This window comes from Streptomyces mauvecolor (genome assembly GCF_039532965.1).
Classification (GTDB): Bacteria; Actinomycetota; Actinomycetes; order Streptomycetales; family Streptomycetaceae; genus Streptomyces; species Streptomyces violascens.
This window is the reverse complement of the sequence record NZ_BAAASQ010000023.1, coordinates 56,675-287,360: the sequence shown is the minus strand read 5'-3', so window position 1 is coordinate 287,360 and position 230,686 is coordinate 56,675. Positions and strand designations below refer to the sequence as shown.

Below are 230,686 nucleotides of genomic sequence, written 5' to 3'. Positions count from 1 at the left end.
GCAGGGCGGTCGCGCGGTCGGGCCCGTACGCGATCACCTTGGACAGCATCGGGTCGTACAGGCTGCCGACCTCGGTGCCCTCGCTCAGCCCCGAGTCGGTACGCACCCCGTCGCCCTGCGGCTCGCGCAGGCTCAGGACCGTACCGCCGGAGGGCAGGAAGCCGCGCGCGGGGTCTTCGGCGCAGATGCGGGCCTCGATGGCGTGGCCGGTGAGGGCGATGTCCTTCTGCTCGTACGGGAGTTGCTCGCCCGAGGCCACCCTGAGCTGCCACTCCACCAGGTCGATGCCGCCCCCGGCGGCAGCCGGACCGACGGATACGACCAGCTCGGTGACCGGGTGCTCGACCTGGAGGCGGGTGTTCATCTCCATGAAGTAGTACGAGGCGGGGTCGTTGCCCGGCACGATGAACTCGACCGTGCCCGCGCCCGAGTAGCCGCACGAGCGGGCCGCCTGGACGGCCGCCTCGCCCATGGAGGCGCGGGTCGCCTCGTCGAGCAGGACGCTGGGCGCCTCCTCGATGATCTTCTGGTGGCGGCGCTGGAGCGAGCACTCGCGCTCGCCGAGGTGGATCACATGGCCGTGGCCGTCGGCCAGGACCTGGATCTCGATGTGGCGCGGCCGGTCGATCCACCGCTCGACGAGCAGCGTGTCGTCGCCGAAGGAGGCGCGGGCCTCGCGGCGGGCGGCTGCGATCTCGTCGCCGATCAGCGCCTCGTCGCGGACCAGGCGCATGCCCTTGCCGCCGCCGCCCGCGCTCGGCTTGAGGAGCACGGGCATGCCGATCTCCCGTGCGGCATCGGCGAGTTGGCCGTCCGTCAGGCCGCTGCCGGAGGAGCCCGGCACGACCGGGACCCCGGCCGCCTGGACGGTCTCCTTGGCGCGGATCTTGTCGCCCATCAGGGAGATCGCCTCGGCGGGCGGGCCGATGAAGACCAGGCCGGCCTCGGCGCAGGCGTGGGCGAAGGCCGCGTTCTCGGCGAGGAAGCCGTAGCCCGGGTGGACGGCCTGGGCGCCGGTGCGCAGCGCCGCCCCGATGATCAGCTCGGGGCGCAGATAGCTCTCGGACGCCGCGGCGGGGCCGATGCGTACCGCCGTGTCCGCCTCCCGGACGTGGCGGGCGTCCGCGTCGGCGTCGCTGAAGACGGCGACCGAGCGGATGCCCAGCCGGCGCAGCGTGCGGATGACGCGGACCGCGATCTCGCCCCGGTTGGCGACGAGCACGGTCGTGAACAGGGGAGCCATGGGAGCCCTCACCGTAGAAGACATGGAAGACATGGGCGTCGTCACATCCGGAAGACGCCGAAGGCGGGGTCGGCCAGCGGGGCGTTGGCGCAGGCGGTCAGGGCCAGACCCAGGACCTGGCGGGTGTCGACCGGGTCGATCACTCCGTCGTCCCAGAGCCGGGCCGTCGCGTAATAGGCGTTGCCCTGGGTCTCGTACTGCTCGCGGATGGGAGCCTTGAAGGCCTCCTCGTCCTCCGCGCTCCAGTCGTCGCCCAACTGGTCGCGCTTGACGGTCGCGAGGACGGACGCGGCCTGCTCGCCGCCCATCACCGAGATCTTGGCGTTGGGCCACATCCACAGGAAGCGGGGGCTGTAGGCCCGGCCGCACATCGAGTAGTTGCCCGCGCCGTACGAGCCACCGACGACGACGGTCAGCTTCGGCACGCGCGTGCAGGCGACCGCCGTCACCATCTTCGCGCCGTGCTTGGCGATGCCGCCCGCCTCGTAGGCGCGGCCGACCATGAAGCCCGAGATGTTCTGGAGGAACACCAGCGGGATGCCGCGCTGGTCGCACAGCTCGATGAAGTGGGCGCCCTTCTGGGCGGATTCGGAGAACAGGATGCCGTTGTTGGCGACGATGCCGACCGGGTGGCCGTGGATCCGCGCGAACCCGGTGACCAGCGTCTGGCCGAACTCCGACTTGAACTCCTGGAAGCGCGAGCCGTCGACGACCCGGGCGATCACTTCCCGTACGTCGTAGGGCGTGCGCGAGTCGACCGGCACCGCGCCGTACAGACCGAACGGGTCGGCCTTCGGCTCCTCGGCCGGCTCGACCGACCAGGGCAGCGGGCCGCGGCCGGGGAGGGTGGCCACGATGTTGCGGACGATCCGCAGCGCGTGCGCGTCGTCCTCCGCCAGATGGTCGGTGACGCCCGAGACGCGCGAGTGGACCTCGCCGCCGCCCAGCTCCTCGGCCGTGACGACCTCGCCGGTGGCCGCCTTCACCAGCGGGGGGCCGCCCAGGAAGATCGTGCCCTGGTTGCGGACGATCACGGCCTCGTCGCTCATCGCCGGGACGTACGCGCCGCCCGCCGTGCACGAGCCGAGGACCGCGGCGATCTGCGGGATGCCCGCGCCGGACATCCGGGCCTGGTTGTAGAAGATCCGCCCGAAGTGCTCGCGGTCGGGGAAGACCTCGTCCTGCATCGGCAGGAACGCGCCGCCCGAGTCGACCAGGTAGAGACAGGGGAGGCGGTTTTCGAGCGCCACCTCCTGGGCGCGCAGGTGCTTCTTCACCGTCATCGGGTAGTACGTGCCGCCCTTGACCGTGGCGTCATTGGCGACGATCACGCACTCGCGGCCGCTGACCCGGCCGATCCCGGCGATCACCCCGGCGGCCGGCGCCTGCCCGCCGTACATGCCGTCGGCGGCCAGCGGGGCCAGCTCCAGGAAGGGCGAGCCGGGGTCGAGGAGGGTGTCCACGCGGTCCCTCGGCAGCAGCTTGCCGCGCGCGACATGCCGCTCGCGGGACCGCTCACCCCCGCCGAGCCGGGCCGCGGCGAGCTTCGCCCGCAGTTCCTCGCCGAGCGCGCGGTGCGCCGCCTCGTTGGCCCGCCAGGCCTCGGAGGCGGGATCCGCCGCACTCCCCAGGACCGGTGCCTGCTGCATCGTGTCGAGCCCCCTTGCCCGTACGCGGCGACGTCAACGGATGTTAATGACCGTTAACTCGTTTCCCTCAGGTTAACGAGCGCTAACCGCGTTGTCTAGAATGAATTCCCATGAGCACCCGTACCGACGCCCCTACCCGCCGCGAGCAGATCCTGCGCGAGGCCGCGCGCCTCTTCGCCGAGCGCGGTTTCCACGGCGTCGGCGTCGACGAGATAGGGGCCGCGGTCGGCATCAGCGGCCCCGGCCTGTACCGGCACTTCGCGGGCAAGGACGCGATGCTGGCCGAGCTGCTCGTCGGCATCAGCGGGCGGCTGTACGACGGCGGGCGCAAGCGGGTCACCGAGGCCGCGGGCGACCCCGAGCGCCTCCTCGGCGCGCTCATCGACGGGCACATCGACTTCGCGCTCGACGACCGGGCGCTGATCACCCTGCACGACCGCGAACTCGACCGGCTCCGCGACAGCGACCGCAAACTGGTGCGCCAGCTCCAGCGCCAGTACGTCGAGCTGTGGGTCGGCGTCGTACGCGAGCTGTACCCGCCGGTGCCGGAGGCGGAGGTGCGAGGGGCGGTGCACGCGGTGTTCGGCCTGCTCAACTCGACGCCGCACCTGGGGACCTACGGCACCGGTCTGCCCGGCCGCGCGGCCACCGAGGCGCTCCTCCGTCGCCTGGCCCACGGGGCCTTCGCCTCCCTGGACGCGCACTGAGCCTCTTCCGCCGCGCCGCGAAGCCCCGTCCGGTGCGCGGAACGGCCCGGCCGGGGGCGGCGCCGGCGGGGCAGAATGGCCGCATGCCGATACCCAGCCGTGCCGCCCTCGTCGACCACCTAGTCCGCACCCGTATCGCCGGTGACGTCGCCACGCCCCGCGACAACAACCTCTCCCACTACCGCAAGCTCGCCAACGGCGACCGCCACTACTGGCTGGGCCTGGAGCTGGGGGACCGCTGGAGCGACGAGCAGGACGTCCTTGCCGTCATGGCCGAGCGCTGCGGCGTCGTCGACGACCCGGAGCACCGCACCGGCCAGGACACCATCGACCCCGAGCTCACGGTGGACGGCCTGGACCGGATGGCGGCGCGGCTGCGGAAGGCGGCGGCGGGGCGGGAGCGGGTGCTGTTCGCCACCGGGCACCCTGGCGCGCTCATCGACGTGCACAGCCGGACCGCGGCGGGGCTGCGGGCGGCGGGATGCGAGATCGTACGGATCCCTGGCGGGCTCACGGCCGACGAGGGGTACGTCGTCCAGTTCGCGGACGTGGCCGTCTTCGAGCGGGGCGCGTCCTTGTGGCACACCCACTCGCCGGAGCCGATGCGCGCGATCCTGTCGGCCCTGGACACACCGCCGGACCTTGTGGTCGCCGACCACGGGTGGGCGGGGTGTGCGGCGCAGCACGGGGTGGATGCGATGGGGTACGCGGACTGCAATGACCCCGCGCTGTTCCTGGCGGAGGCGGAGGGGACGCTCCAGGTGGCTGTGCCCCTGGACGACCACGTCCTGGACCCGCGCTTCTACGAGCCGATGACGGCGTACCTGCTGGACGCGGCGGGTCTGGAGGCCTGACCCCGGCGCCCGGGGGCTCGGCCGCAGCGTGGCCGGGACGCGGTCACCGCGGGACCCGCACCACGCCCTCCTGGATCACCGTGATCGCCAGGCGGCCGTCCTGCGTGTAGATGCGAGCCTGGCCGAGGCCGCGCCCGCCGGACGCCGACGGGGACTCCTGGTCGTACAGGAGCCATTCGTCGGCGCGGAACGGGCGGTGGAACCACATCGCGTGGTCCAGCGAGGCGCCCACCACGTCGCCGACCGCCCAGCCGCCGCGCCCGTGGGCGAGCAGGACCGAGTCGAGCAGGGTCATGTCGGAGACGTAGGTGGCCAGGCAGACGTGCAGCAGAGGGTCGTCGGCCAGCTTGCCGTTCGTGCGGAACCACACCTGCGAGCGCGGCTCGCGCGGGGTGCCGACGGTGCCCCACGGAGGCGCGTCCACGTACCGCAGATCCACGGCCGCGCGGGCCTCGATGAGCCGGTCCACCACACCCGGCTCGTGGAAGGCGTCCGCGTAGCGCGGCAGCATCTCGGCGGCCGTCGGCAGCGACTCGGGGTCCGGCGCCGGGGGCATGCCGGCCTGGTGCTCCATGCCCTCCTCGTACGTCTGGAACGACGCGGAGAGGTGGAAGATCGGCTGGCCGTGCTGGATGGCGACGACGCGGCGGGTCGTGAAGGAGGCCCCGTCGCGGATGCGGTCGACCGTGTAGACGATCGGCGCGCCCGGGTCCCCCATGCGCAGGAAGTACGCGTGGAGGGAGTGGGCCATCCGGTCGGCGGGCACGGTGCGGCCCGCGGCGACCAGCGCCTGGGCCGCGACCTGGCCGCCGAAGACGCGCGGCACGAGCGCCGAGCGCGACTGGCCGCGGAAGATGTCCTCCTCGATCCGCTCCAGGTCGAGCAGATCGAGGAGGCTCTCAAGTGCCTTGTGCATGAGGGTAGTTGTACAGGTCGGCTTGCGGCCGGCCCTACAGGCCCATGTCCTTGGCGATGATCGACTTCATGATCTCGCTGGTGCCGCCGTAGATCCGGTTCACACGGTTGTCGGCGTACAGACGGGCGATCGGGTACTCGTTCATGAAGCCGTAGCCGCCGTGCAGCTGGAGGCAGCGGTCGATGACGCGGTGCGCGACCTCGGTGCAGAACAGCTTCGCGGACGCGGCCTCGGCCGGGGTCAGCTCGCCCGCGTCCAGGGCTTCGAGCGCGCGGTCGGCGACCGCCTCGGCGGCGTCCACCTCCGCCTGGCAGGCGGCCAGCTCGAACTTGGTGTTCTGGAAGGACGCGACCGGCTTGCCGAAGACGGTGCGGTCCTGCACGTACTCCTTGGCGAACCGGACGGCCGCCTTGGCCTGCGCGTACGCGCCGAACGCGATGCCCCAGCGCTCGGAGGCGAGGTTGTGGCCGAGGTAGTAGAAGCCCTTGTTCTCCTCGCCGAGCAGGTCCTCGACGGGCACCTTCACGTCGACGAAGGCGAGCTCGGCGGTGTCGGAGGTCTTCAGGCCGAGCTTGTCGAGCTTGCGGCCGATCGAGTAGCCCTCGGACTTGGTGTCCACCGCGAAGAGCGAGATGCCGTGGCGGCGGTCCTCGGCGGAGGGGGCGTCGGTGCGGGCGCAGACGATCACGCGGTCGGCGTGCACGCCACCGGTGATGAACGTCTTGGAGCCGTTGAGGACGTAGTGCGAGCCGTCCTCGGAGAGCTTGGCGGTGGTCTTCATGCCCGCGAGGTCGGAGCCGGTGCCCGGCTCGGTCATCGCGAGAGCCCACATCTCCTCGCCGGAGACGAACTTCGGCAGGAAGCGCTTCTTCTGCTCGTCGGTGGCGAGCATCTTGATGTACGGAAGGCCGAGCAGCACGTGCACGCCGGAGCCGCCGAACTGGACGCCCGCGCGGGCCGTCTCCTCGTACATCACGGCCTCGAACTTGTACGAGTCGATGCCGGCGCCGCCGAACTCCTCGTCCACGCGGATGCCGAAGACGCCGAGCTCGGCGAGCTTGTAGTAGAACTCGCGCGGCACGATGCCCTGCGCGAACCACTCGTCGTAGACCGGGACGACCTCGGCCTCGATGAAGGCACGCAGGGTCTCCCGGAACGCCTCGTGGTCTTCGTTGAATACCGTACGGCGCACGGACGCCCTCCTCGGCTCGCAAATTTGGCTAAGCGCTTGCTCAGGTTGAAATACGAAGTTACCCGGCAGTCACTCTCGATGTCCAGAGTGAGACTGCACACGCTCAGGTGCCACCCGGGGCGAGCCGATGTCAGTACGGCCCATTACTCTGGCCGCGAGAAGGGGGCAGCATGCTGCTGAGGTTCCGCACCGCGAACGTACGGTCCCTGCGTGATGAGCAGGAACTGTCCTTTGTCGTGCCCGGGAGCGGGGCGGCGAGGCCACTGGAGCTGGCAGGGAGCCGTCCCCTCGGGGTCCTGCCCCTGATCGGCATCTTCGGAGCCAATGCCTCCGGCAAGTCGAATGTGCTCGCCGCCATGGTCGACATGCGCGCTGCCGTTCTCAACTCCTATGCGCGGTGGGCGTCATACGAGGGTACGCAGCGGCAGGCCTTCGCACTCGGCGCCAAGGAAGGGCAGGAGCCGAGTTTCTTCGAGGCGGACATCGTCCTTGACGGAGTGCGCTGGACGTACGGTTTTGAACTCGGTCCGGACCGAGTCGAGGCCGAATGGCTGCACAGCTACCCCCGGGGCCACCGCCAGGTCTGGCTCGACCGGGACGCCTCTCGGACCGAGGTTTACGAGTGGCCGGGGGCCCGGGTCAAGGACCGGGCCCAACTGGCGCGCCGCACTCGGCCCAATGCCCTGCTTCTCTCCACGGCCGGTACGGACAACCATCCGCAGCTCTCCCCGCTCTTCCACTGGTTCCGCCGCAACTTCTGGCTGATCAATCCAGAGGACGAGCGGGCCCAGCGCGAGACGTTCACGACCCGCGAGCTTGCCGGCAGCCGTGCCCGCCGGATCAATGAGCTACTGCGCGTGGCCGATTTGGGAATCATCGGCGCGGACGTCGAGCAGGACGGGAAGGGTTCGTCGACGGTGAGACTGACCCACCGGACGGCTACCGGCGAGGTCGCCCTCGACTGGCAGCACGAGTCGTACGGAACGCGATCTTGGTTCGCGCTGCTGGGCCCGCTGCTGCTGGCACTCGACGAGGGTGTAGCACTTCTCGTTGATGAGCTGGACGCGAGTCTGCACCCGAGGTTCGCTGCCGAGGTCGTCCGGCTCTTCCAGGACCCGGACGCCAACCCGCGGGGCGCGCAGCTGATCTTCACTTCGCATGACCCGTCGGTCATCACCACCCCGAGCGGCGAGCGGCTGCTCGACCCGGCACAGGTGTGGCTCACGGAGAAGGACAAAGACGGGGCCACGGAGTTGTATCCGCTGAGCGCGGTGTCTCCGGGCGAGGAAGAGGATCTGACGGCGTCCTATCTGGCAGGTGCTTTCGGCGGGGTTCCCGCCCTCATGGAGGGGCAGATCGCCCGGAAGCTGCTGGCGGTACGGGGCGGGGCGGAGCGGAGCTGATGGCGAGTAAGCGGGGGAACGATTCGCTGGAGCAGGCCGCGTACAAAAAGCTCCGCAGGAGGGTCGTGCACGTCTTCTCGGAGGGGAAGGTCACCGAACCGTCCTACATCGAGATCATCAGGGCCCAGGGAGTTCCGAAGGACGCGGCCACCACTCCCGACGTACGCATCGCCAATGACCGTGCCCCTGGATCCCAGCGCAAGCCCATCAAGCTGGTCGAGGCGGCCGTCACCCTGATGCGCGAGGAGACGCGCAAGGCCAAGAAGGCCAAAGTGGCGGCGAAGCTCATGCCGGAGGTCTGGTGCCTGTTCGACCGGGACGAGCACGAGTCCATCGAGGCCGCGCTCAAGATGGCCAAGGAGGGGAACGTGAAGGTCGCGTTCTCGCACCCCTGCTTCGAGCTGTGGCGCCTGCTGCACCACAAGCCGGTGGCGAGCTCGTTCGGCGGGGTCTGTGACGAAGCGGTGAAGCTGCTTCCCTTCGCGACGGACACACAGAACATCAAGGTCGTACAGCCCGGCGAGATCGAGCGAGGCAGTTACGCCGTGGCGAAGAAGCGCGCCCTGGAGATAAACGCAGCCTATGGCGACCACGTGTCGAAGATCCATCGCGACCCGTACACGGATGTCTTCAAGTTCGTCGAAGACGGACTGGGAATCGCTTCCTACTGAGGAGCGTGCGACTGGTTGCTCCGGCCGTTTCCGTTACGACGCCTCGCCCCCTTAGGGTTCCTACGTCAATCCGGGGTCTTAGGGAGTCGCACGGTGGCCAAGCTCACGCTCGCGCAGTTGGAGCGGCATCTTTTCGCCGCCGCGGACATTCTCCGCGGCACGATGGATGCGTCCGAGTACAAGGACTACATCTTCGGCCTGCTTTTCCTGAAGCGGGCCAACGACGAGTTCGAAGCCGCACGTGACCAGATCAGGGAGCACGCGGCGAGCGAGCTGGGCCTCAGCGGGGTATCGCTGGACGGCTACCTGGAGCAGGCCTCCGAGTACAGCAACCGCGATGTGCTGTTCGTCCCCAAGATCGCGCGCTGGAAGTCGATCTCCTCGGCCACGCACAATATCAACGAGGAGCGCCTGCGCCCGGCCCTCCAGGCCCTGGAAGGCCAGAACGACAAGCTCAAGGGCCTCTTCGACCACCTCGACTTCAACCGTATCGGCGGCTCCGGCACGGCGGCGGGCGCGGCCAAGCTCGCCGACCAGCGCCTGAAGCTCCTCATCGCCCACTTCGGCCGCATGAGGCTGCGTACCGACGACTTCGAGTTCCCCGACCTGATCGGTGCCGCTTACGAGTACCTGATCAAGGAGTTCGCGGACTCGGCGGGCCGCAAGGGCGGCGAGTTCTACACCCCGCGTGCCGTGGTCCGCATGATGGTCGAGCTCCTCGACCCCCGGCAGGGGGCGCGCATCTACGACCCGTGCGTCGGCTCGGGCGGCATGCTCATCCACGCGAAGGAGTACGTGGAGGAGCACGGCGGGGACACCTCGGACATGTTCCTCGCCGGCCAGGACGCCAACAGCGGCTCCTGGATCATGTCGACGATGAACATGGTGCTGCACGGTGTACGCCGCTTCGACCTGCACACCGGCGACACCCTCGCCGAGCCGGCGCACGTGCCGAAGACCGATCAGGACCGTTTCGACGGGGTGCTCAGCAACCCGCCGTTCTCCATGGACTACGTGCTGGCCGACCTCGCGCACGGCGCCGAGCGGACGAAGTACGGGGCGACCAGCGAACGCGGCAAGGCCGACCTGATGTTCCTCCAGCACATGCTCTGGGAGACCAAGCGCGAGGGGCGCGGCGGCATGGTCATCACGGTCATGCCGCACGGTGTGCTTTTCCGCGGCGGCGGCGAGCAGGAGATCCGCACGAAGCTGCTGGACGAGGACGCGATCGAGGCCGTAATCGGCCTGGCCCCCAACCTTTTCTACGGCACCGGCATCCCCGCCTGCATCCTGATGCTGCGCCCGCCGGGCAAGAAGGACCCGGCGCGGGCGGGCAAGGTGCTGTTCATCAATGCCGACCGCGAGTATCACTCGGAGCGGGCGCAGAACGTCCTGCTGCCCGAGCATGCCGAGAAGATCGTGACGACGTACCGCGAGTACACCGAAGTGCCGGGCCTCTCGCGGGTGGTGAGCCGTGAGGAGCTGCGCGACAACGAGGACAACCTCAACATCCGCCGGTACGTGGACAACACACCGCCGCCGGAGCCGCAGGACGTGCGGGCCCATCTGGTGGGTGGCGTCCCGCGCACGGAGATCGAGGCCAAGAAGGAGCTGCTCGACTCGTACGGGCTGCGGCTCGTCGACCTCTTCGTCGAGCGGAACCCGGCGGATCCCGAGTACGTCGACTTCCTGCCGGAAGGGCAGCGCCCGGACGCGGCCCGGCTCGCCGAACTGGCCCGCCCGCGCGAGGAGGCACTGAGGGGCGCCTTCGGTGCATGGTGGGCCGGTGAAGTCCGGCACTTGGAGGCAGTGGCCGCTACCCCCGAGCGCCTCGCCGACCTGACGCCATCAGAGCGCAAGGCCGCACTGATGGCGGTGCGGGGGTCACTGATCGAGTCGTTCGTGGAGCGGCTCGGCAAGGTCGGTCTCCTCGACCGGTACGCGCTCGCGGGCGCGGTGGCCGGCTGGTGGTACGAGGCCAAGTACGACCTGCTCGCGCTCTCGGAGAATGGCTTCGCGGGGGTCCTGGACGGCTGGGTCGAGAACGTCGAGACGATGCTCGCGCCCGAACAGGACCCGAAGACGCGGAAGTTGCGCAAGCGGACGGCTGCTGAGCGCCGTCAGGCGTACGACCACAAGGTGGTCGCCGCCATTGCCCCCGACTTCCTGGAGGAACTCGCGGCGGCGGATGCCCGCAAGGCGGACCTTGACGCGCGCTGGAAGGAACTCAACGCGGAGCCGTCGGAAGACGGCGAGGAAGAGGGGCAGGACTCCGATGTGCCTTCGCGCGAGGAAGTCGCCCTGAGCGTCGAGCAGTTGGCCGAGCTGGCGACGGTGAAGAAGGAGCGCGCGAAGGTGGGCGCGCTCATCAAGCGCCTTGAGGCCGATTTCTGGTTCGAGCGTGCGCCGGGGGATCAGCCCCAGCTGGGCGAGGAGTCGACACCCCGCCTGTTCCGGGCGCGGGCCGCCCTGGACGCGGCGGGGGAGCGGCGGGTCGTGCTGGACCTGTTGCGGGATGACCTTGCCGGGAACCTGGACGGTCATGCGGTGCGCAGGAGGCGGGAGTTGGCCGAGGCGTACGGGGTGTGGGACGGCAAGTACGCCGTCTCGTTGCGGGAGATCCGGGCTGAGCGGGAGCGGGCTGCGGCTGAGCTGGATGGGTTTTTGGAGGGGCTTGGCTATGGGGACTGATTCCGAGGTCCGGTGGCTTCCGGTCCGTGAGGTTGGAGACGTCCGCATGGGGAAGCAGCTTTCCCCTGCGAGCAGGGAGGGGGCAAGGCAGTTTCCCTATCTTCGGGTGGCGAATGTCCACGAAGGCCGGATTGACGTTTCTGACGTGAATACCATGGGGTTCTCTGCGGCGGAGCGGGAGGTTTACAAACTAGTCCCGGGAGACATCCTGCTTAATGAAGGGCAGGAAAATCTTCGAATGGTGGGACGCAGCGCCTTGTATCAGGGGGAGTCTGGTGCCTATTGTTTCCAGAATACCCTCATTAGATTTCGCGCTGGCGCTGAGGTGATTCCGGAGTATGCCCAGGCGGTTTTCGTGCGATGGCGATCGCAGGGTGTCTTTGCTGGGATTGCGGAGAAGACTAGCATTTCCCATCTGGGAGGGAATCGGTTCGGGGCGCTCTTGTTTCCAGTCCTCCCGATTAGCCAGCAGCGCCGCATCGTCGACGTCATTGAGGCTATGTCCGCGCAGGAGCGGGCCATTGAGGCGTCGATTGCGAAGCTGGAGTCCTTGAACGCGGCTGTGATGGCAGAGCTCTGGGATCTTGAATGCGGTAGCTTCGAAGAGGTAGTCGTTTTTGGCCCGCAGAACGGAATCTATAAGCCAGGTTCCTCCTATGGGCTTGAGGGGACGCCGATCGTTCGCATCGACAGTTTCAGGGGCGGTCCGTCGGACTTCACGCGCAATCTGCTCAGGGTCTCGTTGAGTCGAGGTGAGGTTGACCGGTACGGACTTGCTACCGGCGATGTCTTGATCAACCGCGTGAACACTCCGGAGCTGGTTGGGAAGTCCACTGCTGTAGGTAAGCTGGTGGAGCCGGTCGTCTTCGAGTCAAACATGATGCGCTGCAAGCTCCTTACGGAGCGGGCTGTCCCGGCCTTTGTGGAAACATGGCTGGGTAGCCCAACGGTGAAGAGGTATTTCCGGCAACGCGCGAAGAGCGCGATCTCGCAGGCCAGCATTAATGGCAGCGACGTTCGAGGTTGCCCATTTCCCAAGCTGGATGTGACAGGACAGCTTGAATTCCTGGACCGCCTGGCTATGGTTCGGGAGCAGCAGCGTTTGGAGAGGGCCGAGCTTGCCAAGCTGGGCACGCTCAAGCGTGGGGTCATTGATGACCTGCTGGGTGGGACGTCCTGACTATCGGTTCCAGTTTGCGCCGGGACCGCTGGACCCAGAATGTGGAGAGGCCCGCGCTTTTGGAAGCGCGGGCCTGTTGGCTGGGGGATGTTCAGACGGCGAACTCTCCTGCTTTGACTGCCGCGACGAAAGATGACCAGCCCCCCGCCGGGAAGACCAGCGCCGGGCCGTTCGGGGCCTTGGAGTCGCGGACCGGGACGCCCGCTGGGTAGTCGTCCAGCACCTCGACGCAGCTTCCCGCGTCGCCCCCACTGAACGACGACTTGCGCCAGCCGCTTATGGAGGCGGCATCCGAGATGGTGTGTTCAGTCATGGTGTCCGTAGTCCTTCGCTGTTGCCCGGATCAGGGCGAGTGACTCCTTCAGCGGCAGTGCGTCGCTCAGCGCAAGATCGTAGGCGCCCTGGAGCTGTTCGACCACAGCCGGAGAGTCGTGCACCTTGCCCATGCGTAGGCCTTCGCTGTAGGCCGCTGGCGGTTGGTCTTCGAACCACATCAGGGTCAGCATGCTCTGCATGAGCGGGTGGGGGCCGAGAGCGAACGGCATCACATGCACGCGGACGCGATCGCTCTCGGCCAACTGCACAACATGCATGAGCTGCTGTGCCATCACATCTGGGCCACCGACGGGGCGACGTAGAACCGCCTCGTCCAGCAGGGCCCACACCACGGGGGTGTCGGGGTTGTCCAGGATCTTTGATCGTTCAAGGCGTGTCACAACGATCCTGTCGCACTCGTCTGCACTCCAAGGAGGGAAGACGTTGCGCAGAACGGCACGCATGTACGGCTCCGTTTGCAGGATGCCAGGCACATGGGACAGCGCGAACTCCCGGATCATCGTCGCCTGTTGTTCGAGATGCCGCGCCGCCGCGAAGTGATCCGCGATCGCCGAATCATCCCCCGGCAGAAAGCTGCTCAGCACATCACCCGTGCCCAGCGCCATGTCCAGTCTCCGCGCATCGTCCTTGGAGGGAATTCTTCGCCCCGCCTCGATGTGCGCGATGTGCGACCGAGTCATGAACGCCTTCTCGGCCAGCGCCTGCTGAGTGAGGCCGGCCGCCTCGCGCTGCTGCCGCAGCCATTCGCCGTACGTATTGGTCATGGCCAACTCCCTTGCGACAAAGGCTTTGTCACGCTCCGCCCGCTGGCAAGGCTAGCCCGCTCGGTCTCACTCTGTAAGTGGATCGCTACACAGCGATATCGAGGCGGGGTGCCGCCAACTGCCACGAGAGGGCAGAGACATGACGTACTGGATAATCCGAATCCTCGAAAGCCTGCTGCTGCGGCTACGGCCCGCCGAGCCGGAACCGGATCCGCTGCGCCCCGCCCCGCCGATGGTCGCCGCTTCCCGGGATCCAGAACCTCTCCTCCGAGGCGAGGACAGTCTCCTCGTCCGCCCGTACCTCGTCGCGCACGAGCGGGACGAGGCGCGGCGGCGGCGCGTGCTCTGGCTCACCACGCACGGCGTCGAGATTCGGCCGTACCCGAACCGGCGTGCGGGAGTGGGTGCATGAGGGACGAAGGCAGGCTGCTTCCGTGGGCCGGCCCGGACGGCAAACCCTGCTACCTCCTCACGGACGGGACCGGGTACCTCACCCGGGTCGCCGACGGCATCGAGAGCGTCCAGCTCGGTAGGGCCGTCGAACTCCTCACCCACGCCGATGACATGCTGGGCGGAGGTGGGCCCGCCACCAGCGCCCAGCTCCGATTCCTGCTGACCCGCATGGCCGAAGCCCTCCGTGACGTGCACCGGATCGCGGTGAGCCGAGGGGCCCGGCTTCCGGGGCCTGAGGCCGATGGGCCTGCTGACTGACCCCGAACACCTCATGGACGTATGCCCGCAAACCCCACCACAACCCCAGCCCTCACCTCATTCCCGCAGGCCAGAACCCTCCCACCCTGCGCTCCCGAGGCGCAGAATGAATGGCCTGAGCGGAGAACGGTACGGGCGGGAAGGCGCGGGGCGTGGTCGTGCAGGTGGAGCGGGACGAGGTGGAGCGGCCGGTCGTCGCGCAGCTTGAGGCGATGGGGTGGACGCATCTCACCGGCAAGGACGTCGGAACGCTCGATGCCGATACACCTCTGCTCGTGGACCTGCTGGATGCGGCGCTGCGGCGGATCAACCTGCGGGCGAGTGACCGCAAGCCGTGGATGGACGCGACGGATGTGTCCCGGGCCCGTGCGGAACTGACCCTCGTCCCGCTCGGCAAGGGCATCGTGCAGGCCAACTTCGACGCCACCGAGATGCTGCTCAGCGGCTGCGTCCTGACCGCGCCGTCCGCCGAGCACGGCGGGCCCTCCGCGACCGTGCAGTACATCGAGTGGCATGAGGAGCGGGCTCAGCTCAACGAGTTCGTCGTCGTTGATCAGCTTCGGGTCAAGAACCGGTCCGGCGATGTGTCGGTCCTCGACATCGTCCTGTTCGTGAACGGCATCCCGCTCGTCGTCGTAGAGGCCAAGAGCCCGGAACTGTCCGATCCGCTCCGCAGTGCCGTTGCCGACCTGCGCCACTACGCAGGTGATCCGCTGCCGGACGACGAACGCCTGGAGGCCGGGCTGCCGCTGCCGGCTGGCGTCCCCGAGCTCTTCCGGACCGTGCAGCTGCTGGTCGCCGCGACGGCCGACACCGCCTATCTCGGGACGGTCACCTCGACGCCCGAGCACTTCCACCCGTGGCGCAGCGTCGAGCCGGAACATCCGCAGACGATCGCTGGTGAACTGCCGGACGGAGTCGGACCGTTGAACGAGCGGCACAAGCTGGTCGGGGTCGTGTTGCGGCCCGCCGCGCTGCTCAATGTCGTACGGCATTACGTCATCCCGCTGCCCGTCGAGACCGAATCCGGCGGGACTCGCACGGTCAAGGCCGTGGCCCGGCACCAGCAGTACCGGGCCGCCGAGAAGTCCGTGCGACGGCTGCTCAGCGGGCGGACCCGGAGCGGGCTGCTCGACGCGGACGAGCGCGGTGGTGTCATCTGGCACACCCAGGGCTCCGGCAAGAGCCTGACCATGACGTTCCTGGTGCGCCGCATCCATCTGCACCACCGGCTCAGCGAGTTCATGGTGGTGGTGGTCACCGACCGCGCCCAGCTCCAGGACCAGCTGTCCAAGACCTTGAGGCTGAGCGAGTCCGAGGTCGAGACCGCCGGGACCCGGACGCAGATGGAGGGGCTGCTGCGGGACGGCGGACGGCGCGTCGTCTTCGCCATGATCCAGAAGTACGGGGGCGGGTTCACCTTCGCCGCTGAGGGCGGGCAGGACGGCGACGACCGGGACCTCACCGAGGAGTACGAGGAGGCCGAGCGGGCCCGGCGGGAGCGGGTGGTCGAAACTCCGCTGGTCGTTCCGGACTTCCCGGAGTGCAACACCTCCTCCGACATCCTCGTCCTGGTCGACGAGGCGCACCGCTCGCACACCAGCGTGCTGCACGCCGCGCTGCGCAAGGCCATCCCCAATGCGGCGAAGATCGGGTTCACCGGCACGCCGATCATGACCGGCCGGGAGGCCGACACCCGCCGGATCTTCAGCGGTGGTCCGGGGCGCGGCTTCCTCGACACGTACCGGATGGAGGAGGCCGAGCGCGACGGCGTCGTCGTTCGCATCCGGTACGAAGGCCGCACCGGCGAGGGCAAGGTCTTCGACAAGGACGGGCTCGACCGGAACTTCGAGGACCTGATCAGGGGCCGCACGCCTGAGGAGCGCGCGAAACTGCTGAAGAGTTCGCCGACCGAGCGGGACGTCGCCGAATCACGGCCGATGATCCGCGCCAAGGCCGAGGACATGCTGGAACACTGGGTCACCTGGGTGCTGCCGGGCGGTGGCTTCAAGGCTCAGGTTGCCGCCGTCAGCCGGAAGGCGGCCGTGGAGTATCACCAGGCGCTCCGGGCCGCGCGCGATGCGCTGATGATCGAGCTCACCGCCTTCGACCCGGAGTCCGTGGCTGGTACCCCCGTCGAGGACCTGCCCCGTCGGCTCCGCTACCTGCACACGGCGCACCAGTACCGTGCGCTGCTGCGCCGCATCGACTTCGTACCGGTCATCTCGCCGGGGGCCGAGCGCAAGCACCGCCGCTGGCTGTCGTGGACCGACAAGGAGCGGCAGAAGGCGTATATCGATCGGTTTCACCACGCCTTCCCGCATCTCCCGCCCGAGCCGGAGTGGGTGGCGTCGACGCCGTTCCATCAGGGGCTGCAGGACGCCCAGCATTCCGATGTCGCGGACCACCCCTGGTCCCAGCCCGCCGAGTCCGCGCAGCCCGAGACCGGGCCGGGGCCGGACCCCGTGCACCCGGAAAGCCCTGTCGCCTTCCTCATCGTGAAGTCGATGCTGCTCACCGGCTTCGACGCGCCGCGCGAGCAGGCGCTCTACCTGGACCGCCCGATCCGCGACGCCGAACTGCTCCAGGCCGTCGCCCGGGTCAACCGGCCCATGCCCGGCAAGAAAGTCGGTTACGTCGTCGACTACTACGGGGTCTTCGAGCACCTGGCCGACGCGCTCGCCGGGTACCGGGACGCCGATGTCGACGACACCATGAGGAGCCTCTCGGACGAAGTCGAGGCCTTGGCCCCGGCCGCTGAGGCGGTGCGGAACTTCCTGAAGCGGTACGGCATTACCGACGCCGACCTCGACGACGTCACGCGGCTCGGCGGGCTCGCTGCCGGTTTCGAGGACGAGGCCACACGGTCCGGTTACGACACGGTGCTGCATGAGTTCCTGGCAGCGCTGGAGCGCGTACTTCCACACGAGCACGCACTGGACTTCGTGGACGACGCCCGCCGATGGGGCAGGCTCCAAAAGCGCATCCGGACGCTTCACCGGGACGGTCCTGGCGGGATCTTCACCTTGCGCAACTACGGACGCAAGGTGCGGGCGATGATCGCCGACCATCTGGAGGCGCCGGAGTTCGAAGAGGTCATCCCGCCCGTCTCACTCGCGTCGCCGACCTTCGACGACAGGGTGCGCGCTCTGCCGGTCCGTGAGGCGGCAGCAGAAATGGGGCACGCCCTGCGCTTCCACTTGGAGGAGCGGGTCAAGCGGGAGGACCCGGCGAAGTACGCCCGGCTCTCGGAGCGGCTTGAGGAGATCCTGCGGGATCTCGCCGGACGGTTCGACGAGCAGCTCGCCGAGTTCGGCCCGCTCATCGAGCAGGCGTTGCAGGAGGAGGAGCAGGATCCGGCGCTCGCCGGACTCAGCGTGCTTGAGCAGCGGGTGTTCCGGCTCCTCGACCAGTTGTTGGTGGAGTACCCGGGAGCCACACGTGACGAGACGCGGGACAGCCGGCTGCTGGTCGGCGACGTGTGCGACGTGGCCGCGCGCACCATGGGAAAGGCCGCCTACCAGAGCCAGAGCCAGGACATCAGCGACCTGGCGAGCGGCATCCACACTCAGCTGGTCAGGGGCGGCCTTCGGCCCACCGACCCGGCAGACTGGAGTCCTCTGGGGCACATTGCGCAGGGGCTCGCGTCTTTCGCGAACAGTAACCGTGCGCAGTTCTTGGGTAGGGCCCGGGGAGAATAGGGCGGGTGACCGCACTCGCAGGCGCCCGTATCCCCCTGGCCCTCGCCGACGGGGATGAACTGACCGTGGACGGCTTGGTGCTGCGGGTCCGGATCGGCACCCGCCGCAAGCGGTTCGCGCTGACCGTGGAGACGGACGCCACGCTCACACTGCACGCACCCCTGGGTCGACCGGTGGCCGAGGCCGAGGGCTTCGTCCGCGGACACCGCGACTGGCTGGTGAGCAAACTCGGACTGCGTGAGAGGACTCGACCATTGAATCCGGTCAAGCGGCTGGTCGAAGGTGAGGCCTTCCGCTACCTGGGGCGGACGTACCGGCTGGCCATCGTGCCGGACTCACCCACGAAGGGTGGGGTCCGGCTGGTTGCGGGGCGTCTGGTCATGGGCCGGGACGACGCCGAGGACCCAGACCGTGCTCGCATGGCGCTGGTCGACTGGTATTGCCGAGTGGGACGTGTTTGGACGGCGGGACGACTCCAGCCGTGGGCAGCCAGAATGGGCGTGTCCGAACCCGCGCTGGAGGTCTGTGACCTTGGACAGCGCTGGGGGAAGTACCGGCCGGGCAGCGAGGGCCGGGAGCCGGGCCTGATGAGTCTGGGATGGCCTCTCTTCCAGCTTCCGATGCATTTGGTGGACTACGTCGTGGCGCACGAGCTTGCTCATGTGCGGATTTCGGGCCATCGTGCCGACTTCTGGCGGCTGATGGGACTCGCGCTGCCTGAGTATGAGGAACGTCGGACAGAGCTCGACGAGTTGGGCCGACGCATGTGGATGGGCCAGATCGAGTAACCCCCCGTTTATCCAGGTCGACTTCATGAGTGGTGCAGCGCCAGCCAGAGCTCCGTGCGTACGTCCATGTCGTCTAGGTCGACGCCGAGCAGCGCCGCCGCGCGGCCGATCCGCTGGCGCACGGTGTTGCGGTGCACCCCCAGCGCGACCGCGCTGCGGTCCCAACTCCCGTGCAGCGAGAGCCAGGTGCGCAGGGTGGCGCGCAAGGTGTCGCCGAGCGGGGCGAGCATCTGGCGGGCGTACGCGGCGGCCTCCTGCGGGTCCATCAGCGCCCCGAATCCGGCGGGGCGGTGCCGGGCGAGGGGGGTGCGGGTCGCCTCCGCGCGCTCCAGGGCCCTGGCCGCCTGGGTGTCGGCGACGGCCAGCCCTTCGAGGGCGGCGGGGGCGCTGACGCCGAGGGTCCAGCCGGGGTGCGCCGTGACCTCGCGGTCGGCGGGTACGAGGGCTCGTACATGCTGCTCGCCCGCCTCGCCCAGGGGGTCGACCAGGGGGGTCCCGAGGTCGGGCGGGGTCCCTTGGCCCCGGGCGTGCACGACGACCCACGGGCCCTCGCCGAGCAGCGGTTCGGTGTCCTCGGGGGCGCCGCCGAGGACGAGTCGCACCAGGGCGGCCGAACGGGCGGCCTCGTCCGCGCCCTGCCGCTCGGCGGTGAGCAGGGTGAGCAGTACGGCCGCTACGCCGGCGATGGTGTGGTCGCCGGGGGCGCGGTGGGGGGTGGCGAGTGCGAGCACGCGGGGGCCTGCGAGGGCGTAGGCGGCGAGGTGTGTGCCGCCGAGGGTGTCGGTGGCGGTGAGGGGGAGGTCCGCCGAAGGCGCCACCACCCGCACCAGCCCCCGCACCCCCTCCAGCACGGCACCCCGCGGCTCCGCCCCCGCCGCATCCAGCACCGACCCGGCCGGGGTCACCAGCGCCGCCCACCCCCCGAGCCGCCCCGCGAGGACCCGCAGGACCGCCCCCACCGGCGCCGGACGGGACGCCGCCGCGGCCAGCGCGCGCTGGGTCTCGTTCACGCGGCGCAGCTCGTCCTCGCGGGCCCGGGCCATCAGGAGCCACACCGCCCGCGCCACCCCGGAGAACGTCGTCTGCGGCGGCACCTCCAGCAACGGGAGGCCGTGGCGTGCGCAGGCCTCCACCAGGGCGGCCGGCACCGCGTCGTACACCGGGGCGACCCCGAAGCCCAGCGCCGCCGCCCCCGCCTCCACCACCCGGGACACGTACCGCTCGGGGTCGGCCAGCTGCACCCCGGCCGTCATGAGCAGCTCCCCGCCGAGGAGATACGGGTAGGGGTCGGCCATCTCCGAGGTGTGCACCCAGCGGATGGACACCTCGGCCGGGCCCGCGAGCTGCCGCAGGCCGAGGTCCGCGCGGGCCAGCAGCGCGGTGAGCGCGATAGGGGGAGTGGGCGGGGCGGTCGGTTCCGGCATGTGGACGATCCATCCGTCAGCGGCGTCGGGAGTGGAGGAAACGTACACTTCAGTGTGGCTGCCCGGCCGCCTATGGTCGTGCCGACCGGCGCACACGGGAGAGCGGACAGGCTCCGCGCACCGCCGGACCCGGCCGGGCCCGACGGCCCGGGTCGCCACAACACGCCGAAAACGAAGGGCACTTCACATGAGCAGCAACGAAACGCCGCGCGGTCCGATCGACTCGTCCCGCATCCCGCGGTACGCCGGGCCCGCGACCTTCGCCCGGCTGCCCCGCCTCGACGAGGTCGGCACCGCCGATGTCGCCGTCGTCGGTGTGCCCTTCGACAGCGGCGTGTCCTACCGGCCCGGCGCCCGCTTCGGCGGCAACGCCATCCGCGAGGCCTCGCGCCTGCTGCGCCCGTACAACCCGGCCCAGGACGCCTCGCCCTTCGCGCTCGCCCAGGTCGCCGACGCCGGTGACATCGCGGCCAACCCGTTCAACATCAACGAGGCCGTCGAGACCATCGAGGCGGCCGCCGACGACCTGCTCGGCACCGGCGCCCGCATGATGACGCTCGGCGGCGACCACACCATCGCGCTGCCGCTGCTCCGTTCCGTCGCCAAGAAGCACGGCCCGGTCGCGCTGCTCCACTTCGACGCGCACCTCGACACCTGGGACACCTACTTCGGTGCCGAGTACACCCACGGCACCCCGTTCCGCCGGGCCGTCGAGGAGGGCATCCTCGACACCGAGGCGCTGTCCCACGTCGGCACGCGCGGCCCGCTGTACGGCAAGCAGGACCTGACCGACGACGAGAAGATGGGCTTCGGCATCGTCACCTCCGCCGACGTCTACCGGCGCGGCGCCGACGAGGTCGCCGACCAGCTCCGCCAGCGCATCGGCGACCGCCCGCTCTACATCTCCATCGACATCGACTGCCTCGACCCGGCCCACGCGCCGGGCACCGGCACCCCCGAGGCCGGCGGCATGACCTCGCGCGAGCTCCTGGAGATCCTGCGGGGCCTGGCCTCCTGCAACCTGGTCTCCGCCGACGTCGTCGAGGTCGCCCCGGCCTACGACCACGCCGAGATCACCAGCGTGGCGGCCTCGCACACCGCCTACGAGCTGACCACCATCATGTCCCGCCAGATCGCGGCCTCCCGGACCGTGTGATGACCCACGACCACGACATCGTCCTGCGCCCCACCGCGGCGCAGACCGCGGCCGCGCTGAACCCGCCGCCCGGCCGCACCGGCGGTGACCTGGTCGTGGAGACGCTGGCCGGGCTCGGCGCGACCACCGTGTTCGGGCTGCCCGGCCAGCACGCGCTCGCCCTGTTCGACGCGCTGCGCCGCTCGGACCTCCGCTATGTCGGGCTGCGGGTCGAGAACAACGCGGGCTTCGCGGCCGACGCGTACGGCCGGATCACCGGCGAGGCGGCCCCGCTGCTGCTCTCGACCGGCCCCGGCGCGCTGACCTCGCTCGCCGCCCTCCAGGAGGCGGCGGCCGCGTCGTCCCCGGTGATCGCGATCTCGAGTCAGGTCCCCACGGCGGGACTTGGTGGCGGACGGCACGGCCATCTGCACGAGCTGCGCGACCAGAAGGCGTCCTTCCGCGACGTCGTGAAGTCCGTCCACACGGTGCGCAGCCAGTCGCAGATTCCCTCGGCGGTCGCGGCCGCGTGGGAGTCGGCGCTGACCGCGCCGCACGGGCCGGTGTGGGTGGAGATCCCGCAGGACGTGCTGCTCGCCGAGACGGCGCTGCCCGTCGTCACCCCCATGGACGCCTTTCCCGAGGACATCGTTCCGCGCCCCGAACTGACCGCCGTAGCGGCCGAGTTGCTCGCAGGAGCCGCCCGTCCGGCGATCATCGCGGGCGGCGGGGTCGTACGCGCCGACGCCTCGGGCAAGCTGCTCGCGCTCGCCGAGAAGCTGGACGCGCCGGTCGTGACGACCTTCGGCGGCAAGGGCGCCTTCCCGTGGGAACACCCGCTGTCGCTCCAGTCCTGGCTGGAGGACCGGCACACCACCGACTTCCTGGAGGACGCGGACGTCCTGCTCGTGGTCGGCTCCGGGCTCGGCGAGCTGTCGTCGAACTACCACACGTTCCAGCCGCGCGGCCGGATCGTCCAGATCGAGGCCGACCTCGGCAAGCTGGAGTCCAACCACCCGGCGCTCGGCATCCACGCGGACGCCCGCATCGCCCTCCAGGCCCTGCTCGAAACGGCTCCGGAGCGTAACGACGAGACGGCGGCCGAGCGGGTACGGACGGTCCTGGCGAAGGTGCGGGCGCGTATCGACGCGCAGGACCTCGGCGAGGAGCAGCGCATCCTCGCCGCCGTGCACGAGGCGCTGCCCGCCGGGGCACCCAGTTTCTGGGACATGACGATCCTCGCTTACTGGGCCTGGTCCGCCTGGCCCGGCGCGATGCACTCGGCGCAGGGCGCGGGGGGCCTCGGCTACGGTCTCCCGGCGGCGCTCGGCGCGGCGGTCGCCGACCCGAGCCATCCGGTCCTCGCGGTCTCCGGCGACGGCGGGGCCATGTACTCCATCGCCGAGCTCGCCACCGCCAGGCAGTACGACCTGCCGGTCACCTGGCTCATCGTCGACGACGGCGGCTACGGCATCCTGCGCGAGTACATGACGGACACGTTCGGTGAGGCCACGGCCACGGAACTGGCCCGCCCGGACTTCGTCGCCCTCGCCGAGTCCTTCGGCGTCCCGGCGGTCCGTACGAGCGCGGACACCCTGACCGCCGACCTGTCGAAGGCGCTGGCCACCCCCGGCCCCTCGGTCGTCGTGCTGCCCGCCCTCCTGAAGATGTTCGCGCCGACGCACCTGTAGAACGCCTCGTGCGGTCCTGGTCCTCACGTCCCGTATTTGTTGCGGCGGGATGAAATCCGCAGGCCCCCGTGTTGGGGCTTGCGGCAGGACAGGTACCAACGGGAGGAATGTCGTGACGGAGGGTGCGCAACAGGGGTGGGCGCGCAGGCTGACCGGGTACGCCTGGCGCTACCGGCGCAATGTCGTGCTGGCCCTCGGCTCGTCGCTCTGCGGCATGGCCGTCATGGCGCTCGTCCCGCTGATCACCAAGGTGATCATCGACGACGTCATCGGCCACCACACCCGCTCCCTCGCCGTGTGGACCGGGCTCCTCATAGCCTCCGCCGTCGTGGTGTACGGGCTCACGTACATACGGCGGTACTACGGAGGGCGGCTGGCCCTCGACGTCCAGCACGACCTGCGCACCGAGATGTACGGCACGATCACACGGCTCGACGGGCGGCGCCAGGACGAGCTGTCCACGGGCCAGGTCGTCGGGCGCGCCACCAGCGACCTCCAGCTGATCCAGGGCCTCCTCTTCATGTTGCCGATGACCATCGGCAACATCCTGCTCTTCATCATCTCGATCGTGATCATGGCGTGGCTGTCGCCGCTGCTGACCCTGGTCGCTCTCGCCGTCGCCCCCGCCCTCTGGTTCATCGCCAAGCGCAGCCGCACCCGCCTGTTCCCCGCCACCTGGTACGCCCAGGGCCAGGCCGCCGCCGTCGCCGGGGTCGTGGACGGCGCCGTGTCCGGGGTCCGGGTCGTCAAGGGCTTCGGCCAGGAGGACCAGGAGACCGGCAAGCTGAGGGAGGTCGGGCGGCGCCTCTTCGCCGGGCGGCTGCGCACGATCAAGCTGAACTCCCGCTACACCCCGGCCCTCCAGGCCGTCCCCGCGCTCGGCCAGGTCGCCATGCTGGCGCTCGGCGGCTGGCTCGCCACGCGCGGTGAGATCACCCTCGGCACGTTCGTCGCGTTCTCCACCTACCTCGCCCAGCTCGTCGGGCCCGTCCGCATGCTCGCCATGGTGCTCACCGTCGGCCAGCAGGCCCGGGCCGGCGTCGAGCGCGTCCTGGAGCTCATCGACACCGAGCCCTCCCTGGAGGACGGCACGAAGGAGCTGTCGCCGGACGCCCCCGCCACCGTCGAATTCGACCACGTGAGCTTCGGCTACGACACCGAGCGGCCCGTCCTGAAGGGGTTCTCGCTCGACATCCGGCCCGGCGAGACCGTCGCCGTGGTCGGCTCGTCCGGCTCCGGCAAGTCCACCGTCTCGCTGCTCCTGCCCCGCTTCTACGACGTCTCGCACGGCGCCGTCCTCGTCGGCGGCCACGACGTGCGCGAGCTGACCCTCGCCTCGCTGCGCGCCGCCATCGGACTCGTACCGGAGGACTCCTTCCTCTTCTCCGACACCGTCCGCGCCAACATCGCGTACGGAAAGCCGGACGCCACCCAGGAGGAGATCGAGAAGGCCGCGCGCGCCGCACAGGCCGACCGGTTCATCGCCGAGCTCCCCAAGGGCTACGACACCACCGTCGGCGAGCACGGCCTCACCCTCTCCGGCGGCCAGCGCCAGCGCATCGCGCTCGCCCGCGCCATCCTCACCGACCCCCGCCTGCTCGTCCTGGACGACGCGACCTCGGCCGTCGACGCCCGCGTCGAGCACGAGATCCACGAGGCCCTGAAGTCGGTCATGGCGGGCCGCACCACCCTGCTCATCGCGCACCGCCGCTCCACCCTGGGCCTCGCCGACCGCATCGCCGTCCTGGACGGCGGCCGCCTCGCCGCGATCGGCACCCACGAGGAACTCCAGCGCGACAGCGCCCTGTACCGCCGCCTGCTGACCGATCCGGACGAGCTGGGCGCCGTATCGCCCGGCCACGTCCCGGCCGTCCCGCTCCCGGAAGAGGAGGACCACTCCGTACGGGACGAACTGGACGCGGAGTTCGACGCCGAGCGCGGCATCACCCCGCCGCTGTGGGTGCGGGAGGAGAAGGCGGAGTCGACCGCCCCTGGCGGCATGCCTGCCACGCCCGAGCTGCTCGCCCAGGTCGAGGCCCTGCCGCCCGCGACCGACACCCCCGGCATAGACGAGGCGAAGGCCGTCAGGGCCGAGGACTCGTACGGCCTGCGCAGGCTGCTGCGCGGATTCGGCCTTCCCCTGCTCGTCTCGCTCCTCCTCGTCGCGATCGACGCAGGCGGCTCGCTGGTCCTGCCGGTCCTGATCCGGCACGGCATCGACCAGGGCGTCACCCAGCTCGCGCTCGGCGCGGTCTGGGCCGCCTCCGGGCTCGCGCTCGTCACGGTCGCCATCCAGTGGCTCGCCCAGACCGGCGAGACCCGGATGACCGGCCGCACCGGCGAACGCGTCCTCTACACCCTGCGCCTGAAGATCTTCGCGCAGCTCCAGCGGCTCGGACTCGACTACTACGAGCGGGAGCTGACCGGCCGGATCATGACCCGCATGACGACGGACGTGGACGCGCTCTCCACGTTCCTCCAGACGGGCCTGGTCACCGCGTTCGTCTCCGTCGTCACCTTCTTCGGCATCATGGTGGCGCTGCTCGTCATCGACATCCAGCTCGCCCTCGTCGTCTTCGCGACGCTTCCGCTGCTCGTCGTCGGCACGTACTTCTTCCGCAAGAAGAGCGTGCAGGCCTACGAGCTCGCCCGCGAGCGGGTCAGCACCGTCAACGCCGACCTCCAGGAGTCGGTGTCCGGCCTGCGCATCGTGCAGGCCTTCCGGCGCGAGCACGACGGAGCCGCACGGTTCGCGGACCGCAGCGACCACTACCGCCAGGCGCGCGTGCGCGGCCAGTGGCTGATCTCGGTGTACTTCCCGTTCGTGCAGCTCCTGTCGTCGGTGGCCGCGGCCGCCGTGCTGATCGTGGGCGCGGGCCGGGTCGACAACGGCACCCTCACCACGGGCGCCCTTGTCGCGTACCTGCTGTACATCGACCTGTTCTTCGCCCCCGTACAGCAGCTCTCGCAGGTCTTCGACGGCTACCAGCAGGCGGCCGTCTCACTCAAGCGCATCCAGGAACTGCTCCAGGAGAAGACCTCCACCGAGGCGGCCGCCGAGCCGCTCGACGTCCTGTCGCTGCGCGGCGAGATCGCCTTCGAGGACGTCGACTTCGCGTACGGCGACGACGAAGAGGCGCTGAGCGGCGTCGACGTCCGCATACCGGCCGGCCAGACCGTCGCGTTCGTCGGCGAGACCGGTGCCGGGAAGTCCACCCTGGTCAAGCTGGTCGCGCGGTTCTACGACCCGACGGGCGGGCGGGTCACCGCCGACGGCACCGACCTGCGCGACCTCGACATCACCGCCTACCGGCACCGGCTCGGCGTCGTCCCGCAGGAGGCGTACCTCTTCGAGGGCACGGTCCGCGACGCCATCGCGTACGGGCGCCCCGACGCGAGCGACGCCGAGGTGGAGGCGGCGGCCCGTGCGGTCGGCGCCCACGACATGATCGCCACGCTCGACGGCGGCTACCTCCACGAGGTCGCCGAGCGAGGCCGCAACCTCTCCGCGGGGCAGCGGCAGCTGATCGCGCTGGCCCGCGCCGAGCTCGTCGACCCGGACATCCTCCTGCTCGACGAGGCGACGGCGGCTCTGGACCTGGCCACCGAGGCGCAGGTCAACCAGGCCACCGACCGCCTGACCGGCCGCCGTACGACGCTGGTCGTCGCGCACCGCCTGACCACGGCGGCCCGCGCGGACCGGGTGATCGTGATGGACCACGGCCGGGTCGCCGAGGACGGCACGCACGACGAGCTCCTCGCCCTGGACGGCCAGTACGCCCGGCTGTGGCGCACGTTCATCGGCGAGGCGGAGGCCGACGCCGTGGCCGTCTGACGGCCGTCCCACCCCGTGAGACGCCCGGAGAACCGTTCGGGCGTCCGGGTGCGTCCATGCCCACAAACGCTCAAGTGGCGGAAGGGTGCAAACGTGTTCGGTGGGGTGGGCGGCAGGCAGCTCGCGGGACTGGCGGTGGTCGCAGCGGCGGGCGGCCTGGTCGTGTTCGGTCCGGGCGGTGGCAGCGCGGACGCGACGGCCGCGTGTGCGGGGCGCCCCGCGAAGGTGGTCGGGTTCGGCACGGGTGAGCTGCGGCTGTACAAGGGCACGGGGTACGCCTGCGCGGTGACCGTGGCGAAGAACCCGGGCGCGCGGCGCCAGATGGCGGTGGCGGTCCAGGCCCGGGGCGGCGCTCCGGCCGGGGACTCGGGCTCGTACACGAGGATGGCGGGCCCGGTCACCGTGCACTCGGGCAGCCGGTGCGTGCGGGCGACGGGGTCGATAGCGGGGAGCGCGGCGGAGACGGGCTGGGTGTGCTGAGCCCTGCTGGGCGGGAGGCCCCTGTGAAGGTCAATTGGGTCTGGCGGGCCGGGTGTTGCCCCCGCTAGGTTCGCGGGGCCACGTTCCATGCCCACAGGGGCCCCACAGGGGAGTGTGAATGCGCAAGGCGCTCAGATGGCTTGTGTCGCTCGTCGTGCTGATAGGCACGATGACCGCGACGGGAGCCGCGGCAGGGGCGGCCACCGCCGCCGAGCCGGACATCAAGGACCGCATCCTGGCGATACCCGGGATGAGCCTCATGGAAGAGAAGCCGTACAGCGGCTACCGCTATTTCGTACTGGACTTCACGCAGCCCGTGGACCACGCCAATCCGTACAGCAGGGCCACCTTCCAGCAGCGGATCACGGTGCTGCACAAGGACACCGACCGGCCCACCGTGATGTACACGAGCGGCTACGACGTCTCCACGACACCGAGCCGCTCCGAGCCGACGAAGATCGTCGACGGCAACCAGGTCTCCGTCGAGTACCGCTTCTTCCCGCTGTCCCGGCCGCAGCCCGCCGACTGGTCCAAGGACGACATCTGGCAGGCGGCCAGCGACCAGCACGCCATATTCCAGGCCCTGAAGCCGATCTACACCAAGAACTGGCTGACCACCGGCGCCTCGAAGGGCGGCATGACGGCCACGTACTACAAGCGGTTCTACCCGCGCGACATGGACGGCGTCGTCTCGTACGTGGCCCCCAACGACGTGGTGAACAACGAGGATTCGGCCTACGACCGGTTCTTCAGGACGGTCGGCACCAAGGAGTGCCGCGACAAGCTGGAGGGCGTGCAGCGCGAGGCGCTGGTTCGGCGGGAGCCGCTGGAGAAGAAGTACCAGGAGTACGCAGCCGCAAACAACTACACCTTCACCACAGTGGGCACGCTGGACAAGGCGTACGAGGCGGTCGTACTCGACTACGTCTGGGGCTTCTGGCAGTACCACCTGCTGGCCGACTGCTCCACGATCCCGGCGGACGCGGCGCACGCCACCGACCAGGCGATCTGGGACTCGGTCGACACGATCTCCGGCTTCTCCTTCTACACCGACCAGGGCCTGTCCCCGTACACGGCGTACTACTACCAGGCCGGTACGCAGCTGGGCTCGCCCACCATCAAGCAGCCCTGGCTCGGCAAGCTGAGCCGCTACGGCTACCAGCCGCCGCGGAACTTCGTGCCGCGGGACATCCCGATGCGGTTCCAGCCGTGGGCGATGCGGGACGTCGACACGTGGGTCAAGCACCACGCGGACCACATGCTGTACGTGTACGGCCAGAACGACCCGTGGGGCGCGGAGCGGTTCTCCCTGGGCGCGGGGGCACGCGACTCCTACGTCTACACGGTGGCGGGCGGCAACCACGGCTCGAAGGTGGCCCTGCTGGCCCCGGACGCGAAGACGGCGGCGACGGCGTCGATCCTGCGCTGGGCCGGGCTGAGCGGAGCCCCGGCGAAGCCGCAGGCGAGCTTCGACGCGAAGCTGGACGCGGCACCGCTGGACCGGGAGCCGGCGCTGCGCCCGTAGCCCCGGTGGGCGGGGTGGGTCACCTGGGGCTCTGCCCCAGACCCCGGGGAGCCCCCACCCCGCCCCTTCCCTAAACCCGCCGGGGGGTGGAAGAGCCCTGGGGCTCCGCCCCAGACCCCGTTCGCGCCTTAAGGGCGCTCGTCCTCAATCGCCGGACAGGCTGGAGATGCCTGTACCCGGCGGGTCCAGGGAAGGGGCGGGGTGGGGGAATCACGCCCGTCGAGCGCACCCCACCACCCCCTGGTTCCCCGTCAACTGCACATACAGCCGCGTCGAAGACGGGCACTCCGGTCGGGTTGCCACCGCCGACACCACCCGGTACTGCGGCGCATGCGCGCCCGAGCCGTCGCACGGCGTTTCCCTCACCTGGTCCTCGGCCGCCGCGTACACGCAGTCCCCCACCACCGTGTACGGGCCGCCCCCCATCCCGGGGTCGCCCGGGTGCGGTTGCTCCAGGTTGCGCATGCACGCGTAGCCGCGCGACACGCTTCCCTCCCCGCTCGCCGCCGCCGACGGCACGCTCTCGGACACGTACAGGACGAAATCCGTGTACAGGGGGCAGTCCACGGCCGCCCCCTTCGCCACCGGCCCGTTCCGGCGGGCCAGTACCTTCGCCACCGCCCGCTCGCTCGTGCACGGCACCTCGTGGAAGTCCTTCGTGTCGCCCGCCGCCCCCTCCCGCGACGCACACCCACCCGTGGAGAGGAACGGCGAAGACGAAGGGGATGAAGACGAAAGTGATGAAGGTGAAGGAGATGGCGATCTCGTCGACAGTTCCGTTGCCGAACCGCCCTCCGCCGCGCCCCGGCAACCCAACGCCGTGAGCAGCAGCAGGCACACCAAACACACCAAACGGTACGTACGCATACGACCCCCCAGAACCCCCCGGATACGACCCAAGCGTGACTCGTCGGAGCGGGTGCACGCCAGGTGTCCGGGGGGCTTTGCGCTACTTGGGGGTGGTGCGCCGGGGATGCGGCGTACGGCTAGTACGACAGGCCGTGGCCGATCGGATAGAGATCGTGCGTAGGGTCGTCGGCGCGGGGGACCGCGACCGGGAGGCGGCCGCGGGGGCCGACCCGGCCCGCCAACACTCTTGCCGCCGCCCGGAGTTCGACGTCCGTCCAGCAGTACGTCGCCAGCGAGGCCGCGTACCCGGGCGCCAAGTACGCGATGTCGTACGGGTTGCGCAGGGCGAGGTGGACCACCGGCACCCCGGTCGCGACCAGCGCCGCCACCAGTCTGCTCTGCGCGCCGCCCGCCCCCGCGTTGTACGTGCCCACGATCACCGCGTCCTGCCCGGCCGCCGCCCTCGCCGCCGCCTCGATCTGTGCCTGCGAGGGGAGCGTTCCCGTCGGCAACGCCCTTACGTGAAAGCCGAGTCCGGTCAACGCGTCGGCCAAAACCTTTGTCGGCGGGCCCGTTGTGCCCGACGGGGAGTCCGGGTCCGCGCCCACGATCAGGAGGTGCCGGCCGCGGGGGAGGGGGAGCAAGCCCCGCGGGTTCGCCAGCAAGGTGGTGGTGCGCTCCGCCATCGAGGCGGCCGCGGCCAGGTGCGCCCGGGTGCCGACCGTCCGGTCCACGCCCCGCGCGGTCACGTACGGGCGGGCGAACAGGCCCCGTCGGTCCTTGAGGCGAAGGATGCGCAGGATCGATTCGTCGAGTCGGGGCTCCGGGAGTTCGCCGCTCGCCACCGCCGCGCGCAACCCGTTGAACGCCACGTCCAGCTTCGGCGGGTCCAGGAGCTGGTCCACGCCCGCCTTCAGGGCGAGCACCGGCACCCGGTCGTCGCCGTACTTGTCGCGTACGCCCTGCATGCCCAGCGAGTCCGTGATCACGACCCCGTCGTAGCCGAGCTGCTCGCGCAGGATGCCGGTCACGATCGGGTGGGAGAGCGTCGCCGGGTCGTTGCTCGGGTCCAGGGCCGGGAACTGGATGTGGGCCGTCATGATCGCGTCGATCCCGGCGTCGATCGCGGCCCTGAACGGCGGCGCGTCCAACTGCGCCCACTGCTCCCGGGTGTGCGTGATCACCGGGATGCCGGTGTGGCTGTCGACGCTGGTGTCGCCGTGGCCCGGGAAGTGCTTGGCGGTCGCGGCGACCGACGATTCCTGGTACCCGCGCACCTCGGCCGCGACCATGCGGGCCACCGCCGCGGGATCCGCGCCGAAGGACCGTACGCCGATCACCGGGTTGGCCGGGTTGATGTTCACGTCGGCGTCGGGGGAGTAGTCCTGCCGGATGCCGATCGCCGCGAGTTCCGCGCCCGAGATGCGGCCCAGCGTGCGGGCATCCCCCGTCGAGCCGCCCGCGCCCATCGCCATCGCGCCGGGGAAGAGCGTGGCCGGTTTCCCGACCCGGCACACCGCACCGTGCTCCTGGTCGGTCGCGATGAGCAGCGGCAGCGGCACGCGCTGGGCGAGACCGGCGGCCTGGATGCCGTTGGAGAGGCCGGCGATCTGGTGCGGATCACGGGTGTTGTGCGCCCAGGTGAAATAGATGATGCCGCCGACGTGGTACTTCGCGATCAGTTCGGCGGCGTCGCGCACTCCGAGCTCGCGGAGGTTGGCGTCGATGTCCGCCTGGTCGGGGGCGGTCGCGGAGTGCCCGTACACCCGCATCACGAAGAGCTGGCCGATCTTCTCCTCGACCGACATGCGGGCGATGATCGCGCGAAGCCGGCGGTCCGGCTCCGCGGTGTCCGAGGAGGCCTGCGCGGGGGACGGGGAGCCGAGGGCGGTTATGGCGGCCACTGCGGCGGTGGTGGTCAGGAGGCTGCGTCTTGAGGTGCGGTGCTGCACGTGCGCTCCTTCCGGCGGTGTTGCCCAGGGAAGTGGGTGACTTCCGATGCGGAAGCGACTTCCGAAGTGGAAGGGGCCTCCAATGCGGAAGTGGCTTCCGAAGTGGAAGAGGCTTCCGGCGCGGAAGGGGCCTCCGAAGACGGAAAGGCCTCCGAAGAGGAAAAGATCTCCCGCGTGGAAGTAACTTCCAAGGCGAACCGTTATCCGGAAAGTTATTGCCAGTCAAGGCTATGCGCACGAGGCCGTACGGCGTGGCTCCCGTGAGCCGTCGGGGAAGGGGCCGCCACCGGTGCAGTCGGAGGGGCGCGCACCGGTGGCGGCGTGCTGCCGGCCGCAGGCGGCTGGAGAGGGAGTCGACGCTCGCGGCCAGCAGCGATGTCGACACCGCTCTGCGGAGACTCACCGGCAGTACGTACGTTGGACGGGGGCGGGTCCGGGCGGGTTCCCCCAGACCGTCAATTCGCCGAATTGGTACGGGAGTTGACGAGGTGGCGGGCGGAGGGGGGCGGGGGCAGTCGGACAGGCCCACGTCTGGATCGCGTTCACCATCGGGTACGCGATGCTCCGCTGTATGAACGCGCCCCGGATCGCGCCGGGGCGGGTTCGGGCGCCCCGGCGACGGTACGGTGCCGATCGGCGCGGCGCTGATCGCGACGATGCGGCGCACCCCCGTGGCGCGCATCGCCTCACGCATCGCTGCCGCGCCGCGCTCGGCGACGCCGAAGTCCGCCTCTGTGGCCGCACCGCGGCCGGACAGCACCGCGTCGGCTCCGGCCGGCGCCCGGCGCAGCACGTCCGGGCCGTGCAGGGCCAGGCCGGCGGCCACCGTACGGACGACATCGGGCCACCTTGGCGGGGTCGCGGGACACGGCGGTCACATCGCGACCCGCCGCGACCGCCCGGAGCAGGGCCGGGCGGCCGATTCCGCCGCTCGCCGCGACGACGGTGAGCTCCAGCCCCCGCGGCTACCAGGTCCCCCCGGCGATCTGCCGGGTGCTCGCGTTGAGCCGGTTGAAGAGGTTGGTCACGCCGATCATGAGGACCAGCGAGGCGAGCCCCTTCTCGTCGTAGTGCCGGGCCGCCTCCTCCCACACCTCGTCGGACACCGCGTCCGGGCGGTCGGCGAGCCGGGTGGCGGCCTCCGCCAGCGCGAGCGCCGCCCGCTCGGCGTCGCTGAAGTACGGTGCCTCCCGCCACGTGACGACGGTGGCCAGCTGCTCCTCGCTCACCCCGTTCTTGCGGGCGCTCGTCACGCCGCCGTAGACGCACGGCGCGCACCCGTTGATCTGGCTCGCCCGCAGGTGCACCAGCTCCAGGGTGGACTCGTCCACCCCGCCCTCCTTGGCGGCCTTGATCACGCTCAGAATGGCCGGCATCGCGCTGGGGATGACCTGTGCGGGGTTCGGCATACGTGCCTGCATGGCTGCGACTCCTGTGTCCGGTGGGCCTGCTTCGTCCTTCGCTTCCACTGCCCTGACACCTGGGGGTACGGGGATGTGACAGCCGTGCCGCATTTCCTTTCCGGGCCCTCGCACGACTCCCTGTCCCGGGCGCGGCATGACGTACGGCTCCCATGTCCGCCCGCCGTCCCGCGACACCCGCAGCGCCACCGGGGGCCCCGCTACCAGCTGCCCCCATGCCGGACGGCCTTCTCCCTCAGCCATTCGCGCACTTCCCCTTCTTCCTGCGGAGAGGCCGTGCGCAGATCGCCCACGGCGACGGTCGCGACGAAGTGCACGAACCGGACGCGCCGCCAGTCACCGTCCGTGCCGATCACCTTGCCGGGTCCGTACACGTCCGTACCGGTGTGGGCGACGAACGCCCCCATGGCGTGGGCTCCCATACGACTACCTCTCACTGTGTGTGCTGTTCCGCTTACAGGGTGAGGTCACGTTCCGTACGCTGACTAGTGCACAGAGCGTGACAACGCAGCCCGCACGCAAGGGAGTTGATGTCGTGGCGATCGAGGACAACCCCGTATCCCGCATCAAGTACGGCGAGGAACTCAAGGCCAGGAGGGAAGCGGCCGGACTCACGCAGGAGGGGCTCAGCGAACGTGCGGTGATGTCCCGCACGCACATCGCCCACATCGAGGCGGGGCGGAGGCGACCGACCCTGGACGACGCGCGCCGACTGGACAAGGTGCTGGGCACGGATGGGTTCTTTGAGCGGTTCCTGCCAGCGCTGGAGGGGCCCGATGTTGCTGAACACTTCGCGGAGGCGCTGGAGTTCGAGCAGCAGGCGACGCTGATTCGCCAGTACGCACCCAAGCTGGTGCCGGGATTTCTACAGACGGAAGCGTATGCGCGCGAGGTGCTCAGCTCGGGCCACCCGCCCAAGAGCGACGAGGAACGTGACCGGCTACTCGGCACACGGCTGGAACGAGCGCGGATTCTCCAGGACTTCGACAAGCCTGTGGTGTGGACCATGCTCGACGAGTCGGTGTTGCGACGCCCCATAGGCAGCCCACGCGTGATGTGCGAACAGCTTCAGCACCTGCTGGCGTTGGGTGAAAGTCGTCGCATCCGCCTCCATGTGCTCCCGTACGAGGCTGGCGCGCATGCCCTGCTGGAGGGGCTCGTCTCGCTGCTGTGGTTCAGCGACCTCCCGCCCATCGCGTACGTGGAAGGGTTGAAGAACGGCAGGGTTTGGGAACTTCCGTCCGTGGTTCGGCAGTGTCAGGAGGTTTATGATCACGCCCTGGGCGATGCGCTGTCGAACCGTAGGTCCCTGGCGCTGATTCGGTCCGTGGCGGAGGATTACGAGAATGAAGCGCAGTGAGCACATAATCCCGGACGCCTCGGTGTTGCCCGCCTGGCGGAAGTCCAGCTACAGCGGTGGCGAGAGCGGCGAATGCCTGGAAGTCAGCGAGGCGCACGCAGCCTGGCGGAAGTCCTCGTACAGCGGCGAAAGTGGCGGCGACTGCCTGGAGTTCAGCGACTCTTGCCCCGGGTGCATACCCGTGCGGGACAGCAAGAACCCGACCGGGCCCGCTGTCGTGTTCGGGACGGGGGCCTGGACCTCGTTCGTGGAGGCGGTCAAGACCGACGGGCTCAGCGGCTGAGGGTGGCCCACGCTTCCCTCAGGGCGTGAACCGTTGCCGTGATCGCCGGGCGGCGGGCCGCTCCGGTGCGCCACAGGGCGTACAGGTGGCGGGTCGGTACCGGGTCGAGGCGTAGGGCCACGACGCCCTCGGGAAGCGGGCCCCGGCCCAGTCGCGGGACCAGGGCGATGCCCAAACCGGCTGCCACCAGGGCGAGTTGGGTGTGGTACTCGGCCGCCTGGTGGCGCAGATCCGGCTCGTGGCCGTCGGCGCGCAGGGTGCGTACGAGCCAGTCGTGGCAAACCGAGCCGGGCGGCTGGCAGATCCAGGGCTCGTGGGCGAGGTCGGCGCGGCGGATCGCGGGGCGGGCTGCCAGGGGGTGGCCCGCCGGGACCAGTACGTCGCAGTGGTCGTCGCCGATGGGCGCCTGCTCGACGCCCTCGGGGGCGGGCAGCGGCGCGATGTCCCAGTCGTGGGCGACGGCCAGATCGATGACGCCCTTGGCCACCAGGTCGACCGAGACGTGCGGGTCGACTTCGGACAGCCTCGTGTCCAGGGTGGGGTGTTGGCGGGCGAGCGAGGCGAGGGCGGCCGGGAGGAGTCCGCGCGCGGCCGTGGCGAAGGCGCCTATGGAGAGCTGCCCGGTGGGCAGGCCGCGCCGCTCTTCGAGGGTGGTCTCCGTACGCTCGACGATGTCCATCAACTCCCGTGCTGCGGAGGCGAGATGGAGGGCGTCCTCGGTGAGTGCGATGCCCCGGCCGCGTCGCTCCAGAAGGGTCGTACGGGTCTCCCGTTCCAGCTTGGTGATCTGCTGGGAGATCGCGGAGGGGGTGTAGCCGAGCGCGGCGGCAGCGGCGGCGACCGAGCCGTGGACGTGGACCGCGTGCAGTGCGCGCAGCCGAGCCAGATCGAGCACGAGCCCTCCTGTGGATGCCGGGGTTCGGGTTCCGGAGTCCGGGGTTCGGCATTCCGGGTTCCCGGTGCCGGAGCCCGGGTTCCCGGTTCCGGATTAAGTGTTGCTTCATCCCATCATCAAGGAATCCGCGCTGGTGCTGAATGGTCGGGGGCGGTGATCCTCGACGCATGCGTCCCGTACATATCGCGCTCGCCGTGCTCGTCACCGCCGTCTGGGGGGTCAACTTCGTCGTCATCGACGTGGGACTCGGCCACTTCCCGCCGCTGCTGTTCTCCGCCCTGCGTTTCCTGGTCGCGGCGCTGCCCGCCGTGTTCTTCGTGGGGCGGCCCAAGGTGGCCTGGAAGTGGATCGTGGCGGTGGGGCTGGTACTCGGGGTCGCGAAGTTCGGGCTGCTGTTCATCGGGATGAGCCAGGGGATGCCGGCCGGTCTTTCCTCCCTCGTGCTTCAGATCCAGGCGGTGTTCACGGCGGTCGTGGCGATGGTGGTTCTGGGTGAACGGCTGCGCGGTGTCAGGCTGTTGGGGATGGGAGTGGCCCTCGCGGGGATCGTGGTGGCGGCCGTGGACGAGGGGTCGGGCGGCCCGCTGCTCGCCTTCGCGCTGACGGTGGGGGCGGCGGCATGCTGGGGCGTGTCGAACGTACTGACCCGCAAGGCGGCCCCGCCCGACGCGCTCAACTTCATGGTGTGGGTGTCGGTGGTCCCCGTACTCCCGCTGCTGGTTCTTTCTGTTGTCTTCGAGGGACCGGGGCGGGATGCCGAGGCGCTGGCGGGGTTCGACTGGGGCGGTGCCGGGGCCCTCGTGTATGTGGCGTGGATCAGTACGGTGTTCGGGTTCGGGGCGTGGGGGATGCTGCTGCGCCGCTACCCGGCGTCGTTGGTGGCGCCGTTCAGCCTGCTGGTGCCGGTGTTCGGGATGTCGTCGTCGGCGGTGCTGCTGGGGGAGTCGGTGACGCCGCTGCGGTGGTGTGCGGCGGCGCTCCTTGTCGGCGGGGTGGGGCTTACTTCGCTGTCCCGGCCGGCAGCCGGGTCAAGTACTCCCGTCCGGCTTGGAGCAGTTCCGGAAGGGGGGCGGCCTCGGGATACCAGCGCTTCTCGTACTCCCAGCACACCCAGCCGTCCGGCGGCAGCAGAGCGAGGCACTCGCTGAGGGGGAGTACGCCCTTGCCGAGGGCGAGGGGGGTGGTGTCGCTCGCCGAGGCGATGTCCTTGACCTGGGTGTAGCCGAGGTGGGGGGCGAGGTGCCGGTAGGACTCGGCGGGGGTCTCGCCGCCGAGCCAGGTGTGCATGACGTCCCAGAGGGCGCCGATGTCTTCCCTGCGTCCGGTGCGGTTGAGGACTCGGGCGGTGGCTTCGCCTGTGCGGTGGGAGTCGTGGGTTTCGAGGAGGATGCGGATGCCGGTGGCGCCGGCGTGCTGGGCGGCTTCGGTCAGCCGGTGGACGGCTGTGTCGTCGGCGTGGGGGTTGTCGGCTCCGCCGGGGAAGACGCGGAGGTAGGTGGCTCCCAAGTCCCTGGCGAGATCGATGAGTTGGGGGAGGTCGGTGTTGTCGTCCGGGTCTGCGACTCGGGCGTAGCCGGCGAGGGAGAGGATTTCGATGCCGGTCTTCTTGAACTCGGCGGTGATGGCCTTGCGCTGGGCGGGGGTGAGGTGGGGGTGGATGTGGGACTCGGGGTGGGCGCGGAGTTCTACGCCGTTGTAGCCCGTGCGGGCGGCCAGGCGGGCGACCTCGGAAAGGGGCATGCCGGGGAGGCCGAGGGTGGATAGGGCGAATTTCATGGGGCGGGGTCCTTTCGGCTCGGGGGGATCATTCCCCACCCCGCCCCTTCCCGCTGTGACACTCTGCGGCTCCGCCGCGTGGCCTCCGGGAGTTGTGGGTGCGCTGAGCCGGTCTCCTGGGTCTCCGCCCCAGACCCCGTTCGCACCTGAAGGGCGCTCGTCCTCGAACTCCCCCTCAAGGGCCAGGGGGACCCCCACGACGGGCTCAAGATGCGGGTGCCGATCAGCATGAACCCGGCCAGGGGCGCGGGGGACTGCGCGATCAGCCACGTACGGCGCGAGGTCGAAGGCGGGTTGAGGGGCGCGGGCACCCCCGGGCCGCGGGGGCGGGGCGTGCAAATGGGCCCCGCCGCTTGCGCGATGGGGCCCGGGGGCGGCGTCGTCCCGGGTCAGTCGCCCTGGCCCGCGCTTCCGATCGGGCCCACCTTCACCGGCGAGCCCGTGCCGTCCGTGACCGGCAGCGTGGCGGCGCCCGGCCAGGCGAGCGTGACCGTCTTCGTCTCGTTCGGCGGGGTCACCAGGAGCCCGGTGATGCGGACACCCGAGCCGCCCGACGTGTTCAGCGGGTACGTGATGCCGAAGGACACGGACTTCCCGCTCTTGAGGACGCCCGGGCTGGGCTTCTCCGCGGTGCGCTTCGCGGACAGCGACCCCGCGCTGGTCTTCAGGTCGACGCCCGCGAACCCCGATATCGCACAGTCGTGGCCGCCGATGTTCTTCAGGGTCACCGCGACGGTGCCGTCCGGGTCGCCGGTGATCGTGCTGTCCTGCGCCGTGATCTTCAGGTCTGCGGTACGGCAGTTGCCGCCGGACTTGCCGCTCCCGCCGGTGCCGGTCCCGGCGGACGTGCCCTGCCCGCCCGAGCTCTTCCCCGCGGAGTCCTTCCCGCCGCCCTGGCTGCCACCGCCTGTGGACGACGAGCCGGACGTCGAGGCCTCCTTGCCGCCGGGCGTGGCCGTCGAAGGGGCCTGCGTGGCACCCGAGTCCGCGTCCGAGTCCTGGCACGCCGTCATCAGCATGGCGCCGCCGACGATGACTGCGGAGACGAGGAAGGCCTTGCGGCGGTTGCCGGACATGAAAGAGCCCCTTGTTATCCAGTGGTTGAGGCCGAAAGCGGGTTCGGCTTCTCGGTGCTTGCTCGATCACTATGAGGGGGCTGTGAGCCGGGGGGATACGGGCGTCGTTGTTCTACGACATCGCTGTCACGGAGTGGTGACATGATCACGACGTGAGGGGCGGCCGGGTTCGGTGGAGGCTCTGGCCCGCTTTCGGCTGCGGGCCGGGGGTGCCGTTTGCGCAGTTCCCCGCGCCCTCCAGCAGGGTGGGTGGGGGCTCCCTCGGGCCTGTGGCCCCGAACCCTGGCCCGCGTCGGGCATCTCANGGGTGGGTGGGGGCTCCCTCGGGCCTGTGGCCCCGAACCCTGGCCCGCGTCGGGCATCTCAGCCTGTCATGGGGGCGCCTGAAGGGCGCTCGTCCTCAATCTCCCCCAAGGCCTTAAAGGCCAGGGGGGGACCAGCACCGACGCCGCCAGGGGCGCGGGGAACTGCGCGAGCAACCACTCACGGCCCGCGGGCTGACGGGCGTCGGAACGGGGTCTGGGGCGGAGCCCCAGGAAACGCGGCTTCACCCTGGCTTCAACCCCCGGAGGCCACGCGGCGGAGCCGCAGAGTGTCACAGCGGGAAGGGGCGGGGTGGGGGATCAACCGGGCTCGCCCGCACCCCCCGCACCCGCCGCGCGGAACTCGCGCGGCCCCACCCCGTACGCCGCCTTGAAGGCCCGGCTGAAGTGGGCCAGGTTCATGAACCCCCAGCGCGCCGCGATCGCGCCCACCGTGCGATCCGCCCCGTACGGCCCGGCCAACTCCCGTCGGCACCCCTCCAGTCGCCGCGCCCTGATCCACCCCGTCACCGTCGTCCCCTCCTCCGCGAACAGCTTCTGCAGGTGGCGGAGGGAGATGTGGTGTGCCCGCGCGACCTGCTCCGGGGAGAGGCCGGGGTCCGCCAGGTTCTGGTCGATGTACGCGCGGGCCCGCAGCAGCGTGGTGCGACGGGCGGCCCGCTGGTCGTCGCCCGGCGGGCGGACCCGCTCGGCCAGCATCGTGGCGAGGAGGTCGCCGGCGGTCTGGGAGAGCACGGCCGCGCTGTCCGCGTAGTCGCGGGAGTGCCTGGCCAGGCGGGTCAGGAACGGGGAGAGCAGCGCCCCGACCCCCTCGCTCGCCGAGAAGCGGGTAGCCGTCGCCTCGCCCGTCCGGCCGCTGTCCAGGTGGGCCAGCCGGTGCGGAAGCATGAACTCCAGCATCGAGAAGTCCTCCCCGCACACGAGGCTGTAGGGCCGGGAGGTGTCGTAACAGGCCATGTCCCCGGGCCGCAGCACCGCCTCGCGGCCGTCCTGCCGAACCACCGCGCCGCCGCCCTGAACCAGGCCCACAAGGAGGTACTCCGCGTCCGAGCGCGCGATCAGCCGGGGCGTACGGTCCACCCGGCTCGGGTCGGCCGTGATCTCGGAGAACTGCACCGCGCCGAGCCGGTCCGCCGTGATCTCCCCGCGGAACGGATCGTCCTCGTGCAGCGGCCTGACATGCACCGGCACGAAGCTGTCGCACACCACGTCCTGCCAGAATGCGCGCCGCTCCGCCGCGGCATGGTCCTGCGTCCGCAGACGTACGGTCACGACGCCTCGCCCTTCCCTCGCTCACCCGGGGGAACGCCAAGGACCCGGTGGCGGATTCCCGTGCGCGTACGGACAACCGGGTGTGCGCGCACGGGCAAACCGGCTCCGCTCCGGCCGGGCACGGTGGAGTCCGCTCCCCGTCCGAGGAGCCGTTCCCCGTCCCGAGAGGAGAAGGCGCATGCCTTACGCATCCGTCAATGGTCAGCAGCTGTACTTCGAGGACACGGGTGGCGACGGCCCGGTGGTCGTCTTCAGCCACGGCAACCTCATGAACCGCCGGATGTGGCAGCCCCAAGTCCGGGAATTGGGCGAGGAGTTCAGGTGTGTCACGTGGGACGCGCGGCTGCACGGGCGCACCAAGGACGACGGTGATCTGTACACGTACTGGGACTCCGCCGACGACCTGCTGGGCCTGCTCGACCATCTCGGTGTCGAGCAGGCGACTCTGGTCGGCCACTCCCAGGGCGGCTTCCTGTCGCTCCGCGCGGCCCTGCGCGCGCCGGAACGGGTCGGGTCCCTCGTACTCATCGACACCGCGGCGGTGGCCTGGCCCGGGGAGGCGTTGGCCCAGATGGGCGGGGTCAGCGAGGGGTTCCGGGCGGGCGGCCCGGACGCGGTGGCTCCGGTCCTTCTCGATCTGCTGCTCGGCAGGCCGGACGTCCATGAGGAGTGGCTGCGGGAGTGGCGGGCCCAGCCGCGGGAACGGCTGGCCGATGCGGTGGCCGTGCTGATGGGCGTGGACGACATCTCCGCGCGCCTCGGGGAGATCACGCAGCCGGCGCTGATCGTGCACGGGGAGGCGGACCTTCCGGTGCCGTTGCCGCTGGGGCGGATGCTCCGCGATCGCCTGCCCGGGGCGGTGGGCCTGACGGTCGTCCCGGACGCGGGCCACACCCCGAGCCTGACGCACCCCGGGGAGGTGAACGCGTGCGTGGCTGCCTTCCTGCGGCACGGCGCCGTGTCGCGACCGCCCGTCGACGATCCGGCGCTGCTGCCGCGTGCTTTCCAGGACGCGCTGAATGCGCACGATGCCGACGGGGTCCTGGCGTTGTACGGGGAGGGGGCGGTGATGCGTACGGTCGCGGGGGAGGTCGTTCGGGGAGGCGCCGCGCTGCGGGCGGAGGTCGAGGGGATGATCGCGGCGGGCCCGTGCATCGCGAACTCCGTTCGCCATGTGGTGGTGGGCGAGGATGCGGCGCTGGTGGTCGTGGACTGGAGTTTGTCCCTGGCGGGGGCTGGTGGGGAGCGGGTCGGTACGTGCGGTACGGCTGTGAATGTGGCGGCGCGGGGCAAGGACGGAACCTGGCGGTTCGTGATTCTGAACCCGGGGGGTTTGGGGTGAGCGCTGCGGTTGGCTGGGGCCGCGGGGGCCGGTTGCGCAGTTCCCCGCGCCCCTGGCAGTACCAGTGCTGGCCCGCGCCGGGTATTTCAGCCTGTCCGGCGTTTGAGGACGAGCGTCCTTCAGGCGCGAAACGGGGTCTGGGGCGGAGCCCCAGGGAACCGAACCCGGCTTCACCCCTTTCCAACCCCCGGAGGGTTTCGGGGAGGGGAGGGGTGGGGTGGGGGCTTCCGGGGTCTGGGGCGGAGCCCCAGTAGACCCCGGGCACCCCGAATCCACCCACCCCCGGAGGGGCTACGCCGGAGTCATCGCCGGGACATCCCCCACCCGCGTCCCCATGTCAATGACCGCAAACGCCGCCCCCTGCTGATCCGCAAGCGCCGCCATCCGCCCGAACGGGCTGTCCACCGGCCCGAAGTGGAGGCGACCGCCCAGCTTCTGCGCCGCAGAGACCGCCTCGTCGCAGTCCGGGACCCCGAAGAAGACCTGGATGTACGCCGGGATCTCCGGCGGGAACTCGGCGCCCATGGCCATCCGCCCCAGCGCCGGATGCCCCGCACCCTCGCCCAGGGTGAACACCTTGTAGTCCATGGCCGCGCCCTCCCCGGCGTCGCCCATGTCCATCTTCTGGGCCTGGAAGGGGAAGACCTTCGGCAGGAACCCGTCCACCTTCGCCACGTCCCGCGTGAAGACCTCCGCCCAGGCGAACGACCCCGGCTCCCCGGCCTTCTCGAAGCCCTTGTGCTCGCCCGGCTGCCAGACGCCGAAGACCGCCCCGCTCGGCTCCTTCGCGATCAGCATCGTGCCGAACGTGCCGACCTGCATCGGCTCCATCATCAGCTCGCCACCGGCCGCCTTGATCTTCTCGCCGGTGGCCGCCGCGTCGGGCGAGGCGAAGTACAGGCACCACTGGGACGGCGCGTCGGCGCCCGGCATCGGCGGGACGACGGCCGCGACCGCCTTGCCGTCGGAGTAGGCCTGCGTGTAGTTGCCGAATTCGCTGGCCGCCTCACCGAACGTCCAGCCCAGCACCTCCGCGTAGAAAGCCTTGGCGCCTTCCACGTCGGCGAACATCGCGTCCACCCAGCAAGGGGCGCCTTCGGGGTACTCGGTCATGTCGATCGACTCCTCTGTCCTGTGCCTGCGCTGTGCGACCGCACGGTGCGACTGCCCTGCGCTGTGCGACGGCCGGGCTCTTCGCGACGGCACTCTAAGTGCGCGTCCGGTCACGCTCGGGCAGCTGCTTCGCGACACGTGCCGCACGGGCTAAGTCAGCACCTCGGCGAATCGACGGGCCGTCTCCTCCAGTAGAGCCACCCCGTCCCCCGCCCACAACTCCTCGTTGAACAGCTCCACCTCGATCGGGCCCGCGTACCCCGCCGCCTCGACCAGCGAGCGCCACCGCGCGAAGTCGATCGAGCCGTCGCCCAGCCGGCCACGCCCCGTCAGGGCTCCCGCCGGCAACGGCGTGACCCAGTCCGCCAGTTGGAAGGCGTGGATGCGGCCGGCCGCGCCTGCCCGGGCCACCGCCGCGGGCGCCGTGTCGTCCCACCACACGTGGTACGTGTCCACCACCACCCCCACCTGCGAAGAAGGAAACGGCGAAGCCAGCGCAAGCGCCTGGTCCAGCGTCGACACCACGCACCGGTCCGAGGCGAACATCGGATGCAGCGGCTCGATCGCCAGCCGTACTCCCCGCGGCGCGGCGTACGGGGCGAGGGAGGACAGCGCCTCGGCCACCCGCTCCCTCGCGCCGGCGAGATCCTTCGAACCGGCCGGAAGCCCGCCCGAGACCAGCACCAGCGTGTCCGTGCCCAGGACCGCCGCCTCGTCGACGGCCGCCCGGTTGTCGGCCAACGCCACCGACCTCTCGGCCGCGTCGATCGCCGTGAGGAAGCCGCCACGGCACAGCGAGGTCACCTCAAGTCCCGCCCCCCGCACCAGCTTTGCCGCGGCGTCGAGCCCGTACGCGGCGACCGGCTCGCGCCACAGGCCGACCCCGCGCACCCCGAGCCGTACGCACGCGTCCACCAGCTCCGGCAGGGAGAGCTGCTTCACCGTCATCTGGTTGATGCTGAAGCGGGAAGAGAGGGTCACTGGGGTACTCCGTACACGTTCAGGAGGGACTTCATGCGCGTCTCGGCCAGCCCGGGGTCCGGGAACAGGCCGATCCCGTCCGCCAGTTCGTACGCCCGTGCCAGGTGCGGCAGCGACCGCGCCGACTGCAACCCGCCCACCATCGTGAAGTGCGCCTGGTGTCCGGCCAGCCACGCCAGGAACACCACCCCCGTTTTGTAGAAGCGGGTCGGGGTCTCGAAGAGGTGCCGGGACAGTGCGACGGTGGGGTCGAGGGCGGCGCGGAAGCTGCCCGTATCGCCCTTGTCCAGTACGCGTACCGCTTCCGCCGCCAGGGGGCCGAGGGGGTCGAAAATGCCCAACAGGGCGTGGCTGAAGCCGAGTTGATCACCCGCGATCAGTTCGGGGTAGTGGAAGTCGTCGCCCGTGTAGCACCGTACGCCGTCCGGAAGGCGGCGTCTCAGCTCCACCTCGCGGCGGGCGTCGAGGAGGGAGACCTTGATTCCGTCGACCTTGTCGGGGTGGGCGGCGATGACCTCCAGGAAGGTCTCCGTCGCCGTGTCCAGGTCGGCCGAGCCCCAGTAGCCGTCCAGGGCGGGGTCGAACATGGGGCCCAGCCAGTGCAGGATCACCGGCTCGGAGGCCTGGCGGAGCAGGTCGGTATAGAGGGAGAGGTAGTCCTCGGGGGTGCGGGCCGCCGCTGCGAGCGCCCGCGATGCCATCAGGATGGGCTGCGCCCCGGCTCCCTCGACGACCCCGAGCTGCTCCTCGTACGCCGCCTTCGCTTCGGCCGCATTCCCCGAGCCGATCTGGTCCGTGCCGACTCCGCATGCGATGCGGCCGCCGACCGCCCTTGCCTCGGCGGAACTTCGACGGATCAGCTCCGCCGCCGTCGGCCAGTCCAGGCCCATCCCGCGCTGGGCCGTGTCCATCGCCTCCGCGACGCCGAGGCCGTGCGACCACAGGTGGCGGCGGAAGGCGAGCGTGGCGTCCCAGTCGATCGCGGCGGGGGAGCCGGGCGAGGTGTCCGCGTACGGGTCGGCGACGACGTGGGCGGCCGAGAAGACCGTACGGGAGGTGGGAGGCGGGCCCGGGGGCAGGGCGAGCGGGGTCGCGCGGGGCTCGTACACCCGCGTCGTGCCGTCGGGGCGCGGCAGCAGGAGGCTCACAGCGCGATCTCCGGCACGTCGAGGCGGCGGCCCTCGGCGGCGGACCGCAGGCCGAGCTCCGCGAGCTGGACTCCGCGCGCGCCGGCGAGCAGGTCCCAGTGGTACGGCTCGTCCAGCGCGACGTGCCGCAGGAACAGCTCCCACTGCGCCTTGAAGCCGTTGTCGAACGTGTCGTTGTCCGGGACCTCCTGCCAATGCGTGCGGAACGACTCGGTGGCCGGGAGGTCCGGGTTCCAGACCGGCTTCGGGGTTGAACTGCGGTGCTGGACACGGCAGTTGCGCAGTCCAGCGACCGCCGATCCCTCGGTGCCGTCGACCTGGAACTCGACGAGTTCGTCGCGGTTCACGCGGACCGCCCAGGAGGAGTTGATCTGGGCGACCGCGCCGCCCTCCAGCTGGAAGATCCCGTACGCGGCGTCGTCGGCGGTCGCCGCGTAGGGCCTCCCGTGTTCGTCCCAGCGCTGCGGGATGTGGGTGGCGGTGTGCGCGGTCACGGAGGTGACCCGGCCGAACAGCTCGTGCAGGACGTACTCCCAGTGCGGGAACATGTCCATGACGATGCCGCCGCCGTCCTCGCGCCGGTAGTTCCACGACGGGCGCTGGGCGGACTGCCAGTCGCCCTCGAAGACCCAGTAGCCGAACTCGCCTCGCACGGACAGGACCTGGCCGAAGAATCCGCCGTCGACCAGGCGCTTCAGCTTCAGCAGGCCCGGCAGGAAGAGCTTGTCCTGGACGACGCCGTGCTTGACGCCGGCGCCGCGGGCGCGCCGGGCGAGACGGAGCGCACCGGCCAGGCCGGTCGCTGTGGGCTTCTCGGTGTAGATGTGCTTCCGGGCCGCGATGGCCCTCCCGATGGCCTCCTCGCGGGCGGACGTCACCTGGGCGTCGAAGTAGATGTCGACGGTGGGGTCGGCGAGGACGGCGTCGAGATCGGTCGACCACTCGGTGAGGCCGTGCCGGTCGGCCATCTCCTTCAGGGCGTGCTCGCGACGGCCGACCAGGACCGGCTCGGGCCACAGCGTGGTGCCGTCGCCGAGGTCGAGGCCGCCCTGCTCGCGCAGCGCGAGGAGGGAGCGTACGAGGTGCTGGCGGTAGCCCATGCGTCCGGTGACGCCGTTCATGGCGATCCGCACGGTCCTGCGTTCCGTCATGTGATCCCTCCGGAGGGTGGGGGCAGAAGGGGGATAGTAAGCGCTTTCTACAGGGCGGGACGCTAGCCTGCGCACAGCGCCTCGGACAAGAGGCCGAAAGCTTGAGAGCCTCGGGCTCTGACCGGTGCGATCACGGCCCGACCGTTTCGGAGGCAGAGATGACAGCGACCCTGGCGGACGTGGCGGCCCGGGCCCAGGTGTCCCCGGCGACGGTCTCGCGGGTCCTGAACGGCAACTATCCGGTGGCGGCGGCCACTCGCGAGCGGGTGCTGCGCGCGGTCGACGAGCTGGACTACGTCCTGAACGGGCCCGCGAGTTCGCTCGCCGCGGCCACCTCGGACCTGGTCGGCATCCTGGTCAACGACATCGCCGACCCGTTCTTCGGCATCATGGCGGGCGCGGCCCAGGCGGCGATCGGCGAGGAGCGCGGAGCCCGCGAGAAGCTCTCCGTCATCTGCAACACCGGGGGCTCGCCGGAACGCGAACTCACCTATCTGACGCTGCTTCAGCGCCAGCGCGCGGCCGCCGTGATCGTGACCGGGGGCGCGCTGGAGGACCCCGAGCACGCGGCCGCCGTCGGCGCGAAGCTCGCGCGGCTCGCGGACGCGGGCACCCGCATCGTGCTGTGCGGCCGGCCGCCCCTGCCCGGGGACAGCGTCACCGCGACCCTCGCCTTCGACAACCGGGGCGGGAGCAGGCGCCTGACGGACCACGTCATCGGCCTCGGCCATCGCAGGATCGGTTACGTCGCGGGGCCCCCCGAGCGCACGACGACCCGGCACCGCCTGGAGGGCCACCGCTCCGCCCTGGCGGCGGCCGGTCTTCGCCAGGACGCACTGGTGGTCCACGGCTCCTACGACCGCCGCTCGGGGTACGACGCGACGCTGGAACTCCTGCGCAGGGACCCGGAGTTGACGGCAGTGGTCGCGGCGAACGACACGGTGGCGCTGGGGGCGTGCGCGGCTCTGCGGGACCGGGGGCTCTCCGTCCCGGGGGACGTCTCGGTGGCGGGCTTCGTGGACCTCCCCTTCAGCGCGGATGCCGTTCCGGCGCTGACGACGGTGCGGCTGCCTCTGTCGGAGGCGGGCGCGAGGGCGGGCCGCCTGGCCCTCGGCCTGGAGCCGGCGCCGCCCGGGGGGATCGCCACGGTGCATGGGGAGCTGATGGTTCGGGGGTCTACGGGGGCGGTGCGGTCGGGGGGTTGAGGGGGTGGGCGCCCTTTTGCGCAGTTCCCCGCGCCCCTAGCCGTAGAGTGCTGGCCCGCACCGGGGCCATGTCAGCCTGTCCGGCGATCGGGTATGAGCGCCCTTGAGGCGCGATCGGGGTCTGGGGCGCGGCCCCGCCCGCCGCCAATCGGGCGTACGGATGGGCATGTGGCGCCGAGCGGGGGGAAGTGATCCCCCGACACGATCGGAGGCAGTCAATGGCAGGATTTCTCGACCGGGCCAAGGAGCAGGCCCAGAGCGCCCTGAACCAGGGCAAGCAGAAGGTGGACGACGTCCAGCAGCAGCGCGCCGGAAACGACCTGCTGAAGAAGCTGGGCGCGGCGTACTACGCGGAGCGCCGCGGCAGCGGCACCCCGGACGCCACGCAGCAGGCCCTCACCGCCCTGGAAGCCCACATCTCCGCTCACGGGGACGGGTTTCTGCGCGGCTGAGCCCCCACTCCCGTACGGGCCCGGGCGCGGCGTCTGTGCGGGAGTACGGCGTTCTCGGCCGTGGCTACTTCTTCGCCCCGCCCAGGATCTGGGTCAGGAGTTCACCCAGGCCGCCACCGCCCGTACCGGAAGGCGCCCCCTCCGCCGCGCCCGGGGCCGGCGGCTTCGAGGCCGCTCGCTTCGTCAGGACCGCCAGCGCCACGGGCAGCAGTACCTCCAGGGCTCTCGCCACCGTCGCCGGAGGCAGCCCCGTCTTCTTGGCCACCGCGTTCGCGACCGGCCGGGCCACCTTCGCGAGCACCCCGGCCGCAAGACCGCCGCTCAGCATCCCGCCGAGCCCGCCGCCCAGCGTGGCCACGCCCTGCAAGGGGGCCTCCTCCTCGGGCGGGGCCTCGGCGACCGCCTGGCGGACCTCCTCCGTGGTCTCCGGCGGCAGCCCGCCCGCCAGCGTCGACATCGTCGTGCCGACCATGTCCTGCGCGCCCGCCGCATCCGTGCCGAGCAGCCCGGCGATCCGCTGGAGCCCGTCGTCCCCCAGCTCGTTCAGTACGTCCTGCTTGAAGGAATCGTCGCTCATGCGGCAAACGCTACGTTCACCCCGCTTCGTCAGCACCTCGGAGGCCAGGAAAAAAATTACTGCCCGCAGTCGTGCAACCCTTCCGGGGTGACGGAGGTCTAAGGGGCGTCAGTGCTTCAGGGGAGGGATCCGGGGGGATTTCGGGAAGCGCTGACGGGGAGGGAAAACAAGGGGCCCGGTCGACGGGCCGGGCCCCCTTGAATTCGCCCGCCACACAAAGCACCCCGGCCCGGACTCCCGTTGTGCACAACCGTGTTGTCCGCATTGTCAGTGCGGGGCGGTAGCGTCGGGGCATGTCGAGTCTCACGGGTGCGGCGGTGGTGGAGGGGGTCCTCGAGCGGATCACGTACGCCAATGAGGAGAGCGGCTACACCGTCGCGCGCGTCGACACCGGCCGCGGCGGCAACGACCTCCTCACGGTGGTCGGCTCGCTGCTCGGTGCGCAGCCGGGGGAGTCGCTGCGGATGGAGGGGCGCTGGGGCTCCCATCCCCAGTACGGCAAGCAGTTCACCGTCGAGAACTACACGACCGTGCTGCCCGCCACCATCCAGGGCATCCGCCGCTACCTCGGCTCCGGCCTGATCAAGGGCATCGGCCCGGTCTTCGCCGACCGCATCACCCAGCACTTCGGCGCCGACACCCTCGACATCATCGAGCAGGACCCGGGGCGCCTGATCGAGGTTCCGGGCCTCGGGCCCAAGCGGACCAAGAAGATCGCCGCCGCCTGGGAGGAGCAGAAGGCCATCAAGGAGGTCATGGTCTTTCTGCAAGGGGTCGGCGTCTCCACTTCCATCGCTGTCCGCATCTACAAGAAGTACGCGGACGCCTCGATCTCCGTCGTCAAGAACCAGCCCTACCGGCTCGCAGCCGACGTCTGGGGGATCGGGTTCCTCACCGCCGACCGGATCGCCCAGGCCGTCGGCATCCCGCACGACAGTCCGGAGCGCGTGAAGGCGGGCCTGCAGTACGCGCTGTCCCAGTCCACCGACCAGGGGCACTGCTTCCTGCCCGAGGAGCGCCTGATCGCCGACTCGGTGAAGCTGCTCCAGGTCGACACCGGGCTTGTCATCGACTGCCTGGCCGAGCTCGTCGCCGAGGAGGGGGCGGTGCGGGAGAAGGTGCCCGCGCCGGACGGGGGCGAGCCCGTCACCGCCGTCTACCTCGTGCCCTTCCACCGGGCCGAGCTGTCGCTCGCCGCCCAGGTCGGGCGGCTGCTGCGGACCGGCGAGGACCGGATGCCGTCCTTCGCCGGGGTCGACTGGGGCAAGGCGCTCGGCTGGCTCGCCGGGCGCACCGGCGCCGAGCTCGCGCCCGAGCAGCAGGAGGCCGTCAAACTGGCTCTGACCAGCAAGGTCGCGGTCCTCACCGGCGGCCCGGGCTGCGGAAAGTCGTTCACGGTCCGTTCGGTCGTGGAGCTCGCCCGCGCCAAGAAGGCCAAGGTCGTGCTCGCCGCGCCCACCGGGCGGGCCGCCAAGCGCCTGGCCGAGCTGACCGGCGCCGAGGCCTCCACCGTGCACCGCCTGCTCGAACTGAAACCGGGCGGCGACGCGGCGTACGACAAGGACCGGCCCCTCGACGCGGACCTGGTCGTCGTCGACGAGGCCTCCATGCTCGACCTGCTGCTCGCCAACAAGCTGGTCAAGGCGGTGGCACCAGGCGCCCATCTGCTGATGGTGGGCGACGTGGACCAGCTGCCCTCGGTCGGCGCCGGGGAGGTGCTGCGCGATCTGCTCGCCGAGGGCGGTCCCGTCCCGAGCGTGCGGCTGACCCGGATCTTCCGGCAGGCACAGGAGTCCGGCGTCGTCACCAACGCCCACCGCATCAACTCCGGTACGCAGCCCATCACTTCGGGCCTGGACGACTTCTTCCTCTTCGTCGAGGACGAGACGGAGGACGCGGGCCGGCTCACCGTCGACGTCGCGGCCCGGCGCATCCCGGCGAAGTTCGGGCTCGACCCGCGTCGCGACATCCAGGTGCTCGCCCCGATGCACCGCGGCCCGGCCGGCGCCGGCACCCTCAACGGCCTCCTCCAGCAGGCGATCACGCCCGCCCGGCCCGACCTGCCCGAGAAAAGGTTCGGTGGAAGGGTGTTCCGCGTCGGCGACAAGGTCACCCAGATTCGCAACAATTACGAGAAGGGCAAGAACGGCGTCTTCAACGGCACCGTCGGCGTGGTCACCGCGCTCAACCTCGACGACCAGCGCCTGACGGTCCTGACGGACGAGGACGAGGAGGTGCCGTACGACTTCGACGAGCTGGACGAGCTGGCCCACGCCTACGCCGTGACGATCCACCGCTCCCAGGGCAGCGAGTACCCGGCCGTCGTCATCCCCGTCACCACCGGCGCCTGGATGATGCTCCAGCGCAATCTGCTCTACACGGCGGTGACGCGCGCCAAGAAGCTCGTGGTCCTGGTGGGGTCCCGCAAGGCCATCGGCCAGGCCGTACGTACCGTTTCCGCAGGCAGACGCTTTACCGCACTCGCTCACCGGCTGTCAGGGGGCACTTTGGTGTGAAAGATCACCCAGGGCTTTCGTAACTGGGGCGAACGGGGCAGGATGAGCAGGTTGAGCGGCACTGAGTGCCGTGAATAAGCCCAATGGGCGACCCCGAGTGCACTCTGCTGAGCCAAATGGGGGATGGTAGAGACAGTCAGGGCACCTCGAAGAAGAGGCACTACGTCGGTGAGGGATGACGTGAGCGAGAACGCGAACAACGCTGTAGTACTGCGGTTCGGCGATGGCGAGTACACCTACCCGGTGATCGACAGCACCGTCGGCGACAAGGGCTTCGACATCGGGAAGCTCCGAGCCCAGACCGGACTGGTCACCCTCGACAGCGGATACGGCAACACGGCCGCCTATAAATCCGCCATTACCTACCTGGACGGGGAGCAGGGCATCCTGCGCTACCGCGGGTACCCCATCGAGCAGCTGGCGGAGCGCTCGACCTTCGTCGAGGTCGCATACCTGCTGATCAACGGCGAGCTTCCGACCGTCGACCAGCTCTCCAGCTTCAAGGACGAGATCACCGGGCACACGCTGCTGCACGAGGACGTGAAGCGGTTCTTCGACGGCTTCCCGCGTGACGCCCACCCGATGGCGATGCTGTCCTCGGTGGTCTCCGCGCTGTCCACCTTCTACCAGGACAGCCACAACCCGTTCGACGAGAAGCAGCGCCACCTCTCCACGATCCGGCTGCTCGCCAAGCTGCCGACGATCGCGGCGTACGCGTACAAGAAGTCGATCGGCCACCCCTTCGTCTACCCGCGCAACGACCTCGGCTATGTCGAGAACTTCCTGCGCATGACGTTCTCGGTGCCGGCCCAGGAGTACGAGCTGGACCCGGTCGTCGTCTCGGCGCTCGACAAGCTGCTCATCCTGCACGCGGACCACGAGCAGAACTGCTCGACCTCCACCGTGCGTCTGGTCGGCTCCTCGCAGGCCAACATGTTCGCGTCGATCTCGGCCGGCATCTCGGCGCTGTGGGGCCCGCTGCACGGCGGTGCCAACCAGTCCGTCCTGGAGATGCTGGAAGGCATCCAGGCCAACGGCGGCGACGTGGACTCCTTCATCCGCAAGGTGAAGAACAAGGAGGACGGCGTCCGCCTGATGGGCTTCGGCCACCGGGTGTACAAGTCCTTCGACCCGCGCGCCAAGATCATCAAGGCTGCCGCGCACGACGTCCTGTCGGCGCTCGGCAAGTCCGACGAGCTGCTCGACATCGCGCTGAAGCTCGAAGAGCACGCGCTGAGCGACGAGTACTTCGTCTCGCGCAACCTGTACCCGAACGTGGACTTCTACACGGGTCTGATCTACCGCGCCATGGGCTTCCCGACCGAGATGTTCACGGTCCTGTTCGCGCTCGGCCGTCTCCCGGGCTGGATCGCCCAGTGGCACGAGATGATCAAGGAGCCCGGCTCCCGCATCGGCCGCCCGCGCCAGATCTACACCGGTGAGGTTCTGCGGGACTTCGTGCCGGTCGAGGCCCGCTGAGCGTCCCGCACCGGCCGAACTCCCGGTAACTGCCGGGCGGTTCGGCGCCAGAAGTCGGAAAGCGCCCCGCTGCCGATCCCCCCACGGGTCGGCAGTCGGGGCGCTTCCCTGTTTCCCGGTGCGGATTCCCCCCACGGGATCCGAGCCGGGGGTCTAGGCGGTCTGCCGGGGTACGTACCTGTCGGGTGGGCCGCTCAAAGCTCCCGACGTACGTGCCCCGGCCAACGCGTTGCCTGGAACGTCCCCCAAGACATTCCATGGACGTCCCCCAAGACGTCCGTGGCATCGCCCACTTAGACTCCCGACCCCTCCCGATGGTTACCTCAAAACCTCTGTGATCTAGATCTCTTTGTGGAGGTCAGGTGAAGGAACGCAACCGTAGGCTGTTGGTTACCACGAACACCGACGAGAACGCCATAGCCGCACCCGCGATCATCGGATTCAACAGGCCCGCGGCGGCCAGGGGGACGGCGGCCACGTTGTAGCCGAATGCCCAGAAAAGGTTGCCTTTGATCGTGGTGAGGGTCCGGCGGGACAATCGGATCGCATCGGCGGCAACTCGCAGGTCACCGCGTACGAGGGTGAGATCGCCGGCCTCGATGGCGGCGTCCGTGCCGGTGCCCATCGCGAGACCCAGATCGGCGACGGCCAGGGCGGCCGCGTCGTTGACGCCGTCCCCCACCATGGCGACGGTGCGGCCCTGTGCCTGAAGGCGCTGGACGACGGCGGCCTTGTCCTCGGGGAGGACCTCCGCGTACACATCGGCCGCCTCGATACCGACTTCCGCGGCCACGGTTGTGGCGACGCTGTGGTGGTCGCCGGTGAGCAGGACGGGGGTGAGGCCCAGCGCCCGCAGCCGGGCGACGGCCTCGGCGCTGGTCTCCTTGACGGTGTCGGAGACGGCCAGCACGCCCCGGGCGACCCCGTCCCAGGCGACGGTGACGGCGGTACGTCCCTGGGCCTCGGCGGCGCCCTTGGCCGCGGCGAGCCCGGGCGGGAGCTCCAGGGCGGCGTCCCGGCCCACGTACACGTGGTGGCCCTCGACGATGCCCTCCACGCCCCGGCCGGGCAGCGAGCGGAAGTCCTCGGCCGGCGGCAGCACCCCGGCCCGGTCCTCGGCGCCGGACGCGACCGCGCGGGCGATGGGGTGCTCGGAGGCGTGCTCCAGGGCACCGGCCAGGCGCAGGAGCTGCTTCTCGGCGACGCCCTCGACGGTGTGGACCTCGTACAGGCTCATGCGGCCGGTGGTCACCGTGCCGGTCTTGTCGAGGACGACGGTGTCGATGCGGCGGGTCGACTCCAGGACCTCCGGGCCCTTGATCAGGATGCCGAGCTGGGCGCCGCGTCCGGTGCCGACCATCAGCGCGGTCGGAGTGGCCAGGCCCAGCGCACAGGGGCAGGCGATGATCAGTACGGCGACGGCCGCGGTGAAGGCGGCGGTGGCGTCGCCCGTGGCCAGGAGCCAGACGGCCAGGGTGGCGAGCGCGATCACGAACACCACCGGCACGAAGACGCCCGCGATGCGGTCGGCGAGGCGCTGCACCTGGGCCTTGCCGTTCTGGGCGTCCTCCACCAGGCGGGCCATGCGGGCGAGCTGTGTGTCCGCGCCGACACGGGTCGCCTCGACGACGATCCGGCCCCCGGCGTTCACCGTCGCCCCGGTCACGGCGTCGCCCACGCCCACGTCCACCGGCACGGACTCGCCGGTGAGCATCGACGCGTCGAGTGCCGAGGCGCCCTCGATGACCGTTCCGTCCGTGGCGACCTTCTCGCCGGGCCGTACGACGAATCGGTCCCCGGTACGCAACTGGCTCACGGGGATGCGCACTTCGGCCCCGCCGCGCAGCACGGCGACGTCCTTCGCACCCAGCTCCATCAGGGCGCGCAGGGCGGCGCCGGACTTCCGTTTGGCGCGGGCCTCCAGACAGCGGCCGAGCAGGATGAACGTGACGACTCCCGCGGCGACTTCGAGGTAGATCGTCCCGGCGCCGTCCCCGCGGCTGGTGGCGAAGCTGAACCCGTGCCGCATGCCGGGCATCCCCGCGGTGCCGAAGAAGAGCGCCCAGAGCGACCAGCCGAACGCGGCGAGCGTGCCGGTGGACACGAGGGTGTCCATCGTGGCGGCGCCGTGCTTGAGGTTGGCCCACGCGGCCCGGTGGAAGGGGAGGCCGCCCCAGAGGACGGCGGGGGCGGCGAGGGCGAGGCTGAGCCATTGCCAGTAGTCGAACTGGGCCGCCGGGATCATCGCCAGCGCGATGACGGGCGCGGAAAGGACGGCCGTGACAGTGAGGCGCTGCTTCAGCGCGGCCAGCCGCATCGTGCTGCGGTCGTCTCCCGGGTGCGGCGGGGTGGCCCCTGGGGGCTCCGCCCCCAGACCCCCGTTCGCGCCTGAAGGGCGCTCGTCCTCAAACTCCCCCAAGGACTCCGTCCAGGGGGGACCCCCACGGGCTGGATCTGCCCCGACCACCCCTTCACGCTGTGGGCAGGCGTTCCGCAGGGCGGAACCGTGGCCCGCAGTCGGATCTGTGCCGGGGGCCGGGGCAGAGCCCTGGGGGTTCATGGGCTCGGCCGTGTACCCCGTTTTCACCACCGTCGTGACGAGGTCCGCCAGCGTCACCCCGGGTTCGAAGGCGACCCGCGCCTTCTCCGTGGCGTAGTTGACCGTGGCGGAAACCCCCTCCATCCGGTTCAGCTTCTTCTCCACGCGGGCCGCGCACGCCGCGCAGGTCATCCCGCCGATGGCGAGTTCGACCACGTGATCCGGGGTGGTGGTTTGCACGATGGGGCTCCAGAAAGCAGGCCGGGCCGCACGGTGCCGGCGGGAAGCCGACCGGGTGCGGCCCGACGGGGGGAGAAGCGGAGGGGACGCCCTCCGGGTCAGGCGCGGCCGACCAGTTCGTAGCCCGCCTCGTCGACGGCCGCACGAACCGCCTCCTCGTCGAGCGGGGCCGCCGAGACCACGGTGACCTCACCGGTCGCGGCGACGGCCTTCACCGAGCTGACCCCCTCGATCCCGGAGATCTCACCGGCCACCGCGCCCTCGCAGTGGCCGCAGGTCATGCCGGAGACCTTGTAGACGGCGGTGACGGCGCCCACCTGGACGTCGGTCGCCCCGCCACCCTGGCAGCCTCCGGCGGGCGAGCAGCAGGAACCGGTCGCTACGGGGGTCTCGATCTCGGCGGTCATGGCGTTCTCCTCTTCGCGGGCGTACGGATCCATGGTGCATCAGGGGGCCAAGGGGAGACCGAGGCGCCCTCACACACCCCAGACTATACCCCTAGGGGGTATTAGGCGAGCCTACTCGGACGCGATTGGGGTGATTCGGGGTGATAACGACACAGCCGCCCGCATCGGTGCGCCCGGGTCACTTCGCGCGGCGGCCTCTGTTGCCGGGCCGCTGGGCGACCCAGGCCCGGATCGTGTCCGCGAACCAGTACGGCTTGCCGTTCTCCACCAGGTCCGGAGCCGGCAGGAGCCCGTGTTTGCGGTAGGAGCGCACCGTGTCCGGCTGCACCCGGATGTGCGCGGCGATTTCTTTGTAGGACCAGAGCCTTCGGTCGGTCATGTGGGGCACCTCCCTGCGTACGCCGCAGCGGCGACCGGAAGGCCGTCGGGGGAGCTGCGGCGCGAACGCTTGGCGATCACTCAGCCTGTGCCCGTTGAACGACGGAGAGTGAGGCCGGGGGAGCCCCTGTCGACCGTCTGTGACGCAAGACCCGTGTAATCGAGACATGTGTGACGGGAGCCGGATGCTTGTAACGCATGTGGTGAACATGGGTGGTTGGGGCAGACGGGTGACAACGGGCGGCAACCCCGGCGGCCGGTCGCTCGATGGACGCAGCCGCCACTTGTACGGCGCCGGCTATGCGTACAGAGACGGACGCTCCGGCAGCTCCACCTCGATCCGTCCGCCCGACTCCTGCGCCCGCACCCCCGCCTCGCAGACCAGCGCCGCCGCATACCCGTCCCAGGTGCTCGCGCCCTCGACGCACCCCCGCCTCGTCGCGTCCACCCAGGCCTGCACCTCGCGGTCGTACGCCCCGGCGAACCGGATGGTGAAGTCCTGCGGGATGCCATGGGCCGCGCGCCCGGCCGCCCGCGTGACGAGACCGCCGCTCTCGCCGATCGAGGCGGTCCCGCGCTCGCACACCGCCTCGCAGCGCACCTCGTACCCGAAGCCGCAGTTGACGAAGATCTCGACGTCCACGACGACGCCACCGGACGTCTCGAAGAGGACCAGCTGCGGATCGCCGAGCCCTTGCGGGGCGTACGAGGTGGAGCGCGGGCGCAGGACCTGTACGGCGGTGATCTCCTGGCCGAGCAGCCAGCGGGTGGCGTCCGCCTCGTGCACCACCGAGTCGCGGATCAGCATCTCGGTGGTGAAGAAGGAGGGCGATTTTGCGTTGCGGTGGCGGCAGTGCAGCATCAGCGGACGCCCCAACTCCCCCTGATCAAGCGTGAGTCGGAGTCGCTGGTACTCCGCGTCGTACCGGCGCATGAAGCCCACCGTGACCAGGCGGCGGCCCAGGCGCCGCTCGGCCTCCATGACGCGCAGGGTGCCGGCCGGGTCGGGGGTCAGCGGTTTCTCGCACAGGACCGGCAGGCCGCGCGCGAAGGCTTCGAGCAGGGCGGCCTCGTGGGCCGGGCCCGAGGAGGCGATGAGGACGGCGTCCACGCCGGGCGCGGCCATCGCGGCCGCCGGGTCGGTGTGGACGCCGCACCCCTCGATGCCCGCGGCCGCCGCGCCCGCGCGCTCCAGGTCGAGGTCGGCGACGGCGGCCACCCGGGCACCGCCGATCACGGAGTCGATACGGCGCACATGGTCGGCGCCCATCCGGCCGGTGCCGATGACGGCGATGCCCAGGGTCATGTCAGGCCCCGCACGAGCGGAGGAACGCGCGGGTGCGCTCGGCGATCGGCAGGGGCTTGTCCGGATCGCAGGGGTACATGTCCTGCTCGACGATCGCGAAGAGGTCGACGTCCAGGTCCTGGGCCGCGGCGAGGACCGGTTCGAGCGCAGGCACGCCGTGCGGCGGCTCGCACATCACGCCCTGCGCGACGGCCGGTCCGAACGGCGTTCCGGCGGCGCGCACGTGGGCCAGTACCTCGGGGTCCACCTGCTTGAGGTGGAGGTAGCCGATCCGCTCTCCGTACGTCTCGATCAGCTTGACGCTGTCGCCGCCGCAGTACGCGTAGTGCCCGGTGTCCAGGCACAGCGAGACCAGGTCGGAGTCGGTGGCGTGCAGGAAGCGGGCCACGTTCTCCTCGCTGTCGATGTGGGTGTCGGCGTGCGGGTGCACGACGACGCGCAGGCCGTAGCGGTCCCGCACCTCGCGGGCCAGGCGCTCGGTCTGACCGGCGAGATCGCGCCACTGCGCGGCGGTCAGCGTGCTGTCCTCCAGGACCTCACCGCTCTTGTCGTCGCGCCAGAAGGAGGGGATGACGACCAGGTGCCGGGCGCCGGTGGCCTGTGTCAGCGCGGCCACGTCCGCGACGTGCGCCCACGTCTTCTCCCACACCGCCGGGCCGTGGTGCAGCCCCGTGAAGACGGTCCCGGCCGAGACCCGCAGATCGCGTACGGCGGTCTCCTCGGCGAGGCGCGCGGGGTCGGTGGGGAGATAGCCGTACGGTCCGAGTTCGATCCACCGGTAGCCCGCGCCCGCGACCTCGTCCAGGAAGCGCTGCCAGGGGACTTGGCGAGGGTCGTCGGGGAACCAGACGCCCCAGGAGTCGGGGGCCGAACCGATCCGGATGCGGGTCTTCGCCGTCGTCATGGGGGCCAGCCTTCCGGGGCCGCGGGAGGAGTGTCAAGGCCACGTCCGAATGTAAGGACAAAGATTGACAGGGGTGGTGGGCGACGGCTAGACCTGGGGTCATCGGCGACGCGGCGACCCGAGGGGACGTGCATGGACGAGGCTCCGTACGGCAGTGAGGACGGCCGTGGGTACGACTCCGGGTGCGGCGCCGCTTCCGGTGCCGGGCGAGGCGCTGCTTACGACCTGATCACCATGGGGCGGATCGGCGTCGACCTCTACCCCCTGCAGACCGGGGTGTCGCTGGCCAAGGTCAGCTCCTTCGGGAAGTTCCTCGGCGGCTCGCCCTCCAACGTGGCGGTCGCCGCGGCCCGGCTCGGCCGCCGCACGGCCGTCGTCACCCGCACCGGGCGCGATCCGTTCGGCGAGTACCTCCGCACGGAGCTGGGGGAGCTCGGGGTGGACGCGCGCTGGGTCACTCCTGTGGACGGGCTGCCCACGCCGGTCACCTTCTGCGAGGTGTTCCCGCCGGACGACTTCCCGCTGTACTTCTACCGGCTGCCCAAGGCGCCCGATCTGGAGCTGCGGGAAGGGGAGTTGGACCTTGCGGCGATCCGGGCGGCGCGGATCTTCTGGGCGACGGGGACGGGGCTGTGCGCGGAGCCGAGCCGGGGGGCGACGCTGGCGGCGCTGGGTGCGCGGGGTGGTTCATCGTCCTTCACCGTCTTCGACCTCGACTGGCGGCCCATGTTCTGGGAAGCACCCGATGTTGCCCGCACCTACTACCGCGAGGCCCTGCGCCACGCCACCGTTGCCGTCGGCAACATCGACGAGTGCGAGGTGGCGACGGGGGAGCGCGAACCCAGGGCCGCCGCTGAGGCCCTCCTCGGCGCCGGGGTCGAGCTTGCCGTCGTCAAGCAGGGGCCCAAGGGCGTGCTCGCCGTGTGCCGGGACGGGGGCGTCGCCGAGGTGCCGCCCGTGCCGGTCGACGTGGTCAACGGGCTCGGTGCGGGGGACGCGTTCGGCGGGGCGCTCTGTCATGGGCTGCTCGCGGGGTGGGAGCTCGAACGTGTCATGCGGTACGCCAACGCCGCCGGGGCCATCGTCGCGTCCCGGCTCGCCTGCTCCTCCGCCATGCCGTACCCGGCCGAGGTCGAGCGCGTCCTGGAAGGCGGCCGGGTGTGAGCGCCGACCTGGGGCCCGCCGGGCTCGCACGGCTGCGGGCCCGCCACCCCGAAGCCGTCGCCGAGGCCGCCGCCCGCCGGGTGCGCAGACCGCTGCTCCGCGACGGCGGGCGGCTCATGGTGATCGCCGCCGACCACCCGGCCCGGGGCGCGCTCGGCGTCGGCGCCAACGGGCTCGCCATGGCCGACCGGGGCGACCTGCTCGACCGGCTCCGGCTCGCCCTGTCGCGGCCCGGCGTCGACGGCGTGCTCGCCAGCGCCGACGTCCTGGAGGACCTGCTCCTGCTCGGCGCCCTCGACGACAAGGTCGTCATCGGCTCCATGAACCGCGGCGGCCTCGCCGGAGCAGCCTTCGAACTCGACGACCGCTTCACCGGCCACCGGGCCCAGGACCTGGAACGGCTCGGCTTCGACGCGGGCAAGCTCCTGCTCAGGATCGACTACGAGGACGCCGGTTCGCTCGACACGCTGCACGCTGCCGCCCGGGCTGTGGATGAGATGGCGGAACGCCAACTCCCCGTATTCGTCGAGCCGTTCATCTGCCATCGAGTGGAAGGGCGGATTCGTCACGATCTGTCCGCCGGGGCCGTCACCCGGTCCATCGCCATCGCTTCGGGCCTGGCGGGCACCTCCGCGTACACCTGGCTGAAGGTGCCCGTCACCGAGAACCCGGACGACATGGCCGAGGTCATGGCCACCAGTACGCTGCCCGCGGTGCTGCTCGGCGGCGACATAGGGGACGACCAGGACGCCGCCTTCGAGAAGTGGCGCGGGGCGCTGCAGCTGCCCACCGTGCAGGGCCTGGTCGCCGGGCGCTCGCTGCTCTATCCGGCCGACGGCGATGTGGCGGCGGCCGTCGATACCGCCGTCGGACTGCTGTAGGGGGTAGGGAGTCGGACATGGATCACCAGGAACTGCTCGTACGGGCCGGCGAGACCGCCCGCGCCCCGTACATCCTCGACATCGACCCCGCGCGGGCGGGGTGGCGCTACTCCTCCCTGCGCGTGCTCGATCTCCCGCCCGGCGGCTCGCACCTGCTGGAGGCCGGGGACAGCGAGTGGCTCGTGGTGCCGCTCCGCGGTGGCTGTGCGGTGCGCACCGAGGGTCTCGACGTCGAACTGAGCGGCCGCCCGGGCGTGTTCGACGGGCCGACCGACTTCGCGTATGTGCCGCGTGACGCGCACACCCAGATCACCTCCGGCGCGGGAGGCCGTTTCGCCCTGGCAGGAGCGCGGTGCGAGCGACGACTCCCCGCTCGCCGCGGCCCCGCGCCGGAGGTACCCGTCGAAGCCCGGGGCTCCGGAAACTGCTCCCGTACTGTGCGCAACTTCGCCTCGGCGGACGCCTTCGCCTGCGACCGGCTGATCGCCGTCGAGGTGATCACGCCCGGCGGCAACTGGTCCTCGTACCCGCCGCACAAGCACGACGAGCAACTACGGGGCAGGGAGAGCGAGTTGGAGGAGATCTACTACTTCGAGTTCGAGCGGGCCGGCGGCTACGGCTACCAGCGGATCTCGCCGTCCCGCGACGGCGGCGCCGACCTCCTCGCCGAGGTGCGCACCGGCGACGCGGTGCTCGTTCCGGACGGCTGGCACGGGCCGTCCATCGCCCAGCCCGGCAACGCCATGTACTACCTGAACGTGATGGCGGGCCCGGGGCAGGAACGGGAGTGGAAGATCTCCTTCCACCCCGACCACGTGGAGGGATACCAGTGACCGGTACGACGCGCCGCCTCACCACCGCACAGGCGCTGATCGCCTTCCTGGCCCGCCAGTACACCTCGTGCGAGGGTGTCAACCACCGTATGATCGCCGCCACTTGGGGCATTTTCGGGCACGGCAACGTCGCCGGGATCGGGCAGGCGCTGCTCGAATCCGGGCCGGAGGCCATGCCCTTCCACCAGGGCCGCAACGAGCAGGCCATGGTGCACGCCGCCGTCGGCTACGCCCGCCAGTCCGGCCGGCTCTCCGCCCATGCGGTGACCACCTCCATCGGGCCCGGCGCCACCAATCTCGTCACCGGCGCGGCCCTGGCCACCATCAACCACCTCCCGGTGCTGCTCCTGCCCGGCGACGCCTTCGCCGGCCGCCCCGCCGACCCGGTCCTTCAACAGCTCGAAGTCCCGTACGCGGGCGACGTGTCGGTCAACGACTGCCTGCGCCCGGTCTCCCGCTACTTCGACCGCATCGCCCGCCCCGAGGCGCTGATCCCGGCCGCCCTGAACGCGATGAGCGTCCTCGCCGACCCCGCGAACACGGGGGCGGTCACGCTCGCGCTGCCGCAGGACGTCCAGGCGGAGGCGTACGACTGGCCGGAGGAGTTCTTCCGCGAACGGGTGTGGCCGGTCCGGGCCCCGGGTGTCGACCCCGATGAACTGGCCGGTGCCGTGGAGGAGTTGGCGCGGGCCGAGCGGCCGCTCGTCGTCGTCGGTGGCGGGGTGCGGCACGCCCGGGCCCAGGACGTGCTCGGCGTGTTCGCCGAGGACACCGGCATTCCGGTCGCGAGCACCCAGGCCGGCAAGGGCGCGCTGCCCCACGACCACCCCCGCGATGTCGGCGGCATCGGCCACACCGGCACGGCCGCCGCCGACGAACTGGCCCGCACCGCCGATGTGGTGCTCGGCGTCGGCACCCGCTGGACCGACTTCACGACCGCCTCCGCCACCCTCTTCCAGAACCCCGGCGTCCGCTTCGTCAACCTCAACGTCCGCCCCGCGGACGCGCACAAGATGGGCGGGCGGCAGCTGGTCGGCGACGCCCGCACCGGCCTCGCCGCGCTGCGCGAGGCACTGAAGGGATACCGGGTACCGGCCGCGTACGAGGCCGAGTGCACGCGGCTGAAGGGGGAGTGGGAGGCGCGGGTGAGCGCCGCCTATGCCCCCGCGTCCGACGAGGCCCGCCCGACGCAGGCCCAAGTCCTCGGCGTACTCGACACCTTGGTCACCGGGGACGACATCCTGATCAACGCGGCCGGGTCGCTCCCCGGCGACCTGCACAAGCTGTGGCGGACCCGCTCGCGCGACCAGTACCACGTCGAATACGGCTACTCCTGCATGGGCTACGAGATCCCGGCGGCCATCGGAGTCGCCCTCGCGGCACCCGGGCGGCCGGTGTGGGCGCTGGTCGGCGACGGTACATATCTGATGAATCCGACCGAAATCGTCACCGCCGTGCAGGAGAACATCCCCATCAAGGTGGTGATCCTCCAGAACCATGGGTACGCCTCGATCGGCGGGCTCTCGGACGCGGTGGGGGGTGAGCGGTTCGGCACGGCGTACCGGTTCCGCGCGGCGGACGGGACGTACGGCGGCGATCCGCTGCCGGTCGACCTGGCGGCCAACGCGGGCTCGCTCGGGATGCGTGTACTTCGCGCCAAAACCGTGCGTGACCTGCGAGAAGCCCTTGCCGAGGCGCGTCGGGCCGACGTGCCCACATGTGTCTACGTGGAGACCGAAACGCCCGACACAGTGTCGGGCCCGCCCCCGGCCCAGGCGTGGTGGGATGTGCCCGTGGCCGAGACCGCGACCCGCACGTCGGCGGTCACGGCCCGCGAGGAGTACGAACGGCACGTCACCGCCCGACGCCGCCATCTGTGAAGGAGCACTTGGACATGACGAAGACCGTCCACCACTGGATCGGTGGCAAGACCGTCGAGGGCACGTCGGGCAGCTTCGGCCCGGTGACCGACCCGGCGACCGGAGCGGTCACCACGCAGGTCGCCTTCGCGTCGGTGGAGGAGGTGGACCAGGCCGTGGCCGCCGCGAAGGCGGCGTACGCGACCTGGGGCACGTCCTCGCTGGCCCAGCGCACCACCGTACTGTTCAAGTTCCGGGCGCTGCTCGACGCGAACCGGGACGCGATCGCCGAGCTGATCACCGCCGAGCACGGCAAGGTGCACTCGGACGCGCTCGGCGAGGTCGCCCGCGGCCTGGAGATCGTCGACCTGGCCTGCGGCATCACCACCCAGCTCAAGGGTGAGCTGTCCACGCAGGTCTCCAGCCGGGTGGACGTGGCCTCCATCCGCCAGCCGCTGGGCGTCGTCGCGGGCATCACGCCGTTCAACTTCCCGGCGATGGTGCCGATGTGGATGTTCCCGCTCGCCATCGCGTGCGGCAACACCTTCGTCCTGAAGCCCTCGGAGAAGGACCCGTCGGCGTCGATGAAGATCGCCGAACTGCTCGCCGAGGCGGGCCTGCCCGACGGCGTCTTCAACGTCCTGCACGGTGACAAGGTGGCCGTCGACGCGCTGCTCGCCCACCCGGACGTGGCCGCGGTCTCCTTCGTCGGCTCGACCCCGATCGCCCGCTACATCCACACCACCGCCTCCGCCAACGGCAAGCGGGTACAGGCGCTCGGCGGCGCCAAGAACCACATGCTGGTCCTGCCGGACGCCGACCTGGACGCGGCGGCCGACGCCGCCGTCTCGGCCGCGTACGGCTCGGCGGGCGAGCGCTGCATGGCGATCTCCGCGGTCGTCGCCGTCGGCGCGATCGGCGACGAGCTGGTGGAGAAGATCCGCGAGCGCGCCGAGAAGATCAAGATCGGCCCCGGCAACGACCCGTCCTCGGAGATGGGCCCGCTGATCACCGCGGCCCACCGCGACAAGGTCGCCTCGTACGTCGCGGGCGCGGCCGCCCAGGGCTCCACCGTCGTCCTGGACGGCACCGGCTACACGGTCGAGGGCTTCGAGGACGGCCACTGGATCGGCCTGTCCCTCCTGGACCACGTTCCCACCTCGGCGGACGCCTACCGCGACGAGATCTTCGGCCCGGTCCTGTGCGTGCTGCGCGCCGAGACGTACGAGGAGGGCCTGGCGCTGATCAACGCCTCGCCGTTCGGCAACGGCACCGCGATCTTCACCCGGGACGGCGGCGCGGCCCGCCGCTTCCAACTGGAGGTCGAGGCCGGCATGGTCGGCGTGAACGTGCCGATCCCGGTGCCGGTGGGCTACCACTCCTTCGGCGGCTGGAAGGACTCGCTCTTCGGCGACCACCACATCTACGGCAACGACGGCACGCACTTCTACACCCGCGGCAAGGTCGTCACGACCCGCTGGCCGGACCCGGCGGACGGCCCGTCGGGCGTGGACCTGGGCTTCCCCCGGAACCACTGACCGCCTGATCCGCCACGGCCGCCGTCCGCCCCCTGAAGGAAGGGGTGCGGGCGGCGGCCGTCGCCGTACCCGGCCGGCCGAGCGGCCACCGGAGCGTCCGTACGCGTCAGTACGCGCCCGTACCGGTCCGTACCGCGGAAAGTTGCCGACGAACTTCGGCCCGCGCGCTGCGGTTCCCGTACCGGGCGAAGTCCAGTCTTGACGCGTTCTTGACGCCGAAAATCGGCGTTCCGCCGTGCCGGATCTTCGGATTCCGCAGGTAACCCCCTATTGACCTGCGGTTCTCCGAAGGATTGCATGTCGGCAACCCGGGAGCCGTCGATTCATTCACCACCGCGCCTCTGGAGGCGATACCGCTCCCGCGCTTCGGAACCGCACCAGTCGATCGGAACCGCACGATGACGGAAACGCTCAGCGCCCCCCAGGCGCTCGCCCCCGCGACCGGCCCCACCCCGCAGAAGCTCAAGCGTTCCATCGGCGTCGTGGGCGGCACCCTCCTCACGCTGTCCTGCGTGACGCCCGCCTCCACCCTGTTCGTCGTCGTGCCCGACCTCTTCGCCACTCTCGGCACCTACACCGCCCTCACCATCGCCATCGGCTCGCTGCTCTGTATCGGCGTCGCGTTCTGCTACTCGGAGCTGGGCACCCTCATCCCCAGCGCGGGCGGCGAGTACGCCATGGTGTCGACGATGGCGGGGCGGCTCGCGGGCTGGCTGGTGTTCGTGCTCTCGCTGCTCGTCGTGATGATCGTGCCGCCCGTCATCGCGATGGGCACCGCCGACTACCTCGCGCCGATCGTGCACATCCCGGCGCCCCTCGCGGGCGCCGGCGTCATGCTGCTCGCCACCCTGGCCGGCCTGCTCGACCTGCGCGCGAACGCCTGGATCACCGGGATCTTCCTCGTACTGGAGGTCGTCGCCGCCGGAGTGGTGGCCATACTCGGCTTCGCCCACAGCGAGCGCGGCGCCTCGGCTCTCGTACACGGCTCGGTCGCCACCGACAGCGGTACGCCCTCGACGGTCACCGCGATGATGGTGATCTCCGGACTCGCCATCGCCCTGTTCATCACCCAGGGCTTCTCGACCGCCGTGTACCTCTCGGAGGAGCTGGAGCACCCGCGGCGCAACGTCGCCCGCACCGTGCTCGCCACCCTCGCCATCTCGACCGCCGTGATCCTGGTGCCCGTCGTGGCCATCACGATGGGCGCCCCCGACCTTGCCGCCCTCACCAGCGGCAACCTCAGCGACATGGTCACCACCTGGTCGAACTCCGCGGTCGGCACCTTCGTCAGCCTCTGCGTCGCCCTCGCCATCATCAACGCGGGCATCGTCATGGTCATCCAGAACTCCCGCGTCCTGTTCGCCTCGGCCCGCGACAAGGCCTGGCCCGAGCCCGTCAACCGGGGCCTGTCCCGGCTCGGCCGGTTCGGCTCGCCGTGGGTGGCCACCCTCCTGGTCGGCGTCCCCGGCGCGGCCCTGTGCTTCGTCAAGCTCGACACCCTCTACGGCGTCACCGGCGTCTCCGTCACCGCCATGTACCTCCTGGTCGCCGTCGCCGCCCTGCTCTGCCGGCGCGGCTCGCACAAGGACGTCCCGGCCTGGCGGATGCCGCTGTGGCCCGCGGTGCCGGTCCTCCTCATCGCCGTGCTCGCCTACATCCTGACCCAGCAGGAGACCCAGTACCTGCTGTGGACCGGCGGCATCACCGCCGTCGCCACCCTGTACTGGGCGCTGTACCTGCGGCCGCGCCGCGAGACCCGCTGGCTGGTCAGCATCCCCGAGGACGCGCAGGCCTGAGGCGGCGCCCAGGGGGTGTACGGAGGGTTGTCACAGGGGTCGCCTAGGGTGGCGCCATGACTCTTGAACATGCGACCTACTGCGACGAACTCGTCCGCCAGACCGCCGAGTTGAGGTCCCACCTGTCCGGTGCGGACCTCTCGGCCAAGGTACCGACCTGTCCCGACTGGACCCTGCGCGAACTCGTCACGCACGTGGGCGGAGCGCATCGCTGGGTCCACCACATCGTCAGCACCAAGGCCATGGAGCCCGTCTCGCCGGAGCAGGTGGCCGGCCGCGGCGGGCCCGACAGCGACGACGCGGCCGCCCTGGACGCCTGGCTCGCCGAGGGCGCCGAGCTCTGCGCCACCGCGCTGCGGGACGCCGGGCCCGACATGGAGGTCTGGTCCTGGACGGGCATGACGACCACCTCGTTCTGGTCGCGCCGGATGACCCACGAGACCGCCGTGCACCGCGCGGACGCGGCAGGCGCGGTGGGCGCGGCGTACACGCTGCCCGCCGACGTGGCGGCCGACGCCCTGGACGAATGGCTCGGCATCATCGACTTCGCCCGGGCGTTCAAGCGTTCGGAGACCCCGCTCGGCGAGCCCGGCCAGTCCCTGCACCTGCACGCCACCGACGCCCCCGGCGCCGAGTGGCTCATCGAGATCGGCGAGGACGGCTTCACCTGGAGCCATGCCCATGACAAGGCGACGGTCGCGCTGCGCGGCCCCCTCGCCGACGTCCTGCGCGTCTTCTACCGCCGCCTGCCCGCCGACGCCCCGTCCGTCGAGGTCCTCGGCGAGGCGGCCGTGCTCGACCAGTGGCTGAGCGCGGCCTCGTTCTGAGCCGGGGCCCGTCGGCCGGCCCGGGCAGCCCCCGGGCCGGTCAGCCGAAGGGCCACGTCAGCATCGCGAACGGGCCGTCGTCCTTCGCTCCCGCCGCGCGGTACGTGGCGAGGGCCGGGTCGTTGTCGGTGTCCACGCCCACCCACATGTCGTAGCAGCCGCGGTCCCGCGCGACGACGGCCAGCGCGTCGACCAGGGCGCGCCCGATGCCCCGGCGGCGGTACGCCTCGGCCACCGCCAGCTCGTACAGGCACATCTCGCTGCCCTTGTCCGGGTGCAGCATCTCGATGCCGGACACGAAGCCGACCGGGGCTCCGTCGGCGTACGCGATCAGCATCAGATGGCCCGGCGCGGCGAGGAACCGGGCCGCCCACTCCTCGCGGGCCGGGCCGTCGTAGAGGTGTTGTGCGGCGGTCAGCTCGGCCGTGGTGGTGGCGCGGCGGATCTCGTACGGACTCTCCATCGCGGGCGCTCCCTTCTCGTACGGCGTGTCCGGGGCGGCCCCTTCGGTCTCTCGCGGGGCGCGCCCACTACTCCCGCTGCGGTACGGGACAGGGCGACCGTACTCCCCGGGTACAGCAGGCACTTCCACCCAGCGGCAGGCTCGGTTGTCGGTGCGGGCGCATACCGTTGGGGGATGGAGATCAGCATGCGCAGACGCCGATGGCGGGTGGCCGCGGGGGCGGCCGCCCTTGCCGCGCTCGCCGGGGCCGGTGTCTGGAGTGCCGCGGGGGCCTCGGGCGCTCCTGCCGTGCACCGTGAGGACCGGGTGCTCGACATGCCCGGAGCGAAGATCGACACCTCCTTCTTCACGGCGGGCAGCACCAAGGACAAGCGGCCCGCCGTGCTGATCGGACACGGCTTCGGCGGCAGCAAGGACGAGGTGAAGGGCCAGGCCGAGCAGCTCGCGCGGGACGGGTACGCGGTCATGACCTGGTCGGCGCGCGGCTTCGGCAGGTCGACCGGTCAGATCGGGCTCAACGACCCGCAGTTCGAGATCAAGGACGTGTCCCGGCTGATCGACTGGCTGGCCGGGCGGCCCGAGGTGCGGCTGGACCGTGCGGGCGACCCGCGCGTCGGCGTGACCGGGGTGTCGTACGGCGGGGCGATCTCGCTGCTCGCCGCCGGGTACGACGAGCGGGTCGACGCGATCGCCCCGGAGATGACGTACTGGAACCTGTCGGACGTCTTCTTCCCCGACGGGGTCTACAAGAAGCTCTGGGCAGGGATCTTCGTCTCCACGGCCGGCGGCTGCCAGAAGTTCGAGCCCCGGATCTGCGCGATGTACAACCGCGTCGCGACCGCCGGAGAGCCCGACGCCGAGGCCGAGAAGCTCCTCGAATCCAAGAGCCCGTCCGCCGTGGGCGACCGGATCAAGGTGCCCGCGCTGATCATGCAGGGCCAGACCGACTCGCTGTTCCCGCTCGGCCAGGCCGACGCCATGGCGAAGAGGATCGCCGGCAACGGCGCCCCCGTCTCGGTCGACTGGATCGCGGGCGGGCACGACGGCGGCGACCGCGAGACCGGCCGCACCCAGGCCCGGGTCACCCAGTGGTTCGACCGGTATCTGAAGGACGACAAGGGGGCGGACACCGGGCCCGCCTTCCGCGTCACCCGCACCGGAGGCGTCAACTCCACCGATGGCGCCGCCCAGTTGAGGGGGGCGAGCAGCGGCAGCTACCCCGGCCTGGAGAGCGGACGGCAGACGATCGCGCTGACCGGCCGCGAGCAGAGCTTCGACAACCCGCCGGGCGGCGCGCCGCCCGCGATCTCGGCGGTGCCCGGCCTCGGCGCGGGCCTGTCCGGCCTGTCCTCCCTCGGCGTCGGCCTGTCCCTCGACTTCCCCGGCCAGTACGCGAGGTTCGACTCGGCGCCCCTGAAGACCGGCGTCCACGTCACCGGCTCGCCCACCGTCAAGCTCAGGGTGAAGTCGAGCGGCGACGCCGCCGTGCTCTTCGGGAAGGTGTACGACGTCGGCCCCGACGGCAAGCAGCAGGTGCTGCCCTCCCAGCTCGTCGCCCCGATACGGGTCGACGGCGCGAAGGACGGCAGGACCGTCGAGCTGACCCTGCCCGCCGTCGACCACAACGTCGAGGCCGGCCACCGCCTTCGCCTCGTCGTGGCCGCCACCGACCTCGGCTTCGCCTCCCCGGCCGGGCCCGCCACGTACACCGTGTCCCTGGACGGCGGCGGCCTGAGCGTGCCCACCGTGCCTGCCGCGCGCACCGCCTCCGCGGGTCTTTCCTGGTGGGTGTGGGGGCTGCCGCTCGCCGGGGCCCTCATCGGCGGCGCGCTCCTGGTCACCCGGCGCACCCACACCCCCGCGCCCGACCCGGAGCTGGCCCAAGTGCCGCTCCAGATCACCGACTTGACCAAGAAGTACGCCAGGTCCAGCGACCGGTACGCCGTACGGGAGCTGTCGTTCCGGGTGGAAAAGGGCCAGGTGCTCGGGCTGCTCGGGCCCAACGGCGCGGGCAAGACCACCACTCTGCGCATGCTCATGGGCCTGATCCGGCCCGACGGCGGCGAGATCCGCGTGTTCGGCCACGCCATCCGGCCCGGCTCGCCCGTGCTGTCCCGGGTCGGCGCGTTCGTCGAGGGCGCGGGCTTCCTGCCGCACCTCTCGGGCCGCGAGAACCTGGAGCTGTACTGGGCGGCCACCGGCCGACCCGCCGAGGACTCCCGCATCGAGGAGGCCCTGGAGATCGCGGGCCTGGGCGACGCCCTCCAGCGCGCGGTCCGCACGTACTCGCAGGGCATGCGGCAGCGTCTCGCCATTGCGCAGGCCATGCTCGGCATGCCGGACCTCCTGATCCTCGACGAGCCGACCAACGGGCTCGACCCGCCGCAGATCCGCGAGATGCGGGACGTGATGATCCGGTACGCGGAGGGCGGCCGCACCGTGATCGTCTCCAGCCACCTCCTGTCGGAGGTCGAGCAGTCCTGTACGCATCTGGTGGTGATGGACCGCGGCCGGCTCGTCCAGGCGGGTCCCGTCGCCGAGATCACCGGCGCGAGCGACACCCTGCTCGTCACGACCGCCGAACCCGTCGCCGAGGCCGTCGTGGACAAGGTGGCCGCCCTGCCCGGCATCGGCTCGGCGCTGCGCACCGACGAAGGCCTCCTGATCCGTCTCGAAGGGGCGACCACCACCGGGCTCATCGCCGAACTCCTGCGCCTGGACGTGCAGTTGACGGGTGTCGGCCCGCACCGCCGCCTGGAGGACGCGTTCCTCACCCTGATCGGAGGTTCCGCATGACCACGCTGATGGAGTCCCCGTCGGGCGAGACGGCACCCGGCTACCGGGCCCGGCGCACCCTGCCGCTGCGCGTCGAGGCCGTACGGCAGCTCAAGCGCCGGCGCACCCTGGTCATGGGCGCGGTGCTCGGCGCGCTGCCGTTCGTCCTGATCGTCGCCTTCGCCATCGGCGGCAGCCCGAGCAGCCGGGGCGGCCGCATCACGCTGATGGACACGGCGACCGCGTCCGGCGCCAACTTCGCCGCGACCTGCCTGTTCGTGTCGGCGGGCTTCCTGCTCGTGGTGCCCGTCGCGCTGTTCTGCGGCGACACGGTGGCCTCGGAGGCGAGCTGGTCCTCGCTGCGGTATCTGCTGGCCGCGCCCGTGCCCCGGGCCCGGCTGCTGTGGTCGAAGCTGGCGGTGGCGCTCGGGTTCAGCGCGGCGGCCATCGTGCTGCTGCCCGTGGTGGCGCTCGCGGCGGGCACGGCGGTCTACGGCTGGGGGCCGCTCCAGATCCCGACCGGCGGGTCGCTCGGCTCGGGCCAGGCCATACCCCGGCTCGCCATCGCGGTCGCCTTCGTCTTCGTGTCCCAGCTGGTCACGGCGGCGCTCGCGTTCTGGCTCTCCACGCGGACGGACGCGCCGCTCGGCGCGGTCGGCGGCGCGGTGGGCCTGACCATCGTCGGCAACGTCCTGGACGCGGTGACGGCGCTCGGCGACTGGCGGGACTTCCTGCCCGCGCACTGGCAGTTCGCCTGGGCCGACGCGCTCCAGCCGCACCTGGAGTGGGGCGGCATGCTGAAGGGCTCGGCGGTGTCGGTCGCGTACGCGCTCGTCCTGTTCGCGCTGGCCTTCCGCGGGTTCGCCCGCAAGGACATCGTGTCGTAGGGCCGAGAGGCGAGAAGGCCGTCTTCACACCCCGGGGTGCGAAGACGGCCTCCCTGTCCCGGTCCGTCCGGATCAGGCCGCGAGGAGCTTCTCGTACCCGACGAGCCGCACGCAGGCCGTGAGGCCCAGGATCGCCTGCTCCAGCTCCGCAAGGCCCGGGTAGCTGGGCGCGATGCGGATGGTGGCGTCCTTCGGGTCGTTGCCGTACGGGTGCGTCGCACCGGCCGGGGTCAGCACGACGCCCGCCTCGCCGGCCCGCGCCACGACCTCCTTCGCGCAGCCCTCGGGGACCTCAAGGGTGACGAAGTAGCCGCCCTTGGGGACCGTCCAGCTCGCGAGGCCGGTGCCGCCGAGCTCGCTCTCCAGGATCCGCTGGACGATCTCGAACTTCGGCTGAAGCAGCGCGCGCTGGCGCTCCATGTGGGCCCGCACGCCGTCCGCGTCCCGCAGGAACAGGACGTGGCGCAGCTGGTTGATCTTGTCGGGGCCGATCGAGCGCTTGGAGTTGTTGGCGAGCAGCCACTGCACGTTGGCGGGCGAGGAGCCGAAGAAGGCGACGCCCGCGCCCGCGGCCGTGATCTTCGAGGTGGAGCCGAAGACGAACGCGCGGTCCGCGTGACCGGCCGCCGCGCACGCGCCGAGCAGGTCGGCGATCTCGGTGGGCTCGTCGGTCAGGTGGTGGGCGGCGTAGGCGTTGTCCCAGAAGATCCGGAAGTCGGGGGCCGCGGTCTCCATGCGGGCCAGGCGCGCCACGGTCTCGTCGCTGTAGCTGATGCCGCTCGGGTTGCTGTACTTCGGCACGCACCAGATGCCCTTGATGCCCGCGTCCTCGGCGACCAGGCGCTCCACGACGTCCATGTCCGGGCCCGCGTCGGTCATCGGCACCGGGATCATCTCGATGCCGAACCGCTCGCACAGCGCGAAGTGCCGGTCGTAGCCGGGCACCGGGCACAGGAACGCGAGGCGCTCCTGGTCCACCCAGTGGGACTCGGCGCCGGGGACGACGCTGAGCATCGCGTGCACCAGGCAGTCGTGCATGAGCTCCAGGCTGGAGTTGCCCAGGGCGAGCAGCTGCCCGGCCGGCACCTGGAGCACCTCGGCGAAGATCTCCCGGAGCTCCATGAGGCCCTGGAGGCCGCCGTAGTTGCGTACGTCCGTGCCGTCGGCGGCGGTGTAGCGGCCGCCGGGCAGGCTGAGCAGGTCCTCGGAGAGGTCGAGCTGCTCGGGCGCGGGCTTGCCCCGGGTGAGGTCGAGCTTGAGGCTGCGGGCCGCAAGTGCCGCGTAGTCCTGCCGGGCCTGGTCGAGGAGCCCGGCCAGGGCGTCGGGGCTCAGCTCGGTGGTCATGGTGATTCCTCTCGCGGGGCCGCGCGTGCGTGGAACGGCATGGGGTGGGTGCGCCCTGTCGAGCTTACAAAGAGCCCCCTGAGGCCCGGACGACCGGCTGCCCCGCCCTCCCTGCGGAGCCCCCGTACGCAGGCTCAATACGGGAGAATCGAGGGGCTGGAACTTCGCAGAGTGACAGAAGGGGAGCTGAACGCCACGTGAGGTATCGCGAGCTGGGCACCGGGGGCCCGACCGTCTCGGCCGTCGGCCTGGGGTGCATGGGCATGTCGACGGCGTACGGGGTGGCGGACGACGCCGAGTCCGAGCGGGCTCTGGACCGGGCTCTCGACCTGGGCGTCACCCTGCTGGACACGGCGGACGCGTACGGCCGCGGCGCCAACGAGGAGTTCCTCGGCCGCTGGCTGCGGCGGCGCGCGGCCGACCGGGAGCGCCTGGTGATCGCGACGAAGTTCGGGCTGCGGCACGACCCGGACACCGGCCGGGTGGACCGGGTGGACACCTCGGCGGCCCACGTCCGCGACGCCTGCGAGGCCTCGCTGCGGCGCCTGGGCGTCGAGCACATCGACCTGTACTACGTGCACCGCCGCGACCCCGCCGTCCCGGTCGAGGAGACGGTGGGCGCCATGGCCGAACTGGTCGCCGAGGGCAAGGTCGGCCATCTCGCGCTGAGCGAGATCAGTGTCGGCACACTGCGCAGGGCGCATGCCGAACACCCCATCGCCGCCGTGCAGTTGGAGTACTCGCTGTTCACCCGGGACGTCGTCGAGGGCGCCATGCTGGAGGCGTGCCGCGAGCTGGGGATCGCGGTGGTCGCGTACAGCCCGCTGGGCCGCGGCATGCTCACCGGCAGCATCACCTCCACGGCCGACCTGGACGGCGCGGACAACCGCAGGCGCTGGCCGCGCTTCGCCGAGGAGAACTTCGGGCGCAACCTGGCCCTGGTGGACGCGGTACGCGCCGTCGCCGCCGAGCTCGGCTGCACCCCGGGGCAGGCCGCCCTGGCCTGGCTGCTCGCCCAGGGCGAGGACATCGTCCCGATCCCGGGCACGAAGAAGCGCCGCTACGTCGAGGAGAACGCGGCGGCGGCCGGGCTGGCCCTGACCGCCGAGCAGGTGGCCCTGCTGACCCGCGCCGTCCCCGAGGGCGCGGTCGCCGGCGGCCGCTACCCGGACGCGGCGCTGGCCAGGCTGGGGCACTGAGAGGGCATCCTCAGGCGGCCCCTACACCCCGCGTGACCGGGTGCAGGGCCGCGTACTCCAGTGGGGCGGACGGGTCGATGGAGACGTCCAGCGGGGCCGGCTCCGCGCCCGCGCGGACCAGCAGGTCGCCCACCGCGGCGATCATCGCGCCGTTGTCGGTGCACAGGCCGAGCGGCGGCACGCGCAGGGTGATCCCGGCCGCCGCGCAGCGCTGCTCGGCCAGGGACCGTACGCGGGAGTTCGCGGCGACCCCGCCCACCACGACCAGGGTGTCGACGCCGTGCGCGCGGCAGGCGTCCACCGCCTTGCGGGTCAGCACGTCGGCGATCGCCTCCTGGAGGGCCGCCGCGCCGTCGGCGACGGGGAGTCCGGTGCCCGCGTGGCGCTCGGCCCAGCGGGCGGCGGCCGTCTTGAGCCCGGAGAAGGAGAAGGCGTACGGGTCGTCGCGCGGGCCGGTCAGCGGCCGGGGGAAGGCGACCGCGCCCGCGTCGCCGCCCCTGGCCGCCCGGTCGATGGCGGGGCCGCCGGGATAGGGCAGCCCGAAGACGCGGGCGACCTTGTCGAAGCACTCGCCCGCCGCGTCGTCGAGGGTGTCGCCGAGGTGCGTGATCGGGTCGCGTGCCAGGTCCCGTACGAGCAGCAGCGAGGTGTGGCCGCCGGACACGATCAGCACCATGCACGGATCGGGCAGCGGGCCGTGCTCCAGGGTGTCGGCCGCGACATGCCCGGCCAGGTGGTGGACGCCGTACAGGGGTACGTCCAGCGCGTACGCCAGTCCCTTCGCGCCCGCGAGGCCGACCTGGAGGGCGCCGGACAGGCCGGGCCCGGTGGTCACGGCGATCGCGCCGATGTCGGACATCCGCAGCCCCGCGTCGTCCAGCGCCCGGTGCACGACCGGAGTGAAGGAGTGGACGTGGGCGCGGGCGGCGATCTCCGGCACGACCCCGCCGTAGCGGGCGTGCTCGTCCATGCTCGACGCGACCGCATGGCCGAGCAGCCGCCCGCCGCGCACGAGACCGGCCCCGGTCTCGTCGCAGGACGACTCGATCCCGAGCACCACTGGACCGCCCACCCCGAACACCCCTTCCGCCTGCCCTGCCGTTATTGCAAGTAGTTCGCAATAAGGATAGGGGTGCCGGGGGTGGGTGAGGGACCGGGAGGGGTGGGGGCGGGGCCCGGGAAGGAAGTGGGGAACTATCCCCAGTTAGTATGCGGACGTCGGCAGGGGAATGAAGTGGTCGGTCCCTGCCGACGTCCGACGTGCGCGTCTTCAGCGAGGGCGCGCCGGAGCGAGGGGGTTCGGGGTGGCCGGGCGTGGAGAGCGGATCGCCGACTGGGCGGACGGGCGGGTGGGCCTCCACCGGCTCGCCAGGAGCAACATGCGGAAGATCTTTCCGGACCACTGGTCGTTCATGCTGGGCGAGATCTGCCTGTACAGCTTCGTCGTCATCATCCTCACCGGCGTCTATCTGACGCTGTTCTTCAAGCCGAGCATGGTGGAGGTCGTCTACGACGGCTCGTACGTCCCGCTCAACGGCCAGAAGGTCTCGGAGGCCTTCGACTCCACGATGCACATCAGCTTCGACGTGCGCGGCGGGCTGCTGATCCGGCAGATCCACCACTGGGCGGCGCTGATCTTCATCGCGGCGATGTTCGTGCACATGATGCGGGTGTTCTTCACCGGCGCCTTCCGCAAGCCCCGCGAGGTCAACTGGCTGTTCGGCTTCGGCCTGTTGTTCCTCGGCATGCTGGACGGCTTCTTCGGCTACTCGCTCCCCGACGACCTGCTCTCCGGCACGGGCATCCGCTTCATCGAGGGCGTGATCCTGTCGGTGCCGGTGGTCGGAACGTACATCCAGATGTTCCTGTTCGGCGGGGAGTTCCCGGGTACGGACATCATTCCGCGCTTCTACAGCCTGCACGTCCTGCTCATCCCGGGCGTCATGCTGGGCCTGCTCGTGGCCCATCTGATCCTGGTCTTCTTCCACAAGCACACCCAGTTCGCCGGGCCCGGCCGCACCGAGAGGAACGTGGTCGGCATGCCGCTCCTGCCGGTGTACGCGGCGAAGGCGGGCGGCTTCTTCTTCCTGGTGTTCGGGGTCACGGCGGCGGTGGCCGCCATCGCCACGATCAACCCGATCTGGGCGTTCGGCCCGTACCGCCCCGACCAGGTCTCCACCGGCGCCCAGCCCGACTGGTACATGGGCTTCGCGGAGGGCCTGATCCGGGTGATGCCGGGCTGGGAGATCAACGCGTGGGGCCACACCCTCGCCCTCGGCGTGCTCATCCCCTTCCTCCTCTTCCCGACGATCCTCGGCCTGATCGCGGTCTATCCCTTCGTGGAGGCGTGGATCACCAAGGACCGGCGCGAGCGCCACCTCCTCGACCGGCCGCGCAACGCCCCCGTGCGCACGGCGCTCGGCGCGGCCTGGATCAGCCTGTACCTGGTGACGCTGATCGGCGGCGGCAACGACCTGTTCGCCACCCGCTTCCACCTCTCGCTCAACGCGATGACGTGGACGGTGCGGACCGGCTTCTTCGTGGTGCCGGTGCTCGTCTTCGAGATCACCCGCCGCTGGTGCCTCGGCCTCCAGCGACGCGACCGCGACCTGGTGCTGCACGGCAGGGAGACCGGACGCATCAAGAAGCTGCCGCACGGCGAGTACGTCGAGGTGCACGAGCCGCTGCCCGCGGAGCGCCTTCACACCCTGACGGCGCACGAACAGCCCGAACCGCTGACCGGGGGGAGGTCGCTGCGGGCCCGGCTGTCCCGCGCGTACTTCGGCGAGGGCGGGCAGGTCGCGAAGGCGACGCCGGAGGACCGCGAGAGCCTGACGGCCGGGGGCGGCGGACATTGACCGGGGTGCGGGTGCCGTCGCGCACCGGCGTCGGTCGACTGGCCGATGCCAGGCGCCTGTTGATGACGACGTACGGTCCGGACGGCGCGGCGGTGACGGAACGGAGATGGGTGGTCCGGGACGGCGCCTCGGCCCTCGGCATCCTCCTGCCGGTCGCGTCGCCGCTGGCGGGGAGGCTGCGCGCGGGCTCTGGGATCCTGATCGGATCGGCCGCGCTCAGGGCGAGAGCGGCGTTCCTCGACGAGGAGTCCACGGTGCGCTACCGGACCGCCCTGCTCGACAAGTACGGCCTGGCGGCGGTGGTGATGCTGGCTCGCGCGCGACTGCGGCACGGGCCGGCCGGGACGGTGGGGGTCCGCCTGGTGCTCGGGGCGGGTGACCGGGGCCTGATGGGGAGGGCGTGGCAGCCGGACTGGTCGTACAGCGTGAACTGAGGGGGCGGCGGCAGCCTTGCCGGGGGTCGCCCCGGCAAGCGGGGAGGGCTCCTCGCTTGCCGATATAGGGTCGGGCCCCATGGCCCCGCCGGAGAACCACGAGCAGAACCAGCAGAACCGTCAGCCGTCGCACCAGAAGAAGCCCGCGCCCCTGCGGCGCGACGCGCTGCGGAACAGGGAACTGCTGGTGGCGGCGGCGCGGGAACTGTTCGCTGAGCAGGGGATCAACGTCCCGCTGGACGAGATCGCCAAGCGCGCGGGGGTGGGCAACGCGACGCTGTACCGGCGCTTCCCGGCCCGGGGCGACCTGGTGGAGGCGGTCTTCCGCGACGACCTGGCGGCGGTGATGGCCTCCGGCGAGAAGGCGCGCCGGGAGGACGACGCGTGGGGCGCGCTGACCACGTACCTGGAGGGCGTGTGCGCGCTGCTGGCCCGGGACCGGGGGGTGAGCGATCTGATGACCACGGGCATCGAGGGTGCCCCGACCCTGGACGCGATCCACGTCCACAACCACGAGACCCTGAGCGGACTGATGCGCCGGGCCGCGGCGGCCGGCGAACTCCGCACGGACGTGGTCACGGAGGACCTCCTCTTCGCCCTGAGCGCCCTGGGCGCCTCGCTCCCCGCGATCGAGTCCATCCGCCCGGGCTCCTGGCGCCGCCCCCTGTCCCTCCTCCTCGACGGCTTCCGGGCCACGGCCCAACGCCCGCTGCCGGAGCGGGCGCTGACGGCCGAGGAGACGGATCTCGTACACCGGGAGCTGGGGGGAGAGCCGCCGGAGGCGTGACAGCCTCACCCTGCGAGGGGGTGCGGAGGTCCGTGATCGTACAGCCGTGGGTTTACGGCGAAGGCGTCCGCACCCGCCCACCAGCGGCCCGGACAGCCCTTACGCCCGTTCTACCCGGCTCTCGCTAGCCTGCCCCCACCAGCAAAAAGGCCCTCCCGAAGGAGGGCCAAATCGGCACTGGCGCGGATGCGCCCCCGGCAGGACTCGAACCTGCGGCCAAGCGCTTAGAAGGCGCCTGCTCTATCCACTGAGCTACGGGGGCCGGATGGGGCCTCGGTGGCCTGGAGCCCCGGGCGGGCAAGGGCGGAGGTCCGGGACGGGTCCCGGGCCGATGACCTTGCCGGGGACAAGGATAGGGCTCCTGTCACCTCGTCCCGGTTGCTTCACCTGCGTGGCACGATGTGGAGGTTCGGTGAAGCGAACCGATAATCGCAGGCAGGTGCGAATCGTGCAGCGCTTTTGACGCTCGCGGCGCAGGGTGTTGTGCACTCGTTATGCCTGCGTCCCACTCGTCCCGTGTGTCCCATGTGTCCATTCGGTATGTCCTGGCGGCCTACGGACGCGCGCGGAAGTGGCCATACGCTTCAAAAAGGCGCCAAAATTGGGCATTCTTCGCATGTGGTGACCATGGACGTACGGCCTCAGCTCATCGACGCACTCTCCGCCCTGCGCGACAGTGTCGCCGCCGTGCGTCTCCCGCTGCCCCTGCCGGGTGCTCCACGCGCCCGGCAGACGCGCAGCGAACTGCTCGCACAGCTTGACGATTATCTGCTGCCCCGGCTCAAGGATCCTGAAGCGCCTCTGCTGGCGGTTATCGGCGGATCGACGGGGGCGGGGAAGTCCACCCTGGTCAACTCCCTTGTGGGACGGCGGGTCAGCCAGGCCGGGGTGCTGCGGCCCACCACCCGTACTCCGGTGCTCGTATGCCACCCCGACGACAAGGACTGGTTCGCCGGGGAGCGGGTGCTGCCCGAACTCACCCGCGTATGGCTGCCGCAGCAGCAGGACGACGCCGAAGGGGACGAGCTGCCCGGCGGGGACGACGACGGGGCCGTACGCGTCGAGACCGCCACCACCCTGCCGCGCGGGCTCGCGCTCCTGGACGCGCCGGACATCGACTCACTGGTCGTCAGCAACCGCATCCTGGCCGCAGAACTCATCTGCGCCGCCGACGTATGGGTCATGGTCACCACCGCCTCCCGGTACGCCGACGCGGTGCCCTGGCACCTGCTGCGTACCGCCAAGGAGTACGACGCCACGCTCGTCACCGTGCTCGACCGGGTGCCGCACCCGGTGCTCGCCGAGGTGTCCCGGCAGTACGGAGCGTTGCTCACCAAGGCCGGGCTCGGGGACGTGCCGCGGTTCACCGTGCCCGAACTGCCCGAGTCCGCCGGGGCCTCGCACGGGCTGCTTCCCGCCACCGCGGTCGCCGCGCTGCGCGCCTGGCTCATCCACCGCTGCCAGGACCCGGCCGCCCGCCAGCAGGCCGTGGCCCGTACCGCGTCGGGCGCGATCGAGTCGCTCAACGCGCGGATGCCGGAGCTCGCTTCGGCCGTCGCCGCCCAGTACGCCGCCGCCGTACGCCTGACCGGCGCGGTCGAGGACGCGTACGCCAAGGAAGGCGCCCGCGTGCGGCGGCGGTTGCAGGCCGGCGGGGTGCTCGCCGGGGACGCGCTCACCCGCTGGCGCGCCCACCCCCGCGGCGCCTCCTCCGCCGAGCTCCTCGACGCGCTGGTGGACAGCCTCGCCGAACTGCTGCGGTGCGCGGCGGCCGCGGCGGACGAGCGGGTCAGGGAGGCGTGGGCGCGCGAGCCGGCGGCGGGCCGGTTCGACAGCGCCGTACGCCAGGTGGACCCGGAGGACCGGATCGGGCTCGCCGTACGGCGCTGGCGGCGGGTCCTGGAAGAGCTGGCCGAGGACGAAGTGCGGGAGATGGAGCGCTCGGTGGCCCCCGATCCCGAGACCGTGGCGGCGCTGCTCGCGGCCTCGCTGCTCGGCGGGCGCAGGGCCGCCCGGGCGGGCGAGCGGCTCGCCGAGCGGATCGGTGCCCAGGGGGCGCTGCGGCTCCGTGACAAGGGCGCCGAACTCGTCGTCACGTACATCAACCAGGTGCTCGGGGCCGAGCGCGATCGCCGGCTCGCGCCGCTGGACGCCCTGGAGGTGACGCCCGAGCCGCAGGCCGAGCTGATCGCCGCGCTGTCCGTGGTGCAGAAGGAGAGGAAAGCGGCATGACGCAGCAGGTCGAGGACCAATGGGCCGACGGGCTGATCGCGCGGCGCGCCCCCGAGCCCGGGGAGACGAGCGCCCCCGAGGACGAGGACCAGGAGGACGACCTCGAGTTCGAGCCCATCGGCGGGCCGTACGTCGGGGCGGTGCGGGGCCGCCTCGACGCGCTGCGCGAGCTGGTCGGGCTCTCCCGGACCCGGATCGCCGCCGAGGCACTCGCCGAGGCCGGGCGGGTGCTCGACGAGGCGTCCGCACGCCAGCGGCTCTCCGCCCGGCACACCGTCGTCGCCGTCGCGGGCGCCACCGGAAGCGGCAAGTCCACGCTCTTCAACGCCCTCGCCCGAAGCCAGATCTCGGACACCGGGCTGCGCAGGCCGACCACCGGCGCGCCCATCGCGTGCAGCTGGACCGACGGCGCCGCCGGGCTCCTCGACCGGCTCGGCATCCCCGGCCGGCTGCGCCGACGACCGCTCGACAGCGCGGGCGCCGACCTGGAGGGCCTGGTCCTCGTCGACCTGCCCGACGTCGACTCGGCGGTCGTCTCGCACCGCCAGGCGGCAGACCGGGTGCTCGCCCTGGTCGACGCGATCGTGTGGGTGGTCGACCCCGAGAAGTACGCCGACGCCGTGCTCCACGAGCGCTATCTGCGGCCCCTCGCCGGGCACGCGGAGGTCAGCTTCGTCGTGCTCAACCAGGTGGACCGGCTGCCCGGCGAGGCCGCCGACCAGGTGCTCGACGATCTGCGCCGGCTGCTCGACGAGGACGGCATGGCGCTCGGTGAACACGGCGAGCCGGGCGCCACGGTGCTCTCCGTGTCCGCGCTGACCGGCAAGGGCGTGGGCGAACTCCGCGAACAGCTCGGCCGGTTCGTGCAGGAACGCGGCGCCGCCGCCCGCCGGCTGGCCGCCGACGTGGACGCGGCCGCCGCCGAACTGCGCCCGCTGTACGTCGCGGACGGCCGGTCCGGGCTCGACGAGCGGGCCCGCAAGGACTTCGCGGACCGCCTCGCCGCGGCGGTCGGCGCCTCGGCCGCGGGCGAGGCCGCCGAACGCGAGTGGCAGCGCAACGCCCAGCACGCGTGCGGGACTCCGTGGCTGCGGCTGTGGCGCTGGCTGGACCGGCTCCGCGGCCCGGCCGCGCAGCGGACCCGCGCCGACGCCGAGGTCGAGGAGGAGGTCACCGCCCGTCAGCGGGTCGAGCAGGCCGTCCGTACGGTCGCCGACGAGGCCTCGGCCGGGCTGCCCGCACCCTGGGCGCAGGCCGTGCGCGAGTCCGCCGTGCGCGGCGCGGAGGGGCTTCCCGAGGCCCTGGACGAACTCGCCGCACGGGAGGAACTGGAGCGGGGCACCTCGCCCCGGCCCCCTTGGTGGCCGGCCGCGGTGCTGGCCCAGATGGTGATGACGGGCATTCAGATCTTCGGCGGGCTGTGGCTGCTCGGCCAGATCGTGGGGGTGCTCCAGCCGGGGCTCATCGTCCCCGCGCTCGTGATGCTGGGCGGCATCGTGGGCGGACCGCTGGTGGAGTGGGCGTGCGCGGTTGCGGCCCGCGGGCCCGGGCGGCGCTACGGGCAGGAGACCGAACGCAGACTCCGCGAGGCGGCAGCCGGCTGCGGCCGGGCCAGGGTCCTGGACCCGGTGGCCACCGAACTGCTGCGGTACCGGGAGGTGCGGGAGCAGTACGCGGCGGTGGCGGGGCCGGGGTGAGCCGGGGTGGGACCGGCCCGGCTGAGGGGCGAGGCCGGGTGAGACCGAGCCGCATGGCCGGGTGAGCGGGTTTTCCACAACCGGGCAGTGGTCCACAGGCTCCGGCAGGGACTCCCCGTCCGGTCCAGCATGGAGATCGACAGCGCAAGGGTTCGATCGAGTGCTGGGCCGGGCGGGGCTTTTCATTGCCGCATTCCGCTCCGGCGTCCGGGAGATCGGGCCCACGGGTTCTACGGGGTACGGGGGTTGAGGGCAGTGAACGAGACGATGGTGACGCTGGTCGGCAATGTGGCGACGCAGGTGGAGTGGCGGGAGTCGGCGACGGGCGGGGCGGCCAGGTTCCGGCTCGCGGTGACCGCGCGCCGCTTCGACCGGGAGAAGCAGTCCTGGGTGGACGGAGCCACCAGCTTCTACACGGTGTGGGCGGCGCGGGCGCTCGGGATGAATCTGACGGGCTCGGTCGCGATCGGAGAACCGCTCCTTGTGCACGGCCGGTTGAAGGTGCGGGACGAGGAGCGGGGGGACGGGCCGCGGTGGTTCTCGGCGGACGTCGACGCGGTGGCGATCGGGCACGACATGTCGCGGGGGACCACCGCGTTCCGCCGGGTGTTCAAGGGCGAGGCGGCCCTGGTCGAACGGGCTGGAATCCAGGGCGCGGAGGGCGGCCCGGCACCCGGCCGCGAGCCGGCTCCGGCCGGGGCGGGCCAACCGATTTCGGCCAGCGGTGTCCCGGCAGTGGTATGGGAATCGGCCACATCCACAGCCCCGGCGACCACTCCGACGGGCGTCCGGCCGAGGGCACTTGAGGGGGCGGCGAGGGGGAGTGGAAGGATGGTTGAGCAGTGAAGGTGTCCCGAAACTCCCTTTCTGTACCGGGGATTTGTCGATAAGGCCAGGTGGCGCGCGTGTTCCGGGATAACGATTCCGAATCGGAATGCTTATCTGATGTCATCGCTGCGGATCGTTGACTTCCGTATCCCTAGGATTCCCGCGTACTCACGGGGCACTTGAGTCTGCCGGTGAGGCACTTCCCCCACGCGCACCTCAGTGCACGCGCACCACATGCGAAAGTGCCTCGCCCGAAGGGGAATTCTGTGTTTTCAGCCGTTCACGGGCGTTCCGCCCGCAAGCGGGGTGCTCTGCGCCTCGCCACCGCCACAGCCGTCTCGGGACTCGTCGCGGCCGGAGCGATAGCCGGCGCCGGTGCGGCCGTCGCGGACACGCCCGACCAGCAGGGTCAGGGCGGCGCGACCGCCACCATCCAGGGCCTGGAGCCCGGCTCGTTCGCCGACGCCGTCATCACGGGCGACCACGGCCGCAAGGAGCAGGTCTCCGCCGGTCTGTTCCGGATGAAGGTCGACGGCGGCGGCACGCTGCGCACGTACTGCATCGACATTCACAACCCGACGCAGAGCGAGGCCCAGTACCGCGAGACGCCGTGGAGCGGCACCTCGCTGGCGAACAACAAGGACGCCGGCAAGATCCGCTGGATCCTGGAGAACTCCTACCCGCAGAAGAACGACCTCGGCCAGCTGGCCAAGGCCGCGGGCGTCACCGGCAAGCTCAGCAACGGCGAGGCGGCCGCGGCCACCCAGGTCGCGATCTGGCGCTTCTCGGACCACGTCAAGGTCGACGCGGCCGACAAGGACGCGCAGACCCTGGCCGACTGGCTGTTCAACAACGCGAAGGTCGTCGAGGAGCCCAAGGCCTCCCTCACGCTCGACGGCGCGTCGGTGGCGGGCAAGGCCGGCCAGAAGCTCGGCCCGGTCACGGTGCACACCAACGCCGACAAGGTGACGGTCACGCCGTCCCAGGAGCTCCAGGCCGCCGGGGTCAAGATCGTCGACAAGGCGGGGAAGACCGTAAGCTCCGCCGCCAACAACAGCCAGCTGTTCTTCGACGTGCCCGCCGCTGCCCAGCCGGGCTCCGGCTCGCTGCGCCTGTCCGCCACCACCCAGGTGCCGGTCGGCCGCGCGTTCGCCAGCGACTCCAAGAGCCAGACGCAGATCCTGGCCGGCTCCAGCGACTCGACGGTCAACGCCGAGGCCAAGGTGACCTGGGCCAAGCAGGGCGCCATCCCGGCCGTGTCGGTCAAGAAGGACTGCGCCAAGGGCGGCGTGGACATCACCGTCACCAACAAGGGTGACGAGGCCTTCCCGGTGACCGTCGGTGGCAAGACCATCGCGACGGTTCCGGCCGGCGGCACGAAGTCCGTGCTGTTCCCCGTCGCCGAGGACCAGAAGTACGACTTCACCATCGCGGGCCAGCACTTCTCCGGTGTCCTGGACTGCAAGACCGCGGGCACCGGCCCGGCCCCGTCCTCGAAGCCCAGCCCCGCCTCGGCCGGTGGCAGCTCGACCGGGACCAACGGTGGCACCAACCTGGCCGAGACCGGCAGCTCCAGCGCCACCCCGATGATCGCCGGCGCGGCGGTCGTCCTGGTGCTGCTCGGCGGCGGCGCGGTGTTCTTCCTCCGCAAGAAGAAGACCGCCGGTCAGTAACGAGTCCGCACGGCAGCAGTTGAGCTCGAAGTGAGCGCCCGGTGACGGGCAGCGGCCCCGGTACGCGATCGCGTACCGGGGCCGCTTCGTCGTGCGGGGCGGCTTCCGGGGCCGCGCGGAGCCGCCGGGCGGCCCGGTCGATGCCGACAGCCCGTGAGCGCTCGACTACGGGAGTGACCCAGGGCCGGGCAGGTCAGGGGCGCAGCGCGATACGGGTTTCCCCCCAGGGGTAGCCGTCAGGCAAGATGGGGTGTATCTGCCCACACATCGATTGCCGGACGGTTTCTCTTGGCTGAGTACATCTACACGATGCGCAAGACGCGCAAGGCTCACGGCGACAAGGTGATCCTTGACGACGTGACGCTGAGCTTCCTGCCCGGCGCGAAGATCGGTGTGGTGGGGCCCAACGGTGCCGGTAAGTCCACGGTGCTGAAGATCATGGCGGGCCTCGAGCAGCCCTCCAACGGCGACGCCTTCCTGACGCCCGGCTTCAGCGTCGGCATCCTGATGCAGGAACCCCACCTCGACGAGTCCAAGACCGTTCTGGAGAACGTCCAGGACGGCGCCGCCGAGATCATGGGCAAGCTCAAGCGCTTCAACGAGGTGGCCGAGCTCATGGCGACCGACTACTCGGACGCGCTCATGGACGAGATGGGCAAGCTCCAGGAGGACCTGGACCACGCCAACGCGTGGGACCTGGACGCCCAGCTGGAGCAGGCCATGGACGCCCTGGGCTGCCCGCCCGGCGACTGGCCCGTGGTCAACCTCTCCGGTGGCGAGAAGCGCCGCGTGGCGCTCTGCAAGCTCCTCATCGAGGCCCCCGACCTGCTGCTCCTCGACGAGCCCACCAACCACCTCGACGCCGAGTCGGTGAACTGGCTGGAGCAGCACCTCTCGAAGTACGCGGGCGCCGTCGTGGCGGTCACCCACGACCGGTACTTCCTGAACAACGTCGCCGAGTGGATCCTGGAGCTCGACCGCGGTCGCGCCATCCCGTACGAGGGCAACTACTCCACGTACCTGGACAAGAAGTCCGCGCGCCTCAAGGTCGAGGGCCGCAAGGACGAGAAGCGCCAGAAGCGGCTCAAGGAAGAGCTGGAGTGGGTGCGGTCGAACGCCAAGGGGCGCCAGACCAAGTCCAAGGCCCGTCTCGCCCGCTACGAGGAGATGGCCGCCGAAGCCGACAAGATGCGGAAGCTGGACTTCGAGGAGATCCAGATCCCGCCGGGCCCGCGCCTCGGTTCCATCGTCGTCGAGGTCGAGAACCTCTCGAAGGCCTTCGGCGACAAGGTCCTCATCGACGATCTGAGCTTCACGCTGCCGCGCAACGGCATCGTCGGCGTCATCGGCCCGAACGGCGCGGGCAAGACCACGCTGTTCAAGATGATCCAGGGTCTTGAGACCCCGGACTCCGGCTCCATCAAGATCGGCGACACCGTCAAGGTCTCGTACGTCGACCAGGGCCGCGCCAACATCGACCCCAAGAAGACGCTGTGGGCCGTCGTCTCCGACGAGCTGGACTACATCAACGTCGGCCAGGTCGAGATGCCGTCCCGCGCGTACGTCAGCGCCTTCGGCTTCAAGGGCCCGGACCAGCAGAAGCCGGCCGGTGTCCTGTCCGGTGGTGAGCGCAACCGCCTCAACCTGGCGCTCACGCTCAAGGAGGGCGGCAACCTGCTGCTCCTCGACGAGCCCACCAACGACCTCGACGTCGAGACGCTGTCCTCCCTGGAGAACGCGCTCCTGGAGTTTCCCGGTGCCGCCGTCGTGATCTCCCACGACCGCTGGTTCCTGGACCGAGTCGCCACCCACATCCTCGCCTACGAGGGCGAGTCCAAGTGGTACTGGTTCGAGGGCAACTTCGAGTCGTACGAGAAGAACAAGGTCGAGCGCCTCGGCGCGGACGCGGCCCGCCCGCACCGTGCCACGTACAAGAAGCTCACCCGGGGCTGAGTGTCAGTGACGCGTCATATCTACCGCTGCCCGCTGCGCTGGTCGGACATGGATGCCTTCGGGCACGTCAACAACGCGGTCTTCGTCCGGTACCTGGAGGAAGCCCGCATCGACTTCATGTTCCGGCTGCAGCCGGGCGACGGGTCGCCGTCGTTCCAGGGCGGGTCCGTCGTGGCCCGGCACGAGATCGACTACAAGCGGCCCCTGGTCCACCGGCACGAGCCGGTGATCATCGAGTCGTGGGTGACGAAGATCGGCGCGGCCTCACTGACCATCTCCTACGAGATCAAGGAGCCCGGCGAGGGCGGCCTGGTGTACGTCGCCGCAGCCACCGTCGTCGTGCCCTACGACCTGGCGGCGGGCCGGCCGCGGCGGATCACCGCCGAGGAGAAGGCCTTCCTGCGGGAGTACCTGGACGACGGCTCGCGCGACGACGGGCAGGAGCGGGCCGCGGCATGAACGCCGTGCTGCGGTTCGACGACGCCAGGGAGGCGGCGGACCTCGCCGCCTTCCTCGGCCGGCTGATCCACTACGACCGGGCCGCCGCGGTCCGCCTCCAGGCGGGCGGCGGCGCGGTCGCCGTGTTCGGCCGGCCGCCCTCCTTCGAGGTGCTCGCGATCCGCACGGCCCGGCTCCAGGACGACTCCGTCGCCCTGGACGTGACCGTCTCCGCCGGTGAACTCCTCGAATCCCTCGACGAGTTGAATGCCAGCACGACCGTGCCCGAGGCCGTCACCGGGCCGCCGTGGGCCGGGGTGCTTCCGCCGCGCGGCGGCTGGCAGCCGGTGCCGGGGCTGCCCGGGCCCGAACAGATGCGGGGCGCGGTTGCCGCCGCCGTCGCCGAGTTCCGTGCCCGGGACGAGGCGCTGCCCGAAGAGCGCCGCACCCGCGCCGAGCGCGAGCTGATCGGCCGCGAGATCTGGTCCCGCACGCTCGGCTCCACCGAGCTGCCGCTGCGGGCCGTGCACGCGGCCCAGTCGCTCGGCTTCCTGCGGCCCGTCCGTGCGCTCGCCTCGGCGGGCGCGCCCTCCGCGCCCGAGCCGGTGGCGCTGTTCGCCTCCGGCCCCTGGCTGCGGCTTCGTACGCCGTACGGGTCCGTCGCGCTGCGCAGGGCCGGCCTCGGCGGGCTGAGCGTCACCCCCGCCTGAGCCGCACCCCGAGCGCCGGGCCCTCAGGCCCGGCTTCCGTGCCCGGTACGCCGGTTACTGCTCGTCCGGCCAGATCTGGATGTGGTCGGTCTCCAGCTCCAGGGCCACCCGGTGCTCCATGTTCAGGGCGCGGGTGTACTCCGCCGGGAGTTGCAGGCGCCCGGCCCGGTCGAGCATCGCGTACTCGCGGGCGACCAACGACTCTTCGCCCGTCGTCTCGTCGACCTGGGTGCGGCGCAGAACCTCCGTCGAGGTGCGGCCGTCGCGGATGGCCACCGTGCGGCGGACCTCGCTCGCCACGGCCTGGTCGTGGGTGACGATCACGATGGTCGTGCCCAGCTCCTCGTTGGCCGTGCGGAACGCCGCGAAGATCTGCTCGCCCGTCGCCGAGTCCAGCTCGCCCGTCGGCTCGTCGGCGAGCAGCACGGACGGGCTGTTGGCCAGCGCCACCGCGATCGCGACGCGCTGCTGTTCGCCGCCCGACATCTGGTGGGGGCGCCGGTCGCGGCAGTGCGCGACGTCCAGCATCGTCAGGAGCGAGTCGGCCCGCTCGGCCTTGCCGCGCTTGGACAGGCCGCCCTTGAGCTGCATCGGCAGAGCCACGTTCTGAATCGCCGTCAGATACGGCAGCAGGTTGCGGGCGGTCTGCTGCCAGACGAAGCCCACCACGTCGCGGCGGTAGCCGAGGCGGGCCCCGGAGTCCATCGTCAGCAGGTCGCGGCCGGCCACCCGGGCGGCTCCCGCCGTCGGCACGTCCAGGCCGGCCAGGATGTTCATCAGCGTCGACTTGCCGCTGCCCGACGCGCCCACCAGAGCCATCAACTCGCCGTCGGTGACCAGGAGATTGAGGCCCTGGAGAGCCTGCACCTCCACGCCGTCGGTCGTGAAGACCCGTACCAGACGGTCGCAGGCGATCAGGGCGTCGTGGCCGTAGGCGGGCCGGTCGCGGTGGGCCGTGGCCCGGCGCTCCAGGTCTTCGAGCGATGTGGTCATCGAGCGTCTCCTGCCCTGAGTTCGGTGATGGATCCGCGGCGGCCGCTCCACCAGGCCTGCGCGGTCGCCACAAGCGCCGCGAGCAGCACCACGCACACGGCGGGCAGCAGCAGCGACAGCGGGTCCGCGCGCAGTTCGGAGCCGACCGGCGCCAGACTGCTGCTGGTGGCGAGCGCCAGGCCCGCCAGGTCGATGCCGGGCGCGAGCAGCGCGATCGACGCCCAGCCGGTGAGCGCGCCGCCCGCCGCCGCGAGGAAGGCCGGCGGCAGCGCTTCCAGGACGAGCAGCGTGCGGCCCTGGCGGCGGGTGAGGCCCATGGTGCGAAGGCGGGCGAGCAGCGCGGAGCGTTCGGGGGCGCCGCGCAGGAGCGAGAGGAGCAGCGCGAGGACGGCGAGGCCCGCGCCCGCCGCGACGGCCGCCGCGTAGATGCGCCCGGCGCCGGTCTGGAGCGGGGAGTCGGCGAACTCCTGCCGCGCCTCGGATTGGAGCCGCACGCTCACATGGCCGCTCGCGGCGGTCTTGCGCAGCGCCTCGGCGTCGATGGAGGTGCCGCCGAGGAGCAGCGCGGTCGGGTCCTTCGCGCCGAGTCCGGCGGTGTCCACCAGGATGAAGTCGCTGGACGGCACGGCCGCCGAGCCGTCCTGGGCGGCGACCACCTTGATCGTCACGTCGTAGCCCGCGACGCGAAGCTTCACCGGCTCCTTGCCGAGGCGCTGGGCGACCGAGGGCGAGGCCACGGCGGGCAGAACAGCCTTGCCCGGGGCCCCTGCCGGCGCCTTGAGCCGGTCCGCCGGGACGCCGAGCGCGGTGCCCGCGGTCAGCTCGGAGTACGTCGTGGGGTCCACGCCCGCGACCGCGGTCGTGTCGTCGTCCGGCAGCCGCACCGCGTACTCGATGTGCACGGGCGAGACGCCGTGGACGCCGGGGACGTGGGCGACGCGGCCCGGCAGGTCCTTGGGCAGCGACAGGTCGCTGTCGATCCGGGCGTCGGTGCCCGTCGCGTACAGCGCGGCCCGGTCGCGGGCGTCGGCGGCGCCGGCCAGGACCGAGCCGCCGAACGCGGCCGTCGTCAGTGCCGTGAGCAGGGCGAGCAGCGGAAGCACACCGCCGCCCGAGGCGCGTCCGGCGCGGGCGAGCGCCAGGAAGCCGACCGTGCTGCGCAGCCGGGCCGCCGGACGGGCCGCCCAGCGCAGCGGCAGCGGGTAGAGGCGGATCAGGACGAACGCCGCGATCACCCCGACGAGCACCGGCGCCGCGCTGACCAGCGAGTCGGCGGAGCCCCCGCCGGTGCCGCGGCGGCGCAGCGCGAACACCGCACCCGCCGCGAGCACGAGCAGCGTCAGCTCGGCCACCGTGCGCCGCGCCGAGGGCTTCTCCCGTACGAGATCGGCGCGTTCGGCGGCCGAGCGGACCGTGCGGTGGGTCAGCGCGGCACGCGCCGGCAGCGCGAGGCAGCCGAGGGCCGCGACCCCGCCCGCCGCGGCGAGCGCGGGGCCGAGACGGCCGTGCGGCACGGCGAGCACCGCGAGCAGCAGGCCGAGGGCCGCGGCCGGGACCACCACGACGGCGCTCTCGGCGAGCAGCCGCCCGGCGATCTGGCGCAGCGAGCCGCCGCGGGCGCGCAGCAGGGCGAGCTCGGCGGCGCGGCGGGCGGCGGCGAGGCCGCCCGCCATCAGGAGCACCACGGCGGCCACGGTCGCGGTGCCGAAGCCCGCGACGGCGACCACCGGGGTGATCGAGTCGCGCACGGTCGCGTACGAGAGGAGCACCCGGTCGAGTTCGGTGTAGACGCTGGTCGAGATGGAGAAGGAGGTGCGGATCCTGGAGAGCGCGGGACCGTTCTGCAGGCCCGCGACCGACGCCTTCAGCCCGTCGAACTGACGGGCATTCAAATCTGTGCTGTTTGGTGCGAGTTGGGCGTACGTCTCGGGCTTGCTGTCGGTCGCGAGCAGGGCCGGGGCGGCGCCCGGGGCGAGCAGCAGACCGCCGTGCCAGTATTTCGGCGGATCGGGCTGGCTGGAGGCGGGGAGCAGTTGCGGGGTGCGGAGCACCGGCAGGACCGACCAGTAGCCGGCCTCCGGAAGCAGCGGCTCCACGATGCCGGTCACCGTGAACGCGAGGCGCGCGCCGCCGACCGTGGCCACGTGCAGCACCGAACCCGCCTTGATGTTCAGGGTCCTGGCGGTGGCCGTGGTGACGGCGGCCTCGGCCTGTGCCGACTTCTGGTCGGCCGTTCCCGCGGGCAGCCGGCCCGACACCACGCGGGCGTGGGCGGCCAGGTCGGACTGGGTGGCCACGGTGAGCCGCGGCGGCAGCCCGTACGGCCGCGCCAGGAACGGCTCGTCGGACTCCAGCTTCTGGGTGGTCCGCAGCCCGTACGCCGACTGGGAGAGGTCGATCGTGAGCGGGGCGGGCACGTTCTGCACGACGGACTCGAAGCGCCGCTTCATCTCCTGCGGGGAGACCAGGGCAGCCCGCTGCTCGTCGGGCAGGGCGAGGCCCGGCGACCCGGCCGCGAACTGGAGCGCGGTGCGGCCCGGCGCGGCCGTGGCGACGGCCCGGCGCAGCCCGTTGTCCTCGTACGTGTCGATCGCGCGCGGGTAGGCCGCGGCCAGCCACGCGGTCAGCAGGACCAGGAGGGCGAGCGCCGCCGCGGCGCCCGGCGCGGTCCGCAGCCGGGTGCGGACCCAGGGCGCGACTGCTGTGCCGGACATGTCAGTTGCCCCCTTGGTGTCGCAGTGTGACGGCAGGATCGGTGCGGCGCAGCGCGATCGCCGCGACGATGAGCAGCGGCACGGCGGCCACCCCGGCGAGCAGCAGCGCCACCCGGCCGGCCGGAAGCTCGACCAGGACCGCGGGCACCGGCTGGGTCGCCTGGTCGGTCAGCACGATCAGCGGCACCACCGCTCTGGTCAGTACTTCGCCGAGGCCGAGCCCCGCCAGCAGGGCGATCGTGATCAGCACACCCTGTTCGGCGGCGATCAGCCGGGCGAGCTGGCGGCGCGGGGTGCCGAGCGCGCGCAGCACGCCGAACTCCTGGCCCCGCTCGCGCAGCGACCCGGCGGCGCTCACCGAGAAGCCGACCGCCGCAAGGGCCGCCGCCACGATCGACACGGCCGCGAGCGCGGACTGGGGGCCCGCGCCCAGCGGATCGTCGCCGAGTTCCCTGGCGATCTCCGCACGGGACACGATCTGCGCGGGGTCGGCGTCGGGGCGGGCCTTGAGCGCCGCCACGGCCGCGGCCGAGCGGTCCGGCGCGGTCGTCAGCCACCACTCGGTGGCGGTCAGGCCGTCGCCCTTGTCCTGGAGGACCCGGTTGACGGCCCGCAGGTCGAGGAGCAGCCCCCCGCCGTCGGTCGCGACGGCGCCGGTGGGGGCTGCGGCCGGGCCGACCGCGCCGCTGCCGGTGGTCGGCAGCTGCTGCACGCGGGCGACGAGCTTCACCTTCACGCTCCGGCCCGCCAGTGGCACGTCGATGGTCTGGCCGACCTTGCTGCCGCTGGACTGGAGGAACCTGTCGTCGGCGACGGCGGCCGGTGCGGGCGGCGCGGGGCGCGGCGCGGTGAGCCGCACGGTGCGGGTGACGGACGAGGCGCCCGTCTCCCAGTTCGTGTCCTTGGTGCTGTCGGTGCCCGCCGTCCACCGGCCGGCCGGCGACACGGCGACGGGGGTCTCCTTGCCGCCGGGGCCGGTGGCGCGCAGCCCGTCCAAGGCGATCGCCTGCGGCTCGGCCGCACCGTCGGGCAGCTCGCTCACCACGTCGAGGCCGGTCAGGAGCAGGGGGCCGGCGGGGCGTCCCGTCGGGCGGCCCGCGGCGGCGGCCAGGTCGAGGTCGAGGGGGTGGGGGCGGCCGTCCGGGGCCAGCTTGCCGAGGGTGAAGCGGAACTGCTCCCCGAAGCGGTCCTCAAGGGTGGCCGTCACCGTGCCGGGCGGCCCGCCCGGGGCCCCGGCGGTCAGCCGCAGGTCGAGGCCGATCCGCTCGGTGTCCTTGGGGAGCGTGACGCCGGCCGGGGCGTCCTGCTTCGGCGTGAGCGCGGCGAGCAGGTCCTTGGCGGACCGGCCCGCGAGGTCCTCGCGCAGCAGGAAGCCGTCCGCGTGGCGGGTGTCGAGGGCGAGCAAGGTGCCCGAGCGGCCGCCGCTCAGCGGCATCGAGCCGCGCGAGGCCGGGGCGACCGCGCCGACCCCGGGGACCGCGTCGTACGAGCCGGCCTGGCCGAACGGGCTGATGGTGGAGCCGAGCACCCGGATGTCGGTGCCCGCGCGGAAGTCGGCCTGGTCGCTCTGCGAACGGTTCCAGGTGGCTGCCTGGCCGAGGGTGAGCAGCCCCATCGCGATCGCGAGGATGAGCAGAAGCACCGGGCCCGCGCCGCGCAGCGGGCGGCGGCTGAACTGCCAGCCCGCCAGCGCCGTCGGCAGCCCGCGCCCGCCCGCCGCCCGCCGTTCGGCGAGCCGGGCCGCGGGCGGCAGCAGTCGCAGGACCAGGACGGTCCCGGCGAGCAGGGCAAGCGCGGGGGCCGCCACGAGCAGCGGGTCGACGCCGAGCCCGCCCGAGGCGTCGGTGTTGATCGCGCCGGAGCCGGAGGTCTGCCGGTCCAGCTGCCAGTAGGCGACCCCGGCGATCACCAGGAGCCCGATGTCGGCGCCGGCCCGGACGGGCGCGGGCAGCGCCCCGTCCCGGCCGCCCCGGCCGAGGCGGCCGGCCGAGAGCGCGGGGGCCACCACGGCGGCCGCGCAGCCGAGCGCGACCAGGACCGCGACCAGCCACACCGTGGAGGTGGCCGAGGTGTCCAGATGGAGCCCCGCCCGCGCGAGCGCGCCCCGCCCGGCGAGCAGCCGGGTCAGCGGGCCCGCGAGCAGCGGGGCGACCAGCGCTGCGGGCACCGCGAGGAGCAGCGCCTCGGCGGCCGCGAGCCAGGTGATCCGGCCCCGCGATCCGCCCCGGGCCCGCAGGAGTTCGGTCTCGCCGGACCGCTCGCTGCTCAGCAGCCGGGCCACGAGGAGCAGTGCGTACCCGGCGAGCAGCACCAGCTGGAGCGCCACGATCAGCAGCGTCGAGCGGGACACGAGCAGGGAGCGCTCGGCCCGGTCGAGGATCTCCGGCAGCGAGGTCACCGCGGTCGCGTTGCCCCCGAACACGGGCTGCTTCAGCAGGGACTTGGGCCCGTCGGTGGCGGCCGCGCGCAGCCGGTCGATGCGATCGACGCCGATCTTGGAGAAGTCGGCCGAGGCCAGCCACGCGCTCTGGCCCGCGCTGACCCGGCCGCCCGCGAGCACCGAGTCGTCGGCGAGCAGCGGCCCGTACGTGGTGAAGTCGAGTTTGCGCATGCCGCGGCCGCCGAGGTCGTCGAGCCGCCAGTACGCGTCCGCGACGTCAACCGCCTTGTAGACACCGGTGATCCGGGCGGTGACGGGCGGTCCGTCGAGCCGGTCGGTGAGGGCGAGCGTGGCGCCCGGGCGCAGACCGAGGCGTCCGGCCGCGGACTCGGGCAGCGCGACCTGGATCTCGGGCGAGCCGTCGGCGGCCGGCCAGGTGCCCGCGGTGAGGCGGACGCGCGAGCGGTCGATCGCGGCGAACAGGGTGAGGTCGGGGTCGCCGCCGCGGGCGTCCGGCGACTGCAGGGAGCGCGGCAGGGCGTACGGTCCGGATTCGGTCAACTCACTTGTCGTGACGGGGAGTTGGTCGAACGTGGCGCGGGCTCCGGTGCGTACCGCGTCCGCCGCGGCCTTGCGCCGGTCCGGCTTGACCTCGGACTTGACGGCGAGGGCCGCGGGCGCGGCGGACCGGGTGGCCAGCGTGTGGCGCAGCGCGGCGTCCCCGACGGACCCGGAGAACGTCGCCAGGGCGGCGAGTACCGACGTGGTGAGCAGCACCGCGAGCAGCGCCGCGATGAGCAGCAGCCGGTGCGCACGCACCCGCAGAAAGACGAACCCCGGCACACGGCCCCCCTCGGCGGCTTTTAGGCCATCCCCCCGAAATGTGCCCAGATGCTTTCAGAGGGCATGGGGCCGTGGAAACCGCTTGCCGTATGAACTTGCCCGATCGTGATCGGAATGCGACCACGGAGGACCGAATTCCGGTCGCGGGGGCAGTATTTGGGGACTGCGAGTACCTTCACGTGGCGTTCTTGAGGTGTTATGCCCTCCGCGCGCGAAGCGGGGTGTTTCAGCCGCGGGCCGGTGGGAGCCGGTCGCGCGGCCCGCGCCCCGCAAAGGGCGCGGATGGCGCAGCGGGCTTCGCCGAGGCCGCTCGGAAGGGCTCAGCCCTCGGAGTTCACCATCGACGCCGCCGCGTACGTCAGGTAGTTCCACAGGGTCTGCTCGTGCTCGGGGGAGAGGCCCAGTTCGTCGACGGCCGCGCGCATGTGGCGCAGCCAGGCGTCGTGTGCGGCCCGGTCGACCGTGAACGGGGCGTGCCGCATCCGCAGGCGCGGGTGTCCCCGGCCGTCGCTGTAGGTGCGCGGGCCGCCCCAGTACTGCATCAGGAACAGGGCGAGGCGCTCCTCGGCCGGGCCCAGGTCCTCCTCCGGGTACATCGGACGAAGCAGCGGGTCCTCGTGGACGCCCTCGTAGAAGAGGTGCACGAGGCGCCGGAACGTCTGCTCGCCGCCGACCTGCTCGTAGAAGGTCTGCTCCGGCAGCGTGCCGCGCGGAATCTCGGTCACGTAGAACACCCTCGCAATGTCATGTGGGCCTGCCCCGGAACGCGGCCCGGGGTCCAGGGGCCGTTCCCCGGGAAATGCAGCACGCTTCCATGGTCTCAGACCCGGTGGCCGAGGACCGGAGGCGTAGGACCGCTCGCCTCCCGGCTTCCGGCGCAGCACAGTGGACGTATGAGCGCGGACCTGGCACTGAGGCGGGCCCTGGTGCGCGAGATCGCGGCCGGCGGGGCGCTCGCCGACCCTGCCTGGCGGGCCGCCTTCGAGGACGTGCCGCGCCACCTCTTCGTGCCGTACTACTACGAGGGCGCGCCCGGCGGCCACGTCCGGCTGTGGGGCGAGGATCCCGACCCCGAGCAGCGCGAACGCTGGCTCGCCGGGGCGTACGTGGACGCCCCGCTCGCCACCCGGATGCGCGACGGCGACCTCGTCTCGTCCTCCAGCCAGCCCTCACTGATGGCCGGCATGCTGGAGGCCCTTGAGATCCTGGACGGGGACCAGGTCCTGGAGGTCGGCGCCGGGACCGGGTACAACGCGGCGCTGCTGTGCCACCGGCTCGGCGAGGAGAACGTGACCACCGTCGACCTCGACCCCGAGATCACCGAGTCCGCGCGGGCGCATCTGGCCGCGGCCGGATACCACCCCGCAGTGATCACCGGGGACGGCGCGCGCGGCGCTCCCTCGCGGGCCCCTTTCGACAAGATCATCGCGACCTGCACGGTGGGCTCGGTGCCGTACGACTGGCCCGCCCAGTGCCGCACCGGCGCGCTGATCCTGGCCCCGCTGGCCACCGGCCTGATCCGGCTGCGCGTGACGGGCCCGGGCCGCGCCGAAGGGCGCTTCCTGCACACCCCGGCCTATTTCGTGCCGCTGCGCGGTACGGGCTCGCAGAACCGGCCCGTCCCGTACGCGGGCGGGCTGCCGCGCGCGAGCGTGTCGAACGAGCTGTTCCGCTTCCTGCTGGAGCTGACGGCGGGCAGCCTCGACCCGTACGAGGCGCACGCGCTGTGGCAGCGCGAGCAGCGGCCCCGCCGCGAGCGGTTCGGGGTGACCGTGGACGACGGCACCCAGTGGGCGTGGCTGGACGATCCGCAGGGGCCCTACACCTGGCCCCTGCGGGAGTGGCCGGTCAGCCCCGGCGCACGGTGATCGTCGTCCAGGCGCCCACGTGCACCCGGTCGCCGTCCTGCAGCGGCACCGGGACGTAGGGCTGGATCGGCTCGCTGGAGCCGTTGACCGTGGTGCCGTTCGTCGAGTTCTGGTCGACGACCGCCCACGTGCCGTCCGGCTGCTGCACGAGCACCGCGTGCTGGTGCGAGACGCCCGGGTCCTCCGGCGGCACCGACAGGTCGATGTCGGGCGCCTCGCCGGTGGAGTGGCGGCGGCGGCCGATGGTGACCTGGTTGCCGGACAGCGGGCGCTGCTGCTCGGGCGAGTACGCGGGCAGGTTGAGCCCCGCCGCTTCCGGGCCGCTGCGCTGCATCATCGCCAGGAAGTAGTCCCGGTCCGGGCCGATCGTGATGGCCCAGCCGGCCGGGGCGGGCGGCGGCACGGCCTGCGGCCAGTCGTCGCCGCCCCGCTCGGGAGTCGGCTGCGGCCAGTCGTCGGCCCGGTCCGGCCCGGTGGGCTGCGGCCAGTCGTCGCCGCGGTCGGGTGCGGGCCGGCGGCCGGATTCCTGGACGGGCTGGGACGGCGGCGGCAGCATCCAGTCGTCGTCGGCCCCCGGCTGCTGGACCGGCGGCGCGGCCGGGGGCGCCTGCTGGAAGGCGGGCGGCGGCGGGGGCGGCCCGCCCTGGCCGGGGCTGAAGGGCCCCGGGGGCGGGGGCGGCTGCTGGAACGCGTTCGGCGGCAGCTGCTGCGCGGAGCGCTGCGAAGGATCGGCGGCCAGCGGCTCGGCGGGCCGGTTCACCTGCGAGGGCCGCGAGCTCTGGTACTCGTACGGGTCGCGCGGCGCGGGCGGCGGCGGGCCCTGCTGGAAGGCGGGCGGCAGATTCGGGCCGGGACCGGGGCCCTGCGCCGGAGCGGGACCGGGGCCGTTCGCGGGGCCGGGACCCTGGTTCGGCATCGGGTGCTGCGGGGCCAGCGGCGTGTACGAGGTCGCGGTGTTCGTGAGGAAGTTCCAGCGGCACTCCTCGCAGAAGGGCGCCCCCGCCTCGCGCGGGGTGCGGCACTGCGGGCAGAGCTCGGCCTGGGAGGTGGCGTTCGGATCCCCGGGACCCGGGTAGCCGTACGCGGGCGGAGGCGGGGGAGGCGGCGGCACGGCGCCCATGCGATGGCCGCAGATCTCGCACCAGTCGTCGGAACCCGACTGGTGTCCGTTCGGGCAGGTCGGCATGGAGTCGCTTCCCCCTCTCGTCGTCCGGCCCGGTGGGCCGCGGTATTTCGGTGGATCTGTGTGCTGGGCTGTACTTCGTGGTGCTTCTTGTTACTTCTTGACGCGAACGGTCTTGGTGGAGCGCGTTTCGAGGGTCATCTCGTCCGCTTCCGCGACCTTCGCCTTCAGTCGCACAGTACCCGTCGCCTCGTCGACGACGTCCACCACCTTCGCAAGCAGTTTCGCCGTATCCGCGTTCCCCGAGGCGGCGGCCAGTTGCACCGCCCGGCCGAGCTTGGCGGTCGCGCCGTCCGCATCGCCTGACTTGCGGGCATCCAGACCCTGTTGGATGACCTGTGCCAGTTCGGCCTGGCCCGTGTAGTGCGCGACCTGGGGGTTGATGGAGGTGGAGGCCGCCATGTCGTCGGTCCACACCGCCCGCACCAGGCCCTGCGAAAGGACCTGCGGCGCCCCGCCCTCGCGGTCGGGCACGATCAGCGAGACGCGGGCGGCGAGCATCTCCTGGCCGACGCCGGCCTCGGGCACCCGCACGCAGACGTGGTAGTCGCGGGACTCGTCTCCCCAGGACCCGGTCGGGTAGTCCCCGGCGCGCGGGCCCGCCTCGGTGCGGCGGCCCGTCAACTCCTCGACGGTGGGCGCCACTTGCTTGACGAACCTGATCTCCACGCCGACCGGGGTCCACAGGCGCAGAGCCACGTCCGCGACCTCCTTGCCCATCGCGTTCTCCATCATCTGCGTGAAATCCGCCGCCAGATTGGCCGGATCCGCGACGATGTCCGCGGTGCCGAGCAGCGCGGAGGCGATCGAGGTGACCTCCTTGACCTCCCAGTCGGTCCCCACGCCCCGGGCGTCACAGGTGAACCGTCCGGCGCAGGCCGTCAGGGCGGAGTGCAGGTCCTCGGGCGACTCGTGCTCGTTGCGCCCGTCGGTGAGCAGGATGCCGTGCCGGATCGGCACGTCGGCCGCCCCGAGCAGCCGGTCGGCGAGCCGCAGCCAGGTGCCGATCGCGGTGCCGCCGCCCGCGCTCAGCTTGCGCAGCGCCTCTTTCGCCTGCGTACGGGTCTGGCTGTCGGCGGTGGCCAGGCGGCCGTTGCCCGGGTAGACCTCGCGGGCGATGTGCGTACCGCCGACGACCGCGAAGGCGACCCCGTCGCGCAGGGTGTCGATGGCGGCGGCCGTCGCGTCACGGGCGTTGCGCATCTTGGTCGGCGGGTAGTCCATCGAACCCGAGCAGTCCACCATGATCACAACCGCCGCACCGGGCGGCCGGCCGGGTATGTGGGACGGTGCGGTGGTGGCCGTGGTGAAGGGTGCGCCGCCGATGGTGCCGCCGCCGGTGGAGGCCACCGTGACGATCGCGTTGACCTCGCGGCCGCCCTCCGGCAGGAACTCGTTCTGGTACACCTCGACGGAGAACTGCGGCACGTTGGACTTGGAGAAGTTGGCCATCGGAAAAGGCTCCTTGAGGCTCCATGGACCAGAAGTGAAAGAAGTGAGAGAGGCGGCGCAATAGGGCGGCAATGGGGACGGAGCCCTAGTTGTAGGCGGATCCTGCCCCTTGCTGCTCCACCGCGAACGGCAGTACGGCCACTGTTACGTTGTCGTGGCCCCCGCCGTCCAGGGCGTGCCCGACGAGCACCTGGGCGCTGTGCAGCGGCCGTTCGGCGGCGTCCGCCGGGATGACACGGGCCATCTCCTCGGCGGCCTCCGCGTAGTTCCACAGGCCGTCCGTGCAGACCACGACCACGCCGGAGCGGTCCGGCTTGAACGAGGCGGTGTGCGGGTCCAGTTCGTACGCGTCGGCCCCCAGCCACCCCGTGATGGCGTGGGCGCGCTCGTCGGCGTAGGCGTCGGCCTCGCTCATCAGGCGGGCCGCCACCATCTGCGCGGCCCACGAGTCGTCCTCGGTGAGCCGGGCCGGGGCGGTCGCGCGGTCGTCCGGCACCCAGTACGCGCGGCTGTCGCCGACCCAGCCCACCACGAGGAGGCCGCCCGCCGAGACCGCCCCGACCAGCGTGCAGGCCGGCGCGTTCTGATGGCGGTGCGGATCGTCCCGGTGGGCCTGACCGGGCTCGGCGGCAAGGGAGTTGACGGCCTCGGCGGCCGACAGGATCGCGTCGTGCATGGCCTGCTGGGGGTGGGTGCCCTGGGGCAGGGCGGCCAGCAGCGCCTCGTTGGCGGCGGCGGCCGCCGCGGCGGACGCCTCGTCCGGGCGGGTCGCCGACGACACCCCGTCGCAGACGATCGCCACGACGGCGGGCGAGCCGTCGGGCAGCGCGGTCGAGGACAGCGCGAAGGAGTCCTCGTTGCGGTGGTGGCGAAGGCCGCGGTCGCTCACCGCGGAGACCGAGCCGAGCTCCTGCTCCATGTGGTCGCGCTCGCGCGGCTGGGCGTGCCCGCAGTTCTCGCAGTACCCGTCGTCGTCGACCCGCCCGGCCCGGCACGCCACGCACACCTTGGCGCCGGGCGCCGGGGGCCGGGCCACATGCGTGTCCGGATCGGGCTCGGCGGCACGCGGGTCGGGCGCGGGCAGCGGGTACTCGTCCCCGCCATGGTCCCCGGCGCCCGCCGGCACGGGCTCGTCCGTCCTTACCGCGTACGGGAGTTGGGGCTCCTGCCCCGCGGCGACCGGGGACGCCATCTCGATGGTCGGATGGTCCAGCGGGGGCTCGGGCACGGCCGACAGGTCGTACCCGCAGGCCCCGCAGTACAGGTCTCCCGTCTCCAACGGCTCTTCGCAGCCGGGGCAGGCGGCGAGCTGATGCGTCTGCGACATCGTCACACCCAGGTCCGGGGGCGGAATCGGTTGGCCCGTTCCACCAGGTCGATCCTTTCCTCGCCACGCTGTGCGAGCCGGGCGAGCACCCGGTACGAACGTTCCAGACCGAAGCGCAGGCCCCGCTCGTCGACTTCGCTGCCGAGCAGTGCGGTCTTCGCCTGCCCGGCGCCGGTGCTCCCCGACAGTACCCAGTCCAGGGCGGTGCCCAGGACCTCGGTCGCCAGCTGTTCACGTCGCACCGCGTCCAGACCGAACCCGTCGAGCGCCTCGACCTGGGCCGCTGCGGCCTTCAGGTCCGCGAGCAAAGGGTCCTGCGGGGCGCGGCTGCGCAGCCGCGCGCGGACCGCCGCGACGCGCGCCGCCGTGTAGTGGATGGAGGCCTCGGGCACCGACTCCAGGGTCCGTACGGCGCTGGTGCGGTCCCCGGCCGCGAGCTGCACCCGGGCCAGGCCGAAGGCCGCGCTCACATAGCTCGGGTCGGTCGTCCACACCAGGCGGTAGTACTCGGCCGCGTTGTCGAGCTGGCCCAGCACCTCCGCGCACACGCCGAGGGCGAGCTTGGGGGCGGGCTCCCCGGGGAACGCGTCGTAGATCGCGTCGAAGGACAGCGCCGCGTTCTCGTTGTCGCCCGCCGCGAGCGAGGCCAGGCCCCGGTACCAGACCACCCGCCAGTCGTCCGGGTGGTCCGTCTCCAGGGATTCGAGGGCCTTGGCGGCGGACACCCGCTCGTTCATGTCGAGCCGGGCGCGCAGCTCGCGCAGCCGGCGCTCGATGGAGTCGGCCGGGGCCGAGCGAAGAGCGGTGATCAGCTCGGCGGGCGCGGCCGCCATCAGGCCCGCGAGGAACCCGGCGTTGGGGTCGCCCGGGTCCACGTGCGGCACGGGAAGCGCGAGCGAGGTGCCGCGCGGGTCGAGCGGCGCGAGCAGCGGCGAAGCGTGCCCGCCGCCGGTGCTGCCCTCGGAGCGCGGCACCGGGATGGCGCCCTGCGTGGCCGGATGCCGCGGGTTCGGGGTGCCCGGGGCGACGGCCGGGAGGGGTGGGGCGCCCGCCGGAACAGCGGCCGGGGCCGGTGCCAGGACCGGGGCGGCCGCGAGCGCCTTGCGGGCACGTCTGCCCACCGGGGCCACGCGGGCCCCCAGGCGCGAGACGTCTCCGTTGTGCTCGGCGAACAACTTCGTGTCCGTGACGCGCAGTTCGGCGCCGAACAGCGTCGACAGCGACGGCCGGGGGCGGCCCGTCTGGAGCGCCACGACCTCGCGCAGGACGCCCGTCAGCTGCTCCGCCATCTCTTGCGCGGAGGCGAACCGGCGCGCCGGGTCCGGGTCGGTGGCCCGCACCAGGAACCGGTAGAACGACTCGTACGTGCGGAACACGTCGATGTTGTCGGGGTCCGGCAGGCTGTCCGCGTAGACGTTGGTGTAGCCCTGGAAGTCGAAGGTGAGCACGGCCAGGGTGCGCGCCACCGTGTACAGGTCGGAGGCGACCGAGGGGCCGAGCTCGGCGACCTCGGGCGCCTGGTAGCCGACCGTGCCGTAGATCGCCGACTCGTCGTCGTCCATGCGGCGCACCGCGCCCATGTCGATCAGCTTCAGCTGGTCCTCGGTCTGGATCGCGTTGTCGACCTTGAAATCGCAGTACAGGAGGTTGCGGCTGTGCAGATGGCCGAGCGCCTCCAGGGCCTCGATGCCGTACGCGCAGGCCTGCTCGACGGGCAGCGGGTCGCGCTTGCCGGCGGTCGTGCGCCGCTCGTTGGCTATCTCCTTCAGCGACTTGCCGCCGACGTACTCCATGACGATGTAGCCGTCGAGCGAGCCGGTGCGCTGGTCCAGGTGCTCGACGAAGTTGTAGATCCGCACGATGTTGGAGTGCTCGATCTCGGCGAGGAAGCGCCGCTCGGAGATCGCCGCCGCCATCGCGTCCTGGTCACCGGTGTCGAGCAGGCCCTTGAGGACCACCCAGCGGTCGGAGACCGCGCGGTCCACGGCGAGGTAGACCCAGCCGAGCCCGCCGTGCGCCAGACAGCCCACCACCTCGTACTGGCCGTGCACGATGTCGCCGGTGTGCAGCTTCGGCACGAAGGAGTACGGGTGGCCGCACTTGGTGCAGAAGCCCTCCGTGCGCCCGGGGCGCTCACCGCGCGAACGGCCCACCTGCGCCCCGCAGTCCGAACGCGAGCAGAATCGCTTCCGCTCGGGGACCTCGGGGTGCTCCATCACCGCCGAGCGCGGATCGGGGCGCGGCACCTCCGGCACCGACACCAGGCCCGCGCCGAGCCGGCTGCGCGCCGACGAACTCGCCGCCTTGCCCGAACTGCGCACCGACACCGACCGCGAGGTGCTGCCGCCGGTCAGCGAGGAAAGGCGTCCGGAGACCGAGCGCCGCGACGTCGAGGACCGTGAGGAGCGGGACGAACTGCGCGAGGAGGGGTGCGAGGACTGCGAGGCCGAGCGGTGCCCGCCGCCGGTGATCCCGGTCGGCGGCGACGACACCATCCCGTTGGGAGACACGACCGGAGCCAGCCCGCACGTGTCGCAGTACAGCTCGCCGCCGCCCATGTCCTCGTACGAACCCGCGCAACCGGGGCGCTGGCACTGGGTGTTCTCGCTCACGATTCCCCCTTCTGGTCAACGGGCCCGGGATGTCTCGGGACCAGGGCGTCGGCCGCCGCCCGCTGATAACGGAGCACCGCCTCTTCGGCGACGCGCAGATCGCAGGGCGCGGACCACAGCATCCGGCGGGCCGCGTCGTACCGCTCGATCAGGAGCGGATCCTCGGCCATGCCGTGCCGGGCGACCTTCGCCTTGTACGCGTCCAGGCGGCCGCGCAGTTCCGCGCGGACCGCCAAAGGAGCGGTGACCGCCGTCAACGACTCGCGGGCGCGCAGCAGTTCGTCCTCGGCCTTCTGCTCAAGGGATTCGAGCAGCGGCGAGAGCCGGTGCCACTGCGCGTGCCTGCGGTACTCGGCGGCGGTGGCCAGCTGTTCCTGGAGCGCGATCGACGGGCCGCTCACGGCGGGCACCTCGCTCGCCGCGATCTTCGCGAGGACCTCGCCGCGCGCCGACCGGGCCTCGGCCAGCGTGCGATCCGCCCGCGACAGTACATCGCGCAGCCGGGCCAACCGCTGCTCGGCGTCCTGGCGGACCGTCAGGACCGCGTCGATTTCGCGGCGTACGTCCTCCAGGGCGCGGGCCGCCCGGTCGTAGCGCCCGGTGTCGGGGCGGCCGCCGCCCGGCGCGGAGCTGCCCGGCGCGGGCACCCAGAACGCCAGCGGATCGGAGATCACCTGGGCACGCAGATCGGTCAGCTCGGCCGTGATCGACTCCAGGTCGTCGCCCGAGGGATGCTCCCCGGGCCGCACGCCCACCGAGTGCGCGAGGCCGCGGGTGCGGTGCAGCTCGGCGGCCAGGAGGTCTATCCGGGCGGGCAGCGCCGACCACACCGCGTCGGCCGCCACGACCAGGTCGAGCGAGTGCGCGTACAGCTCGTTCATCCGGTTCACGAGCTCGCCGAGGGTGAACCGCTCGGTGAGCCGCGCCGGGCCGCCGGCCAGCGTCGGGGCGCTGTGCAGGGCCGCGCCCGACAGCGTCACGGACTCGCCGCGCAGCCGCTCGGTCAGCTCCACCAGATCCTCCCGGCCGAGCCAGCGCCGCCGTGCGCGCAGCTCACGCGCGGACTCGAGAGCCGCCGTGTACGCGTCGAAGTACGCCCAGAGCAGGGAGATCGACTGCTCGGTGGACGCCCAGCGCTCCTTGGTGACGCCGGTGAGCCCGGCGCCTTCGAGGAGCCGGCGCCCGGCATGGTCCTGGAGGGCGAGCAGCGAGGTCTCGACGGCCTCGTGCTCGGCGCCGAGGCGTGCCAGCGCACGGTCCACCTCGTCCCGGTCCATGACCTGCTCCGGGGGTCCCCCGGTGGAGCTGGGGGAGGGTCCCGTGCCCATCGATCACCTCTCCGCTCTGTGGTACGACGCCGCCGTCAACTCGCTCATCCTGTCCGGTACTTGGGTGCCGGTGGCCCGGATATGCCGGGCAGGTCGGCGGCGAGCCACTTGCGGTAGGCGTTCATCCACGGGCTGCCGGCCCCGCCGCCCCGGTAGTCCACCAGGACCTGGTTGATCCGCTGCACCAGGTCGGTGTTGCCGAGCTTGACGGCGGCGCCGTAGTACTCGGTGGTGAACGGGCTGCCCTTCAGCTGGACCGCCGGGTCCTGGGCGGCCTGGCCCGCGGCGAGCGCGTTGTCGGTGACGATCGCGTCCACCAGGTTCTGCTGGAGGCGCACCAGGCAGTCCAGCTGGTTGGGGACCGTGAAGTCCTGGTAGTCCGCGCCGTGCGGACTTGCTTTGAGCGCCTCCAGCGCGGTGGAGCCCGCCGCCACGCAGACCCGCTTGCCCTTCAGCGAGTCGTCGAAGCCCGTGATGGCGGAGGTCTTGGGGGCGAGCACCTGCTGGCCCGCCTCGAAGTAGGCGGTGGAGAACGAGGCCTGCTTGATGCGGGTGCAGTTGACGGTCATCGTGCGGACGACGACGTCGACCGTGCCGTTCTGGAGCGCGGGAATGCGCTGGCTGGTGGGGATGGCGCGGTAGATGACCGCGTTCTCGTCGCCCAGGATGTTCTTCGCGATCGCCTTCACCAGGTCGATGTCGAAGCCTTCGAGGGTGCGCGTCGTCGGATTGCGGTAGCCCCAGCGGAAGCTGTTCTGGTCGACGCCCGCGACCAGCTTGCCGCGCCGCTTGATGGCGTCGATGTTCGGCCCGTCCGCCGACGAAGGGGGCAGGCTCGCCTCCGGGTCCTTGCAGTCGTCGGCCTTGGCCTGGACGCCCTGCGCGAGGCCGGGGCCCGCGACGCTCGCCGCCGCGTCCTCGCCGCCGTGCCCGGTCAGCGGGATCAGCGCGCCGGCGGCGACCGCGAGCGCGAGCGCCATCCCGGCGACGCCGCCCCAGCCGCGCAGCCGCCCGGCCCCGCGCCGCGCGCGCACGGCCCGGCCTGGCAGGTCGGTGCCGGGGGCGGCCGGGTGTGCCGGACCCGCCGAGCCGTTCGCGCCGCTCATCTCGACCCCTCTCGCCGATCCGCCGCCGGTGGTGCGTCCGTTGCCGCTGTCCATGCCGCTCACCTGTACTCCGCGAGGCGGCGGCTGATGCCGACGCCGGCGCCCGCCGCGGCGAGCACCGCGAGGACGGCCGCGCCCAGCGGCAGGCCCGTCAGGGCGCCGCGGCCGTCGGAGGCGGCCGTGGTGAACTCGTGCTGCTCGTGGGCGATCGCCGAGTCCAGCGCCTTGTCCACCTGGTCGAAGCACTCGCCGGTGGAGCCCGTCGCGCCGATGACCTGCGTCAGCGCGCCGTCGTAGTCACCGCTGTCGTCCGTCTTTCGGGCCGCCGTGTGGCGCTCCTGCCAGACGCCCATGTCGTCCTTGGCCTTCATCACGGGAGCCTTGCCCGTATTGTCGTCCGCGAGCTTCACCGCCGCGCCGAGCTGGTCGGACAGGGACGCCATCTCCTGGGCGAACGACGCCTCGTACAGGTCCTTGCCGCTGTCGTTGAGCACCGCGCCCCGGGCCACCAGCGTCAGGTTCTCGTTGGCGCGGGCCTGGAGCGAGCTGATCCGGGCGTCGTTGAGGACCTTCAGGGACTCCTGGCCGTGCGCGCGTGAGGTCGACAGGTCGGAGGAGGCCACCGCGTGCCCCACCACCAGCCAGAGCAGCACCACCGTGGAGGCGGCGGTCGCGGCCAGCAGCCCGTGGTTGAACACCCGGTTCGTGCGCAGGTAGTTGCGGCGCTGGACCCACACGAGCCCGCCGAGCGCCACCAGTCCGAGCGCGGTCGCCGCGTACGGCCAGGTGTCCGCCTGGTCGTAGTCGTCGTAGAGCCGGCCCGTCTCGGCCTCGTACAGCTTCTGCGCGGCAGGCAGCAGGCTGGTGCTCATCTTCTGGTTGGCGAAGCGCAGATAGGCGCCGCCGACCGGGAAGCCCTGCCGGTTGTTGGCCCGTGCCTGCTCGACCAGGCCGTTGTAGAGCGGGAGCTGCTCGTTCAGGGTGGCTATCTGCTGGGCCGACTCGGCCGAACCCGTCGTGTTCGCGGCCGCCTTGACCAGCAGGCGGGAGGCGGTCGCGATGTCCGTGTCGTACCGCTTGCGTACGTCCAGGGGCTCCTGGCCGCCCGCGAGGAAGCCGCTCGCCGCGGCAGTGTCGGCGTCGGCGAGGGAGCGGTAGATGGACGCGGCATCCGCGCTCAGCGGCTGGCTGCGGTTGACCACGTCGCTCGCCGCGGCCGAGCGGTCCGAGATCTCCCAGGCGGTCACGCCGCCGAAGGCGACGACGAGCAGCGCCACGACCGTACCGATGATCCACAGGCGGCCGGGCTCGGTCGTGGCGGCGGCGCGCAGCTGCTCCCGGGTATCGGCCCAGCTCCGGTGTGTGCCGGGTCGCTGCGCCGCGACCCGGGCCGCGGACTCCCGCGTCTCCGGTTCGCGCACGTTCGGCGGATTCGCCACCTGACCTCCCCCTCGGTCGCTGCCTAGGCAGTATGGCCGCAGGGACCGACAACCATCCAGGGTTGTCTGGATCTTGTTACCTGCCGTACCGCGCCCCTGGAGGTGTCCGGCACCCCTTGGCCCCCTGCCCCACGTCCCCACCATGTATACGCGTCGGCGATCCGTTCGGTTCCACAGGGAGCCGCCCGGATCGCTACCGCACGTACTGGGCGCGCAGCCGCGCGTAGGCCCCCTCCGGGGCGGAGACGTGGTCCAGGCCCAGAAGTCCCGCGCCGAGCACGGGCGACGTGGTCACCACCCGGGGCACCGCCCTGGGGGCCCGGGCCGCGAGCAACTCCCTTACCGTGTCGTCCAGTTGGGGATGCCGGGCCGCGAGCACACTCCCGCCGAGCAGCACCGGCGTCTCCACCTCCAGGAGGCCGAGCCGGTCCAGGGCGACCGCCGCGAGGGCCACGATCTCCTCGGCCTGGCGCTCGACGAGGGAGCGCGCCACCGGGTCCCCGGCCGCCGCGACCGCGAACAGGACCGGGCTCAGCTCGTGCCGGCGCACGGCCGGGATCTTCTCCAGGTGCAGCGCCTCGATCAGCTCGTACATGGAGGAGAGTCCGAAGTGGGCGGGCAGGGCGGATGCGAGCGCGGTCGGGCCGCCGCGGCCGTCCTCGGCGCGCGCCGCGAAGAACAGCGCCTCCTCGGCCAGGCCCCCGCCCCCGCCCCAGTCGCCGGAGATCTTCCCGATCGCGGGGAAGCGGGCGGTGCGCCCGTCCGGGGTCATGCCGACGCAGTTGATGCCCGCGCCGCACACCACCGCGACCCCGCGCGGCTCGGCGCCGGGGGGCAGCCCTGCGCGCAGGATCGCGAAGGTGTCGTTGTGCACCCGCACGGAGTCCCCCCAGCCGCGGGCCCGCAGGGCTGCCGCCAACTCCCTTTCCTCGACGGGCAGATCGGCGTTGGCCAGGCACGCCGAGACGTGCTCGACGCGCAGTGGTCCGGGCAGGTGCGCGGAGAGGTGGGCCTCCTCCACCGTGGTGGCCAGCATGTGCAGGGCCACCTCGACGCCCACCGCAGGCGGCCGGAAGCCGCCGCCCCTGGCGGTGCCGAGCACCGTTCCGTCCGCATCGATCAGTGCCACATCGGTCTTGCTGTTGCCGGCGTCGATCGCCAGCACACTCATGCCCACGCGAGGTGCTCCCGGTTGTGCTCGATCAGCCGGTCGGTGAGCCCGTCGGCGTAGTCGTACTGCCCGACCAGCGGGTGCGCGAGCAGCGCCCGGAACACCCGGTCGCGCCCGCCGCGCAGCGCGGCCTCAAGGGCGAGGTCCTCGTACGCGGTGACGTGTGCGATCAATCCCGCGTACAGCGGGTCGAGCTCGGGCACCGGCAGCGGGACGGCGCCCGTACCGTCCACCCGGGCCGGCACCTCGATGACCGCGTCGTCCGCGAGGAAGGGCAGCGTTCCGTTGTTGTACGTGTTGACGACCTGGACCGGGCTTCCTCCGTTGCCGAGCAGCGAGGCCGCGAGGTCGACGGCCGCCTCCGAGTAGAAGGCGCCGCCGCGCTTGGCGAGCAGCCCGGGCTTCTCGTCGAGCGCAGGATCGGCGTACAGCGCGAGCAACTCCCGCTCCATGGCGGCCACTTCGGCGGCCCGGGACGGCTTGGTGCCCAGCTCGCGCACCACCTCGTCGTGCGCGTAGAAGTAGCGCAGATAGTACGAGGGGACCACGCCGAGCCGGTCGAGGACCTGGCGGGGCAGGCGCAGGTCGTCGGCGATGGCGTCGCCGTGCTCGGCGAGCAGCTTAGGCAGCACGTTGTCGCCCTGGGGCCCGCCGAGCCGCACCCCGAGCTCCCAGGTCAGGTGGTTGAGGCCGACGTGGTCCAGGTGGACCTCGGCGGGCGTCACGTGGAGCAGGGCCGCGAACTTGCGCTGGAGGCCGATGGCCACGTTGCAAAGACCGACCGCCTTGTGCCCGGCCTGGAGCAGGGCCCGGGTCACGATGCCCACCGGGTTGGTGAAGTCGATGATCCAGGCGTCCGGGTTCGCACGGCGGACCCGCTCGGCGATGTCCAGGACGACCGGCACGGTCCGCAGCGCCTTGGCGAGGCCGCCCGCGCCCGTGGTCTCCTGGCCGACGCAGCCGCATTCGAGCGGCCACGTCTCGTCCTGCAGGCGGGCCGCCTGGCCGCCGACGCGCAGTTGGAGCAGCACCGCGTCCGCGCCCTCGACGCCCGCGTCCAGGTCCGAGGTGGTGACGATCTTCCCCGGGTGGCCCTGCTTGGCGAAGATGCGCCGGGCGAGCCCGCCCACCAGGTCCAGGCGGTCGGCGGCCGGGTCGATCAGGACGAGCTCACTGATCGGCAGGGTGTCCCGCAACCGGGCGAAGCCGTCGATGAGTTCGGGGGTGTAGGTGGATCCGCCCCCCACTACTGCGAGCTTCATTCGTGGTCAGCCTTTCACTCCGGTCAGCGTGACGCCCTCGACGAAAGCCTTCTGCGCGAAGAAGAAGACGAGGATCACGGGGGCCATGACCAGTACGGTCGCGGCCATGGTCAGGTTCCAGTCGGTATGGTGCGCGCCCTTGAAGGACTCCAGGCCGTAGCTCAGCGTCCAGGAGCCCGGCGTGTCGGAGGCGTAGATCTGCGGTCCGAAGTAGTCGTTCCAGGCGTAGAAGAACTGGAAGAGCGCGACGGCGGCGATGCCGGGGCGGGCCATCGGAAGGACCACCTTGATCAGGGTGCGCAGCTCGCCGCACCCGTCGACCTTCGCGGCGTCCAGGTACTCGTTGGGGATGGTCATCAGGAACTGGCGCAGCAGGAAGATGGTGAACGCGTCGCCGAACGCCAGCGGGATGATCAGCGGCCACAGCGTGCCGGACAGGTCCAGCTGCTTCGCCCAGAACAGATACATCGGGATGATGATCACCTGCGGCGGCAGCATCATCATGGAGATGACCAGCATCAGCGACAGATTGCGGCCGCGGAAGCGGAACTTGGCGAGCGCGTAGGCCACCGGCACCGACGACACCACGCTGAGCACGGTGCCGAGGCCGGCGTAGAGCAGGGTGTTCTTCCACCAGGTCAAAAAGCCCGGGGTGTCCCACACCTTGCGGTAGTTGGACCACGCCCAGTGGTGCGGGATCAGGTCCCGGGTCAGGGTCTGCTGGTTGTCCATCAGCGAGGTCAGCAGCAGGAAGACGAAGGGCAGCACGAAGAACAGCGCGGCCGCCACCCCGAGCGAGTGCACGGCGATCCACTGGAGCAGGGCCTTGCGGCGGGCCACCCTGGCCGCCGGGGTGGCGGCTCGGGCCTCGGTCGTGTCGAGGGCGTACGTCATGTCACTCACCTGCCTGGACCAGTCCGCCGCGGCGCTTCATGAGCAGTGCCGTGAAGACCATGGAGAGGGCGAACAGGACGAGGGCGACCACGCACGCGGAGCCGTAGTCGAAGCGCTGGAAGCCCAGGTTGTAGACGAGCTGGGGCAGCGTCAGGGTCGACTTGTCGGGGTAGCCGGGCTCGAACTGCTGGCCCGAGTTGCCGATGTGGCCGGAGGCGACCTTGCCCGCCACCAGCGGCTGGGTGTAGCTCTGCATCGCCTGGATGATCCCGGTGACCACGGCGAACATCACGATGGGCGAGATGTTCGGCAGGGTGACGTAGCGGAACCGCTGCCAGGCCGAGACCCCGTCCAGCTCGGCGGCCTCGTACTGCTCCTTGGGTACGTCCAGGAGCGCGGCCATGAAGATGACCATGAGGTCGCCGACGCCCCACACCGCGAGCAGGGTGAGCGCGGGCTTGGACCAGGACGGGTCGGTGAACCAGTTCGGGGCCGGGATGCCCAGGTCGCCGAGGAGCGAATTGACCGGCCCGGTACCGGGGTTGAGCAGGAACACGAAGCCGAGCGTGGCCGCGACCGGCGGGGCGAGGTAGGGCAGGTAGAACAACGTGCGGAAGACACCCACGCCCGTCTTGATCTTGGTGATCAGCATCCCGACGCCGAGCCCGAACACGACCCGGCAGGCGACCATCACGATCACCAGCCACAGCGTGTTGCGCAGCGCCGGCCAGAACAGCGGGTAGTCGTTGAACACGTACGACCAGTTCTTGAGGCCGTCGAAGGTGGCCGCGCCGAAGCCGTCGTAGTGGGTGAAGGAGAAGTAGACCGTGGAGATCAGCGGGTAGGCGAAGAAGACGCTGAAGCCGATCAGCCAGGGCGACAGGAACGCCAGGGTCCGCAGCCTTGAGCGGCGGTGCTTGGAGCGCAGTGTGTACGTCGTACTCATGGCGGGGCTACTTCGCCTGCGCGATCGCGGCGTCGATCTCCTGGGCGGTCCTGGCGAGCCCCGCCTTGATGTCGCCCTGCTTGCCGCTCTCGACGTCGTAGCCGAGGTTCTGCAGCGACACCAGGTACTGTCCGCCGTTGACGGAGGCCGGGGTGGTGGTGGAGTTCGGGTTCTGCGCGATGTCCAGGAACGTCTTGAAGCGCGGGTCGGCCTGGAGCCGCGGGGACTTGAGGGCGTCGAAGGTGGACGGCACGTTGTGGATGGCGTTGGCGAAGTTGACCACCGCATCGGTGTCGGTGGTCAGGAACTTGACCAGTTCCCAGGCCGCGTTCTGCTTCTTCGAGGTCGCGGCGACGCCTGCGATGGTGCCGGTCAGATAGCCCTTGCCGTACGTGCCCGCCTGGTCGTCGGGGACGGGCAGCGGGGCCACCCCGATCTCGAACTTGGGCTTGCTGTCCATCGCCATGCCGAGCCGCCACTCGCCGTCCATCGACATCGCGAGCTGCCCGGTGTTGAACGGGTTCGTGTCGCCGTACTCCTCGCCGAACGACGAGCGGTACTTCTCCAGCTTGGTGAAGCCGCCCAGGTCGTCGACGAGCTGCTTCTGGAGGGCGAGGCCCTTCTCGAAGGCCGGGTCCTTGGCGACGTTCGACTTGCCGCTCGCGTCGAAGTACGTCGGCGACCACTGCGCGAGGTAGTGCTCGGTCGTCGTCTCGTAGGCGTGGTAGTTCGGCATGAAGCCGAGCTGCTCGTACGAGTCGCCCTTGGCCTTGGTCAGCTTCTTGGCGTCCGCCGCGAACTGCGACCAGGTCTTGGGCGGGTCGGTGATCCCGGCCGCCTTGAAGGCGTCCTTGTTGTAGTAGAGCGCGTAGGAGTCGCCGAGCAGCGGCAGGGCGCAGCGCTTGCCCTGGAACTGGGTGTACTCGTTCATGGTCTTGGGGAACGTCTTCGCCGGGTCGATGCCGTCCTTCTTCAGGAACGGGGCGAGGTCGACGAGGGCGTTGGACGAGCAGAACTTGCCGACGTTGTTGGTGGTGAACGACGACACCACGTCCGGGGCGCTGGAGCCGCCCGCGCGCAGCGCCTGGTTGATCTTGTCGTCGTTGATGTCGCCGACGACCTTCACGTGGATGTTGGGGTGCGCCTTCTGGAAGGCGTCCACGTCGGCCTGGATGGCCTTGACCTCGTTGGGGGCGCTCCAGCCGTGCCAGAAGGTGATCGTCGTGTCCTTGGACGCGTCGCCGCTCGCGCTGGTGTTGTTCTGGCCCGTACAGGCGGAGGCGAGCAGGGCTATGGAGGCGGTCGCGGCCAGGGCGACGGCCTGCTTCCGGCGGATTCTGGGCATGGTGGTATCTCCCGAAGAGGGCTGAGGGGGTGAGGGGGAAGGGCGGTTCGGTGTGCGGTGTCAGCGTGTGGTGTCGAAGACCTCGTCGCGCGTGGCGGCGAGAGCGGCCTCCAACGCGCCGCGCAGTACGGGGAGGTGGTCGACCTCCCCGATGACGAGCCGGGGCCGGGAGGCGGCCAGCTCGCCGAGTTCGCTCTGGACCAGCTCGCGCAGCGGCTCGCCCCCGGCGGCGATCAGGGCGCCCGACAGCACGACGAGTTCGGGGTCGAGCACGGCGACCATGGACGCGAGCCCGGTGGCGAGCCCGGTGGCGAAGGCGCGGAGAAGCTCGCGCTCGGGACCCTGCTCGGCCTCGGCACCCCGCGTGATCAGGGCAGTGGCCACCTCGTTGTGCGACCCGCCGGGGATGTCGCGGACGCCGATCCGGTGGGCGAGCCGGGCCAGTGCCTGCCCGCCGGCCAGCTCCTGGAAGCCGCCCGAGTTCGCCTTGGTGACATGGCGTACGAGGGGGGCGCCGGGCACCGGCAGGAAGCCGACCTCGCCCGCGCCGCCGGTGAACCCGCGGTGCAGCCGGCCGCCGATGACGAGGGCGGCACCGAGCCCGCCCTCGTTCCACAGCAGGACGAAGTCGTCGTGGCCGCGGGCCGCACCCAGGCGCTGCTCGGCGATCGCGGCGAGGTTGACGTCGTTCTCGTACTCGACGGGCATCGGCAGGGCGGCGGCCAGCTCGTCGAGCAGCGTGGGGGAGTGCCAGCCGGGCAGGTGCGAGGCGTAGCGCAGCCGGCCGGTGCCGGGGTCGAAGGCGCCCGGGGTGCCGATGACGACGCGGTGCACATCGGCGCGGGCGAGCCCGGCGGCCTTGACCGCGCCGTCCAGGGCGTCGGTCACCTGCCGCACCACGGACTGGGCGCGCCGCCCGGGCGTTGCGACCTCGAACTCCCCGACGACGCTGCCCGCCACGTCGGCGACGGCGGCGCGAATCCGTTCCGGGGTGACGTCAAGTCCCGCCACGTAGGCGGAAGTCGCGTTGACGGAGTACAGCTGCGCGTTGGGCCCCGGCCGCCCCGCGGTCGTCCCGGTGGCGATGACGAGACCGGCCGCTTCGAGCCGGGCGAGCAGCTGCGAGGCGGTCGGCTTGGAGAGCCCGGTGAGCTTGCCGATCCGGGTCCGCGAGAGCGGCCCGTGCTCCAGAAGCAGATCGAGAGCGGCCCGGTCGTTCATGGCGCGGAGTACGCGCGGGGTCCCTGGGGTAGTACCGGCCACGAGAGATCCCCCTGCCCTTCGGGCGCCTGCTTCCCCACACCACTGTTAGGAAAGTTTCCTATCCGATGGGGGAAACGTAGGGGGTGCGCCAGTGGCCCGTCAATGACCCGGGCACTGGCGGCTGCCAAAGCGTTACCTGGAGGTGGCGGGCACCCAACCCGGCGGGCCGGTCCTGGGGCTCCGCCCCAGAGCCCGTATCGCGCCTGAAGGGCGCTCGTCCTCGAACGCCGGACAGGCTGGCATGCCCGCGTGGGCGGCGTGCAAGAGGCCGGCCGCGCACCCCAGGTCAACCTCGTACGGCTGGCCCGTCCGCGGCGCGGCCGGGGGCGCGGCACGCCGGAGTGCCCCGCGTGCCGCCAGTCCGCTACTTCGCCAGATTCGGGTTCGGGTTCGGGATCGGTGTCGTCGCCAGGGACTGCGGGGACGTCGGGTTGGCCAGGGCGGACGGGGCGGCCACCGCGGCCGACGGGTCCGTGGCCGTCGGCTCCTCCGCCAGCGGCAGGCCGCCCACGATGCGGATGCCCGCCGCGTCCAGGGCCACCTTGATCCGCCAGCGCAGCTCCCGCTCCACGCTCAGCGCCTTGCCCGGCATGGTCTTCGCCGAGACCCGGACCACCATCGAGTCCAGGAGCACCTCGTCGAGGCCGAGGATCTCCACCGGGCCCCACAGGCGCTCGTTCCACGGCTCGTCCTTCGCCATGGACTCGGTCGCCTCGTTGATCACCGTACGCAGCCGCTCCAGGTCCTCGGACGCGCGGACCCGGACGTCCACCCCGGCCGTCGCCCAGCCCTGGGACAGGTTGCCGATGCGCTTGATCTCGCCGTTGCGGACGTACCAGATCTCGCCGTCCGCGCCGCGCAGCTTCGTGACGCGCAGGCCGACCTCGATCACCTCGCCGGAGGCCACCCCGGCGTCGATGGAGTCGCCGACGCCGTACTGGTCCTCAAGGATCATGAACACGCCGGACAGGAAGTCCGTGACCAGGTTGCGGGCGCCGAAACCGATCGCCACGCCCGCCACACCCGCCGAGGCGAGCAGCGGGGCCAGGTCGATGTTCAGGACGCCCAGCACCATCAGGGCGGCCGTGCCCATGATCAGGAACGATGCCACCGACCGCAGCACCGAGCCGATGGCCTCCGAGCGCTGGCGGCGCCGCTCGGCGTTGACGAGCAGGCCGCCGAGCGCGGTGCCCTCCACCGCCTGGGCGCTGCGGTTCATCCGCTCTATGAGTTTGGTCAGGGCGCGCCGGACCAGGACTCTCAGGACCGAGGCGATGACGATGATCAGGAGGATGCGGAATCCGACGTACAGCCAGGTCGACCAGTTCTGCTCCACCCAGCCCGCGGCCTCCGTGGCCGACTTCTGGGCGTCTTGGAGCGTCGCGGGTGTGGGCGGCGGCGATCCGTCGGCCAGGACGGCGGACCAGTTCACGGCAGGAACCTCCAGCGTTGCGGTGCCGCGAAGGCGGCGGCAGACCCACCACACTAACGGGGCAAGAGCTGTGCTCCGTTGACGTGTTCGAGGGAGAAGGACGCTGCGCCTGGGAAAGTAGGGGGTGTGGTCGAAAACACTTCGAGCCCGTTACCTGGACGTGGTGGCGCTTCGACCAGCCATGAGGAGAGACTGGAGAGCAGATCGTCCCGGCGCGAGCCACGCGCCGCCGGCGTAATAGGAGGCACCCGTGCCGCATGTCCTGGTCCTCAATGCGTCGTACGAGCCCCTCGGCGTCGTACCGCTCCGCCGCGCGCTCGTCCTCGTCCTCGAAAACAAGGCCGTCAGCCTTGAGGAGTCCGGCGCCTTCATGCATAGCGCGACCCGTGCCGTCGCTGCGCCCAGCGTCGTCCGGCTCAAGAGATTCGTACGGGTCCCCTACCGGGGGCCCGTTCCGCTGACCCGCCGTGCCCTGTTCGCCCGGGACGGCGGCCGCTGTATGTACTGCGGTGGCGTCGCAACCAGCGTCGACCACGTCATCCCGCGCAGCCGCGGCGGCCAGCACGCCTGGGAGAACGTGGTCGCCGCCTGCCGGCGCTGCAACCACGTCAAGGCGGACCGCCATCTCATGGAGCTCGGCTGGCGCCTTCGCCACCAGCCCGCCCCGCCCACCGGCCTCGCCTGGCGGATCATCGGCACGGGGCACCGCGACCCGCGCTGGCTGCCCTACCTCCAACCCTTCGGCGCGGACGACGCCCTGGCCCGGATCGACGGCATTTCCGCCTGACGCGATCCGGGCCCTGTCGTACCGGAGGGGCTACGGAGTCTCCGTCACGGCATACGCCTCGGCCGACCACAGCGCATAGCCGGACGACGACGCCCGCTGCATCCCCTGGACCCGGATGAAGCGGGCGTCCTTCGCGTCCAGGTGGACCGCCTCGCGCCCGCCCTTCCCGGCGTCTACGGCCGCCGCCGTACGCCAGCTACGCCCGTCCGACGACACCTGCACCTCGTACCGCGCGGCACCGGCGCCCTGCCACTGGAGCACCACCAGGCCGACCCGGGCGGGAGCGGCGAGCTCGGCCTGCCACCAGGCGGCGTCGTCGGGGAGCGAGGCCCAGCGGGTGGCCGGGTCGCCGTCGGCCGCCGCGCGGGCCGGGAAGGACGGGCCCGCGTCCCCGGACGACGTCGCCTTCGAGCCCGCGATCAGGTCGGGGCCGCCGGTGCGCGGATAGGCCCGCACGGTCAGGGTGGTCTCCTGGCCCGCGAAGGACAGCGGCACCTCGTACGCGCCCGCGGGCGTGCCCTTCGCGACGCTCACCTCGACCGGGACGTCCGCGCTCGTGCCCCGGGCCACCGTGGTGTCCTGAGGGAGGCGCACCGTGATGCCCCGCGGCGGCTTCGCGGTCAGCGCGCCCCGCACGTCCTCGGGCCCCATCGCCGCCACCGATGCCGTGACGCGCTGCGCGGCCCCGCCGATCTCGGCGTCCGCCGAGGCGCGGTCCAGCGCCAGGTGGGCCCGCGGCCGGTCCGCGTACCAGGGCACCAGGCGATCCACCCCCGACGAGCCGCCGGCCACCCGCACCGCGTCGGCCCGTACCCCGTTCGCCGCGATCTGCGTCCACCCGGAGGCATCGAGGGGGCCCAGGGTGCGCCACTCGTCGCCCGGGATGTGCGCCTGGACCTCGCCCGTGGTGCCCGGCTTCGTCATCACGGTCAGCGCCTGGACCGGGCGGCCGCCGCCGAGCCCGACCGTGTACGCGTCCGGCGCCTCGGTGACGTTCGCCGCCGGATGGTCCGCGCCCGTCCACGCGTCGGCCTCCCGCGCCGCCCGGTCCAGGAACGCGCCGAGCACGCCCTTGCCGACGGTGACCGGGGCCTGCGCGGCCGCCTCGCGCACCGGCGCGAGGGCCAGCGAGGCCCGCCAGGCCGCCGCGCCGTCGCCCGCCGACTGGGCCTGGAGCAGATCGACGGCCAGTTCACCGGCCTGCCCGTAGCGCTCCAGCTGGTCGATCCAGGGCCCCAGTTCACCGCCCACCTCGGCATGCGCGAGGCGCTGCGGGACCTGCCGCAGCACCGTGAACGCGGCCCGCAGTGCCTTGGCCGCACGGTCGCGCGCCGCCGCGTCCGGTCCCGTACGCGCACTCCAGAACGCGTCCATGAGCGGGCGCAGATACGCCGACTCGGGGCCCCCGAGCACGGAGGAGGAGTCGTTGCCCGCGAGGGCCGCGAGCGCCTCGCGGACCTCGGGATCGCCGCCCGCCAGGTCGTCGACGGCGGCCCGCCAGGACTCCTGCGGCTGGTAGCCCTGCGGGTTCCACGCGAAGTCGGCGGCCGTGAACAGCGGGATGCGGGACGCGGCGGGCTGCTCCATCGCGTTGGCGAGCAGCGCCGCCGAGCCCACCGCGACACCCGGCTCGCGGCCGGTGTACGGGCCGAGGAAGATCCGGCCCGGCGCGTAGTCGTTGACCGGGTAGTTGTCCATCGTGACGAGCCGGTGGCCCAGCGCGGTCCGGGCGTCCGCGAGTTGGGAGCCGCTGATGGTGCGCGGCACGACCCCCACCCCGGTCCAGGCGACCTGCACGCCCGGAGCGAGCGAGGCCGCGAGCGCGCCGCGGTAGCGCGTCGCACCGTCCTGGTAGTACTCGGTCGGCATCAGCGACAGCGGCTCGGAGCCGGGGTGGGCCGCGGCCAGATGCGCGGCGACGGCGTTCGCGACCCGGGCATGCGCCCTGGCCGCGGCCTCGGGGCCCGAGCCGAACGTTTCCGCGTCCGCGCCGCAGTGCCATTCGCTGTACGAGACGTCCTGGAACTGCAACTGGAACGCCCGCACCCCGAGCGCCCACATCGCGTCGAACTTGCGGTTCAGCCTGGCGACATCGGCGTCCGAGGACAGGCACAGCTCCTGGCCCGGCGCCACCGCCCAGGCCAGCGTCACATGGTTGCGGGCCGCCCGGCCGGCCAGCGCCCGGAAGGCGTCGCGCTGCTCGGCGGGGTACGGGTCGCGCCACTGGGCCTGGCGGTACGGGTCGTCGCCCGGCGCGTACAGGTAACGGTTCTGCTTGGTGCGGCCCATGAAATCCAGCTGGTCCAGGCGCTGTTCGAGGCTCCAGGACTGTCCGTAGAAGCCCTCGGTGGTGCCGCGCACGGCCGTGCCCGGCCAGTCGCGCACCGCGAGACCCGGGATGCGCCCGTCCCCGTGCCGGTCCCTGCCGATCAGCTGGCGCAGCGTCTGCGCGGCGTGGAAGAGGCCGTCGTCGCCCACCCCGTCGAGCGCCACCGTGTCCCGTCCGCCCACCCGGCCGACCCCGATCCGGTAGCCGCCGGACGGCAGATCGCCCCGCGCGGGCACCCGCAGTGCCCGCAGCGCGTCATCGGCGCCGGGCCCGCCGAGCCTGAACACCGGCCCGCCGCCCGGCAGTTGCCGGTGCAGGGTGCGCACCCCGGCCGCCTTCAGGAGATCCGCCACGGCCTGCACGGCGTACGGATCGGCGCCCGGGTCCGCGAGGAGCACCGCCTCGCCGCCGAGACCGACCGGCGACCCGGCGGGCTTCAGGGACTGCGGCCGGGGCCACACCTCGGGCAGCGGGCCCGCGTCGAGGGCCGGATCGGAAGCGGTGAGAGCGGGCCCGGACGGGGCGGCCAGGGCGCCGGGCGCGGCACCGATCAGGCCGCCGATCACGGCGATCGCAAGCGTCGTCGCCCTCTTGCCGCGACCGAGCTGCACGGGCCACTCCTCACCTGGCACTGCGTGAGCCACGAGCCCACCACCCGTCTGCCGAGGGTGTCAATGCGCGTGGCCGTTCTGTCTGATATGCCTGGTGCGATGCACGCGGTACGAGCTTGTGAGCGGCGATACGTCTGGCGGACCGCCCACGGGGTAGGGCACCTCTTGTCCCTGCCCCCCATCGAATCCGGAGGCCCCCGTGGTCGCCACCGCCCCCGAGCAGCCGCTGACCAGCGAGCCGCCCATGGCCGACGCCGAGCCCCTGATCAGCGAACCCCCGATGGCCGAGACCGCCCCGCTGACCAGCGAGCCCACGCCGGTGGCCGCGGCCGCGGGATTCTGACGCCATGACCCTGGCCCGGCTCGCCGCCCGGCACGGCGTGGCCACGTCGTACTCCCCGTCGGCGGGCGTCACCGTCGACGTGCCGGACGCCACGGTGGTCGCCGTCCTCGCCGCACTCGGCGTGGACGCGTCGACCCCGGACGCGCTGCGCCGGGCCCTGGCCGCCGCCGAAGCCGCCGAGGCGGACCGACTGCTGCCCCCGACGCTGGTGCGCTGGGGCGACGGACCGGTGCCGGGTCTGTCGGGCGAACTGACGGTCGCCGGCACCCCGGCCGATCAACTCCCGCTGGGCGTCCACCAGTTGGCCGTACGCCACCGGGACGGCCGTACCGCATCCGCGACACTGATCGTCGCTCCGGAACGCGTGCCACAGCCCCCCTCCCGAACCCACGGCTTCCTGGTCCAGCTCTACTCCCTCCTCTCCGGCCGCTCCTGGGGCATGGGCGACCTCGGCGACCTCGCGGAGCTCGCGAGCTGGTCGGGCCGCACGCTCGGCTCCGGATTCGTGCAGGTCAACCCGCTGCACGCGGCGGTGCCCGGGGCCCCGACCGACCCGTCCCCCTACCGCCCCTCCTCGCGCCGCTTCCCCGACCCCGTGCACCTGCGGATCGAGGACATCCCCGAGTACGCGTACGCCGGCGGGCGCGCCGGCCTCGAAGAGCTGACGGCCCGCGCGGCCGCCCTGCGTCAACGGGTGCTCGTGAAGGGGGAGTTGATCGACCGGGACGCCGTGTGGGACCTCAAGCGCGAAGCCCTGGAGATCCTGTACCGGGTGCCGCTCGGGCCCGGGCGCCGGGCGGCGTACTGCGACTTCCTCGCCGGGCAGGGCCAGGCCCTGGAGGACCACGCCACCTGGTGCGCGCTCGCCGAGCGGTACGGGCCGCACTGGCGGCGCTGGCCCGAGGGGCTGCGCGACCCCGGGTCCGCCGCGACCGCGCGCGCCCGCCGCGAGCTCATCGACCGCGTCGACTTCCACACCTGGCTCGCCTGGCTGACCGACACCCAGCTCGCCGCGGCCCAGCGTGCCGCCCGCGAGGCGGGCATGCCGGTCGGCCTCGTCCACGACCTCGCGGTCGGCGCGCACCCCGAGGGCGCCGACGCCTGGGCCCAGCAGGACGCGTACGCGCCCGGCATGTCGATCGGCGCGCCCCCGGACGCCTTCAACGCGCGCGGCCAGGACTGGGGCCTGCCGCCCTGGCGCCCGGACGTCCTCGCGGCCTGCGGATACGCCCCGTACCGCGGCCTGCTCCAGGGTCTCCTCCGGCACGCGGGCGCTCTGCGCATCGACCACGTGATGGGCCTGTTCCGGCTGTGGTGGGTGCCGCAGGGGCATCCGCCGACGGACGGCACGTACGTCCACTACGACGCGGAGGCGATGCTCGCCGTCCTCGCCCTGGAGGCGCACCGCGCGGGCGCGGTCGTCATAGGGGAGGATCTGGGCACGGTCGAACCGGGCGTACGCGAGGCTCTGGCCGAGCGGGGTGTCCTGGGCACGTCGGTGCTGTGGTTCGAGCGGGACTGGGCGGGTACGGGGCGGCCGCTGGCCCCGGAGGACTGGCGGCCCGGATGCGTCGCCACGGCGACCACCCATGATCTGCCGTCCACGGCGGCCCGCCTCACCGGCGAACACGTCCAGCTCCGCCACCGCCTCGGCCTCCTTGCGACCCCGCTCGCCCAGGAGCAGCACGCGGCCCGCGCGGAGGTGTCCGAATGGCTCGGCTACCTCGAACGCCTGGGCCTGCTCCCGGACGCCCCCGGCGACGAGGAGGCGGAGATCCGCGCGGTCTACGCCTTCCTGCTGCGCACCCCGGCCCGGATGGTGGGCGTGTGGCTGCCGGACGCGGTGGGCGACCGCAGACCGCAGAACCTGCCGGGCACGTGGGACGAGTACCCGAACTGGCGCCTCCCGGTGGCGGGCCCGGACGCCCAGCCCCTCACCCTGGAGGCGATCGCGGCTTCGCCCCGGGTGCGGGGGCTGATGCGGGTGTTCGGAGGGAGAGGGGGTGCGGGCGATGCGGAGGGGGCGGTCTGAGGCGGGGCGCGCTGTGTCGGCCCCGTACGGCACCCCCGGGCGCGCGGCCCGCTCGGGCGTTCGCTACGTTTGCACCGTGGACAAGAAGAACGCCCTGCGCGCCGGCGCCGTAGCAGCCGGTACGACGCTGATGATGCTGCTCATGTCGTCCCCCGCGCTTGCGCTCACGCGCGACGACGGTGACGACCCGGGGCCCGGCCTGAGCGTGATCGACACGATCGGTCTGTTCGTGGTCGCGCCGATCGCGCTGTTCGCGGTCATCGCCGGACTGGTGATGGTCCTTGACAAGTCCCGGAAGGCGCCGAAGAAGGCGTAGCCGGGGTTGTCGGCCTGGCTTTCCCACCCGCCCGCCCGTTCTGCCCCCACCTGTGGGGGCTGAGCGGGGGCGGGTGTTTGCCGTTCACCCGGCAGGTGCGGGCAGGCTCTGGGCGGAGCCCCAGGAGCCCCGTTCGGATGTTGGACAGGGCACCCTGCTTGCCCGTATCGCCGGAGTCGAACGTTCAGGTTATGAGCAGGCGGAGGCCGAGGTCTGCCGCGGCCAGGCCGGCCAGGGCGCTGTTGCGTTCCGCCCAGCGGCCGGAGGCGAGGTCGGCGGTCAGGTCTTGTACCGCTCGCTGCTCGGCCTCCTGGCCGACCCTCGTCCATACCGACATCGCGCGGCGCACGTGATCCTCCAGATAGGCCGCCGGGCGGCGCCAGTACGCCTCGAACAGGCCGTCGGCGCAGTCCCACGGGACGGGCACCGGCTCGGCGCGGGCGCCGATCGCGTTTGCCATCGCGGCCAGCGAGGGGAATTCCGCGAGGAGGGACGCGAATTCGGGCAGATAGTCGCGGGTCAGCCAGAACCGGTCCGGCCATCCGGGCTCGTCGGTGTCGAACGTGAGCACCACGACGCGGCGGGCCACGCGCCGCATCTCGCGCAGCCCCGCCATCGGGTCCCGCCAGTGGTGAACGGTGGAGACGGCCATCGCGACGTCGAAGGACCCGTTCTCGAACGGCAGGCTCTCCGCGGCGGCGGCCACGCACGGCGCCGCGTCGGCGGACCGCTGCCCCCGCATGACCGCCGACGGCTCCACCGCGGTCACCTGACGGTCGCGGGGCTCGTAGGAGCCGGTGCCGGCCCCGACGTTCAGCACCGTGTGCGCGTCCCCGAGCGCGTCCGAGATCTGCGCGGCGATGCGCGGATCGGTGCGCCGTGTCGCGGTGTAGGCGCCGCCGATCGCGTCGTACAGCCGTGCTCCGAGCATCTCCAGTTGTTCCTCCGGTGTCACCTTCAGCCCTCTCGCCCGCGCCGCGAGTTCCCTGTCGATGGCCGCCACCATGGCGTCGGCGTGATCCCGCCGTTCAAGGAGCAGGCCGCGCAGCCGGCCGAGGTGCGCGACCGCGTCGGTGGACGGGTCGCCGACCAGGTCCGCGACCTCCCGTAGCCCGAAGCCCAGGCGCCGGTAGGCCAGTACCTCGCGCAGTCGCTCCACGTCGCCCGCCGAGTAGGCCCGGTACCCGGCTGAGGTTCGCGCCGACGGCCGTACGAGCCCGATGTCGTCATAGTGATGCAGCGTGCGGACGCTCACGCCCGCCAACTCGGCCACGCGTCCCACGGTCAGGTGCTTCTCCACGGCGCCGACTATGCAGCCTGACGCCACGTGAGGGTCAAGGACCGGCCCTGTCGGGGGCGCGGGCAGTCGGGCCGGATCCTCAGTGTGCGGCCAGCAACTTCCTCAGCAGTGCGGACAGTTGAGCCGCCTCGTCCGTGGTCAGCGCGGACGTGAGGACCTCGGTCTGGGCGGCAAGACCGGCCGTCACCGACTCGTCCACCAGGGTCAGGCCCTTCTCCGTGAGGGTCACCCGCAGGCCCCTGCGGTCCGTCGGGTCGGGGCTGCGGCGCAACAGCCCCGCCTTCTCCAGCTTGTCGAGGCGCCCGGTCATGCCTCCCGTCGTGAGCATCAGCGTCGCCGAGAGCTGCCGCGGCGACAGCGTGTACGGCTCGCCCGAGCGCCGCAGCGTCGCGATGACGTCGAACTCGCCCCGCCCGATGCCGAACTGCGCGTACTCCTTGTCCATCCGCTCGCCCATCGCCCGCGCGATCCGGTAGATCCGGCCGTACACCGCCATCGGGACCGTTTCGAGGTCCGGGCGCACCGCCGCCCACTGCGCGGTTATCGCGTCCACCGCGTCCGAGGGGGCGTCGGACGGCGGTTCGGTGGACGTCGGGGCCTGGGGAGTCTTTGCGGCATTCATGCGGCCCAGTATCCGAGCACGTTCAGTCGGATGCAAGAAAGTTGCTTGACGAAAAGTAGCTTACGGGTAAGCTACTTTCCATCGAGCGATCGCGCGGAGCAATCGCATCGAGCGATGACCGTGAACACCGAGCGCCCCCGGAGTCCCCATGCGTACGTTCCGCAGCCGTACCCGCACCGCCCGAATAGCCGGGGAACGCCGGATGCTCGTCGCCATGGCCGTCGACGCGACCGGCTCCGGGATGTACGTGCCGTTCAGCCTGGTGTTCTTCCACCACGTCACCGGGCTCTCGTTCGCCACCGTCGGACTCGTGCTCACCGTCGTCGGACTCGCCGGGCTCGGCGCGCTGCCGCTCGCCGGGGCCGCCGTCGACCGGTACGGGGCGAGACGGGTGCAGCTCCTGCTGTACGGGGTGCGGGGCGCGGGCTTCCTGCTCTACCCCTTCGCCCAGTCCCTCCCCGCCTTCGCCGCCGTCGCGCTCGCCACCGCCTTCGGCGACCGGGCCTTCCCCGCCGTACAGCAGTCGCTGCTCGGCGAGGTCGCCCAGGGCGCCGACCGGGACCGGCTCCAGGCCTCCTCGCGCGCCCTGCGCAACGGCGGACTCGGCGCCGGTTCGCTGCTCGCCTCGCTCGTCGTCGGCTTCGCCGGGGACGCCGGATTCACCGCGGCGGCCTGGCTCAACGCGGCCAGCTTCGCGCTCGCGGCCCTGCTCATGCGGGGCGTACGGGGCGAGCGGCAGGCGCCGGTCGAGGGCGCGGCCCAGCCGTCCGCCGGCTACCGGCAGGTCTTCGCCGACCGCCCCTTCCTCGGACTCACCGCCGTCAACTTCCTGAACGCGCTGGGCTATTCGGCCCTCTCCGTCCTCTTCCCCCTCTACATCACCACCTGGCTGCACGGGCCCCAGGCCATCACCGGCACCGCGTTCACGCTCAACACGGTGATGTGCGCGGCCGGCGGGGTCGTGGTCGCGGCGCGGGTCCGGTCCCGCGGCGCCCGGCGCACCCGCTCCTCGGCGCTCGGCTCGCTCCTCTTCGCGGCCGCGTTCGCCGCGCAGATCGTGCTCGGTACGTTCCGGCCCGGCTCGGGGGTCGTGCTCGGCGGGGCGCTGCTGCTCATCGTCGCGCTGTACACGCTGGGGGAACTCGTCCACAGCCCGTCCGCCGGGGCGCTCTCGGTGGCGGCCGCTCCGGAGGCGCTCCGGGGGCGGTACCTGGCGGCGTACCAGCTGTCCTGGTCGCTGTCCGCGGCGGTCGCGCCGTCGCTCTTCACGGCGCTGATGTCGGTGGACGGGCGGTTGCCGTGGGCGCTGCTCGTCGGGACGTCGGTGGTGGCGGCGGGGGTGGTGGTGCGGCTCGAGCGGGTGCTGCCGGCTGCGGCGGTACGGGTTGCTTTCGCCGGGCGGGAGGTGGGGGGTGCGGTGCCGGTCGCCACACGCTGATCCATGCCCCACCCGCCCACCGTCCGCGGTCGAAAGCGATCCGCACCCGCCCGGACAGCAAGCCTCATGAACCAGAACCGACAGGGAAGTCACATGAACCAGAACCGGCTCGTCACCGTCGCCCTCACCGCCCTCGCCCCCGTCTCCTGGGGCTCCACCTACTTCGTCACCACCCAATTCCTCCCCGCGGACCGCCCGTTGTTCACCGGCATGATGCGGGCCCTGCCCGCAGGACTCGCTCTGCTCGCGCTGACCAGACGGCTGCCCAGAGGCGACTGGTGGTGGAAGGCGGCCGTGCTCGGGGCGCTCAACATCGGGGCGTTCTTCCCGCTGCTCTTCCTCTCCGCGTACCGGCTGCCCGGGGGCATGGCGGCCGTCATCGGCTCGGTCGGGCCGCTCTGGGTCGCGGGGCTCGCCGCCCTGTTCCTCGGCGAGAAGCCCACCCTGCGGACCCTGCTCACCGGCATCGCCGCAGCCCTCGGAGTCAGCCTCGTGGTCCTCAAGGCGGCCGGCGCCTTCGACGCGATCGGGGTGATCGCAGCGCTCGGCTCCTCGGCGAGCATGTCCGCCGGGACCGTGTTCACCAAGCGCTGGGGGCGTCCGGAGGGAGTCGGCCCGCTGGTCCTGACCGGCTGGCAGCTCACCGCGGGCGGACTCCTGATAGCGCCGGTCGCCTTCTTCGTGGAGGGTGCGCCGCCCGCGCTCGACGGGCGCAACATCGCCGGATACGTCTACCTCGCCCTGGTGAACACCGCCGTCGCGTACTGGCTCTGGTTCCGTGGCATCGGCCGCATGACCGCGACCTCCGTCACCTTCCTCGGCCCGCTCTCCCCGCTCACCGCCGCCGTCATCGGCTGGGCCGCACTCGGCCAGGCCCTCGCCCCCGTGCAGGTCCTCGGCATGGCGATCGCCTTCGGCGCCACCCTGGCCGGCCAGGTCACCCCCAAGAAGGCGGCCGAGTCCACGCAATCGTTCAGTTCTGCTGAAGATAACCAGAGGGAACTTTCGATGGACGTGACGAGTCGCTCGATGCGACGGTAGGGGCACATCACCCGGCCCCACCGCCCCGAAACGGAGTCATCGTGACCGTCCTGGACCGAGTCCGCAGCACACCGCGCGCCACCGCGGCCAAGAAGGTGGGCGGAGCCTCCGGGCTCGGCCTGGTCTTCGCGGCCGTGGCGACGGTCGTCTGGTCCGGGAGCTTCGTCGCCTCCCGGGCCCTGCACGACTCGGTGCCGCCGATCCAGGCCGCGTTCTGGCGCTGGCTGATCGCCATCGCCGCGGTCGCCCCGTTCGCCGGCCGCGAGGCCTGGCGTCAACGCACTCTGATCCGCCGCCACTTGGGCTTCCTGACGCTCGCCTCGCTGCTCGGCATCGCCGTGTACAACACCCTCGTCAACCAGGCCGGGACCTCTACCTCGGCCGGCAACATGGGCATGATCATGGCTGCCTCGCCGGTCCTGATGGCCGTCCACGAGCGCCTCACCGGCGACCGGCTCGGCGCACGCCGCACCGTCGGACTGCTCGTCGCCGTGGCCGGTGTGCTGCTCCTGGTCAGCAAGGGCTCGCTCGATCTCGCCCTCGCGCCCGGCGACCTGTGGATGGTCGCGGCCGCCCTCAGCTTCACCTCGTACAGCGTGCTTCTCAAGCGCCGGCCGGCCGAACTCGGCGCGCTCGCCTTCCTGTTCACCACCTTCGTGCTCGGCGCGCTCATGCTGGCTCCGGTGTACGGAGTGAGCCTGGCGGTCCAGGGCGGCTTCGCCGCGACGCCCGGCACCGTCGGCCCGCTCCTCTACGTCGGCGTGCTCTCCTCCGCCGTCGCCTTCTTCGCCTGGAACAAGGCGATCGCGCTGATCGGCGCCGCCCGCGCCGGAGTCGTCTACTATCTCCAGCCGGTCTGCGTGGCCCTGCTCTCCTACCCCCTGCTCGGCGAGGCGACGAGCCCGGCGCAGCTGGTGTGCATGGCGCTCATCCTCGGCGGGGTCGTCCTCGGATCCCGCAGGTGAGGCGCCCCGGGGAGGCGCCGGTATGTTGCGTCCCATGAGCGAGTGGGACATCAAGAAGCTGCACATCCTGCGGACCCTGCGCGAGCAGGGCACCGTGACCGCGACCGCCGAGGTGCTCATGATGACGCCCTCGGCCGTCTCGCAGCAGCTGTCCAACCTCGCCAGACAGCTCGGCGTGACGCTGCTCGAAGCGCACGGCCGCCGGGTCCGCCTCACCGATGCCGCCCATCTCGTACTGCGCCACGCCGAGGCCGTCTTCGCTCAACTGGAGCGCGCGGACGCCGAGTTGGCGGGCTATCTGCAAGGAGAGGCGGGCGAGGTACGGGTGGGGGCGTTCTCCACCGCCGTGCCCGCGCTCGTCGTACCGGCCGTGCAGCAGCTGCGCCGCAGCCACCCGGCCCTGGAGGTACGGGTGCGGGAGGCCGAGGCGGCCGAGGCGTACGAGCTGCTCTCGGCCGGGGCCGTGGATCTCGCCCTCTCCCTCGCCGCCCACGCGCCGAGCGCCCGCGACCCGAAGTTCGCGCTGCTTCCGCTGCTCACCGACCCGCTCGACGTGGCGCTGCCCGCCGGGCACCCGCTCGCCGCCGAACCGGGCCTCAGGCTCGCCGACCTGGCGCACGAACCGTGGATCTTCGGCGGCAGCGGGCCCTGGTCGGAGATCACCACGGCGGCCTGCGAGGCGGCCGGATTCGTCCCCGAACAGGCGCACAGCGCGGCCGGCTGGACCGCGATCCTGGCCATGGTCGAGGCCGGGATGGGCGTCGCCCTGGTGCCCCGGATGGCCGCGGCGGACCGCCGTGCCGGGGTGGTCATGCGCATACTCAGTGCCGATCAGCCCCGGCGGCATGTCGTGGCCGCGGTGCGGCGCGGCGCGGAGGAGGGGCCCGCGGTGGCCCGTGTGCTGGCCGCGCTGCGGGAGGTCGCGAACGTACGTCCTGCCGGTTAAGCGGATTTCGTGGGGCCGTCCAGCCGGGCGAGCTCCGTGTCGGTCAGCCGCAGCGCGCCCGCCGCCACGTTGTCCACGAGGTGGGCCGGGTCGCCCGTGCCGGGGATGGCCAGGACGTGCGGGCCGCGGTGCAGCGTCCAGGCGAGCCTGACCTGGGCCGCGCTCACGCCCCGCTCGCGGGCGACCGCGAGGACCTCCTCGCTCTCCGCGCCGCCCGCGCCGGTCTCTCGCCCGGCCCCCGCGATCGCGTAGAACGGCACGAACGCGATCCCCTTCTCGCCGCACAGCCGCAGCATCTCCTCCTGCGCCGCGGGCGCGCCGATGCCGTACGGGTTCTGCACACAGACGACCGGCGCGATGGCCAGCGCCTCGTCGAGGTGCGCGGGCCCGACGTTGGACAGGCCCAGGTGCCGGATGAGCCCGGCCTCGCGCAGCTCGGCCAGCGCGCCGAAGCGGTCGGCGATCGAATCGGTGCCGGTGATGCGCAGGTTCACCACGTCCAGGTGGTCGCGGCCGAGCTGGCGCAGGTTCTCCTCGACCTGGGCGCGCAACGCCTCGGGCGTCCTGGCGTGCTCGCCCCACTCGCCCGAGGGGACCCGCGTGGGCCCGACCTTGGTGACGATGACGAGATCGTCCGCGTACGGGGCAAGGGCCCTGCCGATCAGCTCGTTCGCGGATCGCAGCGGGGAGAAGTAGAACGCTGCGGTGTCGATGTGATTGACGCCGAGCTCGACTGCCGTGCGCAGTACGGCAATGGAGCGAGCGCGGTCGCTGGGTACGGCATCGGCGCGCAACGCCGCGCCCTGCTGCGGCAGGCGCATCGCACCGAAGCCGATCCGGTTGACGGTCAGGTCGCCGAGCCGCCAGGTGCCCGCGGCCGCCGCGGTGATGGTCTGTGGGGTTGTGGTCGTGGTCATGGCGGGAGTCTGGCAGGGGGAGGGCGGTCGGCCCCGAGATGGCAACAAGCTGCCAGGATTGTTCAGCGCTACTGAACAGACTGTGCGGAAACTTTCGATGGACGTGGAGTGTGGGGGCGGGCGAGAGTCGGGTCATGACTTCCGCCACCGACGCCACCGACGCCCCCGAGAACATCGCCGACCACGCATCCGCAGCGGACCCGCACGCCAACGACGCCGCCCCCTACGGAGGAGGCGACCCGTACGCCGACTACCGCTCGGGCGACTTCGCGTTCACCGAGCTCGTCGACCTCGCGGACCGCCGGCTCGGCGCCGGAGTCATCGCCGCCAACGACGAGTTCTTCGCCGAGCGCGAGAACCTGCTCGTCCGCGAGCGGGCCGTGTTCGACCCGGAGCACTTCGGGCACAAGGGCAAGATCATGGACGGCTGGGAGACCCGCCGCCGTCGCGGTGCGGACGCCGACCACGTCTTCCCCGCCCCCGAGGACCACGACTGGGCGCTCGTCCGGCTCGGCGCGCCCGGTGTGATCAGGGGGATCGTCGTCGACACGGCGCACTTCCGCGGCAACTACCCGCAGCGGATCTCCGTACAGGCGACGGCGGTCGAGGGCTCGCCCGGCCCCGAGCAGTTGCTCGCCGACGACGTGAAGTGGGACGAGCTCGTCCCGCCGACGCCGGTGCGCGGCCACGCCGAAAACGGTTTTGACATCACTACGGGCCGCCGTTACACCCACGTCCGGCTCTGCCAGCACCCCGACGGCGGCGTGGCCCGCCTGCGCGTGCACGGCGAGGTCGTACCGGACCCGGAGTGGCTGGACACGCTGGGCACGATCGACCTCGTGGCGGTCGTCAACGGCGGTTCGTACGAGGACGCGTCCGACAGGTTCTACTCCTCGCCGACGCAGATCATCCTGCCGGGGACGTCGCGGAAGATGGACGACGGCTGGGAGAACCGCCGTCGCCGCGTCCGCGACACCAACGACTGGGTGCGCTTCCGGCTGGTCGCACAGGGGGCGATCAGGGCGGTCGAGATCGACACGGCGTACCTGAAGGGGAACTCGGCGGGGTGGGTCGCGCTGAGCGGGCGCAACGGTGAGACGGGCGAGTGGTTCGAGATCATCCCGCGTACGCGTCTGCAGCCCGACACGCTGCACCGGTTCCGCCTGCCGGCGCAGGCGGTGGCGACACATGTCCGCCTGGACGCGTTCCCGGACGGCGGGGTGGCCCGGATGCGCCTGCACGGGGCGCTGACGGCGGCGGGCGCGGCGGAACTCCGCCACCGCTACACAGAACTGACGGGCTGACCCCCGGCCCCTCCTCCCTCCCTACCTCCGCCCGGCGGCACGGTTGCGCACAGACGCCCGTCCGCCGGGCGGGTTTCATTCCCCCCAAGCCTCCGGACCCCGATCCCTCCGGGGCGTTTTCCCACCCGCCCACCCGTGATGGGGGTGCGACGAGCTGCCTCTGGCGGGGTGGCGCGCAAAATCAGCCTCTCCGGCGTTTGAGGAGCGGGAGTCCGGAGCGGAGCCCCGGGAAGGGGATCTTGCCCGCCCTCACCGCCGGAGCCATGCGCCGGAGCCGCAGAGTGTCACAGTCGGGAAGGGGCGGGGTGGGGGCAGCCCCGCAGGAAGGCGTCCCCACCCCTCACCCCGCTACGCGGATTCCGCGTCGGCCGTCCGGGCCCGCAGCGCCCGCTCGATGCCCGAGCGGGACTCCGAGACGAGGCGGCGCAGGGCCGCGTTCGGCTGGGCCGAGGCGAGCCAGGCGTCCGTCGCGTCCAGGGTCTCCTGGGAGACCAGGAGGGACGGGTACAGGCCCACCGCGATCTGCTGGGCGATCTCGTGCGAGCGGGACTCCCATACGCCCTTGACCGCGTCGAAGAACTTCGCCGAGTACGGGGCCAGCAACTCGCGCTGGTCGGTCTGGACGAAGCCGCCGATCACCGCTTCCTGGACCGCGTTCGGGAGCGTGTCGCCCTCCACCACCGACGCCCACGCCTCCGCCTTCGCCTCCGGCGTCGGACGCGCGGCCCGTCCTGTCGCCGCGTGGCGCTCGCCCGCGGCCGTCCTGTCGCGCTCCAGCTCCGCCGCGATGTCCGGCTCGTCGAAGACGCCCGTCGCCGCGAGCCGCTCCACGAACGCCCAGCGCAGTTCGGTGTCCACCGCGAGGCCCTCGATGGTCTCCGTACCCGTCAACAGGCCCTGGAGCAGGTCGAGTTGCTGCGGCGTGCGGGCCGTCGCCGCGAAGGCGCGGGCCCAGGCCAGCTGGTGGTCGCCGGCCGGCTCGGCGGTGCGCAGGTGCGCCAGCGTCGCGTCGGTCCACTGGGTCAGGCCCGCGTCGCGCCACTCGGGCGCCGCGTACAGGTCGATGGCCAGCTTCACCTGGCGGTGCAGGGACTGCACCACACCGATGTCGGACTCCTTGGCGATGCCCGACAGGACGAGCGCCAGGTAGTCGCGCGCCGCGAGTTCGCCGTCGCGGGTCATGTCCCAGGCCGAGGCCCAGCACAGCGCGCGCGGCAGCGACTCGGCGAAGTCCCCGAGGTGCTCGGTGACGAACCGCAGGGACTCCTCGTCGAGGCGGACCTTCGCGTACGACAGGTCGTCGTCGTTGAGGAGGACGACCGCCGGGCGGGGCGTGCCCGCGGGCAGCTCGACCTCGGTGCGGGCGGCCGCCTCGATGTCCAGCTCGAACCGGTTCGTACGGACCAGCTTGCCCGAACCGTCCAGGTCGTAGAAGCCGATCGCGATGCGGTGCGGCCGCAGCGTCGGCTCACCCTTCGCGCCGGACGGCAGCGCCGGGGCCTCCTGCAGGACGGAGAGGGAGGTGATGTTCCCGGAGGCGTCCACGGCGATCTCGGGGCGCAGCACGTTGATGCCCGCCGTCTCCAGCCACGCCTTCGACCAGGTCTTCAGGTCGCGGCCGCTCGTCTTCTCCAGCGCGCCGAGCAGGTCCGGAAGGCGCGTGTTGCCGAACGCGTGCGCCTTGAAGTACGCCTGCACGCCCTGGAAGAACTCGTCCATGCCGACATAGGCGACGAGCTGCTTCAGGACCGAGGCGCCCTTCGCGTACGTGATGCCGTCGAAGTTGACCAGGACGTCTTCCAGGTCGCTGATCTCGGCCATGATCGGGTGCGTGGACGGCAGCTGGTCCTGGCGGTAGGCCCAGGTCTTCTCGGAGTTCGCGAACGTGGTCCACGCGTTCGGCCACTTCGAGCCCGGCGCGTAGGCCTGGCAGGCGACCGAGGTGTAGGTGGCGAACGACTCGTTCAGCCACAGGTCGTTCCACCACTCCATCGTCACGAGGTCGCCGAACCACATGTGGGCCAGCTCGTGCAGGATGGTCTCGGCCCGGCGCTCGTACGCCGCGTCCGTCACCTTCGAGCGGAACACGTACTGGTCGCGGAAGGTCACCGCGCCCGCGTTCTCCATCGCGCCCGCGTTGAACTCCGGCACGAAGAGCTGGTCGTACTTGGCGAACGGGTAGGCGTAGTCGAACTTCTCCTGGAACCAGTCGAAGCCCTGCCGGGTCACCGCGAAGATCTCGTCCGCGTCGAGGAACTCGGCGAGCGAGGGGCGGCAGTAGATGCCCAGCGGCACGGTCTGCCCGGCCGGGCCCTCGTACGAGGAGTGCACCGAGTGGTACGGGCCCACGATCAGCGCGGTGATGTACGTGGAGATGCGCGGCGTCGGCTCGAAGGTCCAGACGTCGTCCTTGGGCTCCGGCGTCGGCGAGTTGGAGATCACCGTCCAGCCGGCCGGCGCCTTCACGGTGAACTGGAAGGTCGCCTTCAGGTCCGGCTGCTCGAACGAGGCGAACACGCGGCGCGCGTCCGGAACCTCGAACTGCGTGTACAGATAGGCCTGCTGGTCCACCGGGTCCACGAAGCGGTGCAGGCCCTCGCCGGAGTTGGTGTACGCGCAGTCCGCAACCACCCGCAGCACGTTCGGGCCCGCTTCGAGCCCGGCCAGGGCGATCCGGCTGTCATGGAACACGGCGGCCGCGTCCAGCGCGGTCCCGTTCAGGACGACCTCGTGCACGGTCGGCGCGACCAGGTCGATGAAGGTCTCCGCCCCGGCCTCGGCCGAATCGAAGCGCACGGTGGCGACGGACCGGTAGGTCCCGCCCTCCTGCGCGCCGCTCAGGTCGAGCTCGATCTCGTACGAGTCAACGGTGAGCAGGGCCGCCCGCCGCTGCGCCTCTTCACGGGTCAGATTCGTGCCAGGCACCCGGTCATCTCCTTCAGATGCTTCAGTTCCATCAGATCGTGACGTTCCGGCCATCCTTGCACGCAGGGCGTGCGCAGCGCGATGTCCGTTTTCCGCCGGTGAACAGGGCCCCGCGGGGCCACGCTGGGGCCATGACGATCTACACAGCACGTCCCATCGAGCCCGCCGTCCTCAAGGAGCTCCGCGACACCGACGACGCCGGCCGCGCTTGTGTCCCGTTCATCGATCACGAGGGCGGCGACCCGCTGCGCTGCTGCCTGCGCCGCATCCGCCCGGGCGAGCGGGTGGCCCTCGTCTCGTACGCCCCGCTCCGCCGCTGGGCCGCCGAGACCTCGGCCGCGCCGGGGGCGTACGACGAGCAGGGGCCCGTCTTCATCCACGCCGAGGAATGCGAGGGGGTGGCGGGCGCCGACCCCTACCCCTTCACGCACCCGGGGGCGCTGCGGGTCCTGCGGCGCTACAGCCGCGCCGGGCACATTCTCGGAGGGCAGCTCCTTGAGTTCCCGCAGGCCGCGGCGGAGGGCTTCGACGCGGCCCTCGACGAGGCCTTCGCCGACCCTGAGGCCGCCCTGGTGCACGTACGTGCCGTCGAATACGGCTGCTTCCAGTTCGAGGTGCGGCGCCCTTAGGCGAGCCGTGGCCCGCGCCGCTGCTTTTCAGGGGCGCGGGGAACTGCGCGACCAGCCCCCACCGGTCCGCAGCCGAATTCGACGCACCGGCAGGGTGCTCAGCCCTTGAGCTCGGCCGCCACCAGCTCCGCGATCTGGACCGCGTTGAGGGCCGCGCCCTTGCGGAGGTTGTCGTTGGAGAGGAAGAGCGCGAGACCGTTCTCCACGGTCTCGTCGTTGCGGATGCGGCCCACGTACGACGCGTCCTTGCCCGCGGCCTGCAGCGGCGTCGGGATCTCGGACAGCTCCACGCCAGGCGCGGACGCAAGGAGCTCGTACGCGCGCTCCACGCTGATCGGGCGCTCGAAGCGGGCGTTCACCTGGAGCGAGTGGCCGGAGAAGACCGGCACGCGGACGCAGGTGCCGGAGACCTTGAGCTCCGGGATGCCCAGGATCTTGCGGGACTCGTTGCGGAGCTTCTGCTCCTCGTCGGTCTCGAAGGAGCCGTCGTCGACGATGCTGCCCGCGAGGGGGAGCACGTTGAAGGCGATGGGGCGCTTGTAGACGCCGGGCTCGGGGAACTCGACCGCGTCGCCGTCGAAGGCCAGCTGGTCGGCCGCCTCGGCGACCTTGCAGGCCTGGGTGTGCAGCTCGGCGACGCCCGCCAGGCCGGAGCCGGAGACGGCCTGGTAGGTGGTGGCGACCATCGCGGTGAGCCCGGCCTCGTCGTGCAGCGGACGCAGGACCGGCATCGCGGCCATCGTGGTGCAGTTCGGGTTGGCGATGATGCCCTTGGGGCGGTTCTTGATCGCGTCCGGGTTGACCTCGGAGACCACCAGCGGGACCTCCGGGTCGCCGCGCCAGGCGGAGGAGTTGTCGATCACGACGGGACCCTGGGACGCGACCTTCTCGGCCAGGGCGCGCGAGGTGGCGCCGCCCGCCGAGAACAGCACGATGTCCAGGCCCGAGTAGTCGGCGGTGGACGCGTCCTCGACCGTCACGCCGTCCAGGACCGTGCCCGCGGAGCGTGCGGAGGCGAAGAGGCGCAGCTCGTCGACCGGGAACGCCCGCTCGACGAGGATCTTGCGCATGACCGACCCGACCTGCCCGGTGGCTCCGACGATTCCGACCCTCACGGTGACTCCCTTGGTGCTCACGTGCTTCACGTGCTCCTGTACGGCTCCGGCGCGTCCATGATGCGTCGGAGCCCGGCGGACTTGTCCAATCCATTGTCCGTTGTGTGGGACGGCTGCCCACTTGTGACAAGTCCATGGCATCCGTGTTGCATCCGCCCCGAATTGCCCCACGGAGCCGTTTTTGCTGGCTACGGTCCTGACAAGCCGGTCGATCATCGGCGACACCGCACCGTATTCCGGAGGATTTCCCGTGCCCGTATCCCGCCGCACCCGGGCGATAGCCGCCCTCGCCGCCGCCCCGGTGATCCTGTCCCTGGCGACCCCCGCCGTCGCCCGCGGGGGACCCGGCCAGCACCTCGCGAAGAAGCTGGTCAAGGAGGCGTCGGGGGAGAGCGCCTACCGCCATCTGGAGGCCTTCCAGAAGATCGCCGACGCCAACGGCGGCAACCGGGCGGCCGGCACCCCCGGCCACGACGCCTCGGCGGCCTATGTGTACGGACAGCTCGAGCAGGCCGGGTACGACGTCTCGTACCAGGACTTCACCTTCTACGAGTCGAAGACCCTGCGCCAGAAGCTGACGGCGGGCGGGCGTGAACTGCCCGTCGCCGCCTACCAGTTCAGCAAGTCGACCCCGGCCGGCGGGCTCACCGCCGAGGTGAAGGCGGCCCGCGTCGACGACACCCCGGGCTGCTCGCTCGACGACTACGCCTCCGGCACCTTCACCGGCAGGATCGCGCTGGTGAAGCGCGGCAGCTGCACCTTCCAGGAGAAGGAGGCCGTCGCAGCGAAGGCGGGCGCGGCCGGCGTCATCGTCTACAACCACTCCGGGACCGACGTGGTGCACGCCACGGTCGGGGAGCCGGGGAACGCGCACATCCCGGCCGCCGGGATCTCCCTCGCGGACGGCGAGGCGCTCGCCGGGCAGCTCGCCAAGGGCCCGGTCAAGGTCACCCTGGACGTGGCCACCGAGGCCGTCGCCAGGAAGACCCGCAACGTGATCGCCGAGACCCGCACCGGCGACCCGGACAGCGTGGTCGCGCTCGGCAGCCACCTCGACTCGGTCCCCGTGGGCCCCGGCATCAACGACAACGGCTCCGGCTCGGCGGGCCTGCTCGAAGTGGCCCTCAAGCTAGCCAAGGAGACCAAGCAGACCCGCAAGCACCCCAAGCAGCTCCCCAACAAGGTGCGGTTCGCCTGGTGGTCCGGCGAGGAGCTCGGCCTGCTCGGCTCGGAGCACTACGTCAAGAACCTCACCGAGCAGCAGAAGAAGCAGATCAAGCTGTACCTGAACTTCGACATGATCGCCTCGCCCAACGCCGCCCAGCTCGTCTACGACGGCGACGACTCCGACAAGAAGGGCGCGGGCCCGGGGCCCGCCGGATCGGCGCAGATCGAGGCCCTGATCAACAGCTACCTCGACAAGCGGCACGTCCAGCACGAGGGCTACGACTTCGACGGCCGCTCCGACTACGGCCCCTTCATCGAGGTCGGCATCCCGGCCGGCGGCACCTACACCGGAGCCGAGGAGATCAAGACGCCCGAGCAGGCCAAGAAGTGGGGCGGCACGGCGGGCCAGGCCTTCGACCCGAACTACCACGCCAAGGGCGACACGCTGAAGAACATCGACAAGAGGTACTTCGACCTCAACATCGACGTCATCGCGCAGGCCGTCGGCACGTACGCCTACGACCTGAGCTCCCTCAAGGGCTGAGGGACGGACAACGCCAAGCGGGGCGGGTGCTCGTGAAAGAGCGCCCGCCCCGCCGCGTTCGTACGAGCCGTTACTGCGTGACCTTCCCGATGATCACGCTGCCGGTGCCCGCGGCGGTGCCGCGCTCGTTCACCAGCTGGACCGTCCCGAAGAACTGGCGCCCCTCGGGAGCCGCACCGGCCGCGACGACATCCGCCGTGACCTGGGCGGACGCGCCGCCCGCCAGCTTGACGCTCTTGCTCTCGTCGACCTTGACGGTGCCGAGCGAGGGGGCGAAGAAGACGTCCTTGTAGGCGTACGTGGTCGAACCGGCCGGGACCGCGTAGCCGGCGACCTGGATCGTGTACGTGCCCGCGGCCGGCTTGACCAGGCTGACCGACTCGTCCGCGCTGCTCGTCGTGGACTGGGCGACCGTCTTGCCGTTCTGGTCCAGGACGTACAGGTCGAGGTCGGCGCCCTTGTCGGAGGTGCCGCCGATCGACACGTCCAGGTGCTCGACGCCCGCGCCGATGGTGACCGTGCTGGTCTGCGTCTCACCGGCCTTGATGGTGGGGGTCGCGACCTTCGCCGAACCCAGCGAGCCGCCCTTCAGCTTGCCGTCGAGCGCGGCGAAGCCGTTGGTGACCTTCCACTGCACGGGGGCCGGGGTGCCGACCTTCGCCTCGGGCACCGTCTGGGTGGCCGGGTCGAAGGTGACGCCGAGCACCGAGACGTCCAGCTTGTAGGAGTTGTCCAGGTACGGCGACGTACGGCGCGCCTCGACCTCGATCTCCCACACGCCGGCCTGCGGGTTCGCGTACGAACGCAGGTCGGGGCGGCAGGTGTTGGCCGGGTTGTCGTAGTTCGGGTAGCAGTTCGGCGTGCCCGTCGTGTCGAGGGCGACACCGTAGGGGTGGATCGAGATGAAGCGGGTCTGGCTGCCCGAGCGCAGCGCGCCCATGCGGACTTCCAGGTTCTTCGCGCCCGCCGGGACGTTCACGAAGTACGACTTGGTGGAGTTGCGCTGCACCGTCGAGGACGCGGTGAAGGTGTAGCCGGGGCCGGCGATCGGCGTCGCGACGATCACGGTGGCCATGACCTGCTGGTCCACGCCGACCGTCTTGGGGTCGTCGACCTGGAGGATCGCGCTGTGCACGCCGCCGGACTTCGGCTGCGCCTGCACCTTGACGGTGACGGGCTTGCCGAGCGGCAGGCTCACCTCGTCGTCGCCGAGGATCTTGAAGGTGCCGTCGTCGTTCTTGAGCGACAGCTCGTGCCGGACGTTCTTGTCCGGTCCGGTGGTGCGGGTGACCGTGACGTCGTACGTCTTCTTCTGCCCGGCCTTGAGGCCGCTCTCGCGGTCGTAGATGCCGGTGCCGACGTTCGGGGTCTTCAGGGCGAAGCCGAGCGCGCTGGAGACCGGGGCGGTCACCGTGTACTCGTGGGCCGGGGCGTGCTTCTTCGCGGTCTGCTTGATCGCGTCCCAGGCGCCCACGATGTTGATGAGGCCGGCACCCTCGGAGTACGCCTGAACTCCCTTGATGTGCTTGGCCGTCGAGGTCAGCGCGGTGCGCAGGTCGGCCGGCGGCAGGTCGATGCCCTGCTGCTTGGCGGCCGAGATCAGCAGCGCCGAGGCGCCGGCGGCCTGCGGGGAGGCCATCGAGGTGCCCTGGAGCATCGAGTAGCCGGCGGGGAGGCTGTAGCCCGCCTCCTTGACCGGGCTGCCGGGCAGCCAGGTCTGGGTGGAGTTGATGGCCGCGCCCGGAGCGCTCAGGGTCGGCGTGAAGCCGCCGTCCTCACGCGGGCCGCGCGAGGAGAACGGCATCATCTGGTAGTCCGTGGAGACGCCGGAGCCGTAGTTGGCGGCCCAGGTCTCCTTGGAGATGCTCGCGCCGACGGATATGACGTGGTCGGCGAGGCCGGGGTCGCCGATGGTGTTGACGCCCGGGCCGTCGTTGCCGGCCGAGATGACCAGCTGGACGCCGTAGCTGTCGATGAGGCGCTTGTAGAGCTCGGCGCGCGCGTTGTTGCCGTCGTTGAGCGCCGGCAGACCGCCGATCGACATGTTCACGATGTCGACGTGGCGGTTGGTGACGAGGTCGATCATGCCCTCGGTCAGCGCGATGTTGGTGCAGCCGCCGTCCCAGTTGCAGGCGCGCGAGGAGACGATCTTCGCGCCGGGCGCGGCACCGCTCATCTTGCCGCCGAACAGCCCGTTCGCGGAGGTGATGCCGGCGACGTGGGTGCCGTGCTCGGACTCGATGACGCCGATGTTGACGTAGTCCGAGGTGTGCCCGGCCGCGTCGTAGACGACGTTCTTGCGGATCTCGACGGTGAACGGGACGCGCTCGGCGACATCGGTCGCCGGGTTGTCCGTGCCGAAGTAGCCGACCTGGTAGCCGTCCTTGTACGGCTTCATCGGCGCATCGTCGGTGAAGTCGTTGTTGTTGTTCAGGTCGACGCGGACCGTGCCGGCGACCGGGTCGTAGAGCACGCCCCAGCTGTCGGTGGTGTCGCCGTCCCGGTTCAGGTCGCCGGCCGCGTCGCCGCCCTTGGTGACCTTCTCGGCGAAGGTGGAGAAGTCGTACGAGCCCGCCGGGGCCGTCCATGTCTTGCCGCCCGCGGTGAACACCGGCCCGGAGACCGCGGTGTTGGCGCGCAGCCAGGTGCCGTCGTTGTCCTGCACGGGGTCGGTCGCGGTGACCCAGTCGACGATCTTGCGCTCGCCGGTGGTGGTCTTCTGGAGCGCCGGGTGGCCGAGGTCGACGCCCGAGTCCAGGATGCCGATGGTGACCCCGCGGCCGTCCGCCTCGGGGTGCTGCTTCACGAAGTCGACCGCACCCGTCTCGAAGTTCGGGTTGTACGGGTTCTTCGCGGGCGTGTCCTTGCCCGGCGCCGCGTAACTCCCCGACGTACGCAGCTGCTTCGCGGACTTGGTGGTGTCCGCGGAGGGCGTCGGGTCGTCCAGCTGGATGTCCTGCTTGAGGTCGATGCCGTGCACCGAGGGCAGCTTCGCGGCCGCCTTCAGGGCCGCCTCGGCCTGCGCCGTCGGCAGCGTCGCGCGGACGTAGCCGAGCTTGTCGTCCTGCTTGCCGACGGTCGCCCCCGCGACCGCGTGCAACTGCGAGGTGACGGCGGAGGTGGCGCCGGGGGCGGTCGCCACCATGACGGTGACGCTCTTCTCGCCCTTGGCCTGCGCCTCGGCGAGCCGCTGCTCGTCGGCCTTGCCGAGCTTGTCCTCGGCGGTCTTGGCCGGAGCGGTCTTCACCGGAGGCGCGGTCCACGGGTCGTCGCCGCCCGTCGCGGCGAAGGCGGGCGCGGCGCCCGCCGCGACGAGCGCGGCCACCAGGCCGGCCGCCGCCGCTGTTCGGGCCGTGCGTCTCGCCCCGGGTATGGAGCGCGGGGATTCAGTGGTCATTCAGCATCCCTATGAGGTGGGTAAGGGTCCGGCCGCAGGAAACGGTTCGACTTTCGGTGCCGGATGACCGCTGAGCATTGCGTATATGACTGTTGTTTGTGGAGAGTTGACCGTTACGTGATGTGAACATGGCGCTTTTCCGCCATCGTCCGGGGCCCGCCAGGCCGAACCGGTCCGGTCGTGGTGGCGGACAGCGGCGCCCCGCACACGCCGACCCGTAACCTCACTGAATGAACACGGAGTTGCGGGTGGCGGCCTACGCCGTATGCGTACGGGAAACCGGTGGCGTCCAGGAGATCCTGCTCGCCCGCTGGGTGGCCGGGGACGGCACCAAGCGGTGGACGCTGCCGGGCGGCGGCATGGACCACGGCGAGGACCCCCTCGACACCGTGGTGCGCGAGGTCGACGAGGAGACCGGGTACGCCGTCGAACCCGTCCGGCTGCTCGGCATCGACTCGGTCAACCGGCGCTACCCCCGAAAACTCGGCCGGTTCGCCGACTTCCAGGGCTTGCGCATCGTGTACGAGGCCCGCATCACCGGCGGCGAGCTGCGCCACGAGACCAACGGCTCCACCGACCTGGCCGCCTGGCACCCGCTGACCGGGGTGGCCGGCCTGGACCGGGTCGAACTCGTCGACGTGGGCGTGGAGTTGTGGCGCACACGGCCGCCCACGGGCAAGGCGTCCCTGCCCGTGGGCTGAGCTTGTCTTTCATGGTCGGCGTTTCCGATCGCGGGCGGTGGGCCGTTCCCCTCCGAAGGCCCGCCGCCCGCGCCGGGTTCAGCGGGGGAGCACCACCACGTAGGCGGCGGGCTCCCGGTCGGTGGACGCCATCAGCGCGGTCCGCACCACGGCCGCCTGCTGTTCGAGGGACTCGCGGAGCTTCTTCGGCGTGATGTGCACGACGGTGATCCCGAGCCGTTCGAGCGCCTCGCGCTTGCGCGTGTATTCCGACCACATCGCGTCGTCGTCCTGGCGCGGCGCCCGGGTGTCGAGTTCCACCGCCACCGCCTGCTCGGGCCAGTACGCGTCCAGGCCGCCCAGGTGCGGGCCGCCCGGCAGGCGCAGGTCCACGTTCCACAGCGGGTCCGGCAGGCCGAATCCGCGCACCATCGTGTACAGCCGCTCCTCGGCGATCGAGCGCCCCTCGGCGAGCAGCGCGTCCACCGCGTCCACGACATGGCCCCGGGTCAGCAGCCGCGCCTGCGTCAACTCCCGCACGATCGCGGCCGGTTCGGTGTGGCCGCGGCGCACCGCCTCGGTGAGCAGGCGGCGTACGGCCTGGGCGTCGTCGAGGACCGCGACGGCGTCCGCGAGCGCCCGCGGCACCGGTGCCACCGGCACCCCCGTGATCATCTCCGCGTACGGCATCGCGTGCGCCCGCACCAGCTGGACGCAGCCCGTCGAGCGCAGCCGCCGGGTGCGCGGCACCAGGATGTCGATCCGGTCGAGCGAGAGCAGCGGGGGAGCCGAGGAGAACCCGTGCAGCGCTAGCGCCGCGAGCCCGGTGACGATCGCCTGCGGCGCCTCGGTGCGGGCCTGGCCCTGCGCCGGGATGGCCCTGGCGCGCCCGGCGGCCGGCCATCCCGCGTACATCAGCGCGGCATGCAGCCGCTCCTCGCTGGTGGCGGGTCCCGGGTGCAGCACGTACACGCCCGGAAGGATCTGCTGCCACGGTCCGCCGGGCAGGCACTGGGCGGCGGTCCGTGCGGCCGAAACCCCGTGCGCGCGCAGCTGGTTGGCGGACAGGACGCGCTGCTGCACGTCGGTGAGGTGGCTCAGGGGGCGGGGGGAGAGCGGGGTGTTGTGGTTCATGCTGCGGGGTGTTCCGCAGCCGAACCGCCTCCTAACCGCTGTTACATGCCCGTCGACAAATCCGGACAACCCCGTCCTAAAGTACGGGCGTTCGAGTGCCGATCAGGGGGCCCGCTCACGGGCCCCCGAACCGGCGTCAGTGTGCGGCCGCCGCCGCGTCGCAGGCCTGGCCGCGCAGGGTGCGGGCCAGGTCGTCGCGGGCTTCGAGGACCAGGCGGCGCAGGGCCGGGGCCGCGTCCTCGTGCGCGGTGAGCCACTCGTCCGTGGCCGACAGCGTCGCCTCGTCGTCCTGGAGGCCCGGGAACAGGCCCTTGACGATGTCCATGCCGATCTGGATCGAACGCTCGGCCCACACCCGCTCGATCACCTCGAAGTACTTCGGGGCGTACGGGGCGGTCAGCGCGCGCTGCGAGGGCTGGTTGAAGCCCGAGATCGTGGCCTCCGCCAGGGCGTTGGACAGCGCGTCCGACTCGACGACCTGTGCCCAGGCCTGCGCCTTGACGGCCTCCGAGGGGCGCGCGGCCAGGCAGCGCACCTGGTGGCGCTTGCCGGACGCGGTGTCGTCGCGGGCCAGTTCCGCGTCGATCGCCGACTCGTCCACCACGCCGTGCGCGGCCAGCGGTTCGAGCAGCGCCCAGCGCAGCTCCTGGTCCACGTCGAGGCCGTCGATCTTCGCCGAGCCCGCGAGCAGGCCCTCGAGGAGCTGGAAGTCGGCTCCGGTGGTGGCTGTCGCCGCGAAGAAGCGGGCCCAGGTCAGCTGGTGCTGGCTGCCCGGCTCGGCGAGCCGCAGCTCGTGCAGGGCGCCCTCGGCGAGCAGCCGGCCGCCCTCCTCGCGCCGGCCCGGCGCCGCGTAGTGGACGACCGCCGACTGGGCCTGGGAGTGCAGCATCTGGAGCACGCCGATGTCCGACTCGCGGCCCGCGTGCGCGAGGACGAGCGCCACGAAGTCGCGGGCGGGCATGAGCGCGTCCCGCGTCAGGTTCCACAGCGCCGACCAGCACAGGGCGCGGGCCAGGGGGTCGTCGATGTCGCCGAGGTGGGCGCGCAGGGTGGCGAGCGAGCCCTCGTCGAAGCGGATCTTGCAGTAGGTCAGGTCGTCGTCGTTGACCAGGATCAGGTCGGGCCGCTCGGCCCCGGCGAGCTCGGCCACGACCGTGCGCGGACCCTCGACGTCGACCTCGGCGCGGGCATAGCGCACCAGGGCGCCCGCCTCGCTGCGGTACAGGCCCACCGCGACCCGGTGCGGGCGCAGCTCCGGGTGGGTCTCCGCGGCCTCCTGGACGACGGCGAGCTCGGTGAGGCGGCCTCCCGCGTCGTAAGTGGCCACCGGCGTAAGCGAGTTGACCCCGGCGGTCTGGAGCCAGGAGCGCGACCACGTTGCCATGTCGCGCCCGGAGACCTCTTCGAGGACCGAGAGCAGGTCGCCCAGGCGGGTGTTGCCGTAGGCGTGCCGCTTGAAGTAGCGCCGGGCTCCTTCGAGGAAGGCGTCCCGGCCGACGTACGCGACCAACTGCTTGAGCACGGACGCGCCCTTGGCGTACGTGATGCCGTCGAAGTTGAGCTTGGCGTCCTCCAGGTCACGGATGTCGGCCGTGATCGGGTGCGTGGACGGCAGCTGGTCGGCCCGGTAGGCCCACGCCTTGCGGTTGTTGGCGAACGTCACCCAGCTGTTGGTGAAGCGCGTCGCCTCGGCCAGCGAGAACGAGCCCATGAAGTCGGCGAAGGACTCCTTCAGCCACAGGTCGTCCCACCACACCATGGTGACCAGGTCGCCGAACCACATGTGTGCCATCTCGTGCAGGATGACGTTGGCCCGGCGCTCGTAGGCGGCCTGCGTCACCTTGCCGCGGTAGATGTACTCCTCGCGGAAGGTCACCAGACCCGGGTTCTCCATCGCGCCCAGGTTGTACTCCGGTACGAACGCCTGGTCGTACTTCCCGAAGGGGTACGGGAAGTCGAAGTTCTCGTGGAAGAAGTCCAGGCCCTGCTTGGTGATCAGGAAGATGTCGTCGGCGTCGAAGTGCCGGGCGAGCCCCTTGCGGCACATCGCGCCGAGCGGGATCTCCAGCTTGCGGCCGTCGTCGAAGGTGCGCGTGTAGGAGTCCGTGACGTAGTGGTACGGGCCCGCGACCACGCAGGTGATGTACGTCGAGATCGGCTCGGTCGCGGCGAACCGCCACACGTTGTCCGCCCCCTTGCCGCCCGCGCCGTTCGACCACACCGTCCAGCCCTCGGGGGCCTGCGCCTCGAAGACGAAGCGGGCCTTGAGGTCGGGCTGCTCGAAGTTGGCGAAGACGCGGCGCGAGTCGGCGGGCTCGTACTGCGTGTAGAGGTAGACCTCGCCGTCCTCCGGGTCGACGAAGCGGTGCATGCCCTCGCCGGTCCTGCTGTACGCGCACTGGGCGTCGACCACCAGGACGTTGTCCTCGGCGAGGCCGTCCAGGGCGATCCGGCTGCCGTCGAAGACCTCGGCGGGGTCGAGCGCGCGGCCGTTAAGCGTCACCGACGTCACCGACGGGGCGATCAGATCGGCGAACGTCGAGGCGCCGGGGCGCGCCGAGCGGAACCGGATCGTGGTCAGCGACCGGAACGTGCGGGGCCCGTCCGGGGCGTCCCCGACGGCGGACCGCAGGTCGAGGGAGACGTCGTAGCCCTCGACGGACAGCAGCTCGGCCCGCTCGCGGGCCTCGTCGCGGGACAGATTCTCACCGGGCACGGGCACTCCTTCGTGTCTCGTTCGAACGGCCTCGATCCTCCCATGCCGCCGCGGCGGAGGCCGAGCGGGAATGGGTCGGCCGAAACGGGCCTTCAGCGGAATGCTTTCGGTCGATGCCGGTGTTCGACCGTAGAGATGCTTGCTTGACCGACGTTGCCCGATGTTGCCCGAGGAGAGACATGTCCGAGTCCGCCAAGACCCCCGTCGACTTCTGGTTCGACCCCCTCTGCCCCTGGGCCTGGATGACCTCGCGGTGGATGCTGGAGGTCGAGAAGGTGCGCGACGTCGAGGTCCGCTGGCACGTGATGAGCCTCGCGGTGCTGAACGAGGACCGCCTGGACGAGCTGCCCGAGGAGTACGCCGAGAACATGCGGCCCGGCGGCAAGTCCTGGGGCCCGGTACGCGTCGTGACCGCGGCACAGCAGCTCCACGGCGACGAGGTCGTCGGCAAGCTGTACACCGCGCTCGGCACCCGCTTCCACAACGAGGGCCTCGGCGTGAACCGGGACTCCATCGCCGCGGCGCTGAAGGACGTGGGCCTGCCCGCCGACCTCATCGACTACGTCGACCAGGACACCTACGACGTGCAGATGCGCGCCTCCCACAAGGAGGGCATCGAGAAGGTCGGCCAGGACGTCGGCACCCCCGTCATCGCGGTGCCGGGCGCCGACGGCGAGCAGATCGCCTTCTTCGGCCCGGTCGTCACCCCCGCCCCCCAGGGCGAGGCCGCCGCCAAGCTGTGGGACGGCACCCTGCTCGTCGCCGCCACCCCGGGCTTCTACGAGATCAAGCGCAGCCGCACCAAGGGCCCGGACTTCAGCAACCTGTGACCGTCACCGGGTGCCGCCCCGTGCCCCGCGGGGGCAGGCACCCGGAACCTCACGGCAGCCGGATGTGCTCCGCGAACGGGCGCTTGTCGAAGCCGGTCCGCAGATTCCGGCAGCCCGGTCGGGTGCAGACCCAGACGTCCTCGACGTTCTTGCGGCCGGTGCGATGCCGCAGCCAGGCCTTCTCCTCCGTACTCAGCCGGCGGTGCTCCTCGTCGGACTTGCACGTGTCGCAGTACATCGCCATGCGTACCCCTCCTTGGCAAGTGCCGGGAGTGTAGGCCCGCCCGCACGGCGGGAGCAGGGCGAAAAACAGCCGGATGCGAAGGGCCCCCGCGAGTCACGTCCTCGCGGGGGCCCTTCGTTCTTCCGCCTGCCGTCATGAAGGTTGAGAAGACGATCACGAGGCAGGACGACCGGGGGTGCCTTACGGGGCCAGGATCAGGTTGTTGCCGGCCTGCTTGGCGGCGGCGTAACGCTTCGCCACGTCCTGCCAGTTGACGACCCGCCACATGGCTTCGATGAAGTCGACCTTCTGGTTCTTGTACTGGAGGTAGAAGGCGTGCTCCCAGGCGTCGAAGACCAGGACCGGGGTGGAGCCCTGGCCGACGTTGCCCTGGTGGTCGTAGATCTGCTCGACCACGAGGCGGCCGCTGATCGGCTCGTAGGCGAGGACGCCCCAGCCCGAACCCTGCGTCGTCGCCGCGGCCTTGGTCAGCTGGGCCTTGAACTTGGCGAACGAGCCGAAGGACTCGGCGATGGCGTCGGCCAGCTCGCCCACGCCGTCCTTGTCGAGCGGCTCGCCGCCGCCGTCGCCCGTCATGTTGTGCCAGTAGATCGAGTGCAGGATGTGGCCGGAGAGGTGGAACGCGAGGTTCTTCTCCAGGCCGTTGATCGAGCCCCAGGCGTCCTTGTCGCGGGCCTCCGCGAGCTGCTCCAGGGTGTCGTTCGCGCCCTTCACGTACGCAGCGTGGTGCTTGTCGTGGTGCAGCTCGATGATCTCCGGGCTGATGACGGGTTCGAGCGCCGCGTAGTCGTACGGAAGTTCAGGAAGCGTGTAAATGGCCATGTCCGAGCCCTCCGACTGCTCACTGCAAATGCTTATTGCAATTGATGTGCAAGTGCACGCTACCAGCAGGAATGCGGGTTCGCAGGTAAGGGTGACCTCAGCAAAAAGTCCTGCGTCCCGAGGCCCAGGGCCAGGGGACGCAGGACAGTTGAGAGCAGGAGGGGCCGTTCGGTCAGGCGTCGATCGGGGTCTGCGTCGACGTGCGCTGACGGATGTAGCCGATGATCGCGAGCACCAGGGTGAGGCCGCCCGTGTAGTAGAGCTGCACCCGCGTGCCGTCCTCACGGGCCATCAGGACGAAGACCACCGCCATGCCGAGCAGTGCGATCCAGGTGAGCCACGGGTAGAGCCACATCTTCACGACGAGCTTCTCCGGCGACTCGCGCTCAAGGCGGCGGCGCAGCAGCAACTGCGAGGCGGCGATGAAGAACCAGACGACCAGGATGATCGCGCCGATGGTGTTCAGGAGCCACTGGAAGATGTCGTCCGGACGCCAGTAGCTGAGCAGCACGCACACGAAGCCGAAGGCCGAGGAGACGAGGACGGCCACCCGTGGCACCCCGCCGGAGATCTTCCCGAGCACCTTGGGGCCCTGGCCGCGCGAGACGAGCGAGCCGGCCATGCGGGAGGCGCCGTAGATGTTCGCGTTCATCGCCGAGAGCAGGGCGATGAGGATCACGACGTTCATGATGTGGCTCGCGGCCGGGATGCCGAGGTAGTCCAGGGTCGCGACGTAGGGGCCCTTGGTCGCGATGTCCTTGGCGGTCCAGGGAAGCAGCGTCACGACGACCGCCATCGAGCCGATGTAGAAGATCGCGATCCGCCACATCGCGGTGCGCACGGCCTTCGCGACGCCCTGGACGGGATGTTCGGACTCGGCCGCGGCGATGGTGACCGTCTCCAGGCCGCCGTACGCGAAGACGGAGGCGAGCAGTCCGACGATGAGGCCCTCGCTGCCGTTGGGCATGAAGCCGCCCTGGCCGGTGAGGTTGGTCAGGCCCGGGGCGCTCGTGTCCGGCAGCACGCCGACGATCGCGAGCACGCCGATGACCAGGAAGAGGACGATCGCGCCGATCTTCAGCGCGGCGAACCAGAACTCGAACTCGCCGAAGTTCTTCACGGCCGCCAGGTTGGTGCCGCAGAAAAGGAGCATGAACACGGCGACCAGCGCCCACTCCGGGACGCCCGGCAGCCAGCCGTGCACGATGCCGGCGGCGCCGATGCCCTCCAGGCCGACGGCCACGCAGAGCAGGAACCAGAAGGCCCAGCCCGCGGTGAACCCGGCCCACGGGCCGATCGCCCGCTCGGCGTGCACCGAGAACGAGCCGGACGCGGGGTTGGCGGCCGACATCTCGCCCAGCATGCGCATGACGAGCATGACCAGGGCGCCGGATATCGCGTAGGCGAGGATGATCGAGGGCCCGGCCGCGGCGATCGCGGTGCCGGAGCCGACGAACAGGCCGGCGCCGATGACGCCGCCGAGGGCGATCATCGAGAGATGGCGCTGCTTGAGACCATGGGTGAGCGGTGAGTCGGTCTGCGGCCGGCTGTCGTTCTGCGCGGGCGCGGTTGTCCGAGACATGGGCATGCCCTGTTCAGTAGCTGATCCACCGGGTCGGCGGCACGGAGGCCCACAGTCTTAGGGCGGCCCCGCTCAGAGGGAACACCCGACCGCTATGCGGACACCCGACTCACACAGCGTGAAGAGACGGGCGCGTTTTGTTTACGCGAACTTCACACGCGGCGCGTGCGCAACTCCCGTACCCCTGCCACCAGAAGCACCGCGGCCGTCGCGCCGGCCGACCACAGCACCTGCGGCCGGGCCGAGTCGTCGAAGAGCATCAGGACGAGCACCGCGGCCATCGCGGCGAGCGCGGCCCACGTGAGATACGGGAAGGCCCACATCTTCAGCGACAGCGTCTCGGGCGCCTCGCGCTCGATCCGGCGGCGCAGCCGCAGCTGCGAGACGGCGATCAGCGCCCACACGAACAGGAGCACCGCGCCGACCGCGTTGAGCATGTAGAGGAACACCGAGTCCGGCCACTTCAGGTTCAGCAGGACGGAGATGAAGCCGAAGGCCACCGACGCGAGCACCGCCCGGCGCGGCACCCCGCCACCGGACACCTTCAGCAGGCCCTTGGGTGCCTCGCCCCGCTCGGCGAGCGAGAAGACCATGCGCGAGGAGCCGTACAGATTGGCGTTCAGGGCCGAGAGCAGCGCCACGAACACCACGATGTTCATGATCTGGCCGGCATACGGGATGCCGATCGCGTCGAGGACCGCGACGTACGGGCTCTGGCCCGGCTTCATCGACGTCCACGGCAGCAGCGTCACGATGACCAGCATCGAGCCCACGTAGAAGAAGAGGATCCGCCACACCGCGCTGCGCACCGCGCGCCCGACCGCGCGGGCCGGGTCGTCGGACTCGGCGGCGGCGATCGTGACGACCTCCAGACCGCCGAACGCGAAGATCACCGCGAGCACCCCGGAGACCACCCCGCTCCACCCGGCGGGCAGGAAGCCGCCCTGGCCGGTCAGGTTGGACAGGCCCACCGGAGAGGTGTCGGGAAGGACGCCGAAGACCGCGAGCAGCCCGAGCACCAGGAACGTGACGATCGCGAAGATCTTCAGGGCGGCGAACCAGAACTCGAACTCGCCGAAGTTCTTGACCGCGGCCAGGTTGGCGCCGGTGAACACCACCATGAAGATCAGCACCCAGGCCCACTGCGGCACCCCGGGCGCCCAGCCGTTCGCGATCTTCGCGGCGCCGGTCGCCTCCACGGCGAGGACCACCACGAGCAGGAACCAGTAGAGCCAGCCGACGCTGAACCCCGCCCAGCGGCCGAGCGCCCGCTCCGCGTGCACCGAGAACGAGCCCGAGGCGGGCATCGCCGACGACATCTCGCCGAGCATCCGCATCACCAGCATCGCGATCGCGCCCGCGATCAGATACGAGACGACGATGCCCGGGCCCGCCACCGCGATCCCGGCGCCCGACCCCACGAAGAGCCCCGCGCCGATCACCCCGCCCAGGCCGAGCATGGTCAGATGGCGCTGCTTCAGCCCGTGCGAGAGGGGCTCCGCGGGCAAGGAGTCGTGCATGGCCCTCGTACTTTCGGTTTATGGAGAACCTACAGTCTCGCGGAGCCACGGCCTCCGGCGCAAAAGGGATACTCGACACCATCACCGCAGTGACGAGGGTCACGCGAGAGCGGGCATGAAACCAGCCCTTTGTGCAGACCCCACCAAGGCTTCAACACCCGCTTTGTGGGCGGCTGCTGGTGATCCAGCGAGATTCAGTGGGCTAACGTCACCGTGTCCCCAGCACGTCCCGCTGCCCCAACACCTGCCGGAGTTCCGATGAGCACTGCGTCCGCCGCCGCCCCCCGCACCGGATCGGTACTCGCCGACCTGCTGCCTGCCTCCCGCACCAAGGACATCGCGCTCGTCGTCGGCGGCGCGGTGCTGACCGGACTCGCCGCCCAGATCGCCGTGCCCGTCCCCGGCTCGCCCGTCCCGGTCACCGGCCAGACCTTCGCGGCGCTGCTCGTCGGCGCGGGCCTCGGCGCGGGCCGCGGCTTCCTCTCGCTCGCGCTGTACGCCCTGGTCGGCATGGCCGGGATGCCTTGGTTCGCGAACGGCACCTCCGGCGCGGGCGGCGCCTCGTTCGGCTACGTGCTCGGCATGCTGCTCGCCTCCACCGTCGTCGGCGCCCTGGCCCGCCGCGGCGCCGACCGCTCGGTGCTGCGCACCGCGGGCACGATGGTGCTCGGCTCGGCGATCATCTACGCCGTGGGCGTCCCCTACCTCGCCGCCTCGACCGGCATGTCCCTGACCGCGGCGGTCGCCGCCGGCCTCACCCCGTTCCTCCTGGGCGACGCCCTGAAGGCGGCCCTGGCGATGGGCCTCCTCCCGGCCGCCTGGAAGCTGCTCGGCCGCAGGGGCTGATCCCCGCACGGCTTCACAGCGCACAAGGGCCCGGCAGCTGCCGGGCCTTTTGCGTGCCGGTAGTCGGCGGGAAGGTTTCTTCGCTCCCCGAACGAGTGAACGTCTCCCCATCACCGGCAGAACGGCCCGCCCGGCCACCATGCTCCTGCCCGGGGCCGCCCACCGGGCGTAGCCTGACACCAGCGACGAGGGAGGAACGCCAGCATGAGCGCCGACCCCATCACCGAGCCGGTGAACGAGGCACAGGACCCCATCGACCTGTTGATCGAGTTCGAGAAGGCTTCCAAGGAGCCGATTCGGGCCGAGTACGTCGAGGGAATGGTGATTGTGCCGCCTCAGCCCGACCACAACCACAACCGTGCGGCCACCGAGCTGTACTTCCAGCTCCGCACGGCCGGGATCGGCCACGTGGGCATCGGCAACGGCTACCGCACCGGTGTGACGGCGGAGAAGACTCTGAGCCTGCTGGTTCCCGACTTCTACGTCATGCGGCGTGAACCGAGCGACCTGGATGAGGCGTACCGCCGGACGAACCGGGGCTGGTACCCGATCGAGCTGCTGCACCTCGCGGGAGAGGTCACCTCGACCAACCACGAGACGGACACCGGCCCCAAGTACCGCAGTTACGCCGCCGCCGGGGTTCCCCTGTATGTGATCGTGCACCGTTACGAACGCAAGGTGTACGTCCATTCCGAGCCGGTGCCGGACAAGAAGCAGCCCACCAAGAGTCACTACCGGACGACGACGGTCACCGAACTCGGCGGCAAGTTCCTGCTCCCCGCGCCCTACCCGGCCCTGGACACCTCGCTCCTGTAGTTCTGGCGCGCCCCGTGCCCAACTCCCTTGCCAGGACGGCGAGTCCGCCGCACGACTTCACAACGTGAAAGGGCCCGGCAGCTGCCGGGCCCTTTCACGTTTCGGGTGTCGCCGTCAGTGCCTGGCCGTCCACCGGCGGCCCCGGGTCGTCCACCACAGGCCCGTGCCCCCGGCGATCAGGAACAGGGCGCCTGCCGCGGCCAGCGGGAGTACTCCGTCGTTGACGCCCGTCTTGGGGAGCTGGGGCGGTGCGGAGGGGGAGGACGGGGCTGGGCTCGTCGGCGTCGGAGAGGCCGTGCCCGAAGGCGGGGCGGCGGGGACGTTGTCCGTGCCGAGCAGCAGTGGCGTGTCCGGCGCGTTCGGCGTCGGCTTGGTCGTGCCGAACGGCACCGGGCCCTGCTGCCACAGCACCTTGTCGCTGTTCCCCTCGGTCACCGGCAGACAGATCTTGCCGGTCTTCGACAGGTCGTACGTCGCCGAGACGGTGTACGACTTCGACTGGCCGGGAGCCAGGTCCGAAATCGCGCAGCCGTAGCCGCTGTTGGTGATCGGCGGGCGTTTGGCGCTCGCGACCGGCGTGCAGCCCCTGACGCCGGTGATCTTCATGCCGTCCAGGCCGAGCACCGTCAGGGTGACCGGCCCGGTGGCCTTGCTGCCGTGGTTGGCGAGCGTCGCCGTGAACGTGGTGCGGTGCGTCGTGTTGTCGACCTTGATCGTCGACGGCAGCTCGGTGGAGATCTTCAGGTCCGCCGGGGCGCTCGGCCCGGGGGTGCCGCCCTGGCTGCTGCCCGGCGTCGGATCGGCCGCGAACGCCGCCCCCGCTCCGAACGGCAAAATCAGCAGGGCCGCGAATGCAGAGGCAAATAGAGATCCCTTGGCTTTTCGAACGTGCATTTCCCATCCCCCTCACCCGTGTTGGGTGCATCTGTGCACAGAAGGGTCCCACAAGATTTCCAGGAATTATGCTGTGATGGTGTCACCGTCGTGAATCAGTCCTGGTCACAGTAGGTGCTGAGGGGGTGGGTGGTCATGCCGGGAACACGGGGACTATTGATCGCCGGGCGCTACCGCCTGGGCGAAACAATTGGCCAGGGGGGAATGGGGCGGGTGTGGCGGGCGGCCGACGAGATACTCGACCGGCAGGTCGCCGTAAAGGAAATGCGCATCAATGAACTCGATGCAGAGGACAGTCGAATTCGCCGCGAACGCACCCTGCGCGAGGCCCGGGCCACCGCCCGGATCGACCACCCCAATGTGGTGCGGGTCTACGACGTGGTGGCCGAGGAGAGCGACCGGCTCTGGATCGTGATGGAGCTCGTCGAGTCCCGCTCCCTGGAGAAGCTCCTCCTGGAGGACGGCCCGGTGGCCCCGCGCGAGGCCGCCCGGATCGGCATCGGCCTCGCCGCGGCCCTCGTCGAGGTGCACGCGGTGGGCGTCCTGCACCGCGACATCAAACCCGGCAACGTCCTGCTCGGCCCCGGCGGCCGCGTCGTCCTCACCGACTTCGGCATCGCCGCCATCCAGGACGCGGCCGCCCTCACCGTCGTCGGCATGCTGGTCGGCTCCCCGGACTACATGGCGCCCGAGCGGGTCTCGGGCAAGCCGCAGGGCCCCGCGTCCGACGTGTGGTCGCTCGGCGCCACCCTGTGCGCGGCGGTCGCCGGCTGCTCCCCGTTCGCCCGCCCCTCCACCCTCGCCACCCTGCACGCCGTGCTCTACGAGGAGCCCGAACTCCCGGACACCGCAGGCCCGTTGGCCCCGCTCCTCGCGCAGCTCCTGGTCAAGAACCCCGAGCTGCGGCCCGGCCTGGACGAGATCGCCGCCCGCCTGATGCCGATCGCCGCGCCCCCCACCGTCCTCGCCGCCGGACCGGCACCCGCGCCGCATCCCCCCACCCTCCAGGTGTTCGGCGACCCGCCACCCTGGCCCGGGGGCCCGTCCGTACGGGAGGAGCCGCCGCCCCCGCCGAGGGAGGTGCCCCCGGCGCCCGGACCCGCAGCACCCGGACCCGCGGCACCGGAGCCCGTACGGGAGGAGCCGGAGCCGTCGCCCCGGCGCCGGTGGGCGGGCAAGCGGTTCCTGCTCACGGCCGTCGTCGTGGTGGCCGCCGCCGTGGCCGCGGTCCTGATCGCCACCACCGCGCATCAGGGCGGCGGGGGCGGCGCCACCGGGAGCGGTTCGGCGCCGCCCACCGTGGACGGGACCTCGCGCCCGCCCTCCGCGACCCCGCCGGCCGGCTCGATCGACGAGACCGGCTTCGCCTGGATCCCGCCCAAGGGCTGGACCCGCACCGCCAAGAGCCCGTCCAACATCCACTACCACGCGCCGGGCGGAAAACAGGAGATCGCCGCCTCGTACGCACTCGTACGCGGCGGCGATCTCATGACCCAGTGGCAGGAGGCCGAGGCGGGCTCCCACGACGTGCCCGGCTACCGGAAGATCCGGCTCGACCGGACGACCTTCCACGACCAGCCCGCCATCATCTGGGACTACGACTTCACCCAGAACGGCGTCCCGTGGAAGGCCCGCCAGATCGGCTTCGACGAGGGCGGCAAGTCGTACCAGATCAACACCTGGTACGAGGCCGACACGGAGTCCGCCGCCCTCGACACCTATGACGCGGTGACGTCCTCGTTCACCCCGCTGTAGGCGGGGGCGGCGCGGCCCGCGAGGACCTTCTCCTTGACCACGGCGATCACGATGACGATCGCCGCGACGAGCAGCGACAGGAGCACCTGCTCGCGCCCGGACTTGTCGAACAGCATGTAGACGAGGACGAAGGAGATCATCCCGATCGTCAGCCAGGTGAGATAGGGGAAGCCCCACATCTTCACGGTCAGCTTCTCCGGCTGCTCGCGCAGGATGATCCCGCGCATCCGCAGCTGCGTGAAGCAGATCACCAGCCACACGAACAGGGCGACGGCGCCCGAGGAGTTCAGGAGGAACGCGAAGACGGTGTCCGGCCACTTGTAGTTGAAGAACACCGCGACGAAGCCGAAGACGACCGAGGACAGGATCGCGACCTGCGGCACGCCCCGCTTGTTCGTCCGGGCGAAGGACTTCGGCGCGTCCCCGCGCTCACCGAGCGAGAACGCCATCCGGGAGGCCGTGTACAGGCCGGAGTTGAGGCAGGACAGCACCGCCGTCAGGACGATCACGTTCATGATCTGGTCGGCGTGCGGGATGCCGATCGTCTTCAGGGCGGCGACGTACGAACCGTCCGCGACGATCGAGGGGTCGCTCCACTTCAGGAGGGTGAGCACGATGAAGATCGAGCCGAGGTAGAAGACCGCGATCCGCCAGATCACGCTGTTGGTGGCCTTGGTCACGGCGCGCCGCGGGTCCTCGGACTCACCGGCGGCCAGGGTGACGATCTCGGAGCCCATGAAGGAGAAGACGACCATCAGCACACCGGTCAGGATCGCGCCGTAGCCCTTGGGGAAGAACCCGCCCGCGTCCGTGAGGTGCGCGAAGCCCGCGCCCGGGTTGTGCGAGCCCGGCAGCACGCCGAACACCGCGAGCAGACCGATGACCACGAAGCCGCCGATCGCGACGACCTTGATCCCGGCGAACCAGAACTCGAACTCGCCGTACGAGGACACCGAGGCCAGGTTGGTGGCGGTGAGCACCACCATCACTATGAGCGCCCAGCCCCACTGCGGGACCCCCGGCACCCAGTCGTGCAGGATCTTCGCGCCGGCCGTTCCCTCGACCGCGAGCACCACGACCCAGAAGAACCAGTAGAGCCAGCCGATGGAGAACCCGGCCCAGCGGCCGAGCGCACGGTCCGCGTACGCCGAGAACGAGCCGGACGACGGGCGGGCGGCGGCCATCTCGCCCAGCATCCGCATGACGAAGACGACCATCACGCCGACGAGTGCGTACGAGAGCAGAATGGCGGGTCCGGCCGCGGCGATGCCGGAGCCGGAGCCCACGAACAGGCCGGCGCCGATCACGCCACCGATGGCGATCATGGACAGATGGCGGTTCTTGAGACCGGCCTTGAGGCCGCTGTCGGGCACCTGCGAATCACCGGTTTCACCGGGCAGGCGGTCTTCCTTCGCAAGGGACGGCTGCGAGGTCATGGACGCTTCCTTACGTCTTCGGAGCACTCGGGTTACGAGCCCGGGTATTCAAACCTGGTCCGCTTCGGTACGGAAGGCCTGAATCCGGATCGTTAGACGGGACCAACGACGGGGACCAAAGTCCTCACCCCGCTCAGCCCTGCCCAGCCCTCCGCATGCCACACTCGGGGGCATGCGCGTGTACCTCGGCTCCGACCATGCCGGCTTCGAACTCAAGAACCACCTCGTCGAGTGGCTCACGGCCCACGGCCACGAGCCCGTGGACTGCGGTCCGCACATCTATGACGCCCAGGACGACTACCCGCCGTTCTGCCTGCGTGCCGCCGAGAAGACGGCCGCGGACCCGGACTCGCTGGGCATCGTGATCGGCGGCTCCGGCAACGGCGAGCAGATCGCCGCCAACAAGGTCAAGGGCGTCCGCGCCGCACTGGCCTGGAGCGAGCAGACCGCGGCCCTCGGCCGTGAGCACAACGACGCCAACGTGATCTCCATCGGCGGCCGGATGCACACCGAGGAGGAGGCGACCAAGTTCGTCGAGATCTTCCTCACCACCCCGTACTCGGGTGAGGCACGTCACACCCGCCGCATCGAGATGCTCACCGAGTACGAGACCACCGGCAAGCTCCCCGAGATCCCGGCCCACCACCCGCAGCAGGGCTGATCGTCACCCATGCCTGAAGGGCACACGATCCACCGGCTGGCCGCCGACCACGACCTCATGTTCGGCGGCCGGCCGCTGCGCGTCTCCAGCCCCCAGGGCAAGTTCTCGGACGGCGCGGCCCTGGTCGACGGCCAGGTCCTGGAGGGCGCCGAGGCGCACGGAAAGCACCTGTTCCTCGGCTTCGGCCCGTCCGGCTGGGTCCACATCCACCTGGGCCTGTTCGGCAAGTACGGCTTCGGTGATGCCCCGGCCCCGCCGGCCACCGACACCGTACGGCTGCGGCTGATCAACGACGAGGCGTACGCGGACCTGCGCGGACCGACGACCTGTGCGCTGATCACCGACGGCGAGAAGCGGGCGATACACGACCGGCTCGGCCCCGACCCGCTGCGGGCCGCCGACACCGGCGAGAAGGCCTGGCAGCGGATCTCGAAGAGCCGCACCACCATCGCCGCCCTGCTCATGGACCAGAAGGTCATCGCGGGCGTGGGCAACGTCTACCGCGCCGAGGTTCTCTTCAGGCACGGCATCGACCCGTACCGGCTCGGCAAGGACCTCACCCCCGCCGAGTGGGACGCGGTCTGGGCCGACCTCGTGGAGCTGATGAGCGAGGGCGTCCGACTCAACCGGATCGACACCGTCCGCCCCGAGCACACCCCCGAGGCGATGGGCCGCCCGCCGCGCGTGGACGACCACGGCGGCGAGGTGTACGTCTACCGCCGCGCCCATCAGCCCTGCCACATCTGTGGCGGCGAGATCCGCACCGCCGATCTCGCCGCCCGCAATCTGTTCTGGTGCCCCGGCTGTCAGAAGCCGTGAGGCAGCCACGGCGCGAGCTCGCTGCCGAACGCCGTCGAGGCCTCGGCCAGCGCGCCCGGGCGCAGCTCGCGCACCCGGCCCGAGCCCGCGAGTGAGGCGAGCGTGACCCCGCCGAGGTAGGCGGCGCCCAACTCCCTTACGGACAGGGCCAGTTCGGCCGGGTCCTCGGTGCGGACGCAGGACGCGCCCTTCGCGTCGCCGGTCAGCCGCCAGCGGCCCGCGTTCCACGGACAGAACGCGTCCTCGACCTCCAGGACCACATCGACGGGCGCCGCGTACGTACGCGCCTCAAGGGCCGCGCCCACCTCGACGAGCCGTACGTGCAACGAGTCCCTCAGCCGCAGCTCGCAGCGGCGCACGTCGGAGACGAGGTGCTGGAACGCGTCGTCGGCCGGGCGGCTCTTCACCTTCAGCGTGCTCGTCAGGTCGATCCCGAACAGGTAGCGCCACAGCGCAGCGGACACCGCCGGGTCCACGGCCTCCAGATCGTGCAGCGTGACCGTGCCGTCCACGCCGGCCGGCCCCGACTTCGAGGCGACCCGGTAGCGGGCGTATCCGACGAGCTCCCCGTCGCGCTCGGCCAGCACGCACTGCAACGGCGATGCGCCGTCCCGGTAGGCCACCGGGTCGCACGTGGTGAACCGGTCCCAGCCGGGCTGCCGGGCCAGCAGGCCGGGGCGCCCCGGCACGAGGCGCGCGTACAGCGCCTCGCACTCGGCCAGCGATTCCGCCACCTTCACGTACCGCAGCCGCACCTCGTCGGTGCCGGGCGGCACGTCGAGGCGGACCCGGGTCGTGTCGATCTCCGCGGACAGCGCCATCGTGGCGATGCCGTACCCGAACCGCCCGTAGATGGCCGGCTCGGACGCGGTCAGGACGGCCAGCGCCTCGCCGCGCTCGCGCACGTCGTCGAGCTGGCGGCGCATCATCGAGGTGAGGATGCCGCGGCGGCGGTGGGTGCCCATGACACCGACCCCGGTGACGCCCGCGGCCGGCACCACGGCCCCGCCCGGCACGCTCAGCCGGAACGGGAAGGTGCTGGTGCCGGCCACGCACTGCGAGTCGTCCCACACGGCGATCGAGCGCGCGGGGTCGATCAGCTCGCGCCACAGCTCGACTTCCTCGGGGGCATCCGAAATCCCCCCGAAGGCCACCAGCAGGGCTCCGTACCACTCGTCCCACTCGGCCGGGTCCAGAACCCGAAACTCCATCGTCATATGCCATGACTAGCAGGGACGGCACGGGTGGAGCGAACGGATTTCCGGCACGGCCGGCCGCTGGTGGCGGACGCGCAGGGGGCCGTACCCGGGTGAGGCGTACGAGAGGCGGGGGGAACGGATTTTCCTCACACCCCCCGCCGGGGGCACCAGCCCGGGGCGCGAGCGCCCGCCGCGCCGTGCCCGGCGGGCCGTACGCCTCCCTGGCTACCGGTTTTCCACCGGGGAGCCCCCTCCGGGCGCCGGGGGCCACCTGCACGGGGAGCCACCGGCTGGATAGGGTCCTCGGCAATGGCACGTGCGATGAGAGCGGACTCGTTCACCGCCCGGTGGCGCAAGGCGCTGCACCGGGTCCGCAACGCCGTGCGCAGATCCGGCGTCGACTACTTCCGCGGCGACGGCTCCGACTGGGTCGCCCTGGCCGGTCTGCTCCTCACCGTCCCCGCCATCGCCTGCGCCACCCTCTTCGCCCCCGTGTGGTGCGCCCCCTCCGCCCTGGTGCTGCCGATCGTGGCGGGCGGGCTCCTGCTGCGGCCCGCCAACCTCCTCGCCCTGTACGCGGCCGCCGCGGCCGCGCTGATCGTGGAGTCGGTGCGGCTCGGCCCGTACACGGCGGGTCCGTCGCGGGTCACCCCGGGCACGGTCCTCGTGGTGGCCGCCTGCGGGCTCTTCGGGCTGCTCATCGCCCAGTTCCGGGCCCGCGTCGGCGTGCCGTGGCGGCGCGGCGGCACCATGCTCTTCGACCTGCGCGAACGCATCCGGGTCCAGAGCGCGCTGCCCCACCTGCCCAAGGGCTGGCACCGCGAGATGGCGCTGCGTCCCGCGGGCGGCCAGTCGTTCTCCGGCGACTTCGTCGTCGCGGCCCGCACCGGCGGCGGGCGCACTCTGGAGATCGTCCTCACCGACGTCTCCGGCAAGGGCATGGACGCGGGCTCCCGCGCCCTGCTGCTCTCCGGCGCGTTCGGCGGCCTCCTCGGCTCGCTGCCCCCGCACGCCTTCCTGCCCGCGGCCAACGGCTACCTGCTGCGCCAGGACTGGGACGAGGGCTTTGCCACCGCCATCCACCTGGTCCTGGACCTCGACTCCGGCGACTACGAACTCCTCTCGGCGGGCCACCCCCCGGCCATCCAGCTCCACGCGGGCTCGGGCCGCTGGCACGAACAGGCCGCCGAAGGCCCGCTGCTCGGCGTGTACGACGGCGCCGAGTTCCACCCCTCGAAGGGCTCGCTGGCCCCCGGCGACGTCCTGATGCTCTTCACGGACGGCCTGGTCGAGACCTCCGAACGCGACATCGGCGAGGGCATCGACCGCCTGACGGGCGAGGCCGACCGGTACGTGTCGACGGGCTTCGACGGGGCGGCGTGGCACCTGATCGAGGCGGTGGCGAAGGATGTCAACGACGACAGGGCGCTGCTGCTGATCCGCCGGGAGGCGTGAGGGGGCTTCGGCTCCCCTTTCCCGCCCGCCCGTTCTGCCCGCTGGAGGGCTGGACCCTGCTCGGGCCACGCGCCCGCAGCCCCGGCAGATCCCAGCAGGGCATCCCTCGGCCCCCCGCCGGGGGTGGGGTCAACCCCACCCTTGATCCACCGGCGGCCGCCATGGTCCGCACCCCTCCCGCATCCGTAGGTTCGAAGGGTCGGCGTGAGTGCGTCGGCCAGGACGAGCGGAAGGCAGGGGCCATGGCATTGCGACGGGCCAAGAACACACGGCGGACGACCGCGGACGCGGCGCCCGCCCACGACTGGGCCGTCGAACTGCGCGGGGTCCGCCGGCAGTACGGCCGCGGCGCCTCCGCCGTGCACGCCCTGCGCGGCATCGACCTCACCCTGCCCCGGGGCAGCTTCACCGCGGTGATGGGCCCGTCCGGCTCCGGCAAGTCGACGTTCCTGCAGTGCGCGGCCGGCCTGGACCGGCCGACCGACGGCTCGGTCCGGCTCGGCGGCACCGAGATCACCGGCATGAGCGAGAACAAGCTCACCGAGCTGCGCCGCTCCCGCCTCGGCTTCGTCTTCCAGGCCTTCAACCTGCTGCCTTCGCTCACGGTCGAGCAGAACGTCGTGCTGCCCATGCGGCTCGCCGGGGACCGCCCCGACCGGCGCCGCGCGGCGGAACTCCTCGCCCAAGTGGGCCTCGCAGGCAAGGGCGACCGCCGCCCCGGCGAGCTTTCCGGCGGCCAGCAGCAGCGCGTGGCGATCGCCCGGGCGCTGGTGACAAGCCCCGACGTGATCTTCGCCGACGAGCCGACCGGTGCCCTGGACACCACTACCGCGGCCGAGGTCCTCGCCCTCCTCCGCAACGCGGTGGACTCCCTGCGGGCGACCGTGGTGATGGTCACCCACGACCCGGCGGCCGCCGCCTACGCCGACCAGGTCCTGTTCCTGGCCGACGGCGCGATAGCCGACGCCCTCCCGAGTGCGTCGACGTCCCAGATCGCGGCGAGGATGACGGCCCTGACGGCGAGGCGCCCGTTCGCGGGGGTGGCGGCGTAGGCCCTCCGGGGACCGGGTGACTCGTCCTCGCCCCGGTGGGGGCCGGCCGCGCAGTTCCCCGCGCCCCTGGCGGGGTTGCGCGTAGCCCACCAGGCATGGCCAAGCCCGCATGCCCCGGCCCCGCCGTGGAGGCACCGCCATGGAGGCACCGCCTATTCGCGAGAGCGGGGCCACCCCCGATCCGCCGTGGAGGGACCGCCCGTTGGCGAGAGCGGGGCCCGCCCCCGCCCCGCAACTCACCCCCCACCATCCGACGCCCCGCCAGCAACCCACGAACGTCGCCCGGCCGCCGACGAACCGGCACCACCCATTGGTCCCCGTCCCTTTCGAGCGGGCGGAACGGGCGGGCGGGTGGGAGAACCCGGCACCACCCCCCAGCACCCCGCAGGAGCCCCGCATGCACTCCCCCAACCGCCTGGCTCGCGCAGCGATCCGGTTCAAACCCTCCGCCTTCGCCGGCACCTTCGTCGCCCTCCTCATGGCCGCGATGATCGTCTCCGCCTGCGGCCTCCTGCTCGCGACCGGAATCACCGCCTCCGTGCCGCCCCAGCGCTACGCCGCCGCCCCCGTCGTGGCCGCCGCCGACCAGAGCTTCCACTACACGACCGGCTCCGGCGAGGACCGCGACACCGAGTCCGTCGCCTACCCGGACCGGGCCCGCCTCGACGACTCCCTGGTCGCGAAGGCCGCCTCGGCCCCCGGCGCGGCCAAAGCCGTCGCCGACCTCGCCCTCCCCGTACGTACGGACAACAACACCCCCGCCACCGCCCACAACTGGGCCTCCACCGCCTTCACCGGTACGAAGCCGGCCACCGGCAAGGCTCCGGGCCCCGGCGAGGCGGTCACCACGACCGGCACCGTGGGGGAGCGGATCACCCTCGACACCCCCGGCGGCAAGCGGGAGTTCAGGATCTCCGGCACCGCGGGCGCCCCCGGCAGCAACGAAATCTGGCTCGCCGACGCCGACGCCCGCGCCCTGTCCGGCCACCCCGGCAAGGTCGACGCGATCGCCGTACTCCCCAGGCCGGGCACCCCCACCGCCACCCTCGCCGCCCAGGTGAAGCAGGCCCTCGGCGGCCAGGCCCAGGTGCGTACCGGCGACGACCGGGCCACCGTCGAGGACAGCGGCCTCGCCAAGGCGAAGGAGATGCTCACCGGCCTCGGCGGCTCGTTCGGCGGCGTCGCCGCGATGGTCGCCGTGTTCACCGCCGCCGGCACCGTCGCCCTCTCCGTCGGCCAGCGCAGCCGCGAGTACGCCCTGCTGCGCGCGATCGGCGCCACCCCGCGCCAGATCCGCCGCACCATCGCCACCGAAGCCCTCCTGGTCGCCCCGCTCGCCGGAGTGCTCGGCTGCCTGCCCGGCGTCGCACTCGCCACCTGGTGGTTCGGCCAGCTCCGCGACAAGGGCGCGATCCCGGACGCCGTCGACCTCGCCATCACCCCGCTCCCGCTGCTCATCGCCGTCGCCACCACCGTCCTGACCGCCCTGTGCGCCGGAGCGGCCGCCGCCCGCCGCCCCTCGAAGATCAAGCCCGGCCAGGCGCTGGCCGAATCCGCCGCCGAACGCCTGCGCCCCGGCTGGATCCGCACGCCGCTCGGCATCGCCTCCCTCGTCGGCGGCTGCGTGTTCGCCGGGGTCGCGGCCTCCGAGACCGGCGAGAACGCCGCCAACGCGGCCCTCGGCGTCGTCATGCTCTTCATGCTCTCCGTCGCCCTGCTCGGCCCGCTGGTCGCCCGAGCCTGCGCCGCCGTCTTCGGCCTCCCGCTGCGCGCGGCGGGCGCCCCCGGCTCGCTGGCCGCCGCCAACTCCCGTACGAACGCCCGCAGGCTGGCCTCCGCGATCACGCCCATCGTCCTCGCGATGGCCTTCTCGTCCGTCCTGGTCTTCATGCACACCAGCGAGGAGAGGGCGACCGAGGACCAGCAGCGGGCGGGCATCATCGCGAACCAGGTCGTCACCGCCCCCGCGGGCCTCCCCTCCGACGCGGTAGCCCGTGCCGCCGCCACCCCCGGCGTCGACACCGCGGTCGGCCTCACCCGCACCGCCGTCCTGATCCCGAACGCAGGCGCCGGCTCCACCCCGCGCGACGCCTCCGCCCAGGGCGTCACCGGCACCGGCACCGACCTCGCCAAGGTCCAGGACCTGGGCATACGCACCGGATCCCTGGCCTCCCTCGCCCCCGGCACGGCCGCGATCGACGCCTCCCTCGCCGACGCGGCCGGCGTACGCACCGGAGACCGCCTCCCGCTGCTGCTCCCCGACGGCACCAAGGCCGCCCCGAAGATCGTCGCCACGTACGAACGAGGCCTCGGACTTGCCCAACTCACCTTCCCCCAGGCCGACTTGAGGACCCACCTGACCTCTCCGACCCCCACCACCCTGCTCGCCCGGGCCACCCCCGCCGCGGCCACCCCGCTCGCCGCCCTCGGCCACGTCACCGACGCCGCCGGCCATGCCGCCGCGCAGAGCCTGGACCGCGAGGTCAACGCCTGGGCCAACACCGTCATGGCCGCCGTCCTCGGCGGATTCGCGGCCGTCGCCGCCGTCAACACCCTGGTGATGACCGTCTTCGACCGCCGCCGCGAACTCGGCACCCTGCGCCTCATCGGCACCACCCGCCGCCAGGTCCTCAAGATGATCCGCTGGGAGGCTCTCCTGGTGGTCGCGGCGGGCGTCGTCATCGGCAGCGCGATCGCCCTGGCCACCCTCGTCCCGATGATGAACGGCCTGACCGGCCGCGCCCCCTACATACCGCCGCTCCTGTACGGCTCGTTCGCGGGCGGCATCCTGGTCCTCGGCCTCGCCGCGACCGCCCTCCCGGCCCGGGCGGCACTGAAGTGAGCCGCACCCGGGCCCGTACAGTCGAAGCCATGTCCCACGCGAAGCCGATGATGACTCTCGGCGAGGTCGAGACCCTCGCCCGGGCCGCCCACGAGGGCCAGACCGACAAGGCGGGCCGCCCCTACGCCGAACACCTGGCGGCGGTCGCCGAGGGCGTACGGGCCCGGGGCGGCACCGAGGACCAGATCAAGGCGGCCTGGCTGCACGACGCGATCGAGGACGAAGCGCTGTCGGTCCAGTGGCTGGAATCCGCCCAACTCCCGCAATCCGTCAAGGAGTTGGTGCTCGCCATGACCAAACGACCGGGCGAGGCACTGGAGTCCTACACGCGGCGCATCCTGGCCACCGAGGGAGCACTCCTGATCAAGGAGTCCGACCTGGCGCACAACGCCGACCCGGCCCGCCTGGCGGTCCTCGACGAGCCGACCCGCACACGCCTGAAGGCCAAGTACACCGAGGTACGCCGCCTGCTCGGCCTCTCGTGACCCCTTGAGCCCGGCTCGCGGTTGGCCTGATCCTTACCTTGGCGATCCGTCACCCGGCAGCAACCACAGGGGTGTTGGTGGCACGATAGTCATCGCGGGGGTGTGCGCGGCATGCTCCCGGGCCGGCAAGGCGGACCGACCAAGGGTGTGTGATCAGTTGTGGCCATTTCACTGTCAGTGGTGCTGCTGTTGGCGGTCGTCCTCGTGGTGCTCATCCGCGGCGGCTCCATCAAGGCCGGGCCGGCCATCGTCGCGATACTTTTCGGCTTCTTCCTGGCCTCGACGGGCATGGCCCCCTCGATCCAGCGATTCCTGAACTCGATAGCGGACACGATCAACCAGATCAAGTTCTGACCACGCCGAAGGGCCCGGCAGCCGAGCTGCCGGGCCCTTCAGGACTCAAGAGCGGGCGACGGGAATCGAACCCGCGTAGCTAGTTTGGAAGACTAGGGCTCTACCATTGAGCTACGCCCGCAAGCACCGCGCCGCAGGTCATCGCGACCGCGGCACGTAGAGCATCGTAGCGGGTCGCACCCCGGACGCGCACACCGCCTTCTTCGGGCGCGCTCCCGCGAAGCGATTCCGGCCACACCCGAGCCGCACCCACGCCGCACCCGCGAAACGATCCGGGCCGCGCCCGCGCATTCGGCCACCCGTACCCGCGCATTCCCGGTCACCCGCGCCCGCGCGATCCCGCCGGGCCGCGCCCCCCGGACGATCCGTACCGCACCGGCCGAACAAAGCGGCCGACGCACTCCCCGCGGCCATGTACCCTACGTGTCGCACCGACGGGGTGTGGCGCAGCTTGGTAGCGCGTCCGCTTTGGGAGCGGAAGGCCGTGGGTTCAAATCCCGCCACCCCGACCAGCGTCACCGATGTCCGATCTCCACGGACAAGATCACATTGTGGGTGGCATCCCGCTTGCGGTTACTATGCAAGCTGCGTGCCCGTGTGTCTGATGAATGATGTACCGGGCCCCATCCGCCAGGGACCGTCGGTCTTAGGCAGAACCCCCAAAGAAGTCAGCCACAAGGAGACCGAACCGTGAAGAGCGCCGTGGAGACCCTGAACCCGACTCGGGTTCGGCTCACTGTCGAGGTGCCCTTCGAGGAGCTCAAGGACAGCCTCGACGCGGCGTACAAGAAGATCAACCAGCAGGTCACGGTCAAGGGCTTCCGCAAGGGCAAGATCCCGGCCCGAGTGATCGACCAGCGGTTCGGTCGTGGCGCCGTGCTCGAAGAGGCCGTCAATGACGCCCTTCCGAAGTTCTACACCGAGGCGATCAACGAGGCGGAGCTGAACCCGCTGGGTCAGCCCGAGGTCGACATCACCGAGCTGAAGGACGGCGAGACGCTGAACTTCACCGCCGAGGTCGACATCCGCCCGACCATCGAGATCCCGGACTACTCCGGCATCGAGGTCACCGTGGACGCCGTCGAGGTCAGCGACGAGGACGTCGAGAAGTCCGTGGAGCAGCTCCGCGAGCGCTTCGCCTCGACCTCCCCCGTCGAGCGTGCCGCCGAGGACGGCGACGTCGTGACGATCGACCTGCAGGCCAAGGTCGACGGCGAGGTCCTGGAGGACGGCGTGGCCGAGGGTGTCTCGTACACCATCGGTTCCGGCGAGCTTCTCGAGGGCATCGACGACGCCGTGAAGGGCCTGGAGGCCGGTGGCGAGGCCACCTTCACCTCCGAGCTCAAGGGCGGCTCGGCCGAGGGCAAGGAGGCCGAGGTCACCGTCAAGGTCACCCAGGTCGCCGCCCGCGAACTGCCCGCCCTGGACGACGACTTCGCGCAGCTCGCGTCGGAGTTCGACACCCTGGACGAGCTCAAGGCCGACAGCCGCAAGCGCCTCGAGAACATGAAGCAGTACGACCAGGCCACCCAGGCCCAGGAGCGCGTCCTGGACGAGCTCCTGAAGCTGGCCGAGGTCCCGATCCCCGAGAAGCTCCTCGCGGACGAGATCCAGACCCGCAAGCACAACCTCGAGCACCACCAGCTCGGCCAGATGGGCATCGACCTCGCCAAGTACCTGGAGATCCAGGGCAAGACCGAGGAAGAGTTCACCGCCGAGACCGAGGAGCAGGCGGTCAAGGGCATCAAGACGCAGTTCATCCTGGACGAGCTCGTCAACAAGGAGAAGCTGAACGTCAACCAGGAGGAGCTCACCGAGCACCTCATGCGGCGTGCGGCCTCCTCCGGCATGAGCCCGGACCAGTTCGCCCAGGCCGTCGTCGAGGGCGGCCAGGTGCCGATGCTCGTCGGCGAGGTCGCCCGCGGCAAGGCGCTGGCCGTGGTCGTCGAGGCCGCCAAGGTCACCGACACCAACGGTGAGGTCGTCGACCTCGAGGACGACGAGGACGAGGTCGCCGAGGCCGTCGTCGCCGCCGCCGAGGGTGAGCCGGTCGAGGCCGCCGCCGAGGAGAAGACCGAGGCCTGAGCCTCTGCCTGACCCATCGGGAAGGGCCCGTACGCAGCCGCGTACGGGCCCTTCTTCGTACCTGATTCCGCTTCAACCACCTTGCGCTCCGAGCGAACAGTTCGGGAACCGGGATGGCGTTGTCCCACCTGCGCGTTAGGGTCCATGAATACGAGGGTGGTGGAGTCTGGCGAGCCGGAGTCCGCGCCCCCGGAACGAAGACGCTGAGACGGCCGAAGCCGTCAGAGACGAGCAGGTGGATACGTGACGAATCTGATGCCTTACGCCGCCGGTGAGCCGTCCCTCGGTGGTGGCCTCGGCGACCAGGTCTACAGCCGACTGCTCAACGACCGCATCATCTTCCTCGGCCAGCAGGTCGACGACGAGATCGCCAACAAGATCACCGCCCAGATGCTCCTCCTGGCCGCTGCCGACCAGGACAAGGACATCTACCTCTACATCAACAGCCCCGGTGGCTCGGTGACGGCCGGCATGGCGGTCTACGACACCATGCAGTACATCCAGAACGACGTCGTCACCATCGGCATGGGCATGGCCGCCTCGATGGGCCAGTTCCTGCTGACCGGCGGCACCGCGGGCAAGCGCTTCGCGCTCCCCAACACCGACATCCTGATGCACCAGGGCTCCGCCGGCATCGGTGGCACCGCCTCCGACATCAAGATCCAGGCCGAGTACCTGATCCGTACGAAGAAGCGCATGGCGGAGATCACTGCCGCGCACTCCGGCCAGACCGTCGAGACGATCATCCGCGACGGCGACCGCGACCGCTGGTACACGGCGGAGGAGGCCAAGGAGTACGGCCTCATCGACGAGATCATCTCCGCTGCCTCGGGCGTTCCGGGCGGCGGCGGCACCGGGGCCTGAGCCCCGACCCGCACCGCTTCGACCCCGCCCACTTGAACGCCACCAGGATGGTGAACACCCCAATGAGCAACTTCTCCGGCCCCTCGGCCAACGCGAGCGGCCTCTACACCGGCCCGCAGGTCGACAACCGCTACATCGTGCCGCGCTTCGTCGAGCGCACCTCGCAGGGCGTGCGTGAGTACGACCCGTACGCGAAGCTCTTCGAGGAGCGCGTGATCTTCCTCGGCGTGCAGATCGACGACGCGTCCGCCAACGACGTGATGGCGCAGCTCCTGTGCCTGGAGTCGATGGACCCGGACCGCGACATCTCCATCTACATCAACAGCCCGGGCGGCTCCTTCACCGCCCTGACGGCGATCTACGACACCATGCAGTTCGTGAAGCCCGACATCCAGACGGTCTGCATGGGCCAGGCGGCCTCCGCTGCCGCCGTCCTGCTCGCCGCCGGTACGCCGGGCAAGCGCATGGCGCTGCCGAACGCCCGCGTCCTGATCCACCAGCCCTCGGGCGGCACCGGCCGCGAGCAGCTCTCCGACCTGGAGATCGCGGCCAACGAGATCCTCCGGATGCGTTCGCAGCTGGAGGAGATGCTGGCCAAGCACTCGACGACGCCGATCGAGAAGATCCGCGACGACATCGAGCGCGACAAGATCCTCACGGCCGAGGACGCGCTGGCCTACGGTCTCGTCGACCAGATCGTTTCGACCCGCAAGACGACGACCTCCGCGGCGGCCTGAGCCGCATCGGCAACCTTGGCGCGGTCCACGTCGAAGTGAACCGCGCCAAGGGGGGCCCGAACGAGGGGCTCGGCAAGGTACCGTCGGTAGGGGGTCTGGGGGTGTCCCCCCGGAACACGCAGTAGGCACCAGGAGGCGGCGCACATGGCGTCTCCCAGGCGAAGGGGAAGCACCTCGTGGCACGCATCGGTGACGGCGGCGACCTGCTCAAGTGCTCGTTCTGCGGAAAGAGCCAGAAGCAGGTGAAGAAGCTCATCGCAGGCCCCGGGGTGTACATCTGCGACGAGTGCATCGACCTCTGCAACGAGATCATCGAGGAGGAGCTCGCCGAGTCCTCCGAGGTGCGGTGGGAGGAACTCCCCAAGCCGCGCGAGATCTACGAGTTCCTCGAGGGGTACGTCGTAGGCCAGGAGCCCGCCAAGAAGGCGCTCTCGGTCGCGGTGTACAACCACTACAAGCGCGTCCAGGCCGGCGAGAACGGCGGCGCGCAGGGCCGTGACGACGCCATCGAGCTCGCCAAGTCCAACATCCTGCTCCTCGGCCCGACGGGCTCCGGCAAGACGCTCCTCGCCCAGACCCTCGCCCGGATGCTCAACGTGCCCTTCGCCATCGCCGACGCCACGGCGCTGACGGAGGCCGGCTATGTCGGCGAGGACGTCGAGAACATCCTCCTGAAGCTGATCCAGGCCGCCGACTACGACGTCAAGAAGGCCGAGACCGGGATCATCTACATCGACGAGATCGACAAGGTCGCCCGCAAGAGCGAGAACCCGTCGATCACGCGTGACGTCAGCGGCGAAGGCGTCCAGCAGGCCCTGCTGAAGATCCTGGAGGGCACCACCGCCTCCGTCCCGCCGCAGGGCGGCCGCAAGCACCCCCACCAGGAATTCATCCAGATCGACACGACGAACGTCCTGTTCATCGTGGGCGGTGCCTTCGCGGGCCTGGAGAAGATCATCGAGTCCCGGGCCGGCGCCAAGGGCATCGGCTTCGGCGCGACGATCCGCTCCAAGCGGGAGATCGAGGCCAGCGACCAGTTCCAGGAGGTCATGCCGGAGGACCTGGTGAAGTTCGGGATGATCCCCGAGTTCATCGGCCGTCTGCCCGTCCTGACCTCGGTCCACAACCTCGACCGCGAAGCCCTCCTCCAGATCCTGGTCGAGCCGCGCAACGCGCTGGTCAAGCAGTACCAGCGCCTCTTCGAACTCGACGGCGTGGAGCTGGACTTCGACCGCCCGGCCCTGGAGGCCATCGCCGACCAGGCCATCCTGCGCGGCACCGGCGCGCGCGGCCTGCGCGCCATCATGGAGGAGGTCCTCCAGTCGGTGATGTACGAGGTCCCGTCCCGCAAGGACGTCGCCCGCGTCGTCATCACCGCGGACGTGGTCCGCAACAACGTGAACCCGACGCTGGTCCCGCGCGAGCCGCGGATCGTGAAGAGCGACGGGCGGCACGAGAAGAGCGCGTAGCGCTGCGCTTGCCTGCGCATGGCAGAGGGGCGCCCGGTCAACCTGGTTGACCGGGCGCCCCTCTGTGCGTCGTCCAGGACCGTCAGATCTTCTGGCGGGACGTGTTGTACAGCGACGCCGTCAGCTTGGCGGCGTCGTCCTGGCTCGCCCCGCCACCGATGGCGGCCTTGCCCAGGTCCATCAGGATCACCACGCCGTACGTGCTGTAGTCGGCCCACACGCAGGCCGGGGCCGTGAACTCCTTGGGCCCCTTCTCGACCGAGCCGTCGGCGCCGGAGTTGGTGAACTTCATGTCCTGGCACTTCATCAGCGCGCCCTTGAACCCGGCCGGCTTGACGAGCTTCGGGCTGCCGATGAGCTCGACCTTGAAGGCCTTGCTCTTGTTGGTGTTCGCCTCGGCGTTCTTGAACGAGGCGTCGATCACCTTCGCGGGGTCGCTGATCTCACCCCAGTACGTCTCGGCCTGGATCGACTTGGCTGTCAACGGGTTCTTCTCCGGGTCGCCGGAGTTGTACGAGGCGGAGACCTGCTGCGGGTTCTTGACCCCGGCGGCCTCGGCCTTCTTCTTCTGCTCGTCCGTCATCGGGGCCGACTTGTCGGTCCCGTCCTTCTTGTAGTCCTCGACCGTGGCAGGCAGGACGATCTTGTACCCCTTGGTGTCGGCCGACACGTCGCTGTTGCTCGCGCCGCCCTTCGTCAGGAACCACACGCCGCCGCCGATCACGGCGACGGCCACCACGACGGCCGTGACGATCAGGCCCGTCTTCTTCTTCGGCGGAGCCGGCGGCATGGGCTGCATCGGGGCGCCGTACGGGGGCTGCTGGCCGTACGGGGGCTGCTGGGGCGGCTGGCCGTAGGGCGGCTGCTGCTGCGGGTACCCGTAGGGCTGCTGCGGCGCGGGCTGGCCGTACGGCTGCTGCGGGGGCACGCCCTGCGGTGCCTGCTGCGGGTAGCCGTAGCCGGGCTGCTGCGGGCCGGGCTGCCCGTAGGGCTGCTGCGGCGGCTGCTGGCCGTACGGACCGGGCTGCTGAGGCTGGCCACCGTACGGGCCCGGCTGGTTGTAGCTCATTCCTTGGTTCCCCCTAGGGATGCTTATCCGATCCGAACATCCTGGCCGACGGGGCGCCGAGGCGGTCCATCGGGGGGCCCACCGTTACGGAAACTACCCATTTCAGTACCGGCCCGTGACACCCCTAAACTGACCCCGTGACCGAGAACACTCAGCAGCAGAATCCAGCGCCCACCACCGAACTGCCGACCCAGTACGCGCCGGCCGAGGTAGAGGGGAAGCTGTACGAGCGCTGGGTAGAGCGCGGTTACTTCACGGCTGACGCCGGGTCCGACAAGGACCCCTACACCATCGTCATTCCGCCACCGAACGTCACGGGCGCGCTGCACCTCGGGCACGCCTTCCAGGTCACGCTCATGGACGCCCTCACCCGTCGCAAGCGGATGCAGGGGTACGAGACGCTGTGGCTGCCCGGCATGGACCACGCGGGCATCGCCACGCAGAACAAGGTCGAGCAGCAGCTCGCCGAGGAGGGCAAGTCCCGGCACGATCTGGGGCGCGAGGCGTTCACCGAGCGCGTGTGGCAGTGGAAGGGTGAGTACGGCGGCCGGATCCTGGGCCAGCTCAAGCGCCTCGGTGCCGGGCTCGACTGGACCCGTGAGCGGTTCACCATGGACGAGGGTCTTTCCAAGGCCGTCCAGACCATCTTCAAGAACCTGTACGACGACGAGCTGATCTACCGCGCCGAGCGCATCATCAACTGGTGCCCGCGCTGTCTGACCGCCATCTCGGACATCGAGGTCGAGTACCAGGACGACCCGGGCGAGCTCGTCTCGCTCAAGTACGGGGAGGGGGACGACACCCTCGTCGTCGCCACCACCCGCGCCGAGACGATGCTGGGCGACACGGCCATCGCCGTCCACCCGGACGACGAGCGCTACCAGCACCTCATCGGCCGGCTCATCAAGCTGCCGCTCACCGACCGCTCCATCCCGGTCGTCGCGGACACCCACGTCGACCCCGAGTTCGGCACCGGCTGCGTCAAGGTGACCCCGGCGCACGACCCGAACGACTTCGCCATCGGGCAGCGGCACAACCTCGACTCCATCACCGTCATGGACGAGCGCGGCATCATCACGGTCCCGGGCCCGTTCCAGGGGCTCGACCGCTACGAGGCCCGTTCGGCGATCGTCGGCGCGCTCAAGGAGCAGGGCCGCATCGTCGCCGAGAAGCGCCCGTACATGCACTCCGTGGGGCACTGCTCGCGCTGCAAGACGACCGTCGAGCCGCGCCTGTCGATGCAGTGGTGGGTCAAGGTCGGCCCGCTTGCGCAGGCCGCCGGTGACGCGGTCCGCGACGGCTGGGTCAAGATCCACCCCGAGGACATGTCGAAGCGGTACTTCGACTGGGTCGACAACATGCACGACTGGTGCATCTCGCGCCAGCTGTGGTGGGGCCACCGCATCCCGATCTGGTACGGCCCCGAGGGCCAGGTCGTGTGCGTCGGGCCCGACGACGAGATCCCGACCGGCGAGGGCTGGCACCAGGACCCCGACGTCCTGGACACCTGGTTCTCGTCCGGTCTGTGGCCGTTCTCCACGCTCGGCTGGCCGGAGAAGACCGCCGACCTGGAGAAGTTCTACTCGACCGACGTCCTGCTCACCGGCCACGACATCATCTTCTTCTGGGTCGCCCGGATGATGATGTTCGGCCTGTACGCGATGGACGGCGAAGTCCCGTTCAAGACGGTCGCGTTGACCGGTCTCGTCCGCGACGAGTTCGGCAAGAAGATGTCGAAGTCCAACCCGAACGCGGTCGACCCGATCGACTGGATGGACGCGTACGGCTCGGACGCCGTCCGCTTCACCCTGGCCAAGGGCGCCAACCCCGGCGCGGACGTGCCGATCGGCGAGGACTGGGTGCAGGCGTCCCGCAACTTCGCCAACAAGATCTGGAACGCGACCCGCTTCGCGCTCATGAACGGCGCCACGGTCGAGGGCGAACTCCCGCCCGTGGAGCAGCTGTCGGCGGTCGACCGCTGGATCCTGTCCCGGCTGAACAAGACCGTGGCCGAGGTCGACGCGTACTACGAGGACTACCAGTTCGCGAAGCTCAGCGAGTCGCTCTACCACTTCGCGTGGGACGAGGTCTTCGACTGGTACGTCGAACTGTCGAAGACGACGTTCTTCGCGGGCGGCGAGCAGGCCAAGGTCTCCGGCCGGGTCCTCGGTGAGGTCCTCGACGTGATGCTGAGGGTCCTGCACCCCATCGTCCCGTTCGTCACCGACACCCTGTGGACGACGCTGACCGGCGGCGAGTCCCTCGTGGTCGCCGACTGGCCGACAGACAGTGGCTTCCGCGACGACGCCGCCGAGCGCGAGATCGAGCTGGTCCAGCAGGTCGTCACCGAGGTCCGCCGGTTCCGTTCCGACCAGGGTCTCCAGCCCGGCCAGAAGGTTCCGGCCGAGCTCACCCTGACCGGCACCGCGCTCGCCCCGCACGAGGCGGCCATCCGTCAGCTGCTCCGGCTCCAGCCGGCCGGCGAGGGCTTCCACGCCACCGCCGCGCTGCCGGTCGCAGGCGCCACGGTCGCCCTCGACCTGTCCGGCACCATCGACGTCGAGGCCGAGCGCAAGCGCCTGACCAAGGACCTCGGGGCGGCCGAGAAGGAGAAGGCGGACGCGAACAAGAAGCTCGGCAACGAGGCCTTCCTCGCCAAGGCCCCGGACAACGTGGTCGACAAGATCCGTACGCGCCTGACCAAGGCCGAGGCCGACATCGAGCGCATCACCAACCAGATCGCCGCCCTGCCCAAGGGCTGATCCGGACGCCCATACGGGCATCCGCACATGAGGAAGGCCCCCAGGATCCGCTCCTGGGGGCCTTCCTCATGCGTCCGGAAGAACCGGCGGTCCAGAACAGCCGGTCAGAACAGGCGGTCGCCGAGCTCCGCCCACACCAGCGCCGCCACCACGGCGTACATCGCCAGCGGCACCAGCCAGTGCGGCACCACCCGGCGCATCCACGCATGGGGCCCTGCCACATGCCGGGTGACGTACCAGAACAGCGGGATCATCACCGCCCACACCAGCAGGCACCACGGGCACAGCGCCCCGATGACGTACAGGCACTGGATGATCAGCCAGACCGTGAAGGCGAAACCCGCCGTGACGCCGGCCCGGATGCCGAGCCACAGCCACCGGGGGAACTCCGCGCCCGCGAGGAGGGCCAGACCCAGGGCCGCCAGGGCCGCGAACGCGACGACGCCGAGCAGCATGTTGGGGAAGCCGAGCAGGTTGCTCTGCCAGGTGTCCATCACGTCGCCGCAGCTCAGGACCGCGTTGATGTTGCACCCGGGGGAGAAGGCCGGGTTCTGGAGGGTATGGATGCGGTCGGCGGTCAGGACGGCCGAGGCGAGGGTGCCGAGCAGTCCGCCGATCAGCAGGAGCAGGGCGGTGCCGCGCGCCGGACGGCGGGAGGAGAGGGCAGGCATGGGATCAACGCTAGGGATCCGTAGGGCCACCGGGGCAGGGCCGAACGGCCAGAAGCCGCGTGCGACATATCACTAAATGTGGGCCGTTCGGCTTAGGCATTCGGGTCCAAAGACCTTGGATGATGGAGGGCATGCACACGCCGTCCTCCTCCTCCGCGCCGCAGCGCGTGCTGGCGGCGGCGCGTGCCGCGAGCGCGCGCTGGGTGGGCGAGGAGCGCGCCCTGGACGTGCTGATCGCGCTGAGCTGCTTCGGCCTGATGGTCCTGGACGTGCCGGGCCTGGCCAAGGCCGACAACTCCCTCAACAGCTACACCGCGCCGCCCGTCCTCGCCCTCGGCGCGGCGACCCTGCTCTTCCGGCGCCGCTGGCCCTGGCTGCCCTACCTGGTCGCGCTGTTCTACCTGGGCTGGCTGCACCAGCTGAACCTGGTGCAGTTCGCGCTGTATTCGCTGGGCCGCTTCCGGGGCCGGCGCGCGAGCATCATCGCCACGTGCGGGTACATCGCGGTGGCGTACGCCCTGTTCAACCTGCCGGGCTGGCCCGACACCCGGGGCGAGACGCTCAGCTCGTTCCTGGCGATCGTGGTGCCCGTGGGGGTGCTCGCCTCGGGTGTCGGGATCTCGGCCTACCGCCACGACCTCGTACGCGAACTGGAGGCCCAGCGCGCCGAGCACGCGGCCCTGCAGGCCGTGCAGGTCGAGCGGGTCTCGGTGGCCCGGGACGTGCACGACATGGTGGGCCGGGAGCTGACGATGCTCGCGGTGCGTTCCGAGGTGCTCGCGATGCGGGCCAGGAACGAGCCGCACCACAAGGACTTCGAGGAGCTCGCCGACACCGCGCGCCGGGCCCACCTCATGCTGAACGAGATCATCGTGCGGCGCGCGGACGAGCGCACGGCCACGCCCGGCATCGACGGCCTGCACGCGCTCGCCGAGGAGAGCCGGAGCGCGGGCACCCCGGTCGGCCTGGACATCGAGCCGGCCGCGCACCGGGTGTCCCCGCTGCGCCAGGCGGCGGTGTACCGGGTGGTCCAGGAGTGCCTGACGAACTCGGTCAAGCATGCCCAGGGCGAGCCGGTCGCGGTGACGATCCGGCTCGCGGCGGGGGACCTGGTCGTCACGGTCCAGAACCCGCTGCCCCGCGCGGTACCGGTGAAGGCCCCGGTCTCCACGGGGACCGGGACCTTCTCCATGCGGGAGCGGGTGGAGAGCATGGGCGGCTCGCTCGCCACGACCCGTACGGACACGACCTATGAGGTGCGGGCGACGCTTCCGGCCGGGGCGGTCGGCTGACGCGTCCGGCCGGGGTGCCGGCACAGGCGCTCAGGCGGCCGTCGCGCCCATCGCGGGCAGCTGGATCAGCGAGTGGATGTCGACGGGCAGCCGCCGGGGGACCGGGAGCCGGGCGGGGGCGTTCCGGGTGCCGTCCGTCGTCAGCAGGGTGAGCCCGCCCATCACGACCGCGCCGCAGGCCAGGGCGAGCAGCGTGCCCGTGGTCCCGTACCGGAAGCTCTCGCCGAACAGGGCGAGGCCGACGGCGGCGGCGATCACCGGGTTCGCCACGGTGACCACGGCCAGCGGGGTGGCGAGGCCGGCGCCGCGGTAGGCGGCCTGCGAGACCAGGGTGCCCGCCGTGGCGAGGACCGCGATCACGGCCAGGCTCGGCAGCTGCTCGGCGACGGATCCGCCCGCCCAGTCGACCGCCACCAGCTTGGTGAACACCGAGCCCATGCCGAAGGCGATCCCGGCCGCCGTGGCGAGCAGCACGCTGCGCAGGACGGGCCGGCCGGCGGTGCGGGCGGCCATCATCAGGGCGCCGATCACGACGAACGTGGTGAGGGCGACCGCGACGCGCTGGGCGCCGCCGAGCGAGGAGGAGTCGGCACTGCCGGTCAGCGAGAGCAGCCCGGCCAGGCCCACCGTCGCCATGACCGCCCCGCGCCAGGCGGCGGCGCCGGCCCGGCGGCGTACGAACAGCGCGGCCATCGGCAGGGCGAAGACGATGGTGAGCGCGCCGAGCGGCTGGACCAGGCTCAGCGGACCGCAGGCCAGGGCCACCACGTGGAGCAGCGCGCCCAGGCCGTTGAGCCCGATCGCGATCACCCAGCGCGCCCGGCGCGCGGCCGCGCTTCCCGCGGTCGTCTCGGCGACCCGCTCCTGCATGATCGCGCCGCCCGCGTACGCCACGGCGGAGACGAGGGAGAGCAGGACGGACAGTGCGAGTGCACTCATCGGGGGCTCCTTCCGGGGCGGCGAACGGTGCGCGGTGGTGAGATCGACGAGAACACTGTACGACGTTGCGAACAGTGTGCGCAAGGGCGTACGGCGTACCGATGGTCTTCGTGCCTGCTCGCCTTGTGAGGTCTTCGCGCCTGCCGTGCGGGGAGGGGCCGGGAACGCAGACGGGCCGGGCTCCCCTCCTGGGGTCCCGGCCCGAACACGCCCTATGGCATGGCGGATGGCTCTACGCGCCGGTCAGCAGCTTCTGGAGCTGGTCGAAGTCCTCCACGCACTTGCCCGAGCCGAGCGCCACGCAGTCCAGCGGGTTGTCCGCCACGAACACCGGGATGCCGGTCGCCGATGCGAGGCGCAGATCCAGGCCCGGGAGGAGCGCGCCGCCTCCGGTCAGCACGATGCCGTGCTCCATCACGTCGCCGGACAGCTCCGGCGGGCACTCCTCCAGGGTCACCCGTACCGCCGCGATGATCGACTCGACCGGCTCGTCGAGCGCGGCCCGCACCTCGCGCGCGGTGAGCCGGAGCGTCTTGGGCAGGCCGCCCACCTTCTCCCGGCCCCGGACCGTGAAGGTCAGCTCCTCCAGTTCCTCGTTGCCCGGCACCGGCCAGGCCGACCCGATCGCGCACTTGACGTCCTCGGCGGTGCGCTCGCCTATGAGCAGCGAGTGCTCCTTGCGTACGTAGTCGGTGATCGCGGTGTCCAGGCGGTCGCCGCCCACCCGCAGGGACTGCGCGGTCACGATGCCGCCGAGCGAGATCACGGCGACCTCGGTGGTGCCGCCGCCGATGTCCACCACCATCGAGCCGCGCGGCTCGGCCACCGGGAGCCCGGCCCCGATCGCCGCCGCCATCGGCTCCTCGATGAGGTGCACGGCCTTCGCGCCGGACCGCTGCGCGGCGTGCACGATCGCGCGCCGCTCCACCGGCGTCACCCCGCTCGGCACGCACACCACCATGCGGGTGCGCGGGCGGCGCCCCGGCACCGCCTTCCTGACGAAGTGGCGGATCATTTCCTCCGCCGCCTCGTAGTCGCTGATCACGCCGTCCCGCAGCGGCCGGATCGCGGTGATCGAACCGGGCGTGCGGCCGATGGTCTCCTTGGCCTCCGCGCCGACGGCCAGCGCCGTGCGGCCGCCCTCCTTCATCGCCACCACGGACGGCTCGTTGAGCACGATGCCCTGCCCCCTGGCGTACAGCAGGGTGTTGGCGGTCCCGAGGTCGATCCCTATGTCCATGATCGCCAAGTTTGCCCGGAGAGTCTGTGGGACCCGGGGGCCGAACGTCCCGAAAGGGGCGGGTCCAAGGTCCTGTCGGTGCCCCTCCGTAGACTGGTCCTGTGACCGAGCAGCCCGACCGCAGTGAAGCCGATGACTTCGACGGAATCGTCGAAGCCGAAACGAGTCGAGACCCCGACCTGGCGGTGATCGAGGCGGGTAGCCGCACCCTGCGCACCCACGGCGGTGTGCCCCAGGGCGAGGCCGTGCCCGCCCGCCCCGCCGACCCCGAGGTGGACGCGGCGCTGCGCGCCGTCGAGACCGAGCTCGCGGGCCGCTGGGGCGAGACCAAGCTGGAGCCGTCCGTCCGCCGCATCGCCGCCCTGATGGACGTCCTCGGCGAGCCGCAGCGCGCCTACCCGACGATCCACATCACCGGCACCAACGGCAAGACGTCCACCGCCCGCATGATCGAGGCCCTGCTCGGCGCCTTCGAGCTGCGCACCGGCCGCTACACCTCGCCGCACGTCCAGTCGATCACCGAGCGGATCAGCCTGGACGGCCTGCCGATCCCCGCCGAGCGCTTCATCGAGACGTACGAGGACATCAAGCCGTACGTCGAGATGGTGGACGCCAAGGAGGAGTTCCGGCTCTCCTTCTTCGAGGTCCTGACCGGCATGGCGTACGCGGCCTTCGCGGACGCCCCGGTGGACGTGGCGGTCGTCGAGGTCGGCATGGGCGGCACCTGGGACGCGACGAACGTCATCGACGCGGGCGTCGCGGTCGTGACCCCCATAGACCTCGACCACACCGACCGGCTCGGCAACACGCCGGCCGAGATCGCCGTGGAGAAGTCCGGGATCATCAAGCAGGGCGCCACCGTGATCCTGGCCCAGCAGCCGGTCGACGCGGCGCAGGTCATGCTGAAGAAGGCCGTCGAGACGGATGCCACCGTGGCCCGCGAGGGCATGGAGTTCGGCATCGTCGGCCGCGAAGTCGCCGTCGGCGGCCAGCTCCTGACGCTGCGGGGCCTCGGCGGCGAGTACGAGGAGGTCTTCCTCCCGCTGTACGGAGCCCACCAGGCGCACAACGCGGCCGTGGCGCTCGCCGCGGTCGAGGCGTTCTTCGGCGTCGGCTCGCAGCAGGCCGGCCCGCTCGACATCGACACCGTCCGCAAGGCGTTCGCCTCCGTCGTCTCGCCGGGCCGCCTGGAGGTCGTGCGCCGCTCGCCGACCGTCGTCCTGGACGCCGCGCACAACCCGGCCGGCGCCCGCGCCACCGCGGACGGCCTGACCGAGGCGTTCGGCTTCTCGCGCCTGATCGGCGTGGTCGCCGCCAGCGCCGACAAGGACGTGAAGGGCCTGCTCGAAGCGTTCGAGCCGGTCTTCGCCGAGATCGTCGTCACCGCCAACACCTCCAGCCGCTCCATGGACGTGGACGAGCTGGCGGCGCTCGCCGTCGAGGTGTTCGGAGACGAGCGGGTCGTGGTCGAGCCCCGCCTGGACGACGCCATCGAGGCCGCCATCACCCTGGCCGAGGAGGAGGACGAGTACGCGGGCGCGGGTGTCCTCGTCACCGGCTCCGTGTTCACGGTCGGCGACGCCCGGCTGCTGCTGAAGAGGGGCTGACCCGATGCGTACGCTCTGCGCGTCCACCCTGATCGGTGAATTCTTCGTCATCGCCTTCGCGGGCCTGGTCGCGATGAAGGACCCCGACCTCGCCACCACCACCGTGTGGACGGTGTGCGGCATCGGCATGCTGCTCTCGGTCCTGCTCTGCGGGATGCTGGGCCGGCGCGGCGGGGTCGAGCTCGGCTGGGCGCTCCAGATCGCGCTGATCGCGAGCGGTTTCGCCGTCCCGCTGATGTTCTTCATGGGCGCCCTCTTCGCGGCCCTGTGGTGGGCCTCGGTCCACTACGGCCGCAAGATCGACGAGGCGAAGGCCAGATTCGCGGCCCAGGCCGAGGCCCAGCCCCAGGCCTAGCGGGCGGGCGGCGGGACCGGGTGACAGCACTTCAGCTACACCCGGTAATCTCGGCGGACCGCACACGTTTGCCAAGGAGCCGTACACCATGACGCAGCGCACCCTCGTCCTCCTCAAGCCGGACGCCGTCCGCCGCTCGCTGGTCGGCGAGATCATCGGCCGCATCGAGCGCAAGGCCGGCTGGCAGATCACCGCTCTTGAGCTGCGCACCCTGGATCAGGACACGCTGGAGCAGCACTACGGCGAGCACAAGGGCAAGCCTTTCTACGAGCCGCTCGTGGCGTTCATGTCCTCGGGCCCGGTCGTCGCCCTGGTGGTCGAGGGTGAGCGCGTCATCGAGGGCGTACGCCAGTTGGCGGGTCCCACCGACCCGATCGCGGCGGCCCCCGGATCGATCCGTGGCGACTTCGGGACCATCGTCCGGGAGAACCTCATCCACGCCTCGGACTCCGAGGAGTCCGCGGAGCGAGAACTGAAGATCTTCTTCCCGGGCCGCGGCTGAGCATTTCCTGACGCAATGTCAGCCATATAGCGCTCATGACCTGGGGCGACCGAAGGAATTTCGGTCGCCCCCCGGCATATGCGGGGCGACTTCGGGAACGCATCGCCCCGACAAGACGTCACCAATACTGAGGTGGACCAACGCGCCGTGTCCGTGCAGGCCGGACTACGATGGAGCCTCGCGCTCAACGCACCCACCTCGCCGACCTGAGAAGCCGTCAACGCTCGATTAGGGAAGGCCGGACGCATCCTCATGGGGAGCAACAAAATGTCGTTCATCGGCCGTGACATGGCTGTCGACCTCGGGACCGCCAACACGCTGGTGTACGTCAGGGGCCGCGGAATCGTCCTGAACGAGCCGTCCGTCGTCGCCATCAACACCAACACCGGCGGCATCCTCGCGGTCGGCGCCGAGGCCAAGAAGATGATCGGCCGTACGCCGGGCAACATCGTTGCCGTACGGCCGCTGAAGGACGGCGTGATCGCCGACTTCGAGATCACCGAGCGGATGCTCCGCTACTTCATCCTGAAGATCCACAAGCGTCGGTACCTGGCCCGCCCGCGCGTCGTGGTCTGCGTGCCCTCGGGCATCACGGGAGTCGAGCGCCGCGCCGTCATCGAAGCGTCCACCCAGGCCGGCGCCCGCCAGGTGCACATCATCGAGGAGCCCATGGCCGCGGCCATCGGCTCGGGCCTGCCCGTCCACGAGGCCACCGGCAACATGGTCGTCGACATCGGCGGCGGCACCACCGAGGTCGCCGTGATCTCGCTCGGCGGCATCGTCACCGCGCAGTCCATCAGGGTCGCGGGCGACGAGCTCGACAACGCGATCATCCAGCACATCAAGAAGGAGTACTCCCTCCTCCTCGGCGAGCGGACCGCGGAACAGATCAAGATCACGATCGGTTCGGCGTACGACCTCGACAAGGACGAGCACACCGAGATCCGCGGCCGCGACCTCGTCTCCGGCCTGCCGAAGACCGTCGTGATCTCCGCCGCCGAGGTGCGCAAGGCGATCGAGGAGCCCGTCAACGCCATCGTCGACGCAGTGAAGACGACCCTCGACAAGTGCCCGCCGGAGCTCTCCGGCGACATCATGGACCGCGGCATCGTCCTCACCGGCGGCGGCGCCCTGCTGCGCGGCCTGGACGAGCGGCTGCGCCGCGAGACGGGCATGCCGATCCACATCGCCGAGGACCCCCTCGACTCGGTGGCCCTGGGCTCCGGCAAGTGCGTCGAGGAGTTCGAGGCGCTCCAGCAGGTGCTCGACGCGCAGCCCCGCAGATAGCCCCCGGGGCCTGCTGTCCGCCGTACGGGTCACTGCCAACTCGTACGGCGGATCGTTGATATACAGATCGAAGAGATCTTGTAGATCACCCACATTCCTACGAGGAAGGCACGGCCGCCGCACGTGAGGGACACACGAGAGAGCCGGCTGCTCCTGGTGCTGCTGATCGCCGTAGCGTTCGCGCTGATCACGGTCGATATCAGAGGCGGGGCGAATTCACCGGTGGACGGCGCCCGGCAGGCCGCCGCCGCGGTCTTCGGGCCGGTGGAGAACGGGGTCGCGGCCGCCGTGGACCCGGTCGGCAACGCGATCGGCGCGGTACGCGACTCGGGCAAGCGCCACGACAAGATTTCCACCCTGCAGGCCGAGAACGAGGCCCTCAAGCAGAAGCTCGGCAGCGACGCCCGCAACCGCAGCCGCCTGAGTCAGCTCGACTCGATGCTGAAGACCGCGGGGGAGGGCCAGTACGGCATCAAGGCCGCCCAGGTCGTCGCCATAGGAGCGGCCCAGGGCTTCTCCTGGACGGTCACCATCGACGCCGGGTCCAACGACGGCATCAAGCGCGACATGACAGTGCTCAACGGCGACGGCCTGGTCGGCCGGGTCACCACCGTCGGCCCCTCCACCGCGACCGTGCTGCTCGCCAACGACCCCGACTTCACCGTCGGCACCCGGATGGAGAACAGCGACGAGCTGGGCTTCGCCACCGGTCACGGCGACCGGCCGCTCTCGGTGCAGCTGCTCAACGGCAAGGCCAAGGTCAACCCCGGCGACCGCCTGGTGACGTTCGGCTCGCAGGCCGACAAGCCGTTCGTGCCGGGCGTCCCGGTCGGCGAGGTCGTCCGGGTCGACCCCTCGGGCGGCGCCCTCACGCGCACCATCTACGTACGCCCCTTCGTCGGCTTCACCAAGCTCGACATCGTCGGCGTCGTCGTCGAGGCCCCGCGCACCGACCCGCGCGACGAGGTGCTGCCCGCCAAGCCCAAGCCGACGCCGACCCCGACGGTCACCGTCACGGCCACCCCGTCCCAGGCCCCCGACGGCCAGGGCAACACCAACATCGCCGACCAGCACGCGAACCCCGACGGCAACCCCCTCCCGAACGGGAACCCGAACCCGCCGCCGGCCAACGCGAACCCCCCGGCCGCGAACGCCAATCCGAATCCGCCCAATCCCAATCCGAACGGTGATCCCAACGGCAATGCCAATGCCGACGGCGACCAGTAGGAGCTGATCCAGATGCGTGTCAACAGGGTCATCCTCTCCGCCGCCCTGATCGTCGTCGCCCTCGTCATCCAGGTGAGCGTCCTCGCCCGCCTCCAACTCCCGGGCGCCGTACCGGACTTGATGCTCCTCACCGTCCTCGGTCTGGCCCTGGTCTACGGCCACCTCGGCGGCGCCTTCGTCGGATTCGGTGCCGGGCTGCTCGCCGACCTCGCGCCGCCCGCCGACCACGCGGCCGGGCGCTACGCCCTCGTGCTGTGCGTGATCGGCTACGTCGCGGGCCTCGCCAAGACCGACCACGGGCGGCCGCGCTCGGCGGCCGGGCCGATGCTGGTGGTGGTCGGCGCGGCCATCGGCTCGACACTGCTCTACGCGCTGGTCGGCGCGCTCGTCGGCGACACCGCGGCCCGCCATGTCGGGCTGCCCAGCCTGCTGTTCACGGCCGCCGTCTACGACCTGCTGCTGGCGCCCTTCATCGTGCCGCTGATCATGGCGATCGCCCGGCGCGCGGAGAACGACCCGCTCGCCGAGACCACCGCCAACGGCAGCCCCAGGAACGACATCACCTCCGGCTGGCTCTCCGGCGGCACCGGCCTGCGCATCGGCGGCCAGCGCGGCGGCCTGCGGGTCAAGGCGGCGAAGAGCAGAGCGGCCCGCGCGGGCCGGATCAAGGGCGTCAAGCGACTGTGAACCAGGGGGTCACCGCGGCATGAGCAACATCCCTGAGACCGGCCGCACCCCCCGGGTGCAGATCCGGCTCATCATCATCCAGGTCCTGGTCTTCTCGCTCCTGCTCACGCTGGGCGGACGCCTGTGGTACCTGCAGATCCGCAACGGCCAGGAGTACGAGGACGAGGCCAAGAACAACCACGTCCAGCAGGTCGTCCAGCCGGCCGTGCGCGGCTCGATCCTCGACGCGCGCGGCGTGCCGCTCGCCGACAACGAGACCCGCCTCGTGGTCTCCGCCTCGCGCACCGACCTCTCGAAGATGCCCGACAAGGGCAAGGCCGTCCTGACCCGGCTCGCCGCCGTGCTCGGCATGAAGCCGCAGGACGTCATGGACAAGGTCAGGCTCTGCGACGCCAAGACCCCCAAGCCCTGCTGGAACGGCTCGCCCTATCAGCCGATCCCGGTCACCGACAAGGCCACCACCCAGCAGGCCCTCCAGATCCGCGAACGCTCCGAGGACTTCCCCGGCATCACCGCCGACCCCACCGCCGTACGCCGCTACCCCGGGCCCGGCAAGTCCAACACCGCCCAGGTGCTCGGCTACCTCTCGCCGGTGACCGACGACGAGATCACCAAGGCGAAGGACACCGACTCGCCCTACCTGCGCTCCGACCAGGTCGGCCGCTCCGGCCTGGAGCGCACCTACGACAAGCAGCTGCGCGGCAAGGCGGGCATCACCCGGTACGAGGTCGACAACCTCGGGCGGGTCATCGGGCAGGCGCAGAGCGACAAGGCCCAGCCCGGCTCCAACGTCGTCACGTCGATAGACGCACGCGTGCAGGCCGTCGCCGAGTACGAGCTGAACAACGCGATGGTCGAGGCCCGCAAGCAGTTCGACAAGATCACCAACGAGAACTACAAGGCCGACTCCGGCGCGGTCGTCGTGATGGAGGCCAAGACCGGCCGCATCGTTGCCATGGCCTCGGCGCCGACGTACGACCCGAACGTCTGGGTCGGCGGCATCTCCGGCAAGGACTACCAGCAGCTCACCGGCAAGGACAGCGACTACCCGCTGCTGAACCGGGCCATACAGGGTCAGGCCGCGCCCGGCTCGACGTTCAAGGTGGTCTCCACGGCCGCCGCCGTCGAGGCCGGCTACAAGTGGGACGGCGGCTACCCGTGCACCAGCTCCTACTCGGTGGGCGGGCAGGTCTTCAAGAACTTCGAGGGTGAGAGCTTCGGCCCCATCTCGCTCGGCCGCGCCCTGGAGGTGTCCTGCGACACCGTCTTCTACGGACTCGCCGACAACGAGTGGAAGAAGGACGGCGGCATCAACCCGAAGCCGGGCCAGCCCAAGGACTTCTTCTACAAGGCGGCCCACCAGTTCGGCCTCGGCAAGGCCACCGGCGTGGACCTCCCCAACGAGGTCACCGGCCGCGTCCCGGACCGCCAGTGGAAGGAGAACCTCTTCGTCGCGATGAAGGACAGCTGGTGCAAGTCCGGCAAGAAGGACGGCACCTACGTCGAGAAGATCGCGTACGAGAACTGCCTCGAAGGCAACAAGATGCGCGAGGGCGACGCGATCAACTACTCCATCGGCCAGGGCGACACCCTCGTCACGCCGATCCAGGAGGCCATGATCTACGGGGCGATCGCCAACGGGGGGACCATACACGCACCCACCATCGGCAAGGCGATCATCAGCGCCGACGGCAAGACCGTCCAGGAGATCAAGCCGAAGATCAACGGAAAGCTGCCGGTCAGCCAGGCCACCATCGACGGCTACAACAAGGCCCTCGCCGGCGTCGTCACCAGCGGTACCGCCGCCTGGAAGTTCCAGGGCTGGCCGCAGGACAAGATCGAGCTGCACGCCAAGACCGGCACCGCCGAGGTCTACGGCAAGCAGACCACGTCCTGGCTCGCCACGTACTCCAAGGACTACACGGTCGTCATGACGATCTCCCAGGCCGGTACGGGTTCCGGCGCCTCCGGTGAGGCCGTGCGCAAGATCTACGAGGCGATGTACGGCGTCGACGACGCCGGAAACCAGGACCTCAAGCGCGCCATGCTCCCGCAGCCCGAGCAGGGCCTGCCCAAGGTCCAGGCCGACGGCACCATCGACGCGCCGACCGTCGCCGACTACGACCCGAACGCCGGCAAGGTCAAGGACAAGCTGGGACCCGACGGCCGGCCGCTGCAGCCCAGCGGACAGCCCCAGCCCAGCAATCCCCCGGCCACCGACGTCGACAACCGCAACCCACGGAGGGACTAGCGCCATGGCAGGTTTCTCCGTCCAGCGCTACGCCCCCGAGCGCAGCGCGTTCGCCAAACTCACCGCACGCGACTCGGTGCTGCGCAGGCTCGACTGGCCGCTGCTCCTGTCGGCCCTCGCGCTCTGCCTCATCGGCTCGCTCCTGGTGTGGTCCGCCACCCGCAACCGCACCAACATCAACCAGGGCGACCCGTACTTCTTCCTGATCCGGCACATCGCGAACGCCGGTATCGGCCTGTGCCTGATGGTCGGCACCATCTGGCTCGGCCACCGCACCCTGCGCGGCGCGGTGCCCATCCTGTACGGGCTCTCGATCCTGATGCTGCTCGCGGTGCTCTCACCGCTCGGCGCCACCGTCAACGGCGCGCACTCCTGGATCGTGCTCGGCGGCGGATTCTCCCTCCAGCCCTCCGAGTTCGCGAAGATCGCGATCATCCTGTGCATGGCGATGCTGCTCGCGGCCCGGGTCGACGCGGGCGACCAACTGCATCCGGACCACCGCACGGTGGTGAAATCGCTCGGGATCGCGCTGATCCCGATCTGCTGCATCATGCTGATGCCCGACCTCGGCTCGACCATGGTCATCCTGGTGATCATCCTCGGCGTGCTGCTCGCCTCGGGGGCGTCCAACCGCTGGATCTTCGGCCTGCTCGGCGCCGGTGTGGTCGGGGCGGTCCTGGTCGCCGCGCTCGGGATACTGGACAAGTACCAGATCAACCGCTTCGCCGCGTTCGCCAACCCCAAGCTCGACCCGGCCGGCGTCGGCTACAACACCGGCCAGGCAAGGATCGCGATCGGCTCCGGCGGCCTGACCGGCACCGGGCTCTTCAAGGGCTCCCAGACCACCGGCCAGTTCGTCCCCGAACAGCAGACGGACTTCGTCTTCACCGTCGCCGGAGAGGAACTCGGCTTCGTCGGCGCGGGCCTGATCATCGTGCTGCTCGGCGTCATCCTGTGGCGCGCCTGCCGCATCGCCCGCGAGACGACCGAGCTGTACGGCACCATCGTCGCGGCCGGCATCATCGCCTGGTTCGCCTTCCAGTCCTTCGAGAACATCGGCATGACGCTCGGCATCATGCCGGTCGCGGGCATCCCTCTGCCGTTCGTCTCCTACGGAGGCTCGTCCATGTTCGCGGTGTGGGTCGCCATAGGGCTGCTCCAGTCGATCCGGGTGCAGCGGCCGATAACGGCATAGCCGACGGGGACTTCGGACCGGCCCGGGAGATGGCCGGTCCGGGGCCCTGCCGCCGGGGCCCGATCGCGTCTAGATTCTGGTCATGGCGGACACGAAGCGCGAGATCGAGCGGAAATTCGAGTTCACCCCGTCCGACGGGGACCGGGCCCGGCTGCCCGACCTGACCCGGGTCCCCGGTGTCGGCAGCGTCGTCGACAAGGGCGTCGTCGAACTCGACGCCGTCTACTACGACACCCAGGACCTGAGCCTGGACGCCGACTCACTCACCCTGCGCCGCAGAACGGGCGGCGCCGACGCCGGCTGGCACCTCAAATTCCCGGTCACCGTCGGCATCCGCGACGAGATCCGGGCCCCGCTCTCCGACCGCCTCCCGCCCGGGCTGGCCGCCCTGCTGCGCTCCCGCGTCCGCGACGCCGAACTCGTCCCCGTCGTCCGCCTCCGCTCCTCCCGCGACGTACGCCACCTGCTCGCCGACGACCACACCCTGCTCGCCGAGCTCAGCATCGACACCGTCCGCGCCGAGGGCCTGCGCGCCGGCTCCACCGCCACCACCTGGACCGAGATCGAGGTCGAGCTCGCCGACGGGGTGGCGGACGAGAGCATCCTGGACGGTGTGGAGAAACGGCTGCGCAAGGCGGGCATCCGGCCCTCGACGAGTTCGTCCAAACTCGCCCGGGCCCTGCGCGAGACCGCCCCGAAGCCGCGCAAGGCGGCCAAAAGCGCCAAGAACTCAGGGCCCGCCGAAGGCACCGCGGGCGCCCATGTCCTCGGCTTCCTGCGCGCCCAGCGCGACGCGCTCGTCGCCCTCGACCCCGCCGTGCGGCGCGAACTGCCGGACTCCGTCCACCAGATGAGGGTCGCCACCCGCCGCCTGCGCAGCGCGTTCAAGTCGTACGCCAAGATCGTCGACCGCGCCGTCACCGACCCCCTCGGCGAGGAGCTCACATGGCTAGCCGCCGAGCTCGGGGTCGACCGCGACCAGGAGGTCCTCACCGAACGCCTGCGGGCCCGCATCGCCGCCCTGCCCCGCACCCTGGTGCTCGGCCCGGTCCGCGGCCGGCTGCGCATCTGGACGGTGGCCCGCCGCACCGGCTCCCGCCGCAGGACCCTCGCCGTACTCGACGGCAAGCGCTACCTCGGCCTCCTGACGGCCCTCGACGCACTGCTCGCCTCCCCGCCCCTGCTCCCGCCGGCCGAGCGGCCCGTGGCCGACGTACTCCCCAAGGCCGTGCTCAAGGACTACGACCGGCTCGCGAGCCGCGTCCACACCGCGCTCGGCCTCGCCCCCGGCCACGAGCGGGACCTCGCCCTGCACGAGGCCCGCAAGGCCGCCAAGCGCGCCCGGTACGCCGCCGAGGCCGCCACCCCCGCGCTCGGCAAGGCCGCCAAGAAGTTCGCCCAGCGCATGAAGGCCGTACAGAACGTGCTCGGCGACCACCAGGACAGCGTGGTCGCCCGCGAGGCCCTGCGCACGCTTGCCGCCCAGGCCCACGCGGCCGGCGAGTCCGCGTTCACCTGGGGGCTCCTGTACGGCCAGGAGGAGGCGACAGCAGCCGCCCGCGAGCGGGAGCTGCCCGAGGTGTGGGCCCGCGCCGGCGCCCCGAAGCTGCGGGAACGCCTGACGGCCCCATGATCGTCGTGCGAGGGGGCGACCCGGCTCGCGTTACGCTAGAGAGTCGCCCCCTGCCAGCCCACGAAGGTCGAGATGTCTGCCGAGTCCGTCTTCCCACAGCTCGAAGCGCTGCTCCCGCATGTGCAGAAGCCGATCCAGTACGTCGGCGGTGAGCTCAACTCCACCGTCAAGGCCTGGGACGAGTGTGACGTCCGCTGGGCGCTCATGTACCCGGACGCGTACGAGGTCGGGCTGCCCAACCAGGGCGTCATGATCCTCTACGAGGTACTGAACGAGCGCGAGGGCGTCCTCGCCGAGCGCACGTACAGCGTGTGGCCGGACATGGAAGAGCTCATGCGCGAGCACAAGGTCCCGCAGTTCACGGTGGACTCGCACCGCCCGCTGCGCGCCTTCGACGTGTTCGGGCTCAGCTTCTCCACCGAGCTCGGCTACACCAACATGCTCACGGCGCTCGACCTGGCGGGCATCCCGCTGGAGTCCAAGGACCGCACCATCGACGACCCGATCGTCCTCGCGGGCGGCCACGCGGCCTTCAACCCCGAGCCGATCGCGGACTTCATCGACTGCGCGGTCATCGGCGACGGCGAGCAGGCCGTCCTCGACATGACCGAGATCATCCGCACGTGGAAGGCCGAGGGCCGCCCCGGCGGCCGCGAAGAGGTCCTCTTCCGCCTCGCGAGGACGGGCGGCGTCTACGTCCCCGGCTTCTACGACGTCGAGTACCTCCCCGACGGCCGCATCGCCCGTGTCGTACCGAACAAGTCGGGCGTGCCGTGGCGGGTGTCCAAGCACACCGTCATGGACCTCGACGAGTGGCCCTACCCCAAGCAGCCCCTGGTCCCGCTCGCCGAGACCGTCCACGAGCGCATGTCCGTGGAGATCTTCCGCGGCTGCACCCGCGGCTGCCGCTTCTGCCAGGCCGGCATGATCACGCGCCCCGTGCGGGAGCGAAGCATCACCGGCATCGGCGAAATGGTGGAAAAGGGCCTCAAGGCGACCGGCTTCGAAGAGGTAGGCCTGCTCTCCCTCTCCTCCGCCGACCACACCGAGATCGGTGACATCGCCAAGGGCCTCGCGGACCGCTACACGGACGACAAGATCGGCCTGTCGCTGCCCTCGACCCGGGTGGACGCGTTCAACGTCGACCTCGCCAACGAGCTGACCCGCAACGGCCGCCGCTCGGGTCTGACGTTCGCTCCCGAGGGCGGCTCCGAGCGCATGCGCAAGGTCATCAACAAGATGGTCTCGGAAGAGGACCTCATCCGTACCGTCGCGACCGCGTACGGCAACGGCTGGCGCCAGGTGAAGCTGTACTTCATGTGCGGCCTGCCCACCGAGACCGACGAGGACGTCCTCCAGATCGGCGACATGGCGGTCAACGTGATCGCCAAGGGCCGCGAGGTGTCGGGCCAGAACGACATCCGCTGCACGGTGTCGATCGGCGGTTTCGTCCCGAAGCCGCACACCCCGTTCCAGTGGGCCCCGCAGCTCTCCGCCGAGGAGACGGACGCCCGCCTGACCAAGCTCCGCGACAAGATCCGCGGAGACAAGAAGTACGGCCGCTCCATCGGCTTCCGCTACCACGACGGCAAGCCCGGCATCGTCGAGGGCCTCCTGTCCCGCGGCGACCGCCGCGTGGGCGCCGTCATCCGCGCCGTCTACGAGGACGGCGGCCGCTTCGACGGCTGGCGCGAGCACTTCAGCTACGACCGCTGGATGGCCTGCGCCGAGAAGACGCTGCCCTCCTTCGGTGTCGACGTCGACTGGTACACGACCCGCGAGCGCACCTACGAGGAGGTCCTGCCCTGGGACCACCTCGACTCCGGCCTCGACAAGGACTGGCTCTGGGAGGACTGGCAGGACTCGCTCGACGAGACCGAGGTCGAGGACTGCCGGTGGACACCGTGCTTCGACTGCGGGGTGTGCCCCCAGATGGACACGTCGATCCAGATCGGGCCCACGGGCAAGAAGCTGCTGCCGCTCACGGTCAAGAGCTAGGCGCTTTTGCGTCTTGTGCGTCGGCAGCGGGCCGTCTGCGGCTGAGCGAGCCCACGCGGCGGAGCCGCACCATGTCACAGTCCCGCGCCCCTGCGGGGGTGGCACAACCGCCTGATCAGCAAGGCCCCCTGTCGCAACGGCAGGGGGCCTTGGCGCGTCCTTGACCGTATGGAGAACCGGCCCGCCCCGCAGGGGCCCGAAGGGTGTCTGACCGTTGCGATCCGCATTCCGGTGCGGATCGTGGTGCTTGTCCTGGTCGTCCCCGTGCGGCTGATCCGGGACCTCCTCGCGACCGGCGCGGAGGCGCTGCGGCGGGTGGTTCTCGCGCCCCTGTGGCGCGCGCTGGCCGTGATCCCGTTCGGGTGGTTGTACGCCTCTGTCCTGACCCCGCTCGGGCATGCAACTGCATGGCTGGGCAGGGTAGTTGGGGCCGGGGTCGGGTGGCTCGGGCGTGGGGTGGTGTGGGGTGCGGTGACGTTCGTCGGCGTTCCCGCGGCGTGGGTGTACCGCGCGGTGCTGGCCCCGCTCGGGCGAGGCGTCTCCTTGCTGGCCGAGGGGATCGGCCTCGGACTTCGGTGGGTGTCCTGGGCGGTGTTCGTGTGGCCGCCGGTCACGCTGTGGCGCTGGGTCCTCGCGCCGCTGCTGCGGTACGGCCTCGTCGTGCCGGGAGCGTGGCTGTACCGATGTGTGCTCACCCCGGCCGGGCACGCCATCGCCCTGATTGTCGCGCTGGCCGGGGCGGGACTCGCCGCTGTCGGGCGGGGGGTTGCCGCGCTGATCGTCCTGCTGTTCGTGGTCCCGGCGGTGTGGGCGTACCGGACGCTCCTCACGCCGCTGGGGCGGGCGGTCGGCGTGGTCCTGCGGGAGATCGGCGACGCGATCGGGCATGCCTGGCGGATTGCCGGATTCGTGTCCAGGGCGGTCGGACGGGCCCTCAAACGGCTCGCCTGGAACCTTCTCGGGCGGCCGGGGCGCTGGGTGTACGCGGTGTTGCTCACGCCGGTCGGGCACTGGGTGCGGGAGGCCGTGCTGCGGCCGGCCAGGAAGGCGGCACTCGCGGCGGGGCGCAGTGCGCGGGAGGCGCTGGCATCGGCCCGCGAGACCGTCCGCACGGCACGGCGCGACGCCTGGCGGGCGCTGGTCGGCGGGCCGCCCCGGGAACCTGCCGGGCACCGGGCGCGTACTCTGGGTAGTACAACTACTGCCTCCGGCGCGGTGCCCGCCCCCGAGATCTCCCTCAGCAAAGCGGAGGGATGAGCCGGGTGGCGCACGGGCCGTGACCGGAGGGGCCCCCACAGGACGGTGGGCGGCGCCCACCCGCGCCCGCCCCGCACCGAGGAGAAGAACCACTGGGCAAGCGACAGCCCGAAGGCCCGCCGCCCGCACCTGCGGTGCAGCGCATCCGACTGCGCTACACCAAGCGCGGCCGCCTCCGGTTCACCAGCCACCGCGACTTCCAGCGTGCCTTCGAGCGGGCCCTGCGCCGCGCCGAGGTGCCCATGGCGTACTCGGCCGGGTTCACCCCGCACCCCAAGGTGTCGTACGCGAACGCCGCACCCACCGGCGTCGGCTCCGAGGCCGAGTACCTGGAGATCGCCCTCACCGCACAGCGCGACCCCGAGAAGCTGCGTGCCCTGCTCGACGAGTCGCTGCCCACCGGGCTCGACATCGTCGACGCGGTCGAGGTCCGCACCTCGGGCCTCGCCGACCGGCTCACCGCCTCCGTCTGGGAGCTGCGCCTGGACGGCGTCACCGTGGACGCGGCCGAGAAGGCCGTCGCCACGTTCCTGGCCGCCGAGACCGTCGAGGTCCAGCGCAAGACCAAGAACGGCATGCGCACCTTCGACACCCGGGGCGCCGTAGCCGAGCTCCAGGCGCTTCCCGCGCAGGCTGATAGGCCTCTCGACGACGCCTGTGCGATACTGCGGCTGGTAGTACGGCACCTGACACCTGCCGTACGACCCGACGACGTCCTGTCCGGTCTCCAAGCTGTGGCCGACCTGGCGCCGCCGGTCCCCGCAGCGGTGACCAGGCTGGCGCAGGGGCTCTTCGACGAGGAGTCCGGCACGGTGACCGACCCGCTCGCGCCCGACCGCGAGGCAGCCCCGGCCGCACCACCAACGGCCGCCGGGACCGTCTCTGCGACGGCGCCGGAAGGTCCCGCCGCGTAAGGGCAGTCGTTGTAGCGCAGCCCTGGCACTCGGGAGCCACCTGGGTCGGGCCGCGCACTGACCTGAAGACTTTCGCCAGGCCGTACGTACAACGCGTACGGAACCGGCGAGCCAGATATCAGCTCCCGTGCGGCGCCCGCGCCCCGGACGGCGGCACCCGCGCACATCACGCGGGCCGTGCCGCCGGACCGGAACAGGCGCGGCGCCCGGGAGCGTGACGGGAGCTACGCCCGCATGCTTGAGCAGAACGAACCCGGCACCACCGGGGACAACACCAACGACAACAACAGCCCCAGCGACACGCTGCCGCCGCGCCGCAGGCGCCGCGCGGCGTCGCGGCCCGCGGGGCCGCCGGTGGGCGCGCAGACCACGGAGGCGGCAGAGCCCGCGGCGCAGGCCGCCGAGCCGGTCGCCGTGGCCGCCGACGACGCCGCTCCGGCGCCGCGCACCCGCCGCCGTGCCACCCGTACGGCGACCGCTCCGGCCACCGGGACCGCGGTCGCCGAAACGCCGGGCGCCGCCGAGCCCGAGACCGTCGAGGTCGCCGCCGAGGCGCCCGCGCCGCGGACCCGTCGCCGCGCCACCCGCAAGGCCACGGCTCCGGCCGGTGCGCCGCAGGCCGCCGCCGAAGAGGGCGCCGAAACGCCGGGCGCCGCCGAGCCCGAGGCCGCCGAGGTCGCCGCCGAGGCGCCTGCGCCGCGGACCCGTCGCCGCGCCACCCGCAAGGCCACGGCTCCGGCCGGTGCGCCCGCGGCCGCCGAGGAGATCGTCGAGGCCCCGGCCGCCGTCGAGCCCGAGGCCGTCGAGGAGGCCGCCGAGGCCCCGGCGCCGCGTACCCGCCGCCGTGCGACCCGCAAGGCGACCGCGCCGCAGACCACCGTCGCGGCGCCGGTCGAGGTCGTCGAAGAAGTCGAGGAAGAAGAGCTCGACGAGGCCGAAGAGGCCGCCGCCGAGGCTCCGGTCGTCGAGGCCCCCGTCGAGGACGAGGCCCCGGCGCCGCGTACCCGCCGCCGCGCCACCCGCCAGGCCGCCGCGCCCGCCGCCGAGGAGCCGGCCGAGGCCGCCGCCCCGGCCGTCGAGGACGAGGCACCTCGCGGTCTCCCCCGAGGCCTTAAGGGCCAGGGAGGTACCCCCACCCGCCGCCGTGCCGCCCGGCCCGCGTCCGCCCCGCAGTTCACGCCGGTCGAGCCGGAGCCGCAGCCCGCGCCGCAGGCCGAGGAGCCCGCCACGGGCCGCTCCCGCCGCCGCGCCACGCGTCCCGCCGTGGCCGTGTTCCAGGCCCCGGTCTTCACCGAGCCGATGTTCCAGACGCCGGAGACGGCCGCGGCCGCCGCTGCCGCCGCCCGCGTCGAGGAGCCCGAGGCCGAGGTCGAGGTCGAGGAGACCGTGGTCGAGGCCCCCGAGCCCGCCGCCGAGCCGCAGGGCCGCTCGCGCCGTCGCCGCCGCCGTGGCGAGCCCGCGGAGCCGGTCCAGGAGAAGCCCGTGGAGGAACCCCTTGACGAGCAGGTCGAGGAGGCCGCCGAGGCCGAGGCCGAGACGGAGTCCGAGGAGTCCGACGACGACCGCCCCTCGCGCCGCCGTCGCCGTGGCGGCCGTCGCCGTCGCCGTGGCGAGCCCGCCGAGGCCGAGGACGCCGCGGAGGAGCAGACGTACGAGCCGTCCGAGCAGGCCGCCGAGGGCGCCGAGTCCGACGAAGAGGACGACGAGGACGAGGAAGCGGACGGCACGCCCTCCGCGGCCGGGACCAGCAGCAGCCGTCGTCGGCGCCGCCGCCGTCGCCGCTCCGGCGACTCGGGCCCCGAGGCCGAGCAGGGCCCGGACGACCCGGAGCGCACCGTCGTCAAGGTCCGCGAGCCGCGCCCGGCCCGCGAGCGCAGCGAGTCCACCTCCTCCGACGAGGTCCAGTCCATCAAGGGCTCGACGCGTCTGGAGGCCAAGAAGCAGCGCCGCCGCGAGGGCCGCGAGCAGGGCCGCCGCCGCGTCCCGATCATCACCGAGGCCGAGTTCCTGGCCCGCCGCGAGGCCGTCGAGCGGGTCATGGTCGTCCGCCAGAGCGGCGAGCGCACCCAGATCGGCGTCCTGGAAGACAACGTGCTCGTCGAGCACTACGTCAACAAGGAGCAGGCCACCTCCTACGTCGGCAACGTCTACCTGGGCAAGGTCCAGAACGTCCTGCCCTCCATGGAGGCCGCGTTCGTCGACATCGGCAAGGGCCGCAACGCCGTCCTGTACGCCGGTGAGGTCAACTTCGAGGCGCTCGGCATGGGCAACGGCCCGCGCCGCATCGAGGCCGCCCTCAAGTCCGGCCAGTCGGTGCTCGTCCAGGTCACCAAGGACCCGATCGGCCACAAGGGCGCCCGCCTGACCAGCCAGGTCTCGCTGCCCGGCCGCTACCTGGTGTACGTGCCCGAGGGCTCGATGACCGGCATCAGCCGCAAGCTGCCCGACACCGAGCGCGCGCGTCTGAAGACCATCCTCAAGAAGATCGTCCCCGAGGACGCGGGCGTCATCGTGCGCACCGCCGCCGAGGGAGCGAGCGAGGACGAGCTGCGCCGCGACGTCGAGCGCCTGCAGGCGCAGTGGGCCGACATCCAGAAGAAGGCCAACCAGATCTCGACGTCCTCGCCGTCGCTGCTCTACGGCGAGCCGGACATGACCGTCCGGGTTGTCCGCGACATCTTCAACGAGGACTTCTCGAAGGTCATCGTCAGCGGTGACGAGGCCTGGGAGACCATCCACGGGTACGTCGCGCACGTCGCCCCGGACCTCACCGAGCGCCTGTCGCGCTGGACCAGCGAGGTCGACGTCTTCGCGACGTACCGGATCGACGAGCAGCTGGCCAAGGCCCTGGACCGCAAGGTCTGGCTGCCGTCCGGCGGCTCGCTGGTGATCGACAAGACCGAGGCGATGATCGTCGTCGACGTCAACACCGGCAAGTTCACCGGGCAGGGCGGCAACCTCGAAGAGACCGTGACGAGGAACAACCTCGAAGCGGCCGAGGAGATCGTGCGCCAGCTGCGGCTGCGCGACCTGGGCGGCATCGTCGTCATCGACTTCATCGACATGGTCCTGGAGTCCAACCGCGACCTGGTCCTGCGCAGGCTGCTCGAATGCCTGGGCCGCGACCGGACCAAGCACCAGGTGGCCGAGGTCACCTCGCTCGGCCTGGTCCAGATGACCCGCAAGCGGGTCGGCCAGGGCCTCCTCGAGTCGTTCTCCGAGACCTGCGTCCACTGCAACGGGCGCGGCGTGATCGTGCACATGGAGCAGCCGACCACGGTCGGCGGCGGTGCGGGCAAGCGCGCGAAGAAGCGCGGCCGCGGCGGCGCCGAGCACGACCAGCACGTCCACGAGCACGAGGTCATCGACAGCGAGGCCGTCGAGTCCGAGGCCGAGGTCGCCGCCGAGATCGCCGCTCCCGTGGCGCTCGCCGAGCCCCCCGCGGCGGAGCCGCTGATTGGCGCTTTCGTGCCCGACGAGGAGCTGTACAGCAGCGCCGCCGAGGCGGAGGCCGCGGCCCGTGGCGGACGGTCCCGCCGCCGCGCCACCCGCAAGGCCTCGGCCCCGGCCGGTGCGCCCCGTACGGCGGCCGTCGAGGCCCCGGCCCCCGTGGCCGAGGAGCCGGAGGCCGCGCAGGCCCCGGCCGCGGTGACCGTCGCCTCGTTCATCGAGGACGACGCGCCGCGCGGTCGCACCCGTCGCCGCGCCACCCGCAAGGCGACCGCCCCGGCGGGCGCGCCGACGGCGGCCCTCGCCGAGCCGGTCGTGGTTGTCACGGAGCCCGAGCCGAAGGACGGGGAGCCCAAGGCACAGGAGCCGGTCGCAGAGCCCGTCGCCGAGCCCGCTGTTGAGGAGGCGCCTGTCGCCGCCCCGCCGCGAGCCCGCCGCCGGGCGACCCGCAAGGCCACGGCCCCGGCCGGTTCGCCCTCGGGTGCCGAGGATGCCGCGGTCGTCGTGGTGGTCGCCACCCCGGCAGCCGGGCAGGACGCCGAGCCCGTCGCTGACGCGGAGCCCGCCGAGGAGGCCGCACCGGCCAAGAAGGCGGCCCGCAAGACGGCGAAGAAGGCCACCGCGAAGAAGGCCGCCACCAAGAAGACGGCGGCCAAGAAGACCGCGGCGAAGAAGACGACCGCCAAGAAGGCCACCGCCAAGAAGACGGCGGCGGCCGAGCAGCAGCAGACGTCGGTCTCGGCGTCGGCCGACAGCTGACGGACAGCCTGCGCTCGGACGACGTACACCAAGCGGTAGTTGGCCGTTGTACGGCCCCAGGAGCCCGTCCCCGGAACACCGGGGGCGGGCTCCGTCGTACGCAAGGAGAGTCCGCCCCCGCATGAGGCCCCGTCCGGCTCGCGAAGGTGCGGGAGTCCGGCGGAGCGGGCTGATCCGGGCCCGGACCTCCGGGCCCGGCTGCGTGGTTTCGTCGCCGAGGAGTGCGGGTAACGACCCTGGTTTGACCCGCCACGCCCGGCCCCGTAGCCTTGACCCTCGGCGTGTTTATATATGCGCCTGCCCCTGAGCACCTCACCTCCCGGTCCGCCGGGGGAGGCCCCCTGCATTTCTGCGGGATGGCTGGCTTCAAGGGTTCCGTATCGAGCGAGAGAGAGATCCGCGTGTACGCCATCGTGCGCAGCGGTGGTCGCCAGCACAAGGTTGCTGTCGGCGACATCGTTGAGGTTGACAAGATTTCCACTGCCAAGGTTGGCGACACGGTCGAGCTCTCGACCCTGCTCGTTGTCGACGGCGACGCTGTGACCAGCGACCCGTGGGTGCTGGCCGGTATCAAGGTCACCGCCGAGGTCGTGGACCACCACAAGGGTGCCAAGATCGACATCCTTCGGTACAAGAACAAGACCGGTTACCGCCGTCGCCAGGGCCACCGCCAGCAGTACACGGCGATCAAGGTCACCGGCATCCCCGCGGCTGCGAAGTAAGGGACTGAGGAGACATGGCACACAAGAAGGGCGCATCGTCCACTCGGAACGGTCGCGACTCCAACGCTCAGCGGCTCGGTGTGAAGCGCTTCGGCGGTCAGACCGTGCTCGCCGGTGAGATCCTGGTCCGCCAGCGCGGCACCCACTTCCACCCGGGTGCGGGCGTCGGTCGCGGTGGCGACGACACCCTGTTCGCGCTGCAGGCCGGTGCGGTGCAGTTCGGCACCCACCGTGGCCGCAAGGTCGTGAACATCGTTCCGGTTGCCTGATCACTTAGGCACCCGTAGAGCGGTTTCAGCGGAGGCGGACCTCACTTCCCCCACGGGAAGCGGGTCCGCCTTTCGCGTGTTACTAGATAGACATTCCCGTACTTTCTCTCGGCCTTTGGCCGGGGGCCCTCAGGAGGCACATCCCATGACCACCTTCGTGGACCGCGTCGAGCTGCACGTCGCCGCGGGTAACGGAGGCCACGGCTGCGCCTCCGTCCACCGTGAGAAGTTCAAGCCGCTCGGCGGGCCGGACGGCGGAAACGGCGGCCGTGGCGGCGATGTCACCCTGGTCGTCGACCAGTCCGTGACCACGCTTCTCGACTACCACCACTCGCCGCACCGCAAGGCCACCAACGGCCAGCCCGGCGCCGGCGACCACCGCTCCGGCAAGGACGGCCAGGACCTGATCCTGCCCGTGCCCGACGGCACCGTCGTCCTCGACAAGCAGGGCAACGTGCTCGCCGACCTGGTCGGCGAGGGCACGACCTACATCGCGGGCCAGGGCGGCCGCGGCGGCCTCGGCAACGCGGCGCTCGCCTCCGCCCGCCGCAAGGCCCCCGGCTTCGCGCTGCTCGGCGTGCCCGGCGAGTCCGCCGACATCGTCCTGGAGCTCAAGACCGTCGCCGACGTGGCCCTGGTGGGCTACCCGAGCGCCGGAAAGTCCTCGCTGATCTCGGTCCTCTCGGCGGCCAAGCCGAAGATCGCGGACTACCCGTTCACGACGCTCGTCCCGAACCTCGGCGTCGTCACGGCCGGCGCGACCGTCTACACCATCGCGGACGTCCCCGGTCTGATCCCCGGCGCCAGCCAGGGCAAGGGCCTGGGCCTGGAGTTCCTGCGGCACGTCGAGCGCTGCTCGGTGCTCGTGCACGTCCTGGACACCGCGACCCTGGAGTCCGACCGCGACCCGGTCTCCGACCTCGACATCATCGAGGAGGAACTCAAGCAGTACGGCGGGCTCGACGACCGGCCCCGCATCGTCGTCCTCAACAAGATCGACATCCCGGACGGCCAGGACCTGGCGGACATGATCCGCCCCGACCTGGAGGCCCGCGGCTACCAGGTCTTCGAGGTCTCCGCCGTCGCCCGTACGGGCCTGAAGGAGCTGTCCTTCGCGCTCGCCGGGATCGTCGCAGAGGCGCGCGCCGCCAAGCCCAAGGAGGAGGCGACCCGCATCGTCATCCGCCCGAAGGCCGTCGACGACGCGGGCTTCACCGTCACCTTCGACGAGGCCAACGAGGTCTACCGGGTGCGGGGCGAGAAGCCGGAGCGCTGGATCCGCCAGACCGACTTCAACAACGACGAGGCCGTCGGCTACCTCGCGGACCGCCTCAACCGCCTCGGCGTCGAGGACGCGCTGATGAAGGCCGGGGCCCGCTCCGGTGACGGCGTGGCCATCGGCCCCGAGGAGAACGCGGTCGTCTTCGACTGGGAGCCGACGATGATGGCGGGCGCGGAGATGCTGGGCCGCCGTGGCGAGGACCATCGCCTGGAGGCGCCCCGTCCTGCCGCCCAGCGCCGCCGGGACCGCGACGCGGAGCGCGACGAGGCGGAGCAGGAGTTCAAGGAGTTCGGGCCCTTCTAGCGGCTCGGCCGCTGCCGCCGCTGCGCGGGGCGCGGGAAGTTCGACTGCGGGCCGTCGGGGGCGGTTTGCGCAGTTCCCCGCGCCCCTGAACCCGCTTTCGGCCCCGGGCCGTCAGTGGCTGGTCGCGCAGTTCCCCGCGCCCCTGTAGGGCACCCAGCGCGTCCAGGTCGCCCCCACGCGGCGGGAGCCGCACGATGTCGCAGCCCCGCGCCCCTGATCGCACCGGTGCCGGCCAGGAGGGGGATTTCAGCCTGTCACGGGGGTTCCCCTGGCCCTTAAGGCCTTGGGGGAGATTGAGGACGAGCGGCCTTCAGGCGCGAACGGGGGCTGGGGCGGAGCCCCAGGGGGTTCGGGAGCGTAACCGCACAGGGGGCTCCCGTAGGATTCGCCGGGTGAGCCAGAGTTCTGCCACCCCCCACGGCCCTACCGGCGTCAGCGTCGTCGTCATCGCCTTCAACGACGCCGAGCTGGTCGGTGACGCCGTTCGGTCGGCGCTCGCGCAGGGCTCGGCCGTCGCCGAGGTCGTGGCCGTCGACGACTGTTCCAGTGACGCGACGGCAGCTGTCCTGGATCAGCTGGCCACCACGGAGCCCCGGCTGCGCGTGGTGCGGCGTACGGAGAACAGCGGCGGGTGCGGGACGCCCCGCAATGACGGAATCGCCGCCGCCACCTCCCCGTACGTCATGTTCCTGGACAGCGACGACGTGCTGCCGCCCGGCGCCGTCGAAGCCCTCCTGGCCGCGGCCGAGGAGCACGGCACCGAGGTCACCGTGGGCCGGGCCGTGCGCCGCGAGCTGCCCGGCGGCCGCGATGTGCGCTGGCAGCCGGGCCTCTACAACGAGGCGGCCGTGCACGCGTCGCCCGAGGCCGCGCCGGAACTCCTCCACGACACGCTCTGCGTCAACAAGCTCTATCGCCGCGACTTCCTGACAAGCCGTCAACTGCGGTTTCCCGACGGCAAGTTCACCTACGAGGACTTCGTCTTCACGGCCCGCGTGTACGCCGCGGCCCCCCGCATCGCCGTCGTGCCCGAACTCGTCTACATCTGGCACGTGCGCCGCGCCGCCGCCCAGGTCTCCATCTCGCTCGCCCGCAAGGACGTCGGCAACTGGCAGGCGCGCATCGCCGCCCACACCAAGGCCGTCGAGGCGTTCCGCGCCGCCGACCGCAAGGGGCTCGCGGCCGCCTGCCGCACCAAGTTCGTCGACTACGACCTGTGCCTGTACCTGCGCGAGCTGCGCGTGCGCGACGCCGGGTACCAGGCCGACTGGTGGCGGCTGACCCGCGACCACCTCGCCTCCTTCGAGGCCGCCGACGTGGCCGCGGCCGCCGCCCCGGCCCGCTGGGCCGCGCAGGTGGTGCTGGCCTCCGAGGCCCCGCGCGACCTGGACCGGCTCTCCCAGCTCGCCGCCGACCCCGCCCGCCTGATCCCGCCGTACGCCACCGCCGGATCCGGGCCGGTGTGGGCGGACGACCTGGACGTACCGCTGGACGGACTCGACGCGCTGCCCCCGGAGAGCCTGCCCGTCGCCGTCGACGCGGCCCTCCTCGCCGGACGGCGCGGCATCCTCAAACTGCGCGTGCACGAGCTGTACGGGCGGCTCGCCGCGAGCGGCGCCCCGGCCAGCGCCGACATCGACTTCGTGCCCAGGGACGGCGGCGAGAGCGCCCTGACCGTCACCGCGCCGCTGCGCGCCGCCGAGGGCGGCTGGCGCGGTCAGGCCCCCGTATCGCTGGCCAGGCTTGCCGCGGCGGGCGGCCGGGGCACCCAGATCTGGGACCTGCGGGTCCGCCTGAACACCGGGCCCGGCAGGGGCCCGCGCACCGCGCTGCGGGCCACGGCGTCCGGGCTGCGGCGCACGGCCGTCCCCGGCAGCCGGTACGGTGTTCTGCTGGTGCAGCCGTACCGGACGTCGAGCGGATCGCTCGCGGTGCGGCTCGCGCCCGGAGTACAGGGGGCCTTCGGGGTGGTCGGCGGGAAGCTGCGCAGACTGACCCGGACGGTTCGATCAAGGCGACGATGAGGACGTGGACGCGCATATGACTTTTCTGATCACTGGCGGCGCCGGATACATCGGTTCCCATGTCGTGCGGGCCATGACGTCGGCGGGGGAGCGCGTGGTCGTCCTCGACGACCTCTCCAGCGGTGACGCGGCCCGTCTGCCACAGGGTGTGCCTCTGGTGGTCGGCTCCGTCCTGGACCGCGAGCTCGTGGACCGCACCCTCGCCGAGCACGGCGTCACCGGGGTCGTGCACCTCGCGGGCAAGAAGCAGGTCGGCGAGTCCGTCGAGATCCCGCTGCACTACTACCGCGAGAACGTGTTCGGCCTGACCGTGCTCCTGGAGGCGGTCGCCGCGGCGGGTGTGCGCACCTTCCTGTTCTCCTCCTCCGCCTCCGTGTACGGCATGCCGGACGTCGACCTCGTCACCGAGGACACCCCGTGCCTGCCGATGAGCCCGTACGGCGAGACCAAGCTGGCCGGTGAGTGGCTGGTCCGCGCGGCCGGCAAGGCGCACGGCATCTCCACCGGCTGCCTGCGCTACTTCAACGTGGCCGGCACCGCAACGCCCGAGCTCGCCGACACCGGCATCTTCAACCTCGTACCGATGGTGTTCGAGAAGCTGGAGGACGGGGAGCCGCCGCGTATCTTCGGCGACGACTACGAGACCCCCGACGGCACCTGCGTGCGCGACTACATCCACGTCGAGGACCTCGCCGACGCCCACCTGGCGGCCGCCCGCAAGCTCGCCGAGTCCGCGAAGGCCGGCGAGTACGGCGACCTGACCGTCAACATCGGCCGCGGCGAAGGCGTTTCGGTGCGCGAGATGGTCGACCTGATCAACGAGATCAGCGGCCGCGGCATCGCCCCCGAGGTCCACCCGCGCCGCGCGGGCGACCCGGCGCGCGTCGTCGCCTCGGCCGACCGCATCGCCGAGGAGCTCGGCTGGAAGGCCCACCACGACGTGCGCTCGATGATCTCCTCGGCCTGGCAGGGCTGGCGCCACCACCGCGACGCCGTCTGAGACCCGGACACGTAGAAGGAGGGGCGCCCCGGAGAAATCCGGGGCGCCCCTCCTTCTACGTCACCGCGTCACGGCTTGTGGATGCGGTCCACGCCGTAGAACTTCGAGGTGCACTGGGCGACCCAGTCGCGCTGGTAGTTCTTGGTGAAGAAGGGCTCGGCGAGCGAACCGATGTACATCGGCTTGTACGCCACGTCCGTCTCGCCCTTGGCGATCTCCGAGCGGATCTTCGCGTTCTGCTTGTCCCAGGCGATGCTGCGGTACACCGTCGAGACGGCGAGCTTCTGCACCGACGGCACCAGCGCCGCCGTCGCCGCCAGGGCGAACGCGCCGACCAGGACCGTCGCCACGATCGGCGCCAGGCGCGGCGCCCGCCGCTCGGCGATGCGGCGCCCGGCCCAGTGGCCGAGCAGCACTCCGTACCCGCACAGCGCGATCACCAGCGGGATCATGAAGTTCATCCAGGTGCGCGCGTACGTCCAGCCCGTCGGGCCGTAGCCGCTGCGCAGCGCGTACGCCACGAGCAGCGTGCACAGGGCCATCAGCGGCACCGGAAGCACGAAGATCACGCGCAGCATCGCGGCCGGGGGACGCGAGGCGGCCGGCCGCTCGCGGCGCGGCGCGAGCAGGGCCACGGCGAGGCCGAGGAGCAGACCGGCGGCAACGGCACCCAGGTAGATCCACTGGTGCAGGATCGTGTCCCAGATGTGGAAGTAGTCCTTGAACACGTCGCCGACGCTCATCTTCGTCGGCGGCGTCTGCGCCCGGCGCCAGCGGGCGCCCGGCGAGGTGTACAGGAAGGTGAGGCCGATCACGGCCGCCGCGCAGTACACCGCGGACCAGGTGAACGGGTACCAGCTCTTGGCGACCTTCAGGCGCGGCAGGCACACCAGCGCGGCCGTGCCGACCAGCACACAGCTGACCACGGTGAACGGCTCGCTCAGCGTGCCGATCGCGAAGCCCACCACGGCGGTCAGGCCGAGGGCGGTGTTGCGCAGCGCCCTGCGGCCGGTGCGGAACGCCCAGATGCCGAACAGGAGCGCCCACAGGGCGATGATGAACGGCATCGTGTGCGAGATCGTCGCCGGGGTCCACAGGAGCACCTGATAGGAGCGGGTGCCCGCGAAGAACAGCAGCGTCTCCAGGACCATCGCGACGGCGACGAGCAGCAGCAGCGGGGCCCGGGTGCCGAAGAGCCGCAGGATCTCGCGGCCGAGCAGCACCAGGCCGATGCCCATGGTGACCACCAGGATCACCGGAAGGATCTTGATGCCGACCAGGCCGTCCGAGTAGATGATCCCGCTCAGGAAGGCGTTGGTGACCCGCCCGTTCTGGGTGTTGTAGAAGTCGGACGTGATGCCGAAGACGCCCATGTCCCGGGACTTCCAGGCGGCACACCAGTCGTCGGAGGTGGGCCGCACGTACAGGCCCAGGAACGAGCCGACGGCCAGGAGTATGCCGGTGGCGGCGGTGATGGTCCCCGCGGTCCACAGCAGGGCTCTGCGCGCCCCCGACCGCTCGGGGCGGTCCGTGGCGGCGTCCCGCGCCGGGGCGGCGCTGTCGTCGGCGGCCACAGTGGTCGATGAGTTCATGATTCCAGTGGGGTCTCGGGCGCCGTCAGCGCTGCAGCAGGTCGAAGAGCGACTCCCAGCGGCGGACGATCTCCTCGGTCCGGTAGCGCTGGATGTTCTCGCGGGCCGCCTCGCCGAGACGGTCGCGCAGCTCCTGGTCGGCCAGGAGGCTGCTCAGACGGCGCGCGAAGACGTGCGTGTTGCCGGGGGGCGCGAGCAGACCGTCCTCGCCGTCCCGGATGATCTCGTGGATGCCGGGAGCCACGTCGAAGGCGACGCACGGCACGCCCGTCGCCATCGACTCCATCAGCGACAGCGGGAAGCCCTCGCCGCGCGAGGCGAGCGTGAAGACCGACCCGTCGCGCAGCGCGCCCGCCGGGTCGTCGGTGCGGCCCATCCACTCCACCGAGCCGTCCAGGCCCAGCTCGGTGCACTGGCGGCGCAACGCCTCCTCGTCGGAGCCGGAGCCGTAGATCCGCAGCGTCCAATCAGGGTGCACCGGAGCCACCTCGGACCAGGCGTCCAGGAGCAGGTCGGTGCCCTTCTCCTCGTGCAGCCGGCCGATGCTGACCACGTGCTTCTCGGTGCGCGGCGAGGGCACCTCGGGGAAGAACGGCAGCGGGTTGGGCATGAAGCCCACGTTGTCCAGGCGCTGCAGCGCCCACAGGTCGGCGTCCTCGCGGGTCAGCGCGAGCATCCGGTCGACGTCCTTGTAGAACCGCTTGACGCGGTTGAAGCGCGAGGACTTGCGGCAGGTCTCGTACGACTCGTGGGTCATGCCGACGACGGTCACGTTCGAGGTGTCGGCGAGCGCCACCCACTCCATCGCCCACACCTGGGTGACGATGACGACCGCGCCGGGCCGGGCCTGCCGGAACAGCCGGCTCATCTTCGCGGCCTGGGCGTGCATGCCGGCCGCGCGGGCGGCCCGGCGGCGGTGCTCGACGACGTTGAGCTTGCCCTTGATGCCGCGCGCGCTGCCCACCGACGGCGGGTGCACGTCGTACAGCGTCGTCGTCGCGTACGGCAGGTCGTCGTCCAGCTCGTGCGGGACCGACGGCGGGGTGATGCCGATGACATGGACCTTGTTGCCGCGCTCCACGAAAAGGCGGGCCATCTGGTGCGACCAGGTGGTCACGCCGCCCAGCTCGTTGACGGCGTTCGAGACGAGGAAGATGTCACGGCCGCCGTCCGTGGCGGTCACTTCAGTCACTTACCGCTCCCGGGAGTGAAGAACTTGGCAACGATCTGCTGGGCCGCGGTGCCCTTGTCGTACTCGCCGAACTCGGTGGCGAACCGCTCGCGGGCCCCCGCGTAGTCGGCGTCCGCCGCCTTGAGGCCGTCCACCGTCGCGAACAGCTCGCTCTCGGTGGCGACGACCGGCCCGGGCGCCTTGTCACGCAGATCGAAGTAGGTGCCGCGGGTCTCGTCCGCGTACTCCTCGTAGTCGTACGCGAAGAAGATCATGGGACGGTCGAGCAGAGCATAGTCGAACATCAGGGACGAATAGTCGGTGATCAGACCATCGGCCAGGGCCAGGAGCGGCGTGATGTCGTGGCCCTGCGAGACGTCGATGACCTTGCCGCGCACCGAGGGCGGAAGGACCACCTGGTTCAGGTAGTGCGAGCGGATCAGCAGGGTGTAGCGGTCGCCGAAGCGGTCCGCGAACTCCTCGACGTCAAAGGGCAGTTCGAACTTCTTGACCGCGCCGGACTCGGAGGCGCGGAACGTCGGCGCGTAGAGCAGCACCTTCTTGTCCGCGTCGATGCCGAGCTGCTCGGCGATCGGACCGCGGACCCGCTCGCCGGTCTCCGCCTCCTGCTCGCGCGCCGCGACGAGCGCGTCGTTGCGCGGGTAGCCGGTGCGCAGCAGCACCTCGTCCCGCAGCCGGAAGCCGCTGGCCAGGGTGCGCACATCGTGCTCGGAGCGGATCAGGAAGTGGTCGAAGCGGTCCAGGACCTTCTGGTGGGTGGCCTGGCCTGCCCGGTTGAGCAGCTTCATCTGCGGCACGTCGAAGCCCATGCGCTTGAGCGCGCTGCCGTGCCAGGTCTGGATGTAGGTGGTGCCGGGCCGCTTGGCCAGCTTCATCGGGAAGCCCTGGTTGTCGATCCAGAACTCGGCCTGCGCCAGCGCCCGCAGATACGGGTAGCTCCACCGCTTGACCAGCGTGGCGTCCTTGGGGAAGCCCGTGGGCTTCGCGCCGTCGTAGGACCACACCGCGTCGAACTGCACGCCCTGGCGGCGCATCTCGTCGTAGATCGCCTTCGGGCTGTCGCTGAACTGCTTGCCCATGTGGCTCTCGAAGACCACCAGACCCTTGCGGATCGGCAGCTTGGAGAACGCCTCGTGGTACACGCGGATCTTGGTGTCGCCCGAGTTCAGGTCCTTCTTGGCCTTGCGGGCCTTGCGCAGGCCCTTCTTGGCCAGCGAGGCGGCCTTGCTCTGCAGCGCCTCGCCGATCAGCTCCTGGGTGCGGACGGTGGCCTGGCCCTCGGCGGTCAGCAGGTACGACAGGTTGCCCTTCGCGGAGATCTCCGGCACCAGGCGGTCGGCGACCAGACGGCTCAGGCGCGGCCGGATGCGCAGCGGGCGCGCCGACTCCAGCTCGATGCGGCCCGCGCCCAGGCGGGTCGGCACCTTCTCGCCGTCGACGTCCAGGTTGACCCACACGTCCCAGACCACGTCGATGATGCCGAGCGGCCGCAGCTTGCGGGCCAGATCGGCCTCGGCCGTCCAGTCCAGCGTCTGGCCCGCGTGCTTCAGCGAGGTCAGCGGGAACTTGAAGGACTGCAGGCTGGTGCGGCGGGCCCGGAACTCCAGGGTGCCGCTCAGCCTGGCCCCGGAACGGATCCGGCCCAGCGGATTGACGACCGAGCCGCCGAGCCGCACCTTGCCGCGCCCGTCGTCCGCGTACGAGGTCAGACGGTTGCCGAGCGCCAGCTGGGTCAGCGGGCGGGTGTGGTAGCCGAGCCCGGTCACATCCAGGAACCTGGCGCCGTCGGCGGTGTCGAGGTGCTCGCCGCACCAGTAGATCCGGCCGTCCCGCTCGATCAGCGGCGACGTCACCGTGTTGCGGCGGATCAGCGCGTCCACGGCGGGCAGCAGGTTGTCCCAGTCGCCCTGCTGGAGCAGGTAGGAGCAGATCGCCTGGATCGGCAGGACGCTGTCGTACGCCTCGGGGGACAGGTCCGCCAGGTACTCGCGCGACAGCTCGGCGAACTCCGCCCGGTACTCCTCGTCACGGTGCGGAAGGTCACGCAGGTGCAGGACCAGGTCGTGCTTGAGGAACTTGACGTCCTTGGCGAGCCGGAGGCCGTGCAGGTCGTTGTGCTCCAGGAGCGCCTCGATCCGGCGGTGGATCTCCAGACGGTGCTCGTAGTTGGTCATCTCGTGGCGCCGGTTGGTGACCGACTTCACGGCCGCCTTCTCGTGCACGTTCCAGAAATAGACCTGGTTGGGGATGAGGGTGATGCGGTTCGCGGCGAGGTAGGCCTCGGCGATGAACATCAGGTCCTCGTAGAACATGCCCTTGGGGAAGCGCAGGTCGTTGTCGAGGAGGAACTCGCGGCGGTAGCACTTGTTCGTGGACAGGGTGTCCCACACGAACAGGTCGGGGAGCTCAGTGATCGACTCCAGGGTGCGCGTGGTGCGGTACAGCCACGGGTACCACTCGGTGCGCTTCGTGGTGCGGGTGCCCTGCGTGAGGCGTACGCAGAGGCCGGAAACGATGTCTGCCTGCGACTGTTCCGCGGCCTCCAGAAGGTTCCGGCAGGCGTTGTGCTCCAGCACGTCGTCACTGTCCAGGAACATGATGTAACGGCCCGTGGCATGGCCGATGCCCACGTTGCGCGGCTCGCCGCCGGCGCCGCTGTTCTCGGGCAGCTGGAAGGCGCGGATGCGGCCCGGGTGAGAAGCTTCCAGTGCCCTGGCGACCTCGAAGGAACCGTCGGTGCTGCAGTCGTCGACGATCAGGACCTCGACGCTGTTCAACGTCTGGTCCAAGACCGATTGGACAGCCGTCGGCAGGCGATCTGCGTCGTTGTAAACGATGACGATCACGGAGACGTCAGGCACTGGCACCTCAATCCACTTGTTCTACTCGCAGGCGCTTCAACGCTACCTGGTATTCCTACCGTGCTCTGCAGCCGCCCGGTCGCACCCGGCCACCCGGCAAAAGGGCCGTCGTCAGGCCCGAGCGGGTTTTCCACCCGAATGTGTGGCGGGAAGGCAACCCCCGCGAGCCCCTGTCCCTCTATAAGGAGAAGCGGTGCCGAACCGGGAGGCCGGGGGCCGCTTCGCCCGTGGGACACTCGACAGGGTGGCCGACGCCCCGCAGGCCACCGGCCCGGGGTGCGGCGGCGGCCACGCGATCCAGGCCGTCTTCCGCCCGGGAGTGGCTCCCTCGGAACCTGCTCGTACCATACTCCCGGGCTGAAGACCGGACCGGTGGTGAGCGGTCCGGCACTCGTCACCCTGCTCGCTGTCGCCATCGGTGGGGCGCTCCGCACCCGCACCTGCCGCTCCTCTACTGGAAAGCACTGATGATGAAGCTGTCGGTCGTCGTCCCCTGTTACAACGAAGAAGCGGTCATCGACCAATTCGACGCCAAGACCCGCAGCGTGCTCGACACCCTCGCGATCGAGTACGAGATCTGTTACGTGGACGACGGCAGCCGGGACAAGACGCTCACGCATCTGCGGGCGCTCTCCGAGAAGTACCCGGACGCCACCCGCTACGTCTCCTTCAGCCGCAACTTCGGCAAGGAGGCCGGCATGCTCGCCGGTCTGCGCGAGGCCACCGGCGATGCCGTGGTCATCATGGACGCCGACCTCCAGCACCCGCCGGAGCTCATCGAGCGGATGCTCGGCCTGTACGAGCTGGGGCACGACCAGATCATCGCCCGCCGCACCCGCGAGGGCGACAAGAAGGTCCGCTCCGCCCTGAGCCGCCTCTACTACCGAGCGGTCAACAAGTGGGTCGACGTCGAGCTCACCGACGGTGTCGGCGACTTCCGCATGCTGTCGCGGCCCGCCGTGGACGCGCTGCTCTCGCTCGGCGAGTACAACCGCTTCTCCAAGGGCCTGTTCTCCTGGATCGGCTTCGACACGGTCACCTTCGACTACCAGAACGCGCAGCGCGAGGCCGGCGAGACCAAGTGGAAGTTCGGCTCGCTCCTGAACTACGGCATGGACGGCCTGATCTCCTTCAACAACCGTCCGCTGCGCCTGGCGATCTGGCTCGGCGTGATCCTCGCCGGCATCGGCGCGGCCTACGCCCTGTGGATCACCGTCGCCGCCATCGCCTACGGCGTGAGCACCCCCGGTTACGTCACCCTCGTCGCGATCATCGTCGGCCTCGGCGGTGTGCAGATGGTGATGCTGGGCCTGATCGGCGAGTACATCGGCCGCATCTACTACGAGACCAAGCGCCGCCCGCACTTCCTGGTCAAGGAGTCGCACGGCTTCCCGGGCAAGCCCGAGGGCGTCGAGCGGCGCGAGCTGTACCGCAACGGCCAGCCGCACAAGGTGGTCTGATGCCCAGTCAGCTCGGACAGGTGATCCGCTTCGGCTTCGTCGGCGGCGTCAACACCTGCACCTTCTACGCCTTCTACTGGCCGCTGCTGCACCTCGCGCACCTGCCGTACTTCGTGGCGTACACGATCGCCTTCCTGCTCAGCATGGTCGGCTCGTTCTTCCTCAACACCTACTTCACCTACCGCACCAAGCCGACCTGGAAGAAGTTCCTGCTCTTCCCGCTCACCAACGTCACCAACTTCGTGGTGCAGAGCGCGGGCCTGTTCGCCCTGGTGCACTGGGTCGGGATGAACAAGACGATCGCCCCGCTGGTCGCCGCCGTGGTGGCGATCCCCTTCACCTATGTGCTGTCCCGCAAGATCCTGGTGTCGGGGCACCAGGAGACGGGCGAGCCCGAGGCGGCCGAGCCGAAGATCCCGGTGAAATAGCGGGCGCACGGCAGCCGCACACGGCTCCGCGAAAGCCGCACACGGCGCGTGAAACAGAGGAGGGGCGGACACCCACGGTGTCCGCCCCTCCCCGCGTTCTCACTACACGCGGTTGCCCGCGCTCTCGTTCCCCGCCGGAGCCCACTCGCCGAACCGGGCCCCCGGCCTGGTCTGGCGGGACGCGTACAGCTGGCTGTCCGTGCCGATCACGGCGAGCACGGCCCGGCCCGCGGAGTCCTGCGCCGCGCCCGGTATGCCCACGAACTGCACGCCCGGGCTCTCCCAGGCCGGCTGCGCCGACTCGTCCGACGACGGCACGACCCGGCCCCCGTCGTCCCGGACCGCCAGGACCAGCGAGCCGCCCTTCCCACCGAGCCGGTACGCCGCGACCCGCCCGTAGCCGCCCGCCGGGGTGCGCCGCGCCACCTTCCACGCGTCCCCCGGACCGCCCGGCGAGGCGACGGCCACCTGGGCGGTGCCCGCCTGGCGGTAGACCGCCGAGACGCCGCCCCTGCCGTCCGCGACCAGGCTCACCGCGCTGCCCGCCGGCGTCACCCCCGTCGGCGGCGACAGCTTCGGCAGCTCGCCGGGCGCCGGGGACACCCAGTGCAGCACCGTCTTGGCGACCGGGGCCGCCACATGGATCCGGCCCGACGGGTCGACGAGCGCGTCGATCCCCTCCACCACCAGCGGGTGCGGAGGCTGCTTGCCCGGCGGGTGGTCAAGCAGCTGCCAGGGCCCCCAGTCCTTGCCGCCCCGGCCGCTGCGCATCGCGACATCGCCCGCCCAGTTCCGCGCGAGGACGTGCACGGTGCCGTCCGGGGCGAGCGCGGTCGCCGGATAGCCCGTCTCCAGCGACTTGTCGGGATTCGCGTCCGGCGTGCCGAGCGAGGTCCACGCGCCGAACTTGGGCACCCCGTCGGCGCCGAGGCCGCTCTGCAGGACGCACACCAGCTCCTTGTGGTGCTTGTTGCCCTTGAACGGCAGGACCGTACGCGTCGCGAACAGCTGAAGCGTGCCGTCCGCGTGGCGCACGACCTCCACCTGCGGATCCAGCGGCGAGCCCGCGCTGCCCACCACATCGAACGGCCCCACCCACGGGCCCTGCCCGGCCGCCCGCTCCACCCAGCAGCGCACCGCGCCGTTGAGCACCGCGAACGCCGCGAGCCGGCCGTCCTTGAGCGGCGCCAGCCAGCGCGACGTGCCCGGCGTGCGGGTGCGGGTGCCGCGCGCCCAGCCGGCGCCGCCCGCCTTCAGGCCGTTCGGGCCCACCTTGAGGTCGCCGCAGCCCGACGGGTCGCCGCAGTCGCGGTGGTCGACCCAGCCGTACGCGTTCAGGAGCTGGGCAGTGCGCCGGGTGGTCGCCGCGTCCAGGGACGGCGGCGTGTAGTTCGTCGGGTAGCCGAAATAGTTGGTCACCGACGCGGCACGGCCCTTGCCCGCACCCCAGTAACGCTCCATCGCGGCCTGCATGAAACGGGCCGAGGCGGTGTGGTCCTGATGGTCCAGATAGCTCAGCCCGCGCAGTATCGTCGGCGCGCTCATCATCGCCACCGTCTCGCGCGGGGCGTGCAGGGGAGTGGGGTCCAGGGTCCGTATCACCGTCGGATTGACCCGCCCGATCGTCGCCACCAGCGCGTCGGTGAGCTGGTCACGGGTGTAGGCGCGGGGCATCCGCACCGGGCTGCCCGTGCCCGGCAGCGTCGGCAACTGCTCGATGGCGCCCAGCCACAGACCCCGCATGCTCACCGGACGCGGCACGCTCACATAGCGCGCCTCGCACAGGCCCATGTAGATCAACTGGACGTGCGGAGCGGCCTGCAGATAGTGCAGCTCGGAACGGAACCCGGGCAGCAGCTCCACCGGCTCCACCGACCACGGGCTGTTGTCGTCACCCGTCGCCATCAGCGCGTGGGCGGCACGCAGACCGTTTATCCGGGCCCGCGCGAAGCCCGGCCGGTCGGTGGGCAGCGACTTGAACTGCGGGCTCTTGGGCGCCGCGTTGCGGCCGTCCGACTCACCACTGGTCATGCACACCGTGACCGAGAGCGCGCCGCTGCGGATCGACTGCTCCAGGTCCGGGTTCATGAAGTAGATGCCGTCGTCCGCATGCGCGATCACGTGCAGATAGGACTGCTCCGACGCGGCCGAGGCGGGCTTCCCGGTCGTCGTCCCAGTGGACGAGCCCTGCGAGCCCGAGCCGTCCTGCGGTGCCAGCCACTGCCATCCTCCGTAGGCAAGAGGCGCCGCCACAAGTCCGCCACCGGCGACTTGCAACAGGCGTCTACGAGACGGCGACGACGGCATCCGGCACGCTCCTTGAGGCATCCATGTGAGCCGAGTCCCGCCCTGCGGCCCACCATGGAGTTGTTCGACTGGTCATCAGAAGGGAGGGCGAAGCGGCTGCGGAGGTTTCACTTCAGACGCTAAATTTGCCCGGCTGGTATGAAACAGCAAGGTACGGACGTGTGCGCTTCAGCACCCCATCGGGCCATGACTTCCCCAGTTTTCGTACTTTGTCGAACTTAAAGGTTCTCTGTGCGGTCACGTTGAGACTGTCCGCCGATTGGAACTTCCAAGCGCCGAGCCCCCGACCTGACATAGATTTCACCGTGTGACAGTGGCAAGGCAGCAGGTGGCACAGGCCCGCAGAATCGTAGTCAAGATCGGATCCTCCTCACTCACCACCGCGTCCGGCGGCCTCGACGCGGACCGGGTCGACGCGCTGGTCGACGTGCTCGCCAAGGCGCGCAGCGGCGGCGAGAAGGAGATCGTCCTCGTCTCCTCCGGCGCCATCGCCGCCGGCCTCGCCCCACTCGGCCTGCGCCGCCGCCCCAAGGACCTCGCCCGCCAGCAGGCCGCCGCCAGCGTCGGCCAAGGCCTCCTCGTCGCCCGCTACACCGCCTCCTTCGCCCGCTACGGCGTACGCGTCGGACAGGTCCTGCTCACCACTGACGACACCAGCCGGCGCGCCCACTACCGCAACGCCTACCGCACCCTCGACCAGCTCCTGGCCATGGGCGCGCTCCCCGTCGTCAACGAGAACGACACCGTCGCCACCGACGAGATCCGCTTCGGCGACAACGACCGCCTCGCCGCCCTCGTCGCCCACCTGGTCCGCGCCGACCTCCTCGTCCTGCTCTCCGACGTCGACGGCCTCTACGACGGCGACCCCTCCAAACCCGGCACCTCCCGCATAGACGAAGTCCGCAGCCAGGCCGACATCGCGCACGTCCAGATCGGCAGCGCGGGCAAGGCCGGCGTCGGCACCGGCGGCATGGTCACCAAGGTCGAAGCCGCCCGCATCGCGGCCGCCGCCGGCATCCCCGTCGTCCTCACCTCCGCGAGCCAGGCCGCCGACGCGCTCGCCGGACGCGCCACCGGCACCCACTTCCACCGCACCGGACGCCGCTCCGCCGACCGCCTCCTGTGGCTCGCCCACGCCTCCACCCCGCAGGGCGCCCTCGTGCTCGACGACGGAGCCGTACGCGCCGTCGTCGAAGGCCACAAATCCCTGCTCCCCGCAGGAATCGCCGCCGTCGAGGGCGAATTTGCCGCCGGCGACCCCGTCGAACTGCGCGACCCCCAGGGCCGGGCGATCGCCCGCGGCCTCGTCAACTTCGACGCCAAGGAGATCCCCCAGCTCCTCGGCCGCTCCACCCGCGACCTCGCCAAGGAACTCGGCCCCGGCTACGAGCGCGAAGTCGTACACAGGGACGATCTGGTCGTCCTGCACCCCTGAAACGGCTGAAAGTCCAGCCATAAGACAGACACCTTCAGGAAAACCACCCCGCGCCCCGCCTCGGGCTGGTCAACTTTGAAGCGGGGGTACGCACGGGCCGGCAACCCGCGCAGTACCGCACCGCATCGCACACAGCAGCACAGGAGGCCGCCGGTGAGACGAGCGCGCCCAGGGGCGGCGCCCCGAGGGACGACGGCTGAGCGGACCCTGACCAGTGTGGGGACGGGGGCCGACGTCGAACGGAGAGAAGTACCCGAACAGCCCGGGGACACCCCCCGGCTGTGGCACATCACGCTCAGCGTCTCGGGAGCCGAGGCCCCGCTGAAAGAGGTCCGCCGCGGCCTCGAACAGCTCGCCCACGACCACCCGTTCCTGCTGACCAGCCGCTACGCCAACGACCACGCCGAGATCCGCTACTGGGAAGAGGCCCGCGACCTGCACGACGCGGCCGCCGTCGCCCTGCGGCTGTGGGGCGAACACCGCTCCACGGCCAGACTGCCGCCCTGGGAGATCGTCGGCCTCGAAGTCATCGACCGCGGCACCTACCACCAGCGACTCGCCGAGGGATACGGGCCGCCGCCGGCCGCACCCGTGGGCGTCCACCCTTTCTGACCCCGCCCCCGGCTCCGTCTCGGGGAGTGGAATAGGGTCAGAACGACCTCCCGGCGCCCATTACTCTGCGGACATGGCTTCGCACACCCCGCCCTCCCCGGCCGCCGACTCCGACGACATCTCCCCGGTCACCCGGACCGCCCAGCGGGCGCGCGCCGCGGCCGCCGAGATCGCGCCACTTCCGCGCGCCGTCAAGGACGAGGTCCTGCTGGCCGTCGCGGACGCCCTGGAAGCGCGCAGCGCCGAGATCGTCGAGGCCAACGCCGTCGACGTCGCCAAGGCCCGCGAGGCCGGCACCAGCGAGACCGTCATCGACCGCCTCACCCTCGACCCCGAGCGGATCCGCGCCATCGCCTCCGACGTACGCGACGTGGCGGCCCTGCCCGACCCCGTCGGCGAGGTCGTCCGCGGCTCCACCCTGCCCAACGGCATCGACCTGCGGCAGATCCGCGTGCCGCTCGGCGTCGTCGGCATCATCTACGAGGCCCGCCCCAACGTGACCGTGGACGCCGCCGCCCTCTGCCTCAAGTCCGGCAACGCCGTCCTGCTGCGCGGCTCGTCCTCCGCGTACGCCTCCAACACCGCCCTGGTGGGCGTCCTGCGCGACGCCGTCGAAGGCGCGGGCCTGCCCGCCGACGCGGTCCAGCTCGTACCCGGCCAATCCCGCGACTCCGTACGGGAGTTGATGCGCGCCCGGGGCCTGGTGGACGTGCTCATCCCGCGCGGCGGAGCCTCTCTCATCCGCACCGTCGTCGAGGAATCCACCGTCCCCGTCATCGAGACCGGCACCGGCAACTGCCACGTCTACGTCGACGCCCAGGCCGACCTCGACATGGCCGTCGACATCCTGATCAACTCCAAGGCGCAGCGCCCCTCGGTGTGCAACTCCGCCGAGACCCTCCTCGTCCACCAGGACATCGCGGCCGCCTTCCTGCCGCGGGCCCTGGACGCGCTGGCCGACGCCGGGGTCACCGTGCACGCCGACGAGCGGGTGCGGGCCCACGCCGGAGCCTCCAAGGCCACCGTCGTCGCGGCCACCGAGGAGGACTGGGAGACCGAGTACCTCTCGTACGACATCGCCGCCGCGGTCGTCGACTCCCTGGACGCCGCCGTCGCCCACATCCGGAGGTGGACCTCCGGGCACACCGAGGCCATCGTCACCACCTCCCAGGCCGCGGCCCGCCGCTTCACCCAGCTCGTCGACTCCACCACCGTCGCCGTCAACGCCTCCACCCGGTTCACCGACGGCGGCCAGTTCGGCTTCGGCGCGGAGATCGGCATCTCCACCCAGAAGCTGCACGCCCGCGGCCCCATGGGACTGCCCGAGCTGACCTCGACGAAGTACATCGTGACCGGCGACGGTCACATCCGGTAACTGTCCTTCCGTGAGGCGGAGTTCGGCCACTCCCTGCCCAAAACGACCGGCCGGGGATACCCTGAACGCGTGCCGGACGACGTAGGGGGCGGGCCGTTTCCGGACGGCCGGGAGCCCGACGACGACCACGGGGGCGCGGACGACGACTTCGCCTCCGTGGTGTTCGACGAGGACTTCGTACGCGCCGCCGAGATCCACGAACCCAGTGCCGTAGAGCGACTGCTCGCCGCCGCCCAGGCCCGCGCCGAGGCGGAGGCGGCCCGCGCCCGCGCGGGTGCCGGAGCCCCCGACGACGAGCTCTACGACGACGGCTACGACCCCTACCGCCCCGGTCGCGACCCGGACGACCTCGGCGGCCCCGGCCTGTCCGGCGGCGCCGAAGCGGGCCCCTACGGCCGCCACGGCGGCGCCCTGCGCCCCTACCGGGGCCGGGCCCGCTGGCACCGCCCCATCGCCTGGCTGCTCGCCGTGGTGATGGGCATCGGCATGGTCGCCCTGGCCTTCTCCGCCGTCTACCGGGGCGCCACCTCCGACCGCGAGGACAAGGCCCCGCCCCCTGCCACGAGCAACGTCGACAACCCGACGAACGCGGCCGGCCCGGCCGCGGGAGGGCCCTCGACGAACGCCGGAGGCCTCGGCAAGGGCGTGGGCACGGGCCCGGGCACGAACAGCCTGCCCTTGGTACCAGCGGTCTCGGCTTCGGCCTCGGCCGACTTCGAAGGACCGGCGGTCTCGGCTGCGCCTCGGGTGCCTTAGGGGCGGGATTCCGCCGGGGACCTGGGGGTGGGGGCCCCTCCCCCCCCCGCCCACCCTCCCCTTCCCCCGCCCACCCCCTGAGCAGCGCCTGAACGCCACCGTGGGAACTCGTCAGAAGTTGTCGTGTACCAGCGCGTTTACCTTTCCCTCACCAGACCTACCCTGAAGGTATGGCAGGGCGTGGAGAGCCACCCGAGGGGACACCGGAGGGCCTCCCCGGCGGTGGTGACGACGAGTACCGGTCCGTCGTCTTCGACGAATCGTTCGTCCGTGCTGCCCGCCTTCAGGAGTTCTCCGCGCAGGAGCGCATGCGCGAGCACGCGCGGGCCGTACGGTCCCGTCCGAACTGGTCCCTCAGGGCTTCCTCCAAACCCGCCGTCGCGCTGGTGCTGCTCCTCCTCATCGCGTTCAGTACCGCCATCTACATGGGCATCCGGCACCCGTACCAGCCGCCGTCCACCAGCCACCCCGAACCGCTGCGGATGACCGTGATCCCGCTGGCCCCGCAGGGCCCAGTGCCGGGCGGCGACGCGGAGCAGCTCTTCGCGCACAGCCCGGCCGCCCAGTTCCGGATCGGCGGCTCCGGGATCAACCTGCCCTCGGCCACCAGGACCGAGCACTTCTCCGAGGCGCAGGTGATGAACGCCCTGTCCATCGCCAAGGACTACCTGGTCAAGTCGTCCCTGGACCCCGATGTGCTGGCCGGCGGCCCGGTCCGTCAGATCCGGGTGCTGCTCGACCCCGACCTGATGGCCCAGTTCGACCAGAGCGTGGCCGCCCCGGTCGACGACGGCCGGCACTCCGCCACCGGCTGGCTGGTGCGCTTCGATCCGGCCAAGGTGGTCCTGGCCGACCCCCAGATCCGCGTCCAGGGCTCGATGAGCTACGCGGAGTCCGGGCCGGACGCACTGGACGTCGCCACCGACTTTGTCTTCGTCTACGCCGTGCACCCGGCCGGGAACGGCCCGCACACCAACGACGCATCGCTGTTCACCGTCCGCCGCGAGCTGCACTTCCGGCTCGACCGCGATGATCTGCGGCTGAACCGTACGGAGCTGCAGGCCAGCACCGTCGAGGCCGGGCCGCAGGCCTGCTCCGCCGACGTCGCGGCCCAGATGCGGCCGCTCCTCGCCGGGGAGCGGGCGAGCGCGCAGGGCCCGGCCGGTACCGACCCGTACGCGACCGGTCCTGCCCCCGAGTCCGTCTGCGGCACGCTGGCCGCCGGAGCCCAGCCGTCCCCCGCGGCCGGCTGATCCGGCCCGGTCCTCCTCAGCCCTCCCCGTTGCCGTTCTGCTCCGGCTTGCCGTCGGTCGGCTCCGTGTCCGGCCCGGCCGCCTTGTCCGAGGGGCGCGCACCCGTGCCCGTGAACTTGTCGCGCAGCTTGCCGCCCAGGTCCGCCGTGCCGCCCGCGATGTCGCCGACCAGCTTCATCAGCGGGTCCTTGCTGCTCTTGACCGCGTCGGCGTAGGAGGCCGCGGACTCGCGGAAGGAGTCGGTCACCGAGGTGTCCTTGTCCTCGTCGCGGCGCGGGTAGTGACCGTCCATGATCCGCTGGTAGTCGCGGGTCTCCGACCACTTCTTCAGCTCGGCCGCGCGCACCGTGGTGAACGGGTGCGAGCGGGGCAGCACGTTGAGGATCTTCAGTACGGAGTCGCGCAGGTCGCCCCCGGCCTCGTACTCCTCGGCCTGCTCCAGGAACGCGTCCACGTTCATCTCGTGCAGGTGGTTGCCGCCCGCTATCTTCATCAGCCCCCGCATCGAGGCCTGCAGATCCTGGCCCACCAGCAGTCCCGCCCGGTCCGCGGACAGCTCCGACTTGCGGAACCACTCGCGCAGCGCCGTGACGATCGCCATGATCGCGACGTTCCCCAGCGGGATCCAGGCCACCTTCAGCGCGAGGTTGGTGAGGAAGAGCAGGATCGTGCGGTACACGGAGTGGCCGGAGAGGGCGTGGCCCACCTCGTGGCCGACGACCGCACGCATCTCCTCCTCGTCGAGCAACTCCACGAGGCCGGTCGTCACCACGATGATCGGCTCGTCGAGACCGATGCACATCGCGTTGGGCTGCGGGTTCTGTGTGACGTACATCGGGGGGACCTTCTCCAGGTCCAGGATGTAACAGGCGTCCCGCAGCATGGCGTTGAGGTGGGCGAACTGGGCGTCGCTCACCCGAACCGAGTCCGACAGGAACAGCAGCCGGAGGCTGCGCTCGGGCAGCAGCCCGCTCAGCGCCTTGAAGACGGTGTCGAAGCCGGTCAGCTTGCGCAGCGCGACCAGCGCGGAGCGGTCGGCGGGGTGTTCGTAGGCCCGGGAGGAGATCCCGGGGAACCTGCGCCGCTGCCTGCTCGGCACGTTGTCGTTGATGTCCTCGGTCATGGGTGCCCCCTGTCGTTCGAGTCGTCGGCCCGTCCCCCTGACGACATCCACATTAGGCGGTGGGGCTACCGTGGCCCGGAGGCCTGTGGATAACTTCGAGGAGACCTGCCATGCCGTACGTCGTCACCGCTCTCGCTGCCGCTTCCGGCCAGGGGCCGGGCGCACTGCTGCGGATCCTGCTGCTCGGCTCCATGGTCGGAGCGGGCCTGCTGGCCTGGTTCCTGCTGCGCGGATACCGCTCGAACGGTGGCGACGACAACAAGAACGACTGAGTCGGCGTGAGCGTGCCCGGACCGCCCGCATACGATGTGGGCGAAGTCTCCGCCCCGACTCCCGGATAGGTCCTGCCGAAGATGAGCCTCCACAGCACCGCCGCCAACCTGGTCACGCTCGCCGAAGGCGCCGAGCACGGTGGCAACCACGAAAGCCTGCAGCCCTGGATGACGGGCGGCGGCGCGCTGGTCATCCTGCTTCTCCTGCTCTGGGTCACCACCCGCTTCAACCGCGACCGCTGAGTCGGGGCCGAAAAGCCGGGCCAGTAGGCTCTGCACGCATGGGAGAGCAGGAAGTGCCTACCGGTCCGGTGAAGCGACGCATCGGTGTGATGGGCGGAACGTTTGACCCGATCCATCACGGACACCTCGTGGCCGCCAGTGAGGTGGCCTCGCAGTTCCATCTGGACGAGGTCGTCTTCGTACCGACCGGGCAGCCGTGGCAGAAGAGCCACAAGCTGGTCTCCCCGGCCGAGGACCGCTATCTGATGACGGTCATCGCCACCGCGTCCAACCCGCAGTTCTCCGTCAGCCGCATCGACATCGACCGCGGCGGTGCGACGTACACCATCGACACCCTGCGGGATCTGCGCGACCGCAACAGCGACGCGGACCTCTTCTTCATCACCGGCGCCGACGCGCTCGGTCAGATCCTCACCTGGCGGGACGCCGAGGAACTGTTCGCGCTGGCCCACTTCATCGGCGTGACCCGGCCCGGCCACGTGCTGACGGACGACGGGCTGCCCGAGGGCGGCGTCTCCCTGGTGGAGGTGCCCGCGCTGGCGATCTCCTCGACCGATTGCCGGGCGAGAGTCGCGCAGGGCGACCCGGTCTGGTATCTGGTTCCGGACGGTGTGGTGCGCTACATCGACAAGCGCCAGCTGTATCGCGGCGAGTGAGTCCAGCCGTACCGCCTGTACGTCGGCGAGTGAGAGAAGGCCACCGGTGAACGACCGCCAGTACGACCCGTACGCACCCCAGGTGCAGCTGGTCGGGTACGACGAGTACGGCCGGCCGGTGTACCAGCAGGTCCAGCCTCAGCAGCAGACGTACGACCCCTATGCGCAGCCCCAGGAACCCCAGCAGCAACAGCACCAGGGGTACGGCTACGACCAGGCGTACGTCCCGCAGCAGTCGACGTACGACCCGTACGCGCAGCAACAGCCGCAGCAGACCCAGCAGTTCCCCCAGCAGCAGCCCGAGCAGTTCCCGCAGCAGGACTACGGGCACGGCTACGGCACCGCGCAGCAGCCGGCTGTCCAGACGCCCCCCACGCCCGAGCCGGCGCCGAAGCCGCAGGGCTCGCCCGTGCTGCCCCAGCAGCGGCGGGACGAGCACGCCGAGAGCGGCGAACGGGACTACCGCACCGAGCAGTTCTCGTTCATCGAGGAGCCCGACGAGGACTCCGAAGACGTCATCGACTGGCTGAAGTTCACCGAGAGCCGCAGCGAACGCCGCGAGGAGGCCAAGCGGCGCGGCCGCAACCGCGTCGTCGCGCTCGTCGTGGCGCTCGCCCTGGTCGCGGTGGGCGGTATCGGCTACCTCTGGTTCGCGGGCAAGCTGCCCGGGCTCTCGTCGTCCTCGGACAGCAAGAAGGGCGGCGCCACCACGGCCGGCCCGCAGAAGCGCGACGTGATCGTGGTGCATCTGCACAACACCAAGGCGGGCGGCACCTCCACGGCTCTCCTCGTCAACAACGTGACCACCAAACAGGGCACTACCGTGCTGCTGCCCAACTCGCTCGCCGTCTCCAATGACGACGGGAGCCGCACCACCCTGGGCAAGTCGGTGGACGCGGACGGCTCGCAGGGCACCCGGGATTCGCTCTCCACGCTCCTCGGCACCAAGATCACCGGTACCTGGCGCCTGGACACCCCGTACCTGGAAAACCTCGTCGACCTCGTCGGGAACATCGACATCACCACGGATGCGGACGTTCCCGCGGTCAAGGACGGCGGCGACCCGCTGGTGAAGAAGGGCGCCGACCAGACGCTCACCGGTCAGATGGCCGTCGCCTACGCCACCTACCGCGGCCCCGGCGAGGCCGAGGCCAAGCAGCTCCAGCGGTTCGGCGCGGTGATGTACGGGGTGCTGCGCAAGATCTCCGACGACCCCAAGGCCGCCACCATCACCGTCCAGACGCTCGCGCAGATCCTCGACCCGTCGCTGCCCGAGAGCGACCTCGGGGCCTCCCTCGCCAGGCTCGCCGAGCACGCCAAGATCGGTGCGTACAAGACCGCGGTCCTGCCCGTGCAGCCCGACGGCACGCTCAGCCAGCAGGCCAGTGACAGCGTGGTCAAGGACGTCCTGGGCGGCAAGCTCGGCGGCGGGGGGTCCGACCAGGGCTCGGCCGTGCGGGTCGGCGTCAAGAACGCCAGCGGCAACGCCAAGAGCGCGGAGGCCGCACGCGTCGCCCTGATCAACGGCGGCTATGCGTTCGTCGACGCCGGAAACTCCGGTACGGAAGCCACCTCGCAGGTCCTGTACGCGGACGAGGCGAACAAGGCGAAGGCCGTCGAGGTCGCCAAGACCCTCGGGCTCCCGGACAGCGCGGTCAAGCAGGGCAAGGCGGCCGCCAACGCGGATGTGTCGGTCGTCATCGGAAAGGACTACAAGGCGCCGCAGTGAGGTGCCCGGAGTAATCCTTTCGGGGCTGTCGGCGGTCCGTGAGATCCTGGAAATCGATCCGATTGGATCTGACCGCCGACGAAAGCCTGCTTGTGACCGCCACGGACCGTTCCATCGAGCTCATCACCGCCGCCGCTCAGGCGGCCGCCGACCGGCTCGCGCACGACATCATCGCGTACGACGTCAGCGATGTGCTGTCGATCACCGACGCCTTCCTGCTCGCCTCCGCACCCAACGACCGCCAGGTCAAGTCGATCGTCGACGAGATCGAGGAGCGGCTCAACAAGGAGCTCGGCGCCAAGCCGGTGCGCCGCGAGGGCGACCGCGACGCCCGCTGGATCCTGCTCGACTACGTCGACATCGTCGTGCACGTCCAGCACAGCGAGGAGCGCGTCTTCTACGCCCTGGAGCGGCTGTGGAAGGACTGCCCCGAGCTGCCGCTGCCGGACGACGCCATGAAGACGCGCGGCAAGGCCGCCGAGCACGCCGCGCTGACCACCGGCGCCGACGAAGCGGACGGTGAGCTGAGCTGAACAGCACCACCAAGGGCGGCCGGGGCCGCCGGATAGTCCTGTGGAGGCACGGCCAGACGGCCTGGAACCTTGAGCGCCGCTTCCAGGGCTCCACGGACATCGAGCTGACCGAGACCGGCATCGGCCAGGCGCACCGGGCCGCGCGCCTGCTCGCGGCGCTGAAGCCGGACGCGATCGTCGCCTCCGACCTCCAGCGGGCCGCCGCCACCGCCGCCGAGCTGGCGGCCGTCACCGGCCTGCCGGTCGAGCACGACTCGGCCCTGCGCGAGACGTACGCGGGCGCCTGGCAGGGGCTCACGCACGAGGAGATCGTCGGCCAGTACGGCGAGCAGTACGCGGCGTGGAAGCGCGGCGAGCCCGTGCGCCGGGGCGGCGGCGAGCTGGAGACCGAGGTCGCCGACCGGGCCGCCCCGGTCGTGCTGCGCCATGCCGACAAGCTGCCCGACGGCGGCACCCTCGTCGTCGTCAGTCACGGCGGCACGATCCGCACCACCATCGGCCGGCTGCTCGGCCTGGAGGCGCACCACTGGGAGAGCCTTGGCGGGCTCACCAACTGCTGCTGGTCCGTCCTCGGCGAGGGCGCGCGCGGCTGGCGCCTGCTGGAGCACAACGCCGGAACGCTGCCCGAGCCGGTCCTCGGCGACGACGACTAACCGCTGCTCAGGGGTGGTGACCGCCGGATTTCACTTTCCGGCAGGTCACAGGCTAGAGTTCTTCTTGTTCGCAGCGCGGGACCGCCGAAGAAGCGGGAACAAGGCGAACAGCGGGGCTATAGCTCAGTTGGTAGAGCGCCTGCATGGCATGCAGGAGGTCAGGAGTTCAATTCTCCTTAGCTCCACAATCGGATCCCGTCCCCTCGTGGGGGCGGGATCTTCTTGTTGTCCACCCCCGGTGGCCGGTCTCGTACGGCGACAGCACTGACCCCCTTGCGAGGGCATGGCAGAATCGGGACGGCCGGAGGGGGACGACGGACCGAACGGGAGGGAGTGCGCGATGCCCGCGAGTCGCGAAGAATTCCCGGAACCGCCCGGCGGGCCCGAAGCCGCGTCGCACGGCGCCCGCCTGAGCTGTCCCTCCTGTGGCTCCCTCCATGTCGCGCAGATGCTCGGCGACAACGGCGGGGTGTCCTACGTGTGCACGGCCTGCGGCCACAGCTGGAGCTGAACATGGGTGCACACAGGCGGAAATGCGACTGGTGCGGCAGCGGTACGCCCATCGTCAGGGACATGGATCCGGTCAACACCGACTATCAGTACTGGTGCGAGGAATGCGCCAGGGCGCTGATCATAAAGGGCGACCCGATCGAGACGTATCGGGAGCTCGAAGGGGAGCCGATCTACGGCCGCCTCCTCGAGGCGCACTGCACGCTCAAGCGGTTCTACTCCTTCGCCACGGCCTGAGCGCCGTCAGGACGAGGAAGCGCGTCGGGGCCGGCGGACAGAGCGCCGAGAGCGCCATCCTGCCGCCGGCCTGGGCGAGTTCGGGACGTCCCGTACCGTGCGGGGCCCACCGCGGCGCGCAGGAACCGGAGACGGTGCCGAGCAGCGCCCGGCGCGAGCCCTCCGCCGAGGGCGGAGCCGTCACCGCCCGGACCGCGGCCGCCCGGGCCCGTTCCCCGCGCAGTCCGGCGCGTACGACCATCAGGTCGATCATCGAGACCCCGGCGGCCCGCTGAGCCGTCCGGGACTGCGAAGGAGAGCAGGCAGATGGCGGCGGCGAGCGTTACGGGACGGTGGGCGGAGGGGAAGCGGGCAGGGGTGTGCGCGAGTACCTTCACGGCCGCGAAAGCGGACGTTACCGCCCTTACTCGTACAGAACGGAAACCGATTTGGTGAAGTACCGGGGGGACCGTGTAATGTTCTCGATGTCGCCGCGGGAAACCGGGCGGCGGGAAAGCTAGGGGCTATAGCTCAGTTGGTAGAGCGCCTGCATGGCATGCAGGAGGTCAGGAGTTCAATTCTCCTTAGCTCCACAATAAAGAAGGCGGGCCATCCGAATCGGATGGCCCGCCTTCTTGTTGCGCCCCTTCTCTGATCGTTACGCCGCCCCTCAGGACGGCGTAACGATCAGGAACGGTCAACTCCGGCCGCTGCCCAGGGCCTTGCGGGGAATCTGAGGAAGGGCGGCCGGGGCCTGCTCGATCCGGAGCGCGAGTGCCGGGCAGCGGCGCACGGCCCGTTGGGCGCGCCCCCGCAGATGCATCGGCACGGTGGCGTCGGCGACGAGCGGGTAGCCGTCGGGGCCGAGCCGGATCAGTTCCGGCACGATGTCCGCGCAGAGCCCGTGGCCCTCGCACAGCGTCCAGTCGACCAGCACCTTCTCGCCGCTCGGCACACCCTCCTCCTGGTAGCCGGGCGAGGGCAGCGGCAGCACGCCAAGGGTCGGCCGGCCGCAGCCCCCGGCCAGCACATGGGCCGCCAGGTCGTCCGTGAACGCCGCGAGCGTCGAGGCGAGGAAGCGGGCCGAGCCGTCCGGATGCTTGCAGGCGCCGCGGCCCTTCACCGCCCCCGTCACCTCGCGCAGCGCCTCCAGGGCGGCCGGGCCACCGCCGTTCAGCACATCCGCGAGCCCTCCCGCCGCGGCCGGCAGACCCAGCCTGCACGGGCCGCACTGGCCCGCCGTCTCGGCCGCCAGCCAGTTGGCGACCCGCAGCGCCTCGCCGAGCGCACAGGTCTCCGTGCCGATCGGCAGGATCGCGCCCGCCCCCAGGGCGCCGCCGAGCGCCGAGAGCGAGGCCCGCGAGACGGCCGCGTCATGGGCGGCCACCGAGTTCAGCCAGCTGCCGTGGTAGCCGCCGGTCAGCACACCCTGGGGCAGCGAGGGCGCCCCGGCCAGCTGGAGGACGTAGCGCAGCGGCACCCCTGTGGGCACCTCGACGACCATCGGGCGGGCGACCGCCCCGGACAGCGTGAGCAGCACGGTGCCGGGCTCGGTCGGCTCGCCGGTGTTGCAGAAGCGGCGCGGGCCGAGCCGGGCGGCCACCGCGAGCTGGGCGTACGTCTCCGCGTTGGAGAGCAGCGTCGGGGCGCCGCCCACGCCCGATTCGGCGGCCCGCTCGCGGCGGCCGGGCGGCAGGGCGGGGCCGCCGTCCACCGCTCGGATCACCGCGGAGGCCTCGCCGGACACCATGCGCTCGGGGGTGCGGACCACGCGGGCGCGCAGGGGGGAGCTGCGCTTGTCGGCGAGGCCGCGCTCGGCGAGGGCGGCGCGCACGGAGGCCTCCGTGGAATCGCGGGTCACGGCGACGACCAGGGTGCGGGCACCGAGCGCCTCTGCGGCCAGCAGAGCGCCGTCCAGGACGAGATGGGGGGCCCGGCACACCAGGACGGTGTCCTTGCGGCAGGCGGGCTCGCCCTCGCTCGCGTTGACGACGACGACCGGGCGTATCCCGCGCCGGATCGCGGCCGAGGCGACCGCGCGCAGCTTGCGGCCGAAGGGGAAGCCCGCGCCGCCGCGGCCGTTGAGGGCGATGTCGTCGGCGAGTTGGGCCAGGCGCTCGCCGTCGACCGGCTTCAGCGGGCCGTGCACTTTGAGGTGCATCGGCAGGGCGAGGCGCTCGACGAGATCGAAACCCGCGGTCAGATGGGGCAGGCCGACGACGCGGACTTCGGGAACATCGGGGAGGGGGGTGTTCATGGTCGTACTCCTGCTGTTGCGGGCACCGTCACGGGCGTTCTTCGGAGGCCGGGCCCGGCCGGGAGTGCCAGGGCTCGCCGGCGGCCGGCGGCTGATAGGGCGTGGACGGCGCGGGGGAGGGCAGCGGCTCGGGGGGCCGCGGCGAGGGCGCGGGCCAGCGGGCGGCCGGGGGCGCGGACGGGGCCAGCGAGACGGCGCGGTAGGCCGCCGAGATGCCCGTGCCCGCATCGCCGCGGACCTCCTGCCCGGCGGCCGGACGATAGCGGGGCAGCGCCTCGTGCGGGGGCTCGTACAGGGCGTGCGCCTGCTGGAACTGTGCCTCCTGGAACTGCGGCGCCTCTTCGAGGGCTTGGTACGCGGGCTGCGCTCCAGGCAGCGGCTGCGTCGGCTGCGCCTCATAAGAGGGCTCGTAGGAAGGCTCGTAGGAGGGCGGCTCGTAAGCCTCGGAAGAGGGCGGCGTCGCGGGACGCGGCGGTACGGCGGGCTCCGTGGGCTCGCTCTCCGGGCGCGGCCGGAAGGGGGCGAGCCGGTCGGCGATCCGGCGTTTCACCGGCCGCGGCAGCGCGCGTACGGCCAGCGCGCTCGCCACTCCCGCCAGGGACAGGCCGTACATCACGACCACCCAGGAGGCCGGCGGGCGTCCCGCGTACAGGCCGTGCATCAGGGCGAAGCACCAGGCCGGGTAGGCCAGCATGTGCACCGCGCGCCAGCGTGCCGCGATGCGGCCCGGGGTGGCGAAGGCGCTGCGCATCGCGCCCGTGACGGCCGTGAGGATCATCAGGATCCCGGCGAGTGATCCGAAGCCGATCAGGCCGGACGCGCCGGTGATGCCGAGCCCGAACGGGACCACCGCGCCGAGCAGCCCGACATGGCCGATCGCGATCTTGACGGTGACGTGCAGCAGGAGGAAACCGATCGAGGCGATCGCGGTAGCCCGGTGGACGGCCTGCGCCATGAGGCGGTCACGTGTGGTGAGGAGCAGCCGGTCGGTGGCGAGCAGGCCCCAGGCGACGGAGGCGGTCAGCGAGACCAGCGACAGGACACCGGCGGTGAAGTCCAGGGCGGCGCGCAGCCCGTCCGAGGAGAGCAGTGCCAGCGGCGGTATGAGCAGGGCGACGACGCCCAGTGCGGCCGCGGAAAGCCCGCCCCTGCGGGCCGGGCGGCCCCGTGCCGGATTCTGGCGCGGGCGGTGCGGGTTGAGCGGATTGCGAGATTTCATGGTGGGGCGACTCCGAATGGTTCGGCAAAGCGGTCCCGTGGCGGCATGCTAGGTCGCCCCATACCGGCCGGTACGGGGTTTGAGCGGTTGCCCCAGAAGAGGGCGGTACGCGGAGTAACCTCGCCCTCGGCACCCCCAGGGGGTAGTTGCGGGCACCCCCCACGGGTACTCCGTGCGGGCCTTGCGGGGCCTGCGGTACCCTGACGCCATGCGTGCCGTACGCCTTCTGCTTAGCGAGCCGCGCTGAACACTCCCGACCGATGAAGAGATCCGGTCGGACTCGGCGCGGCGCCCCCTCCTGTGCGAGGGGTTTTTTCGTTTGGCGATTCGATGGCGGATCGACGGACGAACGCTCGTAACCGCTGGCAGAGACGATCGATGGAGCTTTGAGGACATGAGCGAGACGAACACCGCTGCCGCCGCAGAGACGGCCGCGCCGCACCGCTACACGGCAGCCATGGCCGCCGACATCGAGGCACGCTGGCAGGACTTCTGGGACGCCGAGGGCACCTACGCGGCGCCGAACCCGGCCGGTGACCTGGCCGGGGATCCGGCGGTCGTCGCCCGGCCCAAGAAGTTCATCATGGACATGTTCCCGTACCCCTCGGGCTCGGGCCTGCACGTCGGCCACCCGCTGGGCTACATCGCCACCGACGTGTACGCCCGTCACCAGCGGATGACCGGCCACAACGTGCTGCACACGCTGGGCTTCGACGCCTTCGGCCTGCCCGCCGAGCAGCACGCGGTCGCCACCGGCACGCACCCGCGGGTCTCCACCGAGGCCGCCATGGACAACATGAAGCGGCAGCTGCGCCGGCTGGGCCTGGGCCACGACAAGCGCCGGTCGATCGCGACGATCGACCCGGAGTATTACAAGTGGACCCAGTGGATCTTCCTGCAGATCTTCAACTCCTGGTACGACGCCGACGCGCAGCAGGCCCGCCCGATCGCCGAGCTGGTCGCCGCGTTCGAGGACGGCACCCGCGAGGTCCCCGGCGGCCGTGACTGGGCCGCGCTGAGCGCCGCCGAGCGCTCCGACGTCCTGGGCGAGTACCGCCTGGCCTACGCCTCCGACGCGCCCGTCAACTGGTGCCCCGGCCTGGGCACCGTCCTGGCCAACGAGGAAGTCACCGCCGACGGCCGTTCCGAGCGCGGCAACTTCCCCGTCTTCAAGTCCAAGCTGCGCCAGTGGAACATGCGCATCACCGCCTACGCGGACCGCCTGCTGGACGACCTGGACGCGCTGGACTGGCCCGACGCCATCAAGCTGCAGCAGCGCAACTGGATCGGCCGCTCCGAGGGCGCCCGCGTCGACTTCAAGGTCGGCGACACCGACGCCATCACCGTCTTCACCACGCGTCAGGACACCCTGTTCGGCGCCACCTACATGGTGCTTGCCCCCGAGCACGAGCTGGTCGACACGATCGTCCCGGCCGCCTGGCCCGAGGGCACCCACGACGTGTGGACCGGCGGGCACGCGAGCCCCGCCGAGGCCGTCGCCAAGTACCGCGCGTTCGCCGCATCCAAGTCGGACGTGGAGCGCCAGGCCGACGCCAAGGAGAAGACCGGCGTCTTCACCGGCGCGTTCGCCGTCAATCCTGTCAGCGGCGAAAAAGTTCCCGTCTTCATCGCCGACTACGTGCTGATGGGCTACGGCACCGGCGCGATCATGGCCGTACCGGCGCACGACACCCGTGACTTCGCCTTCGCGCGCGCCTTCGAGCTGCCCATGCGCTGCGTCGTGCAGCCCTCCGACGACCGCGGCACGGACGCCTCGACGTGGGACGAGGCGTTCGCCTCCTACGAGGCGAAGCTGGTCAACTCCGCCAACGGCGAGATCTCCCTGGACGGCCTGGGCGTCGTCGAGGCCAAGGCCAGGATGACCGACTGGCTGTCCGAGCGCGGCATCGGCGAGGGCACCGTCAACTTCCGGCTGCGCGACTGGCTGTTCAGCCGCCAGCGCTACTGGGGCGAGCCCTTCCCGATCGTCTACGACGAGGACGGCGTCGCCCACCCGCTGCCCGAGTCGATGCTGCCGCTGGAGCTGCCGGAGGTCGACGACTACTCGCCGCGCACGTTCGACGCGGACGACGCCGACACCTCGCCGGAGACCCCGCTGTCCCGCAACGAGGACTGGGTCAACGTCGAGCTGGACCTGGGCGACGGCGTGAAGAAGTACCGCCGCGAGACCAACACCATGCCCAACTGGGCCGGTTCCTGCTGGTACGAGCTGCGCTACCTGGACCCGCACAACAGCGAGAAGCTGGTCGACCCGGCCATCGAGCAGTACTGGATGGGCCCGCGCGAGGGCATGCCCACCGGCGGCGTCGACCTGTACGTCGGCGGCGCAGAGCACGCCGTGCTGCACCTGCTGTACGCGCGCTTCTGGTCCAAGGTGCTGTTCGACCTGGGCCACATCTCGTCGGCCGAGCCGTTCCACAAGCTGTACAACCAGGGCATGATCCAGGCGTACGTCTACCGGGACAGCCGCGGCTTCCCGGTGCCGGCCGCCGAGATCGAGGAGCGCGACGGCAAGTTCTTCTTCGAGGGCGAGCCGGTCAAGCGCGAGCTGGGCAAGATGGGCAAGTCCCTGAAGAACGCGGTCACTCCGGACGAGATCTGCACCGAGTACGGCGCCGACACCCTGCGCCTGTACGAGATGGCGATGGGTCCGCTGGACGTCTCGCGTCCCTGGGACACCCGCGCTGTGGTCGGCCAGTACCGGCTGCTGCAGAGGCTGTGGCGCAACATCGTCGACGAGGCGACCGGCGAGGTCACCGTCACCGACGCCGAGCCCGACGAGGCGACGCTGCGCGCCCTGCACAAGGCGATCGACGGCGCGGGTGGCGACCTGGCGGGGCTGCGCTTCAACACCGCCATCGCCAAGATCACCGAGCTGAACAACCACCTGACGAAGGCGGGCGGCCCGCTGGCGCGGCCGGTCGCCGAGCAGCTGGTGCTGCTGATCGCCCCGCTGGCCCCGCACATCGCCGAGGAGCTGTGGCGCAAGCTGGGCCACACCGACTCCGTGGTGCACCGCGACTTCCCGGTCGCCGACCCGGCGTACGTCGTGGACGAGGCCGTGACCTGCGTCGTGCAGATCAAGGGCAAGGTCAAGGCGCGCCTGGAGGTGCCGCCGGCGATCTCCGACGACGAGCTGGAGAAGCTGGCGCTGGCGGACGAGGCCGTCGTCGCGGCACTGGCCGGAGCGGGCATCCGCAAGGTCATCGTGCGCGCGCCGAAGCTGGTGAACATCGTCCCCGCGTAAGGGCCGAAACGGTACTGGGGGCTTTCCCCTACGGGCAGGTTGGGGGTTCCGCGGGAACCCACGGCCTGCCCGTTCCGTTTACGGTGGAGGGGACGATGCCGACCGACCGAGGGGACGTTCATGGAAGCCGCGATCCTGATCCTGGCGCTGCTGTTCGTCGCCTTCGTGGTGCTCGGCGTGTACGTGACGGTCAAGGTGGTCGGCGCCGCCAAGCGCGGGGTGGAGCGTACGGTCACGCAGGCCCGCAGGACCGTCGAGGACACCACGCTGCGCGCGAAGAGCGTGGGCCAGCCGGGGGTCGCGGGCCAGCTCGCCCAGCTGCGGCTTTCGCTGCGTACGTCGATGCGGGCCACGCAGGACGCACTGCACGCGCGCCTGGCCGAGGACGAGTCCCTCAAGGAGTCGCTCGCCCTGTTCGAGCGGCTCAGCGCGCATGGTCGTGAACTGGACGACGAGCTCAGGCGTTTGGAGCGGGAGCCGGACAAGCGCACCATGGCGGCCCGGATGCCCGGGCTCCGCGAGCGCACCGAGCGGATCACGCACTCCGCGGACTCGCTGCGCTGGGCGGCGCTGGACCGGGCCCGGCAGTTCGCCGACGACGATCTCGCCTCGCTCAGCGAGCAGATCGAGATGGAGTCGGGAGCGCTGCGGGACTGGTCGACCAAGGGGCCGACCAACGGCGAGTCCGTTTCCTGGGGCGACCTTTCGGACAACCCCGCGCCCGCGCAGAGCAAGCCGTCGCCCTCCCCGTCACCGGAGCGGAGCGCGCGGACGCGGCCCGAACCGCCGGCCCAGGCACCGCAGGCGATAGGCGCCGCCGAGCCGCCGGTGACGTACCCGTGGCAGAAGTCGCCGCGGCCCGAAACCACGAGCTGACCCGGCGAACACCAGGTCAAGGCGCTGGAACAGGGCGCCCGGCGCTGACCCGAACTGATCATTCCACCAGGGCCGGACTGCCGGACGGCAGCATCGGCGGGTAACCTCCCGCTCATGTCCCGCCATGTCGCGATCGTCACCGATTCAACGGCCTATCTGCCGCCGCAGACGATGGAGCGGCACAGCATTACCGCAGTGCCGCTGACCGTTGTCCTGGGCGACCAGGCGCTGGAGGAGGGCACCGAGATCTCGGCCCGCTCGCTGGCGCTCGCCCTGCAGAAACGGCGCCCCGTCACCACTTCCCGGCCCAGCCCCGAGGTATTCGCGGCCACCTACCGCAAGGTCGCCGAAGCCGGAGCGACCGGGATCGTCTCGCTGCACCTCTCGGCCGAGTTCTCCGGCACCTACGACGCCGCCGTGCTCGCCGCCGAGGACGCCCCGGTGCCGGTGCGGGTGGTCGACACCGCGATGGTCGCGATGGCGCTCGGCTTCTGTGCGCTGGCCGCGGCCCAGGTCGCGGACGCGGGCGGCACGCTGGACGAGGCGGTGGCCGCCGCGGAGAAGC

181 protein-coding genes, 5 tRNA genes and 2 pseudogenes (2 of these 188 cut by a window edge) are annotated in these 230,686 nt (G+C 71.3%); 112 read left to right on the top strand and 76 right to left on the bottom strand.

Annotation, left to right across the window (positions count from 1 at the left end):
• A protein-coding gene (locus tag ABD346_RS28795) for an ATP-binding protein (RefSeq protein ID WP_344378863.1) crosses the window boundary here: on the bottom strand, positions 1-1,243 show its 5' portion. It extends 734 nt beyond the left edge of the window; 1,243 of the gene's 1,977 nt are visible here — the first part of the coding sequence; it begins with the start codon at positions 1,241-1,243; its stop codon lies beyond the left edge, outside the window.
• Positions 1,244-1,284: 41 nt separating this feature from the next.
• The gene (locus tag ABD346_RS28790; RefSeq protein WP_344378862.1) at positions 1,285-2,892 is read right to left on the bottom strand and encodes a carboxyl transferase domain-containing protein; all 1,608 of its coding nucleotides are present in this window, start codon (positions 2,890-2,892) and stop codon (positions 1,285-1,287) included.
• 110 nt (positions 2,893-3,002) lie between these two features.
• Here ABD346_RS28790 and ABD346_RS28785 point away from each other — a divergent pair, with 110 nt between their 5' ends.
• Both ABD346_RS28785 and ABD346_RS28780 read left to right on the top strand, forming a co-directional pair.
• Complete coding sequence (locus ABD346_RS28785; protein WP_344378860.1) at positions 3,003-3,599, top strand: SACE_7040 family transcriptional regulator; 597 nt, start codon at positions 3,003-3,005, stop codon at positions 3,597-3,599.
• An 83-nt stretch (positions 3,600-3,682) separates the two neighbouring features.
• A complete protein-coding gene (locus ABD346_RS28780) occupies positions 3,683-4,453 on the top strand; it encodes a phosphatase (protein ID WP_344378859.1) in 771 nt (256 codons plus the stop codon).
• 43 nt (positions 4,454-4,496) lie between these two features.
• Here the strand turns inward: ABD346_RS28780 and tesB are convergent, their stop codons facing one another.
• Both tesB and ABD346_RS28770 read right to left on the bottom strand, forming a co-directional pair.
• The gene (gene tesB / locus ABD346_RS28775; protein ID WP_344378857.1) at positions 4,497-5,369 is read right to left on the bottom strand and encodes an acyl-CoA thioesterase II; all 873 of its coding nucleotides are present in this window, start codon (positions 5,367-5,369) and stop codon (positions 4,497-4,499) included.
• A 34-nt stretch (positions 5,370-5,403) separates the two neighbouring features.
• Complete coding sequence (locus ABD346_RS28770) at positions 5,404-6,561, bottom strand: acyl-CoA dehydrogenase family protein (protein ID WP_344378855.1); 1,158 nt, start codon at positions 6,559-6,561, stop codon at positions 5,404-5,406.
• Between the two features lie 170 nt (positions 6,562-6,731).
• Between ABD346_RS28770 and ABD346_RS28765 the strand changes: the two genes are divergently transcribed.
• The 4 genes from ABD346_RS28765 to ABD346_RS28750 all read left to right on the top strand — a co-directional run bounded on the left by ABD346_RS28765 (position 6,732) and on the right by ABD346_RS28750 (position 12,506).
• Positions 6,732-7,964 carry an AAA family ATPase gene (locus ABD346_RS28765; RefSeq protein WP_344378853.1) on the top strand — a complete coding sequence of 411 codons (1,233 nt, stop codon included), beginning with the start codon at positions 6,732-6,734 and terminating at the stop codon, positions 7,962-7,964.
• Positions 7,964-8,635, top strand: a complete 672-nt coding sequence (locus ABD346_RS28760; RefSeq protein ID WP_344378851.1) for an RloB family protein — start codon at positions 7,964-7,966, stop codon at positions 8,633-8,635. Before ABD346_RS28765 ends, ABD346_RS28760 begins: the two co-directional genes overlap by 1 nt.
• A 93-nt stretch (positions 8,636-8,728) precedes the next feature.
• A complete protein-coding gene (locus tag ABD346_RS28755; protein ID WP_344378849.1) occupies positions 8,729-11,326 on the top strand; it encodes a type I restriction-modification system subunit M in 2,598 nt (865 codons plus the stop codon).
• Between the two features lie 46 nt (positions 11,327-11,372).
• Positions 11,373-12,506, top strand: coding sequence for a restriction endonuclease subunit S (locus tag ABD346_RS28750; RefSeq protein ID WP_344378848.1), 1,134 nt, complete (start codon positions 11,373-11,375; stop codon positions 12,504-12,506).
• 91 nt (positions 12,507-12,597) lie between these two features.
• Here ABD346_RS28750 and ABD346_RS28745 read toward each other — a convergent pair whose 3' ends face one another.
• From ABD346_RS28745 to ABD346_RS28735, 3 genes are all read right to left on the bottom strand, one after another.
• Positions 12,598-12,819 (bottom strand): DUF397 domain-containing protein, encoded by a 222-nt coding sequence (locus ABD346_RS28745; RefSeq protein WP_344378846.1) that lies wholly within the window; start codon positions 12,817-12,819, stop codon positions 12,598-12,600.
• The gene (locus tag ABD346_RS28740) at positions 12,812-13,606 is read right to left on the bottom strand and encodes a helix-turn-helix domain-containing protein (RefSeq protein WP_344378845.1); all 795 of its coding nucleotides are present in this window, start codon (positions 13,604-13,606) and stop codon (positions 12,812-12,814) included. The genes ABD346_RS28745 and ABD346_RS28740 overlap by 8 nt, the downstream gene beginning before the upstream one ends.
• A 184-nt stretch (positions 13,607-13,790) precedes the next feature.
• Positions 13,791-13,967 carry a hypothetical protein gene (locus ABD346_RS28735; RefSeq protein ID WP_344378843.1) on the bottom strand — a complete coding sequence of 59 codons (177 nt, stop codon included), beginning with the start codon at positions 13,965-13,967 and terminating at the stop codon, positions 13,791-13,793.
• A gap of 47 nt (positions 13,968-14,014) precedes the next feature.
• Between ABD346_RS28735 and ABD346_RS28730 the strand changes: the two genes are divergently transcribed.
• The 3 genes from ABD346_RS28730 to ABD346_RS28720 all read left to right on the top strand — a co-directional run bounded on the left by ABD346_RS28730 (position 14,015) and on the right by ABD346_RS28720 (position 18,806).
• Entirely contained in the window at positions 14,015-14,317 is a 303-nt protein-coding gene (locus ABD346_RS28730) for a hypothetical protein (protein WP_344378841.1), read from the top strand.
• 152 nt (positions 14,318-14,469) lie between these two features.
• Positions 14,470-18,018: a type I restriction endonuclease subunit R gene (locus ABD346_RS28725; RefSeq protein WP_344378840.1), complete on the top strand. Its 3,549-nt coding sequence runs from the start codon at positions 14,470-14,472 to the stop codon at positions 18,016-18,018.
• 5 nt (positions 18,019-18,023) lie between these two features.
• Positions 18,024-18,806, top strand: a complete 783-nt coding sequence (locus ABD346_RS28720; RefSeq protein WP_344378838.1) for a M48 family metallopeptidase — start codon at positions 18,024-18,026, stop codon at positions 18,804-18,806.
• Positions 18,807-18,829: 23 nt separating this feature from the next.
• Here ABD346_RS28720 and ABD346_RS28715 read toward each other — a convergent pair whose 3' ends face one another.
• Positions 18,830-20,230: a PucR family transcriptional regulator ligand-binding domain-containing protein gene (locus ABD346_RS28715; protein WP_344378836.1), complete on the bottom strand. Its 1,401-nt coding sequence runs from the start codon at positions 20,228-20,230 to the stop codon at positions 18,830-18,832.
• A gap of 187 nt (positions 20,231-20,417) precedes the next feature.
• Between ABD346_RS28715 and speB the strand changes: the two genes are divergently transcribed.
• The 5 genes from speB to ABD346_RS28690 all read left to right on the top strand — a co-directional run bounded on the left by speB (position 20,418) and on the right by ABD346_RS28690 (position 28,896).
• On the top strand, positions 20,418-21,386 hold the full coding sequence (gene speB / locus ABD346_RS28710) for an agmatinase (RefSeq protein ID WP_344378834.1): 969 nt from the start codon (positions 20,418-20,420) through the stop codon (positions 21,384-21,386).
• Positions 21,386-23,056, top strand: coding sequence for a thiamine pyrophosphate-binding protein (locus tag ABD346_RS28705; RefSeq protein WP_344378833.1), 1,671 nt, complete (start codon positions 21,386-21,388; stop codon positions 23,054-23,056). Before speB ends, ABD346_RS28705 begins: the two co-directional genes overlap by 1 nt.
• A gap of 112 nt (positions 23,057-23,168) precedes the next feature.
• Positions 23,169-26,891 (top strand): ABC transporter ATP-binding protein, encoded by a 3,723-nt coding sequence (locus ABD346_RS28700; protein ID WP_344378831.1) that lies wholly within the window; start codon positions 23,169-23,171, stop codon positions 26,889-26,891.
• 93 nt (positions 26,892-26,984) lie between these two features.
• Entirely contained in the window at positions 26,985-27,371 is a 387-nt protein-coding gene (locus ABD346_RS28695) for a hypothetical protein (RefSeq protein WP_344378830.1), read from the top strand.
• Positions 27,372-27,489: 118 nt separating this feature from the next.
• Positions 27,490-28,896: a S28 family serine protease gene (locus tag ABD346_RS28690; protein ID WP_344378828.1), complete on the top strand. Its 1,407-nt coding sequence runs from the start codon at positions 27,490-27,492 to the stop codon at positions 28,894-28,896.
• A gap of 210 nt (positions 28,897-29,106) precedes the next feature.
• On the opposite strand, the gene ABD346_RS28685 is transcribed toward ABD346_RS28690, so the two are convergent.
• The 4 genes from ABD346_RS28685 to ABD346_RS28670 all read right to left on the bottom strand — a co-directional run bounded on the left by ABD346_RS28685 (position 29,107) and on the right by ABD346_RS28670 (position 33,540).
• On the bottom strand, positions 29,107-29,538 hold the full coding sequence (locus ABD346_RS28685) for a hypothetical protein (RefSeq protein WP_344378827.1): 432 nt from the start codon (positions 29,536-29,538) through the stop codon (positions 29,107-29,109).
• Between the two features lie 344 nt (positions 29,539-29,882).
• The gene (locus ABD346_RS28680; protein ID WP_344378825.1) at positions 29,883-31,697 is read right to left on the bottom strand and encodes a glycoside hydrolase family 3 protein; all 1,815 of its coding nucleotides are present in this window, start codon (positions 31,695-31,697) and stop codon (positions 29,883-29,885) included.
• A 965-nt stretch (positions 31,698-32,662) separates the two neighbouring features.
• On the bottom strand, positions 32,663-33,118 hold the full coding sequence (locus tag ABD346_RS28675; protein ID WP_344378824.1) for a carboxymuconolactone decarboxylase family protein: 456 nt from the start codon (positions 33,116-33,118) through the stop codon (positions 32,663-32,665).
• Between the two features lie 200 nt (positions 33,119-33,318).
• Entirely contained in the window at positions 33,319-33,540 is a 222-nt protein-coding gene (locus ABD346_RS28670; protein WP_344378823.1) for a hypothetical protein, read from the bottom strand.
• Between the two features lie 113 nt (positions 33,541-33,653).
• Here ABD346_RS28670 and ABD346_RS28665 point away from each other — a divergent pair, with 113 nt between their 5' ends.
• The gene (locus tag ABD346_RS28665) at positions 33,654-34,478 is read left to right on the top strand and encodes a helix-turn-helix domain-containing protein (protein ID WP_344378821.1); all 825 of its coding nucleotides are present in this window, start codon (positions 33,654-33,656) and stop codon (positions 34,476-34,478) included.
• Entirely contained in the window at positions 34,465-34,761 is a 297-nt protein-coding gene (locus ABD346_RS28660) for a DUF397 domain-containing protein (protein ID WP_344378820.1), read from the top strand. Before ABD346_RS28665 ends, ABD346_RS28660 begins: the two co-directional genes overlap by 14 nt.
• On the opposite strand, the gene ABD346_RS28655 is transcribed toward ABD346_RS28660, so the two are convergent.
• Positions 34,751-35,656 (bottom strand): LysR family transcriptional regulator, encoded by a 906-nt coding sequence (locus tag ABD346_RS28655; protein WP_344378818.1) that lies wholly within the window; start codon positions 35,654-35,656, stop codon positions 34,751-34,753. The genes ABD346_RS28660 and ABD346_RS28655 overlap by 11 nt on opposite strands.
• Before the next feature lie 167 nt (positions 35,657-35,823).
• On the opposite strand from ABD346_RS28655, the gene ABD346_RS28650 reads away from it, so the two are divergent.
• Positions 35,824-36,804, top strand: a complete 981-nt coding sequence (locus ABD346_RS28650) for an EamA family transporter (protein WP_344378817.1) — start codon at positions 35,824-35,826, stop codon at positions 36,802-36,804.
• On the opposite strand, the pseudogene ABD346_RS28645 reads toward ABD346_RS28650, so the two are convergent.
• The 3 genes and pseudogenes from ABD346_RS28645 to ABD346_RS28635 all read right to left on the bottom strand — a co-directional run.
• Positions 36,743-37,396, bottom strand: a pseudogene (locus ABD346_RS28645) (sugar phosphate isomerase/epimerase family protein); the annotation flags it as partial. The gene ABD346_RS28650 and the pseudogene ABD346_RS28645 sit on opposite strands and share 62 nt — an antisense overlap.
• Before the next feature lie 425 nt (positions 37,397-37,821).
• Positions 37,822-38,508: a DUF4232 domain-containing protein gene (locus ABD346_RS28640; protein WP_344378816.1), complete on the bottom strand. Its 687-nt coding sequence runs from the start codon at positions 38,506-38,508 to the stop codon at positions 37,822-37,824.
• Between the two features lie 623 nt (positions 38,509-39,131).
• The gene (locus ABD346_RS28635) at positions 39,132-40,103 is read right to left on the bottom strand and encodes an AraC-like ligand-binding domain-containing protein (RefSeq protein ID WP_344378813.1); all 972 of its coding nucleotides are present in this window, start codon (positions 40,101-40,103) and stop codon (positions 39,132-39,134) included.
• A 178-nt stretch (positions 40,104-40,281) separates the two neighbouring features.
• On the opposite strand from ABD346_RS28635, the gene ABD346_RS28630 reads away from it, so the two are divergent.
• Complete coding sequence (locus ABD346_RS28630; RefSeq protein WP_344378811.1) at positions 40,282-41,445, top strand: alpha/beta fold hydrolase; 1,164 nt, start codon at positions 40,282-40,284, stop codon at positions 41,443-41,445.
• A 291-nt stretch (positions 41,446-41,736) separates the two neighbouring features.
• On the opposite strand, the gene ABD346_RS28625 is transcribed toward ABD346_RS28630, so the two are convergent.
• The 4 genes from ABD346_RS28625 to ABD346_RS28610 all read right to left on the bottom strand — a co-directional run bounded on the left by ABD346_RS28625 (position 41,737) and on the right by ABD346_RS28610 (position 45,838).
• Positions 41,737-42,558 (bottom strand): VOC family protein, encoded by an 822-nt coding sequence (locus ABD346_RS28625; RefSeq protein ID WP_344378809.1) that lies wholly within the window; start codon positions 42,556-42,558, stop codon positions 41,737-41,739.
• Between the two features lie 150 nt (positions 42,559-42,708).
• Positions 42,709-43,506: a sugar phosphate isomerase/epimerase family protein gene (locus ABD346_RS28620; protein ID WP_381226958.1), complete on the bottom strand. Its 798-nt coding sequence runs from the start codon at positions 43,504-43,506 to the stop codon at positions 42,709-42,711.
• A 29-nt stretch (positions 43,507-43,535) separates the two neighbouring features.
• Positions 43,536-44,687, bottom strand: a complete 1,152-nt coding sequence (locus ABD346_RS28615) for a dihydrodipicolinate synthase family protein (protein ID WP_344378807.1) — start codon at positions 44,685-44,687, stop codon at positions 43,536-43,538.
• Positions 44,684-45,838 carry a Gfo/Idh/MocA family protein gene (locus ABD346_RS28610; RefSeq protein WP_344378805.1) on the bottom strand — a complete coding sequence of 385 codons (1,155 nt, stop codon included), beginning with the start codon at positions 45,836-45,838 and terminating at the stop codon, positions 44,684-44,686. Before ABD346_RS28610 ends, ABD346_RS28615 begins: the two co-directional genes overlap by 4 nt.
• 158 nt (positions 45,839-45,996) lie before the next feature.
• Here ABD346_RS28610 and ABD346_RS28605 point away from each other — a divergent pair, with 158 nt between their 5' ends.
• Both ABD346_RS28605 and ABD346_RS28600 read left to right on the top strand, forming a co-directional pair.
• Positions 45,997-47,043: a LacI family DNA-binding transcriptional regulator gene (locus tag ABD346_RS28605; protein WP_344378804.1), complete on the top strand. Its 1,047-nt coding sequence runs from the start codon at positions 45,997-45,999 to the stop codon at positions 47,041-47,043.
• Positions 47,044-47,261: 218 nt separating this feature from the next.
• The gene (locus ABD346_RS28600) at positions 47,262-47,495 is read left to right on the top strand and encodes a hypothetical protein (RefSeq protein WP_189968353.1); all 234 of its coding nucleotides are present in this window, start codon (positions 47,262-47,264) and stop codon (positions 47,493-47,495) included.
• A 64-nt stretch (positions 47,496-47,559) separates the two neighbouring features.
• Here the strand turns inward: ABD346_RS28600 and ABD346_RS28595 are convergent, their stop codons facing one another.
• Entirely contained in the window at positions 47,560-48,072 is a 513-nt protein-coding gene (locus tag ABD346_RS28595; protein ID WP_344378801.1) for a DUF937 domain-containing protein, read from the bottom strand.
• Positions 48,073-48,365: 293 nt separating this feature from the next.
• On the opposite strand from ABD346_RS28595, the gene recD2 reads away from it, so the two are divergent.
• Both recD2 and ABD346_RS28585 read left to right on the top strand, forming a co-directional pair.
• A complete protein-coding gene (gene recD2, locus ABD346_RS28590) occupies positions 48,366-50,588 on the top strand; it encodes an SF1B family DNA helicase RecD2 (RefSeq protein ID WP_344378799.1) in 2,223 nt (740 codons plus the stop codon).
• A gap of 180 nt (positions 50,589-50,768) precedes the next feature.
• Positions 50,769-52,067, top strand: coding sequence for a citrate synthase (locus ABD346_RS28585; RefSeq protein WP_344378797.1), 1,299 nt, complete (start codon positions 50,769-50,771; stop codon positions 52,065-52,067).
• 358 nt (positions 52,068-52,425) lie between these two features.
• On the opposite strand, the gene ABD346_RS28580 is transcribed toward ABD346_RS28585, so the two are convergent.
• The 5 genes from ABD346_RS28580 to ABD346_RS28560 all read right to left on the bottom strand — a co-directional run bounded on the left by ABD346_RS28580 (position 52,426) and on the right by ABD346_RS28560 (position 57,841).
• Entirely contained in the window at positions 52,426-54,846 is a 2,421-nt protein-coding gene (locus ABD346_RS28580) for a heavy metal translocating P-type ATPase (protein WP_344378795.1), read from the bottom strand.
• A 98-nt stretch (positions 54,847-54,944) separates the two neighbouring features.
• A complete protein-coding gene (locus ABD346_RS28575; RefSeq protein WP_344378793.1) occupies positions 54,945-55,253 on the bottom strand; it encodes a heavy-metal-associated domain-containing protein in 309 nt (102 codons plus the stop codon).
• 178 nt (positions 55,254-55,431) lie between these two features.
• Positions 55,432-55,632: a helix-turn-helix transcriptional regulator gene (locus ABD346_RS28570; RefSeq protein ID WP_344378792.1), complete on the bottom strand. Its 201-nt coding sequence runs from the start codon at positions 55,630-55,632 to the stop codon at positions 55,432-55,434.
• A gap of 297 nt (positions 55,633-55,929) precedes the next feature.
• The gene (locus ABD346_RS28565; protein ID WP_344378790.1) at positions 55,930-56,937 is read right to left on the bottom strand and encodes a Gfo/Idh/MocA family protein; all 1,008 of its coding nucleotides are present in this window, start codon (positions 56,935-56,937) and stop codon (positions 55,930-55,932) included.
• Between the two features lies 1 nt (position 56,938).
• Entirely contained in the window at positions 56,939-57,841 is a 903-nt protein-coding gene (locus ABD346_RS28560; protein WP_344378788.1) for a sugar phosphate isomerase/epimerase family protein, read from the bottom strand.
• A gap of 234 nt (positions 57,842-58,075) precedes the next feature.
• Here ABD346_RS28560 and iolC point away from each other — a divergent pair, with 234 nt between their 5' ends.
• From iolC to ABD346_RS28525, 7 genes are all read left to right on the top strand, one after another.
• A complete protein-coding gene (iolC, locus tag ABD346_RS28555; RefSeq protein WP_344379119.1) occupies positions 58,076-59,005 on the top strand; it encodes a 5-dehydro-2-deoxygluconokinase in 930 nt (309 codons plus the stop codon).
• The gene (locus tag ABD346_RS28550) at positions 59,002-59,886 is read left to right on the top strand and encodes a Cgl0159 family (beta/alpha)8-fold protein (protein WP_344378787.1); all 885 of its coding nucleotides are present in this window, start codon (positions 59,002-59,004) and stop codon (positions 59,884-59,886) included. Before iolC ends, ABD346_RS28550 begins: the two co-directional genes overlap by 4 nt.
• Before the next feature lie 17 nt (positions 59,887-59,903).
• Complete coding sequence (iolB, locus tag ABD346_RS28545) at positions 59,904-60,719, top strand: 5-deoxy-glucuronate isomerase (RefSeq protein ID WP_344378786.1); 816 nt, start codon at positions 59,904-59,906, stop codon at positions 60,717-60,719.
• Entirely contained in the window at positions 60,710-62,599 is a 1,890-nt protein-coding gene (gene iolD / locus ABD346_RS28540) for a 3D-(3,5/4)-trihydroxycyclohexane-1,2-dione acylhydrolase (decyclizing) (RefSeq protein WP_381226954.1), read from the top strand. The genes iolB and iolD overlap by 10 nt, the downstream gene beginning before the upstream one ends.
• A gap of 14 nt (positions 62,600-62,613) precedes the next feature.
• A complete protein-coding gene (gene mmsA, locus ABD346_RS28535) occupies positions 62,614-64,116 on the top strand; it encodes a CoA-acylating methylmalonate-semialdehyde dehydrogenase (protein WP_344378784.1) in 1,503 nt (500 codons plus the stop codon).
• Between the two features lie 398 nt (positions 64,117-64,514).
• Positions 64,515-65,912, top strand: coding sequence for an APC family permease (locus ABD346_RS28530; RefSeq protein WP_344378783.1), 1,398 nt, complete (start codon positions 64,515-64,517; stop codon positions 65,910-65,912).
• 56 nt (positions 65,913-65,968) lie between these two features.
• Positions 65,969-66,739, top strand: coding sequence for a maleylpyruvate isomerase family mycothiol-dependent enzyme (locus ABD346_RS28525; RefSeq protein WP_344378781.1), 771 nt, complete (start codon positions 65,969-65,971; stop codon positions 66,737-66,739).
• A 40-nt stretch (positions 66,740-66,779) separates the two neighbouring features.
• Here ABD346_RS28525 and ABD346_RS28520 read toward each other — a convergent pair whose 3' ends face one another.
• Positions 66,780-67,202: a GNAT family N-acetyltransferase gene (locus tag ABD346_RS28520; protein WP_344378780.1), complete on the bottom strand. Its 423-nt coding sequence runs from the start codon at positions 67,200-67,202 to the stop codon at positions 66,780-66,782.
• A 186-nt stretch (positions 67,203-67,388) separates the two neighbouring features.
• Between ABD346_RS28520 and ABD346_RS28515 the strand changes: the two genes are divergently transcribed.
• Together ABD346_RS28515 and ABD346_RS28510 are read left to right on the top strand one after the other, a co-directional pair.
• Positions 67,389-69,998 carry an alpha/beta fold hydrolase gene (locus tag ABD346_RS28515; RefSeq protein ID WP_344379118.1) on the top strand — a complete coding sequence of 870 codons (2,610 nt, stop codon included), beginning with the start codon at positions 67,389-67,391 and terminating at the stop codon, positions 69,996-69,998.
• Positions 69,995-70,864, top strand: coding sequence for an ABC transporter permease (locus ABD346_RS28510; RefSeq protein WP_344378778.1), 870 nt, complete (start codon positions 69,995-69,997; stop codon positions 70,862-70,864). The genes ABD346_RS28515 and ABD346_RS28510 overlap by 4 nt, the downstream gene beginning before the upstream one ends.
• 72 nt (positions 70,865-70,936) lie before the next feature.
• On the opposite strand, the gene ABD346_RS28505 is transcribed toward ABD346_RS28510, so the two are convergent.
• The gene (locus tag ABD346_RS28505) at positions 70,937-72,208 is read right to left on the bottom strand and encodes an aspartate aminotransferase type Ic (RefSeq protein ID WP_344378776.1); all 1,272 of its coding nucleotides are present in this window, start codon (positions 72,206-72,208) and stop codon (positions 70,937-70,939) included.
• A gap of 197 nt (positions 72,209-72,405) precedes the next feature.
• Here ABD346_RS28505 and ABD346_RS28500 point away from each other — a divergent pair, with 197 nt between their 5' ends.
• Positions 72,406-73,407, top strand: coding sequence for an aldo/keto reductase (locus tag ABD346_RS28500; RefSeq protein WP_344378774.1), 1,002 nt, complete (start codon positions 72,406-72,408; stop codon positions 73,405-73,407).
• Between the two features lie 10 nt (positions 73,408-73,417).
• On the opposite strand, the gene tsaD is transcribed toward ABD346_RS28500, so the two are convergent.
• Positions 73,418-74,479, bottom strand: a complete 1,062-nt coding sequence (gene tsaD, locus ABD346_RS28495) for a tRNA (adenosine(37)-N6)-threonylcarbamoyltransferase complex transferase subunit TsaD (RefSeq protein ID WP_344378772.1) — start codon at positions 74,477-74,479, stop codon at positions 73,418-73,420.
• Between the two features lie 157 nt (positions 74,480-74,636).
• Between tsaD and qcrB the strand changes: the two genes are divergently transcribed.
• The 3 genes from qcrB (at position 74,637) to ABD346_RS28480 (ending at position 77,486) form a co-directional block, all read left to right on the top strand.
• Complete coding sequence (qcrB, locus tag ABD346_RS28490; protein WP_381226809.1) at positions 74,637-76,265, top strand: cytochrome bc1 complex cytochrome b subunit; 1,629 nt, start codon at positions 74,637-74,639, stop codon at positions 76,263-76,265.
• Between the two features lie 62 nt (positions 76,266-76,327).
• Complete coding sequence (locus tag ABD346_RS28485) at positions 76,328-76,699, top strand: PPOX class F420-dependent oxidoreductase (RefSeq protein ID WP_344378768.1); 372 nt, start codon at positions 76,328-76,330, stop codon at positions 76,697-76,699.
• A 79-nt stretch (positions 76,700-76,778) separates the two neighbouring features.
• The gene (locus tag ABD346_RS28480; protein WP_344378767.1) at positions 76,779-77,486 is read left to right on the top strand and encodes a TetR/AcrR family transcriptional regulator; all 708 of its coding nucleotides are present in this window, start codon (positions 76,779-76,781) and stop codon (positions 77,484-77,486) included.
• Between the two features lie 189 nt (positions 77,487-77,675).
• On the opposite strand, the gene ABD346_RS28475 is transcribed toward ABD346_RS28480, so the two are convergent.
• Positions 77,676-77,748: transfer RNA gene (locus ABD346_RS28475), tRNA-Arg, on the bottom strand.
• 365 nt (positions 77,749-78,113) lie between these two features.
• On the opposite strand from ABD346_RS28475, the gene ABD346_RS28470 reads away from it, so the two are divergent.
• The 7 genes from ABD346_RS28470 to ABD346_RS28440 all read left to right on the top strand — a co-directional run bounded on the left by ABD346_RS28470 (position 78,114) and on the right by ABD346_RS28440 (position 87,017).
• Complete coding sequence (locus tag ABD346_RS28470) at positions 78,114-79,718, top strand: dynamin family protein (RefSeq protein ID WP_344379117.1); 1,605 nt, start codon at positions 78,114-78,116, stop codon at positions 79,716-79,718.
• Positions 79,715-81,415 (top strand): GTPase, encoded by a 1,701-nt coding sequence (locus tag ABD346_RS28465; RefSeq protein ID WP_344378765.1) that lies wholly within the window; start codon positions 79,715-79,717, stop codon positions 81,413-81,415. The genes ABD346_RS28470 and ABD346_RS28465 overlap by 4 nt, the downstream gene beginning before the upstream one ends.
• A 255-nt stretch (positions 81,416-81,670) precedes the next feature.
• Positions 81,671-82,261 carry a single-stranded DNA-binding protein gene (locus ABD346_RS28460; protein ID WP_344378763.1) on the top strand — a complete coding sequence of 197 codons (591 nt, stop codon included), beginning with the start codon at positions 81,671-81,673 and terminating at the stop codon, positions 82,259-82,261.
• A gap of 248 nt (positions 82,262-82,509) precedes the next feature.
• The gene (locus tag ABD346_RS28455) at positions 82,510-83,916 is read left to right on the top strand and encodes a Cys-Gln thioester bond-forming surface protein (protein WP_344378761.1); all 1,407 of its coding nucleotides are present in this window, start codon (positions 82,510-82,512) and stop codon (positions 83,914-83,916) included.
• Positions 83,917-84,204: 288 nt separating this feature from the next.
• Positions 84,205-85,869 carry an energy-dependent translational throttle protein EttA gene (ettA, locus tag ABD346_RS28450; protein ID WP_344378759.1) on the top strand — a complete coding sequence of 555 codons (1,665 nt, stop codon included), beginning with the start codon at positions 84,205-84,207 and terminating at the stop codon, positions 85,867-85,869.
• A 6-nt stretch (positions 85,870-85,875) separates the two neighbouring features.
• A complete protein-coding gene (locus ABD346_RS28445) occupies positions 85,876-86,328 on the top strand; it encodes an acyl-CoA thioesterase (RefSeq protein WP_344378758.1) in 453 nt (150 codons plus the stop codon).
• Positions 86,325-87,017 carry a DUF8010 domain-containing protein gene (locus ABD346_RS28440; protein WP_344378756.1) on the top strand — a complete coding sequence of 231 codons (693 nt, stop codon included), beginning with the start codon at positions 86,325-86,327 and terminating at the stop codon, positions 87,015-87,017. Before ABD346_RS28445 ends, ABD346_RS28440 begins: the two co-directional genes overlap by 4 nt.
• A 54-nt stretch (positions 87,018-87,071) precedes the next feature.
• On the opposite strand, the gene ABD346_RS28435 is transcribed toward ABD346_RS28440, so the two are convergent.
• The 4 genes from ABD346_RS28435 to ABD346_RS28420 form a co-directional block, all read right to left on the bottom strand.
• The gene (locus ABD346_RS28435; RefSeq protein WP_344378755.1) at positions 87,072-88,010 is read right to left on the bottom strand and encodes an ABC transporter ATP-binding protein; all 939 of its coding nucleotides are present in this window, start codon (positions 88,008-88,010) and stop codon (positions 87,072-87,074) included.
• Complete coding sequence (locus ABD346_RS28430; RefSeq protein WP_344378754.1) at positions 88,007-90,724, bottom strand: FtsX-like permease family protein; 2,718 nt, start codon at positions 90,722-90,724, stop codon at positions 88,007-88,009. Before ABD346_RS28430 ends, ABD346_RS28435 begins: the two co-directional genes overlap by 4 nt.
• Before the next feature lies 1 nt (position 90,725).
• Positions 90,726-93,947, bottom strand: a complete 3,222-nt coding sequence (locus ABD346_RS28425) for an ABC transporter permease (RefSeq protein WP_344378752.1) — start codon at positions 93,945-93,947, stop codon at positions 90,726-90,728.
• Between the two features lie 320 nt (positions 93,948-94,267).
• Complete coding sequence (locus tag ABD346_RS28420; RefSeq protein WP_344378751.1) at positions 94,268-94,672, bottom strand: globin; 405 nt, start codon at positions 94,670-94,672, stop codon at positions 94,268-94,270.
• Between the two features lie 168 nt (positions 94,673-94,840).
• Between ABD346_RS28420 and ABD346_RS28415 the strand changes: the two genes are divergently transcribed.
• The gene (locus ABD346_RS28415; protein WP_344378749.1) at positions 94,841-95,815 is read left to right on the top strand and encodes a methyltransferase domain-containing protein; all 975 of its coding nucleotides are present in this window, start codon (positions 94,841-94,843) and stop codon (positions 95,813-95,815) included.
• Here the strand turns inward: ABD346_RS28415 and ABD346_RS28410 are convergent.
• The 14 genes from ABD346_RS28410 to ABD346_RS28345 all read right to left on the bottom strand — a co-directional run bounded on the left by ABD346_RS28410 (position 95,796) and on the right by ABD346_RS28345 (position 114,575).
• The gene (locus ABD346_RS28410; protein WP_344378748.1) at positions 95,796-97,001 is read right to left on the bottom strand and encodes an FHA domain-containing protein; all 1,206 of its coding nucleotides are present in this window, start codon (positions 96,999-97,001) and stop codon (positions 95,796-95,798) included. The genes ABD346_RS28415 and ABD346_RS28410 overlap by 20 nt on opposite strands.
• Positions 97,002-97,091: 90 nt before the next feature.
• On the bottom strand, positions 97,092-98,450 hold the full coding sequence (locus ABD346_RS28405) for a vWA domain-containing protein (RefSeq protein ID WP_344378746.1): 1,359 nt from the start codon (positions 98,448-98,450) through the stop codon (positions 97,092-97,094).
• An 85-nt stretch (positions 98,451-98,535) separates the two neighbouring features.
• The gene (locus ABD346_RS28400; protein WP_344378744.1) at positions 98,536-99,777 is read right to left on the bottom strand and encodes a PP2C family protein-serine/threonine phosphatase; all 1,242 of its coding nucleotides are present in this window, start codon (positions 99,775-99,777) and stop codon (positions 98,536-98,538) included.
• A 2-nt stretch (positions 99,778-99,779) separates the two neighbouring features.
• Positions 99,780-102,335 (bottom strand): serine/threonine-protein kinase, encoded by a 2,556-nt coding sequence (locus tag ABD346_RS28395; protein ID WP_344379116.1) that lies wholly within the window; start codon positions 102,333-102,335, stop codon positions 99,780-99,782.
• Between the two features lie 50 nt (positions 102,336-102,385).
• Positions 102,386-103,666, bottom strand: a complete 1,281-nt coding sequence (locus ABD346_RS28390) for a hypothetical protein (protein WP_344378742.1) — start codon at positions 103,664-103,666, stop codon at positions 102,386-102,388.
• Between the two features lie 95 nt (positions 103,667-103,761).
• Positions 103,762-104,697, bottom strand: coding sequence for a glutamate ABC transporter substrate-binding protein (locus ABD346_RS28385; protein WP_344379115.1), 936 nt, complete (start codon positions 104,695-104,697; stop codon positions 103,762-103,764).
• Positions 104,698-104,882: 185 nt separating this feature from the next.
• Positions 104,883-106,262, bottom strand: a complete 1,380-nt coding sequence (locus ABD346_RS28380; protein ID WP_381226799.1) for a hypothetical protein — start codon at positions 106,260-106,262, stop codon at positions 104,883-104,885.
• A 193-nt stretch (positions 106,263-106,455) separates the two neighbouring features.
• Positions 106,456-107,433 (bottom strand): N-acetylglucosamine kinase, encoded by a 978-nt coding sequence (locus ABD346_RS28375; protein ID WP_344378741.1) that lies wholly within the window; start codon positions 107,431-107,433, stop codon positions 106,456-106,458.
• Positions 107,430-108,695: a 6-phospho-beta-glucosidase gene (locus ABD346_RS28370; protein WP_344378739.1), complete on the bottom strand. Its 1,266-nt coding sequence runs from the start codon at positions 108,693-108,695 to the stop codon at positions 107,430-107,432. Before ABD346_RS28370 ends, ABD346_RS28375 begins: the two co-directional genes overlap by 4 nt.
• A 6-nt stretch (positions 108,696-108,701) precedes the next feature.
• Entirely contained in the window at positions 108,702-109,589 is an 888-nt protein-coding gene (locus tag ABD346_RS28365) for a carbohydrate ABC transporter permease (RefSeq protein WP_344378738.1), read from the bottom strand.
• 1 nt (position 109,590) lies between these two features.
• The gene (locus ABD346_RS28360) at positions 109,591-110,535 is read right to left on the bottom strand and encodes a carbohydrate ABC transporter permease (RefSeq protein WP_344378736.1); all 945 of its coding nucleotides are present in this window, start codon (positions 110,533-110,535) and stop codon (positions 109,591-109,593) included.
• A 7-nt stretch (positions 110,536-110,542) separates the two neighbouring features.
• Positions 110,543-111,880 (bottom strand): ABC transporter substrate-binding protein, encoded by a 1,338-nt coding sequence (locus ABD346_RS28355; RefSeq protein ID WP_344378735.1) that lies wholly within the window; start codon positions 111,878-111,880, stop codon positions 110,543-110,545.
• Between the two features lie 60 nt (positions 111,881-111,940).
• Entirely contained in the window at positions 111,941-113,143 is a 1,203-nt protein-coding gene (locus ABD346_RS28350) for an ROK family transcriptional regulator (RefSeq protein WP_344378733.1), read from the bottom strand.
• Between the two features lie 364 nt (positions 113,144-113,507).
• On the bottom strand, positions 113,508-114,575 hold the full coding sequence (locus ABD346_RS28345) for a mechanosensitive ion channel family protein (RefSeq protein ID WP_344378732.1): 1,068 nt from the start codon (positions 114,573-114,575) through the stop codon (positions 113,508-113,510).
• A gap of 250 nt (positions 114,576-114,825) precedes the next feature.
• On the opposite strand from ABD346_RS28345, the gene ABD346_RS28340 reads away from it, so the two are divergent.
• Complete coding sequence (locus tag ABD346_RS28340) at positions 114,826-115,362, top strand: HNH endonuclease (protein ID WP_053727372.1); 537 nt, start codon at positions 114,826-114,828, stop codon at positions 115,360-115,362.
• 30 nt (positions 115,363-115,392) lie between these two features.
• On the opposite strand, the gene ABD346_RS28335 is transcribed toward ABD346_RS28340, so the two are convergent.
• On the bottom strand, positions 115,393-118,302 hold the full coding sequence (locus ABD346_RS28335; protein WP_344378729.1) for a beta-N-acetylglucosaminidase domain-containing protein: 2,910 nt from the start codon (positions 118,300-118,302) through the stop codon (positions 115,393-115,395).
• A gap of 199 nt (positions 118,303-118,501) precedes the next feature.
• On the opposite strand from ABD346_RS28335, the gene ABD346_RS28330 reads away from it, so the two are divergent.
• The 3 genes from ABD346_RS28330 to ABD346_RS28320 all read left to right on the top strand — a co-directional run bounded on the left by ABD346_RS28330 (position 118,502) and on the right by ABD346_RS28320 (position 120,993).
• Positions 118,502-118,645: a hypothetical protein gene (locus tag ABD346_RS28330; RefSeq protein WP_344378728.1), complete on the top strand. Its 144-nt coding sequence runs from the start codon at positions 118,502-118,504 to the stop codon at positions 118,643-118,645.
• Positions 118,646-118,649: 4 nt separating this feature from the next.
• The gene (gene malQ / locus ABD346_RS28325) at positions 118,650-120,677 is read left to right on the top strand and encodes a 4-alpha-glucanotransferase (RefSeq protein ID WP_344378725.1); all 2,028 of its coding nucleotides are present in this window, start codon (positions 118,650-118,652) and stop codon (positions 120,675-120,677) included.
• Positions 120,678-120,753: 76 nt separating this feature from the next.
• Positions 120,754-120,993, top strand: coding sequence for a hypothetical protein (locus tag ABD346_RS28320; protein ID WP_344378723.1), 240 nt, complete (start codon positions 120,754-120,756; stop codon positions 120,991-120,993).
• A gap of 184 nt (positions 120,994-121,177) precedes the next feature.
• Here the strand turns inward: ABD346_RS28320 and ABD346_RS28315 are convergent, their stop codons facing one another.
• Together ABD346_RS28315 and ABD346_RS28310 are read right to left on the bottom strand one after the other, a co-directional pair.
• The gene (locus tag ABD346_RS28315; protein WP_344379113.1) at positions 121,178-122,275 is read right to left on the bottom strand and encodes a MerR family transcriptional regulator; all 1,098 of its coding nucleotides are present in this window, start codon (positions 122,273-122,275) and stop codon (positions 121,178-121,180) included.
• A gap of 97 nt (positions 122,276-122,372) precedes the next feature.
• A complete protein-coding gene (locus ABD346_RS28310) occupies positions 122,373-122,915 on the bottom strand; it encodes a MarR family winged helix-turn-helix transcriptional regulator (RefSeq protein ID WP_344378721.1) in 543 nt (180 codons plus the stop codon).
• Between the two features lie 148 nt (positions 122,916-123,063).
• Between ABD346_RS28310 and ABD346_RS28305 the strand changes: the two genes are divergently transcribed.
• The 4 genes from ABD346_RS28305 to ABD346_RS28290 all read left to right on the top strand — a co-directional run bounded on the left by ABD346_RS28305 (position 123,064) and on the right by ABD346_RS28290 (position 127,305).
• The gene (locus ABD346_RS28305) at positions 123,064-124,353 is read left to right on the top strand and encodes an MFS transporter (protein WP_344378719.1); all 1,290 of its coding nucleotides are present in this window, start codon (positions 123,064-123,066) and stop codon (positions 124,351-124,353) included.
• A 93-nt stretch (positions 124,354-124,446) separates the two neighbouring features.
• Positions 124,447-125,394, top strand: coding sequence for an EamA family transporter (locus ABD346_RS28300; RefSeq protein ID WP_344378718.1), 948 nt, complete (start codon positions 124,447-124,449; stop codon positions 125,392-125,394).
• Positions 125,395-125,435: 41 nt separating this feature from the next.
• Complete coding sequence (locus ABD346_RS28295) at positions 125,436-126,359, top strand: DMT family transporter (RefSeq protein ID WP_344378716.1); 924 nt, start codon at positions 125,436-125,438, stop codon at positions 126,357-126,359.
• Between the two features lie 34 nt (positions 126,360-126,393).
• Complete coding sequence (locus ABD346_RS28290; protein WP_344378714.1) at positions 126,394-127,305, top strand: LysR substrate-binding domain-containing protein; 912 nt, start codon at positions 126,394-126,396, stop codon at positions 127,303-127,305.
• On the opposite strand, the gene ABD346_RS28285 is transcribed toward ABD346_RS28290, so the two are convergent.
• Positions 127,302-128,222, bottom strand: a complete 921-nt coding sequence (locus ABD346_RS28285; protein ID WP_344378712.1) for an aldo/keto reductase — start codon at positions 128,220-128,222, stop codon at positions 127,302-127,304. The two genes, ABD346_RS28290 and ABD346_RS28285, sit on opposite strands and share 4 nt — an antisense overlap.
• Before the next feature lie 134 nt (positions 128,223-128,356).
• On the opposite strand from ABD346_RS28285, the gene alc reads away from it, so the two are divergent.
• A complete protein-coding gene (gene alc, locus ABD346_RS28280; protein WP_344378711.1) occupies positions 128,357-129,526 on the top strand; it encodes an allantoicase in 1,170 nt (389 codons plus the stop codon).
• Positions 129,527-129,874: 348 nt separating this feature from the next.
• Here the strand turns inward: alc and pepN (ABD346_RS28275) are convergent, their stop codons facing one another.
• Positions 129,875-132,451, bottom strand: coding sequence for an aminopeptidase N (gene pepN / locus ABD346_RS28275; RefSeq protein WP_344378710.1), 2,577 nt, complete (start codon positions 132,449-132,451; stop codon positions 129,875-129,877).
• A 131-nt stretch (positions 132,452-132,582) separates the two neighbouring features.
• Between pepN (ABD346_RS28275) and ABD346_RS28270 the strand changes: the two genes are divergently transcribed.
• Positions 132,583-133,080 carry a DUF1203 domain-containing protein gene (locus ABD346_RS28270; protein WP_344378709.1) on the top strand — a complete coding sequence of 166 codons (498 nt, stop codon included), beginning with the start codon at positions 132,583-132,585 and terminating at the stop codon, positions 133,078-133,080.
• A 98-nt stretch (positions 133,081-133,178) separates the two neighbouring features.
• Here ABD346_RS28270 and ABD346_RS28265 read toward each other — a convergent pair whose 3' ends face one another.
• A complete protein-coding gene (locus ABD346_RS28265) occupies positions 133,179-134,195 on the bottom strand; it encodes an aspartate-semialdehyde dehydrogenase (RefSeq protein WP_344379112.1) in 1,017 nt (338 codons plus the stop codon).
• Positions 134,196-134,445: 250 nt separating this feature from the next.
• On the opposite strand from ABD346_RS28265, the gene ABD346_RS28260 reads away from it, so the two are divergent.
• Entirely contained in the window at positions 134,446-135,906 is a 1,461-nt protein-coding gene (locus ABD346_RS28260) for a M28 family metallopeptidase (protein ID WP_344378708.1), read from the top strand.
• A gap of 70 nt (positions 135,907-135,976) precedes the next feature.
• Here ABD346_RS28260 and ABD346_RS28255 read toward each other — a convergent pair whose 3' ends face one another.
• The gene (locus tag ABD346_RS28255; protein ID WP_344378707.1) at positions 135,977-139,303 is read right to left on the bottom strand and encodes a S8 family serine peptidase; all 3,327 of its coding nucleotides are present in this window, start codon (positions 139,301-139,303) and stop codon (positions 135,977-135,979) included.
• Positions 139,304-139,533: 230 nt separating this feature from the next.
• On the opposite strand from ABD346_RS28255, the gene ABD346_RS28250 reads away from it, so the two are divergent.
• The gene (locus tag ABD346_RS28250) at positions 139,534-140,004 is read left to right on the top strand and encodes an NUDIX hydrolase (protein WP_344378706.1); all 471 of its coding nucleotides are present in this window, start codon (positions 139,534-139,536) and stop codon (positions 140,002-140,004) included.
• Positions 140,005-140,082: 78 nt separating this feature from the next.
• Here ABD346_RS28250 and ABD346_RS28245 read toward each other — a convergent pair whose 3' ends face one another.
• Entirely contained in the window at positions 140,083-141,117 is a 1,035-nt protein-coding gene (locus tag ABD346_RS28245) for a hypothetical protein (RefSeq protein ID WP_344378704.1), read from the bottom strand.
• 136 nt (positions 141,118-141,253) lie between these two features.
• Entirely contained in the window at positions 141,254-143,833 is a 2,580-nt protein-coding gene (gene pepN / locus ABD346_RS28240; RefSeq protein WP_344378702.1) for an aminopeptidase N, read from the bottom strand.
• Between the two features lie 179 nt (positions 143,834-144,012).
• On the opposite strand from pepN (ABD346_RS28240), the gene ABD346_RS28235 reads away from it, so the two are divergent.
• Positions 144,013-144,663 carry a mycothiol-dependent nitroreductase Rv2466c family protein gene (locus ABD346_RS28235; protein WP_344378701.1) on the top strand — a complete coding sequence of 217 codons (651 nt, stop codon included), beginning with the start codon at positions 144,013-144,015 and terminating at the stop codon, positions 144,661-144,663.
• A gap of 49 nt (positions 144,664-144,712) precedes the next feature.
• Here ABD346_RS28235 and ABD346_RS28230 read toward each other — a convergent pair whose 3' ends face one another.
• The 4 genes from ABD346_RS28230 to ABD346_RS28215 all read right to left on the bottom strand — a co-directional run bounded on the left by ABD346_RS28230 (position 144,713) and on the right by ABD346_RS28215 (position 148,831).
• Positions 144,713-144,907: a hypothetical protein gene (locus ABD346_RS28230; RefSeq protein ID WP_381226784.1), complete on the bottom strand. Its 195-nt coding sequence runs from the start codon at positions 144,905-144,907 to the stop codon at positions 144,713-144,715.
• A 180-nt stretch (positions 144,908-145,087) separates the two neighbouring features.
• Complete coding sequence (locus ABD346_RS28225; RefSeq protein ID WP_344378698.1) at positions 145,088-145,729, bottom strand: superoxide dismutase; 642 nt, start codon at positions 145,727-145,729, stop codon at positions 145,088-145,090.
• A gap of 172 nt (positions 145,730-145,901) precedes the next feature.
• The gene (locus tag ABD346_RS28220; protein WP_344378696.1) at positions 145,902-147,311 is read right to left on the bottom strand and encodes an amino acid permease; all 1,410 of its coding nucleotides are present in this window, start codon (positions 147,309-147,311) and stop codon (positions 145,902-145,904) included.
• A 152-nt stretch (positions 147,312-147,463) separates the two neighbouring features.
• Complete coding sequence (locus ABD346_RS28215; RefSeq protein WP_344378695.1) at positions 147,464-148,831, bottom strand: amino acid permease; 1,368 nt, start codon at positions 148,829-148,831, stop codon at positions 147,464-147,466.
• Between the two features lie 258 nt (positions 148,832-149,089).
• Between ABD346_RS28215 and ABD346_RS28210 the strand changes: the two genes are divergently transcribed.
• Both ABD346_RS28210 and ABD346_RS28205 read left to right on the top strand, forming a co-directional pair.
• The gene (locus ABD346_RS28210) at positions 149,090-149,677 is read left to right on the top strand and encodes a biotin transporter BioY (RefSeq protein WP_344378693.1); all 588 of its coding nucleotides are present in this window, start codon (positions 149,090-149,092) and stop codon (positions 149,675-149,677) included.
• Between the two features lie 204 nt (positions 149,678-149,881).
• Positions 149,882-150,493, top strand: a complete 612-nt coding sequence (locus ABD346_RS28205) for a Uma2 family endonuclease (protein ID WP_344378692.1) — start codon at positions 149,882-149,884, stop codon at positions 150,491-150,493.
• Between the two features lie 114 nt (positions 150,494-150,607).
• Here ABD346_RS28205 and ABD346_RS28200 read toward each other — a convergent pair whose 3' ends face one another.
• Positions 150,608-151,327 (bottom strand): LPXTG cell wall anchor domain-containing protein, encoded by a 720-nt coding sequence (locus tag ABD346_RS28200; RefSeq protein WP_344378691.1) that lies wholly within the window; start codon positions 151,325-151,327, stop codon positions 150,608-150,610.
• Positions 151,328-151,522: 195 nt separating this feature from the next.
• Here ABD346_RS28200 and ABD346_RS28195 point away from each other — a divergent pair, with 195 nt between their 5' ends.
• Complete coding sequence (locus ABD346_RS28195) at positions 151,523-153,142, top strand: serine/threonine-protein kinase (RefSeq protein WP_344378690.1); 1,620 nt, start codon at positions 151,523-151,525, stop codon at positions 153,140-153,142.
• Here the strand turns inward: ABD346_RS28195 and ABD346_RS28190 are convergent.
• Positions 153,106-154,578 (bottom strand): amino acid permease, encoded by a 1,473-nt coding sequence (locus tag ABD346_RS28190; RefSeq protein WP_344378688.1) that lies wholly within the window; start codon positions 154,576-154,578, stop codon positions 153,106-153,108. The two genes, ABD346_RS28195 and ABD346_RS28190, sit on opposite strands and share 37 nt — an antisense overlap.
• 172 nt (positions 154,579-154,750) lie before the next feature.
• Between ABD346_RS28190 and ABD346_RS28185 the strand changes: the two genes are divergently transcribed.
• Both ABD346_RS28185 and ABD346_RS28180 read left to right on the top strand, forming a co-directional pair.
• On the top strand, positions 154,751-155,239 hold the full coding sequence (locus ABD346_RS28185) for a ribose-5-phosphate isomerase (protein WP_344378686.1): 489 nt from the start codon (positions 154,751-154,753) through the stop codon (positions 155,237-155,239).
• Between the two features lie 9 nt (positions 155,240-155,248).
• Positions 155,249-156,058, top strand: a complete 810-nt coding sequence (locus ABD346_RS28180; RefSeq protein ID WP_344378683.1) for an Fpg/Nei family DNA glycosylase — start codon at positions 155,249-155,251, stop codon at positions 156,056-156,058.
• Here ABD346_RS28180 and ABD346_RS28175 read toward each other — a convergent pair.
• Positions 156,046-157,275, bottom strand: coding sequence for a GNAT family N-acetyltransferase (locus ABD346_RS28175; RefSeq protein ID WP_344378681.1), 1,230 nt, complete (start codon positions 157,273-157,275; stop codon positions 156,046-156,048). The two genes, ABD346_RS28180 and ABD346_RS28175, sit on opposite strands and share 13 nt — an antisense overlap.
• Before the next feature lie 291 nt (positions 157,276-157,566).
• Here ABD346_RS28175 and ABD346_RS28170 point away from each other — a divergent pair, with 291 nt between their 5' ends.
• The 5 genes from ABD346_RS28170 (at position 157,567) to ABD346_RS28150 (ending at position 163,445) form a co-directional block, all read left to right on the top strand.
• Positions 157,567-158,712: a SpoIIE family protein phosphatase gene (locus ABD346_RS28170; protein WP_344378679.1), complete on the top strand. Its 1,146-nt coding sequence runs from the start codon at positions 157,567-157,569 to the stop codon at positions 158,710-158,712.
• Positions 158,713-158,954: 242 nt separating this feature from the next.
• On the top strand, positions 158,955-159,764 hold the full coding sequence (locus ABD346_RS28165; RefSeq protein ID WP_344378677.1) for an ABC transporter ATP-binding protein: 810 nt from the start codon (positions 158,955-158,957) through the stop codon (positions 159,762-159,764).
• A 397-nt stretch (positions 159,765-160,161) separates the two neighbouring features.
• The gene (locus ABD346_RS28160) at positions 160,162-162,606 is read left to right on the top strand and encodes an ABC transporter permease (RefSeq protein ID WP_344378676.1); all 2,445 of its coding nucleotides are present in this window, start codon (positions 160,162-160,164) and stop codon (positions 162,604-162,606) included.
• Positions 162,607-162,635: 29 nt separating this feature from the next.
• Positions 162,636-163,091, top strand: coding sequence for an HD domain-containing protein (locus ABD346_RS28155; protein WP_344378674.1), 456 nt, complete (start codon positions 162,636-162,638; stop codon positions 163,089-163,091).
• Positions 163,092-163,250: 159 nt separating this feature from the next.
• Positions 163,251-163,445 carry a hypothetical protein gene (locus ABD346_RS28150; RefSeq protein WP_053727400.1) on the top strand — a complete coding sequence of 65 codons (195 nt, stop codon included), beginning with the start codon at positions 163,251-163,253 and terminating at the stop codon, positions 163,443-163,445.
• 50 nt (positions 163,446-163,495) lie between these two features.
• Here ABD346_RS28150 and ABD346_RS28145 read toward each other — a convergent pair.
• Positions 163,496-163,566: transfer RNA gene (locus ABD346_RS28145), tRNA-Gly, on the bottom strand.
• A 314-nt stretch (positions 163,567-163,880) separates the two neighbouring features.
• Between ABD346_RS28145 and ABD346_RS28140 the strand changes: the two genes are divergently transcribed.
• The 5 genes from ABD346_RS28140 (at position 163,881) to clpX (ending at position 168,600) form a co-directional block, all read left to right on the top strand.
• Positions 163,881-163,957 (top strand) — tRNA-Pro (locus ABD346_RS28140).
• 178 nt (positions 163,958-164,135) lie between these two features.
• Positions 164,136-165,530, top strand: coding sequence for a trigger factor (gene tig, locus ABD346_RS28135; protein WP_189964403.1), 1,395 nt, complete (start codon positions 164,136-164,138; stop codon positions 165,528-165,530).
• 255 nt (positions 165,531-165,785) lie between these two features.
• A complete protein-coding gene (locus tag ABD346_RS28130) occupies positions 165,786-166,394 on the top strand; it encodes an ATP-dependent Clp protease proteolytic subunit (RefSeq protein WP_114036843.1) in 609 nt (202 codons plus the stop codon).
• A 47-nt stretch (positions 166,395-166,441) separates the two neighbouring features.
• On the top strand, positions 166,442-167,131 hold the full coding sequence (locus ABD346_RS28125) for an ATP-dependent Clp protease proteolytic subunit (protein ID WP_053727403.1): 690 nt from the start codon (positions 166,442-166,444) through the stop codon (positions 167,129-167,131).
• Between the two features lie 176 nt (positions 167,132-167,307).
• On the top strand, positions 167,308-168,600 hold the full coding sequence (gene clpX, locus ABD346_RS28120; RefSeq protein ID WP_344378672.1) for an ATP-dependent Clp protease ATP-binding subunit ClpX: 1,293 nt from the start codon (positions 167,308-167,310) through the stop codon (positions 168,598-168,600).
• Between the two features lie 82 nt (positions 168,601-168,682).
• On the opposite strand, the gene ABD346_RS28115 is transcribed toward clpX, so the two are convergent.
• Positions 168,683-169,669, bottom strand: a complete 987-nt coding sequence (locus ABD346_RS28115) for a hypothetical protein (RefSeq protein ID WP_344378670.1) — start codon at positions 169,667-169,669, stop codon at positions 168,683-168,685.
• A 137-nt stretch (positions 169,670-169,806) separates the two neighbouring features.
• Here ABD346_RS28115 and ABD346_RS28110 point away from each other — a divergent pair, with 137 nt between their 5' ends.
• Complete coding sequence (locus tag ABD346_RS28110) at positions 169,807-172,431, top strand: valine--tRNA ligase (RefSeq protein WP_344378669.1); 2,625 nt, start codon at positions 169,807-169,809, stop codon at positions 172,429-172,431.
• A gap of 104 nt (positions 172,432-172,535) precedes the next feature.
• Here ABD346_RS28110 and ABD346_RS28105 read toward each other — a convergent pair whose 3' ends face one another.
• Positions 172,536-173,102 (bottom strand): vitamin K epoxide reductase family protein, encoded by a 567-nt coding sequence (locus tag ABD346_RS28105; protein ID WP_344378666.1) that lies wholly within the window; start codon positions 173,100-173,102, stop codon positions 172,536-172,538.
• Positions 173,103-173,233: 131 nt separating this feature from the next.
• On the opposite strand from ABD346_RS28105, the gene ABD346_RS28100 reads away from it, so the two are divergent.
• Positions 173,234-174,394 (top strand): sensor histidine kinase, encoded by a 1,161-nt coding sequence (locus ABD346_RS28100; RefSeq protein WP_344378665.1) that lies wholly within the window; start codon positions 173,234-173,236, stop codon positions 174,392-174,394.
• A 132-nt stretch (positions 174,395-174,526) separates the two neighbouring features.
• On the opposite strand, the pseudogene ABD346_RS28095 reads toward ABD346_RS28100, so the two are convergent.
• Positions 174,527-175,333 (bottom strand): annotated as a pseudogene (locus tag ABD346_RS28095) (DMT family transporter); the annotation flags it as partial.
• A gap of 232 nt (positions 175,334-175,565) precedes the next feature.
• Positions 175,566-176,573, bottom strand: coding sequence for a rod shape-determining protein (locus tag ABD346_RS28090; protein WP_344378663.1), 1,008 nt, complete (start codon positions 176,571-176,573; stop codon positions 175,566-175,568).
• 101 nt (positions 176,574-176,674) lie between these two features.
• On the opposite strand from ABD346_RS28090, the gene folC reads away from it, so the two are divergent.
• The 18 genes from folC (at position 176,675) to galE (ending at position 201,295) form a co-directional block, all read left to right on the top strand.
• Positions 176,675-178,180 carry a bifunctional tetrahydrofolate synthase/dihydrofolate synthase gene (gene folC, locus ABD346_RS28085; RefSeq protein WP_344378662.1) on the top strand — a complete coding sequence of 502 codons (1,506 nt, stop codon included), beginning with the start codon at positions 176,675-176,677 and terminating at the stop codon, positions 178,178-178,180.
• 4 nt (positions 178,181-178,184) lie between these two features.
• Positions 178,185-178,535: a DUF4233 domain-containing protein gene (locus ABD346_RS28080; protein WP_053727410.1), complete on the top strand. Its 351-nt coding sequence runs from the start codon at positions 178,185-178,187 to the stop codon at positions 178,533-178,535.
• An 88-nt stretch (positions 178,536-178,623) separates the two neighbouring features.
• The gene (gene ndk, locus ABD346_RS28075) at positions 178,624-179,037 is read left to right on the top strand and encodes a nucleoside-diphosphate kinase (RefSeq protein WP_344378660.1); all 414 of its coding nucleotides are present in this window, start codon (positions 178,624-178,626) and stop codon (positions 179,035-179,037) included.
• A 267-nt stretch (positions 179,038-179,304) separates the two neighbouring features.
• Complete coding sequence (locus tag ABD346_RS28070; protein WP_053727412.1) at positions 179,305-180,324, top strand: rod shape-determining protein; 1,020 nt, start codon at positions 179,305-179,307, stop codon at positions 180,322-180,324.
• Positions 180,325-180,447: 123 nt separating this feature from the next.
• On the top strand, positions 180,448-181,551 hold the full coding sequence (gene mreC, locus ABD346_RS28065; RefSeq protein WP_344378658.1) for a rod shape-determining protein MreC: 1,104 nt from the start codon (positions 180,448-180,450) through the stop codon (positions 181,549-181,551).
• 12 nt (positions 181,552-181,563) lie between these two features.
• Positions 181,564-182,238 (top strand): rod shape-determining protein MreD, encoded by a 675-nt coding sequence (mreD, locus tag ABD346_RS28060; RefSeq protein ID WP_344378656.1) that lies wholly within the window; start codon positions 181,564-181,566, stop codon positions 182,236-182,238.
• Between the two features lie 19 nt (positions 182,239-182,257).
• The gene (gene mrdA / locus ABD346_RS28055) at positions 182,258-184,489 is read left to right on the top strand and encodes a penicillin-binding protein 2 (protein ID WP_344378654.1); all 2,232 of its coding nucleotides are present in this window, start codon (positions 182,258-182,260) and stop codon (positions 184,487-184,489) included.
• A 4-nt stretch (positions 184,490-184,493) separates the two neighbouring features.
• Positions 184,494-185,684: a rod shape-determining protein RodA gene (gene rodA, locus ABD346_RS28050; protein WP_344378653.1), complete on the top strand. Its 1,191-nt coding sequence runs from the start codon at positions 184,494-184,496 to the stop codon at positions 185,682-185,684.
• Positions 185,685-185,766: 82 nt separating this feature from the next.
• Positions 185,767-187,317 carry a CYTH and CHAD domain-containing protein gene (locus ABD346_RS28045; protein ID WP_344378652.1) on the top strand — a complete coding sequence of 517 codons (1,551 nt, stop codon included), beginning with the start codon at positions 185,767-185,769 and terminating at the stop codon, positions 187,315-187,317.
• A gap of 72 nt (positions 187,318-187,389) precedes the next feature.
• Positions 187,390-189,315, top strand: a complete 1,926-nt coding sequence (locus tag ABD346_RS28040) for a TIGR03960 family B12-binding radical SAM protein (RefSeq protein ID WP_344378650.1) — start codon at positions 187,390-187,392, stop codon at positions 189,313-189,315.
• A 168-nt stretch (positions 189,316-189,483) separates the two neighbouring features.
• Positions 189,484-190,572: a hypothetical protein gene (locus ABD346_RS28035; RefSeq protein ID WP_344378649.1), complete on the top strand. Its 1,089-nt coding sequence runs from the start codon at positions 189,484-189,486 to the stop codon at positions 190,570-190,572.
• 134 nt (positions 190,573-190,706) lie between these two features.
• Positions 190,707-191,486, top strand: coding sequence for a TIGR03936 family radical SAM-associated protein (locus ABD346_RS28030; RefSeq protein WP_344378648.1), 780 nt, complete (start codon positions 190,707-190,709; stop codon positions 191,484-191,486).
• Positions 191,487-191,720: 234 nt separating this feature from the next.
• On the top strand, positions 191,721-195,695 hold the full coding sequence (locus tag ABD346_RS28025) for an Rne/Rng family ribonuclease (RefSeq protein ID WP_344378646.1): 3,975 nt from the start codon (positions 191,721-191,723) through the stop codon (positions 195,693-195,695).
• A 401-nt stretch (positions 195,696-196,096) separates the two neighbouring features.
• Entirely contained in the window at positions 196,097-196,417 is a 321-nt protein-coding gene (gene rplU / locus ABD346_RS28020; protein WP_015033583.1) for a 50S ribosomal protein L21, read from the top strand.
• Positions 196,418-196,431: 14 nt separating this feature from the next.
• Positions 196,432-196,686: a 50S ribosomal protein L27 gene (rpmA, locus tag ABD346_RS28015; RefSeq protein ID WP_114036862.1), complete on the top strand. Its 255-nt coding sequence runs from the start codon at positions 196,432-196,434 to the stop codon at positions 196,684-196,686.
• 145 nt (positions 196,687-196,831) lie between these two features.
• Entirely contained in the window at positions 196,832-198,271 is a 1,440-nt protein-coding gene (gene obgE, locus ABD346_RS28010) for a GTPase ObgE (protein WP_344378643.1), read from the top strand.
• 392 nt (positions 198,272-198,663) lie between these two features.
• On the top strand, positions 198,664-200,295 hold the full coding sequence (locus ABD346_RS28005) for a glycosyltransferase family 2 protein (RefSeq protein ID WP_344378641.1): 1,632 nt from the start codon (positions 198,664-198,666) through the stop codon (positions 200,293-200,295).
• A 16-nt stretch (positions 200,296-200,311) separates the two neighbouring features.
• The gene (gene galE, locus ABD346_RS28000; RefSeq protein ID WP_344378639.1) at positions 200,312-201,295 is read left to right on the top strand and encodes a UDP-glucose 4-epimerase GalE; all 984 of its coding nucleotides are present in this window, start codon (positions 200,312-200,314) and stop codon (positions 201,293-201,295) included.
• A 68-nt stretch (positions 201,296-201,363) separates the two neighbouring features.
• Here the strand turns inward: galE and ABD346_RS27995 are convergent, their stop codons facing one another.
• The 3 genes from ABD346_RS27995 to ABD346_RS27985 are packed head-to-tail and all read right to left on the bottom strand — an operon-like array spanning position 201,364 to position 206,946.
• Positions 201,364-202,887, bottom strand: coding sequence for a DUF6056 family protein (locus ABD346_RS27995; RefSeq protein ID WP_344378637.1), 1,524 nt, complete (start codon positions 202,885-202,887; stop codon positions 201,364-201,366).
• 25 nt (positions 202,888-202,912) lie between these two features.
• A complete protein-coding gene (locus ABD346_RS27990; RefSeq protein WP_344378636.1) occupies positions 202,913-204,079 on the bottom strand; it encodes a glycosyltransferase in 1,167 nt (388 codons plus the stop codon).
• Complete coding sequence (locus ABD346_RS27985; protein WP_344378634.1) at positions 204,076-206,946, bottom strand: bifunctional glycosyltransferase/CDP-glycerol:glycerophosphate glycerophosphotransferase; 2,871 nt, start codon at positions 206,944-206,946, stop codon at positions 204,076-204,078. The genes ABD346_RS27990 and ABD346_RS27985 overlap by 4 nt, the downstream gene beginning before the upstream one ends.
• Before the next feature lie 464 nt (positions 206,947-207,410).
• Here ABD346_RS27985 and ABD346_RS27980 point away from each other — a divergent pair, with 464 nt between their 5' ends.
• On the top strand, positions 207,411-208,400 hold the full coding sequence (locus tag ABD346_RS27980) for a glycosyltransferase family 2 protein (RefSeq protein WP_344379109.1): 990 nt from the start codon (positions 207,411-207,413) through the stop codon (positions 208,398-208,400).
• Positions 208,400-208,828: a GtrA family protein gene (locus ABD346_RS27975; RefSeq protein ID WP_344378631.1), complete on the top strand. Its 429-nt coding sequence runs from the start codon at positions 208,400-208,402 to the stop codon at positions 208,826-208,828. The genes ABD346_RS27980 and ABD346_RS27975 overlap by 1 nt, the downstream gene beginning before the upstream one ends.
• Positions 208,829-208,930: 102 nt before the next feature.
• Here ABD346_RS27975 and ABD346_RS27970 read toward each other — a convergent pair whose 3' ends face one another.
• Positions 208,931-211,135 (bottom strand): PIG-L family deacetylase, encoded by a 2,205-nt coding sequence (locus ABD346_RS27970; RefSeq protein ID WP_344378630.1) that lies wholly within the window; start codon positions 211,133-211,135, stop codon positions 208,931-208,933.
• A gap of 307 nt (positions 211,136-211,442) precedes the next feature.
• Here ABD346_RS27970 and proB point away from each other — a divergent pair, with 307 nt between their 5' ends.
• The 5 genes from proB (at position 211,443) to ABD346_RS27945 (ending at position 216,566) form a co-directional block, all read left to right on the top strand.
• Entirely contained in the window at positions 211,443-212,570 is a 1,128-nt protein-coding gene (gene proB / locus ABD346_RS27965; protein WP_344378627.1) for a glutamate 5-kinase, read from the top strand.
• 153 nt (positions 212,571-212,723) lie between these two features.
• Positions 212,724-213,182 (top strand): hypothetical protein, encoded by a 459-nt coding sequence (locus ABD346_RS27960; protein WP_344378626.1) that lies wholly within the window; start codon positions 212,724-212,726, stop codon positions 213,180-213,182.
• 73 nt (positions 213,183-213,255) lie between these two features.
• Positions 213,256-214,557 carry a glutamate-5-semialdehyde dehydrogenase gene (locus ABD346_RS27955; protein ID WP_344378625.1) on the top strand — a complete coding sequence of 434 codons (1,302 nt, stop codon included), beginning with the start codon at positions 213,256-213,258 and terminating at the stop codon, positions 214,555-214,557.
• 69 nt (positions 214,558-214,626) lie between these two features.
• Positions 214,627-215,313, top strand: a complete 687-nt coding sequence (locus ABD346_RS27950; protein ID WP_344378623.1) for an SCO2584 family spore wall biosynthesis protein — start codon at positions 214,627-214,629, stop codon at positions 215,311-215,313.
• A 170-nt stretch (positions 215,314-215,483) separates the two neighbouring features.
• The gene (locus tag ABD346_RS27945; RefSeq protein ID WP_344378622.1) at positions 215,484-216,566 is read left to right on the top strand and encodes an SCO2583 family membrane protein; all 1,083 of its coding nucleotides are present in this window, start codon (positions 215,484-215,486) and stop codon (positions 216,564-216,566) included.
• A gap of 16 nt (positions 216,567-216,582) precedes the next feature.
• Here ABD346_RS27945 and ABD346_RS27940 read toward each other — a convergent pair whose 3' ends face one another.
• Entirely contained in the window at positions 216,583-217,689 is a 1,107-nt protein-coding gene (locus ABD346_RS27940) for a M48 family metallopeptidase (protein WP_226598953.1), read from the bottom strand.
• Between the two features lie 110 nt (positions 217,690-217,799).
• Here ABD346_RS27940 and ABD346_RS27935 point away from each other — a divergent pair, with 110 nt between their 5' ends.
• The 11 genes from ABD346_RS27935 to ABD346_RS27885 all read left to right on the top strand — a co-directional run bounded on the left by ABD346_RS27935 (position 217,800) and on the right by ABD346_RS27885 (position 223,094).
• The gene (locus ABD346_RS27935) at positions 217,800-217,961 is read left to right on the top strand and encodes a hypothetical protein (protein ID WP_344378619.1); all 162 of its coding nucleotides are present in this window, start codon (positions 217,800-217,802) and stop codon (positions 217,959-217,961) included.
• 81 nt (positions 217,962-218,042) lie between these two features.
• Positions 218,043-218,204: a hypothetical protein gene (locus ABD346_RS27930; RefSeq protein ID WP_189964312.1), complete on the top strand. Its 162-nt coding sequence runs from the start codon at positions 218,043-218,045 to the stop codon at positions 218,202-218,204.
• Positions 218,205-218,242: 38 nt separating this feature from the next.
• Positions 218,243-218,860, top strand: a complete 618-nt coding sequence (nadD, locus tag ABD346_RS27925) for a nicotinate-nucleotide adenylyltransferase (protein WP_344378615.1) — start codon at positions 218,243-218,245, stop codon at positions 218,858-218,860.
• Between the two features lie 46 nt (positions 218,861-218,906).
• Positions 218,907-220,589 (top strand): LCP family protein, encoded by a 1,683-nt coding sequence (locus ABD346_RS27920; RefSeq protein WP_344378613.1) that lies wholly within the window; start codon positions 218,907-218,909, stop codon positions 220,587-220,589.
• Positions 220,590-220,681: 92 nt separating this feature from the next.
• Complete coding sequence (gene rsfS, locus ABD346_RS27915; RefSeq protein ID WP_189964309.1) at positions 220,682-221,122, top strand: ribosome silencing factor; 441 nt, start codon at positions 220,682-220,684, stop codon at positions 221,120-221,122.
• Positions 221,119-221,775 (top strand): histidine phosphatase family protein, encoded by a 657-nt coding sequence (locus ABD346_RS27910; RefSeq protein WP_344379108.1) that lies wholly within the window; start codon positions 221,119-221,121, stop codon positions 221,773-221,775. Before rsfS ends, ABD346_RS27910 begins: the two co-directional genes overlap by 4 nt.
• Positions 221,776-221,887: 112 nt before the next feature.
• Positions 221,888-221,960: transfer RNA gene (locus tag ABD346_RS27905), tRNA-Ala, on the top strand.
• Positions 221,961-222,115: 155 nt separating this feature from the next.
• Positions 222,116-222,286, top strand: coding sequence for a hypothetical protein (locus ABD346_RS27900; protein ID WP_344378610.1), 171 nt, complete (start codon positions 222,116-222,118; stop codon positions 222,284-222,286).
• A 2-nt stretch (positions 222,287-222,288) separates the two neighbouring features.
• Positions 222,289-222,522: a hypothetical protein gene (locus ABD346_RS27895; protein WP_053726163.1), complete on the top strand. Its 234-nt coding sequence runs from the start codon at positions 222,289-222,291 to the stop codon at positions 222,520-222,522.
• Positions 222,523-222,656: 134 nt separating this feature from the next.
• Complete coding sequence (locus ABD346_RS27890) at positions 222,657-222,797, top strand: hypothetical protein (RefSeq protein WP_344378607.1); 141 nt, start codon at positions 222,657-222,659, stop codon at positions 222,795-222,797.
• Between the two features lie 224 nt (positions 222,798-223,021).
• Positions 223,022-223,094: transfer RNA gene (locus tag ABD346_RS27885), tRNA-Ala, on the top strand.
• Positions 223,095-223,198: 104 nt separating this feature from the next.
• On the opposite strand, the gene ABD346_RS27880 is transcribed toward ABD346_RS27885, so the two are convergent.
• Both ABD346_RS27880 and ABD346_RS27875 read right to left on the bottom strand, forming a co-directional pair.
• The gene (locus ABD346_RS27880; protein WP_344378605.1) at positions 223,199-224,758 is read right to left on the bottom strand and encodes a ferredoxin; all 1,560 of its coding nucleotides are present in this window, start codon (positions 224,756-224,758) and stop codon (positions 223,199-223,201) included.
• Positions 224,759-224,786: 28 nt separating this feature from the next.
• On the bottom strand, positions 224,787-225,977 hold the full coding sequence (locus tag ABD346_RS27875; protein WP_344378604.1) for a ferric reductase-like transmembrane domain-containing protein: 1,191 nt from the start codon (positions 225,975-225,977) through the stop codon (positions 224,787-224,789).
• 394 nt (positions 225,978-226,371) lie between these two features.
• Here ABD346_RS27875 and leuS point away from each other — a divergent pair, with 394 nt between their 5' ends.
• From leuS to ABD346_RS27860, 3 genes are all read left to right on the top strand, one after another.
• Positions 226,372-229,245, top strand: coding sequence for a leucine--tRNA ligase (gene leuS, locus ABD346_RS27870; protein ID WP_344378602.1), 2,874 nt, complete (start codon positions 226,372-226,374; stop codon positions 229,243-229,245).
• Between the two features lie 120 nt (positions 229,246-229,365).
• A complete protein-coding gene (locus ABD346_RS27865) occupies positions 229,366-230,121 on the top strand; it encodes a hypothetical protein (RefSeq protein WP_344378601.1) in 756 nt (251 codons plus the stop codon).
• A gap of 114 nt (positions 230,122-230,235) precedes the next feature.
• On the top strand, positions 230,236-230,686 hold the 5' portion of the coding sequence (locus ABD346_RS27860; RefSeq protein WP_344378600.1) for a DegV family protein. Its footprint extends 395 nt past the window's final position; only the first 451 of its 846 coding nucleotides appear in the window; its start codon is at positions 230,236-230,238; the stop codon falls past the right edge of the window.

What these genes read in the sequence shown, in the direction of transcription:
- qcrB (WP_381226809.1), top strand. Translation starts at nt 74,637, where the DNA reads ATGAAGTGGTCGGTCCCTGCCGACGTCCGACGTGCGCGTCTTCAGCGA.
- ABD346_RS28165 (WP_344378677.1), top strand. Translation starts at nt 158,955, where the DNA reads ATGGCATTGCGACGGGCCAAGAACACACGGCGGACGACCGCGGACGCG.
- ABD346_RS28480 (WP_344378767.1), top strand. Translation starts at nt 76,779, where the DNA reads ATGGCCCCGCCGGAGAACCACGAGCAGAACCAGCAGAACCGTCAGCCG.
- ABD346_RS28305 (WP_344378719.1), top strand. Translation starts at nt 123,064, where the DNA reads ATGCGTACGTTCCGCAGCCGTACCCGCACCGCCCGAATAGCCGGGGAA.
- obgE (WP_344378643.1), top strand. Translation starts at nt 196,832, where the DNA reads ATGACCACCTTCGTGGACCGCGTCGAGCTGCACGTCGCCGCGGGTAAC.
- leuS (WP_344378602.1), top strand. Translation starts at nt 226,372, where the DNA reads ATGAGCGAGACGAACACCGCTGCCGCCGCAGAGACGGCCGCGCCGCAC.
- ABD346_RS28605 (WP_344378804.1), top strand. Translation starts at nt 45,997, where the DNA reads ATGACAGCGACCCTGGCGGACGTGGCGGCCCGGGCCCAGGTGTCCCCG.
- ABD346_RS28105 (WP_344378666.1), bottom strand. Translation starts at nt 173,102, where the DNA reads ATGCCTGCCCTCTCCTCCCGCCGTCCGGCGCGCGGCACCGCCCTGCTC.
- ABD346_RS28660 (WP_344378820.1), top strand. Translation starts at nt 34,465, where the DNA reads ATGAAGCGCAGTGAGCACATAATCCCGGACGCCTCGGTGTTGCCCGCC.
- ABD346_RS28730 (WP_344378841.1), top strand. Translation starts at nt 14,015, where the DNA reads ATGAGGGACGAAGGCAGGCTGCTTCCGTGGGCCGGCCCGGACGGCAAA.
- ABD346_RS28205 (WP_344378692.1), top strand. Translation starts at nt 149,882, where the DNA reads ATGAGCGCCGACCCCATCACCGAGCCGGTGAACGAGGCACAGGACCCC.
- ABD346_RS28255 (WP_344378707.1), bottom strand. Translation starts at nt 139,303, where the DNA reads ATGACCACTGAATCCCCGCGCTCCATACCCGGGGCGAGACGCACGGCC.
- ABD346_RS28430 (WP_344378754.1), bottom strand. Translation starts at nt 90,724, where the DNA reads ATGTCCGGCACAGCAGTCGCGCCCTGGGTCCGCACCCGGCTGCGGACC.
- ABD346_RS27940 (WP_226598953.1), bottom strand. Translation starts at nt 217,689, where the DNA reads ATGACCGAGGACATCAACGACAACGTGCCGAGCAGGCAGCGGCGCAGG.
- ABD346_RS28760 (WP_344378851.1), top strand. Translation starts at nt 7,964, where the DNA reads ATGGCGAGTAAGCGGGGGAACGATTCGCTGGAGCAGGCCGCGTACAAA.
- ABD346_RS28245 (WP_344378704.1), bottom strand. Translation starts at nt 141,117, where the DNA reads ATGAACCACAACACCCCGCTCTCCCCCCGCCCCCTGAGCCACCTCACC.
- iolC (WP_344379119.1), top strand. Translation starts at nt 58,076, where the DNA reads ATGGGGCGGATCGGCGTCGACCTCTACCCCCTGCAGACCGGGGTGTCG.
- ABD346_RS28525 (WP_344378781.1), top strand. Translation starts at nt 65,969, where the DNA reads ATGACTCTTGAACATGCGACCTACTGCGACGAACTCGTCCGCCAGACC.
- ABD346_RS28510 (WP_344378778.1), top strand. Translation starts at nt 69,995, where the DNA reads ATGACCACGCTGATGGAGTCCCCGTCGGGCGAGACGGCACCCGGCTAC.
- ABD346_RS28220 (WP_344378696.1), bottom strand. Translation starts at nt 147,311, where the DNA reads ATGTCTCGGACAACCGCGCCCGCGCAGAACGACAGCCGGCCGCAGACC.
- ABD346_RS28690 (WP_344378828.1), top strand. Translation starts at nt 27,490, where the DNA reads ATGCGCAAGGCGCTCAGATGGCTTGTGTCGCTCGTCGTGCTGATAGGC.
- ABD346_RS28155 (WP_344378674.1), top strand. Translation starts at nt 162,636, where the DNA reads ATGTCCCACGCGAAGCCGATGATGACTCTCGGCGAGGTCGAGACCCTC.
- ABD346_RS28310 (WP_344378721.1), bottom strand. Translation starts at nt 122,915, where the DNA reads ATGAATGCCGCAAAGACTCCCCAGGCCCCGACGTCCACCGAACCGCCG.
- ABD346_RS28125 (WP_053727403.1), top strand. Translation starts at nt 166,442, where the DNA reads ATGGTGAACACCCCAATGAGCAACTTCTCCGGCCCCTCGGCCAACGCG.
- ABD346_RS28630 (WP_344378811.1), top strand. Translation starts at nt 40,282, where the DNA reads ATGCCTTACGCATCCGTCAATGGTCAGCAGCTGTACTTCGAGGACACG.
- ABD346_RS28070 (WP_053727412.1), top strand. Translation starts at nt 179,305, where the DNA reads ATGTCGTTCATCGGCCGTGACATGGCTGTCGACCTCGGGACCGCCAAC.
- ABD346_RS27955 (WP_344378625.1), top strand. Translation starts at nt 213,256, where the DNA reads ATGGCTTCGCACACCCCGCCCTCCCCGGCCGCCGACTCCGACGACATC.
- iolB (WP_344378786.1), top strand. Translation starts at nt 59,904, where the DNA reads ATGGATCACCAGGAACTGCTCGTACGGGCCGGCGAGACCGCCCGCGCC.
- ABD346_RS28470 (WP_344379117.1), top strand. Translation starts at nt 78,114, where the DNA reads ATGGACGTACGGCCTCAGCTCATCGACGCACTCTCCGCCCTGCGCGAC.
- ABD346_RS27865 (WP_344378601.1), top strand. Translation starts at nt 229,366, where the DNA reads ATGGAAGCCGCGATCCTGATCCTGGCGCTGCTGTTCGTCGCCTTCGTG.
- alc (WP_344378711.1), top strand. Translation starts at nt 128,357, where the DNA reads ATGACTTCCGCCACCGACGCCACCGACGCCCCCGAGAACATCGCCGAC.
- ABD346_RS28185 (WP_344378686.1), top strand. Translation starts at nt 154,751, where the DNA reads ATGCGCGTGTACCTCGGCTCCGACCATGCCGGCTTCGAACTCAAGAAC.
- ABD346_RS27880 (WP_344378605.1), bottom strand. Translation starts at nt 224,758, where the DNA reads ATGAACACCCCCCTCCCCGATGTTCCCGAAGTCCGCGTCGTCGGCCTG.
- ABD346_RS28415 (WP_344378749.1), top strand. Translation starts at nt 94,841, where the DNA reads ATGAGCGCGGACCTGGCACTGAGGCGGGCCCTGGTGCGCGAGATCGCG.
- ABD346_RS28740 (WP_344378845.1), bottom strand. Translation starts at nt 13,606, where the DNA reads ATGACCAATACGTACGGCGAATGGCTGCGGCAGCAGCGCGAGGCGGCC.
- ABD346_RS28080 (WP_053727410.1), top strand. Translation starts at nt 178,185, where the DNA reads ATGCGTACGCTCTGCGCGTCCACCCTGATCGGTGAATTCTTCGTCATC.
- ABD346_RS28290 (WP_344378714.1), top strand. Translation starts at nt 126,394, where the DNA reads ATGAGCGAGTGGGACATCAAGAAGCTGCACATCCTGCGGACCCTGCGC.
- ABD346_RS28235 (WP_344378701.1), top strand. Translation starts at nt 144,013, where the DNA reads ATGTCCGAGTCCGCCAAGACCCCCGTCGACTTCTGGTTCGACCCCCTC.
- ABD346_RS28190 (WP_344378688.1), bottom strand. Translation starts at nt 154,578, where the DNA reads ATGACCTCGCAGCCGTCCCTTGCGAAGGAAGACCGCCTGCCCGGTGAA.
- mmsA (WP_344378784.1), top strand. Translation starts at nt 62,614, where the DNA reads ATGACGAAGACCGTCCACCACTGGATCGGTGGCAAGACCGTCGAGGGC.
- ABD346_RS28520 (WP_344378780.1), bottom strand. Translation starts at nt 67,202, where the DNA reads ATGGAGAGTCCGTACGAGATCCGCCGCGCCACCACCACGGCCGAGCTG.
- ABD346_RS28650 (WP_344378817.1), top strand. Translation starts at nt 35,824, where the DNA reads ATGCGTCCCGTACATATCGCGCTCGCCGTGCTCGTCACCGCCGTCTGG.
- ABD346_RS28565 (WP_344378790.1), bottom strand. Translation starts at nt 56,937, where the DNA reads ATGACCCTGGGCATCGCCGTCATCGGCACCGGCCGGATGGGCGCCGAC.
- ABD346_RS28395 (WP_344379116.1), bottom strand. Translation starts at nt 102,335, where the DNA reads ATGGGCGGCGGCGAGCTGTACTGCGACACGTGCGGGCTGGCTCCGGTC.
- ABD346_RS28715 (WP_344378836.1), bottom strand. Translation starts at nt 20,230, where the DNA reads ATGCCGGAACCGACCGCCCCGCCCACTCCCCCTATCGCGCTCACCGCG.
- ABD346_RS28560 (WP_344378788.1), bottom strand. Translation starts at nt 57,841, where the DNA reads ATGACGACGGCGAAGACCCGCATCCGGATCGGTTCGGCCCCCGACTCC.
- ABD346_RS28750 (WP_344378848.1), top strand. Translation starts at nt 11,373, where the DNA reads ATGGGGAAGCAGCTTTCCCCTGCGAGCAGGGAGGGGGCAAGGCAGTTT.
- ABD346_RS27945 (WP_344378622.1), top strand. Translation starts at nt 215,484, where the DNA reads ATGGCAGGGCGTGGAGAGCCACCCGAGGGGACACCGGAGGGCCTCCCC.
- ABD346_RS28465 (WP_344378765.1), top strand. Translation starts at nt 79,715, where the DNA reads ATGACGCAGCAGGTCGAGGACCAATGGGCCGACGGGCTGATCGCGCGG.
- ABD346_RS28745 (WP_344378846.1), bottom strand. Translation starts at nt 12,819, where the DNA reads ATGACTGAACACACCATCTCGGATGCCGCCTCCATAAGCGGCTGGCGC.
- ABD346_RS27930 (WP_189964312.1), top strand. Translation starts at nt 218,043, where the DNA reads ATGAGCCTCCACAGCACCGCCGCCAACCTGGTCACGCTCGCCGAAGGC.
- speB (WP_344378834.1), top strand. Translation starts at nt 20,418, where the DNA reads ATGAGCAGCAACGAAACGCCGCGCGGTCCGATCGACTCGTCCCGCATC.
- ABD346_RS28640 (WP_344378816.1), bottom strand. Translation starts at nt 38,508, where the DNA reads ATGTCCGGCAACCGCCGCAAGGCCTTCCTCGTCTCCGCAGTCATCGTC.
- ABD346_RS28045 (WP_344378652.1), top strand. Translation starts at nt 185,767, where the DNA reads ATGGCGGACACGAAGCGCGAGATCGAGCGGAAATTCGAGTTCACCCCG.
- ABD346_RS28250 (WP_344378706.1), top strand. Translation starts at nt 139,534, where the DNA reads ATGAACACGGAGTTGCGGGTGGCGGCCTACGCCGTATGCGTACGGGAA.
- ABD346_RS28625 (WP_344378809.1), bottom strand. Translation starts at nt 42,558, where the DNA reads ATGACCGAGTACCCCGAAGGCGCCCCTTGCTGGGTGGACGCGATGTTC.
- ABD346_RS28405 (WP_344378746.1), bottom strand. Translation starts at nt 98,450, where the DNA reads ATGGCCAACTTCTCCAAGTCCAACGTGCCGCAGTTCTCCGTCGAGGTG.
- rodA (WP_344378653.1), top strand. Translation starts at nt 184,494, where the DNA reads ATGGCAGGTTTCTCCGTCCAGCGCTACGCCCCCGAGCGCAGCGCGTTC.
- ABD346_RS27875 (WP_344378604.1), bottom strand. Translation starts at nt 225,977, where the DNA reads ATGAAATCTCGCAATCCGCTCAACCCGCACCGCCCGCGCCAGAATCCG.
- ABD346_RS28215 (WP_344378695.1), bottom strand. Translation starts at nt 148,831, where the DNA reads ATGCACGACTCCTTGCCCGCGGAGCCCCTCTCGCACGGGCTGAAGCAG.
- ABD346_RS27900 (WP_344378610.1), top strand. Translation starts at nt 222,116, where the DNA reads ATGCCCGCGAGTCGCGAAGAATTCCCGGAACCGCCCGGCGGGCCCGAA.
- ABD346_RS28610 (WP_344378805.1), bottom strand. Translation starts at nt 45,838, where the DNA reads ATGACGGAACGCAGGACCGTGCGGATCGCCATGAACGGCGTCACCGGA.
- ABD346_RS28505 (WP_344378776.1), bottom strand. Translation starts at nt 72,208, where the DNA reads ATGACCACCGAGCTGAGCCCCGACGCCCTGGCCGGGCTCCTCGACCAG.
- ABD346_RS28175 (WP_344378681.1), bottom strand. Translation starts at nt 157,275, where the DNA reads ATGACGATGGAGTTTCGGGTTCTGGACCCGGCCGAGTGGGACGAGTGG.
- ABD346_RS28360 (WP_344378736.1), bottom strand. Translation starts at nt 110,535, where the DNA reads ATGAGTACGACGTACACACTGCGCTCCAAGCACCGCCGCTCAAGGCTG.
- ABD346_RS28385 (WP_344379115.1), bottom strand. Translation starts at nt 104,697, where the DNA reads ATGGCGCTCGCGCTCGCGGTCGCCGCCGGCGCGCTGATCCCGCTGACC.
- ABD346_RS28515 (WP_344379118.1), top strand. Translation starts at nt 67,389, where the DNA reads ATGCGCAGACGCCGATGGCGGGTGGCCGCGGGGGCGGCCGCCCTTGCC.
- ABD346_RS28100 (WP_344378665.1), top strand. Translation starts at nt 173,234, where the DNA reads ATGCACACGCCGTCCTCCTCCTCCGCGCCGCAGCGCGTGCTGGCGGCG.
- mrdA (WP_344378654.1), top strand. Translation starts at nt 182,258, where the DNA reads ATGAGCAACATCCCTGAGACCGGCCGCACCCCCCGGGTGCAGATCCGG.
- recD2 (WP_344378799.1), top strand. Translation starts at nt 48,366, where the DNA reads ATGTCGAGTCTCACGGGTGCGGCGGTGGTGGAGGGGGTCCTCGAGCGG.
- ABD346_RS28370 (WP_344378739.1), bottom strand. Translation starts at nt 108,695, where the DNA reads ATGAAGCTCGCAGTAGTGGGGGGCGGATCCACCTACACCCCCGAACTC.
- ABD346_RS28365 (WP_344378738.1), bottom strand. Translation starts at nt 109,589, where the DNA reads ATGACGTACGCCCTCGACACGACCGAGGCCCGAGCCGCCACCCCGGCG.
- ABD346_RS28375 (WP_344378741.1), bottom strand. Translation starts at nt 107,433, where the DNA reads ATGAGTGTGCTGGCGATCGACGCCGGCAACAGCAAGACCGATGTGGCA.
- ABD346_RS28025 (WP_344378646.1), top strand. Translation starts at nt 191,721, where the DNA reads ATGCTTGAGCAGAACGAACCCGGCACCACCGGGGACAACACCAACGAC.
- ABD346_RS28160 (WP_344378676.1), top strand. Translation starts at nt 160,162, where the DNA reads ATGCACTCCCCCAACCGCCTGGCTCGCGCAGCGATCCGGTTCAAACCC.
- ABD346_RS28115 (WP_344378670.1), bottom strand. Translation starts at nt 169,669, where the DNA reads ATGAGCTACAACCAGCCGGGCCCGTACGGTGGCCAGCCTCAGCAGCCC.
- ABD346_RS28180 (WP_344378683.1), top strand. Translation starts at nt 155,249, where the DNA reads ATGCCTGAAGGGCACACGATCCACCGGCTGGCCGCCGACCACGACCTC.
- ABD346_RS28040 (WP_344378650.1), top strand. Translation starts at nt 187,390, where the DNA reads ATGTCTGCCGAGTCCGTCTTCCCACAGCTCGAAGCGCTGCTCCCGCAT.
- ABD346_RS27995 (WP_344378637.1), bottom strand. Translation starts at nt 202,887, where the DNA reads ATGAACTCATCGACCACTGTGGCCGCCGACGACAGCGCCGCCCCGGCG.
- mreD (WP_344378656.1), top strand. Translation starts at nt 181,564, where the DNA reads ATGCGTGTCAACAGGGTCATCCTCTCCGCCGCCCTGATCGTCGTCGCC.
- ABD346_RS28210 (WP_344378693.1), top strand. Translation starts at nt 149,090, where the DNA reads ATGAGCACTGCGTCCGCCGCCGCCCCCCGCACCGGATCGGTACTCGCC.
- ABD346_RS28790 (WP_344378862.1), bottom strand. Translation starts at nt 2,892, where the DNA reads ATGCAGCAGGCACCGGTCCTGGGGAGTGCGGCGGATCCCGCCTCCGAG.
- ABD346_RS27895 (WP_053726163.1), top strand. Translation starts at nt 222,289, where the DNA reads ATGGGTGCACACAGGCGGAAATGCGACTGGTGCGGCAGCGGTACGCCC.
- ABD346_RS28195 (WP_344378690.1), top strand. Translation starts at nt 151,523, where the DNA reads ATGCCGGGAACACGGGGACTATTGATCGCCGGGCGCTACCGCCTGGGC.
- ABD346_RS28400 (WP_344378744.1), bottom strand. Translation starts at nt 99,777, where the DNA reads ATGTCGCAGACGCATCAGCTCGCCGCCTGCCCCGGCTGCGAAGAGCCG.
- ABD346_RS27935 (WP_344378619.1), top strand. Translation starts at nt 217,800, where the DNA reads ATGCCGTACGTCGTCACCGCTCTCGCTGCCGCTTCCGGCCAGGGGCCG.
- ABD346_RS28355 (WP_344378735.1), bottom strand. Translation starts at nt 111,880, where the DNA reads ATGCCCAGAATCCGCCGGAAGCAGGCCGTCGCCCTGGCCGCGACCGCC.
- ABD346_RS28035 (WP_344378649.1), top strand. Translation starts at nt 189,484, where the DNA reads ATGGAGAACCGGCCCGCCCCGCAGGGGCCCGAAGGGTGTCTGACCGTT.
- ABD346_RS28435 (WP_344378755.1), bottom strand. Translation starts at nt 88,010, where the DNA reads ATGACCACATCGCTCGAAGACCTGGAGCGCCGGGCCACGGCCCACCGC.
- ABD346_RS28225 (WP_344378698.1), bottom strand. Translation starts at nt 145,729, where the DNA reads ATGGCCATTTACACGCTTCCTGAACTTCCGTACGACTACGCGGCGCTC.
- ABD346_RS28410 (WP_344378748.1), bottom strand. Translation starts at nt 97,001, where the DNA reads ATGCCGACCTGCCCGAACGGACACCAGTCGGGTTCCGACGACTGGTGC.
- ABD346_RS28170 (WP_344378679.1), top strand. Translation starts at nt 157,567, where the DNA reads ATGGCACGTGCGATGAGAGCGGACTCGTTCACCGCCCGGTGGCGCAAG.
- ABD346_RS28300 (WP_344378718.1), top strand. Translation starts at nt 124,447, where the DNA reads ATGAACCAGAACCGGCTCGTCACCGTCGCCCTCACCGCCCTCGCCCCC.
- ABD346_RS28575 (WP_344378793.1), bottom strand. Translation starts at nt 55,253, where the DNA reads ATGACCGCCGAGATCGAGACCCCCGTAGCGACCGGTTCCTGCTGCTCG.
- ndk (WP_344378660.1), top strand. Translation starts at nt 178,624, where the DNA reads ATGACGCAGCGCACCCTCGTCCTCCTCAAGCCGGACGCCGTCCGCCGC.
- ABD346_RS28785 (WP_344378860.1), top strand. Translation starts at nt 3,003, where the DNA reads ATGAGCACCCGTACCGACGCCCCTACCCGCCGCGAGCAGATCCTGCGC.
- ABD346_RS28675 (WP_344378824.1), bottom strand. Translation starts at nt 33,118, where the DNA reads ATGCAGGCACGTATGCCGAACCCCGCACAGGTCATCCCCAGCGCGATG.
- ABD346_RS28485 (WP_344378768.1), top strand. Translation starts at nt 76,328, where the DNA reads ATGACGACGTACGGTCCGGACGGCGCGGCGGTGACGGAACGGAGATGG.
- ABD346_RS28705 (WP_344378833.1), top strand. Translation starts at nt 21,386, where the DNA reads ATGACCCACGACCACGACATCGTCCTGCGCCCCACCGCGGCGCAGACC.
- ABD346_RS28530 (WP_344378783.1), top strand. Translation starts at nt 64,515, where the DNA reads ATGACGGAAACGCTCAGCGCCCCCCAGGCGCTCGCCCCCGCGACCGGC.
- ABD346_RS27975 (WP_344378631.1), top strand. Translation starts at nt 208,400, where the DNA reads ATGCCCAGTCAGCTCGGACAGGTGATCCGCTTCGGCTTCGTCGGCGGC.
- ABD346_RS28440 (WP_344378756.1), top strand. Translation starts at nt 86,325, where the DNA reads ATGAACGCCGTGCTGCGGTTCGACGACGCCAGGGAGGCGGCGGACCTC.
- ABD346_RS28780 (WP_344378859.1), top strand. Translation starts at nt 3,683, where the DNA reads ATGCCGATACCCAGCCGTGCCGCCCTCGTCGACCACCTAGTCCGCACC.
- ABD346_RS28270 (WP_344378709.1), top strand. Translation starts at nt 132,583, where the DNA reads ATGACGATCTACACAGCACGTCCCATCGAGCCCGCCGTCCTCAAGGAG.
- nadD (WP_344378615.1), top strand. Translation starts at nt 218,243, where the DNA reads ATGGGAGAGCAGGAAGTGCCTACCGGTCCGGTGAAGCGACGCATCGGT.
- ABD346_RS27980 (WP_344379109.1), top strand. Translation starts at nt 207,411, where the DNA reads ATGAAGCTGTCGGTCGTCGTCCCCTGTTACAACGAAGAAGCGGTCATC.
- ABD346_RS28230 (WP_381226784.1), bottom strand. Translation starts at nt 144,907, where the DNA reads ATGGCGATGTACTGCGACACGTGCAAGTCCGACGAGGAGCACCGCCGG.
- ABD346_RS28600 (WP_189968353.1), top strand. Translation starts at nt 47,262, where the DNA reads ATGGCAGGATTTCTCGACCGGGCCAAGGAGCAGGCCCAGAGCGCCCTG.
- ABD346_RS28285 (WP_344378712.1), bottom strand. Translation starts at nt 128,222, where the DNA reads ATGACCACGACCACAACCCCACAGACCATCACCGCGGCGGCCGCGGGC.
- rpmA (WP_114036862.1), top strand. Translation starts at nt 196,432, where the DNA reads ATGGCACACAAGAAGGGCGCATCGTCCACTCGGAACGGTCGCGACTCC.
- ABD346_RS28570 (WP_344378792.1), bottom strand. Translation starts at nt 55,632, where the DNA reads ATGACCGACCGAAGGCTCTGGTCCTACAAAGAAATCGCCGCGCACATC.
- ABD346_RS28765 (WP_344378853.1), top strand. Translation starts at nt 6,732, where the DNA reads ATGCTGCTGAGGTTCCGCACCGCGAACGTACGGTCCCTGCGTGATGAG.
- ABD346_RS28670 (WP_344378823.1), bottom strand. Translation starts at nt 33,540, where the DNA reads ATGGGAGCCCACGCCATGGGGGCGTTCGTCGCCCACACCGGTACGGAC.
- ABD346_RS28090 (WP_344378663.1), bottom strand. Translation starts at nt 176,573, where the DNA reads ATGGACATAGGGATCGACCTCGGGACCGCCAACACCCTGCTGTACGCC.
- ABD346_RS28620 (WP_381226958.1), bottom strand. Translation starts at nt 43,506, where the DNA reads ATGACGGTGAAGCAGCTCTCCCTGCCGGAGCTGGTGGACGCGTGCGTA.
- galE (WP_344378639.1), top strand. Translation starts at nt 200,312, where the DNA reads ATGACTTTTCTGATCACTGGCGGCGCCGGATACATCGGTTCCCATGTC.
- malQ (WP_344378725.1), top strand. Translation starts at nt 118,650, where the DNA reads ATGACCCTGGCCCGGCTCGCCGCCCGGCACGGCGTGGCCACGTCGTAC.
- ABD346_RS27970 (WP_344378630.1), bottom strand. Translation starts at nt 211,135, where the DNA reads ATGCCGTCGTCGCCGTCTCGTAGACGCCTGTTGCAAGTCGCCGGTGGC.
- ABD346_RS28390 (WP_344378742.1), bottom strand. Translation starts at nt 103,666, where the DNA reads ATGGACCGGGACGAGGTGGACCGTGCGCTGGCACGCCTCGGCGCCGAG.
- tesB (WP_344378857.1), bottom strand. Translation starts at nt 5,369, where the DNA reads ATGCACAAGGCACTTGAGAGCCTCCTCGATCTGCTCGACCTGGAGCGG.
- ABD346_RS28595 (WP_344378801.1), bottom strand. Translation starts at nt 48,072, where the DNA reads ATGAGCGACGATTCCTTCAAGCAGGACGTACTGAACGAGCTGGGGGAC.
- ABD346_RS28130 (WP_114036843.1), top strand. Translation starts at nt 165,786, where the DNA reads ATGCCTTACGCCGCCGGTGAGCCGTCCCTCGGTGGTGGCCTCGGCGAC.